Source organism: Aquabacterium commune (genome assembly GCF_004362855.1).
GTDB lineage: Bacteria > Pseudomonadota > Gammaproteobacteria > Burkholderiales > Burkholderiaceae_C > Aquabacterium > Aquabacterium commune.
This window is the reverse complement of record NZ_SNXW01000008.1, coordinates 1-228,309: the sequence shown is the minus strand read 5'-3', so window position 1 is coordinate 228,309 and position 228,309 is coordinate 1. Positions and strand designations below refer to the sequence as shown.

The window sequence follows — 228,309 nt, the reverse complement described above, 5'->3', positions numbered from 1 at the left end:
CTTCCCCATGGGGCCGTATGAAATGAGCGACCTGGCCGGTGGCGACATCGGCTGGGCGACGCGCAAGCGCCGTGCCGCCACGCGCGATCCGAACGCGCCCAAGGCCCGGTATGTGCACATCGCCGACCGGCTCTGCGAGCGCGGCTGGTTCGGCCAGAAAACAGGCCGCGGCTGGTACGTGTACGAAGCCGGCTCGCGCAGCGGCAAGCCCGACCCCGAGGTTGAGGCCATCGTCGCCGAAGAGCGCGCCAAGGCCGGCATCACGCCGCGCCACTTCACGCTGGATGAGATGCAGCGCCGCTACTTGGCCGCCATGGTCAACGAGGGTGCCAAGGTCGTCGATGAGGGCATCGCCTTGCGCCCGCTCGACGTCGATGTCACGCTGGTGCATGGCTACGGTTTCCCGCGCTGGCGCGGTGGCCCCATGAAGCACGCCGACACGGTCGGTCTGGCCAGCATCCTGACCGACATCCGCACCTTCGCGCAGGCAGACCCGCTGTTCTGGCAGCCGTCTGCGCTGCTGGAAAAACTCGTGGCCGAGGGCCAGACCTTCGACAGCCTGAACAACTTTTGAGGACGCCCCATGGACCTGAGTTTCACGCCTGAAGAACAGGCCTTCCGCGACGAAGTGCGGGCCTTCCTGCGCGACAAGGTGCCCGCCCACCTGACCGACAAGGTCCGCGCCGGCGAGCACCTGGGCAAGGCCGACCACGAAGCGTGGCATGCCATCCTCAACGCCCAGGGCTGGCTGGCCAACCACTGGCCCCAGCAGTGGGGCGGCACCGGCTGGAGCGCCGTGCAGAAGTTCATCTTCGAGCACGAATGCGCCCTGGCCTGCTGCCCGCGCACCGTGCCCTTTGGCGTGAACATGCTGGGGCCCGTGCTCATCAAGTACGGCAGCGAAGCGCAAAAGCGGCACTGGCTGCCGCGCATCCTCGATGGCAGCGACTGGTGGTGCCAGGGCTACTCCGAACCCGGCGCGGGCTCGGACCTGGCCGCCGTGAAAACCACCGCCGTGAAAGACGCCAGCGGCCAGTTCTACGTGGTCAATGGCCAGAAGACCTGGACCACGCTGGGCCACCACGCCAACATGATCTTCTGCCTGGTGCGCACCGACCGCGACGCCAAGAAGCAAGAAGGCATCAGCTTCCTGCTGATCGACATGGCCACGCCCGGTGTGGAGGTGCGCCCCATCGTCACGCTGGACGGCGCGCACGAGGTCAACGAGGTCTTCTTCACCGATGTGAAGGTGCCGGTGGCGAACCTGGTGGGCGAGGAGCACAAGGGCTGGACCTGCGCCAAGTACCTGCTGACCTATGAGCGCACCAACATCGCGGGCGTGGGCTTTTCGGTGGCGGCCATGGCGCGCCTGAAAGACGTGGCCCAGCGCGTCAAGAAGAACGGCAAGCCCCTGGCGCAGGACCCGCTGTTCGCTGCGCGCATGGCGCACATCGAGATCGAGCTGGAGAACATGAAGACCACCAACCTGCGCGTGATCGCGGCGGTGGCCGGGGGCGGTGCGCCGGGCGCGGAGAGCTCCATGCTGAAGATCAAGGGCACCGAGATCCGCCAGGAGCTCAACGCGCTGCTGCGCCGCGCCATGGGCCCGCACGCACGGGCGCTCGTGGGCCCCGGCGTGGACAGCCCGCTGGGCGCCGAGCCCGAGGTGCACCACGCCACCGCGCAGTACTTCAACAACCGCAAGCTGTCGATCTTCGGCGGCTCCAACGAGGTCCAGAAAAACATCATCGCCAAGATGATCCTGGGACTGTGAGGACCACGCCATGAACTTCACCCACACCGAAGACCGCCGCATGCTGGCCGACACCCTGGGCCGCTACGTGGCCGAGCAAGCCGGCTTCGAGGCCCGCATGGCCGCGGCCGCATCCCCCGAAGGCTTCAGCCGCGCACGCTGGGCGGCATTCGCCGAACTCGGCGCCATCGGGGCGCTGTTCACCGAGGCCGATGGCGGCTATGGCGGCGCGGGCTTCGACATCGCCGTGGTGTTCGAAGCCCTGGGCGCCGGCCTGGTGCTGGAGCCCTTCCTGCCCGCGCTGATGGCCGGCAGCGCGCTGGCGCACGCGGGCACCCACGGACAAAAGACGCTGCTGGCACCGCTGATGGCCGGCGAGCACGTGGCCGCGCTGGCCCACGACGAGCCGGGCGCCTTCGGCCACGTGCAGCACGTGGCCACGCGGGCCGAGCGCCATGGCGAGGGCTGGGTGCTGCAAGACCACAAGACCGCCGTGCCGCTGGGCGACCAGGCCGACTGGCTGCTGGTGTCGGCGCGCACCGCGGGCGCCACGACCGACGCGCAAGGCATCTCGCTGTTCGTCGTGCCGGCCGATGCGCCGGGACTGGTGCGCCGCGGCCTGCCCGCGCACGATGGCGGCCGCGTGGCCGACGTGATGTTCAACCAGCTGCGCCTGCCGGCCTCGGCCCTGCTGGGCGGCGAGGCGCACGTGGACGCAGGCCTGGCCACGCTGGAGCACGCCGTGGGCCGTGGCCTGCTGGCGCTGTGCGCCGAGAGTCTGGGCGCCATGGAGGTGGCCAAGCGCATGACCATCGCGTACCTGCAGACGCGCCAGCAGTTCGGCGTGCCGATTGGCAGCTTCCAGGCCCTGCAACACCGCATGGCCACCGTGCTGCTGGAGATCGAACAGGCGCGCTCGGCCGTCATCAACGCCGCCGCCGCGCTGGATGGCAGCGAGCGCCTCGCCCGCGAACGCGCGCTGTCGGCGGCCAAGGTCAGCATCGGGCGCATCGGCACGCTGGTGGCCGAAGAAGCCATCCAGCTGCACGGCGGCATCGGCATGACCTGGGAGCTGCCACTGTCGCACTGCGCCAAGCGCCTGGTGCTCATCGATGCCCAGCTGGGCGACGAGGACCACCACCTGCAGCGCTTCATCGCCCTGGGTGCCTCGGCATAAGCTCGCGCCCACGATGTCCGAAGCCCACATCCCCAGCCCCACCGGAGCCCCCATGAGCCAAGCCAACCCCGCCTTCCAATGGGCCGACCCCTTCTTGCTCGACGACCAGCTCACGACGGAAGAACGCATGGTGCGCGACGCGGCCCGCAGCTACGCGCAAGACAAGCTGCTGCCCCGCGTGACCCTGGCCTTCCGCAACGAACAGACCGACCCGGCCATCTTCCGCGAGATGGGCGCGCTCGGCCTGCTGGGCGCGACCCTCCCGACCGCGTATGGCGGCGCGGGCCTGAACCACGTCAGCTACGGCCTGATCGCCCGCGAGGTCGAGCGGGTGGACTCGGGCTACCGCTCGATGATGAGCGTGCAGTCCTCGCTGGTGATGCTGCCCATCTTCGAGTTCGGCACTGAAGCCACGCGCGCCAAGTACCTGCCCAAGCTGGCGTCGGGCGAGTTCATCGGCTGCTTCGGCCTGACCGAGCCCAACCACGGCTCTGACCCGGCCAGCATGCTGACGCGCGCCACGAAAGTCGATGGCGGCTACACGCTGCGCGGCAGCAAGATGTGGATCAGCAACTCGCCCATTGCCGACGTGTTCGTGGTGTGGGCGCAGTTCAACGAGAACGGCAAAGACGCCATCCGCGGCTTCGTGCTGGAGAAGGGCTGGCAGGGCCTGAGCGCCCCGGCCATCCACGGCAAGGTGGGCTTGCGCGCCAGCATCACCGGCGAGATCGCCATGGACGATGTGTTCGTGCCCGAAGAGAACGCCTTCCCCGATGTGCGCGGCTTGAAGGGCCCTTTCACCTGCCTGAACTCGGCGCGCTACGGCATCTCCTGGGGGGCGATGGGCGCGGCCGAAGACTGCTGGCTGCGCGCCCGCCAGTACGTGCTCGACCGCCAGCAGTTCGGCCGCCCGCTGGCCGCCAACCAACTCATCCAGAAGAAGCTGGCCGACATGCAGACCGAGATCGCCTTGGGCCTGCAAGGCAGCCTGCGCCTGGGCCGCATGAAGGACGAAGGCAAGGCCGGCGTTGAGTTGACCTCGCTCATGAAGCGCAACAACTGCGGCAAGGCGCTGGACATCGCCCGCCTGGCGCGCGACATGATGGGCGGCAACGGCATCAGCGACGAGTTCGGCGTGGCCCGCCACCTGGTCAACCTCGAAGTGGTCAACACCTACGAGGGCACGCACGATGTGCACGCGCTGATCCTGGGGCGTGCGCAGACCGGCATCCAGGCCTTTTTCTGAGCGGGCACAGCGTGTCTGACACCACGGCCACGGGCCTGGCCCACGCGATGCACGCCGACACCAGCGTGCTCGTGCTGGTGGACTACCAGGGGCGCTTGATGCCCGCCATCCACGAGGGCGGCCAGGCACTGGCGCGCGCCGTGCTGCTGGCCGAAGGCGCGCGCCTGCTGGGCGTGCCGGTGATCGGCACCGAGCAGAACCCCGCGCGCCTGGGGCCGAACGCGGACGCGCTCAAAGCCCTGTGCGACACCACCGTCGCCAAGACGCATTTCGACGCCTGCCCCGACGGCCTGGTGGACGCCGTGCAAGCCGCCCGGCCGGGCTGCACCGACATCGTCATCGCGGGCTGCGAGGCCCACGTCTGCCTGCTGCAGACCGCGCTGGGCTTGCTGCGAGCCCGGCCAGACTGGCGCGTCTGGGTGGTGGCCAACGCCAGCGGCTCGCGCCGCGCGAGCGACCACGCCGCCGCCATGGCGCGCATGGGCCAGGCCGGCACCACCGTGGTCACGCACGAGATGGTGCTCTTCGAGTGGCTGGGCGACTGCCAGCACGCGCGCTTCCGCGAGGTGCTGGCGCTCATCAAAGCGGCGGACTGAGCGGCGCGCCGGGCTGAACAGGCGGCACGCCGCCCGTTTGGCCTGGTGCGCAAGGCCATTGGCTTCGCGCGCAAGTCTTGTCGGGTCGCGCGCAAGCCGTGACCATGCACGCGCGACACGCCATGGCCGCGAGCGCAAGTCATGTCGGGCGGGGTGCCGCTCCGCGCGGGTCGCGCGCCAGGCCATCTGCTCGGCGCGCAAGCCGACTCGACGCACCGGCCACACCCGGGGACTCGGCGCACGGCACGTTCCGGCCGGTGCACGGCCCGTGGCGGCTTGCACGCAAGGCGTTTGGCACGGTGCGCGAGGGTTTTTGGCTTGCGCCCGCCCCGCCGCGCGAGCCCCTGCGAGAAAATCGGGCCATGAGCGACCCAGCCAGCCCCGACCACGACCCCATGCCCCTGCCGCCCGAGCCGCCGGACATCAACGCCTGCTGCGGCAGTGGCTGCGACCCCTGCATCTTCGACACCCACGACCTGGCCATGGCCGATCACCGCCAGGCGCTGCGGGCGTGGCAGACCAGGCAGGCCTTGAAGGACACGCCACAGGCCGCCCCGCCGACCGCTTGAGCCAGGGGGTGACATGAACGCGCCACATGTCACTGCCAGGATGCGCGGCACCATCCGCGCACCCCTTCCCGGAGGTGCCCTCCCTCAGGAAGACATCCCATGCCCCAGCCGCTGGCCGCCCGCGCCCTGGCCGCCGCACTGACCACCGCCTTGCTTGGCACGTCGGTGGCCACGCCCTCCGCCCCACCCTCGGCAGCGCCTGCGGCCCAGGCTGCCGCCCAGCCCGGCGCCCCGATCGCCATCCAGCCCGTCGTTCGCCTGCCGGCCATCACCTCCCGCTTGCGACGCCCCGGTGCGCCGGAGGCCCCCGACATCACCCTGGACGACATCGAACGCTGCCTGGGCCAGGACATGGCGATGCAGCAGGACGTGCACGCCGCGCGGCAACGTCAGCAGGCGCTCACCCAAGAACGCGCCAGCCTGGAGCAGGTCAGCAACACACTGCACGCCGCCATGGCCGAACTGGAGAAGGCGAGCGAGGCCATGAAGGCGCAGTCTGCGCGCTGGTCCGAGGCCAACACCGCCCTGCAACGCCAGGCCGAGGACCTCGAGCGCAAACGCCTGCAGCGCCCCCAGCGTCCAGCCGACGTGACCGCCTTCAATGCCCTGGTCAAAGCGCACAACACCGAGCTGGAGCGCCTGCGTGAATGGCGCTCGCGCTTGCTGAAAGAGCACGCGGCCTTCGAACAGCGCGTGGCGGCCCACAACGCCCGCAACACGGCAGCGAATGCCAGCGTGGCGGCCTTCAATGTGCGCCACGAGGCCCTCCAGGACGAGACTGCGGCCCTGGTGGCGCGCTCCGGCCAGACCGCCGCGGCATGTGGCGGCACCAGGACCTTGCGCAAATGAGGCCCGCGTTCTGGACCCACCCCTGGTGGCTGCTGCGGGCCGTGCTTGCGGCATTGCTGTTGTCCGGCCGTGCGCTCGCCGCCCCAGCCGATGTGCCCACGCTGAGCGGCCAGGTGCGCCTGGACCAACTGGACGGCGCGCCGCTGGCCGGGGTCTCGGTGCTCATCGGGCAGAAAGTCGTGGCGACCACCGATGCGGAAGGCCGCTTCGCGATCCGCTGGCCACGCCCCTCCGCTGCAACGGCTGGCAAGGAGGCGGTGACGCTGCAGCTGAGCCGGCCGGGCGAGGCCATGGCCGTGGTCAACGACGTGCTGCTGACCTGGCCTGCATCGCTTGCCGCCTCCCCTGCGCCGGTGACGCTGCTGGTGTCCGCGCCTGAGACGGTGGTCGCGTGGCGCGAATTTCACTTGGGGCAGCTGGTGTTGCGCACCAGCGAACAGGCGCGCGTCGCGGCATTGGCTGCCGCGACGAAAGTGGGGCCCCAACAGCTGAAAATGGAGGGGCTTGCAGAGTGGGCTGCGGCCCTCGACCCCCTCGGCCAGCCCGCCGGCACATGGGCCCTGCTGGCCGGCAAAGGCCATGCGGCGCAGATGCCTGCGCTGTACCGCGAGGCGTTACAAGACTGGTGGCGGGGAGACCCAAAACAGGCGCTGCAGGTGTTGTCGATGATCGCGCTCCAGAGGGCTCCTGTCGGCACACCGTCAAAAGATGCCGACCTGGCTCAAGCCTGGATGCTCCGCGTCATGTTGCAGCTCGCCCTCGGCGACAGCCCGGCAGCTATCGACACAGGTTGGCTGGCCACGATGACACTGCCGGAACGCCCCGAGCTGTGGCACTTGCTGGGTCAATTGCAAATGCACCACCCGGGCGAAACCCTCTCTCAAGCCCATGGTGCATTGACCCGCGCCCATGGCTCATTGACCCGCGCCCTGGCGCTGTACCCCACCGACAACCAAACGGCCGTCGCCCGACTGCACGACACCCTGGGCCGCCTGCTCGAAGGCATGAAACGCCCGGGCGAAGCCAGTGAGCACTGGCTGAAGGCGATGGGCTTGCACGCGGCCATGCGCTCGGACGCTGACACCGTCCACACCGATGCCGCCTCGCGCGCTGGCCTGAACGCCGCCCGCATGCAAGCCATGGTGGGCCAGCACGCGCAAGCCCTGGCAACGCTGAGCGACGTGCTCGTCTGGCGCCGCGCCCTGGCCGCGCGCGAACCCACCCTGATGCGCCAATACGAGCTGGCCACCACCCTGCTGAACCAGGAGCTGTCCCACCAGAAACTCAAGCAGACCTGCCTGGGCGAAGCGGCGTGGCGCGAGGCGACCCGCATCGTGAATGAGCTGGCCGAGATCGACCCAGCCAGGTTCCTGGAACGCAAAAAGCGGTCTGCTCGCCCACCGCTGCCACCTGACACCTGCCAGAACACCGCGGCGTCGGTCCTGCGAAGCCACACCCCCCTCTCCCTGCCCACCAGCGCCGCCCTGGAAGCGCTGCCAGCCGCCGAATGGGAAGCTCAGATCAAGGCATGGCAGGACGCATCGCGCAGCGAGGCAGGCTTGGCCCCGGCCCAATCGGCCTTGGCGGCGCAATGGAGCCTCGCGGCGCTGGGCCTGCAACTGCGCATGGCCGCGTCAGAACCCGGCAAACACGATCAGGCCCTGGCGCGCACCCTCACCCGCATCGGCAGCCTGCACCAGATGTCTGGCAAGCCCGCGCTGGCCCTGGCCAGCTACCGGGAGGCGCTGGCCGCCTGGGGCAAGGTGCGCGGCACCAGCGATGCGCCGCGCTGGCTGCCCGACATCGTCGAAACGCTGAAAGGCCGCATCGCCCAACTGCAGGCCAAGCCATCGGCTTGACCGTCGCCCAGTCATCGCCCAATCATGGCCCAATCATGGCAGTGAGGGCCGTGGCTCAGCGCCCTGAGCGCTGGCCCGCGGGCGTCGCCGCCGCCAAAGCCGCCGCCTCGCGCAGCTTGTCCTTCTTGCTCTTGCGCTTGCCCTTGATGCCGCCCGTGCCCTCGGGGTCGGTCAGCGGGTTGGCGTTCACGGGCTCGGTCTGCGTCATCTCGAAACCGGGCACCTGCTCACGCGGCACGCGCAGGCCCTGGCGCTTTTCGATCAGGCGGAAGTGCGCCTCGGTGTTGGCGCTGACGAAGCTCACGGCCACGCCACTTTCGCCCGCGCGCGCGGTGCGGCCAATGCGGTGGATGTGGTCGTCGGGCGAGCGCGGCAGGTCGTGGTTGACGACGGCGGGCAGCTGCGCGATGTCGATGCCGCGCGCGGCCAGGTCGGTGGCCACCACGACTTGCAGTTCACCTGCTTTGAAGGCGCGCAGCACCTCGCGGCGCGCGCCCTGGCTGGCGTCGGCGTGGAAGGCCGCGGCACGGATGCCCGCCTTCTCCAGCTTGTGCGTGACCAGCTCGCAGGCATAGCGCGTGGCCACGAACACCAGCACCCGCTGCCAACCTTCTTGCGCAATGAGGTGGCGCAGCAGCGGCGTGCGCTGGGCCGCATCGACGTGGATGGCGCGCTGCGTGATGTCAGGCACCGACACCTCATCGGCACGCACGTCGATGCGCGCGGCATCGTGCAAGAGCTGTTGCGCCAGCGCCTCCACGGCAGGCGCGAAGGTGGCCGAGAACATCAGGCTCTGGCGCTGGGCCGGCAGCAGGGCCAGCACGCGCTTGAGCTCGTCTTCGAAGCCCTTCTCCAGCAGGCGGTCGGCCTCGTCGAGCACCAGGGTCTGCACGCCATCGAGGCTCAGGGCGTTGTGGTCGATGAGGTCGAGCAGGCGGCCCGGGGTGGCCACGACGATGTCGGCGCCACCGCGCAAACCCATCATCTGCGGGTTGATGGAGACGCCGCCGAACACGCAGCCCCAGCGCAGCGGCGCCTGCAGGTGCGGGGCCAGCTCGTGCAAGGTCTGCCCGATCTGCAAGGCCAGCTCGCGCGTGGGCACCAGCACCAGCACGCGGGTGGGGCGGCGGCCGGTGGGCTCATCCAAGCCCTTTGTTTGGGCCTTCAGCCAAGCGTCCTGCAGCCGCTGCAGCACGGGCAGCACATAGGCCAGCGTTTTGCCTGAGCCGGTCTGCGCCGTGGCCAGCACGTCGCGCCCGGCCAGCACCACGGGCAGGGCATCGGCCTGGATGGCGGTGGGTTCGTCGAAGCCGACCGCCTCCAAGGCTTCGGCCAGGTCGGCGCTCAGGCCCAGCGCGAGGAAGGGCGATGCGGCGTCGTTGCGGGGCACGTCCAGGTCCTTGTCCACATCCTTGTTGATGTCCTCGTTCACAGTGCCCTCACCTTCACGGACTTGCCCTTGACCTTGCCACCCTGCAGGCCCTTCAAGGCCTGGTCGGCGATGGCGCGGTCCACGGCCACGTAGGTTGAAAACTCGTTGACGTTGATCTTGCCGATCTGGGCGCCATCTAGCCCCAAGTCTTTGGTGAGCGCACCCAGCACATCGCCCGGGCGGATCTTTTCCTTGCGGCCCCCGAGGATCTGCAACGTCACGCGCGGCGGGCGCAGGGGTTCGGCGTCGGTCGAGGGCGTGAGCTCGCTCAAAGGGTGCCACTCGCTGGCACGGCCCTGCATCTGGTCGATGCGGCCCACGCGGCCCATCTCGTCCATGCTGGCCAGGCTGAAGGCCCAGCCCGATTCGCCGGCACGGCCGGTGCGGCCCACGCGGTGGGTGTGCACCTCGGTGTCGGGCGTGATGTCCACGTTGATGACGGCTTCGAGCTGGGCGATGTCCAGGCCGCGCGCGGCCACGTCGGTGGCCACGAGCACGCTGCAACTGCCATTGGCGAAGCGCACCAGCACCTGGTCGCGGTCGCGTTGGTCGAGGTCGCCGTGCAGTTCGAGCGCGACGATGCCTTGCGCCTGCAGCACCGCCACGAGGTCACGGCACTGCTGCTTGGTGTTGCAAAACGCCAGGGTGCTGGTCGGGCGGAAGTGGTCGAGCAGCAGGCCCACGGCGTGCAGGCGCTCAGGCTCGGTCACCTCGTAGAAGCGCTGGCGGATGAGGCTGGTGTCGTGCTTTTCTGCGAGCTTGACCTCTTGCGCATCGCGCATGAAGCGGCGCGCCAGCTTGTCCACGCCCTCGGGGTAGGTGGCCGAGAACAGCAGGGTCTGCCGCTGCTTCGGGCAGTGCGCCACGACCTGGGCGATGTCATCGGCGAAACCCATGTCGAGCATGCGGTCGGCCTCGTCGAGCACGAGCGTTTGCAGCGCATCGAGGTTCAGGCTTTCACGCCCCAGGTGGTCGAGCACCCGGCCCGGCGTGCCGACGATGATGTGGGCGCCATGGGCCAGGCTCTCGGTTTGCGGGCGGATGGGGCTGCCACCGCACAGGGTCAGCACCTTGACGTTGTCTTCGGCGCGGGCCACGCGGCGGATTTCGGTGGTGACCTGGTCGGCCAGCTCGCGCGTGGGGCAGAGCACCAGGGCCTGCACGGCGAAGCTTTTGGTGTCGAGCGTGTGCAGCAGGGGCAGCGTGAAAGCCACGGTCTTGCCGCTGCCGGTCTTGGCCTGGGCGATGAGGTCTTGGCCGGCCAGGGTGATCGGCAGGCTGGCGGCCTGGATGGGCGTCATCGCCGCGTAACCCAGGGCTTGCAGGTTCGCCTGCATGGCCTCGGAGAGGGGCAGCGTGGCGAAGGAAGGAGATGTGGTCATGCGCGATTATCCCGGCAACGGGCGCGGCTTGCGCATCCCGCATGCTGGAAGGCGCTCAGGCAGCGTCCAGCACCGGCGCGAACAACGCGGCCACATCGACGCGGGCCCGCAGGCGCGTGCACAGCAGGAAGGTGCCGACGAACTTGCGCTGCAGGAACACCAGGTCCTCTGGCGGCACGCTGCCCACGCCCGCGTCGCGCAGCTGCGCCTGTCCCAGCCGCGACAGGCGGGAGAGCAAATCGGACTGGCCGAAGTCGTAGGGGCCACGCTGGCGCAGCACCTCGCCGGCCTCGCGCATCAGGTCGATGACGCCTTGGGCCTGCGCGGGGGTGTCGGCCTCGCCGATGAAGCCGATGGCGCGCGCCTGGGCCTCGATGCGCGGCACGTCGTCGTCACGCAGGGCCCGGGCCAGCGTGCGGAAGGCCTCGACGCGCTCGGGCGACACCGCCTGCGTGGCGCCGAAATCGAGCAGGCCGATGCGCTGGCCGACCGGGTCGAACAGGTAGTTGCCGAAGTTGGGGTCGGTCTGCACCAGGCGCATCTCGAACAGTTCGCGGATGGCCAGGCGGCACAGCGCGGTGGCCACGCGGTCGCGCAGGGCCTGCGGCTGATCGGGCTGGGTGAGGCGGTCCAGCGGGTGGCCATCGAGGAAGCCCAAGGCCAGGATGTGGCCGGTGCTGTGCGCGGCGTGCACCTCGGGCACGGTGAAATCTGCCGCATCGGCGGCGCCCTCGCCCAGGGCCTGGCGGTAGGCGTTGAGGGCCTGGGCCTCGGCGAGGTAATCGGTTTCGTGGTGCAGTTGCTGGCGCACGTGTTCCAGCAGGGGCGCGAGGTCGAGGCCTGCGGGCACCAGGCCGGGCACGCGCATGAGCAGCGCGAGGTTGGCCACATCGCTGTCGATGCTGCGGCGCACGCCCGGGTACTGCACCTTGAGCGCCAGCACGGCGCCCTCGTGGGTTTCGGCGCGGTGCACCTGCCCGATGGAGGCCGCGGCGATGGGCGCGTAGCTGAAGCGCTGGAAGCGGCGGTGCCAGCCGGCGCCGTACTCGCGCTCCAGCACCTCGGCGAGCTGCAGCGCCGGCATGGTGTGGGCCTGGTCGCGCAGGCGCGAGAGCAAATCGGCAAAAGGCTGTGGCAGCACGCCCTGGCCGTCCATGGACATGAGCTGGCCCAGCTTCATGGCCGCGCCGCGCATCTGCGACAGGCGCTCGGCCAGGCGGCGCGCGTTGTCCGCGCTCAGCATGACATCGGCCCAGACGGGGCGCTGGCCCTGTGCGAGTTGGCTCAGGCCTTGCGCGGCAGCACCCAGTGCCATCTCACCGACCGCCCGGCCCAGGTGCAGGAAGCGGCTGGTGCGGCCTTGCGGGACGGGTGCGGTGCGGGCGTCGTTGACGTCACGCGCATCGGGCGGCAAGCGCTCGGGCGGCGTCACGTTCACTCGGTGATCTCAACGCCCGGCATGAACGCCACGCGCCCCTTGATCTCCTTGGCGGCGTCCGTGGGCTCGGGGTAGAACCAGACCGCATCGGGCTTCATGTCGCCGTTGACGAAGAGGCTCAACCACTGCGCCTGGCCCTTCCACACGCAGCTGCTGCGGTGGTTGCTGAAGGTGGTGTACTGGTCCTTGAGCGATTCGCGCGGGAAGTAGTGGTTGCCTTCGAGGGTGACGATGTCGTCGCTTTCGGCGATGGTCACGCCGTTCCAGATGGCTTTCATGGGGGTGCCTTGGGGCCCGGTGGGCCATCGTTGCTGCGGATGGGCGATGCTATCCCAGCGCGGCGCGCACCGCGCACCCACGGGGCGTCAACTGGCGGCCGCGACCTGACGCAAAGCCTGCACATACACCTCGACCGGCTGCCCGCCCGACACCAGGTGCCGGCCATTGATGACCACCGCCGGCACCGCGTGGATGCCGTGCGAGGTGTAGAAGGCCTCCTGCTCGCGCACCTCTTCGGCGAACAGCTCGCTGTCCAGCACCGCCTGGGCGCGGGTGGCGTCCAGGCCGGCGGCGCGCACCGCGGCCAGCAGCACCTCAGGCTCGTCCATGGCCTGGCGCTCGGTGTGGCAGGCGTGCAGCAAGGCCATCTTGAGGGCGAGCTGCTGAGCGGGGTGTTCGATGTCGGCCCAGTGCAGCAGGCGGTGGGCGTCGAAGGTGTTGTAGATGCGGCCGCGGCCCTGCGTGTTGAAGGTGAAGCCGACCTCGGCGCCGCGCTGGCGGATGGTCTCGCGGATCTGCGCCTGCTGCTCGGGCGTGCTGCCGTACTTCTGCGTCAGGTGCTCGCCGATGTCCTGGCCGCCGGGCGGCATCTGCGGGTTGAGCTCGAAGGGTTGGCAGCGCAGGCTCACGGTGAGGGGCGGCTCAGTGGCCGGGTCGCTGCCCTGCGCCGACACCTGTGCCGACACCTGCGCGATGGCCTGCTGCAAAGCCGACAGCCCGACGGCGCACCAGGGGCAGGAGATGTCAGAGACGACATCGAGGGTCAAAGCGGTGTTCATGGCGCCGATGCTACGCAAGTCGGGATCCCCCTGGACGGGGTGGGGCTGGGTGGGGCTCACTGTCGCAGCCTCACCCGTCATCCAAGGTACATGTGTCTTGCGTATAAGGTCACCATGACCCGTTTTCTGCAACGCCTGCGACTGAGCTGCCTGCGCCCCTGGATGGTGTGGGTGCTGGTGCTTGCCTTGCCGGTGCACGGGGTTTCCAACGTGCTGCTGCAGGTGATGGGAGCGGCGCACCGCCACAGCGACGTCACCCTGGCGGTGGCCCAGGGCGCAGACAGCCCGGGCATCACCGCCTGGAGCGCGCGACGCACCTTGCGCAGCCTGGTGGCCAGCGTGGCCGGCCCGGGTGCGCTGCAACTGATCGACACCATGCACGCCCGCGACCACGCCTGGCAGCGTGCGGCCGAGCTGAAAACCCACCCGTTTGCCCAGCCCACGGACGTTCACCAACGCGCCCACCAGCACGCCCACGACACCTTCCAGCGCCACATCCACGACCCGCACGACAGCAGCGTGGTCGCCCTCGGCGAACACACCCAGGCCCCGGACGCCGCCGGCGGTGCCCCGGCACTCGATGCCGGTGGCGGCACCTTCCCCCTCGCGTCCGAGCCGAGCGTACAGGCCCTGGCGCCCAGCGACGGCACGGCCGCCTGGCGCCGCGCCGCGTCCAGCGTCTGGCGCAGCCACGTCATCGCACCCCTGCAGCGCCCCCCGCAGGCCTGAGCGTCCTCCCGCGGGACGGCGCTGCGGCGCCTGCCCGCCCCAGGTTGCCAGGCGCGGTGCGCACCCCTGAGCGGGTGCCCACACCCCGTGCCTGGCCGGAGCGACCTGCCACGCTGCACGCGGCGTGGCGCACCCCAGGGGTGAACCATGAACCCATGGCATGACCATGCCCACGTGGACATCGAAGAAGCCGGCCGCGCGCTCGGCCACGACTTCCACACACTGACCCAGATCCCCAAACAGGCCGACTGGCCGGCCGCCGTGTGCGCCGGCTTTGACGCCGCGGCCCATGGGCACAGCCGCGCACACAGACCCGGCCCCGCGCACCGCCGCCCGCACGCCGACCGCTTCACCCGCAAGTGGCTGCAGCTGCGCCTCAACGCCTGGCGCCGCCAGCGCGCGGTGGCCAACGACGTCACGCCGCAGCTGCTGCGTGAACTCGACGTCACCCGCTGCCCGGTGACGCGCGAAGTGCTGACCCACGGCACCCTGCAAGACACCGATGCGTCGGTGGACCGCCTGAACAACGACGCGGCCTACGCGGCCAGCAACCTCGCCGTGATGAGCGTGCGGGCCAACCGCGCCAAGGGCGCGCTGAGCTTCGCGCAGGTGATGGCACGGGCGCATGCGGCCGAGCCCAGCGAAGGCCTGACGCCCACCGAGTGGCTGCGCCTGGCCGCGCTGATGCTGGGCCCTTGCCACGCGACTTGCCCGCACGACGCGCCCGCCCTGCCCCTGTGCGCCCCGCTGCCCGTGCACGCCGTGCGCCTGGCCTTGCAGCAGGTGCAGCGCCTGTTCACCGAGCACTGCCTGCGCCAGGCTGGCAAGAACCGCCTGTTGCGCGATTTCAGCGGCGCCTGCCGCAGCGACGCTGCGCGCCTGCGCCTGGCCGCCCTGGGCCACGCGGTGCACGAAGGCCTCAAGCACACCGAGGGCCACGGCCTGGACGACACCCGCTGGGACGTCTGGCTGCAACCCGCCGTCATGGCCGCCCTGCTGCGCTGGCGCGAGGCCTTGAGCGAGGCCGAGTGGGCCCGTGTCGCGGCGCTGTCGGGGCGCCTCTCGCAAGCCCGCCGCGAAACCCCCGAGCGCCTGCGGCTGTGGCAGATGCCCACGCGCGGCTTCGTGCCGCTGCACACGGGCTGGGCCTGAGCACGCCCTGCCGGTCCACACCGCCTGCACCCACCACACCGATCACTTTTCCGCAGTACCCCCATGCACACGCCCCACACCCCCCCGCCATCGGCACCGCGCCGCGCCATCCCGCAGGCCGCCGGCCTGCTGTGCCTGGCCGTGGCCGGCATCGCCTTGCAACCTCTGGCCCATGCGGCCGAGGGCGAGCTCGCTGAAGTCGTCGTCAAAGGCAATTACAACAACGCCGTGGGCAGCAGCACCGCGGCCAGCGAGGGCACGGTCACGGCCAAGCTCATCCAGAGCCGCCCCACCCTGCGCCCCGCCGAGGTGCTGGAGTTCGTGCCTGGCGTCATCGTCTCGCAGCACAGCGGCGACGGCAAAGCCAACCAGTACTACCTGCGCGGCTTCAACCTCGACCACGGCACCGATTTCGCCACCTTCCTCGATGGCATGCCGGTGAACATGCCCACCCACGCCCACGGCCAGGGCTACAGCGACCTGAACTTCCTCATCCCCGAACTGGTCGGCAGCATCGGCTACCGCAAGGGCGTGTACGCCGCGGAAGACGGCGATTTCAGCTCCGCCGGCACCGCCCGCATCCAGTTGATGGACACACTGCCCGGCAGCGCGGTCGGCGCGCACGGCGGCATGGCCAGCCTCACGCTGGGTGGCAAGGGCTACGCCCGCGCCCTGGTGGCGAAGTCCACGGCACTGACCACGGGCACGTTGCTGGCCGCGGTCGAGGCCGCCCACAACAACGGCCCCTGGACCAACCCCCAGCACTTCAAGCGCTTCAACGGCGTGCTGCGCTACAGCCTGAACGAAGGCGGCGTCAAGCAGTCGCTCACGCTGATGGCCTACACCGCCCGGTGGGACAGCACCGACCAGGTGCCGCAGCGCGCCGTCACCAGCGGGCAGATCGGCCGCTTCGACGCCATCGACCCGACCGACCGGGGTGCCACACGCCGCACCAGCCTGTCGTGGAACGCGCTGAAGGTGGAAGACGACGGCGAGTGGCGCGCCAGTGCCTATGCCATTGGCTCGCAGCTCAAGCTGTTCTCGAACTTCACCTACTTCCTGGACAACCCCGACACGGGCGACCAGTTCGAGCAGGCCGAGCAGCGCCGTGTCTATGGCGGCTCGCTCAGCCGCTTGTGGACGGGCACGCTGGCCGGCCGCGACAGCAGCAACACCCTGGGCGTGCAAGTGCGCCACGACCGCCTCTCGCCCGTGGGCCTCTACACCGCCGAAGGCGGCGTGCGCACCGGCCTCACGCAGGAAAGCCGCGTGCGCCAGACCAGCGTGGGCCTGTACGGCCAGAACGACACGCGCTGGACGCCCTGGCTGCGCAGCATCGCGGGCCTGCGCACCGACCGCGTCAACGTCGATGTGCAAAGCAACATCACCGACAACAGCGGCCAGCGCAGCGCCTGGATCAGCAGCCCCAAGCTCTCGCTGGTCTTCGGCCCGTGGTCGCAGACCGAGTTCTTCGCCAACACCGGCTGGGGCTTCCACAGCAACGACGCGCGCGGCATGACGGCGCGGGTCACGGCGAAAACCGGCGAGCCCATCGCCTCGGCCGTGCCGCTGGTGCGCACCAAGGGCAGCGAACTGGGCCTGCGCACCGAGCTCATCCCCGGACTGCAAAGCTCGGTGGCGCTGTGGCAGCTGCGCCTGAACTCGGAGCTCGTGTTCGTGGGCGATGCCGGCGAGACCGAAGCCAGCGGGGCCTCGCGCCGCCGCGGCATCGAGTTCAACAACCACTACCTCGCCACGCCCTGGCTGCTGCTGGACGCCGACGTGGCCTTCTCGCAGGCGCGCTTCAGCACGCCTCAAGGGGAAGATCCGAACGTGGGCACGCAGGTGCCGGGCTCGGTGCGCACGGTGGTCTCGCTGGGCGCGACGGTGACGGAGTTCGGCCGCTGGTTCGGCCAGGCACAGCTGCGCTACTTCGGCCCGCGCCCGCTGGTCGAAGACAACAGCGTGCGCTCCAAGGGCACGACGCTGGCCTATGCCCGCCTGGGCTACAAGCTCGATGCGCGCACGAAGGTGTCGGTCGATGTGTTCAACCTGTTCAACCGCAAGGTGAGCGACATCGACTACTTCTACAAATCCCGCCTGCGTGGCGAGCCGCTGGAGGGCATCAACGACGTGCACTCGCACCCGGCCGAGCCGCGCACCGTGCGCGTGACGCTGAACGTGGGGTTCTGAGGCCCGGCACTGCCTAGAATGGGCCATGGCCGACATCACCTCCCGCAAGCCCACCGACATCTCCCAACCCTTGTCCCGCCGCGCAGCCCTGGTCGGCGGCTGGCGGCTGGGCCTGGGGGCCGGCGCCTTGCTGCTGAGCGGCTGCGCCAGCCTGTTGCAGCGCGAGCCGGTGCGCGTGGACGTGGTCGGCGTGGAGCCCCTGCCCGGCGAGGGCCTGGAGTTGCGCCTGGCGCTCAAGCTGCGCGTGACCAACCCCAACGACAACGCCCTGGACTTCGATGGCCTGTCCGTGACGCTGGACGTGCGCGGTAGCCGCTTCGCCAGTGGCGTCAGCAACGAACGCGGCAGCGTGCCCCGCTTTGGCGAGGCCGTCATCAGCGTGCCCGTGTCGGTGTCGGCGCTGTCGCTGGTGCGTCAGGCCATGGGCGTGGCCAGCGGCAGCGGCCCGACCGACCGCGTCGAGTACGTGCTGCGCGGTCGCCTCGCCGGCACGGCGCTGGGCGGCGTGAGCTTCACGTCCAGCGGCGAGCTGATGCTGCCCAAGGGCCTGGGGCTGCCAGGGCGCTGAAGCGCGCCACCCCGGCACGTTGGCGCTTCACGGGCGCTGTTCGCGCCACTCCAGCGGCGTGGCCCCGTGCCAGCGCCGGAAGGCGCGGTGGAAGCAGCTGGGCGATGAAAAGCCGGTTTCGTCGGCGATCTGTTTCAGTGGCACGCGCCCCTCGCGCAAAAGGCGCTCGGCCAGTTCGCGCTGGCACTGCTGGACCAGCTCGGCATAACCCAGGCCACGCGCCGACAGGTGGCGGCGCAAGGTGCGCCCGCTCATGTCCATGGCCTGCGCGGCCTCATCGACCGCCATCAGGCGCGGCAAGGCGGCCATGATGCGGCCCCGCAGCGCCTGCACCACATCGACCCGGTTGAGCCGTTGCGCCATCAACGCATCGACCTGCACGCGCATCCCTTCATAGACCATGCGGTCGTGGCCAGGGATGGGCAGGTCCAGCAAGGCGCTGGGGAAGCGCAGGCCGCTCTCGGCCGCATCGAACTGCAGGCACGCGCCGAAGTTGGCTTCGTACACCGCTGCGTAATCGGGGCGAGGGTAGGCAAAGCGCACCTCGCGCAGGTCGCCTTCACGGCCGCCTGCACGGCGGGCCAGTTGCACCGCCAGGCACATCAGCCACTCGGTGCGAAAGCGTTGACCCGCCAGGGTGGTGCCCAGCGGTTTCACGCTCAACCAGGCCTCGCCTGCTTGTTCGCGGATGTCCAGCTCGGGCTGTTCGAGCAGCAAGGGTGAGAAGTGGCGGGTGTCGCGCACGGCGTGGCGCATGGTGGGCGCCTGGATGATCAACATGGCCTGCGGCCCGTAGCGCGTCAGGGCCAGGCTGGTGCTGACCAGCATGCCGTACGCCGGGTTGCCAGTGACCTGCTGTGAGGCGCGCATGAGCTGGTCGAAGCGCTCTTCGGGCACCCAGGGGCCTTGGGGGTCGATCGACTCGGGCGACAGGCCGGCTTCGGCCAGCACGGTGCGTGCAGGGTGGCCCGCGAGGTCCAGCGTGTCAACGAGGGTGCGGAGGTGGATCGGGGAAATCAGCATGACCCGTGGATCGTAGGCCAGCCGACGCCTCCCGGGTCACCCCTGTGTCCAGGGTTTTCCTGGGATGGGTGGGGCATCACGTCTTTCCAGCGTCACGCCACAGGTCTAGGATGAGGGTCTGCCCCGCCTGCCTGAGGAGTTCCGCCATGTCCCGCACCGCCCCCACCCGCCATCTGGCGACCCAAGCCGCGAGCCAACCTGCGAACCGGCTGGCGACCCGACTGGTGCTGGGCTTCGGCCTGCTGGCCGGCATCGCCCTCAGCGGCCCGGCCCAGGCGGGCAAAAAGCCCTTCTCCTACTTCGTCACGGGCGACGCCACTGCCGCGGTGCAGACGCTGGCGCCGGCTGCGCCCTCGCTGGTGCTCATGGGCGGCGGCCCCGATGTGGATGAGGCCTTCCGCTGGATGATCACGCGCGCTGGCGTCCGTCCGGGCACCGGTGGGCGCTTCGTCGTCATCCGTGCCACTGGCACCGAGGCCTACGACCCCTACATCTTCCACAGCGACGCCAACGGCAGCACCACCGGCCCGGCCATCGACGGCTGGGTGGGCGGCGCGGCGCTCGGACTGAGCTCGGTGGAAACGCTGGTCGTGCCCAGCCTGGCCGCGGCCAACGACCCGGGCGTGAGCGAGGTGCTGGCCAAGGCCAACGCCGTCTTCATCGCCGGCGGCGACCAGGCCGACTACATCAAGTCCTGGAAGGGCACGGCCCTGGACCGCACCCTGCAACAGCTCATGGCGCGCAACGTGCCGGTGGGCGGCACCAGCGCCGGCCTGGCCGTGCTGGGTCAGTTCGATTTCGCCGCGCTCCGGGGCACCGTGACCACCGATCAGACGCTGTCCAACCCCTACAACCGCTACGTCACGCTGGACCCGAGCCCGCTGGCGCTGACGGGTGGCTTCATCGCGCCACCCGCGCTGGCCGGCACCATCACCGACAGCCACCTCGACACGCGCGACCGCATGGGTCGCCTCATCGGATTCATGTCGCGCCTGGTGCAGCCCTCGCCGTCCAGTGCTGGCAGCTTCGGCTGTGCCGGCGGCGTGCTGCCGGCCACGCAGGTGCGCGGCATCGGCATCGGTGTGGAAACGGCCGTGCTGGTCGAGGGCCAGGGCAACGCCGCACCCTACAGCTACACGGCACGCCGCGTGACCAACGTCTCCACCACGACCGAGAGCGCCGCCTACTTCCTGCGCACGCTGCAAGCGCCCACGGCCTGTGCCAGCGGCCAGCCGCTGACGGTGCTGAGCGTGGAGGTGCGCAAGCTGGCCGATGACACGGTGTTCAACCTCAGCGACTGGACGGGCCTGCCGGCCTACCATGTGGACGCCATCTCGGGCGCGCTGACGTCGAACCCGTACTGAGCGACGGGGTCAGCGCCTCAGCTCAGTGGAGCGGCCCGGCCGGGTTGTCGAAGTCCAGCAGCACGCTGGCCTGCTCCAGCACCTTCCAGAGGTGGGGCGGCATCTGCAAGATGCGTTCGGGCGTGCGGGCCTGGCGCACCCAGGCGCCGATTTCGTGGTGCTGGTCCGCGGTCAGCAGGTTCAGCGAGAGCATCTCGTCGAGCAGCATCATGGCAACCTCCTCGCGGTGGGGCGGGCCGGGGGGCCCTTGTCAGCACTGTCGCACAAAACCTGAAGCACACCGGCGCGAAGTGGGCGCACTCTGCCCGCTTGATGCCGTGAATGCGGGGGTGGGGGCGGGGGTGGCCGTCAAGCCGCCACCAGGCGCCACAAGGATGTGACCTCGCCCGAGCGCGCGGCGTGCAGCGGGTCGTCGCGGTCCTGCGCCTTGCCGTGGCGCGGGCGGATGTCCAGGCGCCCGGCCACGGCCAGGCCGGCGTCTGCGGTCCAGCCCAGCAGCTGCTCGCGCGAGCGCAGGCCCAGGCGCTCGGCGAAATCCGACAGGATCAACCAGCCCTCGCCGCCGGGCAGCAGGTGCGCGGCCAGGCCGGCCAGGAAGCCACGGAGCATGCGGCTGTCGGCGTCGTAGATGGCCTGTTCGACCGCCGAGCTGGCGTGGCCGGGCAACCAGGGCGGGTTGCAGACGATGAGGGCCGATCGGCGGGTGGCGCCATCGGCTGCAGGCAGCGGGAACAGGTCGGCCTGCAGCAGCGTGACGCGCCGGGCCAGGGCCAGGCGCTGGAGGTTGTCCTGCGCGCAGGCCAGGGCCCGTGGCGCCAGTTCGGTGGCCAGCACGTGCGGCACACCGCGGCGCGCCAGCAGGGCCGCGATCACCCCGGTGCCCGCGCCGATGTCCCAGGCCTCGCCTTGCGGCCCTTGCGCGGTCAGGGCGGCGGGCAAGGGCGCGTCGCGGATGAGGTCGAGGTACTCGCCACGCACCGGCGAGAACACGCCGTGGTGCGGGTGGACGCTGGCGCCCAGCGCTGGCACGGGCACGCCTTTTTTGCGCCATTCGTGCGCGCCGATGATGCCTTGCAGTTCGCGCAGCGAGGCCGCGTACGGCGCATCGACGGCGCCGTGCGCTTCCCGGCAGGCCAGGCGGGCGTCGGGCGCGCGGCGCAGCGGGATGCCGTGGTCGGCATCGAAGGGGACCAGCAGCAGGCCCAGGATGCGGGCGCGCTCGGCCTGGGCCTTGCGGTGCCGGTGGAAGGTCTGGGTGATGTCGGTGGCGCGGGGGGCACGCTGTGTGGCGCGTTGTGCTGCGCGTTCCGCGGCCTTGTCCACGCGGCGCCCCAGGGCCTGCAGCATCTGGCGGGCCTGGTGGAAATCGCCCTGCCACAGCAGCGCCGTGCCCTCGCACACCAGGCGGTAGGCGGCATCGGCCGAGAGGGTGTCATCGGCCAGCTGCACGCGGCGCGGCGGCGGCACATCGGCCAGGCTGCACCAGCGCAGGGTGTGGGTCACGCCATCGGCGCCGGTCCATTCGGTGCGGGGGGTGTCGCTCATCCGCGTGCATGGTAGCGGGGTTTGCCCGCAGGGCGGCAACACGGGCGGCAACACGGGCGTGATGCGGGGGTGATGCGGGGGTGTGCGGGGTTGGATTTGCGGAGCGGCCCTGGCCGGCAAGTCCGGGATAATGCGTACCCGACCCTGCGCCCTCGCGCCCCCACTTTTCACGCGTCCAACACGAGCCATGCCCGAGCCCCTGCACGAGCTTCCGCGCCCGGCCCCGCACGACGGCGCCCTCGCACACCGTGCCACGGACGGCGCCACGAGCCTCGGCATTGGCAGCGGCAGCGGCCCTGGCCAGGGCCACACCCCCGCGGACAGCCAGCGCTTCGAACACTTCTTTCGCGACGCCGACGCCGTCCCCGAGCAGCCCCTGGCCTCGGCGCTGCAGCAACGCCTGCGCCTGATCGACGCCCTGCGTGGCCTGTTCGGCGGCGCCCAGGCCGGCGTGCAACTGCGCCTGTGGTGCTTCATGGCGCTCGCCAGCCAGCCGCAGGCGCGCCTCTCGCGCGACGACGTCAACCGGCTCTTCCACATGCTGCTGCCCGAGGCGCTGGACAGCGCGCTCAAGCGCCTGCGCGAGCTCGGCTTGCTGGTCTGGGATGCCACCCCGCAGGATTACCACCTCTCGCCGCTGGCGCAGCAGGTGCACGCGCTGCTGGCGTCCTTGACCACGCCCAGCACATCGGCCGAGGACGACGAGATGTCCGGCCTGCTGGCCCAGGTGGCCGGCGCCCAGCAGCTCGGCCTGGTCAACGCCAACCACCTCCAGCACCTGCACGCCCAGCTGGCGCGGCTGCACGACGGCTTCGCCGAAGCCATCGCCAGCGGCTCCGAAGCCCGCCTGCGCGCCGCCCAGCCCCGCTTCGACCGCGCCTTGCAACTGGTGGACCGCGCCGGCCAGGCCCTGACTGCGCTGATCCGCGCCGAGCACGACGACCCGCGCCTGGAGCGCGAGGCCCGCGCCATCGGCCAGGAGCAGGCCCGCCTGCTGGCCATGGCCAGCCAGTTCACCCGCGCGCTGCAACAGGCCGACCGCCAGCGCGTCACGCTGGGCTCCACCGGCTTGACGACCTCGGACGTGCGCCTGTGGCTGCAGCAGCATCCGGCCCTGCACGCGCTGCTGGGCGATGCTTTGAGCGTGCCTGTGCGCCCTGTGCTGGTCAGCCCGCACGACCTGCTGGACGTGGCCGAGGGCGAATTCGAACGCGACCGCCCCAGCCCCGATGCCGCCGCCGGCCTGCCCCCACCGGCCGCCGCCGCCGAGGGTGCGCTGGAAACCCTGAGCCTGCCGGCCGAGCTCGGCGCGCTGGTCCACCAGTTCGGCCGCTGGCACGAACAGGCAGGCCAGGCCCAAAACCCCACCCGCCCGCTGAGCGACGCCATCCTGGGCGGCCGCTTCGCCCAGGCCGCCTACCGCCTGCAGCTGCTGCCCCTGGTGGGCGACGCGCAGGCGCAAACGCTCAAGGGCCTCACCGGCGACCTGGCGCGCACGCCCTGGGCCTGGGCCTTCGAGCCCCGCCACACCGGCACAGACGACGAGGCCGTGGCCCTCATCAGCGTCGGCACCTTGCGCCCGCTGGACACCGCACCTGACACGAACACCCCATGAGCACCCACCTCGATGACGCGGCCCTGCTGTCGGCCGAACTGCTGGCGCGCCGCTGGCTGCCGCGCCAGCACCCCAAGGTCAAGCGCGCCCTCATCGACGCCGACCTCTGGGCCGCCACGCAAGAGCGCCTGGCCCAGGTCGGCCTGCGCCTGATCGACAACCTCTACGCCGACCACGTCAGCGTCGCCCTGCTGCGCCCGGCCGAGACCGCCGTCTTCGGCGAAGCCGGCCTCAACAGCCACAACAACATCGACCTGCCGCGCGACGCCGTCTCGCTGCTGGTGCTGCTGTGGGCGCTGATTGTGCTGCCCAAGCGCGAACGCCAGGCCGCCCGCGCCGCCAGCATCGACAAGCACGGCGAGGGCGACACCCAGAACGACATGTTCGGCAAGGACAAGCCCGTGCCCACCGCCGCCAGCGTCAGCCCGCTGGTGTCCTACCGCGCGCTGCTGGCCGACTTCGGTGTGCAGCTGGGCAAGAAAACGCGCCTGGACACCAACCTCAAGCGCCTGGAAAACCACGGCTTCATCGTCCGCAAGGGCGAGGACATCACCGAAGGTCCGCTGCTCGACTTGCTGCTCGACTACGACGTGCTCGCCCCGCGCATCCTGCAAGGCGCCCTCGGCGACGTGCTGGCCCAGGCCAAGGAGCTGCAAGCCAGCCTGCCGCTGGCGCTGACCCAGCCGGCGCTGGCAGAGACCGACGACGGCCCGGAAGACACCGCACCAGAAGAAAACCAAGGCGAGGCCTGACCCCCCATGTTCCACCTGCAAAGCCTCGAACTGCTGCACTGGGATTACTGCCAGCGCCTGACCCTGCCGCTGGACGGCGCCATCATCACCGTGGCCGGCCCCAACGGCTCGGGCAAGACCACCCTGCTCGACGCCATGCGCACCCTGCTCGGCCTGGAATGCTCGGGCGGGCGCAGCTACAAAACCTACGCGCGCCACGCCAACGCCGACTGCGCCTGGCTGCGCGCCACGGTGGACAACCGCCCGCGCAACCGCCAATCGTCCAACCGGCCCTTCGCGCGCTGCCTGCTCTACGCCGACGTCGTCACCCTGGCCTGCCGCATCGACCGCAACGGCGGCGACTGGACGCGCCGCTACACCATGGTCGAAGGCGATGTCAGCATCGAGCAGCTGATCGAGCGCAGCGGCACGGGCAGTGCGGGCGGCCCCAGCGTCACCAGCGACAAGGACTGGCTGGGCATCGACAACTGGCGCAAGCGCCTCGAAGGTGCGGGCCTGTCGCGCGCCATCGCCAAGGTGCTGGCGCTCGAACAGGGCCAGACCGACCGCCTGTGCGAGTACTCGCCCAAAGAGCTGCTCAAGCTCGTCTTCGACGTCTTCGGCGACCAGGACGTGCTCGACCGCTACGACGAGGCGCGCAGCCACCAGCGCCAATTGACGCAGGAAGTCGAAGCCGCCGAGCGCGAGCTCTCGCACGGCCGCGCCCAGCGCGCCGAGCTGGAGGTGCGCGTCAACAACCACCGCCAGTACGAGCTCAAGTGCCAGGAGCGCGAGCGCCTGGCCACCGAGGTCGTGCCCGTGATGGCCAACCACGAGACACGCAAGCAGCTCGCCACCAAGCTGCGCGAGCTGCACCGCCAGCGCCTGCAATCGAGCGATGACCGCCGCGCCCATGGCCAGGTCAAGGCCGAACTGCTGCAGCGCCTGCACGAGCAGACCGCCGCGGCCGAGCACGTCGAATCGCTCGAAGCCAAGGTCCGCACCGCACGCCGCCTGCAGGAAGAAGCCCGTGACGCCGAGCGCCCCATGGAGCTCACCGTCAAGCGCGCCGACGAGCTGCAAGGCCTGGCCGTGGTCGAGGGCGATGCGGCCCAGCTCACCACGCGCATCGCCGAGCTCAGCGAACACAAGCAAAAGCTGTCCGCCCAATGGCAGCGCCTGAAGGACCAGCGCGACGACGCGCAAAAAGCTTTCAGTGCCCTCCAAGGCCAGCGCCAGGCCCCGCCCCCGCCCGACGTCACGCGCTTTCGCCGCGTGCTCGACGAGGCCGGCATCCATCACCACCTGATCGCCGACGTCATCGAGATCGCCGACGAGCGCTGGCGTGCCGCCGCCGAAGGCGTGCTGCGCGGCAGCCGCTGGGTGGTGGTGCTGGCCCAGCCCGGCCAGGAAGCGCAGGCCATGGCCCTGGCCGAGCGCGAACGCTACCGCCACTACATCGTGGCCGATGCCGACCACGCGCCCGCCAGCCTCACCGGCACCGACAAGCACAGCCTGCTGGCCGTGCTCAAATTCAGCGCCCCGGTACCGCGCTGGCTGCTGCGCCAGCTCTCGCACATCCAGCGCGTGGACAGCACCGAGGCCGGTGTGAAAGCCGGTGGCGAATGGATCACCCCCGAGGCCTACCACCGCGATGGCCGTGGCGGCCGCTCCGTCTGGGTGGACCCCGGCCAGCACCAGTTCGGCGCCTCGGCCGTGGCCACGCGCCGCGCCTCCATCGAAAATCGCCTGGCCCAGCTCGACGAGGAAATGACGCGCATCGTGCGCGACCAGGCCTTCTTCGAGCGCCAGCTGCAGGACGCCCGCCAGGCCGCGCAAGGCTTCACCGCCGCGGCCGAACTGATCGAGCGCGAAGCCGAGTTCAACGAGGCCCGCCGCCAGTTGCCCGTGCTCAAGCAGGCCCGGGTGGACGCCGGCGAGCGCTGGCAACAGGCCGAAGCCGACCTCAAGCGCGCCGTGGTCGCGCAGACCCACGCGCAGCACGCCTACCGCCAGGCCCAGGAGCGCCTGGCCCACATCGAGCAACGCAGCGCCCAGCACGAGCGCGAGTGGCAGGCCCGCTTCGACGACCTCATGGGCCAGGCCGTGATGTCCCGCGAGGTCAAGCTCTCGCTGCCCGCGGCCTGGCGCCGCGCCGAGCGCCTGCGCGACATGCAGACCCACTACGGCAACGCCACCCAGGCCCGCCTGCGCGCCGAGGCCGTGGACCGCGAACTCAGCGAAGGCCAGTGGGAGACCGATGGCACCGTCGCCGAGCAACTCACGCTGATGAACGCCAACGTGCTGCGCCAGGAAGACGAACTCGGCCAGCGCAAGGCCAGCAACGCCGCCGCGGCCATCGCCGTGGACAACGCCCGCGACCGCTACACCGACGTGCTCAAAGTCACCGTGCGCCGCTACCGCAAGAACATCATCGAGCTGGGCCAGCTGGCCGGCGTCGATGTGCAGTGCGAGCTGCCCCACCTCGGCCAGGACGACGTCAGCCTGCGCCAGGCCGAACTCAAGGTGCACTTCAACTTCGACGGCAAGGGCCACATCGGCTTGAACGACGGCGAAGCCTCGGGCGGCCAGCAGGTCATCAAATCCCTGATCCTGCTGGTGGGCCTGATGAAGGACGACGAAACCCCCGGCGGCTTCGTCTTCATCGACGAACCCTTCGCCCACCTGGACGTGCGCAACATCCAGCTGGTCGGCCACTTCCTGCGCTCCACGCGCGCGCAGTACGTGCTGACCACGCCCATCACGCACAACGTCGAGGTCTTCGAGCCCGCCGACGTGACGCTGGTGACGGCCAAGAAGGCCAAGGGCGCGCGCTGGGCCCCGCCCATCGGGGTGCTGCAGCGCCGCCCGCCCGCCGACGTGGTCTGAGCGCGGCGCAAGCAGCCTGAAGCGGTCGCTCGGGAATACCCCATCGGCCCAAAGCGCCAAGCGTCAGGCAGCTGACAATTGCGCCCCCCGCATTGCGGTGCCACAGCCTTGCGCCCCAGGAAAACGCGCAGACCGTGACACGTTGCACGGACCGAGACTCCTCCACGGAACGACACAACACCGTTGAAGGAGAGATGCCATGTCCCTGCGCCCCCTGCTGATGAAAGCCGGCCACACCTGGGGGCTGGCCCTCGGCCTGAGTCTGGCCTGCTCCGCCGCCCAGGCCGGCTACTTCCAGTGGGAAGCCGTCGAACTGCCCGCCGCCAGCGGTGCCAGCTGCGGCAACGGCACGCCCTACCGCTTCTTCGTCAACCGCACCCCCTTCACCAGCAAGACGGTGGTGATGTTCGAAGGCGGCGGCGCCTGCTGGGACCAGGCCGCGTGCAAGGGCGGCACCCTGCTCGACGCTGTCAACCCCGACGGCATCCCGGCCAACTACATGACGGACTTCAACCGCCAGGCCAAGCTCGGCCTGGTCACGCCCTTCACCATGCGCCTGCACCCGCTGCAGTCGGTTCAAACGCAGGGCTGGAACATCATCTACCTGACCTACTGCACCGGCGACGTGCACACGGGCAACAAGGTCGCGGTCTATGACAACGTGGACCCGGCCCAGCCCCTGAGCTACTTCCACCGCGGTGCCATCAACGCCAAGGCCGTGGCCCGCTGGATGGCCTCCAACCTCAAGCAACCCGATCAGCTGTTGCTGACCGGCTTCTCGGCCGGTGGCGTGGGGTCGGCGGCGCTCTACCCGGCCTTCCGCGACACCCTCAAGCCCCGCAAGATGGCGCTGCTGTCGGATTCCGGCCCACTGTTCGACGTGCCGCGCAACGCCACGCCCGAGCAGGCGCCGTCCGTGCTGCTGCACAACAAGATCCGCACCGTGTGGGGCCTGGACGGCGCCAATGGCCTGGTCACCGAGCTGGTCAACAAGTACCCGGGCGCGGGCAACGCCGACAACCTGGGCAGCATCACCGCCGGCCTGGGCAAGATCTTCCCCAACGACCGCATCGGCTACGCCAACTTCCAGGAAGACACCAACTTCTCGGCCTTCTCATACCAGAAGTTCTACCCCGAGATCGCCAACGCCCCGGACAACGCCACCCGGCTCAAACTGCTCAACCAGAAGTGGCGCCAGGAGCTGACGCCCTGGATCGCGCAGATGCAGCCGCAGCCCAATGTGGGCTGGTACATCCCGAACAAGCGCGAACTCAATGGCTCGCACTGCCTGACCATCGTGACCTTCGGCGGCACCAGCATCGTCGAGGCCAAGCTGCACGACGTGGGCGCCTTCGTGGACAACCTGCTGGACGGCAAGGGCCCGGTGATGCGCGCCTTCGAAGCCAACCCGACCAGCCAGCGCGTGCTGCTCAGCGACTGGTTCGCCGACTGGATCGCGCCGCTGCTGCCCTGACACGGGGCACACCCCAACGAAAAAGGGCTCCCGAAGGAGCCCTTTGCGCCGTCTGCGGCGGCCAGCGCCGCGGACACCGGCGGATCAGGCCGTGGCTTCGTCCGTGTTGCGGCGTGCACGCAGGCCACCGACCACGGCCACACCGGCCAGGGCAAAGGCCAGAGAGGCCGGCTCGGGCACTTGCGTGACCGCCTGGGCGTAAACACTGCCTGTGAAGGCGGTGGCGCCAGGCATGGCCACACCAGCGATGGTCAGGGTGTGGTCACCGGCGGCCAGGTTGCCCAGGCTGAAGGTCAAGCCGCTGGCGGGAGCCCCGGAGGGCTGCGCCAGCAGGTCGATGCCGTCGATGGCAGCGCCGATCAGCATGATGGGCGACAGGGTCTGGCCGAAAAACGCGTCCAGCGCTGCAGCCGAACCGTACACGTCGCTGAGCACGCTCAGGCTGAAGTGGAAGGTCGCGGCGAAAGGCGTGAAACCGTCCTGGGTGGCCGAATCACCGAACTGCGCGGGGAAGATGTTCAGGTCACCCAGGTTGCCACCGGGCATGACCACGCTGCCCGCCTGGGCGGCGCCAGCGCACAGCAGGGCGACAGCGGCGAGGGTGTGTTTGACGAAGTTCATTTTGCTCCCTAGAAGCCGCACGCAGGCGGCACTGAATCAACAGGTGACGCGGTGATTCAGAGGGACCAACCACATCTACACAACGATTGTTGATGCCGATGCTGACGCCTCATACCCCCTGCACAGGGGGATTTGTCATCAAAACCGGGTCCGTTCGCCATGTGAAACGCCATTGTGAATGACATCACACTTTGTGCGGCTTGATCCGTTTGTGCACCGCGACACAGGAAGGGACATCCTGACGCGGTGTTGCGCCGCAGCATCTGCGGAAAAGCCGGGCAAAACAAACCCCGCAGGCCTTGCCGCATGCCAAGGGCGTGCAGGGGCGTGCGGGGTGGTGCTGCTGCGGGCCGGGTGGACGTGCCGAAGGACACGTCAGCCGAGCACGCGCATGTCAGCCGATCAGGCGGCGAGACGCTGTGCCAGCTTGGCCTTGGTGGCGGGCATGGCCGCAGGCAGCTTGTGGGCCAGCTGGGTGAACAGCTCGTCGTGCAGCTGGAGTTCTTGCGTCCAGGCGGCAGCGTCGATGCCAATGACGGACTGGAACTGGTCCTTGGTGAAGTTCAGGCCCTGCCAGTTGATGTCTTCGTAGGTGGGGCTCACGCCGAAGGCATTTTCCACACCGCCGGCCTTGCCTTCCAGGCGGCCCAGCATCCACTCCAGCACGCGCATGTTTTCGCTGTAGCCAGGCCACACGAACTTGCCGTCGGCGCCCTTGCGGAACCAGTTCACGCAGTAAATCTGGGGCAGCTTGGCGCCAGAGGCTTGCAGCTTGGCGCCCAGGTCCAGCCAGTGCTGGAAGTAGTCGCTCATGTTGTAGCCCATGAAGGGCAGCATGGCGAAGGGGTCGCGGCGCACCACGCCTTGCTGGCCGAAAGCGGCAGCGGTGGTCTCGGAGCCCATGGTCGCGGCCATGTACACGCCTTCGGTCCAGTCGCGGGCTTCGGTCACCAGCGGCACGGTGGTCGAGCGACGGCCACCGAAGATGAAGGCGTCGATGGCCACGCCAGCGGGGTTGTCCCACTCGGGGTCCAGCACCGGGTTGTTGGTGGCGGCCACCGTGAAGCGGGCGTTCGGGTGCGCGGCCTTGGCGCCGGTTTCCTTGGCGATGGCCGGGGTCCAGTCCTTGCCCTGCCAGTCGATCAGGTGAGCCGGGGCTTCGTCGGTCATGGACTCCCACCACACGTCGCCGTCATCGGTCAGGGCCACGTTGGTGAAGATGACGTCGCGGTTGAGCGACTCCATGCAGTTGAAGTTGGTCAGCGTGTTGGTGCCGGGGGCCACGCCGAAGTAACCCGCTTCGGGGTTGATGGCGTAGAGCTTGCCGTCGGCGGCGGGCTTGATCCAGGCGATGTCGTCACCGATGGTGGTGACCTTCCAGCCCTTGTAGCCCTCGGGCGGGATCAGCATGGAGAAGTTGGTCTTGCCGCAGGCGCTGGGGAAAGCGGCTGCCACGTGGTACTTGCGGCCTTCGGGGTTGGTCACGCCCAGCAGCAGCATGTGCTCGGCCAGCCAGCCTTGGTCGCGGCCCATGGTGGAGGCGATGCGCAGGGCGAAGCACTTCTTGCCCAGCAGCGCGTTGCCGCCGTAGCCCGAGCCATACGACCAGATCTCACGCGTGGTGGGGTAGTGGACGATGTACTTGGTGTCGGGGTTGCAAGGCCAGGCCGAATCCTTCTGACCGGCTTCCAGGGGGGCGCCCACGGTGTGCACGCAAGGCACGAACTCGCCGTCGGTGCCCAGGACATCGATGACGCCCTTGCCCATGCGGGTCATGAGCTTCATGTTCACGGCCACGTAGGCCGAGTCAGACAGTTCGATGCCGATGTGGGCGATGTTGGAGCCCAGAGGGCCCATCGAGAAGGGCACGACGTACATCGTGCGGCCCTTCATGGCGCCCTTGAACAGGGCTTGCTCACCGGTTTGCAGCTTGGCGCGCATCTCGGCCGGGTCACACCAGTTGTTGGTGGGGCCGGCGTCTTCCTTGCGGTCAGAGCAGATGTAGGTGCGGTCTTCCACGCGGGCCACGTCGGACGGGTGGGTCCAGGCCAGGTAGGAGTTGGGGCGCAGCTCGGGGTTGAGCTTCTTGAAGGAGCCGGCCTCGACGAGCTGGCCGCACAGGCGGTCGTACTCTTCGGTGCTGCCATCGCACCAGTGGATGTCCTTGGGCTGCAGCAGCGCGGCCATTTCGGCCACCCAGGCAATCAGTCGGGTGTTCTTGACGTAAGCAGGTGCGTTCACCTGGGCAGCGGTCGTTGACATGTGAGGGCTCCAGAAAATGAAAAAACAGGGTCTCGACAACGCTGTGGCTCGGGCCCGGACCAGGCCTCCGGCTTGGAAATCCAGCGCCACACAACGCTCTCGACACCCCGTCGGCAGCTTCGGCGGGAACTTCGTAGTTTAATCCAGCCGGCCCAAGTTCGCCTGCCCCCTCGTCCGCGGGGCAACCCAGGGAGAGGGTGCGACAGAGTGAGCACAGCGTCACGAACGCCCGTGCTTTTCAGATCCTGATACAACTGCGGGTCAGCCACAGGGGGCTCGCGCAGGCCTCGGCGGCACACTGTGATCCTCCATGACCGACCCCATTTCCAGCCTCATTTCCAGCCTCCGACGCACCCGCCCATGCCCTTGCCCCCGCGCCATGCCCGCCCCCTGACGTTGAGCCCACCGGCCGACCTCGGCGGTCGCCGCCACGCCTTGCGCCTGTGCGCTTCGGCCTGGGTGCTGGCGGGCATGCCCCTGGGTGGCGCGACCCTGATGGGCGATGCCGCCTGGGCGAACCCACGGGTGGCGCCTCGGGCCGACAGCCCGGAGGTGGGCGTGGACCCGGCCCTGGTGGCCTCGGGCCTGACCGCCCGCTGGGGCCAGGCCATGCGCCGCGACCTGGGCTGGGTGGCCCGCTGGACACCCCTGCCCTCGGGCGCCCTGCTGCGCGCGCTGGCGCAGGGTGACATCGACATGGGCCTCTTCCTGAGCCACCCGCAGGCCGAGCGGCTGTCGCAAGAGGGGCTCATCCACGACAGGCACGTGCTGGCGCGCACCGATGTGCTGCTGCTGGGCCCCACCCAGGACGACGCCGGCATCCGCAGCGAGACCGCGCCGGCAGGCGCACTGCGCCAGGTGCTGGCCGCTCACGCCGCGGGTGCCGCGTCCTGGCAGGCACCCGCGCCCGACTCCGCCTTGGCCGCGTGGCTGGCCGGCCTGGGCGTGCAGGCCCCGCCCCCAGCCAGTGGCGCCAAGGCCCGACCTGCGGGCGAGGTGCCCTACCGGCTGAGCACCCGGGCCGAGTGGCAGACGGAGCAGACCCAGCGCGGGCGCCAGATGGCGAACACGCGCATCTGGCTGCAAGGCGGCACGGCCGGCGCCACCGGCATGGGCCTGGCCTGTGAAGTGGCCCGCCCGTTCCGCACCCGGCATCCGGGCGCGCGCATGCTGTCCCAATGGCTGCAAGGGCCCTTGGGGCAACAGGCCGTGCGCGCCTCCGCGCCGGCCTGGCAAGCCCCCCGAGGCTGACGCCCCGATGTCGGACCTGGAAACACAGGCCTTGTGGCTGAGCCTGCAGCTCGCCGTGGTGACGGTGCTGCTGGCGACGCCGCTGGCCGTGGCGCTGGCCACCGTCATGGCACGCACCCAGTGGCGAGGCAAGGTCGTGCTGGACACGCTCATCCTTCTGCCCATGGGGCTGCCCCCGGCATTCATCGGCGTGGGCTTGCTGCTGGGCCTGGGCCATGGCGGCGCGCTGGGCGACTGGCTGCACGAAGTCCTGGGCTGGCGCCTGAGCTTCTTCCCGGTCGGCGTGGTGCTGGCCGTCCTGGCGATGACCCTGCCCTGGATGGTGCGGCTGCTGCGCCCCGCCTTCGAAGCCACCGACCCGATGCTGCTGGCCGTGGCCCGCTCGCTGGGCGCGTCGCGGTGGCGGGCTTGGTGGACCTTGACCCTGCCCATGGCCGCGCCCGCTGTGGCTTCGGCCGCCGCACTGGGTCTGGCCGTCGCCTGGGGCGAGGCTGTGGCCACCCTCCTGCTGGCCGGGCTGCTGCAGGCCCAGGGCCTGGGCGGCACAGCGGCGCCCCTGGACGTGGTGCAGGCCCTCGCGGCGGAGCTCGCACACAGCCTGGCGCGCCCCGACGAGGCCGGCGCAGCCCAGATGTCGGCGTGGAACCTGGCCGCCGTGGCCTGGGCCGTGGCGCTGCTGGCCGTGGGCCTCAGCGAGCTGGCCCGCACCCGCTGGCGCCGCAGGTGGCGCACCCGATTGCACATGCCGAACCCTGCGCCCAGCCAGCCTTGAATCTGCCCTTCACACGCCATGCCCCAGCCCACCCTGCCGCGCGCCCTGAGCGTCGAACTGCACCTGCGTCAGCCCGGCCTGGACGTGCGCGCGCAGTTCCGCGCCCTGCCGGGCCGCGTGTGCGCCATCGTCGGACGACAGGGGTCTGGCAAAAGCGCTTTGCTGAAGGCCGCGGCCGGCCTGGCCCCGGCGTTGAGCGGTCGCGTGGCGCTCGGGCCCGACGTGCTCTACGACACCAGCGCCCGCATCAACCTGCCGCCGCATGTGCGCCGCCTGAGCTGGCTGGACGCGCAAGCCCACGTCTTCCCCCACCTCGATGTGCGCGACAACCTGCTCTACGGGCGGCGGGCGCTGGGGCGTTGGTGGTCGGCCACCGGCGGTGCGGACGTCGGCGCGGTGGCACGTTGGGCGGGGTTGCAGTCCGTGCTGCAGCTGAAGACCGATGCGCTCGGGCCGGCGCAGCGCGTGCGCGTGGCCCTGGCGCGCGCCCTGGCCGCACACCCACACGCCTTGCTGCTGGACGATGTCCTGGGCGGCGTGCCTGAGCACGAGCGCGAGCCCCTGCTGGCGTTGCTGGCCGAGGTGCCGTCGCGCTTCAAGCTGCCGGTGGTGTTGGTGACGCCACGCATGGACGAGGTCATCCGCATGGCCGACGACGTCGTCATCCTGCACGAGGGGCGCATGGCCAGTGCGGGGCCGGTGGCGCAGATTTTGTCGGACGTGTCCCTGTCCACCTTCCTCGAAGGCGTGCATGCCGGCAGCGTGCTGGAGGGCGAGGTCACGCGGCACGACATCGAGTGGCTGCTCAGCGAGGTCGATGTCGGCGGGCAGTGCGTGACGGTGCCGGCGATGCTGCACGGCGTGGGCAGCAAGGTGCGCCTGAAGGTGCGGGCCCGCGACATCACGCTGCACCGAGAGAACCCCAGCGACACCAGCGCCAGCAACCACCTGCGCGGCCGCATCACCCAAGTCATGCTGGCCGGCGAGCACGGCACCTATGGCGCGGTGGGGGTGGAGCTGGCGCGCGAGCTGGATGCGGCCAACCTCCACGTCAAGCCCGGCGCCACGCTGTGGGCGCTGCTGACGCGCAAGGCCATCCAGCAGATGGGCTGGGCGCCGGGCCAGCCCTGCATCGTGGGCTTCAAGGCCATGGCCACGGCGGTGTCGCCCTGGCGCTAGCATCGTGGCCTCGTCACCCCTTCCGTCCACGACCATGTCCACCGCCCCTGCTGCGCCTGCCCGCGACACCGCCGCCCGCCGCGTCCTTTCGGTCAATGTGGCCCAGGCCGCGGCCATGGAAATCCAGGGGCGGCGCATCCTCTCGGGCATCGGCAAGCAGCCGGTCAGCACGCTGGCGCAGCCTGGGGGCGTGGCCGAGCGCATCGCCGTGCGCCTCTTGGGCCTGGCCGGCGACGAGCAGGCCGACCTCAGCGTGCACGGCGGTCTGAGCAAAGCCGTGTACGCCTACCCCCACGCGCACTACGCTTTCTGGCAGACCGTGCGCGCCCAGGCCGGCCTGCAAGGCTGGCACGACGCGATGCCGCACGGCATGCTGGGCGAGAACCTCACGCTCACGGGCCTGCTCGAAGCCGACGCCCACATCGGCGACGTGCTGCGCTTCCCCGACTGCGTGCTGGCCATCAGCGAGCCGCGCCGGCCCTGCTACAAGCTGGAGGCCCGCCTGGGCTTCCAACACGCGATCAAGATGATGGCGCAGTCGGGCTACTGCGGCTACTACCTGTCGGTGCGCTCGCCAGGCACCATCGCGGCAGGCGATGCCTTCGAGGTCGAGCCCGGCCCGCGCGAGGTCAGCATCCGCGAGCTGTTCGCCGCCAAGATGCGCAAGGACGCCTGAGGCGCCTCACCCACGGCCCACTCAGCCGTTGCGGATGCCCGCCGCCACGTGGCCCGCCGGCACATGGGGCGCGGCGTTGTCCACGTGGCCGGTCTGGTCGTCGAAGAAGAAGTCGGGCTCGAACTCGCGCAGGAATTCGCCCTTGGGCAGGCCGCCCAGGAACAAGGCCTCGTCAACCTCGATGCCCCAGTCCATCAGGGTGCGGATGGCACGCTCGTGCGCCGGTGCGCCGCGGGCCGTGACCAGCGCCGTGCGGATGCGCATGGCCGGGCCGCCCGGTGTTTCGCTGGAACGCCGCAGGTCGTGCAAGGCCTGCAGCAGCGGCCGGAAAGGCCCGTCGGGCAAGGGCTTGCGGGCCCGCGCGGTCTCGTGGTCCTGGAAGGCGTCGAGCCCACCTTGTTGGTAGATGCGTTCGGCCTCGTCGGAGAACAGCACGGCGTCGCCGTCGAAGGCGATGCGGACCTCGTCGGGGTGGGCGTCACCGGCGCGGGCCGCATGCGGCAGCACGCGCGCCGCCGGCACGCCCGCGACCAGGGCCTGGCGCACATCGGCCTCGTTGGCCGACAGGAAGAGGTGGGCCTGCAAGGGCTTGAGGTAGCGCCAGGGACTGCGCCCCCGCGTGAACACGCCACGCTCGATCACCAGACCGTGGTGCGAGACCGAGCGGAACACGCGCAGGCCCGAGGCCGGGTCGTTGCGCGAGAGGATGACGACCTCCACGCGCGCTTGGTCCGGCGCATCGGGCGGGTTGAAGGCCAGCAGCTTGCGCACCAGCGAGAAGGCCACGCCGGGCTTGGCGGGCACCTCGATGCGGTCGAGCTGCAGGTCCATGTAGGCGCGGTCGTCCGAGCCTTCGAAGAGGCGGTTCTCCTCTTCGAAGTCGAAAAGCGCGCGAGAGGAAATGGCCACCACCAGGCGGCCGTCAAGGCTGGCAGGCATGGGCCGAGTATGGCCCATGCCGCCGCGCTTCGGTGCCCGCAGCGCCGGTCAAGCCCTCACGGCACTTCACTGCACGTCACTGCACTTCACTGGACGAAGCCGATGCTGGACTTCTTCGCGCCGGCATCGGGCAAGTCGCGCGCTTGCAGCGCGTAGCGGCCATCGAGCTTGGCGTTGCCGAACGCCGTCATCAGCGCGCGGCGCATCTCGCGCGGTGCCATGCGGCCCAAGGCGCCCAGCACGGCGTCAGACAGCTCGGGGTCGAAGCGCTGGCCCCAGTCGTGGTCGGCGCGGATGCTGCGGTAGAGCTTGGCGGCGATCTGCCGCGCCGCAGCCTCGTCCGGCATGTCGATGTCGAACACGTTCATGCGGTTGAGGATGGGGTCGGGGATGCCGCGCACATCGTTGGCCGTGGCCACCCAGATGACCTGGCTGGCGTCAATGGGCACCTCGGCAAACTCGTCGGTGAAGCTGCCCGCGGTGTCGTGCTCCAGCAGGCTGTAGAGCGAACCCAACGGGTCGTAGGCGTGCTCGCCGCCGCCCTTGTCGATCTCATCGACCACCATGACGGGGTTGGCGTACTGGCCGTCCACCAGGGTCTCGAAGACCTTGCCGGCACGCGCGCCCTTCCATTGGGAGCTGGCGCCCGAGAGCACCCAACCCGCCGTCATCGAGCTCATGGAGATGAAGCCCATGCCCGTGCCCAAGAGCTGCGCCACCTCGCGGGCGAAGTGCGTCTTGCCCACGCCGGGCGGACCGAGCAGCAGCATGGGCGTGAGCTCCAGCGCGTCGTGGCTGTCGCTGCACAGCGCGAGTTGGCGCTTGAGGTCGTCGAGCACCTCGTGGAAGTTGGGCAGCTCGTCGTAGAGGTGGGCCATGGCAGGCAGGCCGGAGGGCTTGACCTGGAAGCGGTCGGGGCCCTTCTCCAGCATGCGCTCGTAGGTGGCGCGCAAGGACTCGTGCTCGCGCGTGGGCAGCTTGCCCAGGCGCCGCTCGACCTCATCGACGCGATAGACGTGGCGCATGTGCGCGATCGGGATGCGACCGCCATGCCGCGCACCGCGCGCCTCGCCCCCACCCCAGCCTTCCCGGCTCACCGGGACCAGATCGGTACAAGCACTCATCTCAGACCTCCATGCCAGGCCACTGCGTCTCATGATTGCAGCAAAGCCTGCGCGGCGTGAGCCCCCGAACAAGGGGCACAGTGGCAGTCATATCACCGCATGCCGCGCACGCAAAGGTGGTCGCCCCGGGGAGCGGCGCACAGGATGCGCACAATGTCGGCTTTGCGCCATCTCTTTGCTTCATGTCCCGGCGCCCTCGCACCACGTCACGATGACCCCGCGCTCCTCACCACCCGCCATCGACGAATCCGCTGTCACGCAGCCACCGCCTGACAGCGGCCGCGTTCGCCAGCTCATGCAGCTGGGCCGCCGCCTGGGCAGCAACTGGCTGGTCGCCCCACTGCTGTTGCTGAGCTTCTGGGTGATGGTGACCTTGCAGCCCGAACCTCAGAACGCCCCGGGCGTGCAGTGGCCCAGCATCCGCCTGGTGGCCCTGCAGGACGACCTCAGCGGCGAAAGCCGGCTGGCCCAGGCCATCGACGTTCAACTGCCACACAGCTGGCAACCCGACGGTTTGATGAACAAGGGCGTGGGACGCTATGAACTCTCGCTGGCGGCGTCAGCACCTGCTGCGCAAGATGCAGCCCAACAGCCTTGGGCCCTGCGCATCGACCGCCTCAGCCCCGCACACCGCGTCTGGCTCAATGGGCAACTGGTGCACAGCACCCTGCCCCGCCGCGGCTGGCTGACACTCGGTGCGCCCCACCTCATTGACGTGCCTGGCGGGGCTGTGCGTCCTGGCCAGAACACCCTGGTGGTGGAAATGCATTGCGCAGCACAGTGCGGCCTGACACCCGTGACACTGGGCCGCAAGGCCGACCTGCAAGGCGCCTACTGGATCTACAGGGTGGTGACTCGGGACCTGCTCGTCGTCCTCAACATCGTCTGCATCACCTTCTCGCTGTTCGTGGTCACCCTGTGGTGGATGCGCCGGCAAGAGGCCACGGCCGGGCTGTTCGGGCTGCTCATGACCGTGGGCGCCTTGCGCAACTGCCGCTACTTCGTCGAGGGCGACCTGCAGCTGTCGGCCAATGTGGATTCGTGGCTCTACTTCACGGCCCACGTGCTTGCCACGTGCCTGCAGAGCTGGTTCATCCTGGCGCTGTCACGCACGCACTGGCCTGCCCTGCACCGGGTGCTGTGCGTCGTCTTGCCGGGGTTTCCGCTGATCGCACTGGCGGCCATGCCCTGGGACCCCGGTCTCACCCACACCCGCAACATCCTGCAAGGCACATTGCTGCTGCTGCTGCCCCCATCCATGCTGATGCTCAAGCGCAGCCACACCCTGGTGCCAGGCAACCTGCTGTTCGGCATGGGCGTGGGCTGGTTGCTTGCACTGCTGGCCAGCATCCATGATTTTGCCCTGGGGCGCATCGTGGGCAATGTGACCTTCAGCTACTGGTTGCCCTGGGCGATCCCGATGATGATGCCTCAGTTCGCCATGCTCGTGATCAAGCGCATCGCCACCGCCTTCGACGAGATCGAACAGGCCAACCAACACCTCGAAGCCAAGGTCGCCGAACGCACCCGCGAGCTGGCCGCGGCCAACGCTGCCAAAAGCCACTTCCTGGCATCGGCCAGCCACGACCTGCGCCAACCGGTGGCGGCCATCGGCCTGATCACCGACCTGCTGCAGTCCCGCGTGACCGACCCTGCCTTGCGCAGCCTGACGGACCGACTCACGCGCGCCGTGAACTCGATGGAAAGCCTGCTCAAGGGCTTGCTGGACCTCTCCCGGCTGGACTCGGGCACGGTGGACGTGCAGCGCCGCCGGGTGAAGCTGCAGCCACTGCTGGAGGCCGTGACCAACCACGAGATGGAATCGGCGCGGCACAAGGGCCTGCGACTGCGCATCCGCCCCACCGACGCCACCGTGTGGACCGACCCGGTGCTGCTGGAGCAGGTCCTGCGCAACCTGGTGGGCAACGCCATCCGCCACACCACCCAGGGCGGCGTGCTGGTGGGCATGCGCCGGCGCGGCAACGCCTGGGTGCTGCAGGTCTGGGACAGCGGACCGGGCATCGAGCCCGCCGACCAGCAGCGCATCTTCGAAGCCTTCGTGCAGCTGTCCAACCCCGCGCGCGAGCGTTCACAAGGCCTGGGCCTGGGCCTGGCCATCGTGCAACGCGCCGCCACCCTGCTCGACCACGCGGTCGGCGTGCGCTCCGTGGTCGGGCGGGGCTCGGTGTTCAGCGTGACGATGCCGGCCGCGACGCTGGCACACGGCGTCGGCCATCGCACCGGCAACGGCAACGGCATCGCCGCATCGGACAGCACCCTGCAGGCAGGCCCCACCGGCGCATCGACGGCGCTGCCCGCCATCCCCGCCAGGCGGGTGCTGGTCATCGAAGACGACCGCGGCCTGCGCGACACCCTCGTGAGCCTGCTGCAAAGCTGGGGCGTGGCCGAGGTGCACGCTGGCGACAGCCTGGCCAGCGTCAGTGCCCTGCCTGCGGGCTGCTGGGACCTCGTGGTGTCCGACCACCGCCTGGGCGATGGCACCGGCCGCGAAGTGATCGCCCACCTGCGGTCGGCACAGCCAGGGCTGCCCGCGCTCATCCTCACCGGTGACACCTCGCCCGAGCAACTGGCCGAGCTGGCCCGCAGCGGCCTGCCCGTGCTGCACAAGCCGTTCAGGAGCGAAAAAATGCGGGCCATGATCGTGGATACCATGGCCCGCGCGGCAGATCGAGATGACAGCGTCTGATGGTGCTAGCGTAGCAAGAACGCACCCCTGAGCGCTTCGTCCGTTCGGCCGATCGGCGCGGCGCTCCCCCGCGAATGCGGGCTGACCCGAACACAAGCGCCGTGCGCCGCCTGACGCGTCAAGGCCTGCGCGACAGCGGTCCCAGCGCCACACCGGCACGCGCCACAGCCACCACCGCCTGGGTGCGGCTGTTGACGCGCAGCTTGCGGAAAATGGCCGACAGGTGCGTCTTGACGGTGGACTCCGACAGCACCAGCATGCGGCAGATTTCCTTGTTGGGCTTGCCCTCGATGAGCAGGCGCAGCACGTCAAGCTGACGGTCCGACAGGCCCAGCAAGGACTCCGGGGGCGCGTCGTCGGACAAGGCTGGCAACAGGGCGTCCTCACCCGCACCGTCTTCGACCCCCGTCAGCTCGGGCAGATAGACCTCGCCTGCGAGCACACGGCGCAAGGCGTCCTGCATGGTCGTGGCCTGGGCCGTCTTGGGGATGAAGCCAGCGGCACCGTGGTCGATGGCCGACACGATGGTGGCCGGGCGGTCGTCGGCGGACAGCACGACCACCGGCACGTCGGGCGCGATGGTGCGCCACTGCTGCAGCGTGTCGAGGCCCTGTCGGTCACCGAGGTTGAGGTCGAGCAGGGCCAGCTTCACATCGGGATGTGCCTGCACCACGGCAGCGGCCTCGCTCAGGTCACCCGCTTCCAGCAGCGACAGCGCGGCATGGTCGGGCAGGCTCAGTCGGTGCTGGATCAGCAGGCTGAGGCCATCCCTGAACAAAGGATGGTCGTCAATCAACAGCAGTTTCATGCGGCCATCCTACGCCATGCGCATGTCGCTGAATGACAGAACGCGCCAGCCCCGCACGGCTCACCCATCTGGACGGTCTATTTGACCCAGGTGTTCATCTGCATGATGGGCATCATCACCGACATCACGATGAGCATCACCACCAGGCCCATGACCACGATGAGCAAAGGCTCCAGGATGGTGGCGATGGCCAGGGCGCGGCGCTGCACCTCGCCCGACAGCTGCGTCGCGGCACGCTGCAGCATCAGCGGCAACTGGCCGGTCTGCTCACCCAGGCGGGCGAACATGGACAGCAAGCCGGGGAAGCGCTTCTTGGCCGCCAGGGCCGAGGCCAGCGGCGCGCCTTCGCGCACCTGCACCAGGGCCTCCATGGCGTCGGCCCGCATGGCGCGGTTGGAGAGCGTCTCGGCCGCCGCCTGCAGGGCCTTGAGGATGGGCACGCCCGAGCCGGCCAGCATGGCCAGCGTGCCGGCAAAGCGCGCGGCGTTGTAGCCCCGCGAAAGCCGCCCGATGATGGGCAGCTCCAGCCAGAAGGCATCGAAGCGTTTGCGGAAGGCCTCCTCGCGGCGGGCCACGATGAGCACGCCCAGGCCACCGAAGATGACCAGGCCCAGCAACCAGCCCCAGCCACGCATGAACGCGCTCAGGCCCAGCATGAACTGCGTGAGGAAGGGCAAGGCGCGCTTGCTGCTGGAGAACACCTGCGCCACCTGCGGCACCACGAACACCAGCAGCGCGATGACGATGACGATGGCGAACAGCGAGACGATGGCCGGGTACAGCGTGGCACCGATGAGCTTGGACTTCAGCTGCTGCTGCTCTTCCAGGTCGTTGGCCAGCTTGTCGAGCACGCCACCGAGCTGGCCGCTTTGCTCGCCGGCGGCAACCACGCCGCGATAGACATCGTCGAACTCGCGCGGGAAGCCCGTGAGCGCGCGCGCGAAGGGCGAGCCGGCGTTGACCTCGGCGCGCAGGTGGGCCACCAGCTCGCGCTGGCGCGGGTCCTCGGCCTCATCGGCCAGGGCGGTCAAGGCGCGCTCCAGCGGCAGACCGGCCACGACCAGGCCCGAGAGCTGGCGCGTCCACACCGACAGCGCCGACGAGTTGAACACCCGGCGCGCGAACAGTTTCGGGCTGCTGCCCTCGGCCTCGGCCACCTGCACCAGGCTGACGTTGAGCGGCACCATGTGCTGGGTGCGCAGTTGCGCGCGCGCGGCCTTGGGGTTGTCGGCCTCGACCAGACCGTTGATGGTCTTGCCGGAGGCGTCCAGGGCTTCGAAGCGGAAAGCGGGCATGGCGCGGTCTGGCCTTTATTCGGGGGTCATTCTCGGGTCACGCGCAAGACCTCTTCCAGCGAGGTCACGCCCTCGCCCACCAGGCGGTCACCGTCTTCGCGCATGGTCTTCATGCCATTGAGCTGGGCGATCTCGAAGAGCTTGGCCTCGGCCGCCTGCGCGTGGATGAGGCCACGGATCTCGTCGTCGGCCACCATGAGCTCGTACACGCCGGTGCGGCCCTTGTAGCCGCTCATGCCGCACTCGGTGCACCCCACCGGGTGCCACTTGCCGCCGCCGTCCTGGCGCTTGCAATGCACGCAGAGTTTGCGCACCAGGCGCTGGCCGAGCACCCCCAGCAGCGAGCTGGACAGCAGGAAAGGCTCGATGCCCATGTCGGTCAGGCGGGTGACGGCGCTGGGCGCGTCGTTGGTGTGCAGCGTGGCCAGGACCAAGTGGCCCGTGAGCGAGGCTTGCACCGCGATCTGCGCGGTTTCGAAGTCGCGGATTTCACCGATCATGATGACGTCCGGGTCCTGGCGCAGGATGGCGCGCAGGGCCTTGGCGAAGGTCAGCTCGATCTTGGCGTTGACCTGGGTCTGGCCGATGCCGTGCAGCTCGTACTCGACCGGATCTTCCACGGTCAGCACATTGGTCGTGGCCGCGTCCACCGTGCTCAGGCCCGCGTACAGCGTGGTCGTCTTGCCCGAACCCGTGGGCCCGGTGACCAGCACGATGCCGTGGGGCTGGCGCAGCAGGCGCTTGAAACGGCTGAGCGAGTCACCGCTCATGCCCAGCGATTCGAGGGTGAACTTGTTGGCGTCGCCCTTGTCCAGGATCCGCAGCACCGCGCGCTCGCCATGGGCCGAGGGCAAGGTTGACACCCGCACGTCCACCGCGCGGCCACCGATGCGCAACGAGATGCGGCCGTCCTGCGGCATGCGCTTCTCGGAGATGTCGAGCTCGGCCATGATCTTCAGGCGCGAGATCAAGGCGGCGTGCAGGGCCTTGTTGGGCTGCACCACCTCGCGCAGCGTGCCGTCCACGCGGAAGCGCACGGCCGAGGAGCGCTCGTAGGGCTCGATGTGGATGTCGGAGGCACCGTCTTTCGCGGCCTGCGTCAGCAGCGCGTTGAGCATGCGGATGATGGGCGCGTCGTTGCTGGACTCCAGCAGGTCTTCCACCGCCGGCAGGTCCTGCAGCATGCGGGACAGGTCCACCGCGCTTTCGACCTCACCCACCACCGCGGCGGCGCTGCCCTCACCCGCGGCATAGGCCGTGGCGATGCGCTGCGAGAGGGTCTCGGCCGGCTCCTGCTCGATGGCATGCACCGTGAACTTGCGCATCACCTCGGACAGAGCCGAGGGCGACACGCCTGGCGTGGCCCACAGCGTGGCGCGGTCGCCATCCTGCTCGGTGAGGACCTCCAGCAGCAGGCCATTGGCCATCGCGAAGGTGTAGGGAAGGGGGTGACGTGCGCCCATGTGGAGCCTCGCGGGTCGGGTCAGGGGGCCTTGGGGGCGGCTTGCGGCGCCAGCTTGGGCGCGTAGCCCGAAGTGCCTGGCATCAGCACCGTCGGGGCGGACGCGTTGGGGTCGTCCAGCGGCTGCTTCACCGACGGCATGGTCAGCTGGTTGCTGAGCTTGAGCGGGTCCAGCACCGGCGCGGCATCGATCTTGTTGAGCGCCGCGCTGGGCTCGGGCTGGCTGTTGATCTGGCGCTGGCGCATGTAGTCGTAGCGGTCCGAAGTCAGGGCGTTGGCGTCGTCCTGGTTGCGGATGACCACGGGGCGCAGGAACACCATCAGGTTCGTCTTGTTGCGCGAGCGTGATCGGTTCTTGAACAGGTTGCCCAGCACCGGGATGTCGCCCAGCAAGGGCACCTGGCTGCTGTTATTGCTGAAGTCATCTTGAAGCAAGCCGCCGAGCACCAGCGTGGCACCGTCGTCGATGACCACGGTGGTCTCGATGGAGCTCTTGTTCGTGGTCAGGCCCTGGCTGTTGCCCCGGCTGGAAGCATCGACATCCGATTTCTCCTGGAACACGGTCATGCGCACCGTGCCGCCCTCGCCCACCTGCGGGCGCACACGCAGCGTCAGACCGACATCCTTGCGCTCCACGGTGGTGAACGGGTTGACACTGCCCCCGCTGCCCGTGTTGGCATTCGTGAAAGAGCCGGTCACGAAGGGCACGTTCTGGCCGACGACGATCTTGGCTTCCTCGTTGTCAAGGGCAATCAGGTTCGGCTTGGACAGCACGTTGCCATCGCCGTTCGTCTCCAGGAAGCTGGCCAGGGCGCCGAGGCTGTAGCTGCCATCGGAGAGCTTGCGGCCAAAGGCCACGTTCAGGCCCTTGACCGCCGCTGCCGTCTGCTGGGACGCACCCACCAGGCTGAACAGACTGGGGAGACCACCTTGCTGAAAGTTGGTGCCTGCCACGACCTGGTTCTCGCTGCCGGCGCCACCCGCCCACTGGAAGCCCGCCTCGGCCAGCTTCTGCTCATTGACCGTCACGACCATGGCCTCGATGTAGATCTGGGCGCGACGGCCATCAAGCTGGTCGATCACGGCGCGCAGCTGGCGGTACAGCGCATCGGTGGCCGTGATGATGAGCGAGTTGGTGCTCGGGTCGGCCTGGATGAAGCCGCCCGTGGAGGGCTGGGCCGAGGCCGCCACCGGCGAGGTGGACTGCGTTGACGCCCCGCTGGACGCAGCACCGCCGCCACTGCTGAGGTTGATGCCGGAAGGCGCCGTGGTCGTGCTGCCGCCACCGGGGGTGCTGCTGGCACCGCCGCCGCTGCTGCTGGAGCCGCCCGCGCCAGGGAAGGCCGCGCGCAACACCTGCGCCAGCTTCACGGCATCGGCGTTCTTGAGGTAAACGACGTGGATGCCGCTGCCACCCAGGCCAGCGGCGCCGGGCCGGTCGAGGCGCTGGATCAGGGCGCGCACCAGGGACATGCGGGCCGCGTTGGGCGCACGCACCATCAGCGTGTTGGTGCGAACTTCGGCCATCACCAGCGTGGCTTGGCCCGCCGCCGCACCCGCGGCCGCGCCGGGCGCCGTGCCGCCGCCATCGGCCAGCTTCTGCACCATGGGCGCGAGGTCGGCAGCGATGGCGTACTGCAGCGGGATGGCCTCCATGTCGGTGGCCGAGGGCACGTCGAGCGCCGCGATCATCTCGCCCAGGCGCTTGAGGTTGTCGGCGTAGTCGGTGATGACCAGCGTGTTCGTGCCCGCGTTGGCGTTGATGGTGTTGTTGGGGCTGATCAGCGGACGCAGCACCGTCACCATGTTGGCCGCGCTCTCGAACTGCAGGCGGAAGATCTGGGTGAGCACCTGGTCGCCCGAGCGCTTGACCGAGCCCACCTCGACCGTGCCCGTCTGCAGCTTGGCCTCGGCCTCGGGCAGGATCTTGAGCATGCCACCCACCTCGACGAGGCTGAAGCCCTGGCCACGCAGGGCCGCCAGGAAGTTCAGGTAGGCCTCGCGCGGGGTCAGGGGCTGGTCGCTGTAGAGCGTGATGGCGCCCTTGACGCGGGGGTCCACGATGATCTGCTTGTCCACGATCACGGCCATGGCGCGGGCCACACCCTCGATCTCGGCGTTGACGAAGTTCAGCGTGACGGTGGCGCCACCCTTCTTCACGGGCGCAGCCAGCGCGGCCGAAGCCATGAAGCCGGGCATCAGGCCGGTGGGCCCGAAGGTCAGCGCCAGGGCGGTGGCCAGCGCGGTGGCACGGGAGAAGGTCAAGGGATGGGTCTTCATGCCTTATCCGATCGAAATGACGGAACGGTCGCCTTCGCGACGCCCGATGATGTTCAACAAATTGTCCAACGCGCCCGGGTCCGTGTCGCTGGCGCGGGCTTCGCCGCGAAAGCGCATGCCGGTGGGGGTCAGCCCGCCGGTGCCCGACAGCTGCAGGGCACCGTCCAGGGTGCCCAGACGCAGTTGCACCTGGCCGTCGGCATCGCTGTCCACGTTCAGGCGGTAGCTGCCCAGGCGCTCCAGGGTGGTGAGGCGCGAGGCGGCGTTGTCCAGGGAAATCTCGGCCCGCCCCGACAGGCGCAGGCGGCCCTGCACCCATTCGAAACGGAGGTCTTGGGCGGCCAGGCGCAGCACGCCGCTGAGCTGCAAGGTGTTCCAAGGCGTGCCCAGGCCGCCCAGCCAGGCAGCGGGCCAGTGGCCCAGCTCGTGGGTGGCGCCTGCGGGTTGCACAGAGGATGCCGCATCGGCCTGCCTGCCCACCTGCACCTGCATGCCAGACCAGCGTGGGTTGACCTGCAGCACAAGCGGCACGGGCAGGCAGCAGTCCTGCTGCAGCGACAGGCGCAAACCGCCCCCCGCCACGCGCATGCCCCAATTCAATCGGCCCGGCAGCGCGCGGGCATCGCGGCTGCCGCGCCCGCCGGTGAGCACCGCCACGGCATCGCCCTGCCAGATGGTGCCCGACGCGTCGGCCAGCAGCAGCTTGCCGTCGCTCAAGGCCGACACGCCCTGTGCCAGCCAGGCGGCCGGCGCGAACACGATGAGGCCCAGCGCAGCACCCGCACCCGCGCCCCACCAGCCCCAGCGGCGGCCGGCGCGGCGCATGTTTTCCCAACGCGCCACCTCAAGCGTGGACTCCAGCCAGCGCGTGGTGAGCGCGGTGGCGCCACGCATCCAGCCTGGGCGTCGGTTGAAGAGGGGGATGCCTGCCATGTGGGGGGATCAGCTCAGGGAGCGCCTCAACGGTTGTTCATGGCAGAAGCCAGGGCAACGACCACGGTGCCGGAATACACGCCCGGCTTGACCTGCTGCAGGTTGGCCTCCAACGGGCGGGCGCGCGCGCCCACACGGGCTTCTTCCAGCCAGGTGGCCACGGCCTCGCCCGGCACGTTGGTCAGGGTCAGGTTGGCGCGGTCGGGCTGCACGGCCAGGCGGGCGCCAGCGCCCAGGCGGTCGGTGGCGGCCTTGAGGGCGGCTTCGGCCTGGGCCGGTGGCACGGGCGGACGCTGACGCAGGGCGGTGGACTCGTCGGCCAGGCGGCGCATCTGGTCGAGCTGGGCATCGACCTCGCGCAACTGCAGCGGCGCTTGCGACAGGGTGCGCCAGGCCGGCCGCACGCCGACCAGCACCAGCAAGGTCAAGCCGGCCAGCCAGGCCGCGGCGGTGGCCAGGCGGCGCTCGCGCGGGGCCATGGCGGCCCAGCGGGCCAGGCCATCGGCGCGCAGGGATTGGAGCTTGGAGACTTGTTCGCTCATGGTGACTTTCGTGGCGCGGCCTCAGCCCCGCGGGGCCCGGCGCACCTGCAGGCGGCCATCGGTCAGGGGCTCGACCTGCACGCCCGAGGCGCCCATGCGCGCACGGAACTGGGTGAGGTCGTCCGGGCCCCAGCCAGCCGGGGGCATCAAGGTCAGGGCAGTGCCGTCGTACTGCAGGAACGTCGTCGGGCGCTCAGGCGGCCAGGCCATGGCCACCAGTCCCATCAGGGCCTCGAGGTCGTTGTCGCCCGTGGCGCCCGCGGCAGCCCGCAGGGATTCGGTTTCGCGCTGCATCTGCACGGGCGCGTCCAGCACCACCTGCACCTGCGGGTGGGCTTGCTTGAGGATGCGCACGAGCTCGGTGCGCTTGCCTTGCAGCTGCTGCTTTTGCTGCCAGGCCCAGAGGTTGAGCCCCAGCAGCTGCACCCCCACCAGCGCCATCAGGCCGACACGGACCGGGCGCCACTGCGGGCTCATGACACGGCGCCACTGATCAGACAGCGCGTTCACGCCTTTGCTGCGCGGCGTCAGCTCGAACTGCAGCAGGTTCCACAGCGAGCGCGACGCCATCAGCAGGTGCTCGGCCTGGGTCTGCACCGTCACGGCACGGCCCAGCCAGCGCTCGGCCGGCGAGGCCACGGGCGGGGTGGCGAAGAAACGGGTCTGCACGGGCAGCGGCTCGGGCAGCAGGCTGCGCGCCAGGCTGCCGGTGGCCGGCCAGGTGGACACGCCATCGGCCGAGGACCAGGTCAACAGCATCTCGCCACTGGCGTCGGTTTCGCTGGAGGCGCTGTCTTGGGCCTCGTGGAAATAGGCCGAAGCGGGCTCGTCGGGCGCCACGGCGGGCACCACGCGGTCCAGGCGCAGCTTGGCTTTTTCCAGCGCCATGAGCTGGCTGGTCAACCAGGTGTGGTCGCACACCGCCACCCAGGCCTTGTCGCCGGCCTTGGCCTGGGGCGCCAGGGCCAGGTGGAGCTCTTCGGGGTCGTCCAGCAACACTTCTTCCAGCATGCCGGCCAAGGCCGCGCGCAAGCGGGCCACGGGCGCCTTGGGCACGCTCACCTGGTGCCAGCTGAGGTCGGTGGCGGGCATCACGGCCACCACGCTGTCGGCGCGCGGCAGCATCGCGGCCACGCAGCGCCCCTGGCGGCTCACGCTCACGCCGTCTGCGCTCAGGACGTAGCTGTACTCCTTCGGCCCCGGGCTGGCGGCAGCGGCATCGGGCGCCGGTGCCTCGGCCTGGGGGCGGGCGCGCGTCGGCAGTTGGATGATGAGGAGGCTCATGCCGGTGAGGTCATTGGATCGGGTGGCGGAACAAAAACACAAAGAAGGCGCAAAGCCGCACAAATGGCTCGTGCCACAAGCTTAGGCGCTTGGGCATTGTAGGAGCGCTGAAATAGCGGTCTTTTAAGGATTGATACCGTCTTGGCACATGGCGCCACACGGATCTCATGGGTTGGGGGGCTGATCTGCGCCACGCTCGACCCCGGAGAAGCGCGACTGGTTGCGCACGGTCACATCGTCGCCCGTGCGCTGCACCAGGTGACGCTGCTCGATGATGTTGTCTTCCAGGCGCAGGCGGCCGCGCACCTCGAACCAATCGCTCTTGACGTTCAGGCGGCCCATGTCCCAATTGCCCGCCCCCAGCGTGGCGCGCGCATCGTCGGTCGTTTTGAAGGCGGCGCGCTGGCGGGTTTGCACCACGCGGGCAGCGCGGGCCAGGTCCAGGTTGGGCACCACCGCGGCAATCACCTCTTTCGGCGCCGTGTTGACGTTGACCTGCGTGCCCTCGGGCAGCAGGGTCAGGTAGGGGCGCAGGCGCTCCAGGGTGGCGGCGTCGATGCCCAGCCAGGTCACCTGGTCGAAGGTCTGCGGCATCAGCGGCGCGGTCTGGCGGGCCGAATCGCCGCCCAGCTTTTCCAGGAAAATGGCGTTGTCGGACTGCACCGACACGGCGGCCAGCACGGCACGCCGCAGCGACTGCGCCAGGCCATCGCCCAAAGCGGGCGGCAGACCGGCGTTCTCGCACAGGCGCTTGAGCACCGTCAGCTCCTCCGGCACGACGTCGCCATCGGCCGAGACCACGTTGCGCAAGTTGTAGCGCGAGGTGACGTCATCGACCTTGCCCGACAAGAAAGCATCGGGCGCGTCCTCGGCGGCGGTGTTGTTGCTGTCAGACGCGAGGAAGGTGGACAGGCGGGCCTCGGCCAGCGGGATGGCCCAGGGCTCGCCGAGGTGATCGGGGCCGCCATTGCGGGCGTCTTCGCGCAGGATGAGCCGCGCCCAGTCCAGCGCACCGCTCAGCACCCAGGTGGCCTGGGCCCGCACGCGCTCGGCGCCTTCGACCTGCACCGCGCGCCACTGCTGCCAGACCATCGACGAGGCGATCGTGGCCACCAGGGTCACGATGACCATGGCCATGAGCAGGGCGGCGCCGCGCTGGGGGTGCAAGGGTGCTTGTTGCTTCATGGCTGAGGCGACAACATCATGTCGCGCGTGACGATGCCGGCCATGCCGCTGCCCTCGCCCAGCGTCAGCTGGGAACGCACGGCCTGCGGCAGCTGCTCGCGGTTGGCCAGCGCGGCCACGGCGCCCTCTCCGGAGGTGGCGCCGGTTGTACCGCTGGTGGTGCCGCCAGTCGTGCTGCCGCCCGAGCCCCCAGCGCCCGACGCCGCTGACGCCGTGGGCACCCGCACCACATTGCCCGTGGACTGGCAATTGCTCAAGCTGCCATTGCGGAAGCAGAACACCTGCCACTGGTCCACGCCATTGAGCGCCACCAGGGTGCCCACCTCGCGGCCCTGCAACTGGTTGGAGTTGCGCCAGTAGGCCTGCAAATCGCCCACGCGGGAGGTTTCGGGGCTGGCCCAGCGCAGCAGGCGGCGTTCACGCACCGTCCACACCACCACCTGCACGCCGGCCGAGGTGCGGCGCGTCAGGCGCAGGTTGGCGCCGTCGAACTGCATGCCCATGACAATCTGGGTGTCGATCACCTGCGACAAATCGGCATCGAGTTGCGTCATCACCGACTGCACACGCAGCGTCTGCTTCAGGCTGCCATCGGCGACCTGGCGGGCCGTGCTGATGGCGTCGATGCCTTTCGAGGCTGTCGCGGCCAGCACCGACAAAATCAGCAACGCCACCAGCACCTCGATGAGGGTGAAGCCGCGTTGGGTGAAAGGGGTGTGCGCCATGCTGGACCGTCAGAACCGCGACAGCACGGTCGAAAGCTTGACGATGGGCTGCTGCGCCTCGTCCATCACCACCGCATCGACCCGACGGAAGTTCACATTGGGCGTGGGCCGCACCACCATCTGGCCCGGCAACTGGCGGCCCATTTGCTGGCAGGTGAAATCGCTGTCGCCCACCGGCGGGTAGATCTTGCCCAGCTTGAGCGCGGTGAGCTGGTTCTCTGCGCACCACTGCGCCGAGGTCAGGTCGGTCATGCGCTGCGCGTTGACCGTCAGGCCACCGGCCGCCTTGAGGCCCGCTGTCAGCGTGATGGCCACGATGGCCAGCGCCACCAGCACCTCGATGAGGGTCATGCCGCGCGCCGTCATGGCCGCGCCCCCGCGGCTGCGCCATTGCCAGCGGGCTCACCCGTGGTGACTTCGAAAGGCGCCAGGCCGTCGGTGCCGATGATGATTTGCTTGCCTTCCAGGCGCAGGATGATGCTTTGCGCGCCGATCACGGGCTCGGGCCCCAGCACGATGCTGCGACCGCCGACGACCTCTGCGCGGACCTCGCGCTCCATCCAGCGCACCGGCGGCATCAAGGCCGGCGGCAGGCCGAGGAACTGGAAATCGGCCTCGTCGCCTTTGGACTGCGGCACCCACAACACCGTCAACGCGCCCGAGCGCGCCTGCGTGCGGGCCGACTCGATCAGCGCGATCAGCCGGGCGGCCTCGCGCTCCAGGCGGGTCGTCGAGGTGTCGGGGATGGCGAAGCTGACCACCGCCGTGGTGATGGCGATCATGGCCACCACGACCATCAACTCCAGCAGGGTGAAGCCACGCTGCCGGACGGCGTCACGGCCAGACAGGGTCACTGCCAGGAACCGATGTCGGCGTCCCGACCTTCGCCGCCGCTCTGGCCGTCTGCGCCAAAGCTGAACACATCGACCGCGCCCTTCACACCCGGGCTCACATACTGATATGGCTTGCCCCAGGGGTCCATGGGCAGCTTCTCGAGGTAGGGCTTCCAGTTGTTGGGGATCGGCGTTGCGGTGGGCTTGCTCACCAGGGCCTGCAGGCCTTGCTCGCCCGTCGGGTAGCGCTGGTTGTCCAGGCGATACAGCTTGAGCGCCTGCGTCAGGTTGCTGATGTCGGTTTTCGCGGCGGTCACGCGGGCGTCGTCGGCGCGGTCCAGCACGTTGGGCACGATCAGTGCGGCCAGCAAGCCGATGATGACCAGCACCACCATCAGTTCGATCAGGGTGAAGCCGCGCTGTGCGGCCTGCGCCGCCTGGCGGGCCCAGCGCGGAGAATGTGCAAACGTCTTCATGTTCCAGTCCAAGGTGTGAGTCAGCGCCCGGCATGACCAAGGCCGCCAGCATGCCCGAGCGGGCCGCCGCGACGACGGGGGATGAACCCGGGGTTCACCGGTCATCTTCTCGATGCACCATGCGCCTGGCAACCATCATAATGTCCACATCATGGCATCACGTCTCTTTGCACTCCTCGTTTGGGCCGCCGTGGCCGCCAGCCTGGCCTTCTGGGGCCTGCGCTGGATCGCCCGTCCCGCGGGTGTGCCCTACAACGCCTCGTCGGTCACGCTGGATGGCGGCGCGCACGGCGACAGCCGCCGCCTGCTGACCGGCCCCGCGACGGCCACCCCGGGCGCCCCGGTGGTGGACATGGGCGCGGCGGCCACACTGTCGGCGCGCCTCAAGCTGCTGGGTGTGATCGCTCCCCGCAGCGGCACAGACCAGGGCGTGGCCCTGCTGTCCATCGACGGCAAACCAGCGCGTGCGGTGCGCGTCGGCGGCGTGATCGATGGCGAGATGACGCTGCTGGCCATCCACCAGCGCGGCGCCCAGATCGGCCCAGGCCAAGGGCCCGTGCTGGTGTCGCTGGACCTCCCGCCGCTGCCTCCCCCCAGCACAGGCTCGCTGGCCCCGCCCACAGGCGTGGTCAACGGCAGCACGCCCATGCCCTTGTCAGGTGGCGCCGGCGGCCCGATGGCAGGCCAGGCAGGTCTGGGCGGGCAAACGAGTGGCCAAATGCCTGCGCGCATGGCGCCGCCTCACGAGGCCGCCAGCGGTGCGCTCGCAGCGCCTGAAGGCGCCTGAGCCGCACACCAGCGACCCTTGTGTTTCAGCGCAGGAACAACTGATACACAGGGTTGCGCGTCTCGTCCACGTACACATAGCCCAGCTTGTCCAGCACCTTGGGGATGCGCTTGGCCTCGTTCTCAGGCACCTGCAAGCCCACCAGGATGCGGCCATAGTCGGCGCCCTGGTTGCGGTAGTGGAAGAGGCTGATGTTCCAGCCCGGCGGCAAGCTGGTCAGGAAGCCCATCAGCGCGCCGGGGCGCTCCGGGAAGATGAAGCTGTAGAGCCGCTCGCCTGCGGCCAGGGGTGATCTCCCGCCGACCATGTGGCGAATGTGCGTCTTCGCCAGCTCGTCGTGGGTCAAATCCACCGTGGCGAAGCCCTCGGCCTTGAAGGCCTTGGCGATCTGCCTGGACTCGCCCTTCTCTTTCGTGCTCAGGCCCACGAACACGTGGGCGCGCTTTTCGTCGGAGATGCGGTAGTTGAACTCGGTGACGCTGCGCGGGCCCACCGTCTCGCAGAAGCGCTTGAACGAGCCGCGCTCCTCGGGGATGGTCACGGCCAGCAAGGCCTCGCGCTCCTCGCCCACCTCCGCGCGCTCGGCGACAAAGCGCAAGCGGTCGAAGTTCATGTTCGCGCCGCAGTTGATGGCGATGTAGGTCTTGCCCTGGCCGCCATGGCGCTCGGCGTACTGCTTGAGCGCGGCCACACCGAGTGCGCCTGCGGGCTCGACGATGGAGCGGGTGTCTTGGTAGATGTCCTTGATGGCGGCACACACCGCGTCCGTGTTGACGGTGACGATGTCATCGACCAGCTCGCGCGTCAGGCGCAGCGTCTCTTCGCCCACCAGCTTGACCGCCGTGCCATCGGAGAACAAGCCGACGTCGGACAGCGTCACGCGCTCGCCCGCCTTCACCGAACGCACCATGGCGTCGGAGTCGCTCATTTGCACGCCGATGACCTTCACCTCCGGGCGCACGGCCTTCACATAGGCCGCCACACCGCTGATGAGCCCGCCGCCGCCAATGGCCACGAAGATGGCATCGATCGGGCCGGCGTGCTGGCGCAGGATCTCCATGGCCACCGTGCCCTGGCCGGCGATGACGTCCGGATCGTCGAAAGGATGCACGAAGGTCATGCCCTTCTTGCGCTCCAGCTCCTTGGCGTGCAGGGCCGCGTCGGAGTAGCTCTCGCCATGCAGCACGATCTGGACATGGTCCCCGCCGAAATGCCGCACCGCGTCGATCTTGACCTGCGGCGTGGTGGTCGGCATGACGATGGTGGCCTGGCAGCCCAGGCGCTTGGCGCCCAGGGCCACGCCTTGCGCGTGGTTGCCCGCCGAGGCGCAGATCACGCCCTTGGCCAGCTGGGCTTTGCTCAGGCCCGCCATCTTGTTGTACGCACCGCGCAGCTTGAAGCTGAAGACGGGTTGCTTGTCTTCGCGCTTGAAGAAGACGTGGTGACCCAGGCGGCGCGACAGGCTGCGCGCTTCGTCCAGCGGGCTCTCGATGGCCACGTCATAGACATGGCTGGTGAGGATCTTGCGGAGGTAGTCCTGGATGCTCAGTGGGGCGGGGGGCTTGGCTGGCGCCTTGCTGGACGCTTTGACTGCTGCCTTCACAACAGCTTTTGGCTGGGCGGTTTTCTGAGGTGCGGCAGGACGCGCGGTGGACATGGACGGGGCTCCGAAGGACGGGTGCAGGGCCCGACAGTCTAGCGTTTGCGCGCCGGGGCACCCCCCGTCACCTCGGCACCGGCTTCATGCGCCAGAGGCTCGCGCACCATGTGCCGGTGGAAGCGCGTCTGCTGCCAACGCGATACCGCCCGCCAGGGCGTTTCCAGAAAGGGCAAGGCCCGCAAGGCCAGGCTGCCAGCGGCGGTGGGTGCCAGCAACATCAAGGGGTACCAGGGCGCGCGCTGCGGCAAGCCCAGGTTGCGCATGCCCTGGGCGCCGACGAACCAACTCACCAGGCTGAGGTGGCGCTCACGGTCGATGTGGCCCCTCAAGGCCTGGGCCCAGGGATACGGACGGCTCAAGGGCTCGTCCATCAGCGCTTGGGCCAGCTGCGCGCTGGTGTGATCGGCGGGCGCCTGACCCATGACGTTGCGGTAGAGCAGCACACGGCCCGTGGCTTCGTCGTCGCACATGAGCGCGTCTTCCACGCCCATGAGCCAACCGATCCACCGCCACAGGTGCATCACGGCATCCGCGTCGCTGCGGCTGATCAGCATGCCCGTCATGCGCAGGCCCAGCAGCTGCACCACGCTGAAGGCGAGGTAGGTCGCTTGCATGTCCACCTGGTTGATGGGCAAGCCCAGCCAGTTCGCGTCCCACTGGGGTGAACGCTGCAGGCGCCCTCGCACGAGCGCGTGCATGAGGCGCACCCGCAGCGTCTGCCGGTGGCCATTGGCGCCCAGGGCCATGCCGTCATCGGCCGTGCAATCCAGCCACCAGGCAGCGGTCTCGGCCACGCGCTTGTGGGCGCCACCGTGCAAGGCGCCGGTCTGCACCAGGGTCTGGTTGATGGCCGAGGCCTGGTAGCCGGCCATCAAGCCCGCGTCGCGCAACACCATCATGCCGTGCAGCCCGGTGGTTTGCAGCACCTCGGCGCCGCGGCGCACACGGGCCGCATCCAGCCATGGCGGCGTCACCGAGGTGGCCTGGAGGTAGGCGCGCAAGGCATGATCCTGCGGGTCCACGGCAGACAGGCCTTGCGCCAGCGCGGCCTCCAGCCGAGGCCAGGTGCGGTCCATGCCCTCGGCCTGCATCCAGTCGATGACGGCATCGGCCAGCGGGTCACCGCGCCAATGCGCCTGGCCCAGGGCCTGCCACTCGGCCTCACTGGGCTCCGGGTTGCCCGGGATCATCAGGCGCAAACGCGCCGCCTGCGCCCGCGAACGCACCATGTCGGCGCCATGTCGCCCCGGTGCCGGTCTTGGGCTTTGTGCGGGGCCGCCCCCCACTTCGCGCGTTGCATCCATCTCGTGATCCCCCACCGGTGCGTCGCTGGACGCGCACCGAACTGCCTGTGTATTTGTCGCGTCACCCCAGCCGCCTCGGCGGTTGCTTGCGCATGGTGGGATCATGCACCGAGGATGCGACGTGCCGAACGAGCTTGTATCTCGCTCCCCGCAATCCCGGGGCGCACGGGTGGGTGAGGTGGTGAGGTGGATGAGGTGGTGAGGTGGTGGGGGGGGGCGAAAAAAAACCCGCCAGGCTGTGGCGGGTTTTTGGCGGGCAGCGTGTCTGCCCGGACCGTTGACGCACGCGGGCGTCAGGCGATCACTTCTTGCGCAGGCGGCGGATGGCGGCCAGCTGGGCCACCAGTTCGGCCAGCTCGCTTTGGGCGGCGGCCAGGTCCAGCTCGCCCTTGGCGTTGCTGACGGCCTCTTCGGCCAGGCGCTTGGCTTCGCTGGCCTTGGCTTCGTCCAGGTCCTTGCCGCGGATGGCGGTGTCGGCCAGAACGGTCACGCAGCCAGGCTGCACTTCCAGGATGCCGCCGGCCACGAAGACAAACTCTTCTTCCTGGTTGTCGGCGCGCTGGATGCGCACGGCGCCTGGCTTGATGCGCGTGATCAGGGGGGCGTGCTTCGGCAGGATGCCGAGTTCGCCCACCTCACCCGGCAGGGACACCAGGGTGGCTTCGCCGGAGAAGATGGACTCTTCGGCAGAAACCACATCAACGTGAATGGTGGACATGGTGCTCTTTCAGTGAGAGCGACCGACCGGACGCCGCCCCGCGAAGGGCCGCGCGTCCAGCGCAGCCGCTTAGTTCAGGGCTGCCTTGGCCTTTTCGAAGGCCTCGTCGATGGTGCCGACCATGTAGAAGGCTTGCTCGGGCAGGCTGTCGCACTCGCCGTTCACAATCATCTTGAAGCCGCGGATGGTTTCCTTCAGGGGCACGTACTTGCCGGGCGAACCGGTGAAGACTTCGGCCACGTGGAAAGGCTGCGACAGGAAGCGCTGGATCTTGCGAGCGCGGGCCACCAGCAGCTTGTCTTCCGGAGCCAGTTCGTCCATGCCCAGAATGGCGATGATGTCGCGCAGTTCCTTGTAGCGCTGCAGCGTGTTTTGCACGGCGCGGGCGACTTGGTAGTGCTCTTCACCGACCACGTTCGGGTCCAGCTGACGCGAGGTCGAGTCCAGCGGGTCCACGGCGGGGTAGATGCCCAGCGAAGCGATGTCACGCGACAGCACCACGGTGGAGTCCAAGTGAGCGAAGGTCGTGGCAGGCGACGGGTCGGTCAAGTCGTCCGCAGGGACGTACACGGCCTGGATCGAGGTGATCGAACCGATCTTGGTCGAGGTGATGCGCTCTTGCAGGCGGCCCATTTCTTCGGCCAGGGTGGGCTGGTAACCCACGGCGGAAGGCATGCGACCCAGCAGGGCGGACACTTCGGTACCGGCCAGGGTGTAGCGGTAGATGTTGTCCACGAAGAACAGCACGTCCTTGCCTTCGTCACGGAAGGACTCGGCGATCGTCAGACCGGTCAGGGCCACGCGCAGGCGGTTGCCCGGCGGCTCGTTCATCTGACCATAGACCATGGCGACCTTGGACTCGCCCAGGTTCTCCAGGTTCACGACGCCGGAATCGGCCATCTCGTGATAGAAGTCGTTGCCCTCACGGGTACGCTCACCCACACCAGCGAACACCGACAGACCGCTGTGGGCCTTGGCGATGTTGTTGATGAGTTCCATCATGTTCACGGTCTTGCCCACACCGGCGCCACCGAACAGACCCACCTTGCCGCCCTTGGCGAACGGGCAGACCAGGTCGATCACCTTGATGCCGGTTTCCAGCAGCTCTTGCGAGGGCGACAGTTCGTCGTAAGCCGGAGCCTTGCGGTGGATGGGCGCGGTTTGGGCGCTGTCCACGGGGCCACGCTCGTCGATGGGCGCACCCAGCACGTCCATGATGCGGCCGAGGGTCGCGGGACCCACCGGCACGGTGATCTGGGCGTGGGTGTTATAGACCTGGTTGCCGCGGCGCAGGCCGTCGGACGAGCCCAGCGCGATGGTGCGGACGATGCCGTCACCCAGCTGCTGCTGCACTTCCAGGGTCAGGGTGGAGCCGTCCATCTTCAGGGCGTCGTACACCTTGGGCATTTGGTCGCGGGAGAATTCCACGTCCACCACGGCGCCGATGCACTGAACGATCTTGCCCACTGCTTGAGTGTTCGCCATTTTTCGTTCCTTCAATCAATCAATTCTTGAATCAAACCGCGGCCGCACCGGCAACGATCTCGGAGAGTTCCTTCGTGATCGCGGCCTGACGGGTCTTGTTGTAGACCAGCTTCAGTTCCTTGATCACGTTGCCGGCGTTGTCGGTGGCGGCCTTCATGGCCACCATGCGTGCCGACTGCTCCGACGCCATGTTCTCGGCCACGGCCTGATACACCAGCGCTTCCACGTAACGCACCATCAGGTCGTCGATGACGCCCTTGGCGTCCGGCTCGTAGATGTAGTCCCACTGGTGGGTGGCTTCACCTTGGAAGTCGGATGCCTTGAGGGGCAGCAACTGCTCGACCATGGGCTCTTGCTTCATCGTGTTGATGAACTTGGTGAAGCACAGATACACCTCGGAGACCTCACCCGCCTGGTAAGCGTCCAGCAGCACCTTGACGGGGCCGATGAGCTTTTCCAGGTGGGGCGTGTCGCCCAGACCGACCACTTGCGACACCACATTGGCACCGATGCGACCGAAGAAGCCGGTCGCCTTGTTGCCGATGGTCACCACGTCTGCCTTGATGCCTTGACCGTCCAGCTCGCGGAGCTTGTTGGTCACGGCGCGCAGCACGTTGGTGTTCAAGCCACCGCAGAGGCCCTTGTCCGTGCTGACGACGATGAAACCCACCTTCTTGCCGGCCTGGTTGGCCAGCATGAAGGGGTGGACGTACTCCGGATTCGCTTTGGCCAAGTTCGCCGCGATGTTGCGCACCTTGTCAGCGTAAGGACGGGCCGCACGCATGCGATCCTGCGCCTTGCGCATCTTCGAAGCCGCGACCATTTCCATGGCCTTGGTGATCTTCTTGGTGTTCTCGACGCTCTTGATCTTGCCGCGAATTTCCTTGCCTGCCGCCATGGCGTGCTCCTAGCTTAGGCGAAGGTTTTCTTGAACGCGACGATGGCCGATTGCATTTCGGCTTCAGCGTCCTTGTCCAGGGCCTTCGAGGATTCGATCTTGCTCAGCAGAGCGGCGTGGCTGGTCTTCAGGAACTGGTGCAGACCAGCTTCGAAAGCCAGGATCTTCTTGACATCGACGTCGTCCATGTAGCCCTTGTTCACGGCATACAGGGTGGCGCCCATCAGGGAGATCGACAGCGGCGAGTACTGAGCCTGCTTGAGCAGCTCGGTCACGCGGGCACCGCGGTCCAGCTGCTTGCGGGTGGCGGCGTCCAGGTCGGAAGCGAACTGCGCGAACGCAGCCAGCTCACGGTACTGCGCCAGGTCGGTACGGATACCGCCGGACAGGCCCTTGATGATCTTGGTCTGTGCAGCGCCACCGACGCGCGACACCGAGATACCGGCGTTGATGGCGGGGCGGATGCCAGCGTTGAACAGCGACGTTTCCAGGAAGATCTGGCCGTCGGTGATCGAGATCACGTTGGTGGGCACGAAGGCGGACACGTCACCGGCTTGCGTTTCGATGATGGGCAGTGCCGTCAGCGAACCCGTCTTGCCCTTGACTTCACCGTTGGTGAAGGCTTCGACGTAGTCGGCGTTCACACGGGCTGCACGCTCCAGCAGGCGCGAGTGGATGTAGAACACGTCGCCGGGGAAAGCTTCGCGGCCGGGAGGACGGCGCAGCAGCAGCGACACTTGGCGGTAAGCCACGGCTTGCTTGGACAGGTCGTCATAGACGATCAGGGCGTCTTCACCGCGGTCGCGGAAGTACTCGCCCATGGCGCAGCCGGAGTACGGCGAGACGAACTGCATGGCCGCCGACTCGGAGGCCGAAGCCGCCACGACGATGGTGTATTCCATGGCGCCAGCGACTTCCAGAGAGCGCACGACGTTCTTGATCGACGAAGCCTTCTGACCGATGGCGACGTAGATGCAGGTGACGCCCTGGCCCTTCTGGGCGATGATGGCGTCGATGGCCACGGCCGTCTTGCCGGTCTGGCGGTCACCGATGATCAGCTCGCGCTGACCACGGCCGACGGGCACCATCGCGTCGATCGACTTGATGCCGGTCTGCAGCGGCTGGGACACCGATTCACGGGCGATCACACCCGGGGCGATCTTCTCGATGGGAGAAGACAGCTTGGCGTTGATCGGGCCCTTGCCGTCGATGGGCTGACCCAGGGCGTTGACCACGCGGCCAATCAGCTCAGGGCCGACCGGCACTTCCAGAATGCGGCCCGTCGTCTTGACGGTATCGCCTTCGGAGATGTGCTCGTAGGCACCCAAAATCACGGCGCCGACAGAGTCGCGCTCGAGGTTCAGGGCCAGGCCGTAGGTGGGGACGCCGTTGGCGTCAGCGGGGAACTCCAACATTTCGCCCTGCATGGCATCGGACAGGCCGTGCACGCGGACGATGCCGTCGGTCACCGAAATCACGGTGCCCTGGTTGCGAATGTCGGCAGCCGCGCCGAGACCCTCGATGCGGCTCTTGATCAGTTCGGAAATTTCTGCGGGATTCAGTTGCATTGCTTTGCTCCCAGTCTGGTCAAGGGCTGCTCAAAGGCAAACCTCGTTGACAACGACCGGCGGTTGTCAGGAGTGGCATGAAAACCACCGGTAGGAATTGCGCGACTCAGGCCATCAGAGTGGCCTTCATGCGTTCGAGGCGGGCTTTGACCGAGGTGTCCAGCACCTCGTCACCCACCACGACGCGCACGCCGCCAATCAGTTCAGGATCGAGTTCGACCTTGGCTTCCAGCTTGCGGCCGAAGCGCTTTTCCAGCGGACCGAGGATGTCGGCCAACTGGGCCGCATCGACGGGGTAAGCGCTGAAAACGCGGGCTTCGGACACACCCTGCTGGGCCTGGGCCAGGGCCAGGAACTGCACGTTCATCACGGGCAGGGCCGCCAGGCGACCGTTTTCCAGGACCGTGCGCAGGAAGTTGGCCAAGAACGGGGACAGCTGGACCTTGGCCGCAGCCACCATCACGTCGAACACCTGGCCGTCAGTGACCTTGGGGTTGTCGGCGAGGAGGTGCAGTTGCGGGTCGCTGGCCACGGCGGCCAGGGCGTCGAGCTGGGTCACGAAGGACGACAACTCGGCGGCTGGCACGGCCTTGAACAGGGCTTCTGCGTAGGGGCGGGCGATGGTGGCAAGCTCAGCCATGATCACAGCTCCGATTTCAGGTGGCTCAACAGGTCGGCATGGACCTGTGCGTTCACCTCGCGGCGCAGGATCTGCTCGGCACCCTTGACGGCCAGTCCTGCCACCTGTTCGCGCAGGGCCTCGCGGGCCTGCACGACAAGTTGAGCGGACTCTGCCTTGGCATCGGCCACGATCTTGGCGGCTTCGGCGCTGGCACGCGCCTTGGCTTCCTCGACCAGCGCATTGCCACGCTTTTCGGCGTCGGCGATGCGCTTGGCGATGTCTTCACGGGACTGAGCAAGTTCCTGCTGCACGCGCTGGTTGGCGGACGCCAGTTCTGCCTTGGCCTTGTCGGCCGCAGCGAGACCGCCCGCGATCTTGGATGCGCGTTCATCGAGAGCCTTCGTGATCGGGGGCCACACGAATTTCATCGTGAAAGCCCACAGAATCAGGAAGACCACGATCTGCGCAATCAGCGTTGCGTTCAGATTCACGGCTCGGACCTTTCTCGGTTAATCAAACGTCAGTCGAGAAGGACCGATCACTTGGCCAGGTTGGCGATGAAGGGGTTCGCGAAAGCGAACAGCATGGCGATACCCACGCCGATCAGGAAGGCGGCGTCGATCAGACCGGCCAGCAGGAACATCTTGGTCTGCAGTTCGTTCATCAGCTCAGGCTGGCGAGCGGTGGCTTCGAAATACTTGCCGCCCATCAGGGAGATGCCGATACAAGCACCCAGGGCGCCCAGACCGATGATCAGACCGCAAGCCAGTGCAACGTTACCCAACACGAGTTCCATGATTACTCCTAGATAGAAAAGAAAAGAGGTTGAAAAACCGGGGAATGAAGAAGACCAATGACCAGAGGGGGGGCTAACCGGTCAGTGACCTTCGTGAGCCTGACCGATGTACACCAGGGTCAACATCATGAAGATGAAGGCCTGGAGCGTGATGATCAGGATGTGGAAGATGGCCCAGGCGGTACCGGCGATGACGTGGCCAATCCACAGGCCAATGCCACCCAGCGACGAGAAACCGACTGCGCCCATCAATGCGATCAGCATGAACACCAGCTCACCGGCGTACATGTTGCCCCACAGTCGCATGCCGTGGGAAATGGTCTTGGCGCCGAACTCGATCAGGTTCAGACCGAAGTTGGCGGGGGCCAGCAAGATGATGCCAACCGGGCTGTGCGCGTGGAAGGGAGCGGTGAACAGCTCCTTGATCCAGCCAAACAGGCCCTTGATCTTGATGTTGTAGTACAGGCAGATCAACAGCACGCTGATGGACAGGCCCAGGGTGATGGACAGGTCGGCCGAGGGCACGGAACGCATGTAGGCGTGGTGCGGATCCAGGCCTTGCGCTGCGTAGGCCTTCTCCCACAGGGTGGGCAGCAGGTCCAGGGGCAGCAAGTCCATGGCGTTCATGAAGAAGATCCACACGAACACCGTCAGGGCGGCAGGCGCCACGGCCTTGCGCGAGGTGGCGTTGTGCACGATGCCCTTGGCTTGCGTGTCCACCAGCTCGACGATCATTTCGATCGCGGCCTGGAAGCGACCCGGCACGCCGGACGTGGCCTTGCTGGCGGCACGCCACAACATGAACACGGCCAGCAGGCCCAGGGTGACCGACCAGAACAGCGAGTCGTAGTTGATGTACGAAAAGTCCGCAATGGATTGCGGGGTGTGATGGTTTTGCAGGTGGCGCAGGTGGTGATTGATGTATTCACCGGCCGTGGGCCCGTGGTTCGCAACAGCGTCAGCAGACATCAGCAACTCTCGTCAAACGTTATTCTTTGCGCGACGCTGCCAGATCAGCAGCGCCACCCCAACCATCTTCAAACTCAGCACCAGCGTGACCAGCAGGGCCACCCAGTCCAGCGGGACGATCCAGACCGGTGCCATCGCCAGCATCGCGCCGACCATCAGCAACTTCAGGATCTCCCACACCAGCAATCCACCCACGCCGCCCGCACCCCTCGCAGCGCGCCGCCCGAACACCCCGTAGGCCATCAGGCCACTGGGCACCACCGCGACCGCCACGCCATACAGCGCGGACATCAGCGAGGCCGGGCTGCGCGACAGCAAACCCCAGATCAGCGCGACCAGCACTCCGAACAGCGCCTGGGAGGCCAAGGCCTGCCACACGGTCATGGAAGGGTGCTTGGCGACCAGGGCCTGGGCCTCGGTGCGCGTCAGCGAGCTGATGGGCAGGTCGGCGTCTTCGCCCCAGAACGAGTCGTAGCCTGAGTCCTGCGCTTTCTGCTCTTCCTGTCTGCGCAAGGACTTGGAAGCCTTGTGAGACTCAGAAGACGGCAAGGACTTCAAGGTGCAATCCACTCTGGGTTGAAACGCCAACCGAGCGCCACCCGGCGTCGGCAAAACCTAAAGATTATACGCACGCATGGCACCGCGGCCAACACCCCCGTTCACAGGACTTCACAAACGTCGGGCTTGGGGCCGCGTCGCAAGCCTGTCACACCCGGTCAGGGGCGAAGAACAGCCGCCCACAGCAACCCGTTATTACTAACCATGCACATTGAACACCCCCCATATAAGGGAACACCGAGGGCAAGCCCGGTGGCTCCTGCGAAGGCACGCCGGCATGCTTCCCCCAACGTCAACGCGTAAGCAATCGATACGAAGCCGTCGGCTTCCGGATGGAGACCAGCATGTCCTCAGCGGCCCAGAAAGAAAAAGTCAGTACCTTCTTTCGCCCGATCCAGGCGGTCACGGTCACGCACATCAAGCAGATGTACGAGCTGTATGCCTCTTTTTATGAAAACACCTCGCTGGACATCTTCCTGAGCGACCTGAGCAAGAAGTCGGGCGTGATCCTGGTGTCGCGCAAGTCCGATGACCGCGTCGTCGGCTTCTCGACGCAGACCTTCTTCGACCTGAAGGTCGATGGCAAGCGTGTGCGCGGCATCTTCAGTGGCGACACGATCATCGAGCCGGCCTACTGGGGCAACAACGCCCTGGCCAACACGTTTTACCGCCGCCTGATCATCGAGCGCATCAAGCGCCCCTTCGTGCCGTTCTACTGGTTCCTCATCTCCAAGGGTTACAAGACCTACCTGTTGATGACGAACAACTTCTACAACTACTACCCCAAGGTGGACGGCAACCGTGGCGACCGCAACGCGCGGTACCACAACATCACCGAGGCGTACTGCCAGCAGCTCTTCCCCGAGGCCTTCGACCAGCAACGCATGCTGCTGGACTTCGGTGACAGCTATGTGCGCCTGAAGGGCGATGTGGCCGAGATCACGCCCGAGCTGAAGGCCGCGAACCCGCACATCGCGTTCTTCGAGAAGGTGAACCCCGACTGGCGCCGTGGCACCGAGGTGCCTTGCCTGGCCGCCTGCGACTACGAAAGCCTGTTCCGCTCCATCGTGGACGTGCCCTGGAAGTGGGTCAAGAAGCACATCCTGGGCACGCACCGCCCGGCCGGCCTGGACCTGGCGGACAAGCCTGCGCGTGGCGCGGCCGCTTCGGCCAGCACGGCCTCCTGGGACGCCGACGATGCGCTTGAGCGCTCGAAGGCCTCCTGAGCATGGGGGCCGGAACCACCCTCGGACACCACCTCCTCAGACTGCTGGTCGCCCCCGGGCGACGGCGCTTCGAACAGCACCTCGGTGAGCTGGAATCGGTCCAGCGCGCCCGTCTGAACCGTTGGTTGTCCGCTGCAGCCCGATCACCCGAAGGCCAGCGCCGCGGTGTGCGCGCCGATTGGTCTTGGGAGGAGTACGCGCGCCAGTTGCCGGTGACGGGCTGGAGCGATTACGCCGAGGCCGTGCAGGTGCAGCGCGAGCGCAAGCAATCGCTGCTGATCGATTCGCCGGTGATGCGCTACCAGCCCACCAGCGGCTCGACGTCGGCCGTGAAGTGGGTGCCGTACACGAAGATGTTCCTCGACGAGCTCGACCAGGTCATCACGGCCTGGGTGGGTGACCTGTACCGGCAGTTCCCTGACCAGGGCAAGGGCACGCATTACTGGTCGCTGTCGTGGATCCCGACCGAGCTGCGCAGCCAGACCGCCGGCGACATCAACGACGACATGAAGATGCTGTCGTGGGGCAAGCGCCTGCTGGCCTACCTGACGCAAGCGGCGCCGCAAGAGATCGCGCTGGCCAAGAGTTCAGACGACTCGCTGTTCGCCACCATCGCCTACCTGGCCGCCGACGAGGCGCTGGGCTTCATCTCGGTGTGGAGCCCGACCTTCGGCTTGGGGCTGCTGGAGCAGATGTCGGCCTGGCGCCTGGAGCTGGCCGATGTGCTGTCGAGCGGCCAGTGGGGCCCGCGCCACGCGCAGATGGCGGGCGTGCCTTGCCCCCGCTCCATGCGCGCGGCGGCCTTGCTGCGCAGCTGGGATGGCCAGCTCTCGCCCGCTTTCTTCGAAGCGCTGTGGCCCAGCCTGGCCGTGCTCAGCGCCTGGGACACGGCCGCGGCCACGCCCTGGGCTCGCAAGCTGCAGGGCTGCCTGCCGCAAGCGCACTTCCAGGGCAAGGGCCTGTGGGCCACCGAGGGCGTGGTGACCTTCCCTTTCCAGGGCCGCTACCCGCTGGCCTACCTCAGCCACGCCTTCGAGTTCATCGACGCGCAAGACGGCAAGGTGCTGGCGCCGTGGCAGCTGCGCCAGGGCCAGGACGTGATCCCGCTGCTGACCACGGGCAGTGGCCTGTCGCGCTACCAGATGAGCGATGTGCTGCGCGTGGACGGCGCGCTCGGCCAGGTGCCCAGCCTGACCTTCCTGGGCCGCAACGACGGCGTGGACCTGGTCGGCGAAAAAACCAGCGCCACCGTGGCCCAGCAGGTGCAAGACGGCCTGGCGCTGCAAGGCGCCCTGCCGGTCACGCTGCTGGCGCTCGACGAGGCCCGTCACCGCTCGCCCGGCTATGTGTTGCTGGTGGAGTGCGGGGAAGGCACGTCTGCGGAAACGCAAGCGGCGATGCAGTCCGACTTGGCCAGCCAGGTGGAGAAGGCCTTGCAGGCGAACTTCCACTACAAGCTCGCCCGCGAGTTGGGCCAGCTGCAACGCGCCGCCTGCGTGGCCCTGCCGCACATGCGCGCCCTCTACCTCGACCAGTGCCGCGAGCGCGGGATGATCGAGGGCAACATCAAGATCGAACCGCTGCGCCATTGGCGTGGCAATGTGCCCCAGGTGCTGCGCCAGGTGCTGGACGCCTGACGTCCGCCTGACACCCACCTCAACCCCTTTCCAGACACACCGTTCCCAGCAGGACCCGCCATGGCCATCACCATCCGCATCGGCACCCCGGCCGACAACGCCAAGATCCAGGATCTGGTCACGAAGATCACCATGCCCGGCCCGGCGCAGATGTGCTTCCAGCGCAACCCCGATTTCTTCGTGGGCGCCAAAGTCATCGGTGACGAGTTCGTGCTGACCGTGGCCGACGACGACGAGCGCCCCGATGTGCTGGCCGGCCTGACCGTGATCTCCGGGCGCGAGCTCTACATCAGCGGCCAAAAGCGCCGCGTGTACTACTCGGGCGACACCCGCGTGGACCCGTACTACCGCCGCCGCGGCATCGCGTCCAACCTGTTCGTCGAGCAGAAAAAGCACCGCAGCACCACCGATTTGCTGCAAGGCATCGTGTTGAAAGAGAACACCGCGCCGCTGGACGCCGCGGCCAAGACCGCCGACGGCGTGCTGTTCCAGTACTGGATCAGCCACAGCATCGAGACGAGTTTCATCTTCACGCGCAAGATCACGCCGCGCATCCCCGCAGGCGTCACCATCCGCGCGGCCAGCGCCTCGGACATCCCGGCCATGCAGGCCTTCTTCGACCGCGAGGCGCCGCGCCGCAACGGCTACCCCGTCTATGACATGCAGAAGATGGCCGCGGGCGACCCGTACTACAACGGCCTGAAGGTCGAGGACTACGCGCTGGCGCTGCGCGGCGGCCAGATCGTCGGCATGCTGGCGGGTTGGAACCAGAAGGCCTACAAGCAGACACGCATCGTCGGCTTCAAGCCCGCCATCAAGCTGCTGCGCCCGCTCTACAACCTGTACGTGGGCATCGCCGGGGGCTTCAAGCTGCCACCGGTGGGCGGCATGCTGAACTACCTGAGCCTCTACAACATCCTGATCGCCCAAGACGACAAGGCCGTGTTCCAGGGCCTGATCGATTGGGTCATGGCGCACCAGGGGCAAAAGTACGACGCGCTGGCCGTGGGCATCACGCACGGCGACCCCCTCGAAGAGGTGCCGCGCGGCTACAAGCGCCAGAAACTGTTCTCCAGCCATTTCTGGCTGAGCTATGGTGAAGACCCCCGCCCTGGCATCGACAACCGCCCGCTGTACGTGGAACTGGGCCGCCTGTGAACCACCCACGCAAGAATGAAAGCCTCGACATGAAGTTGCTGTCGATCCCCACCCTGCTGGCCGTCAGTGCCACGGCCCTGCTGCTGAGCGGCTGCTTTGAGAGCCAGCCCGAGTTGCAGCTGCCCGGCTACATCGAGGCGGACATCACGACCGTGGCCTCGCCGGTGTCCGGCACGATGGCGCGCATGGCCGTCAAGGAAGGCCAGAACGTGCAGGCCGGCGAGACCCTGTACGTGCTGGAGTCCCAGCAGGAGCAGGCCCGCCTGGCCGAGGCCCAGGCCAAGAAAGCCCAGGCCGAAGCCCAGACCAAGAACCTGAGCAAGGGCGCCCGCCAGGCCGAGCTGGAAAGCCTGCGCGCCAAGCTGCGCTACACCAAGGCCCAGCTGGCCCAGGCCGAGAGCAACCTGAAGAAGAGCGAGTCCCTGGTCAAGAAGAATTTCGTGTCCGAGGCGCAGGTGGACACCGACCGCACCAACGTCGCGCTGGCCCAGGCCCAAGTGGAAGAAGCCCGCGCCGCGCTGCGTGCCGCCAAGGAAGGCGCCCGCACCGACGAGCAGGCCGCCGCCGCGGCCCAGGCTTCGGCCGCGCAGGCCGGCGTGGACCAGGTGGCCTGGCTGCTGCAGCAAAAGAAGGTGAACGCGCCTGTGGGTGGCGTGGTGCAGGAGCTCTACATCCGCCAGGGTGAGTTCTCGGCCACCGGTGCGACCGTGCTGACCATCCTGCATTCGGGCTCCTTGCGCGTGCGCTTCTTCGTGCCCAACGACCTGCGCCCGCAGTTCATGCCCGGTGCCACTGTGAACGTGGCGATTTCGGGTTGCGACAAGCCGGTGACGGCGCGCATCAGCCGCGTCAGCGCCCGCCCCGAGTACACCCAGCCGATGATGTTCAGCCAGGAACTGCGCGACCGCCTGAGCTTCCTCACCGAAGCCCGCCTGGACACGCCCGCTGGCTGCACCGCGCCTCCCGGCACGCCGGTGGGCGTGAAGGTGGTGGCGTCCAACGCGCCACAAACGTCTCAAGCGCCCAAGGCCTCCTGAGCCGGAGCCTGGACGTGGCAGCACCCATCATCGAGGTCCGCAACCTCACCAAGACCTTTGGCGACAAGACCGTCGTCGATCAGCTCAACATGACCATCGAGGAAGGCCAGTTGTATGGCTTCCTCGGCCCCAACGGCTCGGGCAAGACCACCGCCATCCGCATGATGTGCGGGCTGGTGCCGCTGACCTCGGGCTCCGGTACCTGCCTGGGCTTCGACATCGGCAAGCAGGCCCACAAGATCAAGCCGCTGCTGGGCTACATGACCCAGCACTTCAGCCTCTACCGCGACCTGACCGTGCGCGAGAACCTGCAGTTCGTCTGCAAGCTCTACGGCATCCGCGACGTGGCCGGGCGCGTCACCGAGCTGGTCAAGCAGTTCGCCTTCGACAACGAGGGCCGCGACCGCCAGCGCGTGGGCACGATGTCCGGCGGCTGGAAGCAGCGCCTGGCGCTGGCCTGCGCGATGGCCCACCGCCCACGCATCTTGCTGCTCGACGAGCCCACGGCCGGTGTGGACCCGAAAGCGCGCGAGGCCTTCTGGGACATCCTGCAGGACATCGCCGCAACAGGCGTGTCGGTGCTGGTCAGCACGCACTACATGGACGAGGCCATGCGCTCGCAACGCATCGCCTACGTGCTGTACGGCCGCCTGCTGGTGGACGATGCGCCCGAGAAGGTGCTGGCCGACGCCAACCTGGTGGCCGCGCAGGTGCCGCTGCAGCAGGCGTTCCGCAATCCGCAGATGGCGCACGACCCGCGCATCGTGCGGCTGTCCATGCAGGGCAACAGCATCCGTGTGGTGGCGCGCTCGTCAGACGACATCGCCTCGTGGACGCGCGACTTGGCCGCGCAAGGCATCGCCTCGGGCGAGCCCACTGCCATCGACGTGGGCCTTGAAGACGTCTTTTTCTACCTGACCCTGCAGCAGCAGGGTTCGGTCACGCAATTCTGAAGCCGAGGTGTCCATGGCCTTCAACCGCATCGCCGCCATCGCCATCAAAGAGTTGCTGCACATGGTGCGCGACCGGCTGACCTTCGTGTCGCTGCTGTCGGTGACCATCGGCTACGTCGTCGTGTTCGGCTACGCCATCAACCCGGACCCGCGCCACATCCCGACCATCGTGGTGGACCACGACAAGAGCGAGTTTTCGCGGCTGTACAAGGCCGCGTTGCAGCAGTCCGTCTATCTGGAGATCGACCAGCGCCAGCTCACCTCCGACCAGGCCAGCGAGATGCTGCGCAAGGCGCAGACCTCGGTGGTCATCGAGATCCCGCCGGACTTCACGCGCAAGCTCATGACGGGCCTGCCCGCGCAGATCCTGGTCGAGGCCGATGCGACCGACCCGGTGTCGCTGAACGGCGCCATCACGTCCACCGGCGAGGTGGCGCGCCAAACGGCGGCCCACCTCTTCCACCGCGATGGCATCGTGACGCGTGTGAAGGGCGACCCGCAACTGGAGGTGCGCGTGCAGCGGCGCTTCAACCCGCAGGGCGAGCAGACGTTTTTCATCATCCCCGGCCTGGTGGGCATGATCCTGAACGTGTCGCTGCTGGTGATGACGGCCATGTCCATCACCAAGGAAAAGGAGCAGGGCTCGATGGAGTTCCTGCTGGTCACGCCGACCGAGCCCTGGGAGATGATCATCGGCAAGATCATCCCGACCTTCCTGGTGGGCGTGGGACAGGTGTCCATCATCCTGTGCATCGCCTTCTTCCTGTTCAAGATGCCGCTGACGGGCGACCCGCTGGCACTGATCGCGCTGCTGCTGGCCTACGGCATCACGACGCTGGCGGTGGGCATTTTGATTTCGTCGGCGGCGCTGTCGCAGATGCAGGCCATGCAGCTGTCGTTCTTCTACTTCCTGCCCTCCATCCTGTTGTCGGGCTTCATGTTCCCCTACAGCGGCATGCCGAAGTGGGCACAGATCATCTCGCAAGGCCTGCCGCTGACCTACTTCGTGCGCGGCTCGCGCGGGGTGTTCCTGAAGGAGTTCACGCTGGTGGACATGTGGCCGCACCTGTGGCCCATCATGCTGGCGGGGCTGATCTTCGGGCTGCTGGCCGTCAAGAGCTACCGGCGCACGCTGAACTGAGACAGATGCGCCAGCTCGGTGGCGAACCCCATGACGCGGCGCGCCTGCTGCAAGGCATGGCGCAAGGCGACCTGACCGCCAGCATCCGTGTGCGCCCGGGTGACCGCGACAGCGTGATGGCCTGCCTGCAGCAGACTTCGGCCTCGATGGAAGAGCTGGACTCGACCGTGACGCAGAACGCCGAAAACGCCCGCCAGGCCAAGCACACGGCACAGCAGGCCAGCTCGGTCGCGCAGCAAGGTGGCGAGGCGGTCGGCAAGGTCGGCAAGGTCGTGAGCACCATGCGCGGCATCAACGACAGCTCCAAGCGCATCGCCGACATCACCAGCGTGATCGACAGCATCGCCTTCCAGACCAACATCCTCGCGCTGAACGCGGCCGAAAGCCTGCGCACCCAGGCGCAGCAGCGGGTGGACGCGGTGGCGGTGTTCCCGCTGCGCGGCTGATTTGCCGCCGCACCGCGCGGCGTGACAAAGGGCACACCGGCGCCCGCGCTTACACAAGAGATACACGCTCGGCCAGCCGCCCGGGTTCAGCGCCGGGCCCGGCCCGCCGACATCACGGTGCCACTCCTCGTCGCGCACCATGAGCCACTCCACCTTCCTGCCCAGCACCTTCAACGGCACCTCCACCCTGGAGGCGCCCAGCCGCCCGGCGTCGGCCCGACAAGCATCTGCGCCGCGCTGGCCCTGGATCGCCATCGCCGGCTGCGTGCTGATGTTCGCCGTGCTGGCGCTCAACCACCTCGGCCAGGGCCGCATCGACCGCGCCTCCGAAGCCCTGCACAGCACCTGGATGCCCGCGGTGGACAAGCTCGCCGACATCCAGACCCAGGTGAAAGACCTGAGCGGTGAAGCCACCCGGCGCAGCGCCTGGACACCCGGTCAGCTGCGCGGCCGCATCAGCGACGACATCGGCCGCTTCGCCAGCTGGATGGCCCTGCCCCATGCGGGCATGGACGCCAGCACGCCCGAGCTGCTGCGCGTGCTGCAGCAACGCTGGGACGATTACGTCGCCATGCCCGACGTGGACACCCCTGCGCGCGCCGCACGCCTGCGCGACGCTGCCGCGGCCCTGGAACGCCTGAGCGCGCACTGCCTGGCCCAAGGCCTGGCCCAGGCCGACATCGCGGCCGGCCGCTGAGCTCAGGCCGCGGCCTGGCGGGCCGCCATCGGTGCGCCGGCATCACTGGCCGCACCGCCCACCACCTCCTGCACCAGCCGCGCCAAGGTGGCGTCCAGGCGGGCGTGGAAATCGGCCACGGCGGCAGGCGGGGTCTCGCCCAGCTGCCACGCCATCGGCACGCTCAGGACGCCATCCAGCTCCACCAGCACCGGCAGGGGCGAGATGCTGTTGACCAGCGGCACCAGCTGCGCCACCCGCACCGGCTTCGCCCCCGTGGCCTCGCGCGGGTGGATGCCACCGACATCGCCCAGGCTGGTCGCGTGGCAACTGATGGCCGGGAAGCGCCCGGCCCGCTTGAGCTTCAGGCCGATGTGGCCGACCAGCGTGCGGCCCAACCAAGGCGTGAGCTCTTCGAGCAGGTAGGTCCAGCACATCTCGCGGCGGGCGTAGCGGGCCTGCCCTTCCTTGATGGCGGCATCGACCGAGCGCACGCGCTCGGCCCACGGCTTGCGCGCATCCTGTTCGATGACGAGGAAGGCGCCCACGTGGTTGCCCCACAGCGGACCATGGGCGGGCGACGTCGCTGAGGCCGCGGGATAGAACTTGCGCAGGTTCACCGAGATGCGGATGACGGCCGCAGCCAAGGGGTCACCGGGCGCCTGCTCCAGAAAGGTTTGCGCGATGGCCGACACCAGCAAGGTGTTGAGCGACACCCCGAGCTGCCGCGCCGCACGGCGCAAATCGGCCACGGGCGTGGGCACGGTGTGGTGGCGCAGGCCGGTGGTCGAGTAGTGCGCGCCCAGCGCGGTGGGCAGCTGCTGCACGTGCAAGCCGGCCAGCCGGCGCGCCTCAGCGACCTTGTGCTGGCGCGAGCGCCACACCTGGCGCGGCCACTGCCACCAGCGCTCGGGTGCGATCGCGCCCAGCATGGACGGCGCCTCCAGCGGCATGGCCTCGACCGGCAGGCCGTTGAGCCCGCGCAGGATCTGGCGCACCTGCTCGACCATGGTCATGCCATCGGCCAACAGGTGGGGCACACCGAAGATCAGGGCCGGACGCTGCGGGTGCGGCGCGAAGTGCGCGCGCAAGCCCAGGCCGCGCTCCAGCGGCAGCACCTCATGCAGCGCGCGCCAGTGCCAGGCCTGCAGCGCCTCGGGGTCGTCGAGATCGACATCGGTGTGCACGCGAAAGGCCAGCGCGAACATCTGGTCGATCAGCGGCCCCTCGGGCAGGATGCGCAGGTGGTAGCGGTGCCAGCCGGGCTCCAGCGCCGCGCGCAGCTTGGGGTAGGCCGACACCAGCTGGCGCAGCACCGCGCGCACCTGGGCCTCGCTCACGGGCGCGTCGAAGCGCATCAGGTAGGGCTGCACCATGGTGCCGGCCAGGCCCTCGATGGCCGCGTAACCATGCTCGGATCGGTTGAGGGGAACGGTGTCGCCGGTCACGGTCTTGCTCGGAAATGCCATGCGTTCGATGCTGCCAGATCAGCGCGCCAAGCGCCTCATGGTTGCTGCGGATCTCCCCCCTGAATGAGCAGGCACCAACGCGCACAAAGGCGACTGCCTACAATGCCCGACATGAGTGCTGCCACCGCCCCGACCTCCGCCGCCGCCAACGCCAACGCGCCCGCCCTGCCCCCGCTGGCCAACGACCGCTTCCTGCGCGCCTGCCTGCGCCTGCCCACCGACGCCACGCCCGTGTGGCTGATGCGCCAGGCCGGCCGCTACTTGCCCGAATACCGCGCCACGCGCGACGTGGCCGGCAGCTTCATGGGCCTGGCCACCAACCCCGAGGCGGCCTGCGAAGTGACGCTGCAACCGCTGCGCCGCTACGACCTCGACGCCGCCATCCTGTTCAGCGACATCCTCACCGTGCCCGACGCCATGGGCTTGGGCCTGAGCTTCGCGGCCGGTGAAGGCCCGAAATTCGCCAAGGTCGTGCGCGACGAGGCCGCCGTGGCCCAGCTGGCCGTGCCCGACATGGACAAGCTGCGCTACGTGTTCGACGCGGTCGGCACCATCCGCAAGGCCCTGTCCGACGAGAACGGCGTGGGCAAAGTGCCCCTGATTGGCTTCTCGGGCAGCCCCTGGACGCTGGCCTGCTACATGGTCGAAGGCGGTGGCTCGGACGACTACCGCGCCGTCAAGACGCTGATGTACCAGCGCCCCGACCTGATGCACCGCATCCTCGAAGTCAACGCCGACGCCGTGGCGCTCTACCTCAACACCCAGATCGAAGCCGGCGCGCAAGCGGCGATGATTTTCGACTCCTGGGGCGGCGTGCTGGCCGATGGCGCCTTCCAGCAGTTCAGCCTGGCCTACACGAAGCGCGTGCTCTCGCAGCTCAAGCGCGAGCACAACGGATTCCGCATCCCGCACATCGTCTTCACCAAGGGCGGCGGCATCTGGCTGGACGAGATCGCCGACAGCGGCTGCGACGTCGTCGGCCTGGACTGGACGATGAACCTGGGCCGTGCCCGTGCCCGCGTGGGCGACCGCGTGGCCCTGCAAGGCAACCTCGACCCCAACGTGCTGTTCGCTTCACCCGAGCAGGTGCGCGAGCAGGTCATCCAGACGCTGGACAGCTTCGGCAAGCCCTCCGACGTGGCCGGTGGCTCGGGCCACATCTTCAACCTGGGCCACGGCATCAGCCAGTTCACGCCGCCGGAGAGCGTCTCGGTGCTGGTGGACACGGTGCACGCACACAGCCGCAAGCTGCGCGGCTGAGCGCCAGGGACGCGGGCCTGGCGAGGTGCTCGCTCAGGCCTCGTCCCGCGTGGCCATCAAGGCCGCCAGCAGGATGAGGGCACCGCCGACCAGCACCACCGGGCGCAGGGTTTCGCCACCGAACCACACGGCCGAGCCCGAGGCGAACACGATCTCGGTGAGCATGACCACCGAGGTCAGGTGCACCGGGATCTGTGAAGCGCCGTACTGCATGGCCAGGTTGGCCGCGAAGAAGGCCACGCCCATGGCGCCGGCCAGCAGCAACCAGGCCCAGTCGAACGCCGGCCAGCCGGGGATGAGGCCCTGGGCCGACAAGGCCAGCCCGGCCAGCGCGGGCAGCCCCACCCCGCCGATGAACATGGCCAGGGCACGCTCGGCCGATGTGCGCTGCGCGGCGCGCCGCATCATCACGTTGGTCACGGCAAAGCCCAGGCCACCGACCAGGCCCAGCCAGTCGGCCTGGCCGTTGAAGCGCGGCCAGCCGCCATCTTCCGGGCGCAGCACCAGCAAGGCGCCGCCCAGGGCCAGCAACACGCGCACTGCCGCCATGGGCGTGATGCGCTCGCCCAGCAACCACCAGGCCAGACCCACGGCCCACAGCGGCATCAGGTAGAACAGCAGCACCACGCGCACCACCTCGCCGGTGGCGACGCCCCAGTTGAAAGCCGCGTTGGTGGCGCCTGTCGCCAGCGCCAGCACCCACAGCGTGGGCGTGCGCCACACGCCCGACCAGGCTTCGCGGCGCGTCACGCCCACGACGAGCACGCCCATCAAGAAGAACAACATCGTGGCCCACACCGCGTGCAGGCCCATGGCCTGCAACTGGCGCAAAGGCCACCAAGACAGCCCCCAGACGAAGGCATTGAACAGCAAACCCAGGTACGGCATTCAGCGTCGCTCGACCACCATCGGGTCCAGTTGCAGCGCGCGGCGCGCCTGGGCCGCGGCCGCCTGGGCCTCGGCGCGGGAGGTGTACGGCCCCGCCTGCAGTTTGAAGAAAGGCGGCTCGTGGAACACGGCCAGCATGGGCAGCAAGGCCTCGACCTGCTGGCCGATGCGCTGCTGCAGGCGGTCCACGCCCTCGCGCTTGCCCAGCGTGGCCAGTTGCACCCAAAAGCCCGTGGACGCAGGCGTGTGGGCGCGGCCACTCACGGGCACCGCGGCGGCGAGCGGGGCACTTGGCAAGGCAGGCCGGGTGGCCGCACGGGTGGCGAAATCGCCCATGGGGTCATCGCTGGGTGGCACGGCACTGGCGGTGACAGGGTCTGCGTCCAGCACCGTGCCGCGCTGCCAGGCCCCGGCGCGGATCTCGTCGAAGGTCAGGCGCGACAGCTCCACCTCGCCCGTGCCCGATGCCGCGATGTCCAGCTTGACGGCCGCCGCGTAACTCAGGTCGATGACGCGGCTGCCATGGAAGGGCCCGCGGTCGTTGACCCGCACGATGATTTCCTTGCCACTGCGCACACTGCGCACGCGCACGTAGCTCGGGATGGGCAAGGTCTTGTGGGCCGCGGTCAGGCCGTACATGCTGTAGAGCTCACCGCTGGCGGTGCGCCGACCATGGAATTTGTGACCGTACCAGGAGGCACCGCCGCGCTCGCGCCAAGGCACATCCGCGGCCAAGGGCTCGTAGGACTGACCCATGACGACGTAGGGCTTGTTCGGCCCGCCCGCGCGGATGGGCTCAACCTGCGGCACCGGGTCCGGTTGGCTGGCCAGCTCGGCCAGCGTGGGGGCAGCACCCTGCGGTGGCGGGCCGTCGCGGCCGGGCGGGCGCTCCGAGGCGCGCTCAGGCGCCCGGGCACCACCCGTGCCCCCCGGCCCCGAGGCGCAGCCGCCCAGGGCCAGCAAAGCCGCCATGCCGCAGGCCGCGGCCCAGGGGCCGAGCGAGCGCCACGGCCAGGAATGGCAGGGCAAACGGGTGGAAGATGTCCATGCGGGCATCCCCGCACCTTAACCCATGGTGGCGAGAAAACACGGCGCGATACCGTGCGACCTGGGCTGGCCAGGGCGCATCGGGCGGCACATCACGCGGCACATCACACGGCACAATGAAGGGCTGTCTGGCGCCACCCCTTGCTGAGCCCCCCATGTCATCCCAACCCACACCCGCCTTCGACCACGATTTTGAGCGCGGCATGCGCAACCGCCGTGCCGCCCTGGGCGATGCCTGGGTGGACCACTCGGTGGCCAAAGCCAACGCCTTCAACGCAGAGTTCCAGCACTACATCACCCAGTACGCCTGGCATGGTGCCTGGGGCCGTCCGGGCCTGGACTGGAAAACGCGCCGCGTCCTCGTGCTGGCCGTGACCAGTGCCCTGGGCCGCTGGGACGAATTCGAGATCCACCTGCGCGGCTCGCTCACGCCAGGCAATGCCCACACGCTGTCGGTCGAGGAAGTCCGCGAGGCGCTCATCCAGATCGCCATCTACGCCGGCGTGCCCGCGGCCAACACCGGCTTCGCCAAGGCCCTGGCCGTGATGCGCGAACTCGGCATCGAGCCGCCACCCCGCCCCGCCGACCAGTGCTGGCACACCGGTGTGGGCCGATCCGTCTTCACCTCGACGCGGCCCAAGCTGCACGCCACCGTGCGCGAAGCCCGCAACGGCGAGGCGGCCCACACCATCGTGCTCAGCCACGCCCTCGGCCAGGACGGCTCGATGTGGGACGTGGTGGCCAACGAACTGGCCGGCACCTGCCGCGTGATTTGCCCCGACACCCGCGGCCATGGTCGCTCGCAGATCCCGTCCGAGCCGCTGTCCATGACCGAACTGGCCGCCGACGCCGCTCGCCTGATCGACGAACTCGCCTGCGGCGAACCGGTGATCTGGGTGGGCCTGTCGATGGGCGGGCTGATCGGTCAGGAGCTGGCCCTGCGCTTCCCCGACAAGGTCAAGGCGCTCGTGCTGGCCAACACCACCAGCGCCTACAACCCGGCCGGTCGCGAAGCCATCGCGCAGCGCATCGCCACGGTCGAATCCCACGGCATGCAGGCCGTCAGCACGCCGACCATGGCGCGCTTTTTCAGCGCCGCCTTCCGCGAAGCCCAGCCCGCCACGGTGGCCCGCCACCAGCGCCTGCTGGAAGCCACCGACCCCGAGGGCTACACCGCCTGCGCCGCCGCCCTGTGCGAGGCCGACTTCAGCGGCAAGCTCCAGCACATCCGCGTGCCCACGCTGGTGGTGGCCGGCAGCCAGGACGACAGCACACCGGTGGATGTGGCCATGACGCTGGCGCGCAGCATCCCCCGCGCCGAGATGGTGACGCTGCAAGGCTGTGCCCACCTCAGCGCCGTCGAACAACCCCATGCGTTCGCCGAGGTGCTGGGCGAATTCGTCGCCAGCATCTGACCCCGCCAGCCACGCCACGTCCAGCACGCCCCGCCCAGTTCCTGCCCCGATGTCCGTCCCCACCATGAACCCCGCCCAGATGGCGGCTGTGCAGCACCTCGACAGCCCCTGCCTGGTGCTGGCCGGCGCCGGCTCGGGCAAGACGCGCGTCATCACGCACAAAATCGCGCGGCTGCTGCTGCCGGGTGACGGCGCCGACCTCGCCCCCTCGCAGATCGGCGCCATCACCTTCACCAACAAGGCCGCCGCGGAAATGCGCGACCGGGTCAAGGCCCTGATCGGCGCCAAGGCCGCGTCCAAGCTGCTGGTCTGCACCTTCCACTCGCTGGGCGTGCGCCTGCTGCGCGAAGACGGCGAGGCGCTGGGCCTCAAGCCCAAGTTCTCCATCCTCGACAGCGACGACGTCACCAGCATCCTGCGGGATGCCGGCGCCACCACCGACGCCAAATTGGCGCGCAGCTGGCAGTGGCAGATCAGCCTGTGGAAGAACATGGGCCTGGACAGCGCCGCCGCGATCAGCCAGGCCGCCACCGACGACGAGGCCCTGACGGCGCGCATCATGAAGCTGTACGAGGAGCGCCTGCTGGCCTACCAGGCGGTGGACTTCGACGACCTCATCGGCCTGCCGCTGCGGCTGCTGTCCGAGCACCCGCACGTGGCGCAAAAATGGCAACGCCAGCTCAAGCACGTGCTGGTGGACGAGTACCAGGACACGAACGCCACCCAGTACGAGCTGCTCAAGCTGCTGGTGGGGCCGCAAGGCATCTTCACCGCCGTGGGCGACGACGACCAGTCCATCTATGGCTGGCGCGGCGCCACGCTCGACAATTTGAAGCGCCTGCCGCAGGACTACCCCAACCTCAAGGTCATCCCGCTGGAGCAGAACTACCGCTCCACCAGCGCCATCCTGCGCGCGGCCAACAACGTCATCCAGCTCAACCCCAAGCTCTTCCCGAAGACGCTGTGGTCCGACCTGGGCGAGGGCGAGCCCGTCAAGGTGGCCGAGTGCGACAACGAGGAGCACGAGGCCGAGCGCGCCGTGGGCCGCCTCAACGCCATCCACGCCGGCCTGGTCAGCAGCGGCCAGAACGCCGACTGGCACAACTTCGCCATCCTCTACCGCGCCAACCACCAGGCCCGACCCTTCGAGCAGGCGCTGCGCAAGGCCAACATCCCCTACAAGGTCTCGGGCGGACAGAGCTTCTTCGACCGCGCCGAAATCAAGGACCTCTGCGCCTGGCTGCGCCTGCTGCTCAACAACGACGACGACCCGGCCTTCCTGCGCGCCGTGACCACGCCCAAACGCGGCATCGGCCACCAGACCCTGGCCACGCTCGGTGAGTTCGCCGGCAAGTGGAAGGTCAGCCTGTTCGAGGCCCTGTTCGCCGAGTCGCTGGGTTCGGTGCTCAACCAGCGGGCGCTCGATGGCCTGCACGAGTTCGGTCGCTACATCAACGACTTCGAATACAAAGCCCGCCAGACCTTCGGCAGCGAAGGCGCCAAAGAGATGCTGCTGGCCTGGCTCAAAGACATCGGCTACGAGCAGCACCTGCACGACAACGAAGAAAACGAGAAGGTCGCGGCGGCCCGCTGGTCCAACGTGATGGACTTCATTGACTGGGTGGCCAAGCGCTGCGGCGGCGACATCGACACCGACGGCGGCATGACCACCGAGACCGAGCGCCGCAGCGTCATCGAAGTGGCCCAGACCATCGCGCTGATCACCTCGCTGGCCGAGCGCGACTCGGACCAGAACGCCGTGGTGCTGTCCACCCTGCACGCCTCCAAGGGCCTGGAGTGGCCGCACGTGGTGCTGGCGGGCGTCAACGAAGGGGTGCTGCCGTTCTCCCGCGAGGAGGGCGAGATCCCGCCCGGGCAGATCGAGGAAGAGCGCCGCCTGATGTACGTCGGCATCACCCGCGCGCGCCTGAGTTTGAGCGTCAGCGTGCTCAAGCGCCGCAAAAAAGGCCGCGAGTACGTCCAGGCCGTGCCCAGCCGCTTCGTCGCCGAGATGAAGCTCCACGAGGGCGCGGTGCGCGAAGACCCGCGCGAGAAGCTGCGCCGGCTGCGCGAGGAAATGGCCGCCAAGGCCAGCGCACGCAGCGCCCTGCCCGATCCCACCGCCTGATTTCCCTGACCCGAAGCGAAAGTGGGCACCCACTCACTTGGCAATCTTTGTGGACGCTGCCGGGCGGCGCGCAAAAAAAAGCCCGAGCGCAGTGCCTCGGGCTGGGAATCCTTCGAACAGCAAGTTGCTGAACAGGCGTGGAGATGACAAACAAAACAAGCCCCTGTAGGACACAGCTGGTTGCAATAAGTTCCGGGCCCCACGAAAATTTTTCTGCCCCCGCCCGAGACCGACGCGGATCCGGCGCGCGCGGCACAATCCGGGCTCGGACCGATCGATCGGATCGCCTTTTTTTCTTGCGCAGGACACCGCATCATGGAATGCACCATCCACTGGCAGCCGGCCTCCGGCATGGCCTTCATGGCCGAAACCGGCAGCGGCCACATCATCAACATGGATGGCGCCCCGGACGGCGGCGGCCGCAACCTGGCGCCCCGGCCCATGGAAACCGTGCTGGCCGGCACCGGTGGCTGCACCGCCTATGACGTGGTGCTCATCCTCAAACGCGGTCGCCACGACGTGCGCGGCTGCCAGGTCAAGCTCACCGCCGACCGCGCCGAGGTGGACCCGAAAGTCTTCACCAAAATCAACATGCACTTCGTCGTGACCGGCGTGAACCTGACGGAGACCGCCGTGGCGCGGGCCATCCAGATGTCGCACGAGAAGTACTGCTCGGCCAGCATCATGATCGGCAAGACCGCCGAAATCACCACCAGCTTCGAGATCGTGGCGGCCTGATCCGCAGCCCTGGCCTGCCAGGGATCAGATGCGGTGGGCGGTGGCCGTCATGACCTTGGCGACCAGCTTCATCAAGCCGCGCACCGGGGCCGGCAGGGGCAAGCCACCGGCTTTCTCGGCGGCATCAGCGTGGGCGACTTCGTCGTCGCGCATCTGCGCCACGATGGCCCGCGAGGCCTGGTCGGCGGCGGGCAGGCGGTCCATGTGCTCGTTGAGGTGGGCCTCGACCTGGCGTTCGGTTTCGACCACGAAGCCCAGGCTGTGGCGGTCGCCCGCGCGCGCAGCGATCAGGCCGATGGCGAAGGAGCCCGCGTACCACAGCGGGTTGAGCAGGCTGGTGCGCCCGCCCAGCTCTTTCAGGCGCTGCTCCGTCCAGGCGAGGTGGTCCACCTCTTCGCGGGCCGCGGCCTCGAACTGCGCTTTCAGCAGCGGGTCGCGCGTGCCCCAGGATTGCGAGGCGTACAGCGCCTGCGCGCAGACCTCGCCCACGTGGTTGACGCGCATCAGTGCGGCGGACAGGCGCTTGTCTTCGGGGCTGAGGACGGCATCGCCCTCGTCCGCGCCCAAGGCGTCGCTCGCCACCACCGGCTTCGGGCAGGGGCGCGCGGCCACGTGCTCGCCGAAGGCGGCGCGCAAGGCGGTGTCCAGCGCGATGATCAAGCGGTCGCGGCCGTCGTGCTGGATGGCGGATGGCGCAGCGCCGGGTGGCAGCGCGGTGAGCGTGGGGTGGGCAGCGGTGTCCATGGGCGCGATGTTAGCGCCACCGCGTGACGCCGCGCTTGCGGTGCATCACCCTTGCATCGGCACAGGCGCGGGCGCCCGTCACCTTTGCATCAGGCCGCGGCTCTTGGCGATCGACATCAGCATGCCCAGCGCCAGTCCCAGCGTGACCATGGCCGTGCCGCCGTAGCTGATGAAGGGCAGCGGCACCCCCACCACCGGCAGGATGCCGCTGACCATGCCCATGTTGACGAAGGCATAGGTGAAAAAGCTCAGCGACAGGCTGCCCGCCAGCAGGCGCGAGAACAGCGTCGGCGCCTGCGCCGCGATGACCAGGCCGCGAAAGATCAGCGCCAGGAAGCCCGCCATGAGCAGCAGGTTGCCCACGAGGCCGTGCTCTTCGGAGTAGGCCGCGAAGACGAAATCGGTCGTGCGCTCGGGAATGAACTCCAGATGCGTCTGCGTGCCCTGCATGAAGCCTTTGCCCGTGACGCCGCCCGAGCCGATGGCGATCATGCCCTGGATGATGTGGAAGCCCTTGCCCAGCGGGTCGGTGGTCGGGTCGAGCAGTGTGCAGACGCGGTTCTTCTGGTAGTCGTGCAGGCCCACCCACTTCACGCCCGGCTGACACAGATCGCCCTGGTAGCTGACGATCAGTGTGATGCCGATGGCGCCGGCCAGCAGCACCGGCAGGATGAGGCGCCAGTTCAGGCCCGCGAAGAAGATGACGTACAGCCCCGACGACAACACCAACAGCGACGTGCCCAGGTCCGGCTGCTTGAGCACCAGCGCCACCGGCACCAGAAGCAGACCGCAGGCCACGGCGAAATCCAGCGGGCGCAACTGCCCCTCACGGCGCTGGAACCACCAGGCCAGCATCAGCGGTGCGGCGATTTTCATCACCTCGGAGGGCTGGATGACCAGCCCCAAGTTGAGCCAGCGGGTGGCGCCCTTCTTGGTCAGCCCGAACAGGGCGGTCGCCACCAGCAGCAGCACGCCCACGGTGTACACCGGCACGGCCAGGGCCATCAGGCGCTGAGGCGGCACCTGCGCCACCAGGAAGAGCACGCCCGCGGCCAGCAGCATGTTGCGAGCCTGGTCGAAAAAGCGCGAGCCGTTGTCAAAGCCAACAGAGTACATGTTGACCAGGCCCAGCCCGCACAGGAAAGCGACGATGAACACCAGCGGCAGGTCGAAGCCCTGAAAGACGGGCTGGATGCGCTGCCAGGGAGAGGGCTTGTCGAAGGCGACGTTCATGGCTGCTCCCGGGAGGCGGACGGCGTGAGCGGCAAGGCCGCGGCGGGCGGTGTGGGGCGCGATGGGGCGGGTGGCGGTTGAGGCAATGGCTGCGGCAATGGCTGCGGCGCGCGGGGTGTCGCCACCGCAGGGGCCGACGCCGAGGACGCGGCAGAAGCTGCCGATGCAGCGGCAGCACTGGCAGCACTGGCAGCGCCCGCCGCACCCGCAGCGCTGGCCGCATCCGGCACCCCGGGCACGTCGGCACCGAAGGCGTCCAGGCCGCGCGGCAAAGGCATGGCCGAAGCCTTGCGCGGCGTGCCCACCGGCGCGACGCCCTTGCCCACCTGCACCAGGGCGATGTCTTCCTCGCTGGGGTAGGTGTCGGTCAACAGGTAGTCCAGCACCCGGCGGGCGATGGGCGCGGCCGACATCGAGCCAAAGCCCGCGTTCTCGACGATGACGGCCAGGGCCACGCGCGGCTTGTCCGTGGGGGCGAAGGCTTCGTAAAGCGAATGGTCGCGCTTGTACTCGTCCACCTTGGATGCCACGTACTTCTCGTTCTGCCGCAGGCCCACGGCCTGGGCCGTGCCCGTCTTGCCACCGCTCTGGTAGGCGGCGCCTGCGAACACGCGCGTGCCGGTGCCCTCCTGCGTCACGCCGAACATGGCTTCGCGGATGAAGGCCGTGTGCTCGGGCTTGTAAACCACCGGCGCGAGGGCCTCGTTGGTCGTCATCTGCCGCTCGCGCGTCACGACGTTCTCGATCTCGCGCACCACCCGAGGCTGGAAGCGCTGGCCATCGCTGGCCACGGTCGCCATCGCGGTGGCCAGTTGCAGCATCGTGAAGGTGTTGTAGCCCTGGCCGATGCCGAGCGAAATCGTCTCGCCGGCGTACCAGCGCTTCATCTCCGGACGCTTGTAAGCCCGGCGCTTCCACTCGGTGGAGGGCAGGATGCCGGTGACCTCGCCCTTGAGGTCGATGCCGGTCAGACGCCCGAAGCCCAGTGGCGCCATCTGGTCGTGGATGGTGTCCACGCCGAGCTCGTTGGCCAGCGAGTAGAAATAGACGTTGGACGATTCAACGATGGCGCGCCGCATGTTCATCGCGCCACCGCGCTCGTTCTCCGGGCTGCGGAACTTGTGGCCGCCGAACATGAACACCCCGCTGTCCATGACGATGGTGTTGGGGTTGCGCTTGCCGGTGTTGAGCGCCGCCAGGGCCATGAAGGGCTTGTAGGTCGAGCCCGGGGGGTAGGTGCCGCGCAGGGCCCGGTTCAGCAGGGGTTTGTCAGCCGATTCGTTGAGCTCTTTCCAGTTCTCGACGTCGATGCCATCCACGAACAGGTTGGGGTCGAAGGTCGGCTTGGACACGAAAGCCAGCACCTCGCCATTGCGCGGGTCGATGGCCACCAGCGCGCCGCGGCGGTCACCGAACAGGCGCTCGATCAGGGCCTGCAGCTTGATGTCGATGGACAGGTGCACCGTGTTGCCCGGGGTGGCCGGGTTGGAGCGCAAACGCCGCACCGCGCGGCCACCCGCGCTGGTCTCGACCTGCTCGAAGCCGGTGATGCCGTGCAGCTCGCGCTCGTAGCTCTGCTCGATGCCCAGCTTGCCGATGTACTCGGTGCCGCGGTAGTTGGCCTGGTCCTCGTCGGGCCAGTCTTCCATGGCCTCGGCTTCGCGCTGGTTGATGCGCCCGATGTAGCCCAGCACGTGGCTGGCCAGCTCGCCATAGGGGTAGTGGCGGAACAGGCGCGCCTGGATATCGACTCCCGGAAAGCGGTAGCGCTGCGCGGTGAAGCGGGCCACTTCCTTGTCGGTCAGGCGCGTGCGGATGGGGATGGACTCGAAGCTCTTGGACTCTTCCCGCAGGCGCTTGAAGCGGCGGCGGTCGCGCACCTGGATGTCCACGATGCGGGCCAGCTCGTCGATGGTGGCCTCCACGTCGTCCACCTTGGAAGGCGTGATCTCCAGCGTGTAGGCCGAGTAGTTGTTGGCCAGCACCACGCCGTTGCGGTCAACGATGAGGCCGCGGTTGGGCACGATGGGCACCACCGCCGTGCGGTTGTTTTCGGCGCGCGCGGCCAGGTCTTCGTGACGCTGGATCTGCAGCACCGTCAGGCGGAAGACCAGCAGACCGAAGCAGAACAGCACGAAGCCTGCCGCGGCCCACAGGCGGGCACGGAAGCGTCCGAGTTCCTGTTCGAGGTTCTTGAGCTCGGTCATGGCGGGTGCTGCGCGGTGGGCCTGAGCCTCACAGCGGACGGTTCTTGTCGCGGTCGGGCGGACGGCGTTGCGGCGCCAGCAGCATGAAGTTGGCCACCGGCCACAGCAATGCCTCCAGCAAGGGCGCCAGCGTCAGGCTCCAGCCCGGGAAGCTCGCACCCGCGGCCATGCGCACCAGCAGGGACACGGCGTGCGCGGCCACGAACAGGGGCACGATCTGCACGGCCTGCGAGCCCACCGTGAACCACAGCAGTCGGCGGTGCACGGTGATGGCGAAGAAGCTCAGCAAGGTGTAGGACAGCGCGTGCTGACCGAGCAGCGCGCCCTGGTGCACGTCCATGATCAGACCGAAGACGAAAGCGGCGCCCACGCCCACGCGGCGCGGCTGGTGCACGTTCCAGAACACCACGGCCACGGCCAGGAAGTCCGGCACGCCCGGCCAGCGCCCCCAGGGCAGGATGTTGAGCGCCATGGCCAGCAGCAGGGACACCCAGATGAACACCGGGTTGACCGGCATCAGCAGCTCGTTGCCACGCGGCATCATGGGCGGGCTCCCGAGGTGGCTGCCGAGGTGACTCCCGAGGCGGTAGCGGGTGACTTGCTGCCACCGTGGTGGACACCCTTGCCGTGGCGGCCCTTGTCTTCGGCGACCGAGGCCGCACCGGAGGCCGCATCGGCCGGGCGCTCCGGCATCTGGCTGGAGGCCGGCTGCAGCAGCAGCACGTGGCGGGTGCTGTCCGGGCTGCTCAGGGGCGTCAGCACGATGCGCGCGAAGGCCGAGTCGGCGCGGCGGTCCACGCTGCTGACCTTGGCCACCGGCAGGCCGGCCGGATAAACGCCATCGAGGCCGGAGGTCTGCAAGGTGTCGCCCACCTGCACATCGGCGTTGCCAGCCATGAAGCGCAGCTCCATGCCGCGCGCCTGGGCGGTGCCGTAGGCCACGCCGCGCTGTTGCGTGCGCACATTGACCACGGGCACGGCCGCGTCCTTGTCGGTCACCAGCGTCACCTCGGACGTGAGCGGGTACACGCGCGTGACCTGGCCCAGCACGCCGGTTTCATCGACCACGGGCGAGCCCAGCACCACGCCCTGGTTGCCGCCATGGTCGATCACGACCTTGCGGGTGAAGGGGTCCTGGGTGTCGTAGAGGATTTCGGCCGAGGACGTGGCCACCTCGATGCGCGGGCGCAGCGTCAGCAAGGCGCGCAGGCGGGCGTTCTCGCGGGCGAGCTCTTCCATGCGCATCACGCGCTCGGCCTGGGTCGTGACCAGGTGCTGCGCGCGGGCCTGCACGGCGCGGGCCTCGTCCATGCCGGCGAAGTAATGCAGGAGTTGGTCCCAAGCGCGTGACGGCGCCAGCAAGGCCTGCTGCACCGGGTTGAGCACCGTGGCCACGGCGGCACGCGCGGGCTGCGTCATGTTCCAGCGCGCGTCGGCCACCATCAGGAAGATGGCCAGGGCGGCAAAAAACATCAGGCGTGTGAAGGCCGACGGCCCCTGCTTGAAGAAGGGGGGCGGGGTGCGGTCCAGCGTGGCCAGTGGCATGGTGGGCGGTTCAGCTCCGAAGCATCAGACGCCGCACGAGCAGGGGAAGGGCTCGTTCGCCCGCCACCCCGCTCGCGCCAAGGGGATTGTGACGGCTTGTTCGGCTTATTCCGACGTGAAGATGCTGCCCAGGCGCTCCATGCGCTCCAGGGCCATGCCGCAACCGCGCACCACGCAGGTCAGCGGGTCTTCGGCCACCAGCACGGGCAGGCCGGTTTCTTCGGCCAGCAGGCGGTCCAGGTCACGCAGCAGAGCGCCGCCACCGGTCAACATCATGCCGCGCTCGGCGATGTCGGCACCCAACTCCGGCGGGGTCTGCTCCAGCGCGTTCTTGACGGCAGACACGATCTGGTTGAGCGGGTCGGTCAGGGCCTCCAGGATCTCGTTGGACGAGATCGTGAAGCTGCGCGGCACGCCTTCGCTCAGGTTGCGGCCCTTGACTTCCATCTCCTTGACCTCGGAGCCCGGGAAGGCCGAACCGATGTGCTTCTTGATGGCCTCGGCCGTAGGCTCGCCGATCAGCATGCCGTAGTTGCGGCGGATGTAGTTGATGATGCTCTCGTCGAACTTGTCACCGCCGACGCGCACAGAGCCCTTGTAAACCATGCCGCCCAGCGAGATCACGCCGACTTCGGTCGTGCCGCCGCCGATGTCCACCACCATGGAGCCCGATGCTTCCGACACCGGCAGGCCGGCACCGATGGCCGCGGCCATGGGTTCTTCGATCAGGTAAACCTCGGAGGCGCCAGCGCCCAGGGCCGATTCGCGGATGGCGCGGCGCTCGACCTGGGTGGAGCCGCAGGGCACGCAGATGATGATGCGCGGCGACGGCTTCAACACCGAGCGCGGGTGCACCATCTTGATGAACTGCTTGAGCATCTGCTCGGTGACGGTGAAGTCGGCGATCACGCCGTCCTTCATCGGGCGGATGGCCTCGATGTTGCCAGGCACCTTGCCCAGCATGGCCTTGGCCTCGGAGCCCACCGCCTGGATGGTCTTCTTGCCGTTGGGGCCGCCTTCGTGGCGGATCGAGACCACCGAGGGCTCGTCCAGGACGATGCCCTTGTCACGCACATAAATGAGCGTGTTGGCCGTGCCCAGGTCGATGGCCAGGTCGGTGGAAAAATACTTGCGGAACATGGAATACATGCAATGGCGCTCCGGCTGCGGGCGGAGGTCGGCACCTGCGGGCGAGGTGCGGAAGAACTCACGCACAAAACACCCAACCAGCCAACCCGATGGGCCCGTGTGGCCTTTTGAAATCTGACGACGAAAGTGACGACGGAATCTGACGACGAAACGGGACCCGGACCAGGCCCACTGGCGACCTCGCAGCCGAAGCTGCGCGTCATGAACTCTCCCCGCTTCTGGCAGCACCTGCGACAACCCTGGTCGGGCCGAGCACCGCTGCCACAAAGACTTGTGGATAACCTAAGATAATACCGCAAGGTCTCCCCGTTTCCGGGGTTGCACCAACCGACTGTTACCCCTGGATGAACCCATGGCCCTGACCCCCACGGAAGTCAGCCGCATCGCCCAGTTGGCGCGCCTTGAATTGCGCGACGACGAGCAGGCTGCGATGCTGACCCAGCTCAACGAATTCTTCGCCATCGTCGAGAAGATGCGCGCCATCGACACCTCGGGCGTCGAGCCCCTGTACACCCCGCTGTCGGCCATCGAGGACGTCACCCTGCGCCTGCGGGAAGACACCGTCACCGAAGGCGACAACCGCGAAGCCAACATGGCCAACGCCCCGGCCCGCGACGAAGGCCTGTTCCTGGTGCCCAAGGTGATCGAATGAGTGCCATGACCGCCCTGCCCCTGCACGACCTGACCCTGGCCCAGCAAAGCCAGGCGCTGAACGCCGGCCAGACCACCTCGGTGGCCCTGACCCAGCACGCCCTGGACCGCATCGCCGCGCACGCCGACCTCGGCGCCTTCCTGCACGTGGACGCCGATGGCGCACTGGCCGCCGCCGCCGCCGCCGACGCCCGCCGCGCCGCCGGTCAAGCCCTCGGCCCGCTGGACGGCGTGCCCATCGCGCACAAGGACATCTTCGTCACGCAAGGCCTGCCCACCACCGCGGCCTCGAAAATGCTCAAGGGCTACCAGAGCCCCTTCGACGCCACCGTGGTGGCCCAGCTCAAGGCCGCTGGCGTGGTCAACGTGGGCAAGCTCAACTGCGACGAATTCGCCATGGGCGGCGCCAACGAGAACTCGGCCTACGCCAAGGCCCGCAACCCCTGGGACACCGGCCGCATCCCCGGCGGCTCCTCGGGCGGCTCGGCCGTGGCCGTGGCCGCGCGCCTGGTGTCGGCCACCACCGGCACCGACACCGGCGGCTCGATCCGCCAGCCCGCGGCGCTCACCGGCATCACCGGCATCAAGCCCACTTACGGCCGCTGCTCGCGTTTCGGCATGATCGCCTTCGCCTCGTCGCTGGACCAAGCCGGCCCCATGGCCCGCACCGCCGAAGACTGCGCCCTGATGCTGGACGCGATGAGCGGCTTCGACGAGCGCGACGCCACCAGCGCCGAGCAGGTCCGCCTGCACGACGGCACCCTGGCGGCCAACCGCCCCGGCGTGATCGGCCGGGAACTGGCTGCGCTGTCGCTGGCGGCCCAACTCGCCGACAAGGCCCACCCGCTGGCCGGCCTGCGCGTGGGCGTCCCGAAGGAGTTCTTCGGTGAAGGCGTGAGCGCCGACGTGCTGGCCGCCACGCGCGCCGCGCTGGCGCAGCTCGAAGCCCTGGGCGCCACGCTGGTTGACGTCAGCCTGCCGCGCACCGAGCTGTCCATCCCCGTGTACTACATCATCGCGCCGGCCGAGGCCTCGTCCAACCTGAGCCGCTTCGATGGCGTCAAGTTCGGCCACCGCGCGCAGAAGTACAGCGACCTCAACGACATGTACCGCAAGACGCGCGCCGAAGGCTTCGGGCCCGAGGTCAAGCGCCGCATCATGATCGGCGCCTATGTGCTGAGCCACGGCTACTACGATGCCTACTACCTGCAGGCCCAGAAGCTGCGCCGCATGATCGCCGACGACTTCCAGGCCGCGTTCCAGGTGTGCGACGTGATCGCCGGGCCGGTGGCCCCCACGGTGGCCCGCGAGATTGGCTCGCAGACCGACCCGCTGCAGGAATACCTCGCCGACATCTTCACCCTGCCCGCCTCCCTGGCCGGCCTGCCGGGCATGAGCGTGCCCTGCGGCTTCAGCGACAGCGGGCTGCAGCGCCCCTTGCCCATTGGCCTGCAGCTGATCGGCAACTACTGGCAGGAGGCCCGGCTGCTGCACGCGGGCCAAGCCTTCCAGCAGGCCACCGACTGGCACCAGCGCCAGCCCACGGCCCAGGCCTGATGGCCTGAGCGTTGACGAACCCAGCGAGACACCCCATGAGCTCCCCCGCGACCCCCAAGATGGTCCGTGGCTACGAAGTCGTCATCGGCATCGAAACCCACGTCCAGCTCTCGACCCAGTCGAAGATTTTCTCCGGCGCCTCGACCCAGTTCGGCGCCGCGCCCAACACGCAGGCCTGCCCCGTGGACATGGCCCTGCCCGGCACCCTGCCCGTGATGAACCGGGGCGCGGTCGAGCGCGCCATCGCCTTCGGCCTGTCGGTCGGCTCGCACATCGCGCCGCGCTCCATCTTTGCGCGCAAGAACTACTTCTACCCCGACCTGCCCAAGGGCTACCAGATCAGCCAGTACGAGATCCCCGTCGTGCAAGGCGGCTCGGTCAGCTTCTTCGTCGGAGAGACGCCGCACACCGTGCGCCTGGTGCGCGCCCACCTGGAAGAAGACGCGGGCAAGTCCCTGCACGATGACTTCAGCGGCTTCAACGGCGAGAAGTCCTCGGGCATCGACCTCAACCGCGCGGGCACGCCACTCATCGAGATCGTCACCGAGCCGGACATCCGCACCAGCGCCGAGGCCGCCGAGTACGCGCGCGCACTGCACACGCTGGTGGTGTGGCTGGGCATCTGCGACGGCAACATGCAGGAAGGCTCCTTCCGCTGCGACGTCAACGTGTCGGTGCGCAAGCCCGGCGCGCCGCTGGGCACCCGCCGCGAGATCAAGAACCTCAACAGCTTCAAGCACATCGTGCAGGCCGCTGACTACGAGATCAACTGGCAGATCGACGAGATCGAGGACGGCCGCGCCATCCAGCAAGCCACCGTGCTGTTCAACCCAGACACGGGCGAGACGCGCGCCATGCGCAGCAAGGAAGACGCGCACGACTACCGCTACTTCCCCGACCCCGACCTGCCGCCGCTGGTGATCGCACCCGAGTGGGTCGAGCGCGTGCGCGCGCAGATGCCCGAGCTGCCCCGCGTGATGGCCGCGCGCTTCGTGCGCGACTTCGGCCTGCCCGAGTACGACGCGACGATGATGACGCAGTCCAAGGCCTTTGGCGCCTTCTTCGAGGCCGCAGCGAAAGCTTGCGGCAGCCCCAAGCTGGTGTCGAACTGGCTGATGGGCGAGGTCTCGCGGCGCTTGAACTCCGCAGACAGCGCGGCAGAGCAGACCATCGGGCAATCGCCCGTGACGCCCGATTTGCTGGCCGCGATGATCTCGCGCATCGCCGACGGCACCATCTCGAACAACGGCGCCCGCCAGGTGTTCGAGGCGCTGTGGTCGGGTGAAGGAAGCGGTGATGCGCAAGCCCGCGTGGACGCCGTCATCGAGGCCAAGGGCCTCAAGCAGATGAGCGACACGGGCGAGCTCGACCGGATCCTCGACGACATCCTGGCGGCCAACGCCAAGTCGGTCGAAGAGTTCCGCGCTGGCAAGGACAAGGCCTTCAACGCGCTGGTCGGTCAGGCCATGAAAGCCACCAAGGGCAAGGCCAACCCGGCGGCGGTCAACGAGCTGCTCAAGAAAAAGCTCGCGGGCTGATGGCGAGCCCGGCGCCCCCACCGGCCCAGCCGATGCCCTTGCACGTTTTCCTCATCAACCTCGACCGCTCGGCCGACCGCCTGGCGCGTTGCGCCCCCCTCCTCGACGCCCTGGGCGTGACTTGGGAGCGCGTGCCCGGCATCGAAGGCAAACGGCTGGACGCGGCCCGCCTGGCCGCGCTCAACCCGCATCCGGCGCCGCACGGCGAGTGGTTCCGCCCGCTCACCCCGGGCGAGATCGGCTGCTTCCTGAGCCACCTGCGCTGCTGGCAGCTCATCGCGGAACGCGGCCTGGACTGCGCCTTGGTGCTGGAGGACGACTTCCAGACCCACGACATCTGCACGTTGCAGAACCTGCAGGCGCTGGCCGACTCGGCCACCGGCGCGCACCCCTGGGACGTGCTCAAGCTCACGCGGCTGCGTCAGGGCGCGAAGCGGGTGGGCAGCGTGGGCCAGGTCTCAGGCGATGCGGGCCAAGGCACGCCGCTGGCCCTGTGTTTCGGCGGCAAGGGCCCCGAAGACGGCACGGCCTACCTGGTGTCGCGCCGCGGCGCGGCCAAGCTCACCCCGAAGCGCGAGCATCTGCTGCGTCCGGTGGACTTCGAACTCAAGCATCACTGGGAGCGCGACCTGACCGTGTACTCCGCCAGCCCCGACCTGTTCTGGCAGGTGGGCGCCGACATCGCCGCCTCGGTGATCGGGGGGGGCCGCGCCGAGTACCGCGACTACCCGCCGCTGCGCAAGGCCCAGGTCTATCTGCGCAAGCACCGCTACCACATGCGCTTCTGGCTGGCCAACAAGCTGGGCCTGGGGCGCCGCAATGTGCTGGGCTGAGGGCTGAGGTTCAGGCCCCATCTCCCTCGCGGGTTCAGCGCTTGCGGGCAGGCACGGCGTCCGAGGCGGGCGGCACCGACCCTGGCGCAGCCCCGGCCCACAGGCGGCGCAGGCGGGCCAGCTCGGCGTCGTACAGCGCATTGATGCGCACCGTCTCGGCGTTCTGGTTCTGGATGATGTCGCGCTGCGCTTGCTGCTGGGCGTCGTTGGCCTCCAGCTTGGACTTGAGCTTGTAGGGCAGGCGGCGGCCCTTGTAGAACTCGGTTTCGGCCAGCAGGGGCTGGCGCTCGTCGCGCAAATCCTGCAAGCGCCGCTCGGACAGGATCACCCCTCGCCGCAGGTCGTCGAGCGCGGCCTCGCGGGCCTTGTTGTGCGCGGCCTCGTCGGGGAAGCGCAGCATCAGGTTGCGGTCGCGGCGAACAGCGTCTTTTTGCGCGGCCTGGGCCTGCTCCTGCAGGCGCTGGCGCTCTTCGGCCAGGGCGCGCTCTTCGGCGTTCATGCGCGGCGGCAGGGTCTGGCGCTGCGAGCCATCCTTGTTGAGGACGCGCTGTTCTCGGTCCAGGCACTCGGCGATCGGGCGGTCGGAGGTGTGGCGCTTGCCGTTGGCGTCCACGCAGGAGTAGATGCCCGCGGCCTGGGCCGGTGCGGCCAGCGCCAGCCAGGTCGCGCTCAGGCCCAGCCACACCGAGGCACGCGCCGACATGCCAGCCATCGCGCACGGCAGCGCGCCCCGCCCATCCGGGCGATGCAAACGGTTTGACCGACGGTCATCGGCGACCGACAACAGGCTCATCTGTGCTCCTGGGCCGCAAAGCCCCTCTCCTGGGTCTGATGGGGGTGTGATCAGGCCATCATAGAACGTCTCAGACGCCGTAGCGTTGACGGTAGGCCTGCACAGCCGGGCGGGCGGACACCAGGGCCGCGTCGGATTGCACATCGAGGAAGCCCATCAGGTCGGCCAGGGTGGCGATGGCCACGACCGGCAGGCCGTACTGGCCTTGCACCTGCTGCACGGCGCTCTCGGCGGCTTCCTGCGGGCCGGTGGCGGTGGTCACCGTGGCCTTTTCCTGGCGGTCGAGGGCGATGGTGACGCCGCAGGGCGTGGCGCCTGCCGCCTTGATCATCTCGATGGACTCGCGCACCGAGGTGCCCGCCGAGATCACGTCGTCGATGATGAGCACACGGCCCTGCACCGGCGCGCCCACCAGGGTGCCGCCCTCGCCATGGTCTTTCGCTTCCTTGCGGTTGTAGGCGAAGGGCTTGTTCTGCCCCAGGCGGGCCAGTTCAATCGACACGGCAGCGGCCAGGGTGATGCCTTTGTAGGCCGGCCCGAAGAGCATGTCGAACTGCAAGCCGGAGGCGACCAGGCGGCGTGCATAGAATTCAGCCAGTCGGCCCAGCTTGGCGCCGTCGTCGAACAGGCCGGCGTTGAAGAAGTAGGGCGACAGCCGGCCTGCCTTGGTTTTGAACTCCCCGAATCGCAGCACCCTGGATTCAACGGCGAAGGCCACGAAGTCCTGGGCCAGGGTGTCTTGTGCGGGGGAGTTGCTCATGATGGTGGTGCGCTGTGTTTAGACTGGTCTCTTTCAACCTCAATGGCGTCCGCTCGGCGGCCAACAAGGGCATGCGCGAGTGGGCTGAGAGCCACGGCGCCGATTGTATGGGCGTGCAGGAACTCAAGGCCCAGGCGAGCGACATGGGCCCGGAGCTGCGCGAAATCGCCGGCATGCCGGGTCACTTCCACCACGCGGAAAAAAAGGGCTACTCGGGCGTGGGCCTGTACAGCCGCATCGCGCCCTCTGACGTCATCGTCGGGCTGGGCGAGGCAGACAACGGCGAGTTCGACGCCGAAGGCCGGTACGTGGAGATGCGCTTTGACAAGCCGGGGCGCAAGCTGTCGCTCATCAGCTGCTACTTCCCCTCAGGCTCCAGCAGCGAAGAACGCCAGCAGGCCAAGTTCCGCTTCCTCGATGTCATCCGCCCTCACCTGGCCCGGCTGCGCGCCGAGCGCGAGTTCATCCTCGTGGGCGACGTCAACATCGCGCACCAGGAAGCCGACCTGAAGAACTGGAAGGGCAACCTCAAGAACTCCGGCTTCCTGCCCGAGGAGCGCGCCTGGATGACGCAACTGCTCGACCCGGCGGGCGACACCGGCCTGGTTGACGTGTACCGCGCCCTGCACCCCGACACGACCGACGCCTGCTACACGTGGTGGAGCAACCGCGGCCAGGCACGGGCCAAGAACGTGGGCTGGCGCATCGACTACCACCTGGCCACACCCGGCCTGGCGGCCACAGCCAAAGCCGCCAGCGTCTTCAAGGACCAGTGGTTCAGCGACCACGCGCCGCTGACGATCGATTACGCGTTCAGCCTGTGAGTGTGAGTTTGCGAGGATGAGAACCACAGACGGTAGGTCACTGGAGGGCGACGCCTTCGCTGATGCGTACTGCTCGACGTGGCGGATTTGCCGGGAAGATGAGCCGTCTTGCAGCAACCCTTGTGCCATCGCTTCCGCGCAGGATCGATGAGCACTCTCAGCCTTGTTCCTCTGGCTTCTTGAGCATGCCCGACAAGGCGCTGGCCATCCCCGTGATGCCGTCGTTTGTCAGACCGACGTCCTTCATCACGGCATCGACGATGGGCTTGGCAAGCTGGTACTGCAGCGCCGAGTTCATCACTTGCTCAGGAAACGTCGCCCCGCCGCCGTTGGTGCCATGTGCCGAGCCATCGCTGGTGACGTTCCCCGCGCCCGGCATGCCGCTGACCTGGAGAATGCGGATCGACTCGATCTTCTCCATGGGTCGCACCGCCTGCTCCAGGATCTGAGGGAGCTGTTGCAGCAGCAGCGTTCGAACCTGCAGGTCGATCTGCGCGGCCGACAAGGTGTTCAGCGCTTCGTTGATCGCCCGCTTGCCCTCGGCTTCCGCCAGCGCAGCGGCTTGCCGCGCCTTGGCCTCGATGGTCACAGCTTCGGCGCGATCAAGCGCGGCCTCCTTCTCCGCCGAGGCCGACACCTTGACTGCGATGGCGTTTTGCTCGGCTTCCTTCGAGGCCTCGATCAACTGGATGCTCCTATCGCGCTCAGCCACGGCCACCTGGCGAGCGGTGTTCACGCCTTCTTCCGCCTTGACAGCTTCGGCCCGGGCCAAGTTGGCTGCGGCATCGGCGTCGGACTGCTCGCGCGACTTGTTGGCGATCGCGATCTGCGTGTCCTGACGCGCGATCTCCACCTGCTTGCGCTGCTCCGCACGCTGCATCTCGGTCTTGCGCTCCAACTCGATCTCGCGCGTCTGGATGACGAGGTTCTTCTCGATCTCTGCTGCCTTGATCTCTCGTTCGGCTTCGATGCGCTTCTGGCTGACCTGCCGTTCCGCCTCGATCTTCGCTGCCTCGGCTTCGCGGGTGCGATCGGCCTGCTGCGAGGCGATCAGTGCGGCCTGCTCGGCACGCGTGACTTCGATTTCGCGGTGCTGGCCCAGCGTCGCGAACTCCTGGTCCTTTTCGATGGTGAGCTTCTGGCGCGTCGCGTCCAGGTTCTTGGTCCGCACCTGAACCTCGGTGTCCTGCTCGACGTCGTTGCGTTGTTTGCGGCGGGCCTCGGTTTGCTCGGTGAGTCGCGTCAGACCCTCTGCGTCAAACGCATTGTTCGGGTTGAAGAACTGCTTGTCGGTCTGGTCCAAGCTCGTCAAGGAAACCGACTCCAGTTCGAGGCCGTTCTTCTCCAGGTCTTCCGCGACGGCGTTCTGGACCGCCTGCACGAAATCGCGGCGCTTGTCCTGAAGCTCCTGGATGGTCATCGTGGCTGCGGTTGCGCGAAGCGAATCGACGAACTTGTCCTCGACCAGAGCCTTGAGTTCGTCGGGGCTCATGGTTCGCGTGCCAAGGGTCTGCGCCGCAATGCTCACCGATTCCTCGGTCTGCTTCACCCGAACGAAGAACGCTGCCGTGACGTCAACGCGCATGCGGTCTTTGGTGATGAGGCTCTCACGCTCGCGGCGGACGACTTCCAGCTTGAGCGTGTTCATATTCACGAGCACGCGCTCATGGAAGACCGGAAGCACGATGGCGCCACCGTCCATGATCACCTTCTGCCCGCCCAGGCCGGTGCGGACGAAGGCAGTCTCTTTGGTCGATCGCTTGTACAGCCGAGCGAAGACGATGCCGATGGTCAGCAATGAAAGCAGGGCAATGCCTGCGATGGTCATCAGATCAATCAGATTGTTCATGTTGTCTTTGCTCCCTCAGGTTGATTCATGGTGTGGCGGCCCGGCCCGTCACATCAGTGTCGGGTGTGGGTTGGCGATGCACCGGTAAAAAGCGCCCGCCTTCCTGACGATCAGCACCTGAGTGCCTTCGTTGAAGACCTCGTCGTCGATGTCCGGCTCCACCATCAGGTAATGAGATCGTCCATGGCTGTCTTTCACCCTCGCCTGCGCGGCCAGACCACGGCGAGCGCCGCCACCGACGATCACCCCCACCCGGCCGACGAGACTCTGCTCGCTGACCACGCTCGTTTCATCACGAGGAATGATGTGCGCGATCAGCGATCCCAGGCCACGCACCGTCGCCATGCCAGCAGGCACTGCCAGCAGACCCGCCAACCAGGCAGGCAGGTAGCCGCCGAACAGTCCGTTGGCAACGACTTGAAGGCTGTACCCAAACACCGTGTAGCCGCAGAGGAACAGCAACAGCAGCACCAATGCTGGCACTTTGCCCGCGTGCAGCCAGCCCAGCACGCGGTCCAGGCCCGAGTCACCATCGATGTCTGGCAGCAGGTCGTCCAGAAAATTGCTTGGGCTCATCGAGACCAGCATGCCCACCCCTTCGAGCAAGGCGATGCCGACAATGAGCGCGAAACCAATGCCAAAAGGCAGGTTCTGCGGTGCCGCGAACAGGCTCATGCCTTGTTCGCCTTCAATTGCGCCATGCGCTCGGCAATTTTGTTGTCGCGCACCATGTCGTCGAGCTCTTTGAGTTGGGCAGCTTGCTGCAAAGTGTTGCCGCGTGCCGTTCCGGACAGCCCCGTCTGACGCTCGTAGATGCGGTCGAACGCGCCGGCAACACCGTCGATGCGATGCGCTGCGGTGCCACCCGCCGCGCCGGCCATCGAGGACGCAGCCGCTGCCGCTGCGCGGCTCTTGCGAAACTCGGTCAGCGCCTCCTGCATTTCGCGCTTTTTCGCGAGCAGTGCTGCCACATAGCCCTGCAGTTCACCTTCCTGACGGGTGTACTCGCCGAGCGTGGTCTCGAGCACCGGCAGTTGCGCTTCGATGTCGAGCTGCCGGGCCACACCGGCGCGGGCCAGGTCCTCGCGGCCGCCCACGAGGGCATCGTCGATCTGTGCCGCCAGCTTGGCGTGCTGGCTGTTCAGGCTGGCATGGTGCTGTTGCGAGAGATGTCGATTCGCCGAAACCACGCCGAGCTCATGCCTGACGTCGTCGATGACTGCGTCAGCTTCGCGGATGGATTGCTCCATCATGGCCTCCGGCGCTTGGTCTTCGATTCGATCGAGCAGCGCATGCATGCTGCCTGCAATGACTCGGCCGACGCGGGCCTTGAGGGTATCGGACATCTCAGGATCCTTTCGAGGTTTGCAGGTTCATGACCAGTTCGATCGTCGGCGCCATCAGGCGCCGAACAACGGTTGGATCGTAAGCTGCCGCGCTCGGCGTGGTGCCTTGGCGCAGCAGGGTTTCACACAGGGCGAAGGCGCGGCGAACCAAGGCCTCCTCAAACTTGGTGGCGTCGCCTTCGCTGGCCGGTGCCTGGCTCACCACCAGGGCCAGCGTGGAAGTCAGGTGGTCGAGCAACAAGTTCACCACTTCGGATTGCTTGCCAGTTCGCCCCTCGGTACGGACAAGCGATTCGCGCAACCGGCGCATCAGATCGCGGGCCCAGGCGTGTGCGGCAACGTAGTCGAGCTCACCATCGTGCTGCCGCTTGAGCTGCCCGAGCAGGACTCGCAGCTTATCGCTGTTCGTGGTGGCACCTTCGACTTGGAGTTGAGCGAGCCAGAGGTAGAGGTCGCTCGGAATTCGGGCCGAGAGCGGCTCCATTGAAGTGGCGGGTGCGTGAGCAACCATGGCGGGTCACCTTGGTTTTATTCGATTGAATTCGATTGTATTCATTTGAATTCGCCTGTCAACATCCTTTGCGAAGTGGCACCAGCACTGCAACGCATGCAAGCATGCCGGGATGGCTGGGGAGAAGCCATCAAGCGCAATGGCATAGGCTTGGATGACCGCTTGGGGGCGACAAGATCAAGAAACTGAAAGTCCAGTCAGGGCCGACAGACGTCATCTGAATGTGGGTCATTTGCCGGATGGGCTACCACCTGGCCACACCCGGCCTGGCGGCCACGGCCAAAGCCGCCAGCGTCTTCAAGGACCAGTGATTCAGCGACCATGCGCCGCTGACGATCGATTACGAGTTCAGCCTATGACGACAGTGGGGCGAGGCTCAGCGTGGGGTTTCGTCCTGCGCGAAGCCTTCGAGCACGACTTTGCCGCGCGCCTGTCCTGACTCGATCAGGGCGTGGGCACGCCGCAGGTTGGCCGCGTTGATGGCACCGAAGTGCTCGGCCACGGTGCTGCGCAGGGTGCCCGCGTCCACCAGCCGGGACACCTCGGTCAGCAGCCGGCGCTGCTCGGCCATGTCCTCGGTCTGGAACAGGGAGCGCGTGAACATCAGCTCCCAGTGCAGCGACACGCTCTTGCGCTTGAGCAAGCGCACGTCGATGGGCGCCGGGTCGTCGATCAGGGCGATGCGGCCTTGCGGCGCGATGGCCTCGGCGCACTGCGCGAAGTGCTGGTCGGTCTGCGTCAGGCTGGCGATGTGCGTGACCTGCGGCACACCGATGCGCTGCAGCTCTTCGGCCAGCAGGCGCGTGTGGTCGATGACGTGGTGGGCGCCGAGCTCGCGCACCCAGGCCTGGGTTTCGGGGCGCGAGGCCGTGCCGATGACGGTGGCGCGGGTGAGCTGCCGCGCCAGCTGCGTCAGCACCGACCCCACCCCGCCGGCCGCGCCAACGATGAGCAGGCTCTGCGGCGCGAAAGCTTCGCCGGCGGTCAGGCCGAGGCGGTCGAACAGCAGCTCCCAGGCGGTGATGGCGGTCAGTGGCAGGGCCGCGGCCTGAGCGAAGTCCAGCGTCTGCGGCATCGGCCCGACAAGGCGCTCGCCCACCAGGTGAAGCTCGGCGTTCGTGCCCGGTCGGGTGATGTCGCCCGCGTACCAGACCCGGTCGCCGACTCGGAAAGCCGTGACCTCCGGCCCCACCGCGCGCACCACGCCGGCCGCATCCCAGCCCAGCACCTGCCAGCCGCCTTCGGGTGCGCTGGTGCTGCGGCGCACCTTGGTGTCCACCGGGTTGACGGAGATGGCGCGCACCTCGACGAGCAGGTCGCGCCCCTGGGGCACGGGGTCCGGCAGGGTGACGTCCTCCAGCCCGGGGGCGTCGGCGAGGGTGTGGGCCTGGCGGTAGGCGATGGCTTTCATGGGGGGGGCTCCTGGGCAAGGAAGCCATCTTCCGAGATTTGGGATGGCCCTGCAGACGCTGGCGCTTTCTTGCACCCCGCGCTACACTGTGGGGTTGTCCCCACAAGCAGGACAAATCTGTGTTCAACCCCCCTTCCCCAACACACTCAAGGAAGCCCCCTTGTCCAAAGAAGACCTGATTGAAATGCAAGGCAAGGTGGACGAAGTCTTGCCCGATTCCCGCTTTCGCGTGACCCTGGACAACGGCCACACCCTGATCGCCTACTCGGGCGGCAAGATGCGCAAGAACCACATCCGCATCCTGGCCGGCGACAAGGTGTCGCTGGAGCTGTCGCCCTACGATCTGAGCAAGGGCCGCATCACCTTCCGCCACATCGAAGGCCGCGGACCGGGCATGCCCCCGCCGCCGCGCAAGCGCTGAAACGGTCGGGGGCCAGCATTCCCCAGGCGGCCCCAAACGACGAACAGCCCCCGCCTCAGGTCACTCATTGGCCTTTGGCGTGACACGGTGCGCTCCTACAGTCAAGGCCCCACCGTCCTGATCCGGAGCTTTGCCATGGCACGTCGTGCGCCCACATCTCTGCCCCTGTCGTCCCTGCTGGCACTGAGCGGCTTCAGCCTGGCCTGCCTGACCTGGGCGCCCGCCAGCCTCGCCGGTGAGGTCTATGGCAGCGTGGGCCTGCCGGGCGTCGTGGTGGGCTATGCGCACACGGTGAACCCACACCTGGGCCTGCGTGTGGACGCGGGCACGACCGGCTCGTTCACCCGCAGCCGCACGGAATCGGGCATCCCCTACAGCGTCAAGTTCAAGTACAACCGCATCGGTTTGTTCGGCGACTACTTCCCGTTCGGCGGGCGCTTCCGCTTCACCACAGGCCTGACGATCAACGACACGGCCTTGACCCTGAAGACACGCTTCGACGGCAACACCTCGGTCACGTTCAACCAGACGACCATCACGCCCACCGCCAACGACCGCTTCGATGCGACGGTGAAAATCCCGCGCATCACGCCCTACTTCGGGCTGGGCTGGGGCCACCAGGCGCGCGAAGCCGGCTGGGGCTTCATCGCCGATGTGGGCGTGTCCATCGGGCGCGCCAAGCTCAGCGTGCACCAGAACCTGCTGGAGAACTACCCCGGCATCCTCACGCAGAACGACATCGACGTGAAAACCGGCGAGCTGCGCGACAACGTCGCCAAGGTGCGCGTGCTGCCGCAGGCCAGCATCGGCATCAGCTACCGCTACTGAGGCTGAGGCTGGGCCGAGGGCCCATCACGCCGCGCGCGGGGCCGCCGCAGCCCGAACCGCCTTCAGCAGCTCCAGCAGCAGCAGGCAGGCCACCCCCACCGCCACCGCGCCGCCCAGCACCGGGGCCGACAGCGGCCCGAAGTGGAACAGCCCGCGCAGCGGTGCCCACAGCAGGATGCCGCCCAGCACCACGCCGGTGGCCAGCAACATGCGCCACAGCGCGCCATTGGCCCGCCCCAGCGCCACCCACACGGGCTGGGTGAGCGTGCGGTTGCTCAAGATCAGCGCCACATCGGCCACCACCAGCGCCACGAAGCCCGCGGTGCGCGACTGAGCCTCGTCCAGCGCGCCCAGCCACGCCTGCGCGCCGGCATCGGGCGAGAGCAACCAAGCGTACCAGCCGCCCACGCACGCCAGCACCACCGCGCCTTGCAGCAAGCTCCAGAGCACCTGCGCGCGGTCGATCAGCGGCGCACCGGGTCGCCGCGGCGGCCTCCGCATGGCGTCGGGCTCGGCGGCTTCGGCCTCGAACACCACCGAGCACACCGGGTCGATGATGAGCTCCAGGAAGGCGATGTGCACCGGCATGAACAACAGAGGCCAGCCCGCCAGCAAGGGCCACAGCGTCAACCCGGCAATCGGCACGTGCACGGCCAGCACGAAGGCCATGGCCTTGCGCAGGTTGTCGTTGATGCGTCGGCCCAGGTGCACGGCCTGGGCGATGGCCTGGAAGTCGTCGTCGAGCAGCACCAGCGACGCCGCCTCGCGGGCCACGTCGGTGCCGCGCGCGCCCATGGCCACGCCGATGTCGGCCGCTTTGAGCGAAGGCGCGTCGTTGACGCCATCGCCCGTCATGGCGACGATCTCACCGCTGGCCTGCAAGGCCCGCACGATGCGCAGCTTCTGCTCGGGCATGACGCGCGCGAAGACATGGGTGTCGCGCACGCGCAGGGCCAGGTCGGCATCCGACAGGCCTTCCAGCGCCTCGCCCCGCAAGGCGCCAGCGCGCACGTCGATGCCCGCCTGCTCGGCGATGGCCAAGGCGGTGGCCGGGTGGTCGCCCGTGACCATGGCCACGCGGATGCCGGCCTCGCGGCAACGCGCCACCGCCGCTTGCACGCCCGGACGCAGCGGGTCGAGCCAACCGATCAGGCCCAGGAACTCAAAGTCGTAGTCGTGCTGGATGGCCGGCCAGGGCTCGCCGGGCGCAGGGCCCTCGTGGCGGGCCTGCGCCACACCCAGCACCCGCAGGCCGCGCGCGGCCATGGCCTCGGCCTGCTGCCGCCACTCGGCGCGCAAGGCCTCGGGCAGGTGGCAGAGATCGGCGACGGCCTCGGGAGCGCCCTTGGCCGCGATCAGGTGCTGGCGGTGCCCCGGTTGCGCCCACACGTGCGACATCGCCAGCAGCTCGGGGCTCAGGGCGTACTCGCGCGCCAGGCGCCAGTCGGGGTGCAGGTGGGTCTGCATGTGGGTGCGCTCGGGCTCGGGCAGCTGCTCGCGGGCCAGGCGCCACAGGGCCTGCTCCATCGGGTCCAGCGGCTCGGTCTGGCTGGCCAGCACGCCGTACTCCAGCAGCGGGTGGAAGGCCTCGGGCAGGCTGTGCGTGACCCGCCAGGTCTGCCCGGCCACGCACAACTCGGCCACGGCCATGCGGTTGAGCGTGAGCGTGCCCGTCTTGTCGGTGCACAGCACGGTGGCCGCGCCCAGCGTTTCGATGGCGCTGGCACGGCGCACCAGCACGCGCACGGCCGACAAGCGCCACGCCCCCATCGCCATGAACACGGTGAGGATGAGCGGGAACTCCTGCGGCAACATCGACATCGCCAGGGTGATGCCGTTGAGCACCGCGGCCAGCCAATCGCCGCGCAAGCACCCGTGCAGGGCAATGACCAGGGCGCTCAGGCCCAGCCCCAGCACGGCGAACAGGCGCACCATCTGCCGCGTCTGGCGCTGCAAGGCCGAGGGCATGGCCTCCATGGCCTGCAAGGCCTGGCCGATGGCGCCCATCTGGCTGCGCGCACCGGTGGCCACCACCTCGGCCAGGCCGTGGCCACCCACCACCAGCGAGCCGGCGAACACCATGGGCAGGTCGTCGCCACCGGGTCGCACCGCGGCCCAGCTTGCGGACGACACCGCCTCGCCGCTCGCGGCCTTGCGCACCGGCACCGACTCCCCCGTCAACAGGGACTCGTCGGCCTGCAGCGCCTGCGCCTCGCGCACCACCGCATCGGCCGGAACGCGGTCGCCCTCGGCCAGCACCAGCCAGTCGCCGGGCACCACCTCGCGCCCAGCGATGCGGCAGCGCTGGCCATCGCGCAGCACCAGCGCACGCGGGCTGCTGAGGTCGCGCAGGGCTTCGAGCACGCGCTCGGTGCGGCGCTCCTGGTGCAGCGAGATGCCGATGGTGAGCGCCACGAAGGTCATCAGCATCATCGCTTCACCGCGGTCGCCCAGCAGCAGGTAGATGCCGCCCGCGGCCAGCAGCAGCTGCAACATCGGCTCGCGCAGCACCTCGGCGGCCATGCGCCAGACGCTGCGCCGTCGGGCCTGCGGCAGCTCGTTGAAGCCGTGCGCCTGCAGCCGCGCGCGGGCCTCGGCCTGACTCAGTCCCTGCGGCGATGACGTGTCCACAGGCACCTCAGATCAGGTTGGCGCCAACGTTCACCATGAGCGCCAGCAAGGTCGTGTTGAAAAGGAAGGCCAGCACCGAGTGGACCAGGCCGACGCGGCGCATGCCCGAGCTGCTGAAAGACACATCGGCGGTTTGCGCCGATGTCCCGATGATGGCGGCGGCATAAACGAAGTCGAGGTAGCCGGGCTGCGTGGTGTCGGGGAAGGTCAAGCCGCCGGGCAAGCCGCGCTGTTGTGCGCGGTAGAACTCGTGCGCGTAGTGCAGCGCGAACATCACCTGTGTGAACGTCCACGACGACACCACCGTCACCGCCGCCAGGCCGATGTGCAAGTGCTTGGCCAGGCCGTGTTCATCGCGCGCCAGCCCCAGTTCGGCCACGATGGCGCCCAGGCTGGCCAAGGCCGCCATGACGACGAAAGCCAGGATGGTGACGGCGCCATCGTCTTGCGTGAGGGCACGGCGGCGCATGCACTCGCTGCTGGAGCGCGCCATCATCACCCCGACCAGCACGAGGTAGGCCAGGGCGCCCGCATTCCAGCCCATCAACCAGCGCGTCACCTCGCTGCACGGCATCAGGTAGGGCACGGTGCCCCCAACCGACAGCCCCACTGCGGCCGCGGCCAACAAGCGCGGTCGATGGCGCAGGGCACGGACCCAAGGCGCGGGCATGGACATGGCAAACAGGCCGACCAGGACGCCGGCAAAGAGGAACACACCCCATCATGCCCAAAAAAAAGGCGCCCCAGAGGGCGCCAAATGCCGAGCCCGAAGGCCCGACCTCAGGGAGGATCTGCTCGGGTTCAGGGAGACTCAGTTCGCGGTGGGCACGGTGCGTGCCTTGACCTCGATGCGGGTGGCGGTCACGGTGTTCGTGCTGGTGACGGCGCCCTTGACCTCGACGAAGCACTGCGCATTGGCCTGGCCCGACGTCATGCTCACGCCGTTTTCCAGCTCAATGGTGGCGGTGCGACCGTCCACGGTGGTGGTCGTGCCGTTGCGCAGGGTCAGGGTGAAGCTGGCCATCAGGTCGCTGCTGCCCGTGGCACAGGGCGTGGTGCCGTACACCTCGAAGCTGCGCTGGGCGCGGTTGTCGTCGTTGCCGACACGCACAACGGTCAGCACGCCGTTGACCAAGCGGGCCACGACCTCGACGTAAGTGCCATCGCTGGGCAACGTCACGCCGGTCGCCGGCAGGGTCAAGGTCACGCCCTGGATGCTGAAGGTGGCAGGTGTGCCCGCCGTGGCGTTCGACACCACACCGTAGAGCTTGACGCCACCGCCATTGGCGGCGTCGTACTCACGGCTGTCAGCCTCGACCTCGCGGGCCACCAGCACGCCGTTGGTGAACGTGCCCTCCACCTTCAGCACCGTGCCCACGGTCAGGCCGGCCAGGGTCAGACCATCGTCGAACCGGGCTTGCGAGACATCCACCGTCACATCGTTGACCGTCAGGGTCGTGCCGCTGATGGCCGACACCGCGCCGCGCACCTTCGCGCGGCCCGTGATGGCGCGATCGCGCTTGACGATGACTTTGGTGGCTGTCAGCGTGTTGCCATTGCTCAGGGTGGCCGGGTTGGTGGTGGACACCACGCGCACGGCCGTGCCTTCGGTCAGCGTCACGCCATTGGGGCGCAGCGTGGCGGCGCTGTAGCCCACCATCACGGTGACGCCATTGCGCAGCAGCAGACCAAAGCTCGTGCCGTTGAGCGAGCCCGTCACGATCTTGCCCACAACGGCATGGCCCTCGGCGATCGTGGCCTTCTGCTCCACACGCGTGGCCAGGAAGCCGCTGGCGGCATCACCCACCACATGGACCTCGGCGTAAACCGTGTCCGCCGTCGTGACGGTGAGGTTGGCAGCGTCCACGGCCGACTTGAGCCCTGCCAGCGTCAGGGATGCACTGTTCAGGCCCTCGAACACCGTGTTCGCATCGACCTTGATCGTCTGGCCGGCCACCGTCAGGGTGTTGGCCGTGGTGTCCACCGCGGTCACCGCGCCGCGCACGCCACCGTGCACGGTGATCGACGAGGCCGTGGCCGTGGCGCTGTTGTCATCGACATCGCCCGTGACGGACACCGTGGTGCCCAGCGCAAAGGCGCGCGCATACGCACCGCCCGACTCGGCGTCGGTCGTGCTGGCGTCGCTGGTCGAGAAGCGCACCCCGTTCACCACGATGGAGCCCAGGCCCGACACGGCGCCCGAGTAGGTGGCGGCGGTCGTGGCCTGGCCGCTGCTGGAAGCGGTGCTGCTGCCACTGCCGCCACCACCGCATGCGGCCAGGGTCAGCACGGCGGCGGCCGCCAATGCGCTCAGGGCCAGGCGGCCACGCAGGGGGGTGAACGTATTCTGGCGCAGGGAATTCAGGGAAGTGGTGTGTTGCATGGTGTCCTCAACGAGCGGATGGGTACGGCGGGGATTCCGTTTCGTGCATGCACACTTCATTGAATGTGCGTTTTGCACATTTATTCTAACGCCATTGGGGGGCGTCGCTCAAAGCACCGTTACAGACCCTTGCATCCCGCTTTTCACTTCTTCACCAAACCGGGTCAACGCCGCCCCTGCGGGCCCCGTTGAAGGTACAAGCCCGACACACAGGGCTCGCTCAACGGCCCCGGCACTGGGGCCACCAGAACCCACTTCCCTGTTGGAGAACACCATGACCAAGAACCTGCTGATCGCTTCCGTCCTGTCGGCCTTCGCTGCCGCCTCCTTCGCCCAGGCCCCGATGACCAAGGAAGCCGCACCCGCCGCTGCCGCATCGGCTGTGGCCACCGCCGCCTCTGGCGCCAAGCACGAGCACGCCAAGAAGCACGAAGGCATGAAGCAACAGCACAAGGCCATGAAGGCCGAAGCCGGCAAGAAGGCTGACGCCGTCAAGACGGACGCGGCCAAGGTCGAAGCAGGCGCCTCGGCCGCCGCTGCCAGCACCGGCATGAAGAAGTGATGCCCGCCCTCGTTTGACGGGGGCAGTCACACCAAGACAAGGGGCGATGCTGCTGTGATGCGGCATCGCCCCTTGGCGTTCATGGACCGGCCAGGCTTGTTGCAGGCCCGGGCCGGAGCGCAGACTCAGTCCTGCGCGAGAGCGTCTGAGCGCAGCCACGTCCACGACACGCCCATGCCGGCCGTGAAGCCGGTCTGGCGGCGCACCAGCGGGCTGTCGCGGTTGGCCGCACCGGCCACGGTGTCCATGCGCGCGAAGCCAAAGACGCGCCAGTCGCGGTCGATTTTGTGGGTGGCGAACGCGCCCACGCGCCAAGCCACCAGGCCGGCACGGGCTTCGTAGGCGGGGCGGTCGGCACGGATGTAGGCCGGCTCGACTTCATAGAAGGTGCGTGCCAGGCGCTGGTCGGCAAAGATGGCCCCCACGCTGGCGGTGTAGTTCCAGCCGGCGTCTGCACGGCGGCGGAACTGCAGCTCAGGCTCCAGCGACATGCCGCGGTGTGCGCCACGGTCGCTGAGGTCGAACACACCGCGCAACGGCAACACAGCACGCCAGCTGCCGCCCCCGGGGCCTGCGCCGAGGTTCCAGCGCAGGCGCGGCCCGAACTCGATCAGTGTGCCCAGGTCCGGCATGCCCCGACGGGCTTCGATCTTGTCCGAGCTCGATCCGAAAGCGCCGGCCACGCCGAGGTCCAGCTCGTAGGTGTCGGTCTTGATGGCGCGCAGGCCGGTGGTGTCGCGGTCGGCGCGCAGCACCTTGCCACGGTAAAAGAAATACGGCAACACCAGACCACGGCGGACCTGGTGGTCCGAGCCCGGGTAGGCCTGCTGCGACACGCCGACACCGACCGCACCCACCTCCCACAGCGGCTGCGGCCCCACCTCGCCCGGATCGGCCTGGGCACGCGCAGCGCCGCTGGCACACAGCGTGCCGCAAGCGAGGATCAAGCTGGTGATGAGGGGGCGATGTGACAATGTCGGCAGGGTCGGCAGGGGCATGGCGCTCCGATCGGTGCGGTGGGCGGCGTGGGCCGCAGAGCCGCCATCATGGCGCAACTCGGCACCGCCCGCCGTGACATCCACGCCTCAACCGCACGTCATGGGCGCCTCAGGGCCGCGGCTTGGCGCTCAAGGGGTGGTCACGCAGCCAGTCGAACATCGCCTTGTTCCAGTTCGTCGGCCAGATCAGGTGGTTGACGTTGCCCACCGGGTTGAGCACCGGGTTCTGGCTGGCGCACAAGGCATTGCACGACGAGACCTCGCGCTTGAGCGCATTCAGGATGACGTGGCGTTGCTGCAGCTTGGGGAACTGCTGGGCCAGCTGCTTGTGGAAGGCCGAACCCGTCTGGCAGATGCCGATGATGTCGCAGCTGTTGTGGACGTCCATCAGCGGCGTGAGGGTGGTGGCGAAGGGCTTTTGCGCGCACGGGTCCTGCACGTCGGAGAACGGATCGGGCGAGGAGTACACCGACGCCGCCGCGACCGAGGGCGTGTTCAGGGCGTAGAGCTGAGCCAGCGCCGCGCCGTTCGACCAGCCCGTCATGTACTGCCGGTTGGCATCGACGATGCCGCGCGCCTTGACCATGGCGATGAACTGGTCGATGGCCGCCACGTCCAGGTTCAGGAAGGGCGAGTTGCGGTCGAGGTTGCGGTGCCAGTTGTCCCAACCCGGCGCGTATTCGTCGGGGAAGGGGTAGTAGTGGTGGGTGTTGCGGCCAATCGGCACCAGCAGGATGAAGCCGGGGCGTGCCGGGTCACCGGTGAGGTCGGCCTTGCGCGTCTGTGGTTGCCAGCCGGTCAGCGGCACCTGGGGCGCAGCGGGGAACAGCGAGCCTTGCAGGAAGGTCAGCAGGGGCAGCGGTTTGGCCGCCGAGGCCTGTGGCGGCACGATCAGGCAGGCGGCGCGTTTGTCGCCGGTGGGGTCGGTCCAGGTCAGGGTTTCGGCGCCGATCAGGCCGCACTGGTTGAGCACAGCGGCACCCAGCCCCGTCAGCGCCGCCGAACCCATGCCGGAGGTCAATGTGCTGATGGCCGCTGGCGGGCTGCCGTAGGGCACGTTGCACTGCGCGGCGTTGGTCGAGCCCGGCCCGCCCGCGGCGCGTGCCGCTTCGGTGGGATCGGCCGGCCAGGCCCAGGCCTGACCCATCAGGGTGACACCGCACGCCAGCGCCGCGACACGGCGGCCCCACAACCCAAAACTCCGCATGAGATAACCCCTTATGGTTAGAAATCACGCGCAGTTTTTGACAACCCGGGTTTTCAAACAAGCAGGGAAACCCTCTGGACACCCGCAAAAGAATGCCCTCCGGTCGAGCCCAGGAGGGATGTCGCACAATCGTGCGTCGCGACCCTTGCCCTGCGCCCATGTTCCACCGCCTCACCCTGCCCGTCACTGCCTTCGAACAGAACTGCTCGCTCGTCTGGTGCGACGAGACGAACGAAGCCGCCCTGATCGACCCGGGTGGCGACATCGGCAAGCTGTTGCAGGCCGTCGAGGAACGCGGTCTCACGCTCAAGGCCCTGTGGCTGACGCACGCCCACATCGACCACGCCGGCGCCACCGGCACGCTGGCGCGCACGCTGCAGCTGCCCATCGTCGGCCCGCACGAAGGCGACCAGTTCTGGATCGACGCCCTGCCCCAGCAAAGCCAGATGTTCGGCTTCCCGCAGGCCGAAGGCTTCGCGCCCACGCGCTGGCTGCACGATGGCGACGAGGTCGGCATCGGCCGGGAAACGCTGAAGGTGCTGCACTGCCCGGGCCACACGCCGGGCCACGTCGTGTTCGTCCACGATGGCTCGCGCCACGCCTTCGTGGGCGACGTGCTGTTCAACGGCGGCATCGGCCGCACGGACTTCCCCGGCGGCAACCACGCCGAGCTGATCCATGCGATCACGCAGCACCTGCTGCCGCTGGGCGACGACATCACCTTCACGCCCGGCCACGGCCCCGAAAGCACCTTCGGCGAGGAGCGCCGCTTCAACCCTTTCCTGCCGCGCTGACCACGCCTGACCGGTCATGGACGTCAGCTTCATCAGCCCGCGCCAACACGCGCTGGTTTACATCGTCAAGATCCTCACGGGCACGCTGGTGTCCTGGTTTGGCCTGCGGGCGGTGGGCATCGCCGAGCCCTACTGGGCGGTGATCTCCGTCATCATCGTCACCGAGCCGGATTTCTCCGTGGCCCGCGCCAACTTCCGCGCACGGCTCATCAACACCTTCAGCGGCAGCGTCATCGCCTGCCTGGCCCTGGTGCTGCTGGGCGGCACCTTCTGGGCGATGGTGGCGGCGCTCATCACCGCGGTGCTGGTGGCGATGCTGTGGAGCGGCTATCCCAGCAACTGGCGGCTGGGGCCGATCACGGTGGTGATCCTGATGTCGGCGGCGCTGCAGGGGCAAGGCCCCCAGCAGGAGCTCAACCTGGCCCTGCTGCGCGTGGCCGAGGTGCTGGCCGGCAGTGCGGTGGCGCTGCTGCAGGCGCTGGTTTATTCGCGGCTGCTGGCCGAGCGCACGCGCTGATCTGCAGGGGATGGGCGTTGGGAACGCGGGTGCAGTTCACCTGGCCCGCTCACCCAACCCACGCGACTCACTCGGCCGAACCCAGGCGCACCGGGCCGCGGCCCCACAGGCCCAGCGGCAGCGGCTGGCCCAGGTAAGCGCCGGTTTTCGCGGGTGCGTCGTAGCGCACATCGGGCTTGGGCGCGCGCTGGTAGAGCGGCAGCACCTTGGTCAGGTTCTGTTCGATCTCGGTGATGCGCGTGCTGCCCGCCGGGTGGGTGGACATCCACTGCGGCGGGGCGCCCTTCGACGCCGACGACATCTTGCGCCACAGGCTCACGCCGGCGCGGGGGTCGTAGCCGGCACGTGCGGCCAGCTCCATGCCGACCAGGTCGGCCTCGGACTCGTCTTCGCGGCTGAACTTCAGCGTCAGCAACTGCCCGCCCATGTTGAGCAGCGAGTCGCCCACGCTGCCCAGGCCCAGCAGGCCGGAGATCAGGTTGGCGCCCAGCCGCGTGGCCGCGCCCTTGCCCATGCGCTCGCGGGCGTGCTCGCGCAGGGCGTGCGCGATCTCGTGGCCCATCACCATGGCGACCTCGTCGTCGGTCAGCTGCAACTGGTCGAGGATGCCCGTGTAGAAAGCGATCTTGCCGCCGGGCATGCAGAAAGCGTTGAGCTCTTTCGACTGCAGCACCACCACCTGCCACTGCCACTGACCGGCGCGGCGGTTCCACGGCAGGCTGAACGGGATGATGCGCTTGGCGATGGCGCGCAAGCGCATGACCTGCGGGTGGTTGTCGGGCAGCAGGGCGCGCTGGTTGCGCGCGTCTTGCACCATCTGCCCGTACTGCTGCTGGGCGGCGGCCTCGACCTGCTCGGCCGGCACCAGGCGGGTGAAGCCGGACTCCTTGCCCACCTCCACGCCTTCGCGGGCCACCGCGCTGGACACCGGCACGGCACACGCCGCCACCAGGGCGCCCATGGCCAGCACCCCAGCGGCGCGCCGCGACGCCCGGCGTGCGGCAGAGGCGCAGGTGAGATCAACGTGGGCGGGCGGCAGGTCAACGAGGCGATTCATGGTCGGGCAGCACAAAGTCAGACGAAGCGGCGTCAGGGACACAGTTGAGGGCAAACGCCACACCTTCAACGCGGCGGGCCGCCATCCAGCATACGCCGCACCGCAGGCAGCAGCATGTAAGCCGGAAATGACAGGAAAAAGGTCAGCAGGAAGAAGGCGCCATAGCCCATTTGCTCGACCCCCAGGCCGCCCGCCCAGCCCGCCACCGCCCGCGAGAACGCGAAAATCGACGACAGGATGGCGTACTCCGTGGTGGCGCGCTGCTTGCCCGTGATGCCCATCAGGAAGGCCAGGAAGGCGCCGGTGCCCAGTCCGCCGGTGAAGCTCTCCAGCGCACTGGCGGCATAGACGACGCCTTGATAGTAAGCACTCACTTGCATACCGGGCTCGGTGTGCGGGACCTGCCAGGCGGCCCAGGCATAGGCCAGGTTGGACAGCGCCTGGGCCAACCCGAGCACCCACAGGCCTTTGAAGAGGCCGGCGCGGTCCACGTACCAGCCGCCCGCCAACCCGCCCGCAATCGACAGCCCCAGGCCCACGTTGACGCTGACCAGGCCGATCTGCGCCGGGGTGAAACCGGCGTCCACCCAAAAGGGCTTGACCATGAAGCCCATGGCCGCGTCGCCCAGCTTGAACAGCAGGATGAAGGCCAGCACCGCCAGCATGCCCGGGCGCGCCAGCAGGCCCACCCAGGCGCCGAACACCGGGCCTTCGGCCAGGGCCTGGGCGCGCGGGTGGCGGGCGGCCACCACCATCAGGCTGGCGCCCAGCATCATCAAGCCCACGGGCACCGCGCCCTTGAACCACCAGGTGCCGCTGACCGCCATCACAGGCGCCCAGCCGGCAGCTTTGCCCACCGGCCCCAGCACCGGCCACAGCAGGCCCGCCAGCACCAGGCCCAAGGCCAACAGCCACAGCGGCTGCCCCTTCAGGGCCGACCACTCGTCGGCGGCGGCACCGGCCACGCGCGGCGGGCGGGGCGGCTGCGCCGGCGCCATCAGCACCATGGCGCCATTGAGCAGCATCAGCACCGCACCCAGGCCGTAGGCCGCGCCCCATGCGGGCTGGCCCGGCGTGCCCAGCCAACCCGCGGCCACCAGCATGCCGCCCGCGGCGAGCATGCCCACGCGGTAGAAGCCGATGCGCAGGCCGTTGGCCACGCCGTACTGGTCCTTGCGCAGCAGCTCGATGGTGTAGCCGTCGGTGGCGATGTCGTTGGTGGCCGACAGCACCGTGAAGGCCGCCAGCAGCACCCAGGGCCAGCTGGCGCCGGCGCTCAGGGCCTCGGGCTGCCAGGCCAGGGCCGCCAGCACGCAGGCCATGCCCGCGTTGGCCGCGGCCATCCAGAGCCGGTGGCCGCGCCAGGCATCGACCAGCGGCGCCCACAAAAATTTCACGGTCCAGGCCAGGCCGAGCAGGCTGAGCAGGCCAATTTCGGCGGTGCCCACGCCCGCCTGCCTCATGTGCACGGGAAACAGGTCGAAGAACAGGCCCAGGGGCAGCCCTTCCGAGAAATACAGCAGCGCCACCCAGAACATCAGGCGGCGGCGCGTGGGGGGCCGCATGGTGTCGGCAGGCAAGTTCGAAGGCATGGTGCCCATTGTAGAAACCCTGCTGACATCCCCAGAAAGACCCCGGAAAAGCGGACTTGTTCGCACCTTTTCGCTTCAGGCCCTCGGCCATCATGCCGATACACCAGGGGTCGTGCCGGCAGCGTTGTCCACGTTTCGGCCCCCTGACGCAGGAGTCAAGATGAACTTTCGCACCAAAATCTGGATGTTGCCGATCAGCGCGGCAGCGGTCTTTGTCGTCGGCGTGACGATCAGCTTCGTGGTGGGCAACCGCACGTCCAGCGTGCTCAGCCACCTGCGCGACATCGACAACCCGCACATGGCCCATGTGCAGACGCTGGACCGCAGCGCCGAGCAACTGCGCCTGACGCTGCAGACCGCCGCCGTGGAAGGCGATGTCGCCAAACTGAAAGACACCGAAGCCATGGTCAACGCGGCGCACGAGGCCGTGGCCGGCATGCGCAAGCTGCCCGAGAAGACCGAGGTCGCCCAGGCCCTGGGCACCGCCTTCGACGACTACCAGACCGCCGCCCTCGGCGCCACGCGCGCCCTGCTGACCCAGCAGCCCCCCGGCGACCTGGTCAACAAGATGCAGTCCACGCAAGCCGCGCTGCAAAAGCTGCTGGACCAGCACAAGGCCGCCGCCAAGGACGCCATCGAGGCCGCCCAGAGCGAAGCCACCAGCGGCGTGGACACCAACCTGTGGGTGACCGTGCTGACCGGCGTGATCGTGCTGGGCGTGCTGGGCGCCGCTTCGGCCGCCATCGTGGCCTCGGTCTGGAAAGACCTGGGCGACGAGCCCACCCGACTGCGCGAACTGGTCAGCCGCATCGCCGATGGCCACCTCGACATGCAACTGCACCACCAGGCCGGTGACGAGCACTCGCTGCGCGCCTCCGTGGTGACGATGACGCACAAGCTGCGCGACACCATCAGCGTGATCCGCCTGGCCACCGATTCCATCTCGACGGCATCGTCCGAGATCGCCACGGGCAACCAGGACCTCTCCAGCCGCACCGAGCACACCGCCTCGAACCTGCAGCAAACGGCCAGCTCCATGGAGCAACTCACCGGCACCGTGCGCCAGAGCGCCGACGCCGCCCGCCAGGCCAACCAGCTCGCCTCGGGCGCTGCCACGGCCGCCGAGCGTGGCGAGCAGATCGTCTCTCAGGTCGTGGCCAACATGTCCGAGATCGATGGCGCCAGCCGCAAGATCACCGACATCATCACCGTGATCGATGGCATCGCTTTCCAGACCAACATCCTGGCGCTGAACGCCGCCGTCGAAGCCGCGCGTGCCGGCGAGCAAGGCCGTGGCTTTGCGGTGGTGGCGGGCGAGGTGCGCACCCTGGCGCAACGCTCGGCCAACGCCGCCAAGGAAATCAAGACCCTGATCAATGCCTCCAGCGAGAAGGTCGAATCGGGTTCGAAGCTGGTGCAGGACGCCGGCACCTCGATGGTGGAGATCCTGACCAGCGTCAAGCGCGTGTCGGACATCATCGGCGAGATCAGCGCGGCCTCGACCGAGCAGAGCCAGGGCATCGGCTCGGTGAACGTGTCGGTGACGCAGCTGGACCAGATGACGCAGCAGAACGCGGCGCTGGTGGAGGAATCTGCCGCCGCCGCTGAGAGCCTGAAAGAGCAGGCCACGCGCCTGGCCTCGGCCGTGTCGGCCTTCAAGCTGGGCACGCAGAAGGTGCACGCCGAACCCGTGATGCACGTGAGCCACGCTGCGCCCTCCTCGCATGCCACGCACGCCGTGCACGAGGCCAAGCACGAAGCCAAGCACGTGATCGCCAAGGCCCAGGCGCAAGCCAGCACCAGCCACGCACCCACGGTGACCGAGGTCAAGCCGCTGGACAAGCCGGCCAGCGCGGCAGCGAGCCGCCCTCGCCTGCCCACGCCGATTGCCGCGGCGGCCAAAGCCGCCCCGATGAAATCGAACGCCAGCAGTGCCACGGCTGGCAGTGCCGCCACGACCGTGGCCAGCGCCGCCAGCTTCACACCGGCGGCCACCGCCCACGACGACGGCGACTGGGAAACCTTCTGATCAGCGCTTGCGGGCCATCGCGTCAGCGCCTCATTTCAGGCTGACATTGAAGAAGGCGTTGAGGCGCAGGTCCGAGGGGTGGAGCTCGGAGGGGTGGTTGTGCCGCAGGGGCGCGGCCAGCACCAGGCGCATGCTGATGCTGCGCCACTCCAGCACGGTGCCAACGCCCACGCCGGTGATGAAGTCATCGCGCTGGATGCCCTGGAGGTTGCCTGGCCGATAGGGGAAGGCGCCGCCGTGGTCGATGAAGGCCAGCCACTGCACGCGCGGGCTGTCCGGGCCGCTTTGCAGGTAGTCGAGCGCGCCCATGCCGTAGCGGATTTCGGCGCTCACCGAGTAGCCATTGCGGCCCGCCAGCAGCCCTTCAGAGTAGCCGCGCACCGAGTAGGCGCCGCCCACCTGGAACTGCTCGCCCGAGGGCAGCAGGCGGTTCTGCGAATACTGCGCACCGATGCGCGAGATCAGCTGCGTGCGCTCGCCCAGGCGGTCCAGGCGGTTGCCCAGGCCGCGCCAGTAGATGAAGCCACTGTCGCCACCGAGGTCCTGCGAGCCGATGACGAGCTGTTGGTCGGTGTACCAGGAGTGGCCGTCGGTGAAACGGTCGCCGGCCACGCCGAGCGTGATCACGCGCTGGGTGTCGCGGGTCTGCTCGAAACCCGAGAACAGGCTGCGCGCCTGGCGGTCTGACAACCTCGCGTAGGTGGACCAGGCGCGGTCGGCCTGGGTCAGCAGCGGGTGGGTCAGGCCCACGGTGACATCGCGCGAGCGACCGGTGATGTCCAGCGGCACGAAGGGCCCGTCGATGATGCGGATCTGGCCGAAGCTGGCCGACATGTCCAGGCGGGTGTCCTGCCGGTTGATGGGCAGCGAGTAGGACGCCGCCAGGCTGTTCGAGCCGCGCGTGGTGGTGGCCGTGAGCTGGGCCGCATCGCTGATGCCCAGCAGGTTGGCGCCGCGCACCGTGGCGCCCCAGCGCATGCGGCCGGTGGTGTCTCGCCCGGCGTTGTCGGCGAAGGCATCGACGCGCAGGCGCTTGGGCTCGCTGACGCTGATCTCGACGTCGGTGGTGCCGAAGCGCTCACCGGCCACGACGTTGGCGCGCAGTTGCGTGTCGTTGAGGCGGTTGAAGCGGGCGAGGTCTTCTTCGAGCGCGGGCACCGACAGCAGCGCGTCCTGCGACAGGCGCAGGCGGTCGCGCACGTGTTCGGCGGCCAGCGCCTGGTTGCCTGCGATGCGCACGGCCGCGGTGCGCGACTCGACCAGCCGCACGCGCACCACGCCGTCGGTGACGGTCTGCGTGGGCAGCACGGCGCGGGCGGTCAGCTGGCGGCGCGCTTCGTACAGGCCGTTGATCTGCTCGACCGCGGCTTGCAGCTCGGCCAGGCTGACGGTCTGGCCGCGCAAGGGCGCGAGCACGCCGTCGATCTCTTGCGGCGACAAGATCTGCGAGGCGTCCACCTCGAAGCGCTCGACGCGGATGTTGCGCGCGGTGCTGGCCGCGGTGGCGGCTGGCTTGGCCGGTGTGCGCACCTCGGCGCCCGGCGCGCCCTGCTGCAGGCGTTCCTGGCCTTGCTGCTCGTCGCGCTGCAGGCGCTCCTGGCCTTGGGCGGCGCCGGGCGTGAGGCCCGGTGGCAGGGCCTGTTGGGCCCAGGCCGGGGCGCTGAGGCTCAGGCTCAAGCCCATGTTCAGGCACAGGCTGGCGATCAGCGTGAGGCGGGTGTGTGTGTGGCTCATGGGGAAAGAGGTGGTTGACATGTCGGGCCGCCTCACTGACCGGCGGCCGGGGCCGGCAGGGGCAGGCCCAGGGCGGCACATTCGCGCTCGTGGCCTTGACAGTCGAAGAGGTCAGCGCCGATCTGCAGCAGGCCCGCGGCGGGCGCCAGGTTGCTCTGCACGCCGCGCGCCAGCGCCAGGCCACGCGCACCGGTCTGGTCGCTCTGGGCGTTGAGGTCGCTGCCCGTCTGCGTCTGGCCGGTGGTCACGCCGCTCGGGTTGCTGAAGATGACCTTCTCGGGGTTGCCCGTCAGCACGTAGGCGCCGATCAAGGCGGCCTGCGGCGTGACGATGAGGTCGTAGCGGCCGTCCAGCGTGAAGCCGCGCACGTCGAAGCCGGTCTGGCCGCGGCGGTCGGCGGCGTCGATGCGGATGCTGTACCAGGGCGTGAAGAAGCGCGCCACGTCCAGGAGCAGGCCTTGCTGGACCGTCAGCGGGCCGTTGGTGGTCGTGGTGGTCTGCTCGGCGTTGAGCAGGCTGAAGGTGCTGCCTTGCTGCGCATCGAGGTCGAGCACCACGCTGCGTGCGGGCTGGCCGGCCACGGCCGGGGCGCCACTGACCGACAGCGTCAAAGGCTGGTCGCCCGCGCTGACCTGCGCGCGGATGTCCTGCGCTTGCAGGGTCACGTCGGGGCTGGCGATGCGCATTGCGGCAGCGTCATCCCCTATGCCATTGGCCGCGCTCACGCGCACGACCGGCGCCGTCACCTGGGGCGTGCTGCCCGGTGCGGCCACCACATCGCCCTGACCGGCCACGCCGGCGCTCAGCTCGGCCGACTCGCGGGCCTCGATGCGGCCCAGGCTGTCGAAGATCAGGTCGTTGTCCGAGGCCAGGCGGACCCTGCCAGCCTGTACGCGGCCTGCCACAGTGAGGTCACCGCTGAGGGCGTCGAAGCCGAAGTCGCCGAGGGTGGTGACGTTGCCCAGGCGGCTGCTGCCGCCCATGCCGGCCAGGAAGACGCCGCCGGGCGCCGTGGCGTTCAGCGTGCCATTGGTGCCGGTGCTGACCTCCAGCGCGCCCGCCACGCCACCTGGGGCGCCGATGGTGGTGCCGGCCGAGAGGTCGATCAGGCGGGCCTGGACGTCGAGCAGGCGGTCGAAGCCCGCGTCGAGGATGGCGCCCGGTGCGCTCAGGGTCGCGCCCTGCTGGGCATAGACGGTGTTGATGCGCATGTCGCCGCTCAGCTCACCGATGAAGAGGCTCTGGCGCGCGCGGGCCGTGAGCGTGCCGCCGTCGGCGATGTCCACCCACAGGGGCTTGGCCGCCGAGCCGATGCTGCCCTGGCCGGCTTCCAGCACCAGGCGCTGGGCCGTGATGGCGGCCGTGCCATCGGGTGCGCCATTGCTCAGGCCGGCGCCGCTCTTGATGCGGACTTCGCCCGGCGTGCGCACCTGCGCGATGCTCAGGTCGCTTTCGCTGCCGATCAGCACAGTGCCGTTGGCCTGCGCCGTCAGCGCGCCGCTGGCCTCGACGTCGAAGTCCTTCTTGACGGCGATGCGCACCTCGGTGGGCGTGAGCGTGATGTCCTGCTTCTCGGCGGTCAGCAAGGCCAGCTTCTGCTCCTTGGTGAGCGTCACGCCGTTGAGGTTGCGCGGCACGATGACGCCATTGGGGAAGGCCGGATCGACGTCCTCGCCGATGGTGCCGGCCACCGTGAAGCGCAGGTTGCGGCCCACGACGTTGGCGTCCTCGATGCGGGTTTCGGTGTCGGCCACGGGGCGGAACAAACCGGCCCCGAGGGCGTTGCCCAGTTGCGCGTCCGTCCAGCTGCTGCCATCGCGCAGGGCGGTGCGCTCGGCGTCGGACACGGTGTGGGCGAAGTTGGCGTTGTAGGGCTGGCTGCCGAAGCGGGCGTTGGCCGCGAAGTAGGCGTCGGTCTGTGTCTGCTCGAAGCGGGCCACGTCGGCGTCCGTCCAGCCGTTGGCCTGCTTCAAGGCCGTGGCCTGTGCCGTGCTCAGGGTGTAGCGGAAGTTCGGGTTGAACGCGTCGGCGGTGGACTGGCCGTTGCCCAGATCACGCACATTGCGCAGCTGCCAGTAGCGCTGGTACTCGTTGGTGACGCGGCGCTCTTCGTTGCGCACCGTCTGGTCGGCGCTGTCGCTGGCGCCCTGGCCGCGCAGGCGCATGTCGTCCCACAAGGCCAGCAGCTCGGTGGTGGACTTGGTGTCTTCGACGTCCACGTCGTTGGCATCGATCAGGCTGCCGGTGGGCACGTTGAGCACCACGTCACCAGCGCGCGAACGCACCTGCTGCACGCGCAGGTCGCCGCTGACCTCGGTGACCTGGATGTCGCCGGCGGCCTCGGCCGAGAGCACACCCGTCACCCCGTTCACGCTGGTGTCGATGCGCAGGGGCGAAGCCGCCGTGCCCAGCGTGCCGGTGCGGCTCACCAGGCGCACGTCGGTGCCTTGCAGCACGACGTTGGGGTCGGTGGTCAGCAGGTGGCGGTCGGCGGTGAGCTTGAGCGCACCGGCCGTGGCCTGGGCCGCCGCCACGCGCAGGTCGCCATCGGTTTCCTCGATGGCCACGCCGTCGCGGGCCAGCGCCGTCAGGCTGCCATTGACCAGGCCGCGGGTGGCGTCGGCGTCGGTCAGGTTGATGCGCACCGGCGCGGTGGCCGAGCCGATGGCGCCACTCTGCGCGCTGAGCCTCAGGTTCTGCGCCACGATGACCGCCTGGTCCGACAGGCTGGCGATGCCCTTGGGCGCGGTGATGGTGGTGTCGCCCGTCAGGCCGCGCACCATGCCGTTGAGCAGCACCTTGCCCTGCGTGGAGGCGACATCGACTTTGGCCGTGTCATGGCCGGTGAAGCTCACCTTGATGTTGTTGGAGGCGTTCAGGCTGTGCTGGAAGTACTCCTGCACGGTCCACTTGAAGTCGGTGCCTTGCGTCAGCTGCTTGTAGATGGCCACGTCGCAGAAACCGACGCAGCTTTCGGAAATCTTGTACGTGTCGCCGGCCTGCACCTTGGCGCCGGTGACCTGGGTGTAGTCCATCTTGTAGGCCGCGTTGCCGCCGCCCACGGACAGCCAATCGCCCGTCAGGCGCGCCGTGTACACCGGTGTGCCGGGGATGACGTTGTCGGGGTTATCGTAGTCGGGGAAGAACGAGTCCACGCCGAACAGCACCTTCTTCGTGTAGATGCGCTGCTCCGTCCAGCTCTGCGTGCGGCCGTTGATCCAGTTGAAGCGGCGGTTGGCCACCGGGTCGTAGCCCGACGTTCGGCCGTTGGACTCGGACACCAGGTAGGTGGGCCGGCCATTGGCGTCCACCGTGCGGCTGTCGTGGGTCTGCACGACGTTGCCCAGGCGGGTGATTTCGGTCACCAGCGCCTTGCCCGTCTTGCCGAAGCCGCTGTCGTCCACCTGGCCATTGGCCAGCACGCGCTTGGCCGTGTCGGTGATGCGGATCAGGCCTTCGACGCCCTGCCCCGCATCGAGGCGGTTGATGGCGAGGTCGTAGGTGGTGGTGTTCTGCACGTCGATGCGGCCATAGCCGTCCAGCACGCGCAGCTCACCGTTGCCGGTCGAGAAGATGTTGCCGTAGAGCTCCATGTGGCCGCCGCCGATGCGCACATTGGCCAGCTCCAGGCGTTCGTTGGCCACGTCGTAGCGGACCTGGATGCCCTCGCTGCCCGGCTCGGGGTTGTTGAGGTCCACGTAGCGGTCGGCCTCGGCGTGGGTGGCCTGGTACTTGGCGCGGGCCTGGGCGATGGCCGCGTTCTGGGCCGCCACCAGGGTGTTGTCGATGACGATGCGGCGGTCGGCCACACCGGCCTGGATCAGGCCGTTGATGTTGAGCTTCTCGCCACTGATATAGACGTTGTTGCCCGCGATGGTGCTGCTGCACACGCCGTTGCTGCAGGTGCGCGCCAGCGTGGAGGTGGTGTAGTCACCGCTGCCGCTGTCGGTGGCATCGCTGCCATTGAGCGCCATGGCCGCATCTTCGCGGTCATCGGGGAGGCTGCCCAGCTGCGAGATGGGGTTGCCGCCCTGGTGGGTGAATCCGGGGGTGTAGGTCTTGATGAAGTCGCCGCCGGTGGCGATGTTGACCGTCTCGGCGTCGATGTTGCCCGAGGAGCGGATGGTGCCGTGGCTCTTGGCTTCGGCCAGGCCATCGAGGTTGCTGATGTCGCCGCGCAACCAGAGCTGGGCCGGCGAGCCGGTGGCCGTGTCGGTGCTGTTGGTGTTGCGCACGCTGATGACCGGGCGCGGACTGGTGGCCGCGCTTTGCACCTGCAGGGCCGCGCCGCTGCCGCGGGCGTTCTTGGCGTTGACCTGGGCGGCCGAGTTCACGCTGGCGCCATTGAACAGCACCTGGCCACCGTCGTCGGTCGGGATGGTCAGCGTGGACGTCGTCATGAAGCGCGTGGACTGGTTGACGATGTCGATGCGCACATCGCCCGGGGCGATCAGTTGGCCGCTGGCCGCGCCCGTGAGGTTGCGACCGGTGATGTTGACGTTGCCCGTGGTGGCCAGCACCGGACCGACGTCCAGGAAACCAACCTGGGTGTTGGCGCCCAGCGCCGCGAGCTGCGCCTCCAGGATGCGGGCGTCGTTGTCCAGCGCGTTGGCCACGTCGGTGGCGTTGGCGTCACCGATGTAGTTGTTGGCCGAGTTGCGCACCGCCGTGGCCTTGGCGCGCAAGGCGTTGATTTCGGCGCTCAGTTCGGTGGTGAGGTTGACGTTGTCGCGCAGGGTGTAGCTGACGTTCTGCGATTTGCTGACCGAGCCATCGGCCCCGAAAGTCAGGTACTGCAGGTGCCAGATGCCGGCCTCGACCTTGCCGTCCACCTTGACGCCGGACGGCGGGGTCAAGGCGCTGCGGGCGTTGTCCCAGGTGCTGCCGCCCTGGATCTTCAGCGCCGAGGTGTCGGCCCCGAAGAAGCTGCCGATGGCCGAGAGGATTTCGCGGTACGCGTCGGTGCCTTCGCCAAAGCCGCGCGTGGTGTGGCGGCCTTCTTCGGCGTTGAGGTAAACGCTGCGCACCGAGCGCACCTGGGCGCCGGCCGCCACATCGATCGTGTTGGTCTGGACGACCTGGGCGTGGGCATCGGGGTCGGTCTCGATGGGCACGGCCGTGCGGTTCCACAAACGGGTGTCGGCATCGGCGTTGAGCACGTTGGCGGCGCTGCGGTCGGTGCCGGCCATCAGGTGGACGTCGCGCTCGGCCTCGATGAGGGCGCCGCCGGCCACGTTGACCTGGTTGTCTGCCCCGATGTCGGACAAGGTCTTGCCTTGCGCGGCACCGGCCACGCCGTAGGTCTTGGCGCGGGCCTCGGTGAACACCTCGGACACGGTGCGCGAGGACAGGTTGATCTCGCCGTCGCTGGTCAGCGTCGCGTTGGCGCCCACGCTCACCTTGCCTTCGTTGACGTCGTTGCGGATCTCGGACTCGCTGCGTGCCACCGCGATGGCGCCACCGGAATCCAGGCGCACGCTGTCATGCGCGTGGACCTCGTTGAAGGCCGAGACATCGAAGCTGCCCCAGGCCGTGCCGACCACGTTGACGCTCAGTCGGGCGTTGTCGCCCAGGGTGACGATGGCGTGGTTGCGGATCAGGCTCTCGCTGCGCGCGGCCGCGCCATTGAGCAGACCGCCCGAGGCCGAATCGACGTTGTAGCCACTGGCCAGCGCGGCCTTGACGATGTGGTTGGCCGCTTGCACCTGCAGCGCCTTGGCGTCGATGGCGAAGCCCTTGCCCACGTTGACGCGGGTGTCGGTGTTCACCTCGTTGTGGGCGCGGGCACCGGAGTAGCCCACGACCGAGGCCGAGGTCGAGTCGGCGGTGGCGTTGAACTGGGTGCTTTGGTCGGCGCCCAGGGTCAGGCTGGCCGCCCGGGCCGTGCCCGTGGTGCCGCCCACGCCATCGAGCGTGCCCAGGTTCGCGGTGGTGGTCGCGTTCGCGTAGGTCTCGGCCTTGGAGGCCACCAGGGTGCCCAGGCCGCCCGCGCCCGCGGTGGTGTTCGCGCGCAAGCTGTCTGACCCGGTGGCTTGCACCACCAGCGCCTTGTTGGCTTCCAGGGTCACGTTGTCGCCGGCACCGGCGGTCGTGGTGGTGGTCGTGCGGCTGGTGGCGCGGTTGCTGCCGCCGGCCAGCAAGCCGGCCGCGTACACGCCGGAGGCGTCGGTGTCGGTGGACGTCGTGCTGTGGGCCGTGATGCGCAGGTCGTCGGTGGTCTTGACGGTGCTGCCATCGCCGAGCGCGGCCTGCGTGCGGGTGCGCACGAGGGCATCGGCCGCGGTGGCACCGGCGCCAAGCAGCAGGCCGCCCGCGGCCCCGGTGGCGTCGGCCGTGGCCGTGTTGGCACCGCTGCGCGGCAGGGTGGTCGCACTCAGGTTGAAGCTGCCGGCCTGCACGTTCACGCCCGTGCCGGTGGAGGCCAGGGCCGCGCCGGTGGCTTCCGATTTGGCCAGTGACACGCCGATCGATACGCCGGCGCTGACGGCCACGCCGAGGGCCTGGCTGCGCGTGACGGGGTCGATGTCGGCGCGCACCTGCGTCAGGCCGCCGGTGGTGGTGACCTGGACGTTCTGGCCCAGGGTGGCGCTGGCGCTGGCCTTGTCGGTGGCCTGCGCGTCGGCGCCCGCGCCACTGACGATGCCGCCCGCCGCGGCGGTCGCCTGGGCCGATGTGGTGGTGCTGCTGCGGCCGTGCACGTCCAGCGACTTGGCCGTGATCACGGCACGGTCACCCACCTGCGCGGTGGCCGAAGCCGCCTCGTTGGCGTGCGCGACGGCAGCGCCGATGCCGCCCAGACCGACCGCGGCGCCGAGCGCCTCGGCCTTCAGGCTGTGCGTGTTGCCCGCCAGGATGGTGACGTCGCCGCTCGGGTTGGCCGCGTCGCCCGCCACGCTGCCCAGCGCGGTGAGGTGCGCGTCGGGCGCGACCTCGGCGAGGGTGCGGCTGGTCTTGTCCAGCAAGCTCACGGAAGCGCCCAGGCCGACCAGGCCGCCGCCACCGGCATAGGTGGTCAGCGCCGAGGTGCGGGCCTGGCCATCGGTGGCCTGCACCAGCACGCGGCGCGCGGCCGTGATGCTGCCGGCCACGGAGGCGCGGGTGTCGTCGTCGATGCGGGCGATGGCCACGCCACCGCCCAGCGACACCCCGCCCGACACGGCCACGCCCGCGGCGGTGGCCTTCACATCGGTCTGGGTGTGCGCCAGCACGGCCACATCGCGGCCGGCGTTCAGCGTCGCGCCGGTGCCCACACTGGCCACGGCGCTGGTGCCCACGGGCACGGTGTTGAAGTCATTCGTCAGGGCAACGCTGCTGCGCGCCGTGTTGACGCGCTGCGTGCTGGCCGAGGTGCCGCCCGCGTCCGAACTGGCCTGGCCGCCGGTCAGGTTGCCCGACGCGAGGCTGCCCGCGTCAGCGATCGAACCCGACAGCTCGGACTGCGCCCCGCTGTCGGCGCGGCCGCCCACGCCGATGTAGGACACCGCCCCGGAGATGCCGAAGGTGGCGCCGCCCGCAGCGGCCACGGTCAGCGAGGCCACGTCGCGCTCGGTGCCCGCGTCCACGCGGATGTCACCGCCTGCGCGCAGCTGTGCGCCCGCGCCCACGGTGGCCGAGGTGCCGGACTTCAGCAGCGTGACATCGGCCGTGGCGCCCACGCCGCCGCCGCCCACGCCCACTGCCAGCGCGCCGAGTTTGTTGTCCACGCCGATGCGCTCGCTGGCCTGCACCACCACGTCCTGGCTGCTCAGGCCGGTGGCCGTGTTCTGGTTGATGCGGGTGCTGCCGCCGACGGCCGCGTCCGTCTGGCCCTTGAGCACGGTGACCGCCACCGTGCCTGCGATGCCCACCGCGCCCGCGGCGGTGCCGGTCGCGGCGTTGACCGTGACGTCCTGCACCGCATCGGCGGCCACCGTGGTCGTGCCATTGGCATCGATGACGGTGTTGCCCGAGGTGGCCGCGCGCGTCTGCTGCTCGGCCACGGTGACAACCACCGACGCGCCCACGCCCGCCGCGCCCGCCGCGCTCAAGCCCCCCACGAGGTGCTCGGCCTTCAGCTCGGAGCCCGCATTGATGGCGGCGTTGCGGCCGGCCTTCAGCGTGGCGCCTTCGGCCAGGGCCTGGGTTTGCATCTGGGCCAGCAACACCGTGCCCGACAGATTCAGCGAGGCGACACCGCCGCCGCTGGCGCCCACCACCACCTGCTGCGTGCCGATGGTGTGGCGCGCGGCCACAGCCACATCACGTTGTGCCGACACGCTGGCGTTGTTCACCTGCGCCTTCGTGGCGTGCGAGAGCACCGTGGTGTCCGCCGCACCGCCCACGCCGGCCGTGCCACCCACGGCCAGGCCACCGGCCCCCGCGATGACGGCGTCGTGGTGGTAAGCGCCCACGCGGGCGTCCTGGTTGGCGCTCGCGCCGGTGGCATCGCCCGGGGTGGACTGCACCGCCGCCTGGGTCGTCACCTGCGCGGTCGTGCTGCCGCCCAGCAGGTTGACCGACACCGTCGCGGCCACGCCGACCTCGCCCCCACCGGCCACGTTGGCCAGCATCGTCTCGACCTGGCTGGTCGAAGACGCCACCACCGCGGTGCCGCGCACATCGTCCTTCAGCTGGTGGTTGTTCAGCTTGTCGCGCAGGCCGCTGGTCGCGCTCAGCTGGCCGTTGTCCACGCTTTGCGTGCCGCCTTGCGCCAGGGCATTGACCTGGGTGCCACTGCCCGTGACCTCGGCCGTCGTCTGGTTGTGCAGGTCGTTGATGGCGATGGCGCCGCCACCGCCCACCGTGCCACCCAGGGCCACCGTGCCCGCTTGCGAGAAGATGCGGTCGTCGGCCTGTGCCGTCACGGCCACGTTGTGGTCGGCGCGCACCTGGGCGGCGCCGTTCACGCTGGCGCGGGTCTCACCGCCCACGTCGTTGATGGCGATGGAACCCGCAAAGCCCGCTGTGCCGCCACCCGAGCCGGCCGCAGCCCAGACCTCCACCGCGCCGTCGCGCGCAGCGTCCACGCGCACCGAGCCATGGCGGGCCGTCAGGCTGCCGCCTTGCACCTCGGCCAGCACCGTGCCGGTGATGTGGTTGTAGGAGCCCGAGGCGCCCACCGCCGCCGTGCCACCACCCGAGAGGGCCCCGGTGGCCGCGAAGATGCGCGCCCGCTCGGACGCCGCGATGACCACGCCACCGCCCTGGCTGGTGACCGCGCTGCCCTGGCTGCGCGCGCCCAGCGTCGTGCCGATGTCGTTGAGGGCCAGCGAACCCGACACGCCCACCTTGGCCGCCGCGCCGCCGCCCATGGCGTAGGTTTCGATGTCGGCATCGTGCGTGGCCGAGACCCCGACCGCGCCCGTGGTGTCCACCGTGGCGCTGCGCAGGCTGGCCTGCACGCCCGAGGTGATCTTGTTCCACGCGAAGCTCACGCCAAAGGCCGCCTTGCCCGTGCTCAGGCCCAGGGCGCCGACGATGGCGTTGATGTCGGAGGTGTCCGAAGCGCTCACGCTCAGCGACGCCGCATCGATGCCCGCGGCCGTCTTGCGGCCTTCCACCTGGGCCGAGGTCTGCGTGCCGATCTGGTTGATGGCGACCGCCGCTGCCCCGGCCATCTGCCCCGTGCTGGCGCCCAGCGAGGCCGCGATGGTGTCGATGCCGCCGGTGCTCTGGGCGTCCACCAGCACCGCGCCGGCGGTGTTCACGTCGCTGTTGCGCACGAAGGCTGCGATCTGGTTGTCGATGTGGTTCCAGCCGAAGGACAGGCCGATGCCCGCCTTGCCACCGAAGGCCAGCGCCCCCGCCACCGAGCGGATGGCCGCGCTGTCACGCGCCGACAGGCTCAGGCGGCTCAGGCCCGACAGGTCGCTGCCCTGGATGTAGGCCTGCGTCCAATGCGCCAATTCGTTGATGGAGACCGAGCCCGCCACGCCCAGCTTGCCGCGGCTGGCCTGCACCGAGGCCGACAAGGACTTGATCTCGCCCTCGCTGAGGGCCTCCACCGCCATGGCGCCACTGCTGGCGATGCGCGCGCCATCGACGTAGGCCGCTGTGCTGCCATCCAGCGTGTTGTAGGCCACCGAGCCCGCCAGGCCGTTGCCGTTGGACTGCGTGGAAATGGTCACCGCGCCAGCCAGCGCGTTGATGGCCAGGTCGTTGTGCGCGCGCACCGTCACGTCGGTGGCCTGGTTGACCTGTGCGCCATCGCTGATGGCCGCCGTGGTGTTCGCCGTCACGTCGTTGTAGGCCGCGTCGCCCGACACCGCGATGCCGAACTTGCCCGTGCCCGCGCCGCTGCTGCCCGACTGCGTGCTCGAATCGCCCGCGGACGGGGCCTCTGTCTGGGACTTGCTGTTGGTGGCCAGCGCACCGGCCACCGAGTAGGCGCCGACCTCCGTCACCGCGTCGGCCTTGACGTTCAGCGCACCGGCACTGTTCACGAAGCCATTGGCGCCCGCGGCGTCGCGGCCCGCCAAGTCCACATTGCCGATGCGCGCCGTGGTGTCGGTGTCCACCTGGTTGACGGTCACGGCAAAGCCGATGCCCACCGAGCCCTTGGTCGCGACCACGCCGCCGGCCACGGCGATGTCGCGCAGCGAGGCGTCGGCCTGCACCGTCACCGGGCCGCCCGAGCGCACCTTGGCGTCGTCGTCGATGCCGGCCAGCGTGCTCTGCTGGAGGATGTCCACGGTGACCGCGCCCTCGATGCCCACGGCATCGGACGAACCGCCCGCTTCGGCCACGGTCACGATTTGCGCGGTCTGCTCGGCCTTCACCGTCACGCTCTGGGCGGCGCGCACATCGGCGCCACCGCGGATGGTGGCCGAGGCCGTGCTGTCGATGTCCACCACATCGGCCGAGCCGCCGATGGCCGCCTTGCCACCCGTGGTGCCCAGCACCTTCTTGCCCGCGATGCCCACGGCGTGCACCGTGTTGACCTCGTTTTGCGCGTGCACCGTGACGGTCTGCTCAGGCAGGCTCTGCGCGCCCGGCGCGTGGGCCGTGGTGTTGACCTGGGCGCCCTCGTCGATGAAGGCCTGCGCGTTGTTGTCCAGGTTGAAGACGGTCACGGCCGCGGCCGCACCCACGCCGCTCTTGCCACTGGCCGAGTTGATGCCGAAGGTCGTGAAGACCAGGTCCAGCACGTTGGACTGCAGGTGGTTGAGGATGGCGTCCGGCGAGTTCCAGTTGATCTGCCAGGGGTAGGGCACGAGGGTCCGCGCATCGACCTTCAGCGCGCCCTTGGCATCGACCGTGGCGCCCTTGCCGATCCAGGCCTGTGCGTCGTTGGAGAAATTGGCCAGGGCCACGGCGCCGCCGATGGCCGTGCCGGTGGAGCTCGTCTTGGCGCCCACGCTGGCGCTGGGGCGGTCCTGGATGGACGCCGTCACATCGAGGCCCGCGGCCGATTGCACCTTGGCCCCATCGGCGATGCTGGCCTTGGCCGTGTTGCCCGAGTCGCTGTAGGTCACCGCGCCGGAGAGGTTGAACTTGCCCTCTTTGATGCCCGGGAACATGAAGTTGGCGATCTTGTCGCCCGTGGCGCCCGACAGCTTGCCCGTGGCGCCCAGCACGCCGCTCACCACATTGCGCTGGATGCCGGCGGTGAAGTTGGTGATCTGGGCCGAGATGCTGCTGGGGTCGCCCAGCGTGGAGGCGTCGGCCGCCGTCGTGTTCTGGGTGATGGCGATGCTGGCATCGACCCGGGTGGCGCCGCCCGTGCTGGCCGCATCGCCGCCGAGCTTGGCCGTCACATCGTTCTTCGATGTGTTGACCGCCACCGCGATGCCCAAGCCGCTGCCGCCCTGGTTGGCCGCCGTACCCGACACCGCGATGTCCGTCTTGTTGGCCGCACTCACCTCGATGCTGTTGCCGCGGATGCGCGTGCCAGCGCCCGTCTCAGCCGTGGTGGTGGCGCTGTTGTCGGCGCGCACGAACACCGCGTCGATGGGCTTGTTGGTGGTGGTGATGGTCGCCGAGACATCGACGGTCACGTCAGTGCTGGCCTGAACCTTCGCCGCGCCGCCCGCCGTCAACTGGCTGGTGCCCTGCACCTGGGTGGTGGCCGCGGCGGTGGACTCGCCCCAAGCTGCCGACAGCACCAGCAGGCCGGAGAAGGTCGGCTGGGACACCGAGGTCGCCTCGCTGTGCACCGTCAGGTCGCCCGTGGAGGTGACCTGGGTGGCGCCGTCGATGCGCGTGGTGGCTTGGGACGTGGACAGCGACACCAGCGGCACGCTGCTGAAATCGAAGATCTGGTCATTGAGCGTCTTGAGCAAGGCGCTGTCCGACGGCAACCAGCTCTGGTCCAGCAGCTTGGCCGCCGTGCCCAGCACGTCGAGCTTGAACGAGGTGCTGGCCACCGCATCGACCTTGACGCTCTTGCCCTGGATGACCGTGCCCACGGCCGGCTGGCCACCCGCCGCGGGCGCATCGCCGATCAGGGTTTCGGCCAGCGCGTTCTTGTCGAAGCCGGCACGGGCCGCGGCCTGGCTCTGGATGGTGACGTCGCCCGAGCCGATGATGCGGCTGCCCAGCACCTCGGTGCGCGCCGTGGCCTTGGTCGTGATGGCCAGGAACTCGCCGCCGGGGCCATCGGAGAGGTTGTCGAGCTCGTTGTTGACGAAGGTCTGCGCCTCGGCCAGCGTGGTCTGGGGCGACTGCGACAGCAGCGTGGCGATGGCCGAGGTGTCGGCCTCGGCGCTGATGAAGATGTCGCCGCCGCGCAGCGTGGCGCGGTCGATGCGGATGCTGGCGTCGGCCGTGCGCGTGGCACCGATGGCGTTGACCTGGCTGGCCTTCAGCGTGAGCTTGCCGGCCTTGTACGGACCCGTGGCCTGGGCCAGCAGCTTGGCGCCGCGCTGGATGTCGATGTGCGAAGCCAGCAGGCTCAGGTCGCCCGAGTCGCCTGTCGAAGCTGCCGTTTCGTGGTCGGTGGTGGCGTCGTTCGGGTTGGCCACCTTGCGGGTGGACAGCACCACATCTTCCTTGACCGTGATGCTGTTGTTGGCCACCAGGGTGTAGCTGCCGCCGTCGGTGAAGATGCTGCTGGCCAGCACCTCGATGTCATTGGGGTCGATCAGCACGCTGCCCGCACGGCCGGCCTTGGCGCCCACGTCGAAGCGCCCGCCGCCCAGGCTGACGGTTTGCACCGCGCTGAACTCGATGTGCCCGCCATCGCCCTCGGTGTCGGCACCGCGCGCCGACACCACGCCGCCCTGCAGCAAGCGCGCCGAGCCATCGGCCCACACGTGCACGCTGCCACCTTGGGCCGTCTCACCCGTGCCCGCGCCATCGGCCGACACGCGACCGGCCACATCGACATCGCCCGAGGCCACGATGCGCACCGTGTCGCCCTCGAGGAAGCTCACGCCGCCTTCCTGGATGCCATCCACGTTGACCAGTTGCCCGAAGGCCACGCGCACGGCGCCGCCGGCCTGCACCTGCCCGCCCGCGGCCACCTCGACCCGGCCCGCGGCCAGCAAGGCACCGTCCACGGCGCGCACCTGGCCCTTGACACTGATCAGGCCCGAAGCCGACAGCGGCACCCGGCCCGCCAGGGCCTCGGCCAGCGCGGCGTCGCCGATGCGGCCCTGGCCGTCCATCAGGCGGTCCATGTAGGCCTGCGTGGGCGTGGCCAGCATCAGGCTGCCCACGTTGATCTGGCCGCCGGCACCCACCACGATGCCCTGCGGGTTGAAGAAGAACACATTGCCGCCGATGCGGCCGTCCTTGTAGGCGTTGAGCACGCCGTCGATTTGCGACTGCGGGCCGTTGACCAGGTTCAGCAGGTTGGCCGCGCCCTGCGGCACATGCAGGTTGACCGTCTGGCCACCATAGACGCTGAACTGCGAGAAGCTGTTGAAGCCGTTGACGCCCTTGACGGTCTGCGTCGTCACGTCGATCACCGCCGGACTGCCGCCCACCGGCGTCACCGCCGTCTGGGTGCGCCCGTCGGTCACGATGCCCGGGCCGGCCGCCTGCGCCACGCCACCCGTCAGCAGCCCCAGGCCCGCCGAGAAGCCGCCCAGCGCCATCCAGCCCGAGGCGTTCAGCGAAGCGCAACGGCGCAAGATGGCCAGGTACTGGCGGCGGACGAGGGTGATGGCACCGTGGCTCATGGGGAACTCCTGCACAGAGAACGCCCGGCCGCTCGCGTGGCCTTGTCTCCCTGCTGTGTTTTGCTGCGTCTTGCAGTGTCTGGAATCGGGGCGCGGACTTGCATGCGCGTTTTGCAGTCTTGTCCGCCTTACAAAAAATCACAATCCCCTACATCGTGTGACTGGATTTGCCATGGGCCAAAAGGATGAGGCGCCGCAACAAACCCTCTGATTTGGGTGCTAGGCTGACGGCCGTTGCCCCGACGCCGACACCGTGAACGCCTCGCCCCCTCAAGCCGCCTCATCCGCTTCACCCGCCTTGCGCTTCGCGGCCAACCTGTCCTGGCTCTACACCGACCTGCCCTTCCTGGACCGCTTTGCCGCGGCCTCCCGGGACGGCTTCGCCGGCGTGGAGTGCCTGTTCCCGCACGAGCACCCGCTGGCCGAGGTCCAGGCCCGCCTGCGCGACACGGGCCTGAGCCTGGTGCTCTTCAACGCCGAGCCCGGCCACTGGGCCGCGGGCGAACGCGGCCTGGCCAGCCTGGACGGCCGCGAGTCGGATTTCCGCCACAGCGTCCTGTCGGCCCTGGACCGCGCCTGCGCTCTCGGCGACAGCCGTGGCCGTCCCCTCGTCCACGTGATGGCCGGCCTGTGCACCGCGCCCGCAGGCAGTGCCGCGCACCAGGCCGCCTGGGAGCGCTTCGAGCAGCGCATGGCCTGGGCGGCCGGGCAAGCCCAGGCCCACGGCATCACCCTGACCATGGAGCCCATCAACCCGCGCGACATGCCCGGCTACCTGCTGACGCGCCAGGACGAGGCCCACGGCATCGTCCAGCGCATCGGCTCGGCGCATCTGCGCGTGCAGATGGACCTCTACCATTGCCAGATCGTGGAAGGCGACGTCACCACGCGCCTGCGACGCTGGCTGCCCACCGGCCAGATCGGCCACCTGCAGATCGCAGGCGTGCCCGACCGCAACGAGCCCGACCGGGGCGAGCTGCACCACCCCTGGCTCTTCGCCGAACTGCAGCGCCTGGGCTGGTCCGGCTGGATCGGCTGCGAATACCGCCCGCGCGCTGCCCCCCGACCCGACGCCCCCGGCGCTGCGACCACGCAGGGCCTGGGCTGGCGCCCGCATCCACATGAAAGGAGTACACATCATGCTGGTTGACTTCCCCGAGACCGTCCGCACGCGCGACGGCCTGGACCTGTTCCTGCGCCACTGGCCCCTGGCCGGCGCGCGCCCCGCGCCCTGCGTTGCCGTCCTCGTCCACGGCCTGGGCGAACACAGCGGCCGCTACGAACACGTGGCCGCCAGCCTCAACCAGCAAGGCTGGGCCGTCGTGGGCTGCGACCACCGCGGCCACGGCCGCTCGCCCGGCAAGCGTGGCGTGCTGCACGACAACGACGACTTCCTGCACGACCTCGCCGCCGTCATCGACGCCACCCGCGCGGCCTACCCCGACCGCCCGCTGCTGCTGGTCGGCCACAGCCTGGGCGGCGCCATCGCCGCGCGCTTCGTGGCCGCCCTGGCCCGCCCGTTGGAAGATGCCGCCAGCGCGCCCTGGTCGCGCCCGGTGACGGCACTGGTGCTGTCCTCGCCGGCCCTGGCCATCCCCATGAGCGCGGTGCAAAAAGCCTTGCTGGCCACCGTGGGCAAGCTCACGCCCGACATCGCGGTCTCCAACGGCCTCAAGCCCGAGTGGATCTGCCACAACCCCGCCACCGTCGCGGCCTACCTGGCCGACCCGCTGGTGCACGACCGCGTCAGCGGCCGCCTCAGCACCTGGCTGCTGCAAGCCGGCGAAACGGTGCGCCAGCGCGCCCCCGGCTGGCTCACGCCCACCCTGATCATGTGGGGCGGCGAAGACCGCTGCGTGCTGCCGCAAGGCTCGGCCGATTTCGCCGCCGCGGCACCGGCCCAGCTCGTCACCAGCCACCCCTGGCCGCAGCTCTCCCACGAGATCTTCAACGAGGCCGAGCAGGCCCAGGTGCTGGCCGTGATGAGCGACTGGCTCAATCGCGTGTTCGGGGGCTGAGCGGGGGCCGACACGGTTTTGGAGGATGATGTCGGGTTTCCCGCCGAGCACCCCAGACCCACCATGGCCATCAAAGCCACCATCCACAAAGCCCAGCTGCAGCTGGCCGACATGGACCGCAACGTCTATGCCGACATCGCCGTGACCATCGCGCGCCACCCGTCCGAGAACGACGAGCGCATGATGGTCCGCGTGCTGGCCCTGGCCCTGGGCTGGCCCGCCGACACCTCGCAAGGCACGCTCGAGTTCGCCAAGGACATGTGGGAGCCCGACGAGCCCGCGCTGTGGCACAAGAACTTCTCCGACGAAATCATGCACTGGGTGGAAGTCGGCCAGCCCGACGACAAACGCCTGATGAAGGCCTCGGGCCGCGCCCGCCGCGTCTCGCTCTTCGCCTTCCAGAGCAGCACGCCGGTGTGGTGGAGCGGCATCGCCACCAAGCTCACGCGCGCCAACAACCTGCACATCTGGCAGATCCCGCACGAGCAAAGCCAGGCCCTGGCCAAGCTGGCGCAGCGCACGATGCAACTGCAAATCACCGTGCAGGACGGCACCGTGTGGGTCAACGACGGCAGCGAATCGCTGGAGATCACGCCGCAGCGCCTGATGGGCGAGGACTGAGCCCGGGCAGGTCGGCACACAGCTCGGCACACGGGTCGGCACATTCCCCGACAGGCATCAGGGAGATGCGCCGGCCGCACAGCCCATTTCGCCTGATGGGCATCGGGGCGCCTGAACAGAATGCATGCACCGGGACACGCCACACGGCGCCGCCCCGGCAGCCGCCTCGGGAGCGGCGTGTCCGGCCACGATGGAATCGACACGCCACCCATCCCGCCGGGCGAACCGGTGAGCCCTTGCGGGCACGAGGCAACGTCCATCCTGTCGATTGGTGCCTCCTCCCATGCTGTTCTGGTTCAGACAATTCAACGTGGCCACCCGCCTGCGCCTGCTGGCCGGCCTGTCCGCCCTCGGTGTGCTCGGCGTGGCCGTCGGCCTGCTGTGGGCCGCCTACGGTCAAAAGCTCGAAGACCGCCGCACCGCCGTGCGCCAGACCGTCGAAGTCGCGCACGCCTTGCTGAAATGGGCGCACGAGCAACAAACCAGCGGCAAGCTCAGTGCCGATGCCGCGCGCCAGCAGGCCCTGTCCGCCCTGGACCGCCTGCGCTACGGCCACAACGAGTACTTCTGGGTCAATGACATGGCGGGCGTGATGGTCCACCACCCCATCAAGCCGCAGCTCAACGGCAAGAACCTCAGCGACATGAAGGACCCGAACGGCACCTACCTGTTCCGCGCCTTCACCGACATGGCCCGCACCCGCGGCGAAGGCTTCGTCACCTACCAGTGGCCCAAGCCCGGCCACGAGGCGCCGGTGGACAAGGTCTCCTACGTCAAGGCCTTCGCGCCCTGGGGCTGGGTGCTGGGCTCGGGCCTGTACATCGACGACCTGCAGGTCGCCTTCCGCCAGCAGATGGTGGGCAGCGTGGCCGCCGTGCTCGTGGCCGCCCTGCTGCTGTGGGGCCTGGTGGAGCTGACCGCGCGCCAGCTCAGCCATGGCGTCAACGAGGCCGTGGCCCGCGCAGAAGCCATCGCCCAAGGCGACATCGCTCAGGGCCAGGCACCGCACCCGCTGGCCGATGGCGGCGACGAAATCGCCCGGCTGCTGCGGGCCATGCGCGACATGAGCCGCCAGTTGGGCGACACCCTGGGCCAGGTGCGCGACAGCGTGGGCCACGTGGCCGAAGCCAGCCAGCAGATCGCCACCGGCAACCAGGACCTCAACCACCGCACCGAGCAAGCCGCGGCCCGCCTGCAGCACACCGCCTCGTCCATGGAAGAGTTCAGCAGCACGGTGCAGCACAACGCCGCCTCGTCCTCATCGGCGCAAGACATGGCCGCCGAAGCCGCCAGCCAGGCCCGCCGCGGCGGCGAGGTGGTGTCCCAGGTGGTGCACACCATGGAGGCCATCCACGCCAGCGCCCGCAAGATCACCGACATCATCACCGTGATCGATGGCATCGCTTTCCAGACCAACATCCTGGCCCTGAACGCCGCCGTCGAAGCCGCGCGTGCCGGCGAACAAGGCCGCGGCTTTGCGGTGGTGGCGGGCGAGGTGCGCACCCTGGCGCAACGCTCGGCCAACGCCGCCAAGGAAATCAAGAGCCTCATCCAGGCCTCGACCGAGCACGTCGAATCGGGCGCCGCCCTGGTGCACGACGCCGGTCAGAACATGGCGGCCATCGTGGGCTCGGTGGACCGGGTGGCCGGCCTGATCCAGCAGATCGCGCACGCCACGCAAGAACAGAACCAGGGCGTGGGCACCATCCACCACGCCGTCACCGAACTCGACCAGATGACGCAGCAGAACGCGGCCCTGGTGGAGCAATCGGCTGCCGCAGCAAGCAGCCTCAAGGACCAGGCTCAGGCCCTGGCCACCGTGGTGGGCCGCTTCCGCGTGGGCTGAACCCCCGCGCGCGGCTCACCCCGCATCGTTGTCAAGCGTCACCCCCACCGTCGTGGTCGCCAGCGGTGGGGCGAAGCGCTTGGGCAGCCGTGCTTAGGTCACCGTGCTTGGGTCACCGTGCTTGTCGAGATGCCTCACAGCACCGCCGCAAACGCCGCGGCCACGCGGTCCACGTTGTCGGCATTGAGGCCCGCAGCGCACATGCGGCCTGAGCGGAGCACGTACACGCCATGCTGCTCGCGCAGGGCATCGGCCTGCTCGGGGCTCACGCCGGTGTAGCTGAACATGCCACGCTGGTCGATGAAGTAGCGCACGTCCTTGGCCGGCGAGCGGTCGGCGATGCGCGCGACCACGCCGTCGTAGAGCCGCTGCCGCATCAGCTGGATGCGTTGGCGCATGGCCGTGAGTTCGTCGGCCCAGCGCTGGCGCAGCTCAGGTGACTGCAGCACGCGCGACACCAGCAGCGCGCCGTGCGTGGGCGGGCTGGAGTAGTTGCGGCGCACCGTGGACATCATCTGGCCCAGCACCAGCTCGGCTTGGCGCCGGTCGGGGCAGACCACGCTGAGGCCGCCCACACGCTCGCCGTACAGCGAGAAGCTTTTGGAGAACGAGTTGGCCACGAAGAAGCTCACGCCCGCATCGGCCAGGGCGCGCAGTGCGAAGGCGTCTTCGTCGATGCCGTCGCCAAAGCCCTGGTAGGCGATGTCGAGGAAGGGCAGCAGCTGGCGCGCCTTGACGACCTCGACCAGCTGCGTCCACTGCGCGGCGCTCAGGTCCACGCCCGTGGGGTTGTGGCAGCAGGCGTGCAGCAGCACGATGCTCTGTGCCGGCAGCGCCGCGATGGCGGCCAGCATGGCGTCGAACTTCAGGCCCTTGGTGGCCGCGTCGTAGTACGGGTAGGTGTTGACCTGCAAGCCCGCCCCTTCGAAGATGGCGCGGTGGTTGTCCCAGGTCGGGTCACTCACCCACACCTGCGAGGCGGGGAAGTAACGCTTGATGAAATCGGCGCCCACCTTCAGCGCGCCCGAGCCGCCCAGGGTCTGGACGGTGGCGATGCGCCCGGCCTGCACGGCCTCGTGCTGCGCGCCGAACAGCAGTGCCTGCACGGCCTGGCGGTAACCGGCATGGCCCACCATCGGCAAGTAGGGCTTGGGGCCGATGTTCGACAACAGCGCCGACTCGGCCTCGCGCACGGCGGCCATCACGGGCAGGCGGCCGGCGTCGTCGAAGTAGATGCCAATGGACAGGTTGATCTTGTCCGCGCGCGGGTCTTTCTGGAAATCCTCGTTGAGCGTGAGGATGGGGTCGCCGGGGTAGGCGTCAACGTGCTGGAACATGGCAGTGGGCTCGGAGTGAACGCAGAGCAACGATTATCTGCTCGCCCGCAAGACGGGCATGCCCCCCAGCTTTGCGCGCGACATCGAATCTGGGTATGGTGTCGGCCAACGCTGATCCAACAAGGAGTTCCCCCATGCAAACCCGCGCAGCCGTGGCCTGGAAAGCAGGCGCCCCGCTCACCATCGAAACCGTGGACCTGGCAGGCCCCCGCGCCGGCGAAGTGCTGGTCGAGGTCAAGGCCACCGGCATCTGCCACACCGATTACTACACGCTGTCAGGCGCCGACCCGGAAGGCCTCTTTCCCGCCATCCTGGGCCACGAAGGCGCCGGGGTGGTGGTCGATGTCGGCCCGGGCGTGACGAGTTTGCGCCGTGGCGACCACGTCATCCCGCTCTACACGCCGGAATGCCGCGAGTGCAAGTTCTGCCTGAGCCGCAAAACCAACCTGTGCCAGAAAATCCGCAGCACGCAAGGCAAGGGCCTGATGCCGGATGGCACCTCGCGTTTTTCGCTCAACGGTGAGCCGCTGCTGCACTACATGGGCACCTCCACCTTCGCCAACCACATCGTGGTGCCCGAGATCGCGCTGGCCAAGGTGCGCCCCGACGCCCCCTTCGAGACCATCTGCTACATCGGCTGCGGCGTGACCACGGGCGTGGGCGCCGTGCTGTTCACGGCCAAGGTGGAGGCCGGCGCCAACGTGGTCGTCTTCGGCCTGGGCGGCATCGGCCTGAACGTGATCCAGGGCGCCAAGATGGTGGGCGCGGACAAGATCATCGGTGTCGATTTGAACCCCGAGCGCGAGGCCATGGCCCGCCAGTTCGGCATGACGCACTTCCTCAACCCGAAGGACATCGAAGCCGCCGGCGGCAACATCGTGGACGCCATCGTGCAGCTGACCGACGGCGGCGCCGACTACAGCTTCGAGTGCATCGGCAACACCAAGGTCATGCGCCAGGCGCTGGAGTGCACGCACAAGGGCTGGGGCCGCAGCATCATCATCGGCGTGGCCGAGGCGGGTGCGGAAATCAGCACGCGCCCCTTCCAGTTGGTGACGGGCCGCAAGTGGGAGGGCTCGGCCTTCGGCGGCGCGCGTGGTCGCACCGACGTGCCCAAGATCGTGGACTGGTACATGGACGGCAAGATCGAGATCGACAGCCTGATCACGCACAAGCTCAAGCTGGAGCAGATCAACGAGGGCTTCGATTTGATGAAGCGCGGCGAATCGATCCGCTCCGTCGTCGTCTTCTGAACGGGGACGTCGCATGAGCACGCTGGAGTTGTTGAGCGAGCACGCCTGCTTCGGCGGTGTTCAGCGTTTCTACCGCCATGCCTCGGCGGCCATCGGCTTGCCGATGCAGTTCGGGGTGTACCTGCCGCCGCAAGCGCTGGCTGCAGATGGCATGCCAGGCGCCAAGGTGCCTGTGCTGTTCTACCTGGCCGGGCTGACCTGCAACGAGGAAACGTTTGCCATCAAGGCCGGGGCGCAGCAGCACGCGGCGCGCCTGGGCCTGGCCATCGTGACGCCGGACACCAGCCCGCGCGGCACCGACTTCCCCAAGCAAAGCGACCACTGGGACTTCGGCGTGGCCGCAGGCTTCTACCTCGACGCCACCGAAGCGCCCTGGTCGGCGCACTGGCGCATGGAGAGCTACATCACGCAGGAGCTGCACGCACTCGTCGGCCAGCACCTGCCGGTGGACACATCGCGCGCGGGCATCTTCGGCCATTCGATGGGCGGGCACGGCGCGCTGACCTTGGCGCTGCGCCACCCGGGGCAGTACCGGACGGTGTCGGCGTTTGCGCCGATCGCCAACCCCGTGAACTGCCCGTGGGGCGAGAAGGCCTTCAGCGGCTACCTGGGCGTGTCGCGGCACACCTGGGGCGAGCACGATGCCACCGAGCTGATGTCGCAGCACCCGATGCCGCCGTACCCGCAGGGCATCCTGATCGACCAGGGGCTGGCGGACAAGTTCTTGCCGAACCAGTTGCACCCCGAGGCCTTCGAGGCGGCGTGCGCGGCCCTGGGCCAGCCGCTGACGCTGCGCCGGCATGCCGGCTACGACCACGGGTATTACTTCATCCAGAGCTTCGTGGGCGAGCACTTGGCGCACCATGCGGCGGGGTTGGCTTTGGCTTGAGCGCTGGGGTGTTTGTGCGCTCGGGCGCTTGTGCCATGAGGCGCTCGGGCTGAGTGCGGGGTTGAGTGGCTGCTTGGCAGCGAAAGCAGACTGCCATGGCACCGCGCCGAATGGCCGCTTCCGCTGCAGAGGCGAAACACAGATTGGCTGCCAATGAACCCATTCTGCTCAAGCGCTTCTTGCAGGGGCTGCGGCCTCGCAGCTCCAACCAGGAGGCTGTCGGGCTTGGGGCAACTGGCTCAGCGGGGTTTGGCGAAACCGCTTTCAATCCAGGCCAGGGCATTGCTGTGGTTGAGCTTGAAGTCGGGCCTTGCGCGCACCTGCGCGACCTGCTCGCCGCCCTCGTCGCAGGCCGACAGCAGGGCATGGGGCTCGAACTCGTCGGGCACGATGTCAAGGGTCACTCGCCAGCGGGCGGCAGCGGCATTGACCAGCACCTCCTTGTGCAGGCTCGCGTGCAGCTGTTGCTCATGGCGACGCACCACCTCGGCGGCCGTCTTGACCAGGGTGTTGAAGGCATGGTTGTCCAGCGGCTTGGGGTTTTTCTTGTCGCGACCCATGGTCCAGGGGCCGACCAGGGCAGGCTCGGCCTGGCCGTCCAGCAGCATCTCGACCGCCCAGCCGTCGTCATCTTCGTTCTTGATCACGCGGGCTGTCCAGCCGTGGTCGACCCACAAGCGGGCTTCATGGATGGCCTCACGGGTTTCGACAGGTGCGGCTTCTGGGGAGGTGTGCGGGCTGGTATCGGGCATAGAAACCGCATCTTACTGGGCCGCCTGCGTGCAAGCTTGACAGCCTCCTGGCAGGCCTCTTGGATTGGCCACTTTGAAGGGCCAGAGGGCATGCTTGAGAAGCATGGGAGTCCGCTTGCCGTCGGCGCAGACATGTACGGGCGGCATTCGGACGACCGCCCCCAGCCTTGAGCCGCCACCCCGACGGCCCCCCCCACAGACCTCAGAGTGACGCCGCCCCTTCGGCGGGCACCGCCCTAAACTTGGGCTCGCTCAAGGAGGCCATGTGAACGACGCTGCCAAGCCCGAGGTGCTGACGGTCCTGTACGACGGGGGATGCCCGCTGTGCCGGCGCGAGATCGCGCACGTGCAGGGGCTGGCCGCGCAGCGCACTGACAGTGCCTTGTGCTTCGTCGATGTCAGTGCCGCCCAAAGCACGGTGCCCGCCGCCGAGCGGGCCGCGCTGCTGGCGCGCTTCCATGTGCAGCGCCCCGATGGTTCGCGGCTGGACGGCGCTGCGGCCTTTGTCGCCATGTGGGCGCGCCTGCCCGGGTGGCGCTGGCTGGCGCGCCTGGCCAGGTGGCCCGGTGTCCTGCCCGCGCTGGAGTGGGCGTACCGCGGCTTCCTGCGCGTGCGCCCACGCTTGCAGGCCCTGGCCCGCCGGGCGGAGCGCACCGCATGAAGCCGAGGGCCGACCGCGTGGCGCCCGGCGCAATCCCGGAGGCGACCGAGGACGCCGCCCTGATCGGCGAGATCATCCAGATGGCCCTGAGCGACCACGTGGGTTTCGCCGAGATCCGCGCCGTGCATGGCCTGCGGCCCGACCAGGTCAAGGCGCTGATGCGCTCGCAGCTCTCACCGGGCAGCTACCGCTGCTGGCGTCGGCGTGTCAGGCGCTTCGCTGACCGGCGCGCCAGCTACAAATGATCCTGCGGCACCCGGCCGGGCAGCCGTCACACCCCTGCGTCCAGCCACATGCCGGGCGCCAAGCCATCCAGGCCATGGGGCCCGATGGCCGCGCGGATCAAACGCAAAGTCGGAAAGCCCACGGCTGCCGTCATGCGCCGCACCTGTCGGTTGCGCCCTTCCTGGATCACCAGTTCGATCCAGGCGGTGGGAATGGCTTTGCGCACGCGAACGGGCGGGTCGCGGTCCCAGAGGTCGGGCGGTGATGCCATTGGCCTCACGCGCGCGGGCCGTGTCATGCCGTCTTTGAGCATGACGCCCTGTCGCAGCGCGGCCAGGGCGTTTTCGTCCGGCACGCCTTCGACTTGCACCCAGTAGGTCTTGTCCATCTTGAAGCGCGGGTCGGCAATGCGCGCCTGCAGCTTGCCGTCGTTCGTGAGCAGCAACAGGCCCTCGCTGTCGGCGTCCAGCCGTCCGGCCACGTACACATCGGGCAGGTCGATGAAGTCCTTCAGGCCGCGCCAAGCCCCTTGCGCCGTGAACTGGCTGAGAACGCCGTAGGGCTTGTTGAACCGGATCAGGCGCGGGGCGCTGGCAGCGTGGTGGGCCATGGGCGTGGACGCTCCACTCACTGCTGCATGCGCAGGCGCCGCATCATCTCTTCGTCCTGGGCATCGCCGATTTCGCGGATCACCGCCCCCAGGTCCACCGGCCCTTCTGCGTGCTTGAACTGGCCGGTCAGCGCGGTGTCGGGCGTCAGCGCGCCTTGTTCGTACAGCGCCCAGATCTCGGGCCCGTGGTCGGTGCTCAGCAGGTCGGGAGCGAAGGCGCCGAAGAAGTCGCGCAGGTTGCCCACGTCGCGCAGCAACATGCGCTTGGCGTGGTTGTTGCCGGCCGCGTCCACGGCCTGCGGCAGGTCGATGATGACGGGGCCGTCTTGCGCCAGCAGGATGTTGAACTCAGACAGGTCGCCGTGCACCACCCCGGCACACAGCATGCGCACCACCTCGGTCAGCAGGGTGGCGTGGTGGGCGCGCGCTTCTTCGGCCGTGAAGGCCACGTCGTTGAGCCGTGGCGCGGCGTCGCCTTCGGCGTTGGCCACCAGCTCCATCAGCAAGACGCCATCGAGGAAGTTGTGGGGCTGGGGCACGCGCACACCGGCTGCGGCCAGTCGGTACAGGGCATCGACTTCGGCGCTTTGCCATGCCGCTTCCTGCGCCTGCCGACCAAAGCGGGTGCCTTTGGCCATGGCGCGGGCCTGGCGGGTGTTTTTGGTCTTGCGGTTCTCGGTGTAGTCCACCGCCTGGCGGAAGCTGCGGTTGGTCGCCTCTTTGTAGATCTTGGCGCACAGCGTTTCGTCGCCACGCCTCACCACGTACACCATGGCCTCTTTGCCGCTCATCAGTTGGCGCACGACGGTGTCGATCAAGCCTTCTTCGACAAGGGACTGCAGTCTGGGAGGTGTTTTCATCCGGGGGCGGGGGGCGCCAATGCCATGGTGAGAGCGGCCGATGCTAACCCATCGCCTGCCGGGCCAACGCAGACCGCCATCCTTCGGCATGGGCCGAAGCATCCAGCAAGGCATCTGCCGCACAGTCGTGTCCGAGTTCAACCCACTGCGAGCGCACACCATGGCTGTCACCTGCTTCATCCGCTATCAGATCGACCCGTTTCAGCGCGAGGCTTTCCAGCGCTACGCCGAGGCATGGGGCCGCATCATCCCGCGCTGCGGCGGCAACCTCCTGGGCTACTTCCTGCCGCACGAAGGCAGCAACGATGTGGCATGGGGGCTCATCGGCTTCGACAATCTGGCGGCCTATGAGCGCTACCGAACGACGCTCCAGCACGATGCCGAGGGGCGCAGCAATTTTGCGCTGGCCCAGTCCCAGCGCTTCATCCTTCGCGAGGAGCGCATGTGGCTGGAGGACGTCCCCGGAACGCGCGAAGCGCGCTAACCTGCCCCCATGAACACGCCCCATGAACCTCGACTGGCCCGTGTGGCAGCCATCGTGGCCGATCCGGCCCGGTCTCGCATGCTGGCCTACCTGCTGTCCGGTGAGTACGCCAGCGCCAGCGAACTGGCGAAGGCGGCTTCTGTGACGCCGGCCACGGCCAGCGGGCACCTGGGCAAGCTGCTGGATGCACGGTTCGTGGTCTGTGAGCCCCGGGGGCGCCACAGGTACTACCGACTGGCCGACGCCGATGTGGCGCATGCCCTGGAGGCCTTGGCCCTGGTCGCCGAACGCGATGGACACGACCGCGCGTGGGCGCACCCGGAACGGGTTCGCTTGCGCCTGGCGCGGTGCTGCTACGGGCACCTGGCGGGGCAGTTGGGGGTTTCGGTGTTTGACGCACTCCAGCGCGGAGAACGCCTCAGACCGACACCCAGCGGCTTTGCGCTGACCCCCTCGGGCCAGGCGTGGCTCCAGGGGTGGGGGATGCCACCGAGTGTGCCGAACGGTCGGCGCCGCTTTGCCTACCGCTGCCTGGACTGGTCCGAGCGCAGGGACCACCTCGCGGGCCAACTCGCCGACGAGTTGTACCAGCACTTCACGGCCATGGGCTGGCTGCGCCGCACGGCCAGCCGCGCGGTGGACATCACCGTGAGTGGCCAACGGGAGCTGCTGCCGCGTTTGCACGCCGACGGCGACTGACATCGGGCGGCGCAGGCGGACCGGTGCGCTGCGCAGCCCACCGCATGGGGCTCGGCTCGGGGTCACCGCGTCGAACGCGCGTCCACGCCTGCCGCAACGCCCATCCGCCTCACGGCCTGCGCTTGGTGGCCAGCAAGCCATCCAACCCCGCCAGGCCCACCGGCGCCTGCGCCAACCAGGGCACGGCGAAGGTGCGCTGCGCCAGGCCACCGGCCAGCCTGGCCATCTGCCGCCGCTCGCCATCCAGGCGGGCTTGCAGCAAGGGGTCGCGCGTGCCAGACGCCAGGATGGACTTGTTGACCACCCAGGCGTAAGGCTCGATGTGGGCGCGGCGCAGGTCGTCCTGCAGCGCCGCGGCCTGCGACACCGGCGTCACCTCGGGCAGCGTGACCAGGACGATGCGGGTGTAGGCCGCGTCCTGCAGGCGCATGAGCGGCGTGACCACGTGCACCGCGGCCTGGCCCTCGAACTCGCGGGTCATCTGGCGGTGGTAGGCCCCGGTGGCGTCCATCAGCAGCAGGGAGTGCCCGGTGGGCGCGGTGTCCAGCACCACGAAGGCGCTGCGCGCTTCGGCCACGGTGCGCGAGAAGGCGTGGAACACGGCGACTTCTTCGGTGCAGGGCGATTGCAGGTCTTCCAGCAGCAAGGCACGCTCGGCCGCGTCCAGCCCGGGCGAGCGCGCCGCCATGACCTTGTCGATGTAGCGCTGCGTTTCCAGCTTCGGGTCGATGCGCCCGAGCTGCAGGCCCGGCACCTCGCCGTCGAGCGTCATGGCCAGGTGGGCCGCCGGGTCGGTGGTGCTGAGGTGCACGGCATGGCCGCGCCGCACCAGCCCCAAGGCCAGGGCCGCGGCGATGGTGGTCTTGCCCACACCGCCCTTGCCCATCACCATGACGAGGCCCCGGCCTGCGGCGGCCAGCTCGTCCACCAGTTGGTCGATGGGGGCGGCGGCCAGGGGCGGGGAGGCTGCGGCCGACGCGGCTGACACAGCGGAAGGCGGGACCGGCAGCGGCGCGTCGCCCAGCAAGGCGCGCAGGGCCGGCAGGCCCACGGTGTCAAAGGCCCGCAGCGGCACGGTGCTGCAGGGCAAGGCGCGCAGGGCATCGGGCATGGCGTCCAGCGCCTGCTGGCCCAGGGCCTCGATGGCGCGGGCCACGCCGTCGTGCGGGTCGGTGGCACGGAACACGCCATTGACCACCAGCTGCTGCTGGTTCAGGCCCATGGCGCGCAGTTCTTCGGAGGTGCGGCCCGCCTCGGCCAGCGCACTGCGGTCGGCCCGCGCCACCAGCACGAGGGTGGTCAGCGCCGGGTCGCTCAAGGCCGCCAGCGCCGCGTTGAAGCGCGCTTCCTGCATCTTCAAGCCGGAGTGCGGGCCCAGGCAGGAGGCGCCGCGGTCGTTGTCTTTGAGGAAGCCGCTCCAGGCCTGGGGCAAGCTCAGCAGGCGCAGCGTGTGGCCGGTGGGCGCCGTGTCGAACACGACGTGGTCATAGGCCGCCGCACCGCCCGCCAGGAGGCTGGAGAACTCGTCGAAGGCGGCGATCTCGGTCGTGCAGGCGCCCGAGAGCTGCTCGCGCACCGTGGCACGCTCGGCCTCGCTGCTGGCGGCCATCTGGGCGATGACGCGCTGGCGGTAGGTCTCGGCCGCCACGTCGGGGTCGATGTTGAGCACCGACAGGCCTGGCGCGCCAGGCACTGGCACGGGCGCGTTGCGCAAGGCGATGCCCAGCATCTCGTCGAGGTTGGAGGCCGCGTCGGTGCTGACCAGCAGCACCCGCAGCCCCGCATCCGCCAGGCGCAACGCGGTGGCGGTGGACAGCGAGGTCTTGCCCACCCCACCCTTGCCTGTGAAGAACAGGTGGCGGGTGGGGTGGTCGAGGAAGCGCAGCTGGGTGCTCAAACGCCGTGGTCCTTGAACCAGTCGGACGCCAGCTTCTGCGCGTAAGTCGCCGCACCCTTGTCGTACGTGGGACGGTAATCGGCATTGAAGCCATGGCCCACGTTGGGGAACACGACGATTTCCGAGCCGCTGCCCGACTTCGCGATGGCGGCGCGCATCTGGTCCACCACGGTCATCGGGATGAAAGCGTCGATGCCCGAGTACAGGCCCAGCACGGGCACCTTGATCTCGGCGCCGAAATCCACCGGGTCGGCGGGCTTGATGTCCGACTTCATGCCGTTGAGCAGGCCGTAGTAGGCCACCGCGGCCTTGAGCTGCGGGTTGTGGCGGGCGTAGATCCAGGCGGTGCGGCCGCCCCAGCAATACCCCACCAGGCCCACGCGCTTGGTGTCGGCGCGGCCACTGGCCTTGGCGAAAGCGACGGCGGCGTCCAGGTCGGCACACACCTGGGCGTCGGGCACCTTGATGACCACCTGGCCCAGGATGGCCGCGATGTCGGTCATTTTGGAGACATCGCCCTGGCGCGCGAACATCTCGGGGGCGATGGCGTAGTAGCCCATCTTGGCGTAGCGGCGGCACATGTCCTTGATGTGCTCGTGCACGCCGAAGATTTCCTGCACCACCAGGATCACCGGGTACTTGCCCGGCTTGGACGGCACGGCGCGGTAGGCCGGGATCTTGCCGTCGGCCACCGGGATCTGCACTTCGCCGGCCGTCAGGCCCTTGCTGTCGGTCGTGATGGCCTGCGCCAGCACCGGCTGCGCGGCCACGGCAAAACCGGTGGCCAGGGTGGTGACGAAGAAGGTGCGGCGGCTCACGCCCGCAGGCACGGCCGAGGCGGTGGCCATGTCGGGGTTCTGGAAGTCGATCGGCTTGACGCCGTAGTCCATCAGCTTCATGCGGGCATCCTCGGAAAGTGGGGAAAGAGCTGCCGAGTATCACCGGCATGGCATGGGCGCAGCAAGACCAGGGGCTTGCAAGGCGCGGGCTTGACTGACTTATCGCAAAACCGCCTCACGGCTGCCTCAGGCCTGCCATGTGATCGTCACACGGCCGCACCAGACTGAAAGCTCGTCCGACACCAAACACCAGGGAAGCAAGCGATGCAGAAAAGTCAGGCAGTGGCCATGCTGGGCCAGCGGGGGTTGATGATGCCCGTGTGGGTCAACGCGGCCCTGGCCGCCAACGACCGGCTCAAGCTCTACCTCAGCGTGCTGCAGGCCGCCGTGGCCCACGCCGAGCACCCCGAGCGCGAAGCCCTGGACTTGAGCCGCGAGCTGACCGCCCTCGGCCTGGGTTCGGCCACCTGGTTGCACGAACTGCCCGCGGGTGCCAGCCGGGTGGGCGGCAATGGCGACGGCGATGGAGAGGGCAAGGGCGACGGCGACGTCCTGCTCATCCCCGAACTCGACCGCCTGGTGGCCGCGCTCAACGACGACCTGGCCATCATGGCCCGGCCCGTGCTGGAGTCCAGCACCACCGACGCCGAGCCCCACCTGCGCGTGCACCAGTGGCAGGCCTGGCTCGACGCCCTGCACGGCGAACAGCTTGACCGCCACCAGCTGCGCAGCCTGACGCACGGCAAGCGCCCGGCGCATGGCCATGCCCACAGCCACGCACACACGCACGCCGCCGATGTCGATGACCTCGACGACACCCCCGACGACAGCCTGCACCTGCTCATCATGGACCTGCACAAGGCCATCAACCGCCTGGCCGCCGACCTGGCCAGCGAGGTCATCGCCGGGGCCCATGTGTGGCAGCTGGCCGACGACGACCGTCCTCTGGTCGAGGCCTTCATGCGCGGCCTCCACCGCACGGCGCCGCTGAAGTTCGACCACCCCGGCCTGGACACCGCTGCCACGCGCGACGGCGACCGCCTGCTGCTGCAAAACGACATCGGCACCAACGACGCCCATGTGCTCGTCATCAACGTGCAGGGCCTGGCCATCACCCTCACCTACTCCGACCTGCACCGCACCCGCTTCGCCTTCTTCCAGTCCCTGCTCAACCCGCTGGGTGCGAGCTGGTCGGACATGTCCTCGCGCGTGGCGCCCGACCTCAACGAGGGCCAGGCCTACACCGTGGGCAACGCCCGCTTCGCCTGCGAGGACCGCATCCGCCTGGCGCGCACGCTCGAAGGCATCGGCGCGGCCATCGTCTTCCTGATCGACTGGAACCGCGCCCGCAAGCGCCTGGTCAACTTCGTGGACAAGGAAGGCGCCATGGCCGTGCTGACGGCCGCCGCCGACAACGAGGTCGGCCACATGGCCTGGCTGAAAGCCGGTGGCGAGCGCCTGATCTTCGGCGCCATGCAGGCCGTGGGCAGCGGCACCTTCCGCATCGGCGACCGCCTCGACGAGGTGCTGGGCGAGACGCAGGCGCGCACCTTCCTGCTCGACGTCATGCGCCTGGCCACCCAGGCCCTGATGAACGGCCAGCCCATCGCCCTGGTGGCCGACGAAACCCGCATGCTGCTGGCCCGCCAGGTGCAACGCCGCACCACCGAGTTCGACCTGCTCGACGAGCACGCCGCCTATTGCCAGACCCTGGCCCAGGCCGTCAGCGACGCCCTCGACCACGGCCACGACGGGCTGCGCGAGGTCGCCGCCGACGTGGCCGCCCGCGCCAAGGCCTGGGAGCGCCGCGCCGACCACATCGTCATGCAGGCCCGCGACGAGGCCACCCGCCTGCCGCGCTGGCAGCCCGTGGCGCGCCTGCTGGCGATTTCCGACGACGTCGCCGACGCGCTGGAAGAAGCCGCTTTCATGCTCAGCCTCATCGCCGACCACCACCAGAAGGGCTGGACGGCCGAGGTCCGCCAGGCCCTGTCCAAGCTGGCCCAGACGGTGCTGCAGGCCACGCAGGACCACATCCGCGCACTCGCCATCGCCCGCCACCTGGGTGAGCAGGGCGAGCCCGGCACCTCCGGGGCCACCGACGACAGCGACGCCTTCCTTGCCGCCACCTGGGCCGTGCTGCGCGCCGAGCGCCAGTGCGACGACCTGCTGCGCCAGGCGCGCCGCGCCATCCTGCACACGGTGGAAGACGCGCCCTCGCTGATGCTGGCCAACGACCTGGCGATGACGCTGGAGTTGGCCTCCGACCGCCTGCTGTCGGCCAGCTACGCGCTGCGCGAAGTGGTGTTCAACAAGGCCGGAGCCGCGACATGAGCACGGACCACGACAGCGCGGTGTACCTGATCGGCTGCGGAGAGCCCGACGCCGCGACCCCTGCCAACATCCCAGCCCCTCCCAGCGCAGACACCATGGGCTTCAAGGCCTGGAACCTCATGCGCATGGCCCACATCGGCCTGCGGGTGCCGCCCGCCTTCGTGCTGGGCACGGCCTTCTGCCCCGACGCCGACAGCCGCGCGCGCGCCGGCCGCCCCGCCACCTGGGCCGAGGGCCTGCAGGCGCTGGAGGCCCGTTGCGGCCAGGCCCTGGGCGACCACCGCCGCCCGCTGCTGCTGTCGGTGCGCTCGGGCGCGCCCATCTCCATGCCCGGCATGATGGAGACGCTGCTCAACATCGGCCTGTGCGACGCCACCCTGCCCGGCCTGGTGCGCCACAGCGGCAACCCGCGCCTGGCCTGGGACGCCTACCGCCGCCTGGTGGCCAGCTACGGCGAGGTCGTGGCCGGCATCCCCGGTGAGCGCTTCGAAACCCAAGTGGCCGCACTCACCGCCGGCCGCGACGAACGCACCCTGGACTTCGCTGAGCTGCGCACGCTCACGCAGCAGCACCTGGCCACCTACGCCCGCGAAGCCGGCCGCCCCTTCCCGCAAGACCCGGTCGCGCAGCTGTCCGAAGCCATCACCGCCGTGCTGGCATCCTGGCAAGCGCCCAAGGCCGTCGCGTACCGGCGCGTCAACCACCTGCCCGACACCCTGGGCACGGCCGTGACGGTGCAGACCATGGTGTTCGGCAACGCGGGCGGGCACTCGGGCGCGGGCGTGGGCTTCACGCGCGACCCGGCCACCGGCGAGCCCCACCTCTGGGTGGACTTCCTCTTCAACGCGCAGGGCGAAGACGTGGTCTCGGGCCGGCGCAGCGCCCACGGCCACGATGCACTGGCCAGCGTGCTGCCCACCGCCTGGGCGGCCCTGCGGGATGCTGCCCATCAGCTGGAGCAGCACCTGGGCGACATGCAGGACTTCGAATTCACCGTGCAGGACGGTGAGCTCTACATGCTGCAGACCCGCAACGGCAAGCGCACGCCGCAGGCCGCCGCACGCATCGCGCTCGACCTCTTCGACGAAGGCCTCATCACCGCCGAGGTGGCCCGCCAGCGCACCGCCGGTCTCACCCCGGCCATGCTGTCGCGCACCGTGGTGGTGGCCGATGCCGCCCGTGCAGGTGGCCAGACCGCCCAGCCCCTGCCCGCCATCGGCTCGGCCGCCACGGCCAGCAGCGGCGTGGCATGCGGCGAAATCGCCTTCGACGAAGCCCGTGCCCGCGCGCGCCAGGCCGCTGGCGCTGCCGTCATCCTGCTGCGCCGCGATGCCGAGACCAGCGACATCGCCGCGCTCGAAGCCGCGCAAGGCCTGCTGACCGCCCGCGGCGCCCGCACCTCGCACGCCGCCGTCGTGGCCCGCCAGATGGGCAAGGTCTGCCTGGTGGGGTGCGCCACGCTGCACATCGACGAGGCCCAACGCACCGCCACCTTCGGCGAGCTCACGCTGCGCGAAGGCGATGTCCTCACGCTGGACGGCAACGAGGGCCGCATCTACGCCGGTGCGGTGCGCACCGTGGTCGAAGCGCCCACCGAGTTGCTGGCGCGCCTGGACCGGCTGGCCACGGCCTGATCATCGTCACCAGCCCCCTGCCGGGTCACAGGCTGAAACGCCGGCGCACCCGGCCCATCACCGCGTGGGTCAACGTCAGGTAGCACATCAGGAAGCCCACGACCCAGGGCCAGTAATGCCAGGGCAGCGCCACCAGGCCCAGGAAGCCGGCCAGCGGCGAGTAGGGCAGCCACACGCCCACGGCGCAGATGCTCACCGTCGTGAACAGCAGCGGCCCGCTGGCGCGGCTCTCCAGGAAGGGGACCTTGCCGGTGCGGATGATGTGGATGATCAGGGTCTGCGACAGCAGCGACTCCACGAACCAGCCCGTGTGGAACAGCGCCGCCTGGGCCGGCGTCTGCGCGCCGAAGCCCCAGTACATCAGCGCGTAGGTGGCGTAGTCGAAGATGGAGCTGATCGGCCCGACCATCATCATGAAACCGGCGATGTGGTTGATCTCCCATTTGCGCGGCTTGAGCAACTCTTCGTCGTCCACCGTGTCGGTCGAGATGGCCGTCTGCGAGATGTCGTAGAGCAGGTTGTTGCTCAGCACCTGGATGGGCGCCATGGGCAGGAAGGGCAACCAGGCGCTGGCGCCCAGCACGCTGAACATGTTGCCGAAGTTCGAGCTCGCGCCCATGCGGATGTACTTCAGCAAATTGGCGAACACCTTGCGGCCTTCGATCACGCCCTCGTCGAGCACCAGCAGGCTCTTTTCCAGCAGGATGATGTCGGCCGACTCCTTGGCGATGTCCACCGCCGTGTCCACCGAGATGCCCACGTCCGCCGCCTTCAGCGCCGGCCCGTCGTTGATGCCGTCGCCCATGTAGCCGACCACGTGGCCTTGCGCGCGCAGCGCCTCGATGACGCGGGCCTTCTGCCCCGGCGAGAGCTTGGCGAACACCTGTGTGCCTTCGACCACCTGGCGCAGGGCCACGTCGCTCAGGGCCTCGACCTCGTGGCCCAGCATCACGTGGCTGGCGTCCAGGCCGACATCGCGGCAGACCTTGCGCGTCACCACCTCGTTGTCGCCGGTGAGGATCTTCACCGCCACGCCGTGCGCCGCCAGCGCCGCCAGGGCGGGTTTCGCCGACTCCTTGGGCGGGTCGAGGAAGGCGATGTGGCCCAGCAAGACAAGGTCGCTCTCATCGGCCACGGTCAGCGCGTGGGCCTGGGCCTGGTCAGCTTCGGTCAGGGCCGGCAAGGCCTTGTAGGCGATGGCGATGACGCGGAAGCCATCCTCGTTGAGCGCGCGGCTGGCAGCCTGCACCTCGGCCAGGTGCGAGGCGTCGAGCGGGATGCGCTCACCGCCAACCTCCGCCCAGCGGCAGGCCGCGAACACCTCTTCGACCGCGCCCTTGCAGATCAGCAGGTGCTCCTCGCCCCGCGCCAGCACCACCGACATGCGCCGGCGCTGGAAGTCGAAGGGGATCTCATCGACCTTCTGGTACAGCCCTTGCGCGTGCAGCTTGTCGTGCACCTCGGCGTACTTCAGCACGGCCACATCGAGCAGGTTTTTCAGGCCCGACTGGTAGTGGCTGTTGAGGTAGGCGAAGTCGAGCACGCGGTCGCTGGGCTCGCCGCGCAGGTCCACGTACTTCTCCAGGATGATGTGGTCTTGCGTCAGCGTGCCGGTCTTGTCGGTGCACAACACGTCCATGGCCCCGATGTTCTGGATGGCGTCCAGGCGCTTGACGATGACCTTCTTGCGCGACATGGTCAGCGCGCCCTTGGCCAGGTTCACCGTCACCAGCATGGGCAGCATCTCGGGCGTCAGGCCCACGGCCACGGCGGTGGCGAACAACAAGGCTTCCAGCCAGTCGCCCTTGCTCAAGCCGTTGATGAGGAAGACCAGCGGCACCATCACCGCCATGAAGCGCAGCATCAGCCAGGTGAATCGGTTGATGCCCTGCTCGAAACTGGTCTGCACCCGCTCGCCCGTGAGCGCCTGGGCGATGCCACCGAACACCGCGCGCGCGCCGGTGTGCACCACCACCGCCGTGGCCGAACCGCTGGCCACGTTCGTGCCCATGAAGCAGATGTTGCGCAGGGCCAGGGCGTCGTTCGCCGCGATGGCCTCGGGGGTCTCGGGCTGGGGGTGTTTTTCGGCAGGCACCGACTCGCCGGTCAGCGCCGCCTCGTTGACGAAGAAGTCGCGCGCGCTGAGCACGCGCACATCGGCAGGCACCAGGTCACCGGCCGACAGGTGCAGCACGTCGCCGGGCACGAGTTGCGCGATGGGGCACTCCTGCGCCTCCTGGCCCGGCCGCAGCACCGAGGCCGTGGTGTGGACCATGGCGCGCAAGGCGGCGGCGGCCCGGCCCGAGCGGCGCTCCTGCACCAGGCCCAGCGTCAGGCTGAGCACCACCATCAAAAAGATGATGATGGCCGACTCCACATTGCCCGACAGCACCGACACGCCCGACAGCGTCAGCAGCAGGACATTGAGCGGATTGACCAGGCGCCGCACCAACTGGCGCAGCATGCCGGCGTCGGCGCGGGCGCCCACGGCGTTGGGCCCCAGGCGCTGCAGGCGCTGGGCCGCGGCTGCGGTGCCCAGGCCTTGCGCCGTGGTGTCCAGGCGGGCCAGGGCCGCGTCAGCGTCCTGCGCCGAGACGGCCAGCAATGCCTGGCGCGAAGCGGCTTCCCGGCTGGGCTCAGCCACTGGCCAGCGCCCGGGCGATGTCCTCGCTCAGGCCCTTGGGCGTGTCGGTCGGGGCGTAGCGGCCCAGCACGCGGCCATCGCGGCCGATGAGGAACTTGGTGAAGTTCCATTTGATGGCCTTGGTGCCCAGGATGCCGGGCGCCTCCTTGACCAGCCACTGGTAGAGCGGATCGGCGTTCGCGCCATTGACGTCCACCTTGGACATCATCGGGAAGCTCACGCCGTAGTTCATCTGGCAGAACGAAGCGATCTCACCGTCGCTGCCAGGGTCTTGGCCACCGAACTGGTTGCAGGGGAAGCCCAGCACCACCAGGCCGTCTTCGCCATGGGTTTGCCAGAGCTTTTCCAGGCCCTCGAACTGGGGCGTGAAGCCGCACTTGCTGGCGGTGTTGACGATGAGCAGCACCTTGCCGCGGTACTGGGCCAACGGCACGGGCTGGCCGGTGATGCTGGTGGCGGTGAAGTCGTGGATCTGGCTCATGGGAGGTCGCACCAAGGTTGGAAGGATCAGGAAAAGGGAGGCCGTCGAGCGTAACCAATGCTCACATGCCAATCTATCTTCTTCACGTTATCCCGCGGTGTCACGCATGGTCAAAACGCCATGAAGTGCCTAAACTGAGCCCTTGCGGAAAATCGTCCCCAAGCAGTCCGACAGAGACCGCCGCACCGCGCCACACCGCGCCGCCACAGGACCCGAGGAGCAAGGACATGGCACAGATGCAACCCGCCCGCCCCACAGAGGGCGCCCGACGCTCGCTGCCCATGGGCATTTCCGAATCCATGTCGGACGACGCTCAGCGCCTGCTCGACGAGCTCCACGTGCGCCAGGACGCCTTCGAGCAGCAGGCCCAGCTGGTGCGCCAGCTGCAGACCGCCTTGCAGCGCGCCCAGGCCACCAACCAGGAGCTGGCCCTGGTCGCCGACCGCGTGACCGACGCCATCCTCATCTGCGATGCGCAACGCTGCATCAGCTGGGTCAACCCCGCTTTCACGCGCCTGACCGGCTTCAGCCTCACCGAGTGCCACGGCCAGCTGCCCGAAGAGCTGCTCAGCGGCCCGCACACCGACGCGGCCATCGTCGCCCAGATCAACCAGAGCCTGGCGCAAGGCGCCTGCGTCGAGCGCCTGGAGGTCTGCCACCACCGCAAGGACGGCGAGCCCTTCTGGGTGCGCCGCTCGGTGCAGCCCATCCACGGGCCGGACGGTCAGATCAACCGCTACATCGAGGTGCTGACCGACATCTCCGACACCCGCCGCAGCGCCGCCGAGCACGCCCGCCGCCTGGAAGTGGAGGTCTCGCTGGCGGCCAAGATGGCATTCCTCTCGCGCATGAGCCACAGCATGCGCTCGCCGCTCAACGCCATCCTCGGCTTCACGCAGCTGCTCAACATGGCCGACGCCGCCAGCCTGACCGAGCCGCAGCAGCGCCACCTGCAGCACATCCACACCGCCGGGCACCAGATGCTGTCCCTGCTGGACCAGGCCCTGGAGTTCGCCCAGCTCGACGACAAGGCCGTGGGCATCCGCCCGCAGCGCGTGGAGCTGGCGGTGCTGCTCAAGGAGATCCGTGCTGCGCTGGAAGACCAGGCCGCCGCCCACGACATCACCGTGGTGGTGGACTGCCCCTCGCTGACGGTGTGGGCCGACGCCAACCACACCCGCGCCATCCTGATGAACCTGGCCGTCAACGCCATCCAGTACAGCCCGCACGGCTCGACGGTGTGGCTCACCGGCAAGGCCGCCGCCGACGAGCGCCTGGGCGTCATCGAGGTGCGTGACCAGGGCTTCGGCATCGACGCCGGCGACATGCAGCGCCTGTTCCAGCCCTTCACGCGGCTGGAGTCCGCCACGCGCAGCCCGGCCACCGGCAATGGCCTGGGCCTGGCCGTGTCGCAGCGCCTGGCCGAGCTGATGCACGGCCGCATCGACGTCACCAGCACCCTGGGCCACGGCAGCGTGTTCGCGCTGCGCCTGCCGCTGGCCGAGATGCCGGGCTCGGGCCGCGCCGGCGCACAAGGCCGCGGCCAGGAACCCGCCGTGATGCTGCCACCGCTGCGCGTGGTGCACATCGAGGACAACGCCCTCAACCGCAGCCTGGTCGAGGCCGTCTTCGCGGCCTACCCGCAGGTGCGTTTGTTCTCGGCCGAAAACGCTGCCGAGGGCATGGCCGCCATCGAGAACACCCGCCCCGACGTGGCCCTGGTGGACATCAACCTGCCAGACGGCTCGGGTCTGGACCTCTGTCGCCGCCTGCGCGCCCAGACCGAGTTCCGCAAGCTGCCGCTGATCGCGCTCAGCGCCGACGCCCTGCCCGACCACATCGCCCGGGCCCTGCAGACCGGCTTCAACCACTACCTGGTCAAACCGCTGCAGATCCCGCGCCTGCTGGGCATCCTGGCCACGCTGCCCAGCGCACAGGCCGCGCCACCGACGAACTGAGGCGGCTCTGGCAAGGCCTGGTGGGGCCTGGCAGGGCCTGAAACTCAGCCCGCGCCCAGGCGCTCGGCCGTCCAGCGCAGCAGGTCCAACCACATCTGGCGGATCTCGGCCTCCTGCGGCGTGCGCAGCGCACTCGGCAACTCGATGGTGACGACCGGCACCTTCTTGTGCACGCCGCCGTAGTTGCCCAGGCTGCCGGGGAAGATGCCGACCTGGTCCAGGTAGAGGCGGCCCAGGCGCTGCGGCGCCACGGTGGGGCCGTCGAAATCGAGCACGCCGTAAGGCGCGTGCACCGACACGATCAGGTCGGGTTTCCAGCGCTCCATCTCGTCGTGCAACCAGCGCGATTCGGGCTCGGACAGGGGCTTGGGGCCCGGGTAGCGGCGCGGGTCGCTGCGGGTGCGTTTGCTCCAATAGGCTGGCGCCTCCTTGTCCCAGCCGGGCGTGGGGAAGTTGCGGTTGAGGTCCACCCCGCGGGCATTCGTGCGCGTGGGCTTGTCCAGCAGCATGCCGTCGGGGTTCATCAGGGGCACGAAGCGCCAATGGATGTTGGACGGCGTCTCCATGGCCGCGCCGATCCAGTGCAGCACCAGCGCGGTGGACGAGAGCTCGTCGCCATGGATGCCCCCCAGCACCAGCACGCGCAGCCGCGACGTCACGGCCGACACATCGCGCTGCAACAAGGGCCGCCCCTGCACCGACACGGCCGCGCCCGGGGCCAGCTGGGCGCGGGCACACACGGTGCGCGAGACGTTGGGCAGGCGGTGCGCGAGCTGGTCGCACAGCGACATGGGCGTCAGCGGTTCGATCGCTTTCGGCGGAGCCGAGATCACCGCGCCCGGCGTGCGGGCGGGGGCGGCGAGGGCGGGGTTGGCCGCCAGGCCGCCCAGCAGCGCGAGCGCGCCCATCGGCACCCAAATCCGCGCGCGAACCCGCGCAACGGCCATGGCACCACGGAAAGGAATCAGGGTTCGCTCCAGCACTCGCATGGTGCAGATCATGCCCCGAAACGGGCCTGCACCAAGCTGCCCCAGCCGACGCCGCTCAGCGCGCCAGCGACTTCAGCGCCTGCTTGATGCCGTCGCTCACCGAGGCATCGGGCGGCAACTGCTTGAGCGCGGCCTGGGCCTCCTTGTCGGAGTAACCCAGCGCGATCAAGGCCTGCAGGATGTCGCCCTGCGCGTCGCTGGTGGCCGCCCAACCGGGCGTGGCCAGGGCGGGCGCCAGCTTGCCCTTGAGCTCCAGCAGCAGGCGCTCGGCGGTTTTCTTGCCGATGCCCGGCACCTTGACCAGGCGCGAGGCGTCCTGGGCCGCCACGGCCTGGGCCAGCTCCTCGGTGTTCAGGCCCGACAGCAGCGCCAGCGCGATGCGCGGGCCCACGCCGCTGATCTTGACCAGCTCGCGGAAGGACTCCCGCTCACCCGCCGTCAGGAAGCCGAACAGCAGCTGGGCGTCCTCGCGGACGATGAACTGCGTCAGCAGCGTCACCTTGGCGCCCAGCTCGGGCAGGTTGTAGAAGGTGCTCATGGGCACCTGCACCTCGTAGCCCACGCCGTGCACATCCACCAGCACGAAGGGCGGGGCCTTGCCGGCGAGTTCGCCGACCAATCGTGAAATCATCGGCGGAACAAGCCCAGGCGTTGCGCTTCCAGTGCGGCCTCGGCGCGCGAGGACACGTTGAGCTTGCGGTAGATCTGCTTGACGTAGTCGGCAATCGTGTGGCGCGACAGGTTGAGCTGCACACCGATTTCGGGCAGCGTGAAGCCCTTGGCCACGCGCAAGAGCACCTCGTTTTCACGGTCGGTGAGCTGCACGTGCGGCGTGACGGTGTCCGGTTGCTGCACCGGCTGCATGCGCGACTGCGCCGTGAAGTACTGGATCACGCGGCGCGCGATGGACGGCGACAGCGGCGGCTCGCCCTGGCTGATGCGGTGCAGCTGCTCGGCGAGCTGCTCGCGCGACTGCTCTTTCAGCAGGTAGCCGAAAGCGCCGGCCTGCAGGGCGGGGAAGAGGTGGTCGTCGTCGTCGTGGATGGTGACCACGACCGATTGCACATCAGGCTGCTTCTCGCGCAGGGCCTGCACCACCTCGACGCCGGAGCCGTCGGGCAGGCCCAGGTCCACCATGGCCACGTCGAAGCGCACGGCATTGACCAGCTCCAGCGCGTCGTGGATGCGTGCGCTTTCGCTGATCTGCGCCCCGGGGAAGACCTGCAGCGCCAGCGTCTTGAGCCAGGCTCGGATCTCGGGCAGGTCTTCAAGAAGGAGGATTTGCTTCATGGATGGGGGCCTCGCTACGCTTCAAAAATTGACGTTGATGAGAAACATTGTCCACGCGAACCGTGTCCAGCGCCAGACGCGCTCGTTCAGGCACCGAGCCGATGCGACAAAACCTGTTGCATCGTGGCGATTTCCAGCGGCAAAGTCAGCCGGATGATGGTGCCGAAACCCGGGCCCGACTCGACCAGGCACTGTCCGTTGAGCTGTTTGGCGCGGTGCTTCATGCTGGTCATGCCGTGGCCGCGGTCGAGGCGGCCATCGAGCTCCATCGGGATGCCCTTGCCGTTGTCCTGGATGACGAGGGTGAACACGTGGTTCGCCAGGTCCACATCGGCCGTGATGACCACGTGCGAGGCGCCGCTGTGCTTGATGATGTTGCTGACGGCCTCGCGCACGATGCGGGTGGTCTGCACATAGGTGCGCGACGACAGCGGCTCCTCGATGGTGTCGTGCGGGTTGCGCCATTCGCACTCGATGCCGGCTTGCCCCAGGCGGGACACCACCTCGCTGCGCCAGTCGGCCATCGAATCGGACAGCACCATGGGCCGCCCCGTGAGGCCGCGCACCGACAGGCGCATCTCTTCCAGCGCCTCGCGCGCCAGGGTCGAGATGCGGTCGTTGTCCGAGGTGTGGACGATGGTCAGCAGCTTGGCGCCGAGGTCGTCGTGCAGGTCACCGGCGATGCGCTTGCGCTCCTTCTCGGCGATCTGGTCCACGCGCAACTCGGCAATCTGGTTGAAGTTGCGCTCGATCTCGACGCTGATCTCCTGCACGCGGCGCTCCAGGTGCGCGCGCGCGCCCTCCGCCGATTGCAGCGCCCGCGCATAGACCTGGATGAGGCGCACGCCCACCGCCGCGTACAGCAGTGGCATCACGAAGTGGGTGATGTGCAGGCCGCCGCTTTGCAGCAGGCCGCTCTGGTAGGACAGCTCGATGCCCAGCACCGCCGCCACCACGCCGAGCGCGGCGCACATCAGCCAGAACTCGGCACGCCGTCCCCGGCCCGTGACCCACAGGAAGTGGCCGATGGCCAGGAAGAGCTCCAGGGTGAACACGCCGAACCAGACGCGGGCGCCCAGGAAGAGCCGGTCCACGCCCAGCAGCAGCAGGCTCAGGGGCAGCAACAGGCACTGCGCCCACAGCAGCAGGTTGACGCGCTGGTTCCAGACCTGCTGGCCCGGGTCGCGCAGGCCGATGCCGGCATAGCCCATCAGGAACTTCACGGCAAAGGCGGTCATGGGCGCCATCATGATGGCGATGAGCACCTCCATGGCGTCGTTGGGCACGGGCAGGTCAGCGCGCCAGAAGCGCCCCGTCATCAAGGCCCAGCCCAGGGTCAGCAGACCGAAATAGAGCATGTAGCTGAGCCTGCGCACCCAGGCCAGGCCCAGCGAGAACACGCCCATGACGACCAGGACGCCGCCCATGATCTGGGACAGGGTGGTGGTCCAGAGCGTTTGCTCGTCGGCCATCTGGCGCACCTCGGACATCGGCCCGACATGCACCGCCGCCAGCCCGCCGGCGCGTTGCCGTGCCGTCACGCGGTGGATGGGGTAGCCCGCGACCTTGACGTCCAGCACATTGCCCGTGGGGCGCAGCAAGGCCGCCGGCAAGGGCACGACGTGGGAGCCGAAACAATCGCGCGAGTAGGGCTCGACCATGCGGCCGCTGCGGAACACCACGGCGCCGTTGAGCTGCACCTCGACGCTGGCGCAGGCCCGGTCGATCAGCGCGGCCAGCAAGGTGTCAGGCGGCGCGCCGTCTGCGAAGGTCAGCGGGAAGCGGTACCAGACGCCGCCTTTGTGGCCGGGCTGCGAGCGCGACCATTCGTCGGGCAGGTTGACGGGCTTGCCGACCACCTGCGCGATGGCGGGTGGCGGGAAATGCGCGCCGTTGTCGGGCACGGCCCAGGCCTGGCGCAAGGCGTGGACATCGCTGTCGGACGCGACGTGCGCATCGGGGCGGCTCAGGCGCGAGGCCTCCTGGTTGAGCGCCAGCAGGCCCACGGCCACCATGGCGGCCAGGGCGAGGCCCAGCAGCACCCAGACGCGGCGCGGCGCCATGCCCAGCACGGATGCCTCAGCGACGGGCGCTTGGGCCCGCGTGAACGAGCGGCTCAGCCGAGACCACCAACGAAACAACAGGTTCAAAGGGACGCTCCACCAGCCCGGGCGTGCGCGGCGCACACGCTCAAAGACCCATTCTCGCAAGAGATGTCACACCCGCCAGCCCCGGACAAGCGACAATTTGCCCGCTTACTTCCCGAATCCATCGCATCCATGCAACTGCGGCACAGCTTTTCACCCCCAGACAACGCGCGCCTGGCCCACCTGTGCGGTCCGCTCGACGAACACCTGCGCACCATCGAGGCGGCATTCAACGTCACGCTGCAGCGCCGCGGGGAGCAGTTCCGCATCGAAGGCGCGCGGGGCGTGCCGCAGCAGGTCGTGGCCCTGCTGGAGAGCCTCTACGCCCGCGCCGACCGGCCGCTGGGTGCCGAGCTGGTGCAACTGGCCGTGACCTCGGCGATGCGCCAGGCCGGCACCCCGAGCCGCAGCCGCACGGCCTCGCGCCGAGGGGCGGCCGGCAGCACCGACGCCTCACCCTCCGGCACGGACCCGGACGACCTCCTCGATGGCGACGCCCCCGCCGGCCCGATGCTGCACACCCGCCGCGCCGACCTGCAAGGCCGCACGGCCAACCAGGTGCAGTACCTGCAGAACATCCTCGGGCACGACCTGACCCTGGGCATCGGCCCGGCCGGCACGGGCAAGACCTTCCTGGCCGTGGCCTGCGCGGTCGATGCGCTGGAGCGCAGCTCGGTGCAGCGCATCATCCTGACCCGCCCGGCGGTGGAGGCCGGCGAGCGCCTGGGCTTCCTGCCCGGCGACCTGACGCAGAAGGTGGACCCCTACCTGCGCCCGCTCTACGACGCGCTCTACGACCTGATGGGCTTCGACCGCGTCACCAAGGCCTTCGAGAAAGGCCTCATCGAGATCGCGCCGCTGGCCTTCATGCGCGGGCGCACGCTCAACCACGCCTTCATCATCCTGGACGAGGCGCAAAACACCACGCCCGAACAGATGAAGATGTTCCTCACGCGCATCGGTTTCGGCTCGCGCGCGGTGGTCACCGGCGACGTCAGCCAGATCGACCTGCCCCGCGGCAGCAAGAGCGGTCTGATCGAAGCCGAGCGCATCCTCAAGCGCGTCAAAGGCGTGGCCTTCACCCGCTTCACCCGCGTCGATGTGGTGCGCCACCCCTTGGTGGCCCGCATCGTCGAGGCTTACGACGCCGACCAGGCGCAACCCGAACACCGTCCGCATGAAACCGACCCTGTCCCTCAGCCTGCAATTCGCTGACAAACGCCACCGCGACACCCTGCCCCGCCACAAGGTGGCCCGCTGGGTCAAGGCCGCGCTCGACACCGATGCCGAGATCGCCGTGCGCATCGTCGGTGCCGAAGAGGGCCAGGCCCTCAACAAGGACTTCCGCAAGAAGAACCACGCCACCAACGTGCTGACCTTCGACTACGCGCAAGCGCCCGTGGTGATGGCCGACCTCATCCTTTGTGCGCCCGTCATCGAGCAGGAAGCCGCCGAGCAGGGCAAGACGCTGGAGGCGCATTACGCCCACATGCTGGTCCACGGCACCCTGCACGCGCAGGGCTGGGACCACATGAAGAAGAAGGAAGCCGAGGCCATGGAAGCGCGGGAGCGCGAGGTCCTGGCCGCCCTCGGCTTCGGCGATCCCTACGCGGACTGAGCGCGGGGGCACACCCCTTTTGTCCATGCAAATTTGATAACCAAGCGCGCCTGTCCGAAATCTGACGAGCGCTTGCCATCGACAAAGTCTAGCCAGCCTGCGGGACCTCGGGAAACATTCGAGGTGGACTTCACGAAGCCTTCCCCGGCACACGCTCGCCCCCCCTGTCCAAGGGGGCAAGCACAGATACTGCACGCAGTTCCCCGGCCCAGCCCGGCATGTCGCCAGGCAGGTGCTCAGGGGCCGTGGTCAACGCCAAGGACAGCGTATGAAAACCGTGCTTCTCGTGGACGACTCCGCCACCATGCTCATGAGCATGAAGGCCGGGCTCGAAATCAGCGGCTACCGCGTGGCAGTGGCCCACGATGGCGAACAAGCGATGTCTTTGTTGCAAGGCGGGCTCAAACCCGACCTGATCATCACCGACATCCACATGCCCAAGATGGACGGCATCGAGTTCATCCGCCAGGCCCGCAAAACCCTGCGCTTCACGCCCATCCTCGCCCTGACGACCGAGGGCCAGCAGGCCCGCCGCGACCAGGCCCGGCAACTGGGTGCCACCGGCTGGATGCTCAAGCCCGTGCGCGGCGGTGAGCTCCTGAAGGTGATCAGCCAGGTCTCGCTGCAGTTCGCGTGAGGCTCGCATGGCATCCCACACCCCCTCGTTGGCCACGCCCTCGGGTGAGGCTTGGCCTGGCTCGGCCAGGCCCTCCACCCGCCCATCCGCCAGCACAGCTTCGGGCTGGCTGAGCCGCCTGCAAGCCGCCTGGCGCGGCACCTTCAGGCCCTCGCGCGCCGAGACCGACCGCGCCGTGCTGGACCAGCTCAAGGTGATGCAGCAGTGCTTCCAGATCCTCAACGCCCAGGTGCAGACCGCCGACCGCGCCAGCCAGGACGCGGTCATGAGCATGGTGGAGCGCCTGCAGCGCATCCACGACCGCTGCAACACCCTGCAGCATGAGCTGGGCTCGGCGGCGACGCAGTCGCGCCACCTGTCGGACGACACCGTGCGCCAGGCCGAAGCCCAAAGCCATGCCTTGGCCTGCCTGAGCCAGCAGGAAACGAAGTTCCTCGCCGCGCAGCAAGGCCATGCCGACATGGTCAACCAGCTGCTGTCGCAGGTGCAGGCGCTGACGCCCGCCGCCGCGCTGATCGCCGAGGTCGCGCGGCAAACCAACCTGCTGGCCATCAACGCGGCCATCGAGGCGGCCCGCGCCGGGCAAGAGGGCGCGGGCTTCAAGGTCGTGGCCGACGAGGTGCGCCGCCTGTCGCACCAGACCGCCGACGCCGCGCAGAACATCGCCAAAGGCATCGGCGCGATCGCCGACACCCACCGCCTGGCGCTGCAGTCCTCGGACCCCGCGCACATGGACATGAGCACGCTGGCCGAGATCGGCGCGGAGATCCGTGAGATGGGCACGCGCCCGGGCGTGGTGGCGGTCCAGCTCAAGGCCCTGTCGTCCGAAATGGAAGACAGCATGGTGGCCGTGCGCGCCGACCTGGTGGACGTGCTGGGGCACATGCAGTTCCAGGACGTCAGCCGGCAGTTGCTGGAGCGCGTCAACCACGCCCTCGATGACCTCGCGCGGCACTGTGAGTCGGTCCAACAGCAGTCACCGCGCGGGCGGCTCAACCCGGCAGGGCTGGGCGCCCTCGACGGCTTGCTGCGGCAATGGCAAGCCGCTTACGTGATGGCCGACCAGCGCCAGGCGCACGAGGCTGTCGTGGGCGACGCGGCACAAAGCGACGACAGCGCGCCGCGCATCGAGATGTTTTGAGTTCGATGGGCGATTTTTCGCTTTTTGCCAATTTTTCACTCAAGCCGCAGCGCCTGACATCCGAAACACCGACAACGCGTTTCAGGTTCTTTTGGGTCCGGTGACGCGGCCGATTTCACCCCTCGCATGCTTGGTTGGTTGCCGCCCCGGCGGTGACCGACCGGTCCCCGCACCCCGCGGGACGAGGTCCCGCCCGTTCCAGGCGACGCAGCCAACCCACGCCGCCGCTCACTGCCCGAAGGACTCCAAATGGCCCTGATCAGAAAGACCCGCAGCGCGGACGAGCCCAGCACCCTGCACGCCGTGCCCGCGGGCGTCAGCCGCAACGTGGCGCGCGACGCCGATGTCCAGCGCAAGCGCGCACGCACCCTGGCCAAGCAGCAGCAGGCCTCGGAGCGCGTGGCCTCGGCATCGAGCGAGCTGTCTGCGGGCATCAACGAAGCGGCATCGGCCGCCGAAGAGCTCAAGCGCGCCGCAGCCCAAATCGCCACCGGTGCCGAGGAAGCCTCTGGCGCCGCGCAGGAGTCCCTGGCCGCGCTGACCCAGGTGGGCGGCGCCATCGTTCGCCAACTGGCCGCGGTGGGTCAGTCCCAACGCATGGCCGAAGGCATGCGCAACCTGGCCGTCACCATCACCGAGGAGGTGCGCAGCACCATCCACAACGTCACGGTGGCCGCCGAGCGCCAGGCCGATTCGGTCAAGATGGTCGGTGAGCTGGAGCGCCAGGCCGCCAACATCGGCGACATCGTCAAGGCCGTGGCCCGCATCGCCGACCAGACCAACCTGCTGGCCCTGAACGCCGCCATCGAAGCCGCCCGCGCCGGCAAGCACGGCAAGGGCTTCGCGGTCGTGGCCGACGAGGTCCGCACGCTGGCCGAGACGTCCGAGAAGAGCGCCAAGCAGATCCAGGAGCTGGTCGGCCAGATCCAGGGCGAGGTCAAGGTGATCGCCGACGGCATCAACGAGGCCGCCGAGAACGTGAAGTCCGAAGTGGAGCGCAGCTCGGTGATCACGGAGCAGCTGGAGCGCATCCGTGGCGACTCGGCCGACATCGCCTCCGGTGCCGCCGAGATCGCCTCGGCCGCGGCGCAGAGCAACGTGGCCGCGCAGCAGGCGCTCAAGGGCGCCGAGCAGATCGCCTCGGCGGCGGCCGAGCAATCGTCGGCCTGCGAAGAGGCCAACAAGACCGTGGCCGAGCAGACCGTGGCCTTGTCCGAATGCGAGCAGACCGCGCAGAGCCTGTCGGAGCTGGCCGATGACCTGAAGAACGCCACCGACATCTCCAAGAGCGCCGAGGAAGTGGCCAGCTCGGCCGAGGAGCTGTCTTCGGCAGTGCAGGAAATTTCCCGCTCGGCCAGCCAGATCCTGGTGGCGCTGGAGCAGATCCGCAAGGGCGCACAAGGCCAGGCCGCGGCCACGACCGAGTCGGCCGCCGCCGTCACCCAGATCGAGAATGGCGCCCAGATCGCCGAGCAACGCGCGGCCCAAGCCAACGAGCGCGCCGCCGCCATCCGCGAGTTGATGACAGACAACAAGCGCAACATCGATGCGCTGATCAACAGCATCCAGGCCGGCGTGGGCGCCACCCGCAACAGCATGCGCCAGATCAAGGACCTGGAGCTGGTGAGCCGCAAGATCGACAAGATCGTGGACGCCATCACCCAGGTGTCCATCCAGACCAACATGCTGGCCGTCAACGGCAGCATCGAGGCGGCCCGCGCCGGCGAGTACGGCAAGGGCTTCGTGGTGGTGGCCACCGACATCCGCAACCTGGCGCACGACTCGGCCGAGAACGCCGACCGCATCAAGGACATGGTCAAGGCCATCCAGGACCAGATCGCCTTCGTGGGCCGCGACCTCGGCGACATCATGGGCTCGGCGCTGAGCGAGGTCGAGAAGGCCCGCTCGATCACGCTCAACCTCAACCAGATCGATGGCAACGTCGGCCAGGTCGAACAGGGCAACCGCGAGGCCATGTCGGCCGCGCAAGAAATCGCCGCCGCGCTGGCGCAGATCAAGGTCGGTGTGGAGCAGGTGTCGTCCGCGGCCGAGCAGGCCGAGAAGGCCGCCGAGCAGGCCGCCGCCGCCGCGCGCCAGCAGTCGCAGGGTGCCGAGGAGCTGTCGGCCGCCATCGAGGAAATCGCCTCGCTGGCCGACGAGCTGCAAAGCAACTGAGCGAGGAACTGAGCGAGGGGGGCGAGGCATCGCCCCGCTGGCATCCCAGACGACACGAAGCCCAGGAGGTGCGCCATGCGCGACCCTGTCCTCACCCCGGAGCGCGACGATGACCGCGCGCTCCTTGACGCCGACGACACCGATGCGGCCGGCCACGACAACCAGTTCGTGACCTTCTCGGTGGCCGGCGAGATGTTCGCCGTGCCCATGGGGCCGGTGCAGGAAATCATCCGCATGCCCGAGGTGGCGCGCCTGCCGCTGGCACCCGCCGTGCTCGACGGCCTGGCCAACCTGCGCGGCCGCGTGCTGCCCATCATCAACCTGCGGCGCCTGTTCCACTGCGAGCACCTGGCACACGACGACGCCACCCGCGCGGTCGTCATCAACCTGGGCCAGCCGCTGGGCTTCGTGGTGGACCGCGTGGCCAGCGTGCTGAGCGTGGAGCCGCACGAAATCGAGCCGGCCACCGCCATCCAGAGCATCGTCGAGGCCGACTACCTGACCGGCGTGATCAAGCGCCCGCGCAGCGACGGTGGCCACGACCTGCTGATGACGCTGGACTTCGCGCGCCTGGTCGAGAACCACTTCGCCTCGGTCAAGCGCCTGGGCACCGACGACAGCCGCGGCACGGGCGAGCCCGATGCCTTCTCCGGCGCAGACGCGGACGATGGCGAGGACAGCGACGAGCTGCGCCTGGTGTCCTTCTCGGTGGCCGGCCAGGAGTACGGCATCGACATCGCCGATGTGCAGGAAATCGTGCAGGTGCCCGAGCGCATCACGGCCCTGCCCAACGTGGCCCACCACGTGCTCGGCATGATCTCGCTGCGCCAGCGCCTGCTGCCGCTGGTGAGCTTGCGCGGCCTGTTCTCGCTGCCCGAGGAGGCCTTGAGCGAACACCACCGCATCGTCGTGGTTTCCCTGCCCGGTGGTGGCCAGGTCGGCCTGGTCACCGATGCGGTCAAGGAGGTGCTGGGCATCCCGCGCAACCAGGCCGATGCCATGCCGTCCATCCTCGCCGAAGACAGCCGGATGCAGGAGTTCTCCTCCATCTGCCGCCTCGAGGGTGGCAAGCGCCTGGTGTCCATCATCGCCACCGACCGCCTGCTGGGCCTGTCCGACATCCGCGATGCGCTGTCGGCCACGGCCTCGCAAGCCAGCACGGATCAGCCCGGAAAGACCGCCATGCGCCAAGACAGCCACGACACCGACCTGGACAGCACCGACGACGACACCCAGGCGGTGATCTTCCGCCTCGGCGCCGAAGAGTTCGCCGTGCCCATCATGAGCGTGCAGGAAATCGTGCGCGTGCCCGAGGTGCTCACGCGCGTGCCCAAGACGCCGGACTTCATCGAGGGCGTCATCAACCTGCGCGGCACCGTGCTGCCGGTGATCGACCAGCGCACGCGCCTGGGCCTGCCCGCGATCGAGCGCAACGACGGCCAACGCATCATGGTTTACCTGCTGGGTGGCACGCGCACCGGCTTCATCGTGGACTCGGTGGCCGAGGTGCTGCGCATCCCGCGCCAGCAGATCGCCCCGGCGCCGGAGATGTCGCAGGAGCAAAGCCGCCTGATCCGCCACGTGGCCAAGCTCGATGGCGACCAGCGCCTGGTGATGATGCTGGACCCGAACCACCTGCTGCAAGGCCGCGAGATGCAGGCCATGAACCGCGCCTTCGACGAAGCCGATGCACCGCAAGGTGGCAGCGATTTCGCCCGCGCGGCCTGAACCCCAGCCCACGAGGAGCCCACCCACCATGCCCCACAAGGTGCTTGTCGTCGATGACTCCGCGCTGATGCGCCGCCTGATCACGGGCGTGCTCGGCGGTGCGGGCTACGAAGTCCAGATCGCCCACAACGGCACCGAGGGCGTGGAGAAGCTGGTGCAGTGGCAGCCGGACGTCGTCACACTCGACATCAACATGCCGCAGATGGACGGGCTCACCGCCCTGTCGCTGATGATGGCCGCGCGGCCCACGCCCGTGGTGATGGTGTCCTCGCTGACCGAAGAGGGCGCCCTGGCCACCTTCGAGGCGCTGGCACTCGGTGCGGTGGACTTCATCACCAAGCCCGGTGGCACCATCTCGCTGAGCATCGACGAGATCGAACAACAGCTCCTGGCCAAGGTCAAGAGCGCCTTGCGGGCCCGCCCCCGAGGCGCACGCGCCGCATTGCCCCGTGCGCAGCCCACCACCGCCCGCACACCGGCCAGCCCCCAGGTCGGCAGCCGCTTTGCATCGGCATCGGCATCCACATCTGCATCCACGTTCGGCCGCCCGGTGCCAAGCGCGCCAGCCGCGGCGCCCGCCCCCACCCGGTCCCTGGGTCAAGCGCACAAGCTGCACCTGGTCATCGTCGGGGTGTCCACGGGCGGTCCGCGCACGCTCGAAGACATCCTGCCCAAGCTGGCCGCCGACTTCCCCTGCCCGGTGCTGGTCGCCCAGCACATGCCGCCCAATTTCACCGATGCGTTCGCCCGCCGCATGGACCGCCTCTGCGCCCTGCGCGTGCGCGAGGTCAACGCGCCGATGCCGCTGGAGCCAGGCCACATCTACATCGGCCAGGGCGGCACCGACATGGTGGTGATGGAGCGCATGGGCCGGTTGCTGGTCGCGCCCAAGCCCGAAACACCCGGCCATCCCTGGCACCCCTCGGTCGATGTGCTGGTGGACACGGCCATGTCCCACCTGCCGCCCGATCGCATCACCGGTGTGCTGCTGACGGGCATGGGCAACGACGGCGCCGAGGCCATGACGCGGCTCAAGCGCGAGGGCGGCCGCACCATCGCCGAAGCCGAATCGACCGCGGTGGTCTTCGGCATGCCGCAGGAACTCATCCAGAAGGGCGGCGCCACCACGGTGCTGCCTTGCCAAGACATTGCCCGTCAACTGAGCGGCTGGCTTCACCGCCCCGAAAGGACCTCCCATGGGATTGCGAAAAGCCACTGAACACGGTGGCCTGCGACGCATCGAGCCGCGCGAATACACCCGTGACACGGAGGGGCTGGTTGCGCAATTGCAGGACGCCGACCCCTCGGTGCGCCGCTGGGCGGCACGCGACCTGGCCATCCACCCGCAGGCCGTCAGCGCCCTGTGCGCGCACCTGGCCCACGAACCCGACCACAGCGTGCGCCAGGTCATCTTCACCACCCTGGGCTGCCTGGGCGGGGGCGACGTGGCCGCAGGCCTGATCCCGCTCTTGCGCAGCGAAGACCCCGGCCTGCGCAACGGCGCCATCGAGGCCCTGAGCGAACTGCCCGAGGACGTCGCCCCTCACATCGAAAGCCTGCTGCGCGATGCCAACACCGACGTGCGCATCTTCACGCTCAACCTGATGACCGACCTCAAGCACCCCGACGTCAACGCCTGGCTGGCGCGCGTGCTGATGGAGGACCACCATGTCAACGTGGTGGCCGCCGCCCTGGAGTTGCTGGCCGAGATCGGCACCCACGCCGCCCTGCCCGCGCTGAACGTGGCCCGCCAGCGCTTTGCCGACGACGCCTTCATCGGTTTTGCCGCCGACCTGGCGCAGCAAAGAATCGAGGCGCCATGAAAGCCGCCGCCGCCGTCGACAAGCCGGCGATCACCGAAGCCGACTTCGAAAAATTCCGCGAATTTTTCTACCGCAAGACCGGCATCCAGTTCGACACCACCAAGCGCTACTTCGTGGACAAGCGCCTGATCGAGCGCATGGAAGTCACCCACGCCGACACCTTCCGCGAGTACTTCGTCAAGCTGCGCTTCGAGACCGATGGCGCCGAGATGCAGGCCCTGGTCAACGCGATGACGGTCAACGAGACCTACTTCTTCCGCGAGGCCTACCAGTTCGACTGCCTGGTCAACAGCATGCTGGACGACATCGCCAAGAAGCGCCCGCCGGGTTCGCGCATCCGCATCTGGTCGATCCCATCGTCCACCGGCGAGGAGCCTTACTCCATCGCCATCTACCTGCTGGAGCGCTGGGCGCGCATCGACGACTACGAGGTCGAGATCCTGTCCTCGGACATCGACACCTCGGTGCTGCAGGCCGCGCAACGCGGGGTGTACTCGCCGCGCTCGGTGGCCAACCTGCCCAAGGCCTACCTGGGCAAGTACTTCAAGCAGCGCGCCGATGGCGACTGGACGCTGTCGCGCGACATCGTCGATGCGGTCGAGTTCAGCCGGGTCAACCTCAGCGACCCCAACGACACCCGCCGCTTCCGCGACATCGACGTCGTCTTCTGTCGAAACCTGCTGATCTATTTCGACGACATCTCTCGGCGCATCGCTGCAGAGGCCATGTTCGACGCACTGCGCCCTGGCGGCTTCCTGTGCCTGGGCCATTCCGAGTCCATGAGCCGCATCTCGTCCATCTTCGACGTCCGTCGCTTCCCCGACGCGATGGTCTATGAGAAACCCATGGAGACCAAGCGATGAACCGCATCCTTGTGATCGACGACGCCGCCACCGTGCGGATGTACCACCGCAAAATCCTCGGCGACGCCGGCTGGCAGACCGACGAGGCCATCAACGGGCTCGAAGCGCTGGAGAAGGTGAACAACCAGCCCTGCGATGAGCCCTTCGACCTCTACGTCGTGGACATCAACATGCCCAAGATGGACGGCTACACCTTCGTGCGCGAGTTGCGCCGGCACGCCGCGGCCACCCAGGCCCCGGTGATGATGGTCTCCACCGAAGCGCAGAGCCAGGACACCCACGTCGCCTTCGACGCCGGCGCCAACTGCTACCTGGTCAAGCCGGCCAAACCGCAAGAGCTGGTGCTGACCGCCGCCCTGCTGCTGGGCGATGCCCAGGCGGCCCTGAAAGCCGCCGAAGGAGTGCGCACATGAACCAGACCGAACTCCTGGACCAGTTCATCCTCGAAGCCCGCGACTGCCTGGAGCAAGTCGGCCAGCGGCTGCTGGAGGTGGAAAAAGCCCCGACCGACACCGAACTGCTCAACGACCTGTTCCGCCAGGTGCACACGCTCAAGGGCAACTGCGGCCTGTTCGAATTCAAGCCGCTGGAGCGGGTGGTGCACGCCGGTGAAGACCTGCTGGACCGCGTGCGCAACGGCAGCCTGCGCTACAGCAACGACATCGCCGATGCGCTGCTGGAGGCCATGGACTTCACCGTGCAGATGATCGACGAGATCGAGCAAAGCGGTCAGATCAACCCGGCCGCCGATGGCCGATCCCAGGCCCTGGCCAGCGCGCTGCGCGTGCACCTGAGCGCCAAAGCCGTGCCGGCCGAGGGCAGCCCGACATCGGCGGCCCAGGTGGTTCAGGTGCCTCCCGCCCCGGCCGAAGCCCCGGCCTGGCTGTCGCGCATCCCGCAGGCACTGATCGAGGCCCACCCCGAGGCCACCGCCTGGTGCTACCGGCCCGAGCCCGAGTGCTTTTTCAAAGGCGAAGACCCCTGGCTGTTGGCACTCAAGGCGCCGGCGCTCCAGCACCTGTGCGTGGGCACGCAGCAGCCCTGGGCCCCGCTGGAGGCGGCCGACTGCTACCAGTGCAACCTCGACATCGTCGGGCTGAGCGACGCGCCCCTCGCCTACCTGAACGAGCACTTCCGCTACATCCCCGAGCAGGTCGAACTGTGCGAAGTCGCCACGCTGGCCACGCCGGGCCAGGCCGGTGGTGCAACTGCGGCCGCCGACGCCCTGCCGTCCAACGCCACAGCTGCCACAGCCGCATCCAGCGCGCCAGTCAGCCAGGCCGCAGACACCCTGCACCGCCGCGCCCTGCAGACCTGGGACGAGCAGATCGAACTGCTGGGCCGCCCCGGCACCACGCCGGGCACCTTGCAGGCCGTGCGCACCACGCTGCGCCACCTGCTGCAGGCCGTGGGCGAACCGGGCCAGGTGCACCTGACCGCGCTCGCCCAGGTCGATGCCAACGCCTCGGCAGCGGCACTGCAGCAATGGGCCGCGCAGCACCGGCCGGTGCGGGCCCTGCCCACCGACCTCCTGCTGGACGTCCACGCGTCCGCCGCCTTCGCCGATGGCACCCCGACGCCCGGCACACCCTCGGGCACAGACGCCTCGCGCCGCCACCCCGGCGACGACGGCAACCACCCCAAGGTGCTCAAGGTCGGGCAGGAAAAAATCGACCGCCTCATGGACCTGATCGGCGAGATGGTGGTGGCCAAGAACGCCCTGCCCTACCTGGCCCAGCGCGCCGAGACGGTGTTCGCCCAACGCGAACTCTCGCGCGAGATCAAGGCCCAGTACGCCGTCATCAACCGCATCGCCGAAGACATGCAGCACGCCATCATGCAGGTGCGCATGCTGCCGGTGGGCACGGTGTTCCAGCGCTTTGGCCGCCTGGTGCGCGACACCTCGCGCAAGCTGGGCAAGGAGGTCGCGCTGCTCATCGAAGGCGAAGACACCGAAGCCGACAAGAACGTCATCGAGGCCCTGGCCGACCCGCTCATCCACATCATCCGCAACAGCCTGGACCACGGCATCGAGTCGCCCGAGGTGCGCAAGGCGGCCGGCAAGCCGGCGCAAGGCACCATCCGCGTGGTGGCGCGCCAGGAGTCGGACCGCGTGGTCATCGAGATCGACGACGATGGCGCTGGCGTGGACCCCGACCGGGTGCGCCGCAAGGCCATCGAGCGGGGCCTCATCCCCGAGGACAAGGCCGCCACGCTGACGGACGCGGACGCGGTCCAGCTCATCTTCCTGCCCGGCTTCTCCACCGCCGACACCATCTCCGACCTCTCAGGCCGCGGCGTGGGCATGGACGTGGTGCGCAACGCGGTGGAGCGCATCAACGGCCACGTCGAGCTCAGCAGCCAGCTGGGCAAGGGCACGCGGCTGCGCCTGTCGCTGCCGCTGTCCATGGCCGTGACCAACGTCATGATCATCGAGGCCGGCGGGCGGCGCTTTGGCGTGCCGATGGACCTGATCGTCGAGACCGTGCGCATGCACGCCGACGACATCCACCACTTCAAACACGCCCGCACCACGGTGCTGCGCGGTCGCATCGTGCCCCTGCGTGCGCTGCACGACCTGCTCTCGCTCGACCACCAGCCCACGCTCAACGAGGAAGGCGAACACGCCGTGCTGGTGATGCGACTGGGCGGCGAAAACGTCGGCCTGCTGGTGGACCAGTTCCACGGCGCCACCGACATCATCCTCAAGCCGCTGGAAGGCGTGCTGGCCGGACTCACGGGCTTCGCCGGCACCGCCTTGATGGGCGATGGCAGCGTGCTCATGGTCCTCAACCCCAAGGAGTTGGTGTGATGGGCATCCGATACCTGAAGAAATACGCCGCGCTCGAAGACATTGTCACGGTCGAGGACGCACAAGCGCTGTTCGACTGGCTCAAGCAACAGGCCAAACCTGCCGTCAACCTGTCCAAGTGCGTGCATGTGCACGCAGCGGTGCTGCAGGTGCTGTTGATGGTCAAACCGCAGGTGCAAGGCGACGTCCCACAACCCTGGCTGGCGCAGGCCCTGAGCGCCGCCACCCCCCAGCACTGAAAGGCCACGGCCATGAAATCGATTTTCCTGGTGGACGACTCCAGCACCATGCTGATGAGCCTCAAGAGCACGCTGGAAATCAGTGGCTTCAAGGTGGACACGGCCGGTGACGGCGAACAGGCGTTGGCCAAGATCCAGGCGGGGCTCAAGCCCGACCTCATCATCACGGACATCAACATGCCCAAGATGGACGGGCTGCTGCTCATCAAAGAGGCCCGCAAGATCCTGCGCTTCACGCCCATCCTGGCGCTGACCACCGAGAGCCAGGCGGCCAAGCGCGACGAGGCCAAGAAGCTCGGCGCCTCGGGCTGGTTGATCAAGCCGGTGGTGGGCAGCGAGCTGGTGCGCATCGTCAAGCAGGTGGTGCCGGGCGCCTGACGGACGCTTGATGCGCGCCTCGGCCCCAGCCCCCAGACAGAAGGACACGACGATGGACCCCGCCTCACCCGCCGCCACCCCGCTCCCCACGCCCATCAGCGCCGAAACCGCCCGCTACCTGCGCCAGCGGCTGTGGGCGCGCTGGCTCAGCCGGGCCTTTGTGCTCAGCGGCGTGGCGATCGTGCTGTTCGTGCTCCATTTGCTGTCGCCCGAGTCCTTCACCGTCGCCACCGAACTGACGGCGGTGCTGTGCACCCTGCTGGGCCTGGTGTCGGCCGACTTCCGCCTCTACCGCAGCGACGCGCCGGAGACCGTCACCGAGGTGGTCAGCCAGGACCTGGCCCGGCTGGAGCAGTGCTTCGCCATCCTGCAAAAGCAGGTGGGCGTGACCATCCGCACCTCGGAGCACGCCGTGCTGGAAATGGTCGAGCGCCTGCACCGCGTGCACCAGCGCAGCAGCGAGTTGCACCGCCACGTCATGGAGGCGGTGGGGCGCTCCCGGCACATCTCCGAGGCCTCCCAGAACGAAGCCGATGGCAACCGCGCCACGGTGGCCACCCTGGCTTCGTCGCAGGAGGCCTTCATCGCCGCGCGCAAGCTCAACCAGCAGCGCATCGGTCTGGTGGTGGCGCAGGTGCGTCGGCTGACGCCGCTGGCCGCGCTCATCAGCGACATCTCGCGCCAGACCAGCCTGCTGTCCATCAACGCCTCCATCGAGGCCGCGCGCGCCGGCCCGGAAGGCGCCGGCTTCAAGGTCGTGGCCACCGAGGTGCGGCGGCTGTCGGCGCAAACCGCCGAGGCGGCCCAGCAGATCAGCGATGGCATCCACGACGTGGCCGACACCATCGAGGGCGAGCTGGTGCAGGCCAACCAGCTGGACTCCGAAGGCAACGCGGCCCACCAGCTCACCGCGGTGGCCTCGCACATCGCGCAGATCAGTGCCAGCCTGGACGAGGTTGTCCCGTACCTGGCGCAGCTTTCACAGAACATGCACACCGGCATCGAGGTCATCACGACCGACATCATCGACGCCATGGGCCACATGCAGTTCCAGGACGTCAACCGCCAGTTGCTGGAGCAGGTGGAATCGGCCCTGGGCAGCCTGTCGGAGCACAGCGCCGCGCTGTACGCGCTGGTCGGCGGCGACGCCCCACCGCCCCCGCTGGCGCTCGAAGAGCTGATGGACCGCTGGGCCGATGGCTATGTCTCGGAAGCCCAGCGCACCGCACACAACGAGGTGCGCCGCGCCGCGGGCACGCAGCAGGGCCGCAAGGGGCCGCACGGCCAGGACCCATCGGCGCAAGCGCCGCAGGCCGTGGTCCCTGCGCAGCAGGCCCATGTGCAAGCCGCCGACCTCCAGCTGGCCGCGCCCGAGGTGCCGCGCATCGAGTTGTTCTGAGCGCTTGGGCCGCCCACACGGCGGCCCTCACATGCCCTCACATGCCCATCACGCCGCCAGGTTCGACAGGAAGCCGGTGGCAGCACCGTGCAGGCAGCGCGGCTGGTAGGCGCTCACGCGCCGGGCGATGGCCGCGATGTGGTCGGGCGTGGTGCCGCAGCAGCCGCCAGCGATGTTGAGGAAGCCCGCCTTGGCGAACTCCTCGACCAGCGCGCCCGTGATCTCAGGCGTCTCGTCAAAGCCGGTGTCGCTCATGGGGTTGGGCAGGCCGGCGTTGGGGTAGCAGCTGATGAAGGTGTCGCCCGCGATCTTGGCCAGCTCCTCCACGTAGGGGCGCATCAGCGTGGCGCCGAGTGCGCAGTTCAGGCCGATGGCCAGCGGGTGGGCGTGGCGCACCGAGTGCCAGAAGGCGCTGACCGTCTGGCCCGACAGGATGCGCCCCGACGCGTCGGTCACGGTGCCCGAGATGATGATGGGCAGGCGCTCGCCGGTGTCTTCGAACAGCTCGTCGAGGGCGAAGATGGCCGCCTTGGCGTTGAGCGTGTCGAAGATGGTCTCGACCAGGAAGACGTCGCAGCCGCCGTCCATCAAGGCCTTGGCCTGCTCGTAGTAAGCCTGGCGCAGGGTCTCGAAGTCAACGTTGCGTGCGCCCGGGTCGTTCACATCGGGGCTGATGCTGGCCGTCTTCGGGGTCGGGCCGATGGCACCGGCCACGAAGCGCGGCTTGTCGGGCGTGCTGTACTTGTCGCAGGCCTCGCGGGCCATGCGCGCGGCCACGAGGTTCATCTCGATGGCCAGCTCGGGCAGGTCGTAGTCGTCCTGGGCGACGGTGGTGGCACCGAAGGTGTTGGTCTCGATGAGGTCGGCGCCGGCGGCGAGGTACTGCTCGTGGATCTCGCGGATGACCTCGGGCTTGGTCAGCTGCAGCAGCTCGTTGTTGCCCTTCAGGTCCTTGCCGTGCGCGGCGAAACGCGTGCCGCGGTAGTCGGCCTCGCCCAGCTTGTAGCGCTGGATCATGGTGCCCATGGCGCCGTCCAGCACCACGATGCGCTGGCGCATGATCTCGGGCAGCTGCGCGGCGCGGGTGTAGGGGCGGCGCGCCACGGGGGCGCTGGCATGGGCGGTGGCGGTGTTCATGGGCCTGATTTTACGGCGCCACCGCCAGGCCTGCACCAGGGCCTCAGATCAGGTCGTCTTCGTTGTCCGGGCGCTGGCCGTCGGTGTCGTCGTGCTCGAACTGGCTGTCGCGGAACTGCATCCGCCGCGCCGGCACGCCATCGCCCATCACCCACAGCTGCAGGTGGCGCGCGGGCATGGGCTTGGCGAACAGGTAGCCCTGCAACTGGTCGCAGCCCATGCGCTTGAGCACGTCCTGCTGGGCCACGGTTTCCACGCCCTCGGCCACCACCTTCAGCCCCAGGGCGTGGGCCAGCTTGATGACGGCGCGCACGATGGCCTGGGCGTCTTCCTGGCTGGCCACGTCCTGCACGAAGCTGCGGTCGATCTTGAGCTGGCGGGCGGGCAGCCTGCGCAGGTAGCTCAGCGAGGAGTAGCCGGTGCCGAAGTCGTCGATCGACAAGGACACCCCGAGCTGCGCCAGGCGTTCGAACACGCGCAGCGAGGCCTGCGGGTCTTCCATCGCGGCCGATTCGGTGACCTCGAAGGTCACCCGGCCACCGGCGATGTCGTGGCGCGCCAGCGAGTCCTGCACGCGCTCGACCAGGTCGGTCTGGCGCAGCTGGTGCACCGACAGGTTGATGGCCACGTGCATGCGCAAGCCGGTGTCCTGCCAGATGCGCAGCTGGCGGCAGGCCTCGTCGGTCACCCACTGGCCCAGGGCGCCGATGAGGCCGAAGCGCTCGGCCACCGGCACGAACACGACGGGGCTGACCGCGCCGCGCTCGGGGTGGTGCCAACGCAGCAGCGCCTCGACGCCGCTGATGCGGCCGGTGCGGCTGTCGATCTTGGGCTGGTAGTGCAGCTCCAGGCCGGTGTTGGTCTCCAGGGCGCGGCGCAGGTCGCGCTGCAGCTCGATGGCCTCCAGCGCGCCTGGGTCCATGGTGTCGGCGAAGAAGCAGTGGATGTTGCCGCCAGCGCGTTTGGCCGCGAGCATGGCCGCGTCGGCCCGGGCGATCAGGCGCGCACGCGGGCCGTGGTCGGGGTAGAGCACGATGCCGATGGAACACGACAATCGCACCTCGCGGCCTTGCACGAGGTAGGGCCGTTGCAGGGCCTGGCGGATGCGGTCGGCCACCAGCGCGGCCGAGGCGTGGTCGGGGTCACCGTCCATCAGCATGATGAACTCGTCGGCGCCCATGCGGGCCAGTGTGTCGGTCGAACGCCCCAGCCCGATCAGGCGCTGCGCCACCTCGCGCAGCAGCGCGTCACCCGCCTCGTAGCCATACGATTCGTTGATGGGCTTGAAGCCGTCGATGTCGATGTAGAGCAAGGCCAGGCGCCGCTGGTGCGACTCGGCGCGCAAGGCGGCGGCGTCCAGGCGGTCTTCGAGCTGCAAGCGGCTGGCCAGGCCCGTGAGCGCATCCTGGGCCGACAGCACCCGCTGGAAGGTCGGGCCGGAGGGCGCCTGAGGTGCATGCGGCGCGCTTGCGCAGGACACCGTGGCCGCAGGCACCTTGATGCGCCCGCGCGACTGCACCCACAGCCGCAAGGCGGCCATCAGGGCGGCCATGGCCACCAGGGCCAGCAGCAGCCACCACCAGGGTGCGGTCGGTTCGGCGTTCATGAGGCCAGGCTCATGGTGGGGAGACCTCCAGGTCCGACCACGCGGTCAGGATGTCATCGTCGTCCCCGTCATCGCGGCTTTGGGCCAGGGGCACACCCAACTCCTTCTCGATGCGGACCTGGGTGGGCGGTACGGGCTTGCCGCGCTGCTGCAGCCAGTGCAGCAAGGTGTGCTCGGCCATGGGCCGCGCGAACAGGAAGCCTTGCAGCTCGTCGCAATGCAGCTGGGCGAGGATGTCGGCCTGGTCCTGCGTTTCCACGCCCTCGGCCACCACCTTCAGGCCCAGCGCATGGGCCAGGCGCACCACGGCCTCGACGATGGCTTGCGCATCGAGGCTGCTGTCGAGGTCGCGCACGAAGCTGCGGTCGATCTTGAGCTGGCGCGCGGGCAGGCGGCGCAGGTAGCTCAGCGAGGAGTAGCCGGTACCGAAGTCGTCGATGGACAGGCGCACGCCGATCTGGTCGAGCATGTCGAACACCCGCATCGAGGCTTCGATGTCTTCCATGGCCACCGACTCGGTGATCTCCATGATGAGCATGCGCGCCGGCACGCGGTGGCGCTTGAGGGCCTCGCGCACGCGCTGCTCCAGGTCAGGCTGACGCAGCTGGTGCACCGACACGTTGACGGCCACGGGGATGTCCAGGCCCGCCTCGTGCCACAGGCGCACATGGCGGCAGGCTTCGTCCAGCACCCACAGGCCCAGCTCGCCGATCAGGCCGAAGCGCTCGGCCACCGGGATGAACTCGGCCGGGCTGACCATGCCCCGCTTGGGGTGGTGCCAGCGCAGCAGCGCCTCCACGCCCGCCAGTTCGCCGCTGTCGGCGCGCAGCTTGGGCTGGAAATAGAGCTGCAGCTCCTGGCGCGCCACGGCATGGCGCAGATCTCGCTGCATCTCCACCTGGGCCGCGCTGGCGCGGTCCATGCCGCGCTCGTAGATGCAATGGACGCCGCCACCCGCACGGCGGGCCGTGAGCATGGCGTCGTTGGAGTGGGTGATGAGCTGCTCGGCCGAGGCGCTGTCCGGGTAGCGCGCGATGCCGATCGAGCTGCTGACCACGATGTCCTGGTCCTGGATGAGGCAGGGCACGTGGATGGCATCCTGCAGGCGCTGCGCCAGCACGGCCATGGTGCGCTCGTCGGGCGAGCCGCGGCAAGCCAGCAGGAACTCGTCGGTGTCGGAGCGCGCCAGCACATCGCCCTCGCGGACCAGGCCCTGCAGGCGCAACGACAGCGTGTGGATGAGCTTGTCGCCCAGGCTGTGGCCGTAGGTTGCAGCGAAGGCGTGGAAGCCGTCGATGTTCAGGCGCAGCACGCACAGGTGCAAGGCCGTTTCACGCGGTGCGTCGATGATGCTGCGCAGTTGCTGCTCGAAGCCCAGCCGGTTGGGCAGGCCGGTGACGGCGTCGCGCTGGGACGCCTCTTCCAACGCCTCTTGCGCTTCCTTGAGCGAGTCGCTCAGGGCCTGCGTTTTGGCCAGGGCGCGGGCGTCCTGGATGGTGCCCATGTGGGTCATCACCATGAGGATGAGCACGGCCACCGTCAGCAGCAGTTGCAGGTTGTCGCCCGAGAGCTGGTCGGCGCTCAGGCACACGGCATGGAGCTTCACGCCGATGCTGCTGACCTGCAGCGTCATGCCCGTCCAGATGATGGAGCCCACCAGCACGGCCACGCCGAGGTGGCGGGCCTGGTGCGGCTCGCGCGCCAGGTCGTCGCGCATCAGCCGCGAGCCCACGCCGCAGCCCAGCAGCAGGATCAGCACGCCAGCACCGAGGGTGCCGCCATCCCAGGTCAGGCCGGGCTGGATCATGATCGACGAGGCGTTCACGAACAGCAGCATGCACAGGCCCATGGCGACCAGCATGGCGCCCATGACGCGCAGCTTCAGCGACGCCATCATGTGGGTCTGCAGCCACAAGGCCATGGCGCTGACCACCACCGCGGGCAGCCACGATGCCATCACCACGTCGCGCACATAGCCGATCTTGATGGGCACTTTCAGGGCCACCAGGCCGAGGAAGCTGCCCGCCCAGATGCCCGTGCCCACGACCAGCGCACCGCCCAGCCACCAGGCCACGGCCGCTTCACGGTCGTTCGCCCGCACGCGGCGAATCACCATGCTTTGCAGTGAGATGGCGTACACCATGAGCAACCAGGCCGGCGCCAGTGCCGAGCCCTGCAGGTGCGAAGCCATGAGAGGAATGGACATGCGCGCTCCTTGATACAGCCTCCTGGTCGGGAGGCCGGCGCCGAAACGGTCCACGCTTCGGGGCGTGATCGTTTATCGGCGGGAGTGCGCGTGAACTTGAGGTGGCAAGGGTGACGTGGAACGCGAAAAGCGTTCAGTGCATCACGACTGGCTGCTGCGCCATGCCGGCGTAGCGCTCCAGGTAGGCATCGAATTCCTCGATGCTGGGCGAGGACTCGATGAGCGCCTCGACCCCTTCCTTGAACTGCTCGGCCAAGGCCCCTTCGATGAAGAGTTCCTTGCGCGCGAACTTGTCCACGATCTCGTAGCCACCCCGGGTGAGGGCGGGCACCAGGTCCTGGGCCACGGCGACCGCACCCCGCTCAGGCGTGTCCTGAGAGGGCATCTCGATCTGGACGACCGCGTAGCTGTCCGAGTTGTAAAGCATGTGCATTGACGACGCTCCAGAGTCTTTCAGACTGACTTCCGTCAGGGCCGTAAGCCGGTGGACCAAATCCATGATGACGGCTTCATCGGCCCCGTCACTCCCCGACTTGAGGGCTGATCGCCAGCGCACAAGGGCGGGCGTGTGGGAATGCACGTGCTGTCAGCCAGTCGCCCCCTCGATCGGGTGGGACGCCCCTGCCTCGGCAGCGGCGTTCAGGGCTTGAGGAAGCTCAGGGTGACTTCACCGACCGTGATGCCGAACTTGCGCATGGACGCCTTGTTCAGCATGGTGCGGGCGTCCATCTGGTACATCCAGTCGTCGAACTGGAACTCGATGACGCGCCCGTCCACGGGCACTTTCATCGTGTACCGCCAGCGCAGCGCGTTGCCGGCCGACTCGCCCACAGCCACACCCACGATGTCATCGGCCCGGCCCTCGAAGCGGCCACCGCCCAGGTCGGTCAGGCGCCAGACGCGGCGCTCGCGGGTGCCATCGCTGTAGGTGAAATCTTCTTCCAGCACGCCTTGCTGGCCCTCCCAGCGGCCCATCATGGCCACGCTGAAGCGCTTCACGACGCGGCCGTCGCGGTCGGTGAACAGGCCTTGCGCGCTCACAGGGCCGTTGAAATAGGCGCGGAAATCCAGCTTGGGCTGCTGCTGGGCGTAGTCGCTGGGCTGGGGCGCGCTGGCGCAACCGGTGCCCAGGGCGACGGTCAGGGCCAGGGCGGCGGCCGAGAGGATGCGGGTGGCGCCGCGGCGGCGGGGCATGGGGTGCGTCATGGGGGCTCCTGGGGATGGGTTCGGTGCGAGAAGTCAGGCGAGCGCAGGGTGGTGGCGCCAGCGCCAGCACGCGCCCATGGCCACCAGCTTGAACACGCAGGGCAAGCCGCCATAGGCCAGCGTGAGCGCCATCAGCGCGCCGGGGTCTTGTGCGCCCGGGTGGTAGCCCAGCGCCTGCAGCGTCGGCAAGGCCAGGCCGGCGGCCAAGGCCAGGTTCAGCTTGGTGGCCCATTGCCACCACCCGGCGTAGGCGCCTTCCGCCTGACCTGCGTGGCCCGCGCGCTGCACCACCCCCGTCAAGAGGGTGCCCGGGGCGGTGAGGTCGGCACCCAAGGCCCAGCCCCCGGCCAGGCAGATGGCGATGTAGGCCGCCCGGTCGCCCTCGCCCAGCCACAGCACGCCGGCAAAGCTGGCCAGCGCCATCCCCATGCCCAGGGCCCAGCTGCGCATGGCCCCGATGCGCGCGATGCAGCGCACCCACCAGGGCACGCTGAGCGCCGCCATCAGGAAGTACAGGCCGAGGAACAGCGGCGCGGCGTCCATGGCCTTCAGGCGGTCCTGGATGAAAAAGAGCACCAGCGTGGCCGGGATGGCGCTGGCCACGCCATTGACCAGGAACAGCGCCATCAGGCGGCGGAAGCCGCTGCCGCGCCAGGGCAGGCCCAGCGGCACACGGGCAGGGCCGAGGGCGGTGGCGGCGGCTGCGGCTGCGGCTGTGGTGCCGGCAGGCGCTGGCCCGCGCAGCAAGGCCCACACGCCCAGCAGCAGGGTGGTGGCCAGCACGGCCGAGGTCCAGGCCAGGCCCGCCTGGGTGGCCAGCACATTGGCCGCCAGCACGCCGAACAGGCCGAAGCCCTCGCGCCACGCCACCAGGCGCGCGCGTTGGCCCACGTCTCCGCCCAGCCGGGTGCCCCAGGCCAGGTGCGCCACGCTGAGCAGGCTGTAGGCCAGGAAGGTGATCACCAGGGTGAACGCACACCAGGCCAGCAAAGCGCCCTGGTGGCGCATGGGCGCCCAGGCCATCGGCGGGAAAAACAGCGCCACGAAGCCCAGCGCCAGCACAACCGCCGCGGCCAGCACGGCCAAGCGGCGTTGTCCCGCGTGGGCGAGCAGGTGGTCCACCCAGCGGCCCAGCAGCGGGTCGATGAGCGCATCGGCCAGGCGCGTCAGCAGCAGCACCGCGCCCAATGCGCCGAGCGAGACGCCCAGCGTCTGGCCGTAATGCGCGGGCAGCACCACGTACAGCGGCATGGCCACGAAGGCCAGGGGCAGGCCCAGCAGGCCGTACAGCGCGTTGCTCCGTGCGCCAGACATCCGCGTCAGACCAAGCTGCCAGCGGCAGGTTTGCGCAGGGTGTACTGCACGACGTTGGTGTTGCCCATGTCGAAGGCGGCCTCGCAATAGCCGAGGTAGAACTCCCAGATGCGCTGGAAGCGCTCGTCAAAGCCCAGGCCCTGCACCTGCTGGATGCGGGCGTGGAAATCGGCGCGCCAACGGCGCAGGGTTTCGGCGTAATCGGGGCCGAAGGCCAGGGCGTTGGTGACTTCCAGGCCGGCCTTGCGGGCCTCTTCGCGGAAGGCGCGGTCGCAGGGCAGCAGGCCGCCGGGGAAGATGTACTGCTGGATGAAATCGGTGGACTTCACGTAGCGCTCGAACAGCGCGTCGTCGATGGTGATGGTCTGGATGCAGGCCTGGCCGCCATCCTTCAGACACCGGTTGAGCGTGGCGAAGTAGCTGGCCCAGTACTCGCGGCCCACGGCCTCGAACATCTCGATGGAAACGATGGCATCGAAGGGCGCATCGGCGATGTCGCGGTAGTCCTGCAAGCGCAGGTCGGCGCGCTCGGCCAGGCCGGCGTCGGCCATGCGCTTTTGCGCCCAGGCCAGCTGCTCGGTGGAGAGCGTCACGCCCGTGACGTGGGCGCCGTGCTCGGCCGCGGCGATCTCGGCCAGGCCGCCCCAGCCGCAACCGATCTCCAGCACGCGGCGCGCGGTGCCATCGGCCGCCACGCCCGCTTCGTTCAAGGCGCGCTTGACCTTGGCGCGCTGGGCCTCGACCATCGGCTTGCCCAGGTCGCCCTCGAACCAGGCGCTGGAGTAGCTCATGGTGCGGTCCAGCCAGAGGCGGTAGAAGTCATTGCCCAGGTCATAGTGGGCCTGGATGTTCTTGCGGCTGTTGGCCTTGGAGTTGCGGTTGAGCAGGTGGCGGATGCGGTAGGCCAGGCGGCCCCACCAGTGGCCGTAGATGGCCTCTTCGATGATGTTGCGGTTGGCGATGAACAGCTTGAGCAGCGCGGTCAGGTCTGGCGTGGACCAGTGACCGGCGATGTAGGCCTCGGCGAAACCGATGTCGCCCGACTTCAGCACCGCCGCGCACATGTCCCAGTGGTGCAGGCGCAGCACCGCACGCGGTGCCGGCACGTCCACGGCCACGGCCTGACCGAAGTGCGCCGTGCCGCCATGCGGGAACTGCACGTCGAGCGACCCCACCTGCAAGCGCTGCAGCAACTTGAGCACCACGCGGGCAGCGGCAGGCGCGTCCTGGGGCAGGGCCTGGTGCAGAGCCGGGTGCTCATCCGAGGACAGCGACGAAGCGGAGGTCATGCGGTTCATGGTGTGGCGGGCCCGTGCGGGCCGGTGACGGAGCGAGCCGGGGGCTCGGGTTTGCTGAAAAACGGCACGCGCTTGACCCACAAGCGCAGCGCCTGCCAGTGGATGCGCGCCACCACACCCAGCGTCAGCAGGGGCCAGCCCAGCTTGGCGCGGCGCAGCGATGCAGCGTCCATGGGATGCAATACGCCGCTGAGCGCGGTTTGGATGAGGGGCCCTTGCGCATCGTCGTGGTCCACCCGGGCGATGAGGCGTTCGCCCTGCGGCGTCGCCGCGCGCATGAAGCGGAAGCGGTAGCGCCCTTCCACATGGCAAAAAGGCGAGACGTGGAAGACCTTGTCGGCGCAGACCTCCTGCCCCCAGGCCAGGCCCTCGTCCCCGCCGCCCAGCACATAACAGTGGCGCTCGCCGAAGGTGTTGTTGACCTCGGCCACCACCGCGTGCAGTTGGCCATCGGCCCGGTGCACGTACCAGAAGCTCACGGGCTTGAAGCTGTGGCCCAGAACGCGCGGGTAGGTCTGCAGCCAGACCTCGCCCTCGGCCAGGTCGGTGCGCCACACGCCGGCATCGCGCAACAAGCCGTCCAACCAGGCCAGCGCGTCGCCACGGCCATCGCCATGGTCAGCGTCGTGGAAGCTCAGCCAGCCGCGCGCGTTGCGGCGCACCGCGGCCAGCGGCTGACGGCCCAGCGCGCGCAGGGGCAGCAACCAGAAGCAGTTGGGGTAGGCAAAGGCGTGGTGCGCCGGCTTGAGCCGGGTGTGGCGCACCTGTCCAAAACCGATCTGCGCGACCGGTGGACTGGCTGGGCCCGGGGCCTCGCTCATGCGGCCAAGCCCTGGCCCGGCACGGCCATCGGGTCCATGCCCTCGGCCCGTGCCAGCAAGCCTTTGGCGGCGGCCAGGCCCGACTTGAGACCGTCTTCGTGGAAGCCATAACCCGCCCAGGCGCCGGCAAACCACAGGTGGCGCCGGCCCTGCAGCGAGGGCAAGCGTTCCTGCGCTTCGATGGCGGCCTGGTCAAACACCGGGTGGTCGTAATCGAACTCGGCCAGCACAGTCTCGGGCGCCGGTTCGCGCAAGGGGTTGAGCGACACCACCACCGGCTGCGACCACGGCAGTGGCTGCAATCGGTTGATGAGGTAGTGCAGGCACACGGCCCGCGCCTCCCCGGCCAGGTCGGGCGCACGCTCGTAGTTCCAGGCGGCCCAGGCCTTCTCGCGGCGGGGCAGCAGGGCGGTGTCGGTGTGCAGCACGGCGCGGTTGGGGTGGTAGCGGATGGCGCCCAGCACACCGCGCTCGGCCTCGCTGGCGGCAGCCCCCAGCAGGCGCAAGGCCTGGTCGGGGTGGCAGGCCAGCACGACTTCGTCGAAGCGCTCGGCACCGCGGGCGCTGTGCACCATCACACCGGCCTCGCCGCCCTCGCCCAGGGGCACCACGCTTTGCACCGGGCAGGCCAGGCGCGCATCCGCCAGGCGCTCGACGATGCGGCGCACGTACTCCCGCGAGCCCCCGGCCACCGTGAACCACTGCGGCCGGTTGGCCACCTGCAGCAGCCCGTGGTTGTGGCAGAAGCGGATGAGTGTGGCCATCGGGAAACGCATCATCTGCTGCACCGGGCAGGACCAGATGCACGCCACCATGGGCAGCAAATAGCCTTCCTGGAACGCCGGGCTGAAGCCTTGGGCACGCAGGAAATCGCCGATGGGCTGGCGCAGCTCGGCCTCGCTACCGCGCAAGGCCATGGCCGTGGTCAGGCGGTTGAAGCGCATGAGGTCGCCCAGCATGCGCCAGAAGGCGGGCGAGAGCAGGTTGCCGCGTTGCGCGAACACCGTGTTCAGCGATGAGCCGCACCACTCCAGACCGGGGCGCAAGCCACCCAGGCCACTGGCACCGGGCGGGATCTGCACCGAGAACGACATGTCCGACGCGGCCGTGGGCACGCCCAGCTCGGCGAACAGGCCGATCAGGTTCGGGTAGGTGCGCTCGTTGAACACCAGGAAGCCCGTGTCCACACCGTGCGTGACCTCGCGCCCGGCGTCGTTGCGCAAGGTCACATCGAAGGTGTTGGCATGGCCGCCGAAGTGGCGTCCCGCCTCGAACAGCGTGACGCGGCGCTGCCCCGGCGCGATGCTCAGGTGGTGGGCGGCGCCCAGGCCGCTGATGCCGGCGCCGATGACGGCAATGCGCTTCATGGCGTGCTCCGGTTCCGTTTCAGATGGGGCCGAGGGGCGGGGCTCACTGCGCCAGGGCCTTCTCGACGTCGCGCACCAGGTCGCGGTCGTCGGGCGTGGTCACGCTGCTGTAGGCGTCGATGACACGGCCATCGCGCGCCACGAGGTACTTGTAGAAGTTCCACTTCGGCCGCGTGCCCGAGGCCTTGGTCAGCTCGGCGAACAGGGGGTTGGCCTCGGCGCCGGCCACGTGGCTCTTGGCGAACATCGGGAACTTCACGCTGTAGGTGTTGGCGCAAAACTCGGCGATTTCCTTGTTGCTGGCCTTTTCCTGCTCACCAAAATCGCCCGAGGGGAAGCCCAGCACCACCAGACCGCGGTCCTTGTACTTGGCGTGCAGCGCCTCCAGGCCCTTGTACTGGCCGGTGAAACCACAGTAGCTGGCGGTGTTGACCACCAACAGCACCTTGCCGCTGTACTGGCACAGCGACTGCGGCTTCTCGTCTTGCAGCCGAGGGAAAGTCTTGTTGAGCAGGGCCGGGCAAGCCGCTGCTGCAGGGGTGGCGGCGGTGGCTGCGGGTGTGGCATCACCTGCGGCAGCGTGCACCATGGCAGAAGTTCCCATGCCGCTCACGACCAGGACCCATGTCAGAAATTGAACACGCTTTGTCGTCATGATTGCCTCGTTTGTCTTGGTCAAACCAAAATTGCTGGCCTATATTAGCCAGTGAACACGCCATGAACAAGTTTTTGTCCAGGTCAAAACAGATTCAAACCCGACACAGCGACATCTGCGCGATGTGCACGCCCCGCCTGTCCACCGAAACCCTTGCCGTGCTCACACCCACCTTACGCAGACCGGGCGCCGCTGGATGCCCCCCATCACACCCGCCACCGACAGGAACGACATGCCACGCACCCTGATGATGTCGATCGCTGCCGTCGAGCGTGACACGGGCCTGAGCAAAGACACCCTGCGCGTCTGGGAAAAGCGTTATGGATTCCCGAACCCCGTGCGCGATGCGCAAGGCGAGCGCTGCTACCCGCTCGACCAGCTGGAGAGGCTGCGCCTGATCAAGCGCCTGCTCGACGTCGGCCACCGCCCGGGGCGGGTCGTCGCCCTGCCCGTGGCCGACCTGCAAACCCTGGCCGAGCACAGCGCCGATGCGCTGGTGCCCCTCCACCCTCCGGGCGCCCAGGCGCCCCCGCCGTCGGCCGCCACCTTCCTGCCGCCCACACCGGCCGATCCGACCCAGTCCGCCGACACACCCTGGGTCGCAGAAGCTTTGAACCGCGTCGATGCCCACGACGTCGCCGGCCTCAAGCGCATCCTGGCCCAGGCCTCGGTCCACCTCGGCCTGGCCCACTTCACCTCGGACGTGGTCGCCCCCTTGCTGCAGGCCATGGGCGAGGGCTGGCTGCGCGGCCGCTTCCAGGTGCCGCAGGAGCACTGGGTCAGCCACTGCCTGCAGCAAACCCTGCACAGCGCCATCCACGCCCTGCCGCCAGCCCTGCCCGAGCAAGCGCCACGGGTGCTGCTGAGCACCTTCCCTGGCGAGCCTCACGCCATGGGGCTGTTGATGGTCGAAGCCTGGTTGTCCTTGCTGGAGGCCCAACCCATCAACCTGGGGCCGCAAACCCCGCTGTGGGACCTCGTCCACGCGGCGGCCAACCACCATGTCGATGTCGTCGCCCTGAGTTTTTCTGCCTCGGCCCCGGCCATCCTCGTGCAAGACACCCTGCAGGAGTTCCGCGCCAAGCTGCCCCCGCGCATCGCACTGTGGGTCGGCGGGCGCCACCCACTGCTGCTGCGGCGCCCCCCGCCTGGCGTGCTGGCCCTGGGCGACATGGACACCCTGCGCGCGGCTGTGAACGCCTGGCGCACGCACCACCCACGTCAGACGGGCTGAGGCGTCACAGGACTGTCAAACACTTGACACCCAAAACGTCATCAAAGTCGTATAGCCTGCATGGATCACGCTGACCGGGGTGCATGGACCCGGCCAGTCACACTGCGACCGCTGACACCAGGAGAAGGTCATGCTCTATCCCGAACTGTTCAAGCAAATGGAATCCGTCCGCTGGAACATGGACACCGACATCCCCTGGGACCAGTTCGACGCCAGCCAGCTGACCGACGAGCAGGCGCAGACCATCAAGATGAACGCCATCACCGAGTGGGCCGCCCTGCCCGCCACGGAGATGTTCCTGCGCGACAACCGCGACGACAGCGACTTCTCCGCCTTCATGAGCGTGTGGTTCTTCGAAGAGCAGAAGCACTCGCTGGTGATGATGGAGTACCTGCGCCGCTTCCGCCCCGACTTGCTGCCCACCGAGGAAGAGCTGCACGAAGTGCGCTTCGAGTTCGACCCGGCCCCGGCGCTCGAAACCCTGATGCTGCACTTCTGCGGCGAGATCCGCCTGCACCACTGGTACCGCCGTGCCGCCGAATGGCACACCGAGCCGGTCATCAAAGCGATTTACGACACCCTGGCCCGCGACGAAGCCCGTCACGGCGGCGCCTACCTGCGCTACATGAAGCGCGCCATGACCAAGTTCGGCGACGAGGCCCGCGCGGCCTTCGCCAAGGTCGGCGTGCTGATGGCCAGCGCCCGTCGCACGGCCCAGGCCCTGCACCCGACCAACCTGCACGTCAACGAAGCGCTGTTCCCGCGCGACACGGTACAGTCCCGCCTGCCCAACCCCGAGTGGCTGGAAAAGTGGCTGGACACGCAGATCCAGTTCGACGCCGTCTGGGAAAACAAGGTCGTGGAGCGCATCCTGCACAACCTCAGCTCGCTGATGGGCCAGAGCTTCGCCAGCGTGCAGGAGCTCAACCGCTTCCGCAAGCAGATGCTGAAATCGATCGAAGCAGGCATGGAGGGCAGCACACCGGCCGCCCCCACCGCCACCGCACAAGCCTGATCAAGGCCTGATCAGGCCACCGACGTCCAGGCCTGCACCTGCGCCCGCCCCGCGAACAGCGGGTGAGCCTGGGCTTCGTCCAGCGTCAAGACCGGCGTGACGCAGGCGTCCGAGGGCTCGAACTGGTGGGCCCAGTAAGCCAGCGGCTGTGAAACCACCAGCGCAGCGACCTCGGCCTTGAGCGCCGTGCAGTCCGGCGTGCCCGGCAAGGCGCCTCGCTGCCAGTGGCGGTTGACCCAGTCGGGCCGCCCGAACACCTCGCAGGCCGCCTTCCAGAACTTGAACTCCAGCGCGCCCACCGCGAGGTGGCGGCCATCGGCCGTGGCGTACAGGTTGTAGCAAGGCAGGCCGCCGTTGAGCATGTCCTCGCCCGCCTGCGGCCGGTGCCCGAGGATGGGCGCCAGCAGCGAGGCCGTGGCCTTGGGCATGACCAGGTGCGCGTGCAAGCCATGCGTCATGCTGACATCGATGTGCCGCCCTTGCGCGGTGCGTTGCGCCTCGATCACCGCCGCCAGGATGGCGATGGTGGCCATCGCGCTGCCCGCGGCCAAGTCGCCCCATTGCACGTTGGACAAGGCCAGCTCGCCCGTGGGAGCGCGCACCTGGTCGAGCACACCCGACAGCGCCATGAAGTTCAGGTCATGGCCCGCCTTGTGCGCCCAGGCCCCCGTTTGCCCGTACCCCGTGATGGACACCATCACCAGCTTCGGGTTGAGCGCGTGCAGGGTGGCCGCGTCCAGCCCCATGCCTTGCAGCACGCCGGGGCGGAAGCTGTCCACCATCACGTCGGCGGTGGCCAGCCAATCGCGCAGGGTGGCGAGGTCGGCTTCGTTGCGGAAGTCGATCTTGCGGCACTCCTTGCCGTGGTTGAGCGCCTCGAACAGCGTGCCCAGCGGGCGCGCGGGGTCGCCCTCGGGCGGCTCGACCTTGACGACCTCGGCACCCAGGTCGGCCAGCATGCGCGTGCTGAAAGGCCCCGGCAGGTTGCGCGTGAGGTCGATCACGCGCAGGCCTGCCAGCAGGCTGGCCAGAGGGCCCGAAGGCCCCGAGGCCTGGTCGTTGGCCGCGCTCACACCACGTCCTCGAAGCGGCCGCCTTCTTGCGCCATCTTCACCACGATGGCTGCGGGCTCGAAGCGCGGGCCATAGGCCTGGGCCAGCTCACGCGCACGCTCGACGAAGTGCTTGGCACCCACGGCGTTGATGAACTGCAGCGCGCCGCCCTGGTTGGGCGCGAAGCCCCAGCCGAAGATCGAGCCGATGTTGGTGTCGGCCACCGAACGCACGACCTTCTCTTCGAAGCAGCGTGCGGCCTCGTTGGCTTGCACGTACAGCAGGCGGTCCACCAGCTCTTGCTGGGTGGGCTGGTTCGCCACCGGCGGGTAGAGCTGGGTCAGCTCGGGCCACAAGGTCTTTTCCTTGCCGTTGTAGTCGTACAGGCCCTTGCCGGTCTTCTTGCCGATGCGGTTGTGGGTGCCACCGATGTTCTGCAGCACGCTCGCGGCGGGGTGCTCGGGCAGCACCTTGCCTTCGGCGGCCATGTCCTTCCTGGTCTGCTCGGCGATGTGCAGCGACAGGCCCAGCGAGACCTCGTCTTGCAGCGCCATCGGCGGCATGGGCATGCCCGCCTTCAGGCCGGCCACTTCGATGGAGCGCGGGTGCACGCCCTCGCCCAGCATGGCCAGGCCTTCCATGATGTAGGTGGCGAACACGCGCGAGGTGTAGAAGCCGCGGCTGTCGTTGACCACGATCGGGGTCTTGCCGATCTGCAGCACGTAGTCGAAGCCACGCGCCAGGGTCTCGTCGGAGGTCTTCTCGCCCACGATGATCTCGACCAGCGGCATCTTGTCCACCGGCGAGAAGAAGTGCAGGCCGATGAAGTTGGCCGGGCGCTCGCTGGCCGTGGCCAGACCGGTGATGGGCAGCGTCGAGGTGTTCGAGGCGTACACCGCGTCGGCGGCGATGACGGCCTCCGACTTCTGCGTGCACACCGCCTTGATGGCGCGGTCTTCGAACACGGCCTCGATGACGAGGTCGCATCCCTTCAGGTCGTCATAGGACGTGGTGGGCTGGATGCGGGCCAGCAGCGCGTCGCGCTTCTCGGCCGTGCTGCGGCCACGCGAGATGGCCTTGTCCAGGATGCCTTGCGAGTAGGCCTTGCCCTTCTCGGCATTCTCTTGCGTCGTGTCCAGCAGCACCACGTCGATGCCGACCTTGGCCGACACGTACGCGATGCCCGCGCCCATCATGCCGGCGCCCAGGATGCCGACCTTCTTGACCTTGGATTCAGCAAAGCCCTTGGGACGCGACTGGCCCTTCTTGATGGCGTTGAGCTGGTGCCACAGCGTGCCGATCATGTTCTTGCTGGTCTGCGACGCCACGCACGCGGCGAAGTAGCGCGACTCGACCTGGCAGCCGGCGTCGAAGTCCAGCAGGCAGCCTTCGAACAGGCAGCTCATGATGTGGGTCAGCGCCGGGTAGTTGCCGTGTGCCTTGGCGTTGGCCATCGACGGGGCAATGGCCAGCACCTGCACCACGGCCGGGCTCTTGCTGTCGCCACCGGGGATGCGGAAGCCCTTGTTGTCCCAAGGCTGCGAGGCCTTGGGGTTGGCCAGGCACCAGGCCTTGGCCTTGGCCAGCATGTCTTCGCGGTTGGCGGCCAGCTCGGTCACCAAGCCCATCTCCTTGGCCTTGGCCGCGGTCAGCTCCTTGCCTTGGGTGATGAGCTCGAAGCTCTTCTGGATGCCGATCATGCGGGGCACGCGCTGGGTGCCGCCACCGCCGGGCAGCAGGCCCAGCTTGACTTCGGGCAGGCCGAACTTGGCCTTCGGGTCGTCGATGGCGATGCGGGCGTGGCAGGCCAGCGCCAGCTCCAGGCCACCGCCCAGTGCCGTGCCGTTGAGCGCGGCCACCACGGGCTTGCCGCACTTTTCCATGCGGCGCATCATGCCCTTGAGGTCTTCACACAGCTTGAAGGCTTCTTCGGCGCTGGTGATCTGCGTGAGCTGGTCGATGTCGGCGCCGACGATGAAGGTGGACTTGGCCGAGGTGATGACCAGGCCCTTGAGGGCGGCGTCGGTCTCCAACTGGTTGACCAGCGCAGCGAAGGGCTCGACCAGCGTCGGGTTGAGCACGTTCATCGCGCGGCCCGGCATGTCGATGGTGACGAGGCCGATGCCGTTGGCATCGATGTCGAGGGTGAAAGCTTGTTGGGTCATGGCGTGGACCTCCTCAGACGCGTTCGATGATGGTGGCGATGCCCATGCCGGCACCGATGCACAGCGTGGCCAAGGCGGTGGACTTGCCCGTGCGCTCCAGTTCATCGAGGGCCGTGCCCAGGATGATGGCGCCGGTGGCGCCCAGCGGGTGGCCCATGGCGATGGAGCCGCCGTTGACGTTGACACGGTCCATCGACACGCCCAGGTCTTTCGCGGTCTTCATGGGCACGGTGGCAAACGCCTCGTTGATTTCCCACAGGTCGATGTCGCCCGGCGTCATGCCCAGCTTGTTGAGCGCCTTCTTGCAAGCCGGCGTCGGGCCGGTCAGCATGATGGTGGGCTCGGAGCCGCACTCGGCCGTCATCAGCACGCGGGCGCGGGGCTTCAGACCTGCCTTGATGCCGGCTTCCTTGCTGCCCAGCAGCACCAGCGCAGCGCCGTCCACGATGCCCGAGGAGTTGCCGGCGTGGTGCGCGTGGATGACCTTCTCGATGGTCGTGTACTTGTCCAGCGCGGTGGCGTCAAAGCCCATGGTGCCCATCATCTCGAAGGACGGCATCAGCTTGGCCAGCGACTCGACCGAGGTGCCAGGACGCACGGTTTCGTCACGGCCCAGCATCAGCATGCCGTTGATGTCGCGCACGGGGATGACCGACTTGTCGAAGCGGCCTTCCGACTGCGCCAACGCGGCGCGGCGGTGCGACTCGGCAGCGAAGGCATCGAGGTCGGCGCGCGAGAAGCCTTCCAGCGTGGCGATCAGGTCAGCAGAGATGCCCTGCGGCACGAAAGCGGTGCCGCTGTTGATGCGAGGGTCCATCACCCAGGCACCACCGTCGGAGCCCATGGGCCAGCGGCTCATGCTTTCCACGCCACCGGCAACGACCATGTCATCGAGGCCGGCGCGGATCTTGGCCGTGGCCATGTTGATGGCTTCCAGGCCCGAGGCGCAGAAGCGCGAGAGCGTCACACCGGCGACGGACTCGGCCCAGCCGGCGTCCAGCACGGCGGTGCGGGCGATGTCGGCGCCCTGCTCGCCCACCGGGGTCACGCAGCCGAGGATGACGTCATCGACCAGCGAGGTGTCGAGGTGGTGGCGCTGTTGGAGGCCTTGCAGCAAGGTGCGCAGCAGCCAAACGGGCGTGGCCTGGTGCAGGCTGCCGTCTTTCTTGCCCTTGCCACGCGGGGTGCGCACGGCGTCGAAAATGTAGGCTTCGATCATGGGAAGCTCCTTCTGTTCAAGTAGATGTGACTCGGTGGATCAAAGGAAGCGCGAGGCCAGTTCCTTCATGATCTCGTTGGTGCCGCCATAGATGCGTTGCACGCGCGAGTCGGCCCACAGGCGGGCGATCGGGTACTCCTTCATGTAGCCGTAGCCACCGAAGAGCTGCAGGCACTCGTCGGTCACCTTGCACTGGTTGTCGGTGATCCAGTACTTGATGAGCGCGGCGCGGTCCACGCCCAGCTCACCCTTGAGGTGGGCGACCATGGCGGCGTCCACCAGGGCGCGCGAGGCCAGCAGCAGGGCCTGGCACTCGGCCAGCTTGAAGCGGGTGTTCTGGAAGCTGAAGATGGTCTTGCCGAAGGCCTTGCGCTCCTTGGTGTACTCCAGCGTGATCTTCATGGCGTATTCCATGGTCGCGATGCCGGCCAGCGCGACCAGCAGGCGCTCTTGCGGCAGCTCCTGCATCAGCTGGAAGAAGCCATGGCCTTCTTGTTCGCCGATCAGGTTGTGCTTGCTCACCACCACGTCGTCGAAGAACAGCTCGGAGGTGTCTTGCGCCTCCATGCCGATCTTGTCGAGGTTGCGGCCGCGGCGGAAACCGGGGGCTTCGTCGGTCTCGACCACGAACAGCGAAATGCCTTGCGCGCCGGCGTCCTTGCTGGTCTTGCAGACAACGATGACCAGGTTGGCCAGCTGGCCGTTGGTGATGAAGGTCTTGCTGCCGTTGATGGTGTAGGTCTCGCCATCGGCCGACTTCTGCGCGAAGGTGCGCACGCCTTGCAGGTCGGAGCCGGTGCCGGGCTCGGTCATGGCGATGGCGCTGACCAGCTCACCGGTGGCCAGCTTGGGCAGCCAGCGCTTCTTTTGCTCTTCGGTGCCGTAATGCAGGATGTAGGGCGCGACGATGCCCGAGTGCAGCGAGCCACCGAAGCCGCCGATGCCGGCTTCACCTTGCGCCAGCACCAGTGCGGCTTCGTGGCCGAAGTCGCCACCGCCACCGCCGTACTGCTCGGGCATGGAAGCGCACAGGAAGCCGTTGGCGCCGGCGTCCAGCCAGGCCTGGCGGTCCATCATGCCCTGGGCGCGCCAGCCCTCGTCTTTGGGCTGCCATTGCTCGGTCATGAAGCGCTTGGCCGACTCGAACACCATGGTGTGTTCTTCGGTCATCCAGGCAGGGGCGAAATTTTGAATGGGCATGCGGGTGTCTCCTCGGTCCGTGTGAAGCGGTGTGCGTTTCGGCACCAGCGGGCAGGGCTCGGGTCATTCGGTAATCTTCGTTACCGTCGGTGTTAACCCTTGATTCCGGGCAGGCATCGGGCGCGACAAAGCGTTGACGTCTGTGAAGCCAGCCATGCATCGTGGTGCACAACGGGTGCTGATGTTGACGTTAACGTCAGAGAAGGGCAAGGGGGCTGGGCCCAGATTTTCGAACGATCGTTCATTTGGTAAGATTCGTTTCCATCCCGGAAAGCGATCCTCTCCCCACCGCCATGCCGCCCGCGCCCCAGCCCCCCGACGCCCGCCACACCCCGCCCGACACACCGGACGCGCGCCGCGCCGCGCTCAGCAGCATGCGGGCCGACACGCTGCGGCGCATCGAGCAGGCGGTGCTGACGCTGTTTTCCAGCCGCGACTTCCACGAGGTGACGTTGCTCGACGTGGCCAAGGCGGCGCACGTGTCCCTGCAGACCATCTACAAGTACTTCGGCAGCAAGGAGGTGCTGGTCTATGCCATGCTGGACGTGATGCTGGGCCGCCTGGCCGAGCGCATGATCGACCACCTGCAGGGCATCGACGACGCGCGCGAGCGCCTGCGCAAGACCTTCTGGGTCACGCTGGACTACATGGACAAGCACCCGGCGGTGATGATGTTGCTGTTCACCGCGGTGCCGGTGTCACGCCACCAGAACATCCGCATCTACGAAAGCCCGGAGCTGATGACGGCCTTCCTGGGCGTCTTCAAGGATGGCCAGGCACGCGGCGTGCTCAACCGGCGCGTGTCGGCCAAGGTCTTGCTCGACGTGTTCATGGGCATCATCGGCCGCGTGGTGCTGATGCACATCGTGCGGCGCGAGAAGCAGCCGCTCATCGAGCAGTTCGACGAGCTCTTCCACATCGTGTGGCAGGCGCTGTCGGCCGACGAGGGCTGAGCCTCACCCGCATCAAACCCGGACCGCGCGGCCCACGTAGAGGATGGGGCCCGAGGGCTTCGGATAGGGCGAGCCGCCCGCAGGTTCCAGCGTCAGCTCGAACAGGGTCTTGTCGGCCAGACCGGGCAGCTGGCTGACGGGCACCACCACCACCTGGCCGGGCTTGACCAGGCCCAGCGAAGTCGGGCCTTTGGCGCCTTCGGGCTTGGTCCAGAACTGCATGGTCTTGCCTTCGGGGATGTCCTCGTTCGGCCCCAGGGGCACGAGGCGGATGGCCGCTTCGCCTGGCCGCACGTCGGCCGAGGCCACGGTTTCCACCACCCAGCCAGCGCCGCCCTTGTCCGGGCTTTGCAGCACGGCCAGGTAGCGCGGCGCCGCCTGCACCACGGCGGTCGGCTCGGGCTGGCGCTGGGCCACCAGCACCGTGGCCATCACCACCGCCGCGGCCATGGACAGGCCGCTGACGAGCCGCCAGAAACGCACGTCGGACCAGGCCGGGTCGTTGGCGGCCATAGGCTCCATCGAAGGCGCCTGCACCAGCGGCCCCGCCCCCAGGCGCGCGGCAATGCGCGGCCACAGCTGCGGCGGCAGCGTCACAGGCGTCAAGCGCGCTGTCAGGCCCAGCAAGCGGTCCTGCCAGGCGTGGACCTCGCGCTGCAGCGACGCATCGGCCTGCAGGCGGGCCTCGAAGGCCTGGCGCTCGGCGCCGGTGAGGGTGCCGATGACGTACTCGCCAGCATCGGCGATGTTTTCTTGGTTTTCTTGCGGGCTCATGACAAGCACTCCTTGAGCGCCAGCAGACCGCGGCGGATCCAGGATTTGACCGTGCCCACCGGCTTGCTCAGCCGCTGGGCGATCTGTTCGTGGGTGTAACCCTCGACGTAGGCATCGATGACGCACTGGCGCTTCGGGTCATCGAGTTGCGCCAGGCAATGCGCCAGCGCTTCTTCGTCGTGGGGCCAGGCGTCGTCGCCCGGGCTGGCATCGTGGTGCACCGCGGCCTCGGCCACGGCTTCAAAGTCATCGCCCAGGCTGAGCTCGGGGCGGCGTCGGCGCGCTTCGTCGAGGGCACGGTGGCGCACCACGGTATAGACCCAGCCCCGGCCCGAACCCATCTCGCGGCGGAAGGTGCCGGCGCGTTGCCAGATCTGCAGGAAGGCTTCCTGGAGGACGTCTTCTGCCAGTTCGGCGTCGCGCACGATGCGCTGGGCCACGGCCAGCAGCCAGCGGCCTTCGCGTTCGTACAGCGCCCTCAGGGCGAAGCGTTCACCACGCGCGCACGCTTCGAGCGCCGCTTCGTGGTCGAAGTCATCGGGCCGCCGCTCGGGCAGCGCAGCAGAAGTCAACGGGTCCATCTTGGGATCAGGCTGGTGAGCGACCGGTCTGCCAGGTGGGGCTCACACCCCACCCTGCGATGCGACAGTTCAGTCTTGGTACAAGGGCACCGCGATGTCGATGAGCACTGTACCAGCGGGCAGCTTGCCGCGCGATGACGCTTTGCCGGTCAGCACATCGATGTGGTAGAGGCCCACGGTGCCGTCTGCGTCCGCCAGCGTGGCCAGCGCGCGGTTGCGCACGGTGACGTTGTCGCGCACGGTGCTGTAGATGTCGAAGCCCGACAGGGCGGAGGCGTCCAGCGTGAGCTTGCCCGTGGCCACCAGCGTGCCGACGTTGGGCGGCGATTGCAGCGCGATCTGGTCGAGCGTCGCGTCCAGCACGAACAGCGTGGTGCCGGTCGTGGCCGGCGTGGCGGGACTCAGGTCGTTGTTGGTGTAGGCCGCGGCGCTGACGCCCAGGGCGGCAGGGCCCGGGGTGGCGGTCGCCGTGTAGTTCAAGGTGCCATCGGCCAGGGTGCTGCCCGCGAGGTTGTGGCGCAGGTTCTGGCCGGTGTTGCTGACGATGCGCAGGCGGTCGGCGGCGGGGTTGAAGTCCACGCCGAAACGGCTGCCGTCCAGCGCCACCGAGAGGCGGTTGACGAAGGTGGCCACGGCCGTGTCGGCGTCGATGGCATAGACGCCGCCGGCATCACCCACGCCGTAGAGCTTGCCGTCTTGCACGCGGTAGTCGATGCCGACCAGGCGGGTGTCCCCCTGCAGGCCATTGACGCTGGCCACGACGCGCAGCTTGCCCGGCTTGCGCTCGCTGAAGCAGACCAGGCGGCCGTCGTCGGTCAGGCCGGCGATGCGCAGGCCGTCGTCCTCGCGCTCACTGTCGTCGCGGGTGGCGGTGCTGGGGGCCTGCGGCTGGCCGCTGGCGCAGCTCAAGGGTGCGCGGGCGTCGGACTTGCCGGCGTGGGCAAAGCCCGTCAGCGCAGCGAGGATGCTGCCCAGCAGCAGGGTGCGAGAGAAGGTGGACATGTCGGTCTCCGGTGTTGTGGCAGAAGTCGTCGGGCGCCGAAACCGCTTCAGCGCGCACCCAGCCACTACGGCCCGGCCATGCTCCGCAGATGCACCTCAGATGCACCCGATTGCAAAAAATGTGGGGCTCAAGTCGCGGCAAAACGTGTCGAAATACCGGACGTGAAGCGTGATGCCCCCTCCCAATGGCTGGAACACCCCCAGCCGCCACCCCAGGCCGAGCCCGATGCGACCGGTGGCCGCAGGCCGGCCTTGCTGCGCTCGAAAGTGCCTGACTCGGACACCGAACTGGCCGTGCGCTGCGTGCTCGACACCGCGGAGCGCGCGTCAACCGCCACCTTCATCTACCCCGGCATCTGGCTGGCCGTGACCCTGGCCACCCATGCCGCGGCAAGCTGGCCCTGGCTGGTCTGGGGCAATGTGCTGGGCCTGGGCTTGCTGGCCGTCGTGCGCGCCCGTTACGCGCGCAGCCTGCCCGAACTGCTGCGCCAGCACCCCCGGCGCGCCGAGCTGGGCTTCAACGCGCTGTCCCTCCTGAGCGCGGCGTACTGGGGCTGCCTGACCGCCGCCTGCATGTGGCTGGCGCCGTTGCAGCCCCTGGCCTGGACGATGCTCATGGTCACCGCCGGCATGGTGGCCGCGGGCAACACCATGCTGGGCTTCAACCCAGCCTTGCGTTACCCCTACCCGATCGCGATGCTCGCGCCAGTGGTGGTCGCCGAAGCCCTGCGCCCCCTGCCCGCCCACCTGCTGGTGATGGCGCTGCAGTGCGTGTTCGTGGCCTACCTGGCGCGCTCATCCCAGCTGGTGCACCAGGACTATTGGGAAGGCCGCCACGCGCGGCGCCTGGCCGAACAGCAAGCGCGCGAGCTGGAACTCGCCAGCCTGACCGACGGGCTCACGCAGGTGCCCAACCGCATGCACTTTGACCGCCAGCTGACCCACGAGTGGGCGCGCCAGTGCCGCCGCGGCGGCCACCTCTCGGTGCTGCTGGTGGACCTGGACCACTTCAAGAACATCAACGACTCGTTCGGCCACCCCTTTGGCGACACCTGCCTGCAAGCGGTGGCGCAGGCCCTGCAAGAGGCTTGCGGCCGCTCGACCGACTTCGTGGCCCGCTATGGCGGCGAAGAGTTCGTGGTGCTGCTGCCCGACACCGACACCCGCGGCGCCGAGCGCGTGGCCCTGCAGATGCTGGCCCAGGTGCGCGAGCTGGTGCTGCGCAGCGAGGCCCTGGAGGTGCGCGTGACCTGCAGCATCGGCGTGGCCACGGTCACACCCCGCCATGACAAACGCGCCGCCGACCTGGTTCAGCGGGCCGACAACGCGCTGTATGCGGCCAAGCACGGCGGCCGCAACCGCCTGGCCCTGGCCGACACACCGTCAGACGCTCACAGCAGCACGATGTCGTCGTAGCAGGTCTGGACCTCCTCGGCGGTGTCCACGGTTTGCCAGCCCAGCTTGGGCCAGCCGCCCGCGTGCATGCAGGCACCAAAGAGTTGCTCGGGGGTGGTGGCTTGAGAGGGGTTCATCGTCATGCTCCTTCCGGTGCGCGAACATCCGCGTGCCTTCATCTTCTCCGAACCGGAATTCATGCAACGCAGGGCATTCACCGACGCGCTTTGCGCCATGCGGCAAAGCGCGGCAAACCCCGGGTGAAGCCCACCACCCGATCGCGGGGGCGCCCGTCGGCCTGGCACCGTGTTCACCCGAACTGGGGCCAAAACACCCTGTTGTTGCGCGGCGCCGTGCCGATAAAACAAAGGTGCCCACCCTGATCCCCCCTGACGCCATGCTGTCTGACGTCCACCCCGCCAACGAGCCACAGTCCGAGCCCGCTTTCGACGCCCTGGCGCGCCTGTCCGCCCTCGCCCTGAGCGCCTCGGCCCACCAGCCACCGGCCGCGCAAGCGCAGGCCCAGCGCGATCTGCAGACCCTGGAACAGGCCCTGCAAGAAAGCGAACGCCGCGGCCAACGCCTGCAGACCCTGGCCCTGAGCGACGCCCTCACCGGCCTGAGCAACCGCGTGCACTTCGAGCGCGCCCTGACCGCCGAGCTGGGCCACGCCATGCGCATGGACCACCCCTTCACCCTGCTGCTGCTCGACCTGGACGGCTTCAAGGCCATCAACGATGGCTTTGGCCACGCCGCGGGCGACGAGGTGCTGCGCGAGGTCTCGCAACGCATCACGCAGCAGATGCGCCTGGGCGATGTGCTGGCACGCCTGGGGGGCGACGAATTCGGCATCGTCATGCGCGATGGCAGCGACGATGCGGCCAAGGCGCTGGCGCGGCGCATCGTCAAGGCGGTGTCCCAGCCCATCACGCTGGGCAGCGGCGACGAGGTCGGTGTGGGCGTGTCGATCGGCCTGGCCGCCTACGCCAACCACATCACCAGCGTGCGCACCCTGATGGGCCACGCCGACCAGGCGCTCTACCAGGCCAAAAAGCAGAACGAGCGCCGTTGGAAGATGTTCGTGGGCATGCGGGCCTGAGGCCGGACGGCGCCCTGGCAACGGTCAGGCCGCCGCGTCCTTCGGCCGCTTGGCCGCCAGGCTTTCGCGGCTGCGCGCGTTGATGAGGCGCAGCTCGGCCAGGGAGGCCTCGATCTGGGCGCGCTTGGCTTCCAGCTCGGCAATCGCCGCATCGGTTTTCTCGATCACGTAGGTCAGCTGCTGGATGCGGCCTTCGCCGTGCTGGCCGTACATGTCCAGGTAGTGCTTGATCTCGGACAGCGGCGAGCCCAGCGACTTGGCCCGCAGGATGCGCATCAGCCGGGCGCGGTCCACCTGGTTGTAGACGCGGGTGCCGTTGATGCGGCGCGGCGCCAGCAGGCCCTTGGTTTCGTAGAAGCGCAGGGCGCGCGGCGACACCTTGTAGAGCTCGCACACCTCGGCGATGCCCATGAGCGCGTCGGTGTCGCGCTCGTCGTGGTCTTCCAGGGCCCAGGAGGGCGGGAGGTTCACTGGCACGTCACCCGCCACACCGGCATCCTTGCCCAACCCTTGTTCTGCTTTCGATTTCACTGCTTGCCTCGTGCTTCGTGCTTTGTCCTGTGAGCACGGCTTGCCCCTGTCGCGGGGTGCCGTCATTTGCCTGACGCGCATGGTAAGTCACGAACGCCAGCGGAGGGGCCATGCGCCGTCATGCCATGACCTCGTGAAAGGCTAAGGGCGACGCCTGCCCCTTCACATAGGTAGTTCACCCAATCAGCATCTTGTTGACGTTAACGTCAAGCACCACTACAGTGGCAAGGCCTCACCCAAGGACCCGCCTCAAGATGCCAGCCCTGCGCTCCGCCCTCACGCCCAAGTCGGCGCCCTTCCAGACCAACGCCGCCCGCATGCACGAGCGCCTGGAGCAGGTGCGCGCCCTCGAAGCCCTGGTGCGCGACGGCTCGGCCGAGAAACGCCCCAAGTTCGACCAGCGCGGCCAGTTGCTGCCCCGCGAGCGCGTCGCCCGCCTGATCGACCGCGGCACGCCCTTCCTGGAGCTGTCCACCCTGGCCGGCCTCGGCATGCACGACGACGACGGCAAGAAAAGCGTGCTGGGCGGCGGCACCGTCATCGGCATCGGCGTGGTGGCCGGCAAGCGCTGCCTGGTCACGGCCTCGGACTCGGCGCTCAAAGGCGGCACGGTCTCGCCCATGGGCTTGAAGAAGGCGCTGCGCGCGCAAGAGATCGCCCGCGAGAACAAGCTGCCCCTCATCGGCCTGGTCGAGAGCGGCGGCGCCAACCTCATGTACCAGGCCGACATCTTCGTGGAAGGCGGCAAGAGCTTCGCCAACCAGGCGCGCATGTCGGCCATGGGCATCCCGCAGATCGCGGTGGTGCACGGCTCCAGCACCGCCGGTGGCGCCTACCTGCCCGGCCTGTCGGACTACGTGGTGCTGGTCAAGGGCCGCAGCAGCATCTACCTGGCCGGCCCGCCGCTGGTGAAGGCCGCCATCGGCGAAGACGCCACCGACGAAGACCTGGGCGGCGCCGAGATGCACGCCAGCGTGACCGGCCTGGGCGAGTACCTGGCCGACAACGACGCCCACGCCATCGCCCTGACGCGCGAGCTGGTGGACAAGCTGAACTGGGACAAGGTGGGGGACGCGGTGCGCGAGCCCGCCGCCCACGTGGCGCCCCCGCTGTACGCCGAAGAAGAGCTGATGGGTTGCATCCCGGCCGACGACCGCGAGCCCTTCGACAGCCGCGAGGTCATCGCGCGCATCGTCGATGGCTCCGACTTCCTGGAGTTCAAGGCCAACTACGGCAGCGAGACGCTGTGCGGCCACGCCCGCATCCACGGCCACCTGGTCGGCATCATCGGCAACAACGGCCCGATCCAGCCGCAGGGCTCGACCAAGGCGGCGCAGTTCATCCAGCTGTGCGACCAGTCCGGCACGCCGCTGGTCTTCCTGCAGAACACGACCGGCTACATGGTGGGCGCGGCGGCCGAACACGGCGGCGCCATCAAGCACGGTTCCAAGATGATCCAGGCCGTGGCCAATGCGCGCGTGCCGAAGTTCACCGTCACGCTCAACGGCTCCTTTGGTGCGGGCAACTACGGCATGTGCGGGCGTGGGTTCGACCCGCGCTTCATCTTCAGCTGGCCCTCGGCGCGCACCGCCGTGATGGGCGGCGCCCAGGCCGCGAAGGTGATGGAGATCGTCACGCGCGGCAAGATGGAACGCGCCGGCATGCCCGTCAACGACGCGATGCTCGAAGGCATGTCCAACGAGATCAAGAAGCGCCTGGACGCCGAATCCAACGTGCTGTTCGGCACCGCACGCTTGTGGGACGACGGCGTCATCGACCCGCGCGACACCCGCCGTGTGCTCTCGCTGTGCCTGGACCTGGCCCGCGACGCCGAAAAGCGCCAGCTGCGCTCCAACACCTTTGGCGTGGCGCGCTTCTGAGCGCTGCACGCAGCCCCACACGACCAGACCACCGACACCCGAGGAGACACCCCATGCAATTCACCGCCGAACACCGCGCCCTGGCCGAGACCGTCAAGCGTTTCTGCGAGCAAGAGATCAACCCGCACGTCAAGGAATGGGAAGCCGCTGAGATCTTCCCGGCCCACGAGGTCTTCAAGAAGATGGGCGCCCTCGGCCTGCTGGGCGTCAAGTACGACACGGCCTACGGCGGCATGGGCCTGGACTTCTCGTACTCGATGGTGGTGGCCGAAGAGCTGGGCGCCATCCCCTGCGGCGGCGTGCCCATGGCCATTGGCGTGCAGACCGACATGTGCACCCCCGCCCTGCACCGCTTCGGCTCGGACGAGCTCAAAAAAGAGTACCTGGCCCCGGCCATCGCGGGCGACATGGTCGGCTGCATCGGCGTGTCGGAAGCCGGTGGCGGTTCGGACGTGGCCGCGCTGAAAACCACGGCCCGGCATGACGGTGACGACTACGTCATCAACGGCAGCAAGATGTGGATCACCAACGCCACGCAAGCCGACTGGTGCTGCCTGCTGGCCAACACGTCCGAAGGACCGGTGCACAGCAACAAGTCGCTGATCATCGTGCCGATGGACGCCAAGGGCATCACCACGCAGAAGATCAAGAAGATCGGCATGAACTCGTCGGACACGGCACAGATCTTCTTCGACAACGTGCGCGTGCCGCGCCGCAACCTCATCGGCACCGAAGGCACCGGCTTCATGATGCAGATGATCCAGTTCCAGGAGGAGCGCCTGTACGGTGCGGCCAACTCGCTGAAGATGCTGGACAAGCTCATCGACGTGACCATCGAGTACTGCAAGGAGCGCCACACCTTCGGCCAGCCCCTGATCAACAACCAGGTCATCCATTTCCGCCTGGCCGAGCTGCGCACCGAGGTCGAGCTGCTGCGCTCGTTGGTGTACCGCGCGGTGGACGACTACGTGGGCGGTGCCGACGTCACGCGCATGGCCTCGATGGCCAAGCTCAAGTGCGGCCGCCTGATCCGCGAAGTGGCCGACAGCTGCCTGCAGTACTGGGGCGGCATGGGTTTCACCTACGACAACCCCGTCTCGCAGGCCTACCGCGATGGCCGCCTGGTCTCGATCGGCGGTGGCGCCGACGAAATCATGCTGGGCATCATCTGCAAGTTCGAGGGCACGCTGCCCAAGAAGGCCCGTTGAACCTGCGCGCCACGCCATGACCCACACCACCCTCCAAGTCCGCACCGAGCGCGGCGTCTGCACCCTCACGCTGAACCGGCCCGAGGTGCGCAACGCCATGTCGCTGGCCATGGTCAACGAACTGTTGCAGGCCCTGCAGGCCGCCGAGCAGGACCCGGCCGTGCGCGCCATCGTGCTGCGCGGCGCCGGGGGGCACTTCTGCGCGGGCGGCGACATCTCGGACATGGCGCAGGCGCGCATGAAGCTGGCCCAGCAACAGGCCGACGCGCAGCCGGCGGACCCCAACCCGGTGGCCGTCACCAACGCGGCGTTCGGGCACCTGTGCCTGGCCTACGCGCGCAGCCCGCTGCCCATCGTCACGGTGCTGGAAGGCACGGTGATGGGCGGCGGCTTCGGCCTGGCCTGTGTGTCGGACGTGAGCCTGGCGCTGGACACCGTGAGCTTTCGCCTGCCCGAAACCTCGTTGGGGCTGATCCCCGCGCAGATCGCGCCCTTCCTGGTCGAGCGCCTGGGCTACGCCGAGGCCAAGCGCCTGGCCGTGACCGGTGCCAAGGTCGGCGCGGCCGAGGCCCTGACGATCCGACTGGTGCACGAGGTGCATGGCGATGCCGCCGCGCTGGACGCGGCCCTGCAGCGCACGCTGGCCAGCGTCCTGGCGTGCGGCCCCCAGGCCATCGCGGCCACCAAGAACCTGCTGTCGCACGCCCGACTGACCCCGCCCGAGCAGCTCATCAACGACGCCGCGGCCCTGTTCGCCCGCGCGGTGCTGAGCGAGGAAGGCCAGGAGGGCACAGGCGCATTCATGCAAAAGCGCAAACCCCAGTGGGTTCCGCAAGAAGGCTGACCACGACATGATTCAGAAGATCCTCATCGCCAACCGCGGGGAAATCGCCTGCCGCGTCATCCGCACCGCCCGCAAGCTGGGCTACCGCACGGTGGCCGTGTTCAGCGAAGCCGATGCGCAAGCACCGCACGTGGCCCTGGCCGACGAGGCCGTGTGCATCGGCCCGGCCGCCGCGGCCGAGTCCTACCTGAAGGTCGATGCGCTGCTGGCCGCCTGCCGCCAGACGGGCGCCAACGCCCTCCACCCCGGCTACGGCTTCCTGTCGGAGAACGCCGACTTCGCCCAGGCCTGCGCCGATGCGGGCGTGGTCTTCATCGGCCCCAGCCCAGAAGCCATCCGCGTGATGGGCGACAAGGCCGGTGCCAAGCGCGCCATGCTCGAAGCGGGCGTGCCCTGCGCGCCCGGCTACCTGGGTGACCAGCAAGACGACGCCACCCTGACCGAGCAGGCCGAGCGCCTGGGCTACCCGCTGCTGGTCAAGGCCGTGAGCGGTGGCGGTGGCCGCGGCATGCGCCTGGTGCATGAGAAGGCCGAGCTCGCGCAAGCCATCACCAGCGCGCGCCGCGAAGCGCAGAACGCCTTCGGCGACGGCACGCTGATGCTCGAGCGCCTGATCCTCGACGGCCGCCACATCGAGATCCAGGTGTTTGCGGATGCGCACGGCAACGCCGTTTTCATCGGTGAGCGCGACTGCACGGCCCAGCGCCGCCGCCAGAAGGTCATCGAAGAATCGCCCTCGCCCGTGGTCAGCCCCGCCATGCGCGAACGCATGGGCCGCGACGCCGTGCTGGCCGCGCAGGCCATCGGCTACCGCGGCGCGGGCACCATCGAGTACATCGTTGACCAGGACCTCAACCATTACTTCCTGGAGATGAACACGCGCCTGCAGGTCGAGCACCCGGTGACCGAAATGGTCTCGGGCTTCGACCTGGTCGAGTGGCAACTGCGGGTGGCCGAGGGCCAGCCCCTGCCCGTCAAGCAAGAAGACATCACACTGAGTGGCCACGCCATCGAGGCGCGCCTGTATGCCGAAGACCCCTACGCCGGCTTCGCGCCGCAGACCGGCCCGGTGCAGTGGTGGCGCCCGCAGCAGGCCTTGTTCGAAGGTGTGCGCATCGACGATGGCATCCGCGAGGGCGGTGAGGTCACGCCGCACTACGACCCGATGGTGGCCAAGCTCATCGTGCACGGCCGCGACCGCGCCGATGCCATCCGCCGCCTGATCGCCACGCTGGACGACACGCCCCTGCTGGGCCTGCGGCAGAACGCCCGTTTCCTGCGCGAGCTGGTGGACCACGAGCGCTTCCGCGCCGGCACCCTGACCACCACGCTGATCGACCAGTGGCTCACCGACGGCGAGCCCTTGCTGCAGCGCCCGGTGGCGTCCGACGAGGCCTGGCTGATGGCCGGTGCGCTCTTCGCCGCACGCCAGCAAGGGGCACGGCATGCGCCCCAGCTGCTGCGCGCCGACAGCGTCACCGCCTGGGACATCCCCCTGCAGCAAGACGCGGTCAAGCGCACGCTGCGCGTGCAGACGGCCTCTGGCCCGGCCGAGGCCGGCGCCTACCGCGTGGCCCTGAGCCCCACCGACACACCGCACACCCTGCGCGTGCTGGCCCAGGACGCCGAGCGCGGCGAGGCCAGCATCGCGCACAACGGCGTGCAGCGCCGCGTGCGCGCGGTGTGGCTGAGGGCGGGCAACGACGAGCAACTGCACCTCGTCATCGACGCCGCCGTTTTCGTTTTCAGCGAAGTCTCTGCCTGGCCGAACCAAGGCAGCGCGCACGACCCCAGCCGCGCCATCGCGCCCGTGGCCGGCACCGTCACGCAGGTGCTGGTGAAGCCCGGCGACGCCGTCACCGAAGGCCAGCCGCTGCTCAGCATCGAGGCCATGAAGATGGAGATGTGGCTCAACGCCCAGGCCCCGGGCGTGGTCAAGGCGGTGCACGCGCAGCCCGGAGAACAGGTGCAGGCCAAGGCCCTGCTGATCGACATCGAACTCACCAAGGAAGACTGACATGGACAAGGCCATCCTGACCTGCGCGCTCACCGGCGTGCTCACCGACCCGGCGCAACACCCCGTGCCCGTGACCGCCGCCCAGATGGCCGCCGCCGCGCGCGAAGCCTTCGACGCGGGCGCCTCCATCATGCACGTGCACCTGCGCCGCCAGGAGCCCGGCATGGGCCGCTTCCCCAGCTGGGACCCGGCCGTGGCCAGCGAGATCGACACCGCCATCCGCGCCGCCTGCCCGGGCGTCATCATCAACCTGACCACCGGCGTGGTCGGCCCCGACATCTCCGGCCCGAGCGACTGCATCCGCGCCGTGCGCCCGGAAATCGCGGCCTGCAATGCCGGCAGCCTGAACTACCTCAAGATCAAGGACAACGGCCAGTGGGCCTGGCCGCCGATGCTGTTCGACAACCAGGTGGACAAGGTCACGGCCATGATCGCGGTGATGAACGAAACGGGCACGCGCCCCGAGTTCGAGTGCTTCGACGTGGGCATCGTGCGCTCGGTCGAGATGTACCAGAAGGCCGGCATCGCCGATCACCTCGAGTACAACTTCGTCATGGGCGTGGCCTCCGGCATGCCGGTGGACGCCGACCTGCTCAAGCTGCTGGTCAAGTACCGCAAGCCGGACACCGTCTGGCAGACCACGCTGATCGGCCGCGAAGAAATCTGGGCCGTGCACCAGGCCACCGCGGACCTCGGCGGCATGCTGCGCACCGGCGTGGAAGACACCTTCTACCTGCCCGGTGGCGAGCGCACCTCGGGCAACGGCCAGCTCATCGAAGCCCTGGCCGCCTGCGCACGCCGCGCCGGCCGCGAGGTGGCATCGCCCGCAGAGGCGCGTGCCATGCTGGGCTTAAAAGCCGCGTCGGCACACGGCGTCGCCGCCTGAGCTCAGCCCAGCCCTCAACCCACCCGCCCGCCGCGGTACAGCCGCCACGTCCCCCGACCGGCCTCCTTGGCCTTGTAAAGGGCCGCGTCCGCGTGGCGGATGAGGGTTTCGCCGTCCTGCCCGTCGTCGGGGAAGACGCTGATGCCCACGCTGCAACCGATGTGCGCGTCCTGCCCGCCAGGCAAGTGGAAGGGCTGCTGCAAACGCTCGATGATGGCCCGGGCCACCACCTCGGCGCCCTCCACGCTGGCCAGGTCTTCCAGCACGATGACGAACTCGTCGCCGCCCAAGCGGGCCACGGTGTCGTTCTCTCGCAGGTGCAGGCGCAGGCGCTGGGCCGCGGCCTTCAGCAGTTCGTCGCCAGCCTCGTGGCCGTACTGGTCGTTGACGGCCTTGAAGCGGTCGAGGTCCAGGAACATCACGGCGCAGATGCGTTCGGTGCGGTGCGCGCGCTCCAGCGTGTGCGCCAGGCGCGAGTGCAGCAGCAAGCGGTTGGGCAGGTCGGTCAGCGCGTCGTGGTGGGCCAGGTGCTCCATCTGCGTTTCGGCATGGGCGATGCGCGTGATGTCGGTGAACACGCCCACGAAGTTGACGATCTGGCCGCCCTCGTCGCGCACCGCGCTGATGGTCAACCAGCCCGGGTAGATTTCACCGCCCTTGCGGCGGTTCCAGATCTCGCCTTGCCAACTGCCGAACTCGGTGATGTCGCGCCACAGGTTCTGGAAGAAGTCGCGGTCGTGGCGGCCTGAGGCCAACAGGCTCAGCTTGCGCCGCTTGACCTCGGCCTCGGTGTACTCGGTGACGCGCTCGAAGGCCGGGTTGACGACCAGCACGCGGCCGTCGGCATCGGTGATGGCCACGCCCTCCTGCGTCGAGCGGAACACGGTGGCGGCCAGGCGCAGGCGCTCTTCCTGTTCGTGGTGGGCCGTGATGTCGCGCGTGACCTTGGCAAAGCCCTTGACGTGGCCCTGGGCGTCGCGCATGGCCGTGATCAGCACGCTGGCGCGGAACACCGTGCCGTTCTTGCGCACGCGCCAGCCTTCCTCGCGGTACTGGCCGGTGATCAGGGCCGTGGCCAGCGCCTGCTCGGGCACGCCGGCCTCGCGGTCTTTCTCGGTGTAAAAGCGCCCGAAGTGCTGGCCGATGATTTCCTCGGCCTGCCAGCCCTTGATGCGGGCGGCCCCGGCGTTCCAAGTCATGACCATGCCGCGGTCGTCCAGCATCAGGATGGCGTAGTCCTTGACGCCCTCGACCATCAGGCGGAAGCGCTCCTCGCCTTCCGAGATGGTGGCCGCCAGGTCGTGCGCCATCGCGTTGGCGCGCTGGCGCGTGAAGAGCAGCACCCAGGTCAGCGCGCACAGCATCACCCCCGTCAGCGCCACGCCCACCATGGCCAGCGCACGGTAGATGCGGCGATCGGACAAGGGGTAGCTGGCCAGGGGCTCGTACTGCACGTGCCAGGTGCGCCCGCCGACCTGCAGGGGCAGGCTCACCTTCAGGTCCATGGCACCGCGGGTTTTGGGTGCAGCATGGCCCTCGTGGCTGTCGAACAGCAAGTCCTGCACACCCTGATCACTCACGTCACTCACGCACACCCGCACCGTCTTGAGGTCGTCTTGCAGCACGGTGGACACCATGTCCCGCATCCGGAAGGGCGCATAGACCCAGCCCAGCAGGTCGGCCCGGCGTTGCGCCACACTGCGCGGCTTCGTCCCATGGCGGTACACCGGCAGGTAGGACAGCACGCCCGCCTGCACATCGACCGTGCTTTCCTGCTTGAGCCTGACCCGCCCGCTGTAGGCGATCTCGGCCGAGTCGCGCGCGCGCAGCATGGCCTCGCGCCGCACCGACTCGGACATCATGTCGAAGCCGAAGGCGCGCAAGTTGCGTCCATAGAAGGGCTCCAGGTAAACGATGGCGCTGTAGTCATCGCGCACCCCCAGCGGCGTGACCTCGTAGTCCGGAAAGCCCTCTGCGCGCACCGACTGGACGTGGCCATTCAGGCGCTGCGGTGGAATGCGCTGCGCAAAGCCCAAACCCTGGATGCCCACGTGCCCCTCTTCCAGACCCAACGCAGACACGTAGCTGTGCCACTCCTGGCGCGTCACCCGGCTGGACGACATGAACAACCCGGCCGCACCGCGCAGGATTTCGTCATGGGTGCGGATGCGCTCGCGCAGGCGTTCGTTCAGCTTCTCGGCATGGGTGTCGAACTCGGCGGCCAACACGGCAGCTTCCTGGCGACGCAGGTTGAAATCCATGAACGCCAGGGCCATCACGCTGACGACCAGGGGAAGGAGCATCAGCCAATAGCGACGGCTGGGCCTCGGTCCGCGTTGGCGGATCGAAGTTGGCGCCGTGGGCTGAGAGGGCGGGGCGAGGGGTGCCGCGGTCATGGCCGTGTCGGTTGCTTGCGGCACACACCACCCAGAGGGCGGCCCGCAAGTCACCACCCGGGATTCATTCTGCGGCTTTGTGCACAAAACTTCACCGTGAAAAAGGCCGCAAACCACCCCCCTTTGGCGACACACCCCTCCCGGTGACGCATCGCAGCAACGCCTCAGGCCACGCAACGTGTCGCGGCGGCACCCGCCGGGTCGTCGGCATCGCTGGCATCATCCGGCGCAGCACCATGACGCCGCCGGAGCCCGCCAACTTGCCCGACCTGCCCGACCCACTCGCCGCCCTGCGCTTCCCCGTGCAGTACATCGAGGTGACCGAGTCCCTCGTGCACAGCCGCCATGGCCGCGTGGCCGAAGTGCGCCAGCGCTGCGGCCTGCCGCCCGAGGGCGACGGCGAGCCCGCGGCCTGGATCGACGGTCACCAGCTCATGGCCTCGGTGTCGATGGCGGTCGAGCATTGCCTGCCCGATGCGCCGCCCTCGCTGCAGATCCTGCGCCACTTCCCGCTGACGGCCCACGGCACGCTGGGCGTGTTCGCCATCACCTCCGGGACGGTCGCCGAGGCGCTGGACGCGGCCCTGCAGTACCACGCCCTGGTCATGCCCCTGTTCGACATGCGCCGCCAGCCCGACAGCGACGGTGGCGTGCACGTGCGCGTGGTGCCCACGGTGGACGTGGGTGCGCACAACGCGCTCATGGCCGAGCTGGTGATCGGTGTGCTGCGCAACGTGGCGCCTTACACGACGCTGTCAGACCCGGTGCTGCACGCCGAGTTCGCCCACGCCAGCGGCTGGCCCGAACAGGCCTATGCGGATTTCTTCGGCGCGCCGCCGCGTTTCGGTGCGCCCTGGCATGGCTTCACCGTGCCACGCGCCCTGCTGGACGCGCCCCTCATCTCGGGCAACCGCGCCACACGGGCCAGCCTGGAAGTCCAGCTGCAGCGCGAGGCCCCGGGCAGCGCCCAGGCCAAGCCGCTCACGCAACGCGTGCGCCAGCTCGTGCTGACGGGCCTGCGCAAAGGCGTGCTGCCCGGCAGCGAAGACCTCGCCCACACCCTGGCCATGTCGGCGCGCACCCTCAGCCGCCGCCTGCAAGACGAGGGCCAATCGCTGAGCACCATCGTCGAACAGGTCCGCATCGAGCGCGCCGAGCAACTGCTTCGCGACGGCGAACTCAGCGTGCAGGCCATCGCCCAGCAAGCCGGGTTCGCCGACGCGTCGAGCTTCAGCCGCGCCTTCAAGCGCGCCACCGGCCAGACACCGGCCGAGCAGCGCAAGCGCCTGCAGCTGGGTGGCGGGCTGCGCTGAGGCCCCCCGAAGTCAGCGCGCAGCGATCACCTGCTGCGCATACGCCGTGCCGGCCTCGACCGGGTCGCCGCTGCGGTTGAAGGCTTCCAGCCAGGTGTCGTAATGGCCCATCTCCTTGTGCTGCCAGGGGTGGAAGCCGGGCTTGAAATAGCTCAGGTAGTAGCCCAGGGCCGGCAGGAAGACACCGCCCGGCTTGTAGAGCCACCAGGCGCCCTTGGCCAACATCTTGGCGCGCGCCCAGAAGCCGAAACCGTCGTCCTTGAGCATTTGGTTGACCATGTACCAGTTGCCGATCGGGTACTCGATGCTGAAGTAGATCAGGCCCGCGATGCGCGTGAAGTAGCCCGCCTTGGCGGCCTTCGTGAGCACGTCGAAACAGACGGCCTTGTGCTCCACCTCCTCGATCGAGTGCCAGGTGTACATGGCGCGGATGCGGTGGTCGAACGGTTCGATGATGTCCGGGCGCTCCATGAAGGTCGTGCACATCAGGGCCGTGAGGTGCTCGGCGGCGGCGGTGTAGGACAGGTTGAACGCGGCCGACCAGCGCGAGAGCTGCCACTTGAACTTGCGATCCAGGAAGCGCTGCGTCCAGGCCACGTTCAGGCCCTGCTTTTCCAGCATTTCGTTGAACTGCGTGTGCACGATGCCGTGCTGCGCTTCCTGGCGGGTGAAGTCCTTGACCTCCTGCAGCAGGTGCGGGTCGGTGACCTGGTCGCGGTAGGCGCGCACGCTGCTGATGAAGTAGCGCTCGCCGATCGGGAAGGTCAGCGACATCGCGTCGAAGAAGCGCGTCTTGTACGGGTCGCCGCCGTTCCAGAAGCGGGGGATGCGCTCGTCGAGCTGGAAGTCCAGCTTCTCGCGGGCCTGGATCGGGCGGGTGTGTTCGGGGTGCGGTGTGCTCACGGGTGTCTCCTCGTCAAGGGCCGTCGGACGCAGCCCATGACGCCATTGCACCGCCAGGTGGCTTGTCAGGTGCAGACAAGGCTGTGCCGGATCGGTCAAGTTGCGGGGCAGCGCACGCAGAGGAACGGGGGCAGACGCTGACAGATCGCGCGCTGGAGAATCTGGTCAAGGGGAAATCCGTGCCCGCCCCGGCTTGCGCGGCGTAAGCTTGGTGCACAGACTCAGTTGTGCTCTCCATGCCCCAGCCCCGCCGCCGCTGCGTCCACACCCTGTGCCTGCCCATGGCGCTCGCGCTGTCCGCCCTGCTGGCCGTGCTGTCTGGCTGTGCCTCGGGCGGCGCCGGCGCCGAAGCCACGGGGGAAGCCAAGAAGGAAGCCATGGGCGAAGGCCTCAGCCTGCCCAGCCTGCCCAAGTTCCCCGATTTGCCCAGTGTGCCGGCCATGGCCACCGTCAAGCCCACCACCAAGGACAGCGGCATCACCGAGCGCGTCGGCCAGGCGGCCATCACCCCGCTGAGCGACCTCAACGTCGTGCAGGAGGAAATCCCCGCCGCACTGCAGAGCGCGGCACAAGGCCCTTACGCCGCGCCCAAGGAAGCGGGATGCGCGGTCATCCTCGGTGAAGTCCAGTCCCTGGACGACGCCCTGGGCGCCGACCTGGACGATCCCAAAGCCAGCGAGAAACCCAGCCTGCTGACCCGCGGCACCTCCCTGGCCGAAAACGCCGGCGTGTCGGCCGTGCGCCGCACCGTCGAAGGCTTCGTGCCCTTTCGCAGCTGGTTGCGCAAGCTCAGCGGCGCCGAAAAGCACAGCAAGCAGGTGGGCGCGGCCATCATGGCTGGGGGGTTGCGCCGGGCCTATCTGAAGGGCCGCAGCGATGGGATGGGGTGTGTGCGGCCCGGTGCGGCGGCCATGGCCACGCAGCCCTGAGCGAGGCGTGCCCTCACAAACCCAGCGCGCGCCGCACCTCGGTCACGGCCGCGGCGCCCCGTGCGGCTTCCACCTCGGCCACCAGGCGCATGGCCACGCGCTGCAGCTCGATGACATCGGCTGCGCGTTCGATGTCCAGGGTGAAGCGGTAGCCCTTGATCAGGCCCAGGTGCGCTTTCACCAGGGCGTTGAGCCGGGTGTTGAGCTCGCTGTAGCTGAGCGAGGTGAACGACGTGGCCGGCACGCCAGCGGCCCGCCCGGCGGCCAGCTCGGCATCGGGGTCGGCCTGCGTGGCGGCGAAGGGCTCGGTGTCAGGAGATGCCGAGGCCGCCGATGGCGCGGACGATGCCATGGGCACCGCGGGCACCTGCAGCGCCTCGTCCACCGGCGCCACCAACCCCGCGTCGATCAGGGCCAGCAAGTCGGCCGGCGTGGCCCCTTGGACCATGCCCACCCAGACCTCGCCCGTGCGGGTCGGGTCCAGGATGAGCAAGAGGGTGCGCGCCGTGCGCGACAGCGCATGGGTCCGAGACTGGATCTCACTGCGACCCAGGGCCGTCTTGGCGTAGCGCGCAGGCATGGTCTGGCGTTTTATGCCAAGCCTTACTCCACGGCCTTGACCATGTCTTCCACGACCTTCTTGGCGTCGCCGAAGACCATCATGGTCTTGTCCATGTAGAACAGCTCGTTGTCCAGGCCGGCGTAGCCGCTGGCCATCGAACGCTTGTTCACGATCACCGTCTTGGCCTTGTAGGCCTCCAGGATGGGCATGCCGTAAATTGGGCTGCCCTTGACGTGTGCCGCCGGGTTCACCACGTCGTTGGCGCCCAGGATGATGGCCACGTCGGCCTGGCCGAACTCGCCGTTGATGTCTTCCATCTCGAAGACCTGGTCGTAAGGCACTTCGGCCTCGGCCAGCAGCACGTTCATGTGACCCGGCATGCGGCCCGCCACCGGGTGGATGGCGTACTTCACGGTGATGCCCTTCTCGGTCAGCTTGTGGGCCAACTCCTTGACGGCGTGCTGCGCGCGGGCCACGGCCAGGCCGTAACCGGGCACGATCACGACCGTCTCGGCGTTGCCCAGCACGAAGGCGGCGTCGTCGGCCGAGCCGCTCTTGACCGGGCGCTGCTGTTGCGCTGCGCCACCCGTGGCGGCCGCGGCGTCACCGCCAAAGCCACCCAGGATCACGTTGAAGAACGAGCGGTTCATGGCCTTGCACATGATGTAGCTCAGGATCGCGCCCGACGAGCCCACCAGCGAACCGGCGATGATCAGCATCGAGTTGTTCAGCGAGAAGCCGATGCCGGCCGCCGCCCAGCCCGAGTAGCTGTTGAGCATCGACACCACCACGGGCATGTCTGCGCCGCCGATGGGGATGATGATCAGCACGCCCAGCACGAAGCTCAGCGCGATCACAGCGAAGAAGGCCTCCATGCTCTGGGTGGCCATGAACAGGCCGATCAGGCCCACCAGCCCCAAGCCCAGCACCAGGTTCAGCATGTGCTGGCCGGCGAAGTTCACCGGCGCGCCCTGGAACAGGCGGAACTTGTACTTGCCGCTCAGCTTGCCGAAGGCAATGACCGAGCCCGAGAACGTGATGGCACCGATGGCCGCACCCAGCGACAGCTCCAGGCGGTTGCCCACCGGGATCAGCGCCAGGGCGTCGCCAATGGGCTTGGCCACGATCTGGAAGGCGTAGGGCTCGGCGACCACGGCCACGGCGATGAACACCGCGGCCAGGCCGATCATGCTGTGCATGAAGGCCACCAGCTCGGGCATCTTCGTCATCTCGACGCGCTTGGCCATGATGGCGCCCGCGCCGCCGCCCACCACCAGGGCGGCCAGCACATACGACAGGCCCGTGCCGAAATCGATGCCCAGCGCGGTGGCCTGGCCATGGATCAGGCCCACGGTGGTCAGCACGGCGATGGTCATGCCGACCATGCCGAAGAAGTTGCCACGGATGGACGTGGTCGGGTGGCTCAGTCCCTTGAGCGCCTGGATGAAACACACCGAGGCGAACAGGTACAGCAATGCGATGAGGTTCATGCTCATTTACTTGGCTCCCGCTTTCTTGTCCTTCTTCTTGAACATCTCCAGCATGCGGCGCGTGACGAGGAAACCCCCGAACACGTTGACCGCGGCCAGCGCCACAGCGAGCACGCCCATGGTCTTGCCCAGCGGCGTCACGGTCAAGGCGGCGGCCAGCATGGCGCCGACGATCACGATGGCGGACACGGCATTGGTCACGGCCATCAGGGGCGTGTGCAGAGCGGGGGTCACCGTCCAGACGACGTGGTAGCCCACGTAGATGGCCAGCACGAAGATGCTGAGGTTGATGACGACGTGGCTGACGGGCTCAAGGGCTTCCATCGGGGTCTCCAGGAGGTTGGATCAGTCGAACTTGCGGACTTCCTTGATGGCATTGCGCTCGTCGAGCAACACCACCTTGGGCTTGTAGCTGGCCACTTCTTCCTCGTTCATCGGCGCGTAGGTGCAGATGATCAGCAGGTCGCCCACATGGGCACGGCGGGCGGCCGCGCCATTGAGCGAGATCGTGCCGGTGCCGCGCGGCGCCTTGATGATGTAGGTGGCAAACCGTTCGCCGTTGTTGACGTTGTAGAGCTCGATGTACTCGAACTCCTTCATGTCGGCGGCGTCCATCAGGTCTTCGTCGATGCCACAGGAACCTTCGTAGTCCAGGATGGCTTCGGTGACGGTGGCGCGGTGCAGTTTCGCGCGCAGCATGTTGCGTTGCATGGCTTTCTCCTCGGGTCGCGGGGGCAGGTACTTCAAGCCCGCAGCAACTGACCGTCGCGGCACATCAGGCAGGCCTTGACGATGTCGTCTTCGAGATCGACGTGGAACTGGCCTTCCTTGTTGAAGACCAGTTTCAGGAAGTCCAGCACGTTGCGGGCGTACAGTGCGGACGCGTCGGCGGCCACCAGGGCCGGCAGGTTGGTTTCACCGACCAGGGTCACGCCGTGCTTGACCACGGTCTGGCCGGCTTCGGTCAGCGGGCAGTTGCCACCGGCGGGCGCGGCCAGGTCCACGATGACGGAGCCCGGCTTCATCGCCTTGACCATGTCTTCGGAGACCAGCACCGGCGCGGCACGGCCCGGGATCAGGGCGGTGGTGATGACGATGTCGGCGGCGGCCACGCGCTTGGCGACCTCCACCTTCTGGCGGTCCAGCCAGGACTGCGGCATCGGGCGGGCGTAACCGCCCACGCCTTCGGCGGCTTCCTTCTCTTCGGCGGTCTCGAAGGCCACGTCGATGAACTTGGCGCCCAGCGACTCGACCTGCTCCTTCACCGAAGGGCGCACGTCCGAGGCTTCGATGACCGCGCCCAGGCGCTTGGCCGTGGCGATGGCCTGCAGACCGGCCACGCCCACGCCCAGGATCACCACGCGGGCGGCCTTGACGGTGCCGGCGGCGGTCATGAGCATCGGGAAGATGCGCTGGTACTTGTCGGCCGCGATCATGACGGCCTTGTAGCCCGCCAGGTTGGCCTGCGAGGACAGCACGTCCATGCTCTGGGCACGGGTGGTGCGCGGCGCGGCTTCCAGGGCGAAGGCGGTCAGCTTGGCGTCGGTCATGCCTTGCAGGCCGTCCTTGTCGAACGGGTTGAGCATGCCCACGACGACGGCGCCGGGCTTCATCTGTGTACGTTCTTCGGCGCTGGGCGCGCGGACCTTCAGCACCATGTCGGCACCCAGGGCGCCCGCCACATCGGTGATCTCGGCGCCGGCGGCCACATAGGCCTCGTCGGTCACGCTGGCCGACACACCTGCGCCAGATTGCACGCGCAGGGTGTGTCCCTGGGCTTTGAGCTTCTTGACGGTTTCGGGGGTCACGGCCACGCGGGTCTCGCCCGCGAAGGTTTCCATGGGTATGCCGATGAGCATACGGTCTCCTAGGTGTGGTGCCAAACCCACCAGCATACACAAGGTTGGGGGATTTCCCAGGTCGCACCCGACACAAGACGCCATGTTTGCGTCGCCCAGGCGCCCCACCCCCTTGATTTGATGCTGTTTGTTGTCACATCACGGCACCGGCGCTGGCGCATCTGCCGATCGGTCATGCACAGGCCACAACAATGGCGGATAATCTCGGGTTCATGAACTCAGCCGATCTGCTGGAAGCCGCGCCCGGACAGACCACTGCCTCCACGGAGCCAGTGACGCACACGTCCAAGGCCCGCTGGAAGCCCAACGTCACCGTGGCCGCCCTCATCGAGCGCGACGGCCGTTTCCTGCTCGTCGAGGAAGACACCTCCGACGGCCTGCTGCTGAACAACCCCGCGGGCCACCTGGACCCGGGCGAGTCGCCGCTGCAGGGCGTGATGCGCGAAACGCTGGAAGAAACCACCTGCACGTTCACGCCCGAGGGTTTCCTGGGCCTGTACATGTCGCGCTTTCGCCGCACCCGCACGGGCGAGGACATCACCTACCTGCGCATGGCCTTTTTCGGTTCGGTGTCCGAGGCCGATCCGGCCCTGAGCCTGGACGAAGGCATCGTGCGCACGGTGTGGATGACGGCCGACGAGATCCGAGCCTGCCCCGAGCGCCACCGCAGCCCCCTGGTGCTGGAGTGCCTGGAAAGCTACCTGGCCGGCGAACGCTACCCGCTCGGCATCCTGACCGTGCACGACAGCGTCTTCGCGGCGCCCGCACACCACCGCGCGGCCTGAGCCCTGCTGCCGCGGATGTCCCTGCGCCCCCAACGTGTCGTCGTCGGCCTCAGTGGCGGAGTGGATTCCGCCGTCACGGCCTGGCTGCTCAAGCAGCAGGGGCACGAGGTCATCGGGGTCTTCATGAAGAACTGGGAGGATGACGACCTCCCCGCCGACGGGTCGGGCGACGACCACAGCGAGTTCTGCTCCAGCCGTCAAGACTTCCTCGACGCCGCCTCGGTGGCCGACGTCATCGGCATCGAGATCGAGCACGTGAACTTCGCGGCCGACTACAAAGACCGCGTCTTCGCCGAGTTCCTGCGCGAGTACCAGGCCGGGCGCACGCCCAACCCGGACGTGCTGTGCAACGCCGAGATCAAGTTCAAAGCCTTCCTCGACCACGCCATGCGCCTGGGCGCCGACAAAATCGCCACGGGCCACTACGCCCGCGTGCGCACGGTGGCCGATGCGTCCTTCGCCGGCGGTGAGCGCGTCGAGCTGCTCAAGGGCCTGGACCCGCTCAAGGACCAGAGCTACTTCCTGCACCGCCTGAACCAGGCGCAGCTGGCCAAGACGCTGTTCCCGGTGGGCGAGCTGCCGAAGACGGAGGTGCGCCGCATCGCCGCCGACATCGGCCTGCCCAACGCGAAGAAGAAGGATTCCACCGGCATCTGCTTCATCGGCGAGCGCCCCTTCCGCGAGTTCCTCAACCGCTACCTGGCCAACGAGCCCGGCCCGATCAAGGACGACCGGGGTCGCGTGCTGGGCGAACACGTGGGTCTGAGCTTTTACACACTCGGCCAGCGCAAGGGCATCGGCATCGGCGGCGTGAAAGAGAAGAACGCGCCCCGCGGCGGCGGCGAGCACGAGCCCTGGTTCGTGGCCCGCAAGGACATGGCCCGCAACACCCTGTACGTGGTGCAGGGCCACGACCACCCCTGGCTGCAGCAGCGCACCCTGGTGGCCAACGACCTGAGCTGGGTGGACGGCCGCGGGCCGCAGGTGGGCGACGCCGGCGTGGGCGCCAAGACGCGCTACCGCCAGGCCGATGCGCCCTGCGCGGTGACGGCGGCCAGCGCAGGCCAAGTGAGCCTTCACTTCGCGGATGGGCAATGGGCGGTCACGCCGGGGCAGTCCGCGGTGCTCTATCGCGGGGACGTGTGCCTGGGCGGGGGCGTGATCGCTTCGGCGGCCTGAGCACAGCCTGAATGCGGCGTGAGAACCCCATGGGCAGCATCGGCGCACCCATCGTCATCCTCGACACCAACGCCCTGCTCGACTGGCGCGTCTTCAAAGACCCCGCCGCCCAAGCCATCGTGGACGGCATCCTGAGCGGGCAACTGCGCTGGCTGGCATCGCCGTCGATGGAGCAGGAATGGCACCAGGTCTGGCCGCGCAGTTACTTCCGCGACTGGCAGCCCGACCCGATGCTGACGCTGACGGTGTTCCAGCATGCCACCTTCGTCGAAGAACCGCCGCGTGGCCCGCTGCGCTGCAAGGATCCGGACGACCAGGTCTTCATCGACCTGGCCCTGCACGTGGGCGCGCGCTGGCTGTTCAGCAAGGACGCCGCGCTGCTGAAGCTGGCCGGACGCGCCAGGAAGCTGTCGGGTCTGGATGTCACCCAGCTGACGCAATGGTCAGGCTTGGTGGACAATGCGGGTTCTCCCTGACCACTCCCAGCAGCGACCATGAGCATCTTCACGGGCAACCACCGCCAGGCCTGGGCCGAGGCCTTCATCGCTGGCATCCCCTACGCCGTGGCCTCGGGCATGACGCTGGTGGAGACCGGCCCCGGCCAAGCCAGCCTCTTGCTGCCGGCGCGCAGCACCTGGACGGGTGACGCAGAGCGTCAGCTCATCCACCCCGGCTGCCTGAGCGTGCTGGCCGACACGGCCTGCGGCGTGGCCGTGGGCTGCGCCCTGGAAGAACTCGAGCCCTTCGCCACGCTCGATTTGCGCATGGACTACCTGCGCCCACCCGTGGCCGAGACCGACCTGGTGTGCCGGGCCGAATGCCACCGCCTGTCACGCAGCGTGGCCTTCGTGCGTGGCGAGCTGACGCAGCCGGGCCAGAGCGAGCCCGTGGCCACGGTCTATGCGACCTTCATGCGCGCCACCGCTGCGACGCGCCGCCAGGACGTGCCCGCGCAAACCCCGCGGCCGACCCCGTCCCAGGCGGCGTCCACCCTGATGTCGCCAGCGTCCATCGAGCCCAGCCAGGTCTTCACCAGCGTGGCCGCCGACCTGCCCGAGACCCTGGCCGTGCCGACGGGCCGCTCGCCGTACGTGGACTTCCTCAACGTGCACCAGCAGCCGCAAATCGACGCCGGCCCGGTGTTCCGCATGCCCTACAAGCCCGAGCTGATCGGCAACCCGGTGCTGCCGGCGCTGCACGGCGGCATCCTGGCGGGCTTCGGGGAAACGGCCATGATCCTGCACCTGCTGGCCACCAACCCCGGCATGGCGGGCATCCCGCGCAGCGTGGATTTCGCCATCGCCTACATGCGCTCGGCCAAGCCCATCGACACCTTCGCGCAGAGCACCACGGTGCGCCAGGGCAACCGCGTGGCACTGGTGATGGTCTCGCTGTGGCAGGACGACCCGCAGCGCCCGGTGGTGCAGGCGCGCGGCCACTTCCTGATGCCGCGCGACGACGCCTGAGCCGGGTTCAGTCTGCCGCGTCGCGCGTCATGGCGCTGTGGTGGAAGGCCTGCGCGCCCGACTGGGCCTGCGCGGCGAACCAGTCGGCCACGGCCTGGCGCTGGGCCGGCGTGCAGTGCAGGCCCAGCTTGGTGCGCCGCCAAAGCACGTCGTCGGCGGTGAGCGCCCATTCCTGGCGCTTGAGGTAGAACAGCTCGGCCTCGTAGAGGTCGGGCGCGACTTCGGCGCCCAGGTCGGCGCGCGAGGTGATGCCGTCGAGCAGGCGCAGCGCGCGGCTGCCGTAGGCGCGGCTCCAGCGCTTGGCCAGGCCCAGGTCCATCCAGGGATGGCGCTGGCGCAGCTGCACCTGGAAGGCGGCGATGTCGGTGGCGGGGTCGCGCAGCTCGTCAAGCACATCGGACAGGTCGCCGCCGGGCAAGGGGGCGCTGTCCGTCCAGGCGCGGCGGCTTTCGCCCAGCAGCTCGCCGACCTGGTCGGCGGCCTGCTCGGACAGCAGGCGGAAGGTGGTCAACTTGCCGCCCCACACCGTCAACCACGGCGCCGGCCGCGACTGGGCCTGCAGCAGGTAGTCGCGCGTGACCGCCGAGGCCGAGCCATGGGCATCGTCCAGCAAGGGCCGCACGCCGGCGTACGACCACACCACGTCGGACGGCGCAATGGCCCGGCGCAGGTAGCGGCCCAGTTCGCGGCAGAGGTAGGCGGTTTCGTCTTCGTCGATGGCGACGTGGGCGGGGTCGCCGCGGAACTCGACGTCGGTGGTGCCGATGAGGGTGAAGTCGCGCTCGTAGGGGATGGCGAAGATGATGCGGCGGTCCTGGCCCTGGAAGATGTAGGCGTGGTCGTGCGTGAAGAGCTTGGGCACGACGATGTGGCTGCCTTTGACCAGGCGCAGCGCACCAACGGGCGCCGCCGGGGCCGAGGCCTTGCGCGCCGGCTTGGCGGTGGCTGACGGCGGCACGGCCATGACCTCCCGCAGCAGGTGCTCGGCCCAGGGGCCGGCGGCATTGACCACGGCGCGGGCGCGCACCGCGACGCGGCGGGTTTCCAGGCCCGTGGCGGCGTCGCGGCGGCTCAGGTCGATGCGCCAGCAGCCACCGTCGGGCCGGATGCTGTCGGCGCGGGTCCGCGTCAGCACCTGGGCGCCGCGCTCGGCGGCGTCCAGCGCGCACAGCGCCACGAGGCGGGCGTCATCGACCCAGCCATCGGAATAGACGAAGCCTTGCGTCCAGCCCGGCTTGAGCGGCTCGCCCAGCGGGCTGTCGCGCAGCGAGACGGCGTGGCTGCCAGGCAGGAATTCGCGCCGCGCCAGGTGGTCGTAGAGCCACAAACCGAGGCGGATCAACCAGGCCGGGCGCATGGACGCGTCGTGCGGCAGCACGAAGCGCAGCGGCCACATCACGTGCGGGGCGCTGCGCAGCAGCACTTCGCGCTCCTGCAGGGCCTTGCGCACGAGGCCGAACTCGCGGTGCTCCAGGTAGCGCAAACCGCCGTGGATGAGCTTGGTGGACGCCGAAGATGTGTGGCTGGCCAGGTCGTCCTGCTCGCACAGCACCACGCTCCAGCCGCGACCCGCCAAGTCCCGCGCGATGCCCACGCCATTGATGCCGCCGCCCACCACGAGCACGTCGCAGTGGTGGTCCACCGGCGCCGGCGGCACGGGCGTCGCCGGGGCATCGGGGCTCACGCGGTCGGGGCTCACGCGGTCGGACATCACGTGGTCGGGGTCGAGGGGCAATGGCATCTCCTGGAGGGCTTGCGGCGTCATTGTGCCCGGCCGCAGGCCGCGGTCTTGTGCGTTTTGCGCCAGTCTGTGGCGCGATGCGTGCAATCCCTGGGCCTGAAGCTGCGCGTTTCCCTTCTTTTGTGTTGCATATTTTTCGGATAGGCTGTTGGGTTGATGCTGCCATCCCTTGTCTGTGCGCGATCCGCACGCACCGCCCGCACGCCATGTCCCTCGCCACCTCCTGGAGCCCCAACCCCCGCCAACAGGCCTTGCTCGACGAGGTGAAGGCGCGTGGCGCTGTCTCGGTCGAACGCCTGGCCCAGCGCCTGGACGTGACGATGCAGACGGTGCGCCGCGACGTCCAGCGCCTGGCCGAAGCCGGCCTGCTGACGCGCTTCCACGGTGGCGTCAGCCTGCCGCGCGAGGCCCCCAGCGTGGGCGCCTGGAAGGAGCGCCAGGCCCTGTATGCCGACGCCAAGGCGCGCATCGCCCGCTCGGTGGCGGCGGCCATCCCCGAAGGCAGCACGCTGATGCTGGGCATCGGCACGACGGTCGAGGCCGTGGCGCGCGAGCTCATCCACAAACCCGGCTTGACGGTGGTCACGCACAACCTGCACGTGGCCAGCCTGCTCAGCGAGCACACCCAATGCAAGGTGCACGTGGCCGGCGGCATGCTGCGCAACCGCGACAGCGCCATGGAAGGCGACAGCACGGTGGAGTACCTGCAGCAGTTCAAGGTGGACGTCGCCCTGCTGGGCACCCTGGGCATCGACCCGGACGGCAGCCTGCGCGACCGCGACCTGCGCGAGCAGGCCGTCACCCAGGCCATGGTGGCGCAGGCCCGCGAGAGCTGGCTGGTGGCCGACGTCAGCAAGTTCGGCCAGCCCGGCCTGGCCCAGGTGGCCCACCTGCGCGACTGCAAGCGCGTCTTCACGCAAGCCCTGCCGCCTGCGCCCTTCCCCAAGCTGCTGCAGGAATGGGACATCGCGCTGACCATCGCGCCGTGACCATCGCGCCCTGATCTCCGCCCTGACAAGGAGCCCGCCATGGCCCTGATCCTCGCCCTCGACCAGGGCACCTCCAGCTCGCGCAGCATCGTCTTCGACGCGCAAGGCCACATCGTCGCCAGCGCCCAGCAAGAGATCCCGCAGCACTACCCGCAACCCGGCTGGGTCGAACACGACCCGCTGACGCTGTGGGCCACGCAGCGCGACACCGCCCGCCAGGCCCTGCAGCAAGCCGCCACCGCTCTGGCCAGCGAAGGCCGCTCGCTGGGCGAGCTGCGCGCCATCGGCGTGACCAACCAGCGCGAAACCACCGTGCTGTGGCGCCGCGACACCGGCCAGCCCCTGGCCCGCGCCATCGTCTGGCAGGACCGCCGCACCGAAGCGCAATGCGCCCGCTGGCGCGCGCAAGGCCTGGAAGCCACGGTGCGCGCCAAGACCGGCCTGGTCATCGACGCCTATTTCTCGGGCAGCAAGCTGCAATGGCTGCTGGACAACGTCGATGGCGCGCGCGCGGCCGCCGAGCGTGGCGAGCTGGCCTTCGGCACCGTGGACAGCTGGCTGCTGTGGCAGCTCACCGGCGGGCGCGTGCATGCCACCGACGTGAGCAACGCCTCGCGCACCATGCTCTTCAACATCCACACCGGCGACTGGGACGGCGACTTGCTCGCGCTGATGCAGATCCCGCGCAGCGTGCTGCCGCAGGTGCACCCGTCCAGCCACATCTTCGGCGAGGCCCTGGCCGGGGTGTGGGGCCCTGCGGATGCCATGCCTGCGAGCCTCCCGACCCGCATCCCGATCGGTGGCATGGCCGGTGACCAGCAGGCCGCGCTGTTCGGCCAGGCGGGCTTCGAGGCCGGGCTGGCCAAGAACACCTACGGCACCGGCTGCTTCATGCTGATGCACACCGGCGCGCAAGCCGCCACCTCGACCAACGGCTTGCTGACCACGGCCGCGGCCCAGCCCGACGCCACACCGGCCTACGCGCTGGAAGGCAGCGTGTTCATCGGCGGGGCGGTGGTGCAGTGGCTGCGCGACGGCCTGCAGGCCATCCAGGCGGCCAGCCAGGTGCAGTCCCTCGCCGAAAGCGTGCCCGACGCCGGCGGCGTGATGTTCGTGCCGGCCTTCACCGGCCTGGGCGCGCCCTACTGGCAGTCGGACGCGCGCGGCGCCATCGTCGGGCTGACGCGCGGCAGCACGGTGGCGCACATCGCGCGGGCGGCGCTCGAATCGATCGCCTTCCAGAGCACGGCGCTGCTGCAGGCCATGGCGCGCGACGTCTCGGCCGTGGGTGGCCCGCCCGTGACCGAGCTGCGCGTGGACGGCGGCGCCTGCGTCAACAACCTGCTGATGCAGTTCCAGGCCGACCTGCTGGGCATCCCGGTGGTGCGGCCCCAGGTGGTCGAAACCACGGCCCTGGGCGCGGCCTACCTGGCCGGTCTGGCCACGGGCGTCTATGCCGACCGGCACGCCATCGCCCGGCTGTGGCAGGCCGAGCGCACGTTCTACCCGACGCTGTCGCGCGAGCGCGCGGCCGAGCTCATGGCGCGCTGGGAGCACGCGGTGCGCCAGGCCTGCGCGGGCTGACGGCCAGCGCCCCCACACGCACCTCTCATGCACCTGCAAGGCCTGCGCCGCAAGCTCATCCACGCCTGCTTGTACGAAGCCATCGCCATCGGCATCGTCACGGTGGCCGTGCGCCTGGCGCGTCCTGACGCCGACACGGCCGAAGCCGGCCTGCTGGCCGTGAGCACCTCGGTCATCGCCTTGCTGTGGAACATGGCCTTCAACACCTGGTTCGAAGCCTGGGAGGCGCGCCAGGCCGACCGCACCCGCACCGCCCGCCGGCGCATGGCCCACGCCATCGGTTTCGAGGGCGGGCTGGCGGCCATGACGGTGCCCTTGATCGCCTGGTGGCTGCAGGTGTCGTGGTGGGCCGCCCTGCTGGCCGACCTGGGCCTGCTGGTGTTTTTCCTGGGCTACACCCTGATCTTCAACTGGGTGTTCGACCACGCTTTCGGGCTGCCCAGCCACCCCACCCGCTCGGGTTAGCCCTTGGTTTTGTTGACGCGACCTTGTTTCGCGTCAAAGCCTGTCGCCGGCTCGCCCTTTGTGTCGCGCATGCGCCTACGGACAAAGGCAGGTCAACCGAATCATGGGCGGCGCTCGCATCCACGCCAGCGCCAGGCCCACGCATGAACACCACCGCAGTCCACAGCCCATCCCCCCGCGCGCCCATCGCCCGCCGCCACTTCACGGTGCGCGGCCCCGATGGCGAGCTGGCCGTCACCACCTGGGGCGACGCCCGCCTGCCGGTCATCGTCTTCGTGCACGGCTACCCCGACAACAGCAGCAAGTGGGAAGACGTGGCGCAGCGGCTCTGCGATGACTTCTTCGTGGTGGCCTACGACGTGCGCGGCGCCGGGCGCTCCTTCACGCCGACGGGCGGCGCAGGCGCCTACAAGCTCGACCGCCTGTGCGCCGACTTCACCGCCGTGATCGACGCCGTCAGCCCCCAGCGCCCGGTGCACCTGGTGGCGCACGACTGGGGCTCCATCCAGGCCTGGGAGTTCGCCACCGAGCCCGCGCTGGCGGGGCGCTTGCTGTCCTACACGACCGCATCGGGCCCCTGCCTGGACCACGTCGGCCACTGGATGCGCGACCGCATCGCACGCCCCACGCCGGGCAACCTGTGGCAGGTGGGCAAGCAGCTGGTGAAGTCCTGGTACATCTACCTCTTCCACCTGCCCTGGCTGCCCGAAGCGCTGTGGCGCGGCGTGCTGGGCCGCCGCTGGCACCAGGTGCTGCGCGTGCTGGAGTCCACCTCGGTGCCGCCGCGCGAAGGCCAGGCCCACGACGGCGCCAATGGCGTGAACCTTTACCGCGCCAACATGCTGCCGCGCCTGTTCGGCCCGCGCGCGCGCCATGCCCACGCGCCGGTGCAGGTGCTGGCCCTGATGAAGGACCACTACGTCAACCCGGCCCTCACCGAGAACCTCGGCCGCTGGGTGCCCGAGCTGTGGCGCCGCGAGGTCCAGGGCGGCCACTGGCTGTCCCTGAAGAACCCGGCGCTGTTCGCCGGCCTGGTGCGCGAGTTCGTCACCCACATCGAAGGTGCGCCGGCGTCGGCGGCCTTGCAGCATGCCCGCGTGCGCAGTGCGCCATCGCCTTGAGCGGCGCTGAGCCCGCGTCCTGCCCGACACCTTCCCCGCATCTCCCGAAGCCCCCATGAACACGACCCCGTCCGCTGCGCACCACGCCCTGGCACCCCGCCACGTCAAGTTCGACTGGCAGCACACCCCCGTGCAATGGCTGCCGGGCGACGCCTTCGCCACCCACACCATCAACGTGCTGCACCTGCTGTTCCCGGCCGGTGAGCTGTGGTTCTGCCGCGTCTACAACAAGGTCCTGCCGCAGATCACCGACCCGCAGGTGCACGCCGATGCCAAGGGCTTCATGCGCCAGGAAGCCATCCATGCGCGCTCGCACGAAGGCGTGCTCAAGCATTACCACCAGACGCACGGCATCGACACAGACCCCTTCACCGACAAGATCGACCACCTCTTCAAGCACTTCCTGGGCGAGGCGCCCTTTGGCTTGAAGATCGGGCACACGCGCTTCTGGATCCGCCAGCAGCTGGGCACCATCGCCGCGCTGGAGCACTTCTTCGGCTACCTGGGCCACTGGGTGCTCAACGCCAAAGGCCTGGACGAAGCCCAGGCCGACCCGATGATGCTGGACCTGCTGCGCTGGCACGGCGCCGAAGAGGTCGAGCACCGCATGGTGGCCCACACCCTGTTCCAGCACATGGGCGGCAACGACCTGGAGCGCGTCCTGCACATGCTGCTGGTGATGGGCATCTTGCTGTCCCTGATCTACCAGGGCAACCGCTTCATGATGAAGGCCGACCCGCAGCGACCCCGCCTGGTGGGCTTCCTGCGCGGCTGGCGTGACAGCGCCAAGGCGGGCCACCTGCCCGCGCTGGGCCATGTGATCGCGGCCGCCGCGCGCTATTTCGGCCCGCGCTTCACGCCCGGCGACGAGGGCGACACGGCCCAGGCCCTGGCCTACCTGGCCTCGTCGCCCGCGGCCTCGGCGGCCCAGCACGGCGGCAGCTTCCGGGGCTGAGCGCGGCCAGGCCCTGGCAGGGCGCGGCACACAGCCCCTGCTTGCCACAAATCCGGGATGCGTGCGAAAGCCCTTCGCCAGCAGGGTCCATGAGCCTGCGCGCCAGAATGCGCCACCCCATGACCCACGGAGACCCCCGATGAAGCTCTACCTGAAACCCGGTGCCTGTTCGCTGTCACCGCACATCGTCCTGCAGGAACTTGGCCTCGCGCACGAGACCGAAGTCGTGGACCTGGCCAAGAAGGTCACGGCCAGCGGTGCCAACTTCCTCGACATCAACCCCAAGGGCTACGTGCCAGCCCTGACGCTCGACGACGGCAGCCTGCTGACCGAAGGCCCGGCCATCGTGCAGTACCTGGCCGACCTCCACCCCGAAGCCAAGCTGGCGCCGCCCAATGGCTCGCTGGCGCGCTACCAGCTGCAAAGCTGGCTGACCTACATCGGCACCGAGCTGCACAAGAACTTCACGCCCTTCTTCAACCCGGCCGCCAGCGCCGAGATGAAATCGCAGGCCGGCGCCATGCTGCAGCGCCGCTTCGCACTGGTCGAGTCCGAGCTGGCCAGCAAGTCCTACCTGATGGGCGAAGACTTCACCGTCGCCGACGCCTACCTGTTCACCGTGACCAGCTGGGCCAAGTTCATCAAGTTCGACCTCAGCGCTTTCCCCCAGCTGCAGGCCTTCCAGACCCGCGTGGCCGCCCGCCCGGCGGTGCAGCGCGCGCTCAAGGCCGAAGGGCTGATCTGAGCCCCCAGGCGGGTCGGGGCACCCGGGGCGGGCCCGCCTTCCTATAATCCACAGACTCCCTGTTTTGCAGGCCAATGGGCTTTGTTGCACAGGTCGAATTGGACACGAGAAGACCTCAACCCCAGACGCAGCTATGCCGTGGCGTCCACACGCACAGTGGTCGGGCGCTGTCCACCGCAGGTCCAGCGCGCTGGTGCTGGCACGGTAGGGCAATTGCACCCGCAAGCTCCTCTGGCGCCCGCCAGTCAAGGCTCGCCATGCGCAGCAGACTCTCGACCAGGCCCAAACTTTGGCGCAAGGCCAAGCCAAACAGGCGCTTGATGTTCAAGCAGAACTGGATGGCTTCATCGGAGAAAATCCGCTGGCGGCCCCAACTGCCAATGGCCTGGGCGCACCACTGCATGTCTTTGTCCAACCAGATGGTCAGCGCGCCCCTCAGGCTTTGAGCGCAGCGTCGTACGCCGCACAGTTGGTGGGTGGACTGGCACCGCGCCTTGGCGCCCTTCGGCTCAGTCATGAACCGAAGGGCGCCAGCTCAGTTGGCCTGCCCTGTGCAACAAAGCCAATCTCCAGTGTCATCGCGTGACGGGCCGCTGCTTGAACTGCCAAGTGACTCACGCGGAGGTGCCAAGCAGGATGGGGCACCGCCCCCCCCTTGGTGGGGGGGCCTGCGAAACACGCTCGTTACATCTGTTGGCTACATTCGTACGATCAAATCAAAGAGGGGTACGCATGGGACGAAGGCCATTCATCGTGGTCGGTGATCAAACCGACCACGGCGGCGTCGTTGTCGAAGGCTCTGGGATGACGGACACGCACGGCAAACGAATTGCACGCGTGGGCGATCAAGTGACTTGCCCAAAGAAGGGGCACGGCACAACGGTGATCGTCACGGGTGATCCGACCATGATCATTGACGGCAAGGCAGCTGCGAGAGAAGGCGACAAATGCGCATGTGGCGCCACATTGATCGCTGGTCAGCGCGTGAGTACCACTGGTGATGGTGAATCTTCGAATACTCCGGCGAATTCCTCCGGAGTATTCGCACGCTACGCAAGTTCAACAAACGACACAGATACAGGCCACTCTCATGATATTCATTTTCTCGTTACAGATGAAACCACCGGCAAACCACTGATTCACACGCCATATCGACTGACCCTGGAGGACGGCACGAGTGTCACAGGGCGAACAGATGGCCAAGGCTTGACCAGAAAAATATCATCAAACACACAGCAATTCGCTTACATAGAAGCGCCTTACTATGCCCACAGCACAAGCACTTCTGACGCCCACATCGGATACGACGCCTGCAACTGTTAGGGAAGGTCTGCATAAATCGCCCGGACACGTGCTTGGCGCCGACCTGATTGCCTGAGACCATTGAGCCCATGAAGCAAAGCAGCCTTGGATTGGGAACCTCGACGAAGCGCACCCGCCGCCGGGAGTTCCTCGACGAGATGGACCGGGTGGTGCCGTGGTCCGACCTGGTGGT

193 protein-coding genes and 4 pseudogenes (1 of these 197 only partly in view) are annotated in these 228,309 nt (G+C 68.7%); 97 read left to right on the top strand and 100 right to left on the bottom strand.

What is annotated here, in order from left to right:
• The 8 genes and pseudogenes from EV672_RS14450 to EV672_RS14415 form a co-directional block, all read left to right on the top strand.
• Positions 1-574, top strand: a pseudogene (locus EV672_RS14450) (3-hydroxyacyl-CoA dehydrogenase) (its annotated part extends 734 nt beyond the left edge of the window); the annotation flags it as partial.
• A gap of 9 nt (positions 575-583) precedes the next feature.
• Complete coding sequence (locus EV672_RS14445) at positions 584-1,774, top strand: acyl-CoA dehydrogenase family protein (protein WP_133610416.1); 1,191 nt, start codon at positions 584-586, stop codon at positions 1,772-1,774.
• Between the two features lie 10 nt (positions 1,775-1,784).
• On the top strand, positions 1,785-2,930 hold the full coding sequence (locus tag EV672_RS14440; protein WP_133610414.1) for an acyl-CoA dehydrogenase family protein: 1,146 nt from the start codon (positions 1,785-1,787) through the stop codon (positions 2,928-2,930).
• A 52-nt stretch (positions 2,931-2,982) separates the two neighbouring features.
• Positions 2,983-4,176: an acyl-CoA dehydrogenase gene (locus tag EV672_RS14435; protein WP_133610412.1), complete on the top strand. Its 1,194-nt coding sequence runs from the start codon at positions 2,983-2,985 to the stop codon at positions 4,174-4,176.
• Positions 4,177-4,223: 47 nt separating this feature from the next.
• Positions 4,224-4,772, top strand: a complete 549-nt coding sequence (locus tag EV672_RS14430; RefSeq protein ID WP_133610461.1) for an isochorismatase family protein — start codon at positions 4,224-4,226, stop codon at positions 4,770-4,772.
• 362 nt (positions 4,773-5,134) lie between these two features.
• Positions 5,135-5,341 (top strand): oxidoreductase-like domain-containing protein, encoded by a 207-nt coding sequence (locus EV672_RS14425; RefSeq protein ID WP_243738706.1) that lies wholly within the window; start codon positions 5,135-5,137, stop codon positions 5,339-5,341.
• 99 nt (positions 5,342-5,440) lie between these two features.
• Positions 5,441-6,190 (top strand): hypothetical protein, encoded by a 750-nt coding sequence (locus tag EV672_RS14420; RefSeq protein WP_133610410.1) that lies wholly within the window; start codon positions 5,441-5,443, stop codon positions 6,188-6,190.
• The gene (locus EV672_RS14415) at positions 6,187-8,049 is read left to right on the top strand and encodes a carboxypeptidase-like regulatory domain-containing protein (protein WP_133610408.1); all 1,863 of its coding nucleotides are present in this window, start codon (positions 6,187-6,189) and stop codon (positions 8,047-8,049) included. Before EV672_RS14420 ends, EV672_RS14415 begins: the two co-directional genes overlap by 4 nt.
• Before the next feature lie 55 nt (positions 8,050-8,104).
• Here the strand turns inward: EV672_RS14415 and EV672_RS14410 are convergent, their stop codons facing one another.
• The 5 genes from EV672_RS14410 to EV672_RS14390 all read right to left on the bottom strand — a co-directional run bounded on the left by EV672_RS14410 (position 8,105) and on the right by EV672_RS14390 (position 13,359).
• Positions 8,105-9,439, bottom strand: a complete 1,335-nt coding sequence (locus EV672_RS14410; RefSeq protein WP_133610457.1) for a DEAD/DEAH box helicase — start codon at positions 9,437-9,439, stop codon at positions 8,105-8,107.
• Between the two features lie 38 nt (positions 9,440-9,477).
• Positions 9,478-10,863 (bottom strand): ATP-dependent RNA helicase DbpA, encoded by a 1,386-nt coding sequence (gene dbpA, locus EV672_RS14405; RefSeq protein ID WP_133610406.1) that lies wholly within the window; start codon positions 10,861-10,863, stop codon positions 9,478-9,480.
• Between the two features lie 55 nt (positions 10,864-10,918).
• A complete protein-coding gene (locus tag EV672_RS14400; protein WP_243738705.1) occupies positions 10,919-12,301 on the bottom strand; it encodes an ABC1 kinase family protein in 1,383 nt (460 codons plus the stop codon).
• Positions 12,298-12,579 carry a DUF427 domain-containing protein gene (locus EV672_RS14395; protein ID WP_133610404.1) on the bottom strand — a complete coding sequence of 94 codons (282 nt, stop codon included), beginning with the start codon at positions 12,577-12,579 and terminating at the stop codon, positions 12,298-12,300. The genes EV672_RS14400 and EV672_RS14395 overlap by 4 nt, the downstream gene beginning before the upstream one ends.
• An 87-nt stretch (positions 12,580-12,666) precedes the next feature.
• The gene (locus tag EV672_RS14390) at positions 12,667-13,359 is read right to left on the bottom strand and encodes a DsbA family oxidoreductase (protein WP_208110778.1); all 693 of its coding nucleotides are present in this window, start codon (positions 13,357-13,359) and stop codon (positions 12,667-12,669) included.
• A 114-nt stretch (positions 13,360-13,473) separates the two neighbouring features.
• On the opposite strand from EV672_RS14390, the gene EV672_RS14385 reads away from it, so the two are divergent.
• From EV672_RS14385 to EV672_RS14370, 4 genes are all read left to right on the top strand, one after another.
• A complete protein-coding gene (locus tag EV672_RS14385) occupies positions 13,474-14,088 on the top strand; it encodes a hypothetical protein (RefSeq protein WP_133610402.1) in 615 nt (204 codons plus the stop codon).
• Positions 14,089-14,235: 147 nt separating this feature from the next.
• Complete coding sequence (locus tag EV672_RS14380) at positions 14,236-15,240, top strand: hypothetical protein (RefSeq protein ID WP_133610400.1); 1,005 nt, start codon at positions 14,236-14,238, stop codon at positions 15,238-15,240.
• A gap of 63 nt (positions 15,241-15,303) precedes the next feature.
• Complete coding sequence (locus tag EV672_RS14375) at positions 15,304-17,433, top strand: TonB-dependent receptor (protein ID WP_133610398.1); 2,130 nt, start codon at positions 15,304-15,306, stop codon at positions 17,431-17,433.
• A gap of 25 nt (positions 17,434-17,458) precedes the next feature.
• On the top strand, positions 17,459-18,001 hold the full coding sequence (locus EV672_RS14370; RefSeq protein ID WP_133610397.1) for an LEA/WHy family protein: 543 nt from the start codon (positions 17,459-17,461) through the stop codon (positions 17,999-18,001).
• A 27-nt stretch (positions 18,002-18,028) separates the two neighbouring features.
• On the opposite strand, the gene EV672_RS14365 is transcribed toward EV672_RS14370, so the two are convergent.
• Positions 18,029-19,024, bottom strand: a complete 996-nt coding sequence (locus tag EV672_RS14365) for an AraC family transcriptional regulator (RefSeq protein ID WP_133610395.1) — start codon at positions 19,022-19,024, stop codon at positions 18,029-18,031.
• A 146-nt stretch (positions 19,025-19,170) separates the two neighbouring features.
• Between EV672_RS14365 and EV672_RS14360 the strand changes: the two genes are divergently transcribed.
• On the top strand, positions 19,171-20,388 hold the full coding sequence (locus EV672_RS14360; RefSeq protein WP_166643585.1) for a cyanophycinase: 1,218 nt from the start codon (positions 19,171-19,173) through the stop codon (positions 20,386-20,388).
• Between the two features lie 22 nt (positions 20,389-20,410).
• On the opposite strand, the gene EV672_RS14355 is transcribed toward EV672_RS14360, so the two are convergent.
• Complete coding sequence (locus tag EV672_RS14355; protein ID WP_133610392.1) at positions 20,411-20,599, bottom strand: hypothetical protein; 189 nt, start codon at positions 20,597-20,599, stop codon at positions 20,411-20,413.
• A gap of 137 nt (positions 20,600-20,736) precedes the next feature.
• Positions 20,737-21,933 (bottom strand): methyltransferase, encoded by a 1,197-nt coding sequence (locus tag EV672_RS14350; RefSeq protein WP_133610391.1) that lies wholly within the window; start codon positions 21,931-21,933, stop codon positions 20,737-20,739.
• A gap of 187 nt (positions 21,934-22,120) precedes the next feature.
• Here EV672_RS14350 and EV672_RS14345 point away from each other — a divergent pair, with 187 nt between their 5' ends.
• The 4 genes from EV672_RS14345 to EV672_RS14330 all read left to right on the top strand — a co-directional run bounded on the left by EV672_RS14345 (position 22,121) and on the right by EV672_RS14330 (position 28,642).
• Complete coding sequence (locus tag EV672_RS14345) at positions 22,121-23,548, top strand: hypothetical protein (RefSeq protein WP_243738704.1); 1,428 nt, start codon at positions 22,121-22,123, stop codon at positions 23,546-23,548.
• Complete coding sequence (locus EV672_RS14340; protein ID WP_243738703.1) at positions 23,545-24,300, top strand: hypothetical protein; 756 nt, start codon at positions 23,545-23,547, stop codon at positions 24,298-24,300. The genes EV672_RS14345 and EV672_RS14340 overlap by 4 nt, the downstream gene beginning before the upstream one ends.
• A 6-nt stretch (positions 24,301-24,306) precedes the next feature.
• The gene (locus EV672_RS14335) at positions 24,307-27,168 is read left to right on the top strand and encodes an ATP-binding protein (RefSeq protein ID WP_133610389.1); all 2,862 of its coding nucleotides are present in this window, start codon (positions 24,307-24,309) and stop codon (positions 27,166-27,168) included.
• A gap of 199 nt (positions 27,169-27,367) precedes the next feature.
• Complete coding sequence (locus EV672_RS14330; protein ID WP_133610387.1) at positions 27,368-28,642, top strand: pectin acetylesterase-family hydrolase; 1,275 nt, start codon at positions 27,368-27,370, stop codon at positions 28,640-28,642.
• Positions 28,643-28,726: 84 nt separating this feature from the next.
• Here the strand turns inward: EV672_RS14330 and EV672_RS14325 are convergent, their stop codons facing one another.
• Positions 28,727-29,263 (bottom strand): FxDxF family PEP-CTERM protein, encoded by a 537-nt coding sequence (locus EV672_RS14325; RefSeq protein WP_133610385.1) that lies wholly within the window; start codon positions 29,261-29,263, stop codon positions 28,727-28,729.
• A 402-nt stretch (positions 29,264-29,665) separates the two neighbouring features.
• Positions 29,666-31,525: a phosphoenolpyruvate carboxykinase (GTP) gene (locus EV672_RS14320; RefSeq protein WP_133610383.1), complete on the bottom strand. Its 1,860-nt coding sequence runs from the start codon at positions 31,523-31,525 to the stop codon at positions 29,666-29,668.
• A 360-nt stretch (positions 31,526-31,885) separates the two neighbouring features.
• On the opposite strand from EV672_RS14320, the gene EV672_RS14315 reads away from it, so the two are divergent.
• Genes EV672_RS14315 through EV672_RS14300 form a run of 4 tightly spaced genes read left to right on the top strand, consistent with a single transcriptional unit; the run spans position 31,886 to position 35,403 of the window.
• Positions 31,886-32,776: a hypothetical protein gene (locus EV672_RS14315; protein WP_133610381.1), complete on the top strand. Its 891-nt coding sequence runs from the start codon at positions 31,886-31,888 to the stop codon at positions 32,774-32,776.
• Between the two features lie 7 nt (positions 32,777-32,783).
• Positions 32,784-33,548 (top strand): molybdate ABC transporter permease subunit, encoded by a 765-nt coding sequence (locus EV672_RS14310; protein WP_133610379.1) that lies wholly within the window; start codon positions 32,784-32,786, stop codon positions 33,546-33,548.
• 18 nt (positions 33,549-33,566) lie between these two features.
• Complete coding sequence (locus EV672_RS14305) at positions 33,567-34,727, top strand: ATP-binding cassette domain-containing protein (RefSeq protein WP_133610377.1); 1,161 nt, start codon at positions 33,567-33,569, stop codon at positions 34,725-34,727.
• Positions 34,728-34,761: 34 nt separating this feature from the next.
• The gene (locus tag EV672_RS14300; RefSeq protein ID WP_133610375.1) at positions 34,762-35,403 is read left to right on the top strand and encodes an MOSC domain-containing protein; all 642 of its coding nucleotides are present in this window, start codon (positions 34,762-34,764) and stop codon (positions 35,401-35,403) included.
• A 21-nt stretch (positions 35,404-35,424) separates the two neighbouring features.
• Here EV672_RS14300 and EV672_RS14295 read toward each other — a convergent pair whose 3' ends face one another.
• Positions 35,425-36,342, bottom strand: coding sequence for a 5'-nucleotidase (locus EV672_RS14295; protein WP_133610373.1), 918 nt, complete (start codon positions 36,340-36,342; stop codon positions 35,425-35,427).
• Between the two features lie 86 nt (positions 36,343-36,428).
• Positions 36,429-37,466: an AAA family ATPase gene (locus tag EV672_RS14290; protein WP_133610371.1), complete on the bottom strand. Its 1,038-nt coding sequence runs from the start codon at positions 37,464-37,466 to the stop codon at positions 36,429-36,431.
• A gap of 211 nt (positions 37,467-37,677) precedes the next feature.
• Here EV672_RS14290 and EV672_RS14285 point away from each other — a divergent pair, with 211 nt between their 5' ends.
• Positions 37,678-40,173 (top strand): ATP-binding response regulator, encoded by a 2,496-nt coding sequence (locus EV672_RS14285; protein WP_166643584.1) that lies wholly within the window; start codon positions 37,678-37,680, stop codon positions 40,171-40,173.
• A 118-nt stretch (positions 40,174-40,291) separates the two neighbouring features.
• Here the strand turns inward: EV672_RS14285 and EV672_RS14280 are convergent, their stop codons facing one another.
• From EV672_RS14280 to gspG, 12 genes are all read right to left on the bottom strand, one after another.
• A complete protein-coding gene (locus EV672_RS14280) occupies positions 40,292-40,981 on the bottom strand; it encodes a LuxR C-terminal-related transcriptional regulator (protein ID WP_133610367.1) in 690 nt (229 codons plus the stop codon).
• Positions 40,982-41,058: 77 nt separating this feature from the next.
• Positions 41,059-42,276: a type II secretion system inner membrane protein GspF gene (gene gspF, locus EV672_RS14275; protein WP_133610365.1), complete on the bottom strand. Its 1,218-nt coding sequence runs from the start codon at positions 42,274-42,276 to the stop codon at positions 41,059-41,061.
• Between the two features lie 26 nt (positions 42,277-42,302).
• Positions 42,303-43,739, bottom strand: a complete 1,437-nt coding sequence (gene gspE, locus EV672_RS14270; RefSeq protein WP_133610363.1) for a type II secretion system ATPase GspE — start codon at positions 43,737-43,739, stop codon at positions 42,303-42,305.
• Positions 43,740-43,759: 20 nt separating this feature from the next.
• Positions 43,760-46,018, bottom strand: coding sequence for a type II secretion system secretin GspD (gspD, locus tag EV672_RS14265; RefSeq protein WP_133610361.1), 2,259 nt, complete (start codon positions 46,016-46,018; stop codon positions 43,760-43,762).
• A gap of 3 nt (positions 46,019-46,021) precedes the next feature.
• A complete protein-coding gene (gene gspN, locus EV672_RS14260) occupies positions 46,022-46,951 on the bottom strand; it encodes a type II secretion system protein N (RefSeq protein WP_243738702.1) in 930 nt (309 codons plus the stop codon).
• A 26-nt stretch (positions 46,952-46,977) separates the two neighbouring features.
• Positions 46,978-47,493 carry a type II secretion system protein M gene (locus EV672_RS14255; protein ID WP_133610359.1) on the bottom strand — a complete coding sequence of 172 codons (516 nt, stop codon included), beginning with the start codon at positions 47,491-47,493 and terminating at the stop codon, positions 46,978-46,980.
• A 21-nt stretch (positions 47,494-47,514) separates the two neighbouring features.
• Positions 47,515-48,777, bottom strand: a complete 1,263-nt coding sequence (gene gspL / locus EV672_RS14250; RefSeq protein WP_133610357.1) for a type II secretion system protein GspL — start codon at positions 48,775-48,777, stop codon at positions 47,515-47,517.
• A 165-nt stretch (positions 48,778-48,942) separates the two neighbouring features.
• On the bottom strand, positions 48,943-49,962 hold the full coding sequence (gene gspK, locus EV672_RS14245; protein WP_133610355.1) for a type II secretion system minor pseudopilin GspK: 1,020 nt from the start codon (positions 49,960-49,962) through the stop codon (positions 48,943-48,945).
• Positions 49,959-50,687: a PulJ/GspJ family protein gene (locus tag EV672_RS14240; RefSeq protein ID WP_133610353.1), complete on the bottom strand. Its 729-nt coding sequence runs from the start codon at positions 50,685-50,687 to the stop codon at positions 49,959-49,961. The genes gspK and EV672_RS14240 overlap by 4 nt, the downstream gene beginning before the upstream one ends.
• 9 nt (positions 50,688-50,696) lie before the next feature.
• The gene (gene gspI / locus EV672_RS14235; RefSeq protein ID WP_279536199.1) at positions 50,697-51,053 is read right to left on the bottom strand and encodes a type II secretion system minor pseudopilin GspI; all 357 of its coding nucleotides are present in this window, start codon (positions 51,051-51,053) and stop codon (positions 50,697-50,699) included.
• A complete protein-coding gene (locus EV672_RS14230; protein ID WP_243738701.1) occupies positions 51,050-51,541 on the bottom strand; it encodes a pilus assembly FimT family protein in 492 nt (163 codons plus the stop codon). Before EV672_RS14230 ends, gspI begins: the two co-directional genes overlap by 4 nt.
• Positions 51,538-51,996: a type II secretion system major pseudopilin GspG gene (gene gspG / locus EV672_RS14225; protein WP_133610349.1), complete on the bottom strand. Its 459-nt coding sequence runs from the start codon at positions 51,994-51,996 to the stop codon at positions 51,538-51,540. The genes EV672_RS14230 and gspG overlap by 4 nt, the downstream gene beginning before the upstream one ends.
• A gap of 151 nt (positions 51,997-52,147) precedes the next feature.
• Between gspG and EV672_RS14220 the strand changes: the two genes are divergently transcribed.
• Positions 52,148-52,783, top strand: coding sequence for a hypothetical protein (locus EV672_RS14220; protein WP_133610348.1), 636 nt, complete (start codon positions 52,148-52,150; stop codon positions 52,781-52,783).
• 25 nt (positions 52,784-52,808) lie between these two features.
• Here the strand turns inward: EV672_RS14220 and ilvA are convergent, their stop codons facing one another.
• From ilvA to EV672_RS14165, 11 genes are all read right to left on the bottom strand, one after another.
• Positions 52,809-54,440, bottom strand: a complete 1,632-nt coding sequence (gene ilvA, locus EV672_RS14215) for a threonine ammonia-lyase, biosynthetic (protein WP_133610346.1) — start codon at positions 54,438-54,440, stop codon at positions 52,809-52,811.
• A 38-nt stretch (positions 54,441-54,478) separates the two neighbouring features.
• The gene (locus EV672_RS14210) at positions 54,479-55,672 is read right to left on the bottom strand and encodes an oxygenase MpaB family protein (protein WP_133610344.1); all 1,194 of its coding nucleotides are present in this window, start codon (positions 55,670-55,672) and stop codon (positions 54,479-54,481) included.
• A 376-nt stretch (positions 55,673-56,048) separates the two neighbouring features.
• Positions 56,049-56,465 carry a F0F1 ATP synthase subunit epsilon gene (locus tag EV672_RS14205; RefSeq protein WP_133610342.1) on the bottom strand — a complete coding sequence of 139 codons (417 nt, stop codon included), beginning with the start codon at positions 56,463-56,465 and terminating at the stop codon, positions 56,049-56,051.
• Positions 56,466-56,534: 69 nt separating this feature from the next.
• Positions 56,535-57,950 carry a F0F1 ATP synthase subunit beta gene (gene atpD / locus EV672_RS14200; RefSeq protein ID WP_133610340.1) on the bottom strand — a complete coding sequence of 472 codons (1,416 nt, stop codon included), beginning with the start codon at positions 57,948-57,950 and terminating at the stop codon, positions 56,535-56,537.
• Positions 57,951-57,981: 31 nt separating this feature from the next.
• A complete protein-coding gene (gene atpG, locus EV672_RS14195) occupies positions 57,982-58,848 on the bottom strand; it encodes a F0F1 ATP synthase subunit gamma (protein WP_133610338.1) in 867 nt (288 codons plus the stop codon).
• A gap of 14 nt (positions 58,849-58,862) precedes the next feature.
• Positions 58,863-60,416: a F0F1 ATP synthase subunit alpha gene (atpA, locus tag EV672_RS14190; protein ID WP_133610336.1), complete on the bottom strand. Its 1,554-nt coding sequence runs from the start codon at positions 60,414-60,416 to the stop codon at positions 58,863-58,865.
• Between the two features lie 106 nt (positions 60,417-60,522).
• The gene (locus EV672_RS14185) at positions 60,523-61,056 is read right to left on the bottom strand and encodes a F0F1 ATP synthase subunit delta (RefSeq protein ID WP_133610335.1); all 534 of its coding nucleotides are present in this window, start codon (positions 61,054-61,056) and stop codon (positions 60,523-60,525) included.
• Positions 61,057-61,058: 2 nt separating this feature from the next.
• Complete coding sequence (locus EV672_RS14180; protein ID WP_133610332.1) at positions 61,059-61,529, bottom strand: F0F1 ATP synthase subunit B; 471 nt, start codon at positions 61,527-61,529, stop codon at positions 61,059-61,061.
• A 47-nt stretch (positions 61,530-61,576) separates the two neighbouring features.
• The gene (gene atpE, locus EV672_RS14175; protein WP_133610330.1) at positions 61,577-61,834 is read right to left on the bottom strand and encodes a F0F1 ATP synthase subunit C; all 258 of its coding nucleotides are present in this window, start codon (positions 61,832-61,834) and stop codon (positions 61,577-61,579) included.
• An 81-nt stretch (positions 61,835-61,915) separates the two neighbouring features.
• Positions 61,916-62,803, bottom strand: a complete 888-nt coding sequence (gene atpB / locus EV672_RS14170; protein WP_133610329.1) for a F0F1 ATP synthase subunit A — start codon at positions 62,801-62,803, stop codon at positions 61,916-61,918.
• Between the two features lie 12 nt (positions 62,804-62,815).
• The gene (locus EV672_RS14165) at positions 62,816-63,316 is read right to left on the bottom strand and encodes an ATP synthase subunit I (protein ID WP_133610328.1); all 501 of its coding nucleotides are present in this window, start codon (positions 63,314-63,316) and stop codon (positions 62,816-62,818) included.
• 389 nt (positions 63,317-63,705) lie between these two features.
• Between EV672_RS14165 and EV672_RS14160 the strand changes: the two genes are divergently transcribed.
• From EV672_RS14160 to EV672_RS14125, 8 genes are all read left to right on the top strand, one after another.
• A complete protein-coding gene (locus EV672_RS14160; RefSeq protein ID WP_208110777.1) occupies positions 63,706-64,587 on the top strand; it encodes a hypothetical protein in 882 nt (293 codons plus the stop codon).
• Positions 64,588-64,589: 2 nt separating this feature from the next.
• Complete coding sequence (locus EV672_RS14155) at positions 64,590-66,224, top strand: GH3 family acyl-acid amido synthetase (RefSeq protein WP_133610327.1); 1,635 nt, start codon at positions 64,590-64,592, stop codon at positions 66,222-66,224.
• Between the two features lie 60 nt (positions 66,225-66,284).
• Positions 66,285-67,382 (top strand): GNAT family N-acetyltransferase, encoded by a 1,098-nt coding sequence (locus EV672_RS14150; protein WP_133610326.1) that lies wholly within the window; start codon positions 66,285-66,287, stop codon positions 67,380-67,382.
• A 29-nt stretch (positions 67,383-67,411) separates the two neighbouring features.
• Positions 67,412-68,419 (top strand): HlyD family secretion protein, encoded by a 1,008-nt coding sequence (locus EV672_RS14145; protein ID WP_133610324.1) that lies wholly within the window; start codon positions 67,412-67,414, stop codon positions 68,417-68,419.
• Positions 68,420-68,433: 14 nt separating this feature from the next.
• Positions 68,434-69,372, top strand: coding sequence for an ABC transporter ATP-binding protein (locus EV672_RS14140; protein ID WP_133610323.1), 939 nt, complete (start codon positions 68,434-68,436; stop codon positions 69,370-69,372).
• Positions 69,373-69,385: 13 nt separating this feature from the next.
• The gene (locus EV672_RS14135; protein WP_133610321.1) at positions 69,386-70,513 is read left to right on the top strand and encodes an ABC transporter permease; all 1,128 of its coding nucleotides are present in this window, start codon (positions 69,386-69,388) and stop codon (positions 70,511-70,513) included.
• Positions 70,514-70,518: 5 nt separating this feature from the next.
• Positions 70,519-70,959: a methyl-accepting chemotaxis protein gene (locus EV672_RS19380; RefSeq protein ID WP_133610319.1), complete on the top strand. Its 441-nt coding sequence runs from the start codon at positions 70,519-70,521 to the stop codon at positions 70,957-70,959.
• 139 nt (positions 70,960-71,098) lie between these two features.
• Positions 71,099-71,656 carry a hypothetical protein gene (locus tag EV672_RS14125; protein ID WP_133610317.1) on the top strand — a complete coding sequence of 186 codons (558 nt, stop codon included), beginning with the start codon at positions 71,099-71,101 and terminating at the stop codon, positions 71,654-71,656.
• Between the two features lie 2 nt (positions 71,657-71,658).
• Here the strand turns inward: EV672_RS14125 and EV672_RS14120 are convergent, their stop codons facing one another.
• Positions 71,659-73,104, bottom strand: coding sequence for a hypothetical protein (locus EV672_RS14120; protein WP_133610315.1), 1,446 nt, complete (start codon positions 73,102-73,104; stop codon positions 71,659-71,661).
• A 111-nt stretch (positions 73,105-73,215) separates the two neighbouring features.
• Between EV672_RS14120 and hemE the strand changes: the two genes are divergently transcribed.
• Positions 73,216-74,364, top strand: a complete 1,149-nt coding sequence (gene hemE / locus EV672_RS14115; RefSeq protein ID WP_133610313.1) for a uroporphyrinogen decarboxylase — start codon at positions 73,216-73,218, stop codon at positions 74,362-74,364.
• Positions 74,365-74,397: 33 nt separating this feature from the next.
• Here the strand turns inward: hemE and EV672_RS14110 are convergent, their stop codons facing one another.
• Positions 74,398-75,252: a DMT family transporter gene (locus EV672_RS14110; protein WP_133610311.1), complete on the bottom strand. Its 855-nt coding sequence runs from the start codon at positions 75,250-75,252 to the stop codon at positions 74,398-74,400.
• Positions 75,253-76,308 (bottom strand): septal ring lytic transglycosylase RlpA family protein, encoded by a 1,056-nt coding sequence (locus EV672_RS14105; protein WP_133610309.1) that lies wholly within the window; start codon positions 76,306-76,308, stop codon positions 75,253-75,255.
• A 146-nt stretch (positions 76,309-76,454) separates the two neighbouring features.
• Here EV672_RS14105 and pcaCD point away from each other — a divergent pair, with 146 nt between their 5' ends.
• The 3 genes from pcaCD (at position 76,455) to EV672_RS14090 (ending at position 80,580) form a co-directional block, all read left to right on the top strand.
• The gene (gene pcaCD, locus EV672_RS14100; RefSeq protein ID WP_133610307.1) at positions 76,455-77,714 is read left to right on the top strand and encodes a bifunctional 4-carboxymuconolactone decarboxylase/3-oxoadipate enol-lactonase PcaCD; all 1,260 of its coding nucleotides are present in this window, start codon (positions 76,455-76,457) and stop codon (positions 77,712-77,714) included.
• A gap of 49 nt (positions 77,715-77,763) precedes the next feature.
• Positions 77,764-79,842 (top strand): ATP-dependent helicase, encoded by a 2,079-nt coding sequence (locus EV672_RS14095; protein ID WP_133610305.1) that lies wholly within the window; start codon positions 77,764-77,766, stop codon positions 79,840-79,842.
• Positions 79,843-80,157: 315 nt separating this feature from the next.
• Positions 80,158-80,580 (top strand): OsmC family protein, encoded by a 423-nt coding sequence (locus EV672_RS14090; RefSeq protein WP_133610303.1) that lies wholly within the window; start codon positions 80,158-80,160, stop codon positions 80,578-80,580.
• Positions 80,581-80,604: 24 nt separating this feature from the next.
• On the opposite strand, the gene coq7 is transcribed toward EV672_RS14090, so the two are convergent.
• The 6 genes from coq7 to EV672_RS14060 form a co-directional block, all read right to left on the bottom strand.
• The gene (coq7, locus tag EV672_RS14085) at positions 80,605-81,324 is read right to left on the bottom strand and encodes a 2-polyprenyl-3-methyl-6-methoxy-1,4-benzoquinone monooxygenase (RefSeq protein WP_133610301.1); all 720 of its coding nucleotides are present in this window, start codon (positions 81,322-81,324) and stop codon (positions 80,605-80,607) included.
• 78 nt (positions 81,325-81,402) lie between these two features.
• The gene (gene rodA / locus EV672_RS14080) at positions 81,403-82,557 is read right to left on the bottom strand and encodes a rod shape-determining protein RodA (protein ID WP_133610300.1); all 1,155 of its coding nucleotides are present in this window, start codon (positions 82,555-82,557) and stop codon (positions 81,403-81,405) included.
• Positions 82,554-84,764 (bottom strand): penicillin-binding protein 2, encoded by a 2,211-nt coding sequence (gene mrdA, locus EV672_RS14075; protein WP_133610298.1) that lies wholly within the window; start codon positions 84,762-84,764, stop codon positions 82,554-82,556. Before mrdA ends, rodA begins: the two co-directional genes overlap by 4 nt.
• 28 nt (positions 84,765-84,792) lie before the next feature.
• Positions 84,793-85,308 carry a rod shape-determining protein MreD gene (mreD, locus tag EV672_RS14070; protein WP_133610296.1) on the bottom strand — a complete coding sequence of 172 codons (516 nt, stop codon included), beginning with the start codon at positions 85,306-85,308 and terminating at the stop codon, positions 84,793-84,795.
• Positions 85,305-86,309, bottom strand: a complete 1,005-nt coding sequence (gene mreC, locus EV672_RS14065; protein ID WP_133610294.1) for a rod shape-determining protein MreC — start codon at positions 86,307-86,309, stop codon at positions 85,305-85,307. Before mreC ends, mreD begins: the two co-directional genes overlap by 4 nt.
• A gap of 105 nt (positions 86,310-86,414) precedes the next feature.
• Positions 86,415-87,458, bottom strand: coding sequence for a rod shape-determining protein (locus tag EV672_RS14060; RefSeq protein ID WP_133610292.1), 1,044 nt, complete (start codon positions 87,456-87,458; stop codon positions 86,415-86,417).
• 352 nt (positions 87,459-87,810) lie between these two features.
• Here EV672_RS14060 and gatC point away from each other — a divergent pair, with 352 nt between their 5' ends.
• Genes gatC through EV672_RS14040 form a run of 4 tightly spaced genes read left to right on the top strand, consistent with a single transcriptional unit; the run spans position 87,811 to position 92,037 of the window.
• On the top strand, positions 87,811-88,110 hold the full coding sequence (gatC, locus tag EV672_RS14055; protein WP_133610291.1) for an Asp-tRNA(Asn)/Glu-tRNA(Gln) amidotransferase subunit GatC: 300 nt from the start codon (positions 87,811-87,813) through the stop codon (positions 88,108-88,110).
• A 5-nt stretch (positions 88,111-88,115) separates the two neighbouring features.
• A complete protein-coding gene (locus tag EV672_RS14050; RefSeq protein ID WP_133610289.1) occupies positions 88,116-89,666 on the top strand; it encodes an amidase in 1,551 nt (516 codons plus the stop codon).
• A 35-nt stretch (positions 89,667-89,701) separates the two neighbouring features.
• The gene (gatB, locus tag EV672_RS14045; protein WP_133610287.1) at positions 89,702-91,204 is read left to right on the top strand and encodes an Asp-tRNA(Asn)/Glu-tRNA(Gln) amidotransferase subunit GatB; all 1,503 of its coding nucleotides are present in this window, start codon (positions 89,702-89,704) and stop codon (positions 91,202-91,204) included.
• A gap of 32 nt (positions 91,205-91,236) precedes the next feature.
• Positions 91,237-92,037, top strand: a complete 801-nt coding sequence (locus EV672_RS14040) for a glycosyltransferase family 25 protein (protein ID WP_166643583.1) — start codon at positions 91,237-91,239, stop codon at positions 92,035-92,037.
• Positions 92,038-92,071: 34 nt separating this feature from the next.
• Here EV672_RS14040 and EV672_RS14035 read toward each other — a convergent pair whose 3' ends face one another.
• Positions 92,072-92,830 (bottom strand): DUF4124 domain-containing protein, encoded by a 759-nt coding sequence (locus EV672_RS14035; protein WP_243738700.1) that lies wholly within the window; start codon positions 92,828-92,830, stop codon positions 92,072-92,074.
• Between the two features lie 70 nt (positions 92,831-92,900).
• Positions 92,901-93,590 (bottom strand): orotate phosphoribosyltransferase, encoded by a 690-nt coding sequence (gene pyrE, locus EV672_RS14030; RefSeq protein ID WP_133610284.1) that lies wholly within the window; start codon positions 93,588-93,590, stop codon positions 92,901-92,903.
• Between the two features lie 14 nt (positions 93,591-93,604).
• On the opposite strand from pyrE, the gene EV672_RS14025 reads away from it, so the two are divergent.
• On the top strand, positions 93,605-94,414 hold the full coding sequence (locus tag EV672_RS14025) for an exodeoxyribonuclease III (RefSeq protein WP_133610282.1): 810 nt from the start codon (positions 93,605-93,607) through the stop codon (positions 94,412-94,414).
• 157 nt (positions 94,415-94,571) lie between these two features.
• Here the strand turns inward: EV672_RS14025 and EV672_RS14020 are convergent, their stop codons facing one another.
• From EV672_RS14020 to EV672_RS14000, 5 genes are all read right to left on the bottom strand, one after another.
• Positions 94,572-96,242: a flotillin family protein gene (locus EV672_RS14020; RefSeq protein ID WP_243738699.1), complete on the bottom strand. Its 1,671-nt coding sequence runs from the start codon at positions 96,240-96,242 to the stop codon at positions 94,572-94,574.
• Positions 96,243-96,311: 69 nt separating this feature from the next.
• Positions 96,312-96,938, bottom strand: a complete 627-nt coding sequence (locus EV672_RS14015; protein WP_133610279.1) for a YqiJ family protein — start codon at positions 96,936-96,938, stop codon at positions 96,312-96,314.
• Positions 96,935-97,609 (bottom strand): PspA/IM30 family protein, encoded by a 675-nt coding sequence (locus EV672_RS14010; RefSeq protein WP_133610277.1) that lies wholly within the window; start codon positions 97,607-97,609, stop codon positions 96,935-96,937. The genes EV672_RS14015 and EV672_RS14010 overlap by 4 nt, the downstream gene beginning before the upstream one ends.
• 1 nt (position 97,610) lies before the next feature.
• Positions 97,611-98,120 carry a hypothetical protein gene (locus EV672_RS14005; RefSeq protein ID WP_133610275.1) on the bottom strand — a complete coding sequence of 170 codons (510 nt, stop codon included), beginning with the start codon at positions 98,118-98,120 and terminating at the stop codon, positions 97,611-97,613.
• A gap of 376 nt (positions 98,121-98,496) precedes the next feature.
• On the bottom strand, positions 98,497-99,531 hold the full coding sequence (locus EV672_RS14000; protein WP_133610273.1) for a zinc-binding alcohol dehydrogenase family protein: 1,035 nt from the start codon (positions 99,529-99,531) through the stop codon (positions 98,497-98,499).
• A gap of 160 nt (positions 99,532-99,691) precedes the next feature.
• Here EV672_RS14000 and infA point away from each other — a divergent pair, with 160 nt between their 5' ends.
• Together infA and EV672_RS13990 are read left to right on the top strand one after the other, a co-directional pair.
• Positions 99,692-99,952 (top strand): translation initiation factor IF-1, encoded by a 261-nt coding sequence (gene infA, locus EV672_RS13995; protein ID WP_133610271.1) that lies wholly within the window; start codon positions 99,692-99,694, stop codon positions 99,950-99,952.
• 135 nt (positions 99,953-100,087) lie between these two features.
• Positions 100,088-100,780 (top strand): hypothetical protein, encoded by a 693-nt coding sequence (locus EV672_RS13990; RefSeq protein ID WP_133610269.1) that lies wholly within the window; start codon positions 100,088-100,090, stop codon positions 100,778-100,780.
• 24 nt (positions 100,781-100,804) lie between these two features.
• Here EV672_RS13990 and EV672_RS13985 read toward each other — a convergent pair whose 3' ends face one another.
• The 3 genes from EV672_RS13985 to EV672_RS13975 form a co-directional block, all read right to left on the bottom strand.
• The gene (locus tag EV672_RS13985; protein ID WP_208110776.1) at positions 100,805-103,411 is read right to left on the bottom strand and encodes a cation-translocating P-type ATPase; all 2,607 of its coding nucleotides are present in this window, start codon (positions 103,409-103,411) and stop codon (positions 100,805-100,807) included.
• Between the two features lie 7 nt (positions 103,412-103,418).
• Positions 103,419-104,126, bottom strand: coding sequence for a DUF1345 domain-containing protein (locus EV672_RS13980; RefSeq protein ID WP_243738698.1), 708 nt, complete (start codon positions 104,124-104,126; stop codon positions 103,419-103,421).
• A gap of 96 nt (positions 104,127-104,222) precedes the next feature.
• Positions 104,223-105,794, bottom strand: a complete 1,572-nt coding sequence (locus tag EV672_RS13975; protein ID WP_133610265.1) for a DUF5666 domain-containing protein — start codon at positions 105,792-105,794, stop codon at positions 104,223-104,225.
• A 274-nt stretch (positions 105,795-106,068) separates the two neighbouring features.
• Here EV672_RS13975 and EV672_RS13970 point away from each other — a divergent pair, with 274 nt between their 5' ends.
• Positions 106,069-106,356, top strand: coding sequence for a hypothetical protein (locus tag EV672_RS13970; protein WP_133610263.1), 288 nt, complete (start codon positions 106,069-106,071; stop codon positions 106,354-106,356).
• A gap of 125 nt (positions 106,357-106,481) precedes the next feature.
• Here EV672_RS13970 and EV672_RS13965 read toward each other — a convergent pair whose 3' ends face one another.
• Positions 106,482-107,354, bottom strand: coding sequence for a MipA/OmpV family protein (locus EV672_RS13965; RefSeq protein WP_133610261.1), 873 nt, complete (start codon positions 107,352-107,354; stop codon positions 106,482-106,484).
• Positions 107,355-107,463: 109 nt separating this feature from the next.
• Positions 107,464-108,501, bottom strand: a complete 1,038-nt coding sequence (locus EV672_RS13960) for an alpha/beta hydrolase family protein (protein ID WP_133610259.1) — start codon at positions 108,499-108,501, stop codon at positions 107,464-107,466.
• Between the two features lie 218 nt (positions 108,502-108,719).
• On the opposite strand from EV672_RS13960, the gene EV672_RS13955 reads away from it, so the two are divergent.
• Both EV672_RS13955 and EV672_RS13950 read left to right on the top strand, forming a co-directional pair.
• On the top strand, positions 108,720-109,355 hold the full coding sequence (locus tag EV672_RS13955; protein WP_133610257.1) for an MBL fold metallo-hydrolase: 636 nt from the start codon (positions 108,720-108,722) through the stop codon (positions 109,353-109,355).
• Positions 109,356-109,371: 16 nt separating this feature from the next.
• The gene (locus EV672_RS13950; protein WP_133610255.1) at positions 109,372-109,872 is read left to right on the top strand and encodes an FUSC family protein; all 501 of its coding nucleotides are present in this window, start codon (positions 109,372-109,374) and stop codon (positions 109,870-109,872) included.
• Between the two features lie 67 nt (positions 109,873-109,939).
• Here the strand turns inward: EV672_RS13950 and EV672_RS13945 are convergent, their stop codons facing one another.
• Both EV672_RS13945 and EV672_RS13940 read right to left on the bottom strand, forming a co-directional pair.
• The gene (locus tag EV672_RS13945) at positions 109,940-110,929 is read right to left on the bottom strand and encodes a M48 family metallopeptidase (RefSeq protein WP_133610253.1); all 990 of its coding nucleotides are present in this window, start codon (positions 110,927-110,929) and stop codon (positions 109,940-109,942) included.
• Positions 110,930-110,994: 65 nt separating this feature from the next.
• Positions 110,995-112,521, bottom strand: coding sequence for an MFS transporter (locus EV672_RS13940; protein ID WP_133610251.1), 1,527 nt, complete (start codon positions 112,519-112,521; stop codon positions 110,995-110,997).
• Positions 112,522-112,681: 160 nt separating this feature from the next.
• Between EV672_RS13940 and EV672_RS19275 the strand changes: the two genes are divergently transcribed.
• Positions 112,682-114,550: a methyl-accepting chemotaxis protein gene (locus EV672_RS19275; RefSeq protein WP_133610249.1), complete on the top strand. Its 1,869-nt coding sequence runs from the start codon at positions 112,682-112,684 to the stop codon at positions 114,548-114,550.
• Between the two features lie 30 nt (positions 114,551-114,580).
• On the opposite strand, the gene EV672_RS13930 is transcribed toward EV672_RS19275, so the two are convergent.
• Together EV672_RS13930 and EV672_RS13925 are read right to left on the bottom strand one after the other, a co-directional pair.
• Positions 114,581-116,305 (bottom strand): ShlB/FhaC/HecB family hemolysin secretion/activation protein, encoded by a 1,725-nt coding sequence (locus EV672_RS13930; RefSeq protein ID WP_166643582.1) that lies wholly within the window; start codon positions 116,303-116,305, stop codon positions 114,581-114,583.
• Positions 116,306-116,316: 11 nt separating this feature from the next.
• Entirely contained in the window at positions 116,317-130,386 is a 14,070-nt protein-coding gene (locus tag EV672_RS13925) for a leukotoxin LktA family filamentous adhesin (RefSeq protein WP_133610245.1), read from the bottom strand.
• A gap of 253 nt (positions 130,387-130,639) precedes the next feature.
• Between EV672_RS13925 and EV672_RS13920 the strand changes: the two genes are divergently transcribed.
• The 4 genes from EV672_RS13920 (at position 130,640) to EV672_RS13905 (ending at position 134,871) form a co-directional block, all read left to right on the top strand.
• Positions 130,640-131,536, top strand: a complete 897-nt coding sequence (locus EV672_RS13920; RefSeq protein WP_243738697.1) for a hydroxypyruvate isomerase family protein — start codon at positions 130,640-130,642, stop codon at positions 131,534-131,536.
• Complete coding sequence (locus EV672_RS13915) at positions 131,526-132,404, top strand: alpha/beta hydrolase (protein ID WP_133610243.1); 879 nt, start codon at positions 131,526-131,528, stop codon at positions 132,402-132,404. Before EV672_RS13920 ends, EV672_RS13915 begins: the two co-directional genes overlap by 11 nt.
• 63 nt (positions 132,405-132,467) lie before the next feature.
• The gene (locus tag EV672_RS13910; protein ID WP_133610241.1) at positions 132,468-133,025 is read left to right on the top strand and encodes a YaeQ family protein; all 558 of its coding nucleotides are present in this window, start codon (positions 132,468-132,470) and stop codon (positions 133,023-133,025) included.
• A 283-nt stretch (positions 133,026-133,308) separates the two neighbouring features.
• Positions 133,309-134,871, top strand: coding sequence for a methyl-accepting chemotaxis protein (locus tag EV672_RS13905; RefSeq protein WP_133610239.1), 1,563 nt, complete (start codon positions 133,309-133,311; stop codon positions 134,869-134,871).
• A gap of 134 nt (positions 134,872-135,005) precedes the next feature.
• Here EV672_RS13905 and EV672_RS13900 read toward each other — a convergent pair whose 3' ends face one another.
• Positions 135,006-136,208: an amino acid aminotransferase gene (locus tag EV672_RS13900; protein WP_133610237.1), complete on the bottom strand. Its 1,203-nt coding sequence runs from the start codon at positions 136,206-136,208 to the stop codon at positions 135,006-135,008.
• A gap of 134 nt (positions 136,209-136,342) precedes the next feature.
• Between EV672_RS13900 and EV672_RS13895 the strand changes: the two genes are divergently transcribed.
• Positions 136,343-137,461, top strand: coding sequence for an S-(hydroxymethyl)glutathione dehydrogenase/class III alcohol dehydrogenase (locus tag EV672_RS13895; RefSeq protein WP_133610235.1), 1,119 nt, complete (start codon positions 136,343-136,345; stop codon positions 137,459-137,461).
• Positions 137,462-137,474: 13 nt separating this feature from the next.
• Entirely contained in the window at positions 137,475-138,350 is an 876-nt protein-coding gene (gene fghA / locus EV672_RS13890) for an S-formylglutathione hydrolase (RefSeq protein ID WP_133610233.1), read from the top strand.
• Positions 138,351-138,589: 239 nt separating this feature from the next.
• Here fghA and EV672_RS13885 read toward each other — a convergent pair whose 3' ends face one another.
• A complete protein-coding gene (locus tag EV672_RS13885; RefSeq protein WP_133610231.1) occupies positions 138,590-139,102 on the bottom strand; it encodes a hypothetical protein in 513 nt (170 codons plus the stop codon).
• A 265-nt stretch (positions 139,103-139,367) separates the two neighbouring features.
• Here EV672_RS13885 and EV672_RS13880 point away from each other — a divergent pair, with 265 nt between their 5' ends.
• Together EV672_RS13880 and EV672_RS13875 are read left to right on the top strand one after the other, a co-directional pair.
• Complete coding sequence (locus tag EV672_RS13880; protein ID WP_133610229.1) at positions 139,368-139,763, top strand: thiol-disulfide oxidoreductase DCC family protein; 396 nt, start codon at positions 139,368-139,370, stop codon at positions 139,761-139,763.
• Positions 139,760-140,008: a DUF2805 domain-containing protein gene (locus tag EV672_RS13875; RefSeq protein ID WP_133610227.1), complete on the top strand. Its 249-nt coding sequence runs from the start codon at positions 139,760-139,762 to the stop codon at positions 140,006-140,008. The genes EV672_RS13880 and EV672_RS13875 overlap by 4 nt, the downstream gene beginning before the upstream one ends.
• A 26-nt stretch (positions 140,009-140,034) precedes the next feature.
• Here EV672_RS13875 and EV672_RS13870 read toward each other — a convergent pair whose 3' ends face one another.
• Positions 140,035-140,598 (bottom strand): pseudouridine synthase, encoded by a 564-nt coding sequence (locus EV672_RS13870; RefSeq protein WP_133610225.1) that lies wholly within the window; start codon positions 140,596-140,598, stop codon positions 140,035-140,037.
• Between the two features lie 17 nt (positions 140,599-140,615).
• Positions 140,616-141,458 carry a PA4780 family RIO1-like protein kinase gene (locus tag EV672_RS13865; RefSeq protein WP_133610223.1) on the bottom strand — a complete coding sequence of 281 codons (843 nt, stop codon included), beginning with the start codon at positions 141,456-141,458 and terminating at the stop codon, positions 140,616-140,618.
• A 160-nt stretch (positions 141,459-141,618) separates the two neighbouring features.
• On the opposite strand from EV672_RS13865, the gene EV672_RS13860 reads away from it, so the two are divergent.
• Positions 141,619-141,942 (top strand): NIPSNAP family protein, encoded by a 324-nt coding sequence (locus EV672_RS13860; protein WP_133610439.1) that lies wholly within the window; start codon positions 141,619-141,621, stop codon positions 141,940-141,942.
• Positions 141,943-141,951: 9 nt separating this feature from the next.
• Positions 141,952-142,641: an ArsR/SmtB family transcription factor gene (locus tag EV672_RS13855; protein WP_133610221.1), complete on the top strand. Its 690-nt coding sequence runs from the start codon at positions 141,952-141,954 to the stop codon at positions 142,639-142,641.
• A gap of 109 nt (positions 142,642-142,750) precedes the next feature.
• On the opposite strand, the gene arsA is transcribed toward EV672_RS13855, so the two are convergent.
• Together arsA and EV672_RS13845 are read right to left on the bottom strand one after the other, a co-directional pair.
• Entirely contained in the window at positions 142,751-144,538 is a 1,788-nt protein-coding gene (gene arsA / locus EV672_RS13850; RefSeq protein ID WP_133610220.1) for an arsenical pump-driving ATPase, read from the bottom strand.
• The gene (locus tag EV672_RS13845) at positions 144,535-145,437 is read right to left on the bottom strand and encodes a dienelactone hydrolase family protein (RefSeq protein ID WP_133610218.1); all 903 of its coding nucleotides are present in this window, start codon (positions 145,435-145,437) and stop codon (positions 144,535-144,537) included. Before EV672_RS13845 ends, arsA begins: the two co-directional genes overlap by 4 nt.
• Before the next feature lie 204 nt (positions 145,438-145,641).
• Here EV672_RS13845 and EV672_RS13840 point away from each other — a divergent pair, with 204 nt between their 5' ends.
• Together EV672_RS13840 and EV672_RS13835 are read left to right on the top strand one after the other, a co-directional pair.
• Positions 145,642-147,711 (top strand): phosphate transport regulator, encoded by a 2,070-nt coding sequence (locus tag EV672_RS13840; protein ID WP_133610216.1) that lies wholly within the window; start codon positions 145,642-145,644, stop codon positions 147,709-147,711.
• Positions 147,708-149,345 carry a PEP/pyruvate-binding domain-containing protein gene (locus EV672_RS13835; protein WP_133610214.1) on the top strand — a complete coding sequence of 546 codons (1,638 nt, stop codon included), beginning with the start codon at positions 147,708-147,710 and terminating at the stop codon, positions 149,343-149,345. The genes EV672_RS13840 and EV672_RS13835 overlap by 4 nt, the downstream gene beginning before the upstream one ends.
• Before the next feature lie 25 nt (positions 149,346-149,370).
• Here EV672_RS13835 and mgtA read toward each other — a convergent pair whose 3' ends face one another.
• Positions 149,371-151,989 (bottom strand): magnesium-translocating P-type ATPase, encoded by a 2,619-nt coding sequence (mgtA, locus tag EV672_RS13830; protein WP_133610212.1) that lies wholly within the window; start codon positions 151,987-151,989, stop codon positions 149,371-149,373.
• The gene (locus tag EV672_RS13825) at positions 151,982-152,470 is read right to left on the bottom strand and encodes a glutathione peroxidase (RefSeq protein ID WP_133610210.1); all 489 of its coding nucleotides are present in this window, start codon (positions 152,468-152,470) and stop codon (positions 151,982-151,984) included. The genes mgtA and EV672_RS13825 overlap by 8 nt, the downstream gene beginning before the upstream one ends.
• A 227-nt stretch (positions 152,471-152,697) precedes the next feature.
• Between EV672_RS13825 and EV672_RS13820 the strand changes: the two genes are divergently transcribed.
• Positions 152,698-154,428 carry a hybrid sensor histidine kinase/response regulator gene (locus tag EV672_RS13820; protein WP_166643581.1) on the top strand — a complete coding sequence of 577 codons (1,731 nt, stop codon included), beginning with the start codon at positions 152,698-152,700 and terminating at the stop codon, positions 154,426-154,428.
• Positions 154,429-154,472: 44 nt separating this feature from the next.
• Here EV672_RS13820 and EV672_RS13815 read toward each other — a convergent pair whose 3' ends face one another.
• The 4 genes from EV672_RS13815 to EV672_RS13800 form a co-directional block, all read right to left on the bottom strand.
• Entirely contained in the window at positions 154,473-155,336 is an 864-nt protein-coding gene (locus tag EV672_RS13815; RefSeq protein WP_133610207.1) for a M14 family murein peptide amidase A, read from the bottom strand.
• A gap of 136 nt (positions 155,337-155,472) precedes the next feature.
• Positions 155,473-156,048, bottom strand: coding sequence for a Holliday junction branch migration protein RuvA (gene ruvA / locus EV672_RS13810; RefSeq protein WP_133610205.1), 576 nt, complete (start codon positions 156,046-156,048; stop codon positions 155,473-155,475).
• Positions 156,045-156,707: a response regulator gene (locus EV672_RS13805; protein ID WP_133610203.1), complete on the bottom strand. Its 663-nt coding sequence runs from the start codon at positions 156,705-156,707 to the stop codon at positions 156,045-156,047. Before EV672_RS13805 ends, ruvA begins: the two co-directional genes overlap by 4 nt.
• A gap of 86 nt (positions 156,708-156,793) precedes the next feature.
• Positions 156,794-158,857, bottom strand: a complete 2,064-nt coding sequence (locus tag EV672_RS13800; protein WP_133610201.1) for a sensor histidine kinase — start codon at positions 158,855-158,857, stop codon at positions 156,794-156,796.
• A gap of 129 nt (positions 158,858-158,986) precedes the next feature.
• Between EV672_RS13800 and EV672_RS13795 the strand changes: the two genes are divergently transcribed.
• The 14 genes from EV672_RS13795 (at position 158,987) to EV672_RS13730 (ending at position 173,667) form a co-directional block, all read left to right on the top strand.
• Complete coding sequence (locus tag EV672_RS13795) at positions 158,987-160,069, top strand: PhoH family protein (protein WP_133610199.1); 1,083 nt, start codon at positions 158,987-158,989, stop codon at positions 160,067-160,069.
• The gene (ybeY, locus tag EV672_RS13790) at positions 160,032-160,472 is read left to right on the top strand and encodes an rRNA maturation RNase YbeY (protein ID WP_133610197.1); all 441 of its coding nucleotides are present in this window, start codon (positions 160,032-160,034) and stop codon (positions 160,470-160,472) included. Before EV672_RS13795 ends, ybeY begins: the two co-directional genes overlap by 38 nt.
• Positions 160,473-160,740: 268 nt before the next feature.
• A complete protein-coding gene (locus EV672_RS13785) occupies positions 160,741-161,109 on the top strand; it encodes a response regulator (RefSeq protein WP_133610195.1) in 369 nt (122 codons plus the stop codon).
• Positions 161,110-161,116: 7 nt separating this feature from the next.
• Complete coding sequence (locus EV672_RS13780) at positions 161,117-162,250, top strand: methyl-accepting chemotaxis protein (protein WP_133610193.1); 1,134 nt, start codon at positions 161,117-161,119, stop codon at positions 162,248-162,250.
• 249 nt (positions 162,251-162,499) lie between these two features.
• The gene (locus EV672_RS13775) at positions 162,500-164,425 is read left to right on the top strand and encodes a methyl-accepting chemotaxis protein (protein ID WP_133610191.1); all 1,926 of its coding nucleotides are present in this window, start codon (positions 162,500-162,502) and stop codon (positions 164,423-164,425) included.
• 75 nt (positions 164,426-164,500) lie between these two features.
• Positions 164,501-166,153, top strand: a complete 1,653-nt coding sequence (locus EV672_RS13770; protein ID WP_133610189.1) for a chemotaxis protein CheW — start codon at positions 164,501-164,503, stop codon at positions 166,151-166,153.
• Between the two features lie 28 nt (positions 166,154-166,181).
• On the top strand, positions 166,182-167,372 hold the full coding sequence (gene cheB / locus EV672_RS13765) for a chemotaxis-specific protein-glutamate methyltransferase CheB (protein ID WP_133610188.1): 1,191 nt from the start codon (positions 166,182-166,184) through the stop codon (positions 167,370-167,372).
• On the top strand, positions 167,350-167,976 hold the full coding sequence (locus tag EV672_RS13760; RefSeq protein WP_133610186.1) for a HEAT repeat domain-containing protein: 627 nt from the start codon (positions 167,350-167,352) through the stop codon (positions 167,974-167,976). The genes cheB and EV672_RS13760 overlap by 23 nt, the downstream gene beginning before the upstream one ends.
• Positions 167,973-168,839: a CheR family methyltransferase gene (locus EV672_RS13755; RefSeq protein WP_133610184.1), complete on the top strand. Its 867-nt coding sequence runs from the start codon at positions 167,973-167,975 to the stop codon at positions 168,837-168,839. The genes EV672_RS13760 and EV672_RS13755 overlap by 4 nt, the downstream gene beginning before the upstream one ends.
• Positions 168,836-169,252: a response regulator transcription factor gene (locus EV672_RS13750; RefSeq protein ID WP_133610182.1), complete on the top strand. Its 417-nt coding sequence runs from the start codon at positions 168,836-168,838 to the stop codon at positions 169,250-169,252. The genes EV672_RS13755 and EV672_RS13750 overlap by 4 nt, the downstream gene beginning before the upstream one ends.
• A complete protein-coding gene (locus EV672_RS13745) occupies positions 169,249-171,651 on the top strand; it encodes a chemotaxis protein CheA (protein WP_133610180.1) in 2,403 nt (800 codons plus the stop codon). The genes EV672_RS13750 and EV672_RS13745 overlap by 4 nt, the downstream gene beginning before the upstream one ends.
• Positions 171,651-171,890: a hypothetical protein gene (locus EV672_RS13740; protein ID WP_133610178.1), complete on the top strand. Its 240-nt coding sequence runs from the start codon at positions 171,651-171,653 to the stop codon at positions 171,888-171,890. Before EV672_RS13745 ends, EV672_RS13740 begins: the two co-directional genes overlap by 1 nt.
• A gap of 12 nt (positions 171,891-171,902) precedes the next feature.
• Positions 171,903-172,268: a response regulator gene (locus EV672_RS13735; protein ID WP_133610176.1), complete on the top strand. Its 366-nt coding sequence runs from the start codon at positions 171,903-171,905 to the stop codon at positions 172,266-172,268.
• Between the two features lie 52 nt (positions 172,269-172,320).
• Positions 172,321-173,667: a methyl-accepting chemotaxis protein gene (locus tag EV672_RS13730; RefSeq protein ID WP_166643580.1), complete on the top strand. Its 1,347-nt coding sequence runs from the start codon at positions 172,321-172,323 to the stop codon at positions 173,665-173,667.
• 48 nt (positions 173,668-173,715) lie between these two features.
• Here the strand turns inward: EV672_RS13730 and EV672_RS13725 are convergent, their stop codons facing one another.
• The 10 genes from EV672_RS13725 to EV672_RS13680 form a co-directional block, all read right to left on the bottom strand.
• Entirely contained in the window at positions 173,716-174,804 is a 1,089-nt protein-coding gene (locus EV672_RS13725; RefSeq protein WP_133610172.1) for a homocysteine S-methyltransferase family protein, read from the bottom strand.
• A 43-nt stretch (positions 174,805-174,847) separates the two neighbouring features.
• Positions 174,848-176,410, bottom strand: a complete 1,563-nt coding sequence (locus tag EV672_RS13720; protein ID WP_133610170.1) for a putative bifunctional diguanylate cyclase/phosphodiesterase — start codon at positions 176,408-176,410, stop codon at positions 174,848-174,850.
• Positions 176,411-176,420: 10 nt separating this feature from the next.
• Positions 176,421-178,616, bottom strand: coding sequence for a putative bifunctional diguanylate cyclase/phosphodiesterase (locus EV672_RS13715; RefSeq protein WP_133610169.1), 2,196 nt, complete (start codon positions 178,614-178,616; stop codon positions 176,421-176,423).
• A gap of 133 nt (positions 178,617-178,749) precedes the next feature.
• On the bottom strand, positions 178,750-179,049 hold the full coding sequence (locus tag EV672_RS13710; protein WP_133610167.1) for a BTH_I0359 family protein: 300 nt from the start codon (positions 179,047-179,049) through the stop codon (positions 178,750-178,752).
• A gap of 206 nt (positions 179,050-179,255) precedes the next feature.
• On the bottom strand, positions 179,256-179,822 hold the full coding sequence (locus EV672_RS13705; protein ID WP_243738696.1) for a DUF3833 domain-containing protein: 567 nt from the start codon (positions 179,820-179,822) through the stop codon (positions 179,256-179,258).
• 33 nt (positions 179,823-179,855) lie between these two features.
• Positions 179,856-181,136, bottom strand: a complete 1,281-nt coding sequence (locus EV672_RS13700) for an MFS transporter (RefSeq protein ID WP_133610165.1) — start codon at positions 181,134-181,136, stop codon at positions 179,856-179,858.
• 5 nt (positions 181,137-181,141) lie between these two features.
• Positions 181,142-182,425, bottom strand: coding sequence for an SAM-dependent methyltransferase (locus EV672_RS13695; RefSeq protein ID WP_133610163.1), 1,284 nt, complete (start codon positions 182,423-182,425; stop codon positions 181,142-181,144).
• Positions 182,426-182,430: 5 nt separating this feature from the next.
• Positions 182,431-183,255 carry a DUF1365 domain-containing protein gene (locus EV672_RS13690; RefSeq protein ID WP_133610162.1) on the bottom strand — a complete coding sequence of 275 codons (825 nt, stop codon included), beginning with the start codon at positions 183,253-183,255 and terminating at the stop codon, positions 182,431-182,433.
• Positions 183,252-184,622: an NAD(P)/FAD-dependent oxidoreductase gene (locus EV672_RS13685; RefSeq protein ID WP_133610160.1), complete on the bottom strand. Its 1,371-nt coding sequence runs from the start codon at positions 184,620-184,622 to the stop codon at positions 183,252-183,254. Before EV672_RS13685 ends, EV672_RS13690 begins: the two co-directional genes overlap by 4 nt.
• Before the next feature lie 43 nt (positions 184,623-184,665).
• Positions 184,666-185,226 carry a glutathione peroxidase gene (locus tag EV672_RS13680; RefSeq protein WP_424923161.1) on the bottom strand — a complete coding sequence of 187 codons (561 nt, stop codon included), beginning with the start codon at positions 185,224-185,226 and terminating at the stop codon, positions 184,666-184,668.
• A 283-nt stretch (positions 185,227-185,509) separates the two neighbouring features.
• Here EV672_RS13680 and EV672_RS13675 point away from each other — a divergent pair, with 283 nt between their 5' ends.
• Together EV672_RS13675 and EV672_RS13670 are read left to right on the top strand one after the other, a co-directional pair.
• Positions 185,510-186,511 carry a MerR family transcriptional regulator gene (locus EV672_RS13675; protein WP_133610156.1) on the top strand — a complete coding sequence of 334 codons (1,002 nt, stop codon included), beginning with the start codon at positions 185,510-185,512 and terminating at the stop codon, positions 186,509-186,511.
• A 130-nt stretch (positions 186,512-186,641) separates the two neighbouring features.
• Positions 186,642-187,526: a ferritin family protein gene (locus EV672_RS13670; protein ID WP_133610154.1), complete on the top strand. Its 885-nt coding sequence runs from the start codon at positions 186,642-186,644 to the stop codon at positions 187,524-187,526.
• Between the two features lie 11 nt (positions 187,527-187,537).
• On the opposite strand, the gene EV672_RS13665 is transcribed toward EV672_RS13670, so the two are convergent.
• The 4 genes from EV672_RS13665 to EV672_RS13650 are packed head-to-tail and all read right to left on the bottom strand — an operon-like array spanning position 187,538 to position 193,162.
• Entirely contained in the window at positions 187,538-188,599 is a 1,062-nt protein-coding gene (locus tag EV672_RS13665) for a CaiB/BaiF CoA transferase family protein (protein ID WP_243738695.1), read from the bottom strand.
• Positions 188,596-190,743 carry a 3-hydroxyacyl-CoA dehydrogenase NAD-binding domain-containing protein gene (locus EV672_RS13660; protein WP_133610152.1) on the bottom strand — a complete coding sequence of 716 codons (2,148 nt, stop codon included), beginning with the start codon at positions 190,741-190,743 and terminating at the stop codon, positions 188,596-188,598. The genes EV672_RS13665 and EV672_RS13660 overlap by 4 nt, the downstream gene beginning before the upstream one ends.
• Positions 190,744-190,756: 13 nt before the next feature.
• Positions 190,757-191,962: an acetyl-CoA C-acetyltransferase gene (locus EV672_RS13655; protein ID WP_133610150.1), complete on the bottom strand. Its 1,206-nt coding sequence runs from the start codon at positions 191,960-191,962 to the stop codon at positions 190,757-190,759.
• A 39-nt stretch (positions 191,963-192,001) separates the two neighbouring features.
• Positions 192,002-193,162 (bottom strand): acyl-CoA dehydrogenase family protein, encoded by a 1,161-nt coding sequence (locus EV672_RS13650; RefSeq protein ID WP_133610148.1) that lies wholly within the window; start codon positions 193,160-193,162, stop codon positions 192,002-192,004.
• 293 nt (positions 193,163-193,455) lie between these two features.
• On the opposite strand from EV672_RS13650, the gene EV672_RS13645 reads away from it, so the two are divergent.
• Positions 193,456-194,115: a TetR/AcrR family transcriptional regulator gene (locus tag EV672_RS13645; protein ID WP_133610146.1), complete on the top strand. Its 660-nt coding sequence runs from the start codon at positions 193,456-193,458 to the stop codon at positions 194,113-194,115.
• Positions 194,116-194,127: 12 nt separating this feature from the next.
• On the opposite strand, the gene EV672_RS13640 is transcribed toward EV672_RS13645, so the two are convergent.
• The 3 genes from EV672_RS13640 to EV672_RS13630 form a co-directional block, all read right to left on the bottom strand.
• A complete protein-coding gene (locus EV672_RS13640; protein ID WP_133610144.1) occupies positions 194,128-194,889 on the bottom strand; it encodes an anti-sigma factor in 762 nt (253 codons plus the stop codon).
• Entirely contained in the window at positions 194,886-195,470 is a 585-nt protein-coding gene (locus EV672_RS13635; RefSeq protein WP_133610142.1) for a sigma-70 family RNA polymerase sigma factor, read from the bottom strand. The genes EV672_RS13640 and EV672_RS13635 overlap by 4 nt, the downstream gene beginning before the upstream one ends.
• Before the next feature lie 69 nt (positions 195,471-195,539).
• Positions 195,540-196,472, bottom strand: coding sequence for a DUF4394 domain-containing protein (locus EV672_RS13630; RefSeq protein ID WP_133610140.1), 933 nt, complete (start codon positions 196,470-196,472; stop codon positions 195,540-195,542).
• 162 nt (positions 196,473-196,634) lie between these two features.
• On the opposite strand from EV672_RS13630, the gene EV672_RS13625 reads away from it, so the two are divergent.
• Positions 196,635-197,888, top strand: a complete 1,254-nt coding sequence (locus EV672_RS13625) for a GGDEF domain-containing protein (RefSeq protein WP_166643579.1) — start codon at positions 196,635-196,637, stop codon at positions 197,886-197,888.
• Here the strand turns inward: EV672_RS13625 and EV672_RS18730 are convergent.
• A complete protein-coding gene (locus EV672_RS18730; protein WP_166643578.1) occupies positions 197,864-198,004 on the bottom strand; it encodes a hypothetical protein in 141 nt (46 codons plus the stop codon). The two genes, EV672_RS13625 and EV672_RS18730, sit on opposite strands and share 25 nt — an antisense overlap.
• A 233-nt stretch (positions 198,005-198,237) precedes the next feature.
• Here EV672_RS18730 and EV672_RS18725 point away from each other — a divergent pair, with 233 nt between their 5' ends.
• Positions 198,238-198,966 carry a GGDEF domain-containing protein gene (locus EV672_RS18725; RefSeq protein WP_166643577.1) on the top strand — a complete coding sequence of 243 codons (729 nt, stop codon included), beginning with the start codon at positions 198,238-198,240 and terminating at the stop codon, positions 198,964-198,966.
• 24 nt (positions 198,967-198,990) lie between these two features.
• On the opposite strand, the gene EV672_RS13615 is transcribed toward EV672_RS18725, so the two are convergent.
• Positions 198,991-199,497, bottom strand: a complete 507-nt coding sequence (locus EV672_RS13615; protein WP_243738694.1) for a MerR family transcriptional regulator — start codon at positions 199,495-199,497, stop codon at positions 198,991-198,993.
• Between the two features lie 254 nt (positions 199,498-199,751).
• On the opposite strand from EV672_RS13615, the gene EV672_RS13610 reads away from it, so the two are divergent.
• From EV672_RS13610 to EV672_RS13590, 5 genes are read left to right on the top strand one after another with little or no spacing between them, the layout of a single operon-like run.
• Positions 199,752-201,377, top strand: coding sequence for an acyl-CoA carboxylase subunit beta (locus tag EV672_RS13610; RefSeq protein WP_133610134.1), 1,626 nt, complete (start codon positions 199,752-199,754; stop codon positions 201,375-201,377).
• A 53-nt stretch (positions 201,378-201,430) separates the two neighbouring features.
• Positions 201,431-202,585, top strand: coding sequence for an acyl-CoA dehydrogenase family protein (locus EV672_RS13605; protein WP_133610132.1), 1,155 nt, complete (start codon positions 201,431-201,433; stop codon positions 202,583-202,585).
• 16 nt (positions 202,586-202,601) lie between these two features.
• Positions 202,602-203,429: an enoyl-CoA hydratase/isomerase family protein gene (locus EV672_RS13600; protein WP_133610130.1), complete on the top strand. Its 828-nt coding sequence runs from the start codon at positions 202,602-202,604 to the stop codon at positions 203,427-203,429.
• A gap of 7 nt (positions 203,430-203,436) precedes the next feature.
• Positions 203,437-205,446 carry an acetyl/propionyl/methylcrotonyl-CoA carboxylase subunit alpha gene (locus EV672_RS13595; RefSeq protein WP_133610128.1) on the top strand — a complete coding sequence of 670 codons (2,010 nt, stop codon included), beginning with the start codon at positions 203,437-203,439 and terminating at the stop codon, positions 205,444-205,446.
• 1 nt (position 205,447) lies between these two features.
• Positions 205,448-206,332 (top strand): beta-keto acid cleavage family enzyme, encoded by an 885-nt coding sequence (locus tag EV672_RS13590; RefSeq protein ID WP_133610127.1) that lies wholly within the window; start codon positions 205,448-205,450, stop codon positions 206,330-206,332.
• A 14-nt stretch (positions 206,333-206,346) separates the two neighbouring features.
• Here the strand turns inward: EV672_RS13590 and EV672_RS13585 are convergent, their stop codons facing one another.
• Positions 206,347-208,635, bottom strand: coding sequence for a CHASE domain-containing protein (locus tag EV672_RS13585; RefSeq protein ID WP_166643576.1), 2,289 nt, complete (start codon positions 208,633-208,635; stop codon positions 206,347-206,349).
• A 329-nt stretch (positions 208,636-208,964) separates the two neighbouring features.
• Between EV672_RS13585 and EV672_RS13580 the strand changes: the two genes are divergently transcribed.
• Positions 208,965-210,041, top strand: a complete 1,077-nt coding sequence (locus EV672_RS13580) for a helix-turn-helix transcriptional regulator (protein WP_133610123.1) — start codon at positions 208,965-208,967, stop codon at positions 210,039-210,041.
• Positions 210,042-210,053: 12 nt separating this feature from the next.
• On the opposite strand, the gene EV672_RS13575 is transcribed toward EV672_RS13580, so the two are convergent.
• Complete coding sequence (locus EV672_RS13575) at positions 210,054-210,944, bottom strand: metal-dependent hydrolase (protein ID WP_166643575.1); 891 nt, start codon at positions 210,942-210,944, stop codon at positions 210,054-210,056.
• A gap of 236 nt (positions 210,945-211,180) precedes the next feature.
• Between EV672_RS13575 and EV672_RS13570 the strand changes: the two genes are divergently transcribed.
• Entirely contained in the window at positions 211,181-211,873 is a 693-nt protein-coding gene (locus tag EV672_RS13570; RefSeq protein WP_243738693.1) for a hypothetical protein, read from the top strand.
• Between the two features lie 13 nt (positions 211,874-211,886).
• Here EV672_RS13570 and EV672_RS13565 read toward each other — a convergent pair whose 3' ends face one another.
• The 5 genes from EV672_RS13565 to EV672_RS13545 are packed head-to-tail and all read right to left on the bottom strand — an operon-like array spanning position 211,887 to position 215,784.
• The gene (locus EV672_RS13565) at positions 211,887-212,453 is read right to left on the bottom strand and encodes a hypothetical protein (RefSeq protein ID WP_133610120.1); all 567 of its coding nucleotides are present in this window, start codon (positions 212,451-212,453) and stop codon (positions 211,887-211,889) included.
• A gap of 23 nt (positions 212,454-212,476) precedes the next feature.
• Entirely contained in the window at positions 212,477-213,931 is a 1,455-nt protein-coding gene (locus EV672_RS13560) for an NAD(P)(+) transhydrogenase (Re/Si-specific) subunit beta (protein WP_133610118.1), read from the bottom strand.
• Positions 213,932-214,249: an NAD(P) transhydrogenase subunit alpha part 2 gene (locus tag EV672_RS13555; protein WP_133610116.1), complete on the bottom strand. Its 318-nt coding sequence runs from the start codon at positions 214,247-214,249 to the stop codon at positions 213,932-213,934. It abuts the gene before it with no gap.
• A gap of 21 nt (positions 214,250-214,270) precedes the next feature.
• A complete protein-coding gene (gene panD, locus EV672_RS13550) occupies positions 214,271-214,636 on the bottom strand; it encodes an aspartate 1-decarboxylase (RefSeq protein ID WP_133610114.1) in 366 nt (121 codons plus the stop codon).
• Positions 214,637-214,668: 32 nt separating this feature from the next.
• Entirely contained in the window at positions 214,669-215,784 is a 1,116-nt protein-coding gene (locus EV672_RS13545) for a Re/Si-specific NAD(P)(+) transhydrogenase subunit alpha (protein ID WP_133610112.1), read from the bottom strand.
• A 212-nt stretch (positions 215,785-215,996) separates the two neighbouring features.
• On the opposite strand from EV672_RS13545, the gene EV672_RS13540 reads away from it, so the two are divergent.
• The 4 genes from EV672_RS13540 to EV672_RS13525 are packed head-to-tail and all read left to right on the top strand — an operon-like array spanning position 215,997 to position 219,214.
• Positions 215,997-216,569: an NUDIX hydrolase gene (locus EV672_RS13540; protein WP_133610111.1), complete on the top strand. Its 573-nt coding sequence runs from the start codon at positions 215,997-215,999 to the stop codon at positions 216,567-216,569.
• Positions 216,570-216,584: 15 nt separating this feature from the next.
• Positions 216,585-217,748, top strand: coding sequence for a tRNA 2-thiouridine(34) synthase MnmA (mnmA, locus tag EV672_RS13535; protein ID WP_133610109.1), 1,164 nt, complete (start codon positions 216,585-216,587; stop codon positions 217,746-217,748).
• A gap of 11 nt (positions 217,749-217,759) precedes the next feature.
• Positions 217,760-218,224, top strand: a complete 465-nt coding sequence (locus EV672_RS13530) for a PIN domain-containing protein (protein WP_133610107.1) — start codon at positions 217,760-217,762, stop codon at positions 218,222-218,224.
• Between the two features lie 18 nt (positions 218,225-218,242).
• Positions 218,243-219,214, top strand: coding sequence for a PaaI family thioesterase (locus EV672_RS13525; protein WP_133610105.1), 972 nt, complete (start codon positions 218,243-218,245; stop codon positions 219,212-219,214).
• Positions 219,215-219,221: 7 nt separating this feature from the next.
• On the opposite strand, the gene glpD is transcribed toward EV672_RS13525, so the two are convergent.
• A complete protein-coding gene (gene glpD / locus EV672_RS13520; protein WP_208110779.1) occupies positions 219,222-220,925 on the bottom strand; it encodes a glycerol-3-phosphate dehydrogenase in 1,704 nt (567 codons plus the stop codon).
• 236 nt (positions 220,926-221,161) lie between these two features.
• Between glpD and EV672_RS13515 the strand changes: the two genes are divergently transcribed.
• The 6 genes from EV672_RS13515 (at position 221,162) to gstA (ending at position 226,814) form a co-directional block, all read left to right on the top strand.
• Positions 221,162-221,944 (top strand): DeoR/GlpR family DNA-binding transcription regulator, encoded by a 783-nt coding sequence (locus tag EV672_RS13515; RefSeq protein ID WP_133610101.1) that lies wholly within the window; start codon positions 221,162-221,164, stop codon positions 221,942-221,944.
• Positions 221,945-221,983: 39 nt separating this feature from the next.
• On the top strand, positions 221,984-223,528 hold the full coding sequence (gene glpK, locus EV672_RS13510; RefSeq protein ID WP_133610099.1) for a glycerol kinase GlpK: 1,545 nt from the start codon (positions 221,984-221,986) through the stop codon (positions 223,526-223,528).
• Positions 223,529-223,555: 27 nt separating this feature from the next.
• On the top strand, positions 223,556-223,993 hold the full coding sequence (locus EV672_RS13505) for a PACE efflux transporter (RefSeq protein ID WP_341770492.1): 438 nt from the start codon (positions 223,556-223,558) through the stop codon (positions 223,991-223,993).
• A gap of 143 nt (positions 223,994-224,136) precedes the next feature.
• On the top strand, positions 224,137-225,114 hold the full coding sequence (locus EV672_RS13500; protein WP_133610098.1) for an alpha/beta fold hydrolase: 978 nt from the start codon (positions 224,137-224,139) through the stop codon (positions 225,112-225,114).
• 55 nt (positions 225,115-225,169) lie between these two features.
• A complete protein-coding gene (locus EV672_RS13495; protein ID WP_133610096.1) occupies positions 225,170-226,069 on the top strand; it encodes a metal-dependent hydrolase in 900 nt (299 codons plus the stop codon).
• Between the two features lie 139 nt (positions 226,070-226,208).
• Positions 226,209-226,814 carry a glutathione transferase GstA gene (gene gstA / locus EV672_RS13490; protein WP_133610094.1) on the top strand — a complete coding sequence of 202 codons (606 nt, stop codon included), beginning with the start codon at positions 226,209-226,211 and terminating at the stop codon, positions 226,812-226,814.
• A 177-nt stretch (positions 226,815-226,991) separates the two neighbouring features.
• On the opposite strand, the pseudogene EV672_RS13485 reads toward gstA, so the two are convergent.
• A pseudogene (locus tag EV672_RS13485) lies at positions 226,992-227,327 on the bottom strand (transposase); the annotation flags it as partial.
• A 219-nt stretch (positions 227,328-227,546) separates the two neighbouring features.
• Between EV672_RS13485 and EV672_RS19100 the strand changes: the two are divergent.
• Positions 227,547-227,813, top strand: a pseudogene (locus tag EV672_RS19100) (PAAR domain-containing protein); the annotation flags it as partial.
• 392 nt (positions 227,814-228,205) lie between these two features.
• Positions 228,206-228,309: pseudogene (locus EV672_RS13475) on the top strand (IS5/IS1182 family transposase); the annotation flags it as partial.

Bases quoted from the DNA above. Each gene is read 5' to 3' on its own strand.
- EV672_RS13540 (WP_133610111.1), top strand. From the start codon at position 215,997: ATGAACTCAGCCGATCTGCTGGAAGCCGCGCCCGGACAGACCACTGCC.
- EV672_RS13925 (WP_133610245.1), bottom strand. From the start codon at position 130,386: ATGAGCCACGGTGCCATCACCCTCGTCCGCCGCCAGTACCTGGCCATC.
- EV672_RS14430 (WP_133610461.1), top strand. From the start codon at position 4,224: ATGCACGCCGACACCAGCGTGCTCGTGCTGGTGGACTACCAGGGGCGC.
- EV672_RS14350 (WP_133610391.1), bottom strand. From the start codon at position 21,933: ATGAGCGACACCCCCCGCACCGAATGGACCGGCGCCGATGGCGTGACC.
- EV672_RS14360 (WP_166643585.1), top strand. From the start codon at position 19,171: ATGTCCCGCACCGCCCCCACCCGCCATCTGGCGACCCAAGCCGCGAGC.
- EV672_RS13695 (WP_133610163.1), bottom strand. From the start codon at position 182,425: ATGACCTCCGCTTCGTCGCTGTCCTCGGATGAGCACCCGGCTCTGCAC.
- ybeY (WP_133610197.1), top strand. From the start codon at position 160,032: ATGAAACCGACCCTGTCCCTCAGCCTGCAATTCGCTGACAAACGCCAC.
- EV672_RS13605 (WP_133610132.1), top strand. From the start codon at position 201,431: ATGCAATTCACCGCCGAACACCGCGCCCTGGCCGAGACCGTCAAGCGT.
- gspD (WP_133610361.1), bottom strand. From the start codon at position 46,018: ATGAAGACCCATCCCTTGACCTTCTCCCGTGCCACCGCGCTGGCCACC.
- EV672_RS14390 (WP_208110778.1), bottom strand. From the start codon at position 13,359: ATGAACACCGCTTTGACCCTCGATGTCGTCTCTGACATCTCCTGCCCC.
- EV672_RS14355 (WP_133610392.1), bottom strand. From the start codon at position 20,599: ATGATGCTGCTCGACGAGATGCTCTCGCTGAACCTGCTGACCGCGGAC.
- ruvA (WP_133610205.1), bottom strand. From the start codon at position 156,048: ATGATTTCACGATTGGTCGGCGAACTCGCCGGCAAGGCCCCGCCCTTC.
- EV672_RS13845 (WP_133610218.1), bottom strand. From the start codon at position 145,437: ATGAAGCTGATGGACTACGGCGTCAAGCCGATCGACTTCCAGAACCCC.
- EV672_RS13640 (WP_133610144.1), bottom strand. From the start codon at position 194,889: ATGAGCCCGCAAGAAAACCAAGAAAACATCGCCGATGCTGGCGAGTAC.
- EV672_RS13685 (WP_133610160.1), bottom strand. From the start codon at position 184,622: ATGAAGCGCATTGCCGTCATCGGCGCCGGCATCAGCGGCCTGGGCGCC.
- EV672_RS13975 (WP_133610265.1), bottom strand. From the start codon at position 105,794: ATGCAACACACCACTTCCCTGAATTCCCTGCGCCAGAATACGTTCACC.
- EV672_RS13580 (WP_133610123.1), top strand. From the start codon at position 208,965: ATGACGCCGCCGGAGCCCGCCAACTTGCCCGACCTGCCCGACCCACTC.
- EV672_RS13705 (WP_243738696.1), bottom strand. From the start codon at position 179,822: ATGACGCACCCCATGCCCCGCCGCCGCGGCGCCACCCGCATCCTCTCG.
- EV672_RS13730 (WP_166643580.1), top strand. From the start codon at position 172,321: ATGGACCCCGCCTCACCCGCCGCCACCCCGCTCCCCACGCCCATCAGC.
- EV672_RS13860 (WP_133610439.1), top strand. From the start codon at position 141,619: ATGGCTGTCACCTGCTTCATCCGCTATCAGATCGACCCGTTTCAGCGC.
- EV672_RS14285 (WP_166643584.1), top strand. From the start codon at position 37,678: ATGACCCCGCGCTCCTCACCACCCGCCATCGACGAATCCGCTGTCACG.
- EV672_RS13675 (WP_133610156.1), top strand. From the start codon at position 185,510: ATGCCACGCACCCTGATGATGTCGATCGCTGCCGTCGAGCGTGACACG.
- EV672_RS14300 (WP_133610375.1), top strand. From the start codon at position 34,762: ATGTCCACCGCCCCTGCTGCGCCTGCCCGCGACACCGCCGCCCGCCGC.
- EV672_RS14370 (WP_133610397.1), top strand. From the start codon at position 17,459: ATGGCCGACATCACCTCCCGCAAGCCCACCGACATCTCCCAACCCTTG.
- EV672_RS13545 (WP_133610112.1), bottom strand. From the start codon at position 215,784: ATGCTCATCGGCATACCCATGGAAACCTTCGCGGGCGAGACCCGCGTG.
- EV672_RS13635 (WP_133610142.1), bottom strand. From the start codon at position 195,470: ATGGACCCGTTGACTTCTGCTGCGCTGCCCGAGCGGCGGCCCGATGAC.
- EV672_RS14325 (WP_133610385.1), bottom strand. From the start codon at position 29,263: ATGAACTTCGTCAAACACACCCTCGCCGCTGTCGCCCTGCTGTGCGCT.
- EV672_RS14125 (WP_133610317.1), top strand. From the start codon at position 71,099: ATGAGCCACTCCACCTTCCTGCCCAGCACCTTCAACGGCACCTCCACC.
- dbpA (WP_133610406.1), bottom strand. From the start codon at position 10,863: ATGACCACATCTCCTTCCTTCGCCACGCTGCCCCTCTCCGAGGCCATG.
- EV672_RS14120 (WP_133610315.1), bottom strand. From the start codon at position 73,104: ATGGCATTTCCGAGCAAGACCGTGACCGGCGACACCGTTCCCCTCAAC.
- EV672_RS14220 (WP_133610348.1), top strand. From the start codon at position 52,148: ATGGCATCACGTCTCTTTGCACTCCTCGTTTGGGCCGCCGTGGCCGCC.
- EV672_RS14155 (WP_133610327.1), top strand. From the start codon at position 64,590: ATGGGGGCCGGAACCACCCTCGGACACCACCTCCTCAGACTGCTGGTC.
- EV672_RS13885 (WP_133610231.1), bottom strand. From the start codon at position 139,102: ATGCCCGATACCAGCCCGCACACCTCCCCAGAAGCCGCACCTGTCGAA.
- pcaCD (WP_133610307.1), top strand. From the start codon at position 76,455: ATGTCATCCCAACCCACACCCGCCTTCGACCACGATTTTGAGCGCGGC.
- EV672_RS13825 (WP_133610210.1), bottom strand. From the start codon at position 152,470: ATGAGCCAGATCCACGACTTCACCGCCACCAGCATCACCGGCCAGCCC.
- cheB (WP_133610188.1), top strand. From the start codon at position 166,182: ATGCCCCACAAGGTGCTTGTCGTCGATGACTCCGCGCTGATGCGCCGC.
- panD (WP_133610114.1), bottom strand. From the start codon at position 214,636: ATGCAACGCAACATGCTGCGCGCGAAACTGCACCGCGCCACCGTCACC.
- EV672_RS13900 (WP_133610237.1), bottom strand. From the start codon at position 136,208: ATGTTCCAGCACGTTGACGCCTACCCCGGCGACCCCATCCTCACGCTC.
- EV672_RS13505 (WP_341770492.1), top strand. From the start codon at position 223,556: ATGCACCTGCAAGGCCTGCGCCGCAAGCTCATCCACGCCTGCTTGTAC.
- EV672_RS13660 (WP_133610152.1), bottom strand. From the start codon at position 190,743: ATGACCCAACAAGCTTTCACCCTCGACATCGATGCCAACGGCATCGGC.
- mreD (WP_133610296.1), bottom strand. From the start codon at position 85,308: ATGATGCCGCGTGGCAACGAGCTGCTGATGCCGGTCAACCCGGTGTTC.
- mnmA (WP_133610109.1), top strand. From the start codon at position 216,585: ATGTCCCTGCGCCCCCAACGTGTCGTCGTCGGCCTCAGTGGCGGAGTG.
- atpA (WP_133610336.1), bottom strand. From the start codon at position 60,416: ATGCAACTGAATCCCGCAGAAATTTCCGAACTGATCAAGAGCCGCATC.
- EV672_RS13870 (WP_133610225.1), bottom strand. From the start codon at position 140,598: ATGGCCCACCACGCTGCCAGCGCCCCGCGCCTGATCCGGTTCAACAAG.
- EV672_RS14255 (WP_133610359.1), bottom strand. From the start codon at position 47,493: ATGAGCGAACAAGTCTCCAAGCTCCAATCCCTGCGCGCCGATGGCCTG.
- EV672_RS13950 (WP_133610255.1), top strand. From the start codon at position 109,372: ATGGACGTCAGCTTCATCAGCCCGCGCCAACACGCGCTGGTTTACATC.
- EV672_RS13565 (WP_133610120.1), bottom strand. From the start codon at position 212,453: ATGCCTGCGCGCTACGCCAAGACGGCCCTGGGTCGCAGTGAGATCCAG.
- EV672_RS13650 (WP_133610148.1), bottom strand. From the start codon at position 193,162: ATGCCCATTCAAAATTTCGCCCCTGCCTGGATGACCGAAGAACACACC.
- EV672_RS14095 (WP_133610305.1), top strand. From the start codon at position 77,764: ATGTCCGTCCCCACCATGAACCCCGCCCAGATGGCGGCTGTGCAGCAC.
- EV672_RS14050 (WP_133610289.1), top strand. From the start codon at position 88,116: ATGACCGCCCTGCCCCTGCACGACCTGACCCTGGCCCAGCAAAGCCAG.
- EV672_RS14090 (WP_133610303.1), top strand. From the start codon at position 80,158: ATGGAATGCACCATCCACTGGCAGCCGGCCTCCGGCATGGCCTTCATG.
- EV672_RS14110 (WP_133610311.1), bottom strand. From the start codon at position 75,252: ATGCCGTACCTGGGTTTGCTGTTCAATGCCTTCGTCTGGGGGCTGTCT.
- EV672_RS13690 (WP_133610162.1), bottom strand. From the start codon at position 183,255: ATGAGCGAGGCCCCGGGCCCAGCCAGTCCACCGGTCGCGCAGATCGGT.
- EV672_RS14240 (WP_133610353.1), bottom strand. From the start codon at position 50,687: ATGGCGCACACCCCTTTCACCCAACGCGGCTTCACCCTCATCGAGGTG.
- EV672_RS14395 (WP_133610404.1), bottom strand. From the start codon at position 12,579: ATGAAAGCCATCTGGAACGGCGTGACCATCGCCGAAAGCGACGACATC.
- EV672_RS14000 (WP_133610273.1), bottom strand. From the start codon at position 99,531: ATGAAAGCCATCGCCTACCGCCAGGCCCACACCCTCGCCGACGCCCCC.
- EV672_RS13930 (WP_166643582.1), bottom strand. From the start codon at position 116,305: ATGTCAACCACCTCTTTCCCCATGAGCCACACACACACCCGCCTCACG.
- EV672_RS14210 (WP_133610344.1), bottom strand. From the start codon at position 55,672: ATGGTGCGTTCGCGGGCGCAGGCGGCGCGTTTGCGCCTGATGATCCCG.
- EV672_RS13530 (WP_133610107.1), top strand. From the start codon at position 217,760: ATGCGGCGTGAGAACCCCATGGGCAGCATCGGCGCACCCATCGTCATC.
- EV672_RS14185 (WP_133610335.1), bottom strand. From the start codon at position 61,056: ATGGCTGAGCTTGCCACCATCGCCCGCCCCTACGCAGAAGCCCTGTTC.
- EV672_RS14415 (WP_133610408.1), top strand. From the start codon at position 6,187: ATGAGGCCCGCGTTCTGGACCCACCCCTGGTGGCTGCTGCGGGCCGTG.
- EV672_RS13990 (WP_133610269.1), top strand. From the start codon at position 100,088: ATGGCACGTCGTGCGCCCACATCTCTGCCCCTGTCGTCCCTGCTGGCA.
- gspG (WP_133610349.1), bottom strand. From the start codon at position 51,996: ATGAAGACGTTTGCACATTCTCCGCGCTGGGCCCGCCAGGCGGCGCAG.
- EV672_RS13750 (WP_133610182.1), top strand. From the start codon at position 168,836: ATGAACCGCATCCTTGTGATCGACGACGCCGCCACCGTGCGGATGTAC.
- EV672_RS13725 (WP_133610172.1), bottom strand. From the start codon at position 174,804: ATGAACACCGCCACCGCCCATGCCAGCGCCCCCGTGGCGCGCCGCCCC.
- EV672_RS13700 (WP_133610165.1), bottom strand. From the start codon at position 181,136: ATGTCTGGCGCACGGAGCAACGCGCTGTACGGCCTGCTGGGCCTGCCC.
- EV672_RS13570 (WP_243738693.1), top strand. From the start codon at position 211,181: ATGCCCCAGCCCCGCCGCCGCTGCGTCCACACCCTGTGCCTGCCCATG.
- EV672_RS14280 (WP_133610367.1), bottom strand. From the start codon at position 40,981: ATGAAACTGCTGTTGATTGACGACCATCCTTTGTTCAGGGATGGCCTC.
- atpD (WP_133610340.1), bottom strand. From the start codon at position 57,950: ATGGCGAACACTCAAGCAGTGGGCAAGATCGTTCAGTGCATCGGCGCC.
- EV672_RS13940 (WP_133610251.1), bottom strand. From the start codon at position 112,521: ATGCCTTCGAACTTGCCTGCCGACACCATGCGGCCCCCCACGCGCCGC.
- EV672_RS14020 (WP_243738699.1), bottom strand. From the start codon at position 96,242: ATGACCATCGCAGGCATTGCCCTGCTTTCATTGCTGACCATCGGCATC.
- EV672_RS13560 (WP_133610118.1), bottom strand. From the start codon at position 213,931: ATGAGCATGAACCTCATCGCATTGCTGTACCTGTTCGCCTCGGTGTGT.
- EV672_RS13910 (WP_133610241.1), top strand. From the start codon at position 132,468: ATGGCCATCAAAGCCACCATCCACAAAGCCCAGCTGCAGCTGGCCGAC.
- glpD (WP_208110779.1), bottom strand. From the start codon at position 220,925: ATGTCCGACCGCGTGAGCCCCGACCGCGTGAGCCCCGATGCCCCGGCG.
- mrdA (WP_133610298.1), bottom strand. From the start codon at position 84,764: ATGACCGAGCTCAAGAACCTCGAACAGGAACTCGGACGCTTCCGTGCC.
- EV672_RS13595 (WP_133610128.1), top strand. From the start codon at position 203,437: ATGATTCAGAAGATCCTCATCGCCAACCGCGGGGAAATCGCCTGCCGC.
- EV672_RS14160 (WP_208110777.1), top strand. From the start codon at position 63,706: ATGTCCTCAGCGGCCCAGAAAGAAAAAGTCAGTACCTTCTTTCGCCCG.
- EV672_RS13955 (WP_133610257.1), top strand. From the start codon at position 108,720: ATGTTCCACCGCCTCACCCTGCCCGTCACTGCCTTCGAACAGAACTGC.
- gatC (WP_133610291.1), top strand. From the start codon at position 87,811: ATGGCCCTGACCCCCACGGAAGTCAGCCGCATCGCCCAGTTGGCGCGC.
- gspF (WP_133610365.1), bottom strand. From the start codon at position 42,276: ATGCCCGCTTTCCGCTTCGAAGCCCTGGACGCCTCCGGCAAGACCATC.
- EV672_RS13715 (WP_133610169.1), bottom strand. From the start codon at position 178,616: ATGTCCATTCCTCTCATGGCTTCGCACCTGCAGGGCTCGGCACTGGCG.
- EV672_RS13645 (WP_133610146.1), top strand. From the start codon at position 193,456: ATGCCGCCCGCGCCCCAGCCCCCCGACGCCCGCCACACCCCGCCCGAC.
- EV672_RS19275 (WP_133610249.1), top strand. From the start codon at position 112,682: ATGAACTTTCGCACCAAAATCTGGATGTTGCCGATCAGCGCGGCAGCG.
- EV672_RS13775 (WP_133610191.1), top strand. From the start codon at position 162,500: ATGGCCCTGATCAGAAAGACCCGCAGCGCGGACGAGCCCAGCACCCTG.
- gspI (WP_279536199.1), bottom strand. From the start codon at position 51,053: ATGACGGCGCGCGGCATGACCCTCATCGAGGTGCTGGTGGCGCTGGCC.
- EV672_RS14035 (WP_243738700.1), bottom strand. From the start codon at position 92,830: ATGAGCCTGTTGTCGGTCGCCGATGACCGTCGGTCAAACCGTTTGCAT.
- EV672_RS14375 (WP_133610398.1), top strand. From the start codon at position 15,304: ATGCACACGCCCCACACCCCCCCGCCATCGGCACCGCGCCGCGCCATC.
- gspL (WP_133610357.1), bottom strand. From the start codon at position 48,777: ATGAGCCTCCTCATCATCCAACTGCCGACGCGCGCCCGCCCCCAGGCC.
- EV672_RS13865 (WP_133610223.1), bottom strand. From the start codon at position 141,458: ATGAAAACACCTCCCAGACTGCAGTCCCTTGTCGAAGAAGGCTTGATC.
- atpE (WP_133610330.1), bottom strand. From the start codon at position 61,834: ATGGAACTCGTGTTGGGTAACGTTGCACTGGCTTGCGGTCTGATCATC.
- EV672_RS14320 (WP_133610383.1), bottom strand. From the start codon at position 31,525: ATGTCAACGACCGCTGCCCAGGTGAACGCACCTGCTTACGTCAAGAAC.
- EV672_RS13760 (WP_133610186.1), top strand. From the start codon at position 167,350: ATGGGATTGCGAAAAGCCACTGAACACGGTGGCCTGCGACGCATCGAG.
- EV672_RS14290 (WP_133610371.1), bottom strand. From the start codon at position 37,466: ATGAGTGCTTGTACCGATCTGGTCCCGGTGAGCCGGGAAGGCTGGGGT.
- EV672_RS14335 (WP_133610389.1), top strand. From the start codon at position 24,307: ATGTTCCACCTGCAAAGCCTCGAACTGCTGCACTGGGATTACTGCCAG.
- EV672_RS13905 (WP_133610239.1), top strand. From the start codon at position 133,309: ATGCTGTTCTGGTTCAGACAATTCAACGTGGCCACCCGCCTGCGCCTG.
- EV672_RS13585 (WP_166643576.1), bottom strand. From the start codon at position 208,635: ATGCTCCTTCCCCTGGTCGTCAGCGTGATGGCCCTGGCGTTCATGGAT.
- fghA (WP_133610233.1), top strand. From the start codon at position 137,475: ATGAGCACGCTGGAGTTGTTGAGCGAGCACGCCTGCTTCGGCGGTGTT.
- EV672_RS13780 (WP_133610193.1), top strand. From the start codon at position 161,117: ATGGCATCCCACACCCCCTCGTTGGCCACGCCCTCGGGTGAGGCTTGG.
- EV672_RS13515 (WP_133610101.1), top strand. From the start codon at position 221,162: ATGTCCCTCGCCACCTCCTGGAGCCCCAACCCCCGCCAACAGGCCTTG.
- EV672_RS13655 (WP_133610150.1), bottom strand. From the start codon at position 191,962: ATGATCGAAGCCTACATTTTCGACGCCGTGCGCACCCCGCGTGGCAAG.
- EV672_RS13820 (WP_166643581.1), top strand. From the start codon at position 152,698: ATGGCACAGATGCAACCCGCCCGCCCCACAGAGGGCGCCCGACGCTCG.
- rodA (WP_133610300.1), bottom strand. From the start codon at position 82,557: ATGAACGTCGCCTTCGACAAGCCCTCTCCCTGGCAGCGCATCCAGCCC.
- EV672_RS13740 (WP_133610178.1), top strand. From the start codon at position 171,651: ATGGGCATCCGATACCTGAAGAAATACGCCGCGCTCGAAGACATTGTC.
- gstA (WP_133610094.1), top strand. From the start codon at position 226,209: ATGAAGCTCTACCTGAAACCCGGTGCCTGTTCGCTGTCACCGCACATC.
- EV672_RS13840 (WP_133610216.1), top strand. From the start codon at position 145,642: ATGCAGAAAAGTCAGGCAGTGGCCATGCTGGGCCAGCGGGGGTTGATG.
- EV672_RS14205 (WP_133610342.1), bottom strand. From the start codon at position 56,465: ATGTCCACCATTCACGTTGATGTGGTTTCTGCCGAAGAGTCCATCTTC.
- EV672_RS18730 (WP_166643578.1), bottom strand. From the start codon at position 198,004: ATGAACCCCTCTCAAGCCACCACCCCCGAGCAACTCTTTGGTGCCTGC.
- EV672_RS14340 (WP_243738703.1), top strand. From the start codon at position 23,545: ATGAGCACCCACCTCGATGACGCGGCCCTGCTGTCGGCCGAACTGCTG.
- EV672_RS13720 (WP_133610170.1), bottom strand. From the start codon at position 176,410: ATGAACGCCGAACCGACCGCACCCTGGTGGTGGCTGCTGCTGGCCCTG.
- EV672_RS13745 (WP_133610180.1), top strand. From the start codon at position 169,249: ATGAACCAGACCGAACTCCTGGACCAGTTCATCCTCGAAGCCCGCGAC.
- EV672_RS14385 (WP_133610402.1), top strand. From the start codon at position 13,474: ATGACCCGTTTTCTGCAACGCCTGCGACTGAGCTGCCTGCGCCCCTGG.
- EV672_RS13895 (WP_133610235.1), top strand. From the start codon at position 136,343: ATGCAAACCCGCGCAGCCGTGGCCTGGAAAGCAGGCGCCCCGCTCACC.
- EV672_RS14040 (WP_166643583.1), top strand. From the start codon at position 91,237: ATGCCCTTGCACGTTTTCCTCATCAACCTCGACCGCTCGGCCGACCGC.
- EV672_RS14060 (WP_133610292.1), bottom strand. From the start codon at position 87,458: ATGTATTCCATGTTCCGCAAGTATTTTTCCACCGACCTGGCCATCGAC.
- EV672_RS13915 (WP_133610243.1), top strand. From the start codon at position 131,526: ATGCTGGTTGACTTCCCCGAGACCGTCCGCACGCGCGACGGCCTGGAC.
- coq7 (WP_133610301.1), bottom strand. From the start codon at position 81,324: ATGGACACCGCTGCCCACCCCACGCTCACCGCGCTGCCACCCGGCGCT.
- EV672_RS13770 (WP_133610189.1), top strand. From the start codon at position 164,501: ATGCGCGACCCTGTCCTCACCCCGGAGCGCGACGATGACCGCGCGCTC.
- EV672_RS13965 (WP_133610261.1), bottom strand. From the start codon at position 107,354: ATGCCCCTGCCGACCCTGCCGACATTGTCACATCGCCCCCTCATCACC.
- EV672_RS13590 (WP_133610127.1), top strand. From the start codon at position 205,448: ATGGACAAGGCCATCCTGACCTGCGCGCTCACCGGCGTGCTCACCGAC.
- EV672_RS14330 (WP_133610387.1), top strand. From the start codon at position 27,368: ATGTCCCTGCGCCCCCTGCTGATGAAAGCCGGCCACACCTGGGGGCTG.
- EV672_RS13785 (WP_133610195.1), top strand. From the start codon at position 160,741: ATGAAAACCGTGCTTCTCGTGGACGACTCCGCCACCATGCTCATGAGC.
- glpK (WP_133610099.1), top strand. From the start codon at position 221,984: ATGGCCCTGATCCTCGCCCTCGACCAGGGCACCTCCAGCTCGCGCAGC.
- EV672_RS14015 (WP_133610279.1), bottom strand. From the start codon at position 96,938: ATGAGCCTGTTCGCGGCACCGCAGAACCTGCCTTTTGGCATTGGTTTC.
- mreC (WP_133610294.1), bottom strand. From the start codon at position 86,309: ATGCCACTGGCCACGCTGGACCGCACCCCGCCCCCCTTCTTCAAGCAG.
- EV672_RS13610 (WP_133610134.1), top strand. From the start codon at position 199,752: ATGCCAGCCCTGCGCTCCGCCCTCACGCCCAAGTCGGCGCCCTTCCAG.
- EV672_RS13735 (WP_133610176.1), top strand. From the start codon at position 171,903: ATGAAATCGATTTTCCTGGTGGACGACTCCAGCACCATGCTGATGAGC.
- EV672_RS13795 (WP_133610199.1), top strand. From the start codon at position 158,987: ATGCAACTGCGGCACAGCTTTTCACCCCCAGACAACGCGCGCCTGGCC.
- pyrE (WP_133610284.1), bottom strand. From the start codon at position 93,590: ATGAGCAACTCCCCCGCACAAGACACCCTGGCCCAGGACTTCGTGGCC.
- EV672_RS19380 (WP_133610319.1), top strand. From the start codon at position 70,519: ATGCGCCAGCTCGGTGGCGAACCCCATGACGCGGCGCGCCTGCTGCAA.
- EV672_RS13500 (WP_133610098.1), top strand. From the start codon at position 224,137: ATGAACACCACCGCAGTCCACAGCCCATCCCCCCGCGCGCCCATCGCC.
- gatB (WP_133610287.1), top strand. From the start codon at position 89,702: ATGAGCTCCCCCGCGACCCCCAAGATGGTCCGTGGCTACGAAGTCGTC.
- EV672_RS13815 (WP_133610207.1), bottom strand. From the start codon at position 155,336: ATGGGCGCGCTCGCGCTGCTGGGCGGCCTGGCGGCCAACCCCGCCCTC.
- atpB (WP_133610329.1), bottom strand. From the start codon at position 62,803: ATGTCTGCTGACGCTGTTGCGAACCACGGGCCCACGGCCGGTGAATAC.
- ilvA (WP_133610346.1), bottom strand. From the start codon at position 54,440: ATGTCCACCGCGCGTCCTGCCGCACCTCAGAAAACCGCCCAGCCAAAA.
- EV672_RS14105 (WP_133610309.1), bottom strand. From the start codon at position 76,308: ATGCCCGCATGGACATCTTCCACCCGTTTGCCCTGCCATTCCTGGCCG.
- gspE (WP_133610363.1), bottom strand. From the start codon at position 43,739: ATGGGCGCACGTCACCCCCTTCCCTACACCTTCGCGATGGCCAATGGC.
- EV672_RS14420 (WP_133610410.1), top strand. From the start codon at position 5,441: ATGCCCCAGCCGCTGGCCGCCCGCGCCCTGGCCGCCGCACTGACCACC.
- EV672_RS13630 (WP_133610140.1), bottom strand. From the start codon at position 196,472: ATGTCCACCTTCTCTCGCACCCTGCTGCTGGGCAGCATCCTCGCTGCG.
- EV672_RS13710 (WP_133610167.1), bottom strand. From the start codon at position 179,049: ATGCACATGCTTTACAACTCGGACAGCTACGCGGTCGTCCAGATCGAG.
- EV672_RS13875 (WP_133610227.1), top strand. From the start codon at position 139,760: ATGAAGCCGAGGGCCGACCGCGTGGCGCCCGGCGCAATCCCGGAGGCG.
- EV672_RS13495 (WP_133610096.1), top strand. From the start codon at position 225,170: ATGAACACGACCCCGTCCGCTGCGCACCACGCCCTGGCACCCCGCCAC.
- EV672_RS13555 (WP_133610116.1), bottom strand. From the start codon at position 214,249: ATGGAAGCCCTTGAGCCCGTCAGCCACGTCGTCATCAACCTCAGCATC.
- EV672_RS14005 (WP_133610275.1), bottom strand. From the start codon at position 98,120: ATGGTTGCTCACGCACCCGCCACTTCAATGGAGCCGCTCTCGGCCCGA.
- atpG (WP_133610338.1), bottom strand. From the start codon at position 58,848: ATGGCGGCAGGCAAGGAAATTCGCGGCAAGATCAAGAGCGTCGAGAAC.
- EV672_RS14435 (WP_133610412.1), top strand. From the start codon at position 2,983: ATGAGCCAAGCCAACCCCGCCTTCCAATGGGCCGACCCCTTCTTGCTC.
- EV672_RS14440 (WP_133610414.1), top strand. From the start codon at position 1,785: ATGAACTTCACCCACACCGAAGACCGCCGCATGCTGGCCGACACCCTG.
- EV672_RS14345 (WP_243738704.1), top strand. From the start codon at position 22,121: ATGCCCGAGCCCCTGCACGAGCTTCCGCGCCCGGCCCCGCACGACGGC.
- hemE (WP_133610313.1), top strand. From the start codon at position 73,216: ATGAGTGCTGCCACCGCCCCGACCTCCGCCGCCGCCAACGCCAACGCG.
- EV672_RS13970 (WP_133610263.1), top strand. From the start codon at position 106,069: ATGACCAAGAACCTGCTGATCGCTTCCGTCCTGTCGGCCTTCGCTGCC.
- EV672_RS13755 (WP_133610184.1), top strand. From the start codon at position 167,973: ATGAAAGCCGCCGCCGCCGTCGACAAGCCGGCGATCACCGAAGCCGAC.
- gspN (WP_243738702.1), bottom strand. From the start codon at position 46,951: ATGGCAGGCATCCCCCTCTTCAACCGACGCCCAGGCTGGATGCGTGGC.
- EV672_RS14010 (WP_133610277.1), bottom strand. From the start codon at position 97,609: ATGTCCGATACCCTCAAGGCCCGCGTCGGCCGAGTCATTGCAGGCAGC.
- EV672_RS13670 (WP_133610154.1), top strand. From the start codon at position 186,642: ATGCTCTATCCCGAACTGTTCAAGCAAATGGAATCCGTCCGCTGGAAC.
- EV672_RS13680 (WP_424923161.1), bottom strand. From the start codon at position 185,226: ATGGGAACTTCTGCCATGGTGCACGCTGCCGCAGGTGATGCCACACCC.
- EV672_RS13805 (WP_133610203.1), bottom strand. From the start codon at position 156,707: ATGAAGCAAATCCTCCTTCTTGAAGACCTGCCCGAGATCCGAGCCTGG.
- EV672_RS14425 (WP_243738706.1), top strand. From the start codon at position 5,135: ATGAGCGACCCAGCCAGCCCCGACCACGACCCCATGCCCCTGCCGCCC.
- EV672_RS14315 (WP_133610381.1), top strand. From the start codon at position 31,886: ATGCCCTTGCCCCCGCGCCATGCCCGCCCCCTGACGTTGAGCCCACCG.
- EV672_RS14305 (WP_133610377.1), top strand. From the start codon at position 33,567: ATGCCCCAGCCCACCCTGCCGCGCGCCCTGAGCGTCGAACTGCACCTG.
- EV672_RS14135 (WP_133610321.1), top strand. From the start codon at position 69,386: ATGGCCTTCAACCGCATCGCCGCCATCGCCATCAAAGAGTTGCTGCAC.
- EV672_RS13525 (WP_133610105.1), top strand. From the start codon at position 218,243: ATGAGCATCTTCACGGGCAACCACCGCCAGGCCTGGGCCGAGGCCTTC.
- EV672_RS14150 (WP_133610326.1), top strand. From the start codon at position 66,285: ATGGCCATCACCATCCGCATCGGCACCCCGGCCGACAACGCCAAGATC.
- EV672_RS14365 (WP_133610395.1), bottom strand. From the start codon at position 19,024: ATGCTGATTTCCCCGATCCACCTCCGCACCCTCGTTGACACGCTGGAC.
- EV672_RS13600 (WP_133610130.1), top strand. From the start codon at position 202,602: ATGACCCACACCACCCTCCAAGTCCGCACCGAGCGCGGCGTCTGCACC.
- EV672_RS14295 (WP_133610373.1), bottom strand. From the start codon at position 36,342: ATGCCTGCCAGCCTTGACGGCCGCCTGGTGGTGGCCATTTCCTCTCGC.
- gspK (WP_133610355.1), bottom strand. From the start codon at position 49,962: ATGAAGCAACAAGCACCCTTGCACCCCCAGCGCGGCGCCGCCCTGCTC.
- EV672_RS13945 (WP_133610253.1), bottom strand. From the start codon at position 110,929: ATGAATCGCCTCGTTGACCTGCCGCCCGCCCACGTTGATCTCACCTGC.
- EV672_RS13960 (WP_133610259.1), bottom strand. From the start codon at position 108,501: ATGGGTCAGGCCTGGGCCTGGCCGGCCGATCCCACCGAAGCGGCACGC.
- EV672_RS14310 (WP_133610379.1), top strand. From the start codon at position 32,784: ATGTCGGACCTGGAAACACAGGCCTTGTGGCTGAGCCTGCAGCTCGCC.
- EV672_RS13855 (WP_133610221.1), top strand. From the start codon at position 141,952: ATGAACACGCCCCATGAACCTCGACTGGCCCGTGTGGCAGCCATCGTG.
- EV672_RS14445 (WP_133610416.1), top strand. From the start codon at position 584: ATGGACCTGAGTTTCACGCCTGAAGAACAGGCCTTCCGCGACGAAGTG.
- EV672_RS14145 (WP_133610324.1), top strand. From the start codon at position 67,412: ATGAAGTTGCTGTCGATCCCCACCCTGCTGGCCGTCAGTGCCACGGCC.
- EV672_RS14380 (WP_133610400.1), top strand. From the start codon at position 14,236: ATGAACCCATGGCATGACCATGCCCACGTGGACATCGAAGAAGCCGGC.
- EV672_RS13835 (WP_133610214.1), top strand. From the start codon at position 147,708: ATGAGCACGGACCACGACAGCGCGGTGTACCTGATCGGCTGCGGAGAG.